199 protein-coding genes, 3 tRNA genes and 1 pseudogene are annotated in these 210,692 nt (G+C 55.8%); 98 read left to right on the top strand and 105 right to left on the bottom strand.

The features are described 5' to 3' along the window. Window positions 1–122 precede the first annotated feature (122 nt). Together H6F57_RS08975 and hemC are read right to left on the bottom strand one after the other, a co-directional pair. A complete protein-coding gene (locus tag H6F57_RS08975) occupies window positions 123–1,460 on the bottom strand; it encodes a S41 family peptidase (RefSeq protein WP_190628545.1) in 1,338 nt (445 codons plus the stop codon). Between the two features lie 293 nt (window positions 1,461–1,753). Further along, window positions 1,754–2,731 carry a hydroxymethylbilane synthase gene (hemC, locus tag H6F57_RS08970; protein ID WP_190628547.1) on the bottom strand — a complete coding sequence of 326 codons (978 nt, stop codon included), beginning with the start codon at window positions 2,729–2,731 and terminating at the stop codon, window positions 1,754–1,756. 359 nt (window positions 2,732–3,090) lie between these two features. Between hemC and H6F57_RS08965 the strand changes: the two genes are divergently transcribed. From H6F57_RS08965 to H6F57_RS08950, 4 genes are all read left to right on the top strand, one after another. Next, window positions 3,091–4,287, top strand: a complete 1,197-nt coding sequence (locus tag H6F57_RS08965; protein ID WP_190628549.1) for a hypothetical protein — start codon at window positions 3,091–3,093, stop codon at window positions 4,285–4,287. After that, window positions 4,287–4,595, top strand: coding sequence for a TIGR03792 family protein (locus H6F57_RS08960; RefSeq protein ID WP_190628551.1), 309 nt, complete (start codon window positions 4,287–4,289; stop codon window positions 4,593–4,595). The genes H6F57_RS08965 and H6F57_RS08960 overlap by 1 nt, the downstream gene beginning before the upstream one ends. A gap of 130 nt (window positions 4,596–4,725) precedes the next feature. Next, on the top strand, window positions 4,726–5,385 hold the full coding sequence (locus tag H6F57_RS08955; protein WP_190628553.1) for a serine/threonine protein kinase: 660 nt from the start codon (window positions 4,726–4,728) through the stop codon (window positions 5,383–5,385). 44 nt (window positions 5,386–5,429) lie between these two features. After that, window positions 5,430–5,783, top strand: a complete 354-nt coding sequence (locus tag H6F57_RS08950; RefSeq protein WP_190628555.1) for a hypothetical protein — start codon at window positions 5,430–5,432, stop codon at window positions 5,781–5,783. On the opposite strand, the gene H6F57_RS08945 is transcribed toward H6F57_RS08950, so the two are convergent. The 3 genes from H6F57_RS08945 to H6F57_RS08935 form a co-directional block, all read right to left on the bottom strand. Next, window positions 5,780–6,736 carry an alpha-E domain-containing protein gene (locus H6F57_RS08945; RefSeq protein WP_190628557.1) on the bottom strand — a complete coding sequence of 319 codons (957 nt, stop codon included), beginning with the start codon at window positions 6,734–6,736 and terminating at the stop codon, window positions 5,780–5,782. The genes H6F57_RS08950 and H6F57_RS08945 overlap by 4 nt on opposite strands. A 96-nt stretch (window positions 6,737–6,832) precedes the next feature. After that, complete coding sequence (locus tag H6F57_RS08940) at window positions 6,833–8,314, bottom strand: circularly permuted type 2 ATP-grasp protein (protein WP_190628559.1); 1,482 nt, start codon at window positions 8,312–8,314, stop codon at window positions 6,833–6,835. Window positions 8,315–8,680: 366 nt separating this feature from the next. Next, window positions 8,681–9,868 carry a transaldolase gene (locus tag H6F57_RS08935; protein ID WP_190628561.1) on the bottom strand — a complete coding sequence of 396 codons (1,188 nt, stop codon included), beginning with the start codon at window positions 9,866–9,868 and terminating at the stop codon, window positions 8,681–8,683. A 293-nt stretch (window positions 9,869–10,161) separates the two neighbouring features. Here H6F57_RS08935 and H6F57_RS08930 point away from each other — a divergent pair, with 293 nt between their 5' ends. Beyond that, window positions 10,162–11,595, top strand: a complete 1,434-nt coding sequence (locus H6F57_RS08930; protein ID WP_242024938.1) for an IctB family putative bicarbonate transporter — start codon at window positions 10,162–10,164, stop codon at window positions 11,593–11,595. 154 nt (window positions 11,596–11,749) lie between these two features. On the opposite strand, the gene H6F57_RS08925 is transcribed toward H6F57_RS08930, so the two are convergent. Next, on the bottom strand, window positions 11,750–12,076 hold the full coding sequence (locus H6F57_RS08925) for a hypothetical protein (protein WP_190628563.1): 327 nt from the start codon (window positions 12,074–12,076) through the stop codon (window positions 11,750–11,752). 335 nt (window positions 12,077–12,411) lie between these two features. After that, window positions 12,412–12,990 carry an SRPBCC family protein gene (locus tag H6F57_RS08920; protein ID WP_190628565.1) on the bottom strand — a complete coding sequence of 193 codons (579 nt, stop codon included), beginning with the start codon at window positions 12,988–12,990 and terminating at the stop codon, window positions 12,412–12,414. Between the two features lie 96 nt (window positions 12,991–13,086). Here H6F57_RS08920 and H6F57_RS08915 point away from each other — a divergent pair, with 96 nt between their 5' ends. Then, window positions 13,087–13,599 carry a pyridoxamine 5'-phosphate oxidase family protein gene (locus H6F57_RS08915; RefSeq protein WP_190628567.1) on the top strand — a complete coding sequence of 171 codons (513 nt, stop codon included), beginning with the start codon at window positions 13,087–13,089 and terminating at the stop codon, window positions 13,597–13,599. Between the two features lie 7 nt (window positions 13,600–13,606). Here the strand turns inward: H6F57_RS08915 and H6F57_RS08910 are convergent, their stop codons facing one another. Beyond that, window positions 13,607–14,485 (bottom strand): DMT family transporter, encoded by an 879-nt coding sequence (locus H6F57_RS08910; RefSeq protein ID WP_190628569.1) that lies wholly within the window; start codon window positions 14,483–14,485, stop codon window positions 13,607–13,609. 162 nt (window positions 14,486–14,647) lie between these two features. On the opposite strand from H6F57_RS08910, the gene H6F57_RS08905 reads away from it, so the two are divergent. After that, window positions 14,648–16,240 (top strand): hypothetical protein, encoded by a 1,593-nt coding sequence (locus H6F57_RS08905; protein ID WP_190628571.1) that lies wholly within the window; start codon window positions 14,648–14,650, stop codon window positions 16,238–16,240. Window positions 16,241–16,334: 94 nt separating this feature from the next. After that, complete coding sequence (locus H6F57_RS08900; protein ID WP_190628572.1) at window positions 16,335–17,177, top strand: alpha/beta hydrolase; 843 nt, start codon at window positions 16,335–16,337, stop codon at window positions 17,175–17,177. A gap of 229 nt (window positions 17,178–17,406) precedes the next feature. Here H6F57_RS08900 and H6F57_RS08895 read toward each other — a convergent pair whose 3' ends face one another. Then, a complete protein-coding gene (locus H6F57_RS08895; protein ID WP_190628574.1) occupies window positions 17,407–17,712 on the bottom strand; it encodes a DUF1816 domain-containing protein in 306 nt (101 codons plus the stop codon). Between the two features lie 45 nt (window positions 17,713–17,757). Next, the gene (gene rlmB, locus H6F57_RS08890; protein ID WP_190628575.1) at window positions 17,758–19,296 is read right to left on the bottom strand and encodes a 23S rRNA (guanosine(2251)-2'-O)-methyltransferase RlmB; all 1,539 of its coding nucleotides are present in this window, start codon (window positions 19,294–19,296) and stop codon (window positions 17,758–17,760) included. A gap of 380 nt (window positions 19,297–19,676) precedes the next feature. Here rlmB and H6F57_RS08885 point away from each other — a divergent pair, with 380 nt between their 5' ends. Next, window positions 19,677–20,072 carry a helix-turn-helix domain-containing protein gene (locus tag H6F57_RS08885; protein ID WP_242024939.1) on the top strand — a complete coding sequence of 132 codons (396 nt, stop codon included), beginning with the start codon at window positions 19,677–19,679 and terminating at the stop codon, window positions 20,070–20,072. Here H6F57_RS08885 and H6F57_RS08880 read toward each other — a convergent pair. From H6F57_RS08880 to lipA, 3 genes are all read right to left on the bottom strand, one after another. Next, entirely contained in the window at window positions 20,069–20,311 is a 243-nt protein-coding gene (locus H6F57_RS08880) for a DUF4327 family protein (RefSeq protein ID WP_190628576.1), read from the bottom strand. The two genes, H6F57_RS08885 and H6F57_RS08880, sit on opposite strands and share 4 nt — an antisense overlap. Window positions 20,312–20,601: 290 nt before the next feature. After that, window positions 20,602–21,126, bottom strand: coding sequence for a CAP domain-containing protein (locus H6F57_RS08875; RefSeq protein ID WP_190628577.1), 525 nt, complete (start codon window positions 21,124–21,126; stop codon window positions 20,602–20,604). Between the two features lie 147 nt (window positions 21,127–21,273). Beyond that, a complete protein-coding gene (gene lipA / locus H6F57_RS08870) occupies window positions 21,274–22,143 on the bottom strand; it encodes a lipoyl synthase (RefSeq protein WP_190628578.1) in 870 nt (289 codons plus the stop codon). Between the two features lie 131 nt (window positions 22,144–22,274). On the opposite strand from lipA, the gene H6F57_RS08865 reads away from it, so the two are divergent. Further along, window positions 22,275–22,850, top strand: coding sequence for a L,D-transpeptidase (locus tag H6F57_RS08865; RefSeq protein ID WP_190628579.1), 576 nt, complete (start codon window positions 22,275–22,277; stop codon window positions 22,848–22,850). Between the two features lie 17 nt (window positions 22,851–22,867). Here the strand turns inward: H6F57_RS08865 and H6F57_RS08860 are convergent, their stop codons facing one another. The 3 genes from H6F57_RS08860 to H6F57_RS08850 form a co-directional block, all read right to left on the bottom strand. Further along, window positions 22,868–23,911, bottom strand: a complete 1,044-nt coding sequence (locus H6F57_RS08860) for a Gfo/Idh/MocA family oxidoreductase (RefSeq protein ID WP_190628833.1) — start codon at window positions 23,909–23,911, stop codon at window positions 22,868–22,870. 315 nt (window positions 23,912–24,226) lie between these two features. Then, window positions 24,227–25,675, bottom strand: coding sequence for a hemolysin family protein (locus H6F57_RS08855; protein WP_190628580.1), 1,449 nt, complete (start codon window positions 25,673–25,675; stop codon window positions 24,227–24,229). A gap of 17 nt (window positions 25,676–25,692) precedes the next feature. Then, window positions 25,693–25,944: a hypothetical protein gene (locus H6F57_RS08850; protein WP_190628582.1), complete on the bottom strand. Its 252-nt coding sequence runs from the start codon at window positions 25,942–25,944 to the stop codon at window positions 25,693–25,695. Between the two features lie 172 nt (window positions 25,945–26,116). On the opposite strand from H6F57_RS08850, the gene H6F57_RS08845 reads away from it, so the two are divergent. Next, window positions 26,117–26,189 (top strand) — tRNA-Ile (locus tag H6F57_RS08845). Between the two features lie 78 nt (window positions 26,190–26,267). On the opposite strand, the gene H6F57_RS08840 is transcribed toward H6F57_RS08845, so the two are convergent. Further along, complete coding sequence (locus H6F57_RS08840; protein WP_190628583.1) at window positions 26,268–26,666, bottom strand: hypothetical protein; 399 nt, start codon at window positions 26,664–26,666, stop codon at window positions 26,268–26,270. Between the two features lie 184 nt (window positions 26,667–26,850). Here H6F57_RS08840 and pyrE point away from each other — a divergent pair, with 184 nt between their 5' ends. Together pyrE and H6F57_RS08830 are read left to right on the top strand one after the other, a co-directional pair. After that, window positions 26,851–27,495 carry an orotate phosphoribosyltransferase gene (pyrE, locus tag H6F57_RS08835; RefSeq protein ID WP_190628585.1) on the top strand — a complete coding sequence of 215 codons (645 nt, stop codon included), beginning with the start codon at window positions 26,851–26,853 and terminating at the stop codon, window positions 27,493–27,495. Next, window positions 27,495–27,989 carry a class I SAM-dependent methyltransferase gene (locus H6F57_RS08830; protein WP_190628586.1) on the top strand — a complete coding sequence of 165 codons (495 nt, stop codon included), beginning with the start codon at window positions 27,495–27,497 and terminating at the stop codon, window positions 27,987–27,989. Before pyrE ends, H6F57_RS08830 begins: the two co-directional genes overlap by 1 nt. A 45-nt stretch (window positions 27,990–28,034) precedes the next feature. Here the strand turns inward: H6F57_RS08830 and H6F57_RS08825 are convergent, their stop codons facing one another. The 3 genes from H6F57_RS08825 to H6F57_RS08815 all read right to left on the bottom strand — a co-directional run bounded on the left by H6F57_RS08825 (window position 28,035) and on the right by H6F57_RS08815 (window position 30,907). After that, window positions 28,035–29,093 (bottom strand): class I SAM-dependent methyltransferase, encoded by a 1,059-nt coding sequence (locus H6F57_RS08825; RefSeq protein ID WP_190628588.1) that lies wholly within the window; start codon window positions 29,091–29,093, stop codon window positions 28,035–28,037. A gap of 145 nt (window positions 29,094–29,238) precedes the next feature. Further along, window positions 29,239–30,549 (bottom strand): histidine--tRNA ligase, encoded by a 1,311-nt coding sequence (gene hisS / locus H6F57_RS08820; RefSeq protein ID WP_190628590.1) that lies wholly within the window; start codon window positions 30,547–30,549, stop codon window positions 29,239–29,241. A gap of 70 nt (window positions 30,550–30,619) precedes the next feature. Then, the gene (locus H6F57_RS08815; RefSeq protein ID WP_190628592.1) at window positions 30,620–30,907 is read right to left on the bottom strand and encodes a helix-turn-helix transcriptional regulator; all 288 of its coding nucleotides are present in this window, start codon (window positions 30,905–30,907) and stop codon (window positions 30,620–30,622) included. Window positions 30,908–31,013: 106 nt separating this feature from the next. Between H6F57_RS08815 and H6F57_RS08810 the strand changes: the two genes are divergently transcribed. Continuing rightward, on the top strand, window positions 31,014–31,520 hold the full coding sequence (locus tag H6F57_RS08810) for a DUF4168 domain-containing protein (protein ID WP_199294708.1): 507 nt from the start codon (window positions 31,014–31,016) through the stop codon (window positions 31,518–31,520). Window positions 31,521–31,526: 6 nt separating this feature from the next. Here the strand turns inward: H6F57_RS08810 and H6F57_RS08805 are convergent, their stop codons facing one another. Continuing rightward, the gene (locus H6F57_RS08805; protein ID WP_190628593.1) at window positions 31,527–33,446 is read right to left on the bottom strand and encodes a PBP1A family penicillin-binding protein; all 1,920 of its coding nucleotides are present in this window, start codon (window positions 33,444–33,446) and stop codon (window positions 31,527–31,529) included. A 322-nt stretch (window positions 33,447–33,768) separates the two neighbouring features. Between H6F57_RS08805 and tyrS the strand changes: the two genes are divergently transcribed. Next, complete coding sequence (gene tyrS, locus H6F57_RS08800; RefSeq protein ID WP_190628835.1) at window positions 33,769–35,001, top strand: tyrosine--tRNA ligase; 1,233 nt, start codon at window positions 33,769–33,771, stop codon at window positions 34,999–35,001. Between the two features lie 88 nt (window positions 35,002–35,089). Here tyrS and H6F57_RS08795 read toward each other — a convergent pair whose 3' ends face one another. Continuing rightward, entirely contained in the window at window positions 35,090–35,857 is a 768-nt protein-coding gene (locus tag H6F57_RS08795) for a phycobilisome rod-core linker polypeptide (RefSeq protein WP_190628595.1), read from the bottom strand. A 195-nt stretch (window positions 35,858–36,052) separates the two neighbouring features. After that, window positions 36,053–36,769, bottom strand: a complete 717-nt coding sequence (gene rph / locus H6F57_RS08790; protein ID WP_190628596.1) for a ribonuclease PH — start codon at window positions 36,767–36,769, stop codon at window positions 36,053–36,055. Between the two features lie 302 nt (window positions 36,770–37,071). On the opposite strand from rph, the gene H6F57_RS08785 reads away from it, so the two are divergent. Both H6F57_RS08785 and dcd read left to right on the top strand, forming a co-directional pair. Next, a complete protein-coding gene (locus H6F57_RS08785) occupies window positions 37,072–37,626 on the top strand; it encodes a P-loop NTPase family protein (protein WP_190628598.1) in 555 nt (184 codons plus the stop codon). A 19-nt stretch (window positions 37,627–37,645) separates the two neighbouring features. Beyond that, complete coding sequence (gene dcd / locus H6F57_RS08780) at window positions 37,646–38,245, top strand: dCTP deaminase (RefSeq protein WP_190628599.1); 600 nt, start codon at window positions 37,646–37,648, stop codon at window positions 38,243–38,245. 69 nt (window positions 38,246–38,314) lie between these two features. Here the strand turns inward: dcd and H6F57_RS08775 are convergent, their stop codons facing one another. After that, window positions 38,315–38,812, bottom strand: coding sequence for a DUF2165 domain-containing protein (locus H6F57_RS08775; RefSeq protein ID WP_190628601.1), 498 nt, complete (start codon window positions 38,810–38,812; stop codon window positions 38,315–38,317). A 40-nt stretch (window positions 38,813–38,852) separates the two neighbouring features. Between H6F57_RS08775 and H6F57_RS08770 the strand changes: the two genes are divergently transcribed. Next, a complete protein-coding gene (locus tag H6F57_RS08770; RefSeq protein ID WP_190628603.1) occupies window positions 38,853–39,536 on the top strand; it encodes an N-acetylmannosamine-6-phosphate 2-epimerase in 684 nt (227 codons plus the stop codon). Between the two features lie 76 nt (window positions 39,537–39,612). Here H6F57_RS08770 and H6F57_RS08765 read toward each other — a convergent pair whose 3' ends face one another. The 6 genes from H6F57_RS08765 to H6F57_RS08740 all read right to left on the bottom strand — a co-directional run bounded on the left by H6F57_RS08765 (window position 39,613) and on the right by H6F57_RS08740 (window position 41,867). After that, window positions 39,613–39,732 carry a photosystem II reaction center protein J gene (locus H6F57_RS08765; RefSeq protein WP_071527210.1) on the bottom strand — a complete coding sequence of 40 codons (120 nt, stop codon included), beginning with the start codon at window positions 39,730–39,732 and terminating at the stop codon, window positions 39,613–39,615. Window positions 39,733–39,815: 83 nt separating this feature from the next. Beyond that, window positions 39,816–39,935: a photosystem II reaction center protein L gene (locus H6F57_RS08760; RefSeq protein ID WP_190519956.1), complete on the bottom strand. Its 120-nt coding sequence runs from the start codon at window positions 39,933–39,935 to the stop codon at window positions 39,816–39,818. A gap of 9 nt (window positions 39,936–39,944) precedes the next feature. After that, window positions 39,945–40,079, bottom strand: a complete 135-nt coding sequence (gene psbF, locus H6F57_RS08755) for a cytochrome b559 subunit beta (protein WP_190628605.1) — start codon at window positions 40,077–40,079, stop codon at window positions 39,945–39,947. Window positions 40,080–40,110: 31 nt separating this feature from the next. Continuing rightward, window positions 40,111–40,359: a cytochrome b559 subunit alpha gene (gene psbE / locus H6F57_RS08750; RefSeq protein WP_190628606.1), complete on the bottom strand. Its 249-nt coding sequence runs from the start codon at window positions 40,357–40,359 to the stop codon at window positions 40,111–40,113. 97 nt (window positions 40,360–40,456) lie between these two features. Then, a complete protein-coding gene (locus tag H6F57_RS08745; protein WP_190628608.1) occupies window positions 40,457–41,461 on the bottom strand; it encodes a photosynthesis system II assembly factor Ycf48 in 1,005 nt (334 codons plus the stop codon). Window positions 41,462–41,561: 100 nt separating this feature from the next. Beyond that, window positions 41,562–41,867, bottom strand: a complete 306-nt coding sequence (locus H6F57_RS08740) for a rubredoxin (protein WP_242024949.1) — start codon at window positions 41,865–41,867, stop codon at window positions 41,562–41,564. Between the two features lie 447 nt (window positions 41,868–42,314). Here H6F57_RS08740 and ndhC point away from each other — a divergent pair, with 447 nt between their 5' ends. The 5 genes from ndhC (at window position 42,315) to H6F57_RS08715 (ending at window position 47,961) form a co-directional block, all read left to right on the top strand. Further along, the gene (ndhC, locus tag H6F57_RS08735; protein ID WP_190628612.1) at window positions 42,315–42,677 is read left to right on the top strand and encodes a photosynthetic/respiratory NAD(P)H-quinone oxidoreductase subunit C; all 363 of its coding nucleotides are present in this window, start codon (window positions 42,315–42,317) and stop codon (window positions 42,675–42,677) included. Continuing rightward, window positions 42,674–43,411: an NADH-quinone oxidoreductase subunit NuoB gene (nuoB, locus tag H6F57_RS08730; protein ID WP_190628614.1), complete on the top strand. Its 738-nt coding sequence runs from the start codon at window positions 42,674–42,676 to the stop codon at window positions 43,409–43,411. The genes ndhC and nuoB overlap by 4 nt, the downstream gene beginning before the upstream one ends. Further along, window positions 43,412–43,963 (top strand): NAD(P)H-quinone oxidoreductase subunit J, encoded by a 552-nt coding sequence (locus H6F57_RS08725; RefSeq protein WP_190628615.1) that lies wholly within the window; start codon window positions 43,412–43,414, stop codon window positions 43,961–43,963. A 678-nt stretch (window positions 43,964–44,641) separates the two neighbouring features. Next, window positions 44,642–46,840 carry a polysaccharide biosynthesis tyrosine autokinase gene (locus tag H6F57_RS08720; RefSeq protein WP_190628617.1) on the top strand — a complete coding sequence of 733 codons (2,199 nt, stop codon included), beginning with the start codon at window positions 44,642–44,644 and terminating at the stop codon, window positions 46,838–46,840. Between the two features lie 17 nt (window positions 46,841–46,857). Further along, on the top strand, window positions 46,858–47,961 hold the full coding sequence (locus H6F57_RS08715) for a polysaccharide biosynthesis/export family protein (RefSeq protein ID WP_190628619.1): 1,104 nt from the start codon (window positions 46,858–46,860) through the stop codon (window positions 47,959–47,961). 648 nt (window positions 47,962–48,609) lie between these two features. Here the strand turns inward: H6F57_RS08715 and H6F57_RS08710 are convergent. Further along, window positions 48,610–49,878, bottom strand: coding sequence for an O-antigen ligase family protein (locus H6F57_RS08710; RefSeq protein WP_190628620.1), 1,269 nt, complete (start codon window positions 49,876–49,878; stop codon window positions 48,610–48,612). A gap of 622 nt (window positions 49,879–50,500) precedes the next feature. Here H6F57_RS08710 and H6F57_RS08705 point away from each other — a divergent pair. Further along, complete coding sequence (locus tag H6F57_RS08705; protein ID WP_190628622.1) at window positions 50,501–52,300, top strand: ATP-binding cassette domain-containing protein; 1,800 nt, start codon at window positions 50,501–50,503, stop codon at window positions 52,298–52,300. Window positions 52,301–52,441: 141 nt separating this feature from the next. Here the strand turns inward: H6F57_RS08705 and H6F57_RS08700 are convergent, their stop codons facing one another. The 9 genes from H6F57_RS08700 to surE all read right to left on the bottom strand — a co-directional run bounded on the left by H6F57_RS08700 (window position 52,442) and on the right by surE (window position 62,339). Continuing rightward, window positions 52,442–53,596: a hypothetical protein gene (locus H6F57_RS08700; RefSeq protein WP_190628624.1), complete on the bottom strand. Its 1,155-nt coding sequence runs from the start codon at window positions 53,594–53,596 to the stop codon at window positions 52,442–52,444. A gap of 71 nt (window positions 53,597–53,667) precedes the next feature. Continuing rightward, window positions 53,668–54,411 carry a precorrin-2 C(20)-methyltransferase gene (locus tag H6F57_RS08695; RefSeq protein WP_190628626.1) on the bottom strand — a complete coding sequence of 248 codons (744 nt, stop codon included), beginning with the start codon at window positions 54,409–54,411 and terminating at the stop codon, window positions 53,668–53,670. 148 nt (window positions 54,412–54,559) lie between these two features. Beyond that, on the bottom strand, window positions 54,560–56,524 hold the full coding sequence (locus H6F57_RS08690) for a sodium:proton antiporter (protein WP_190628627.1): 1,965 nt from the start codon (window positions 56,522–56,524) through the stop codon (window positions 54,560–54,562). Between the two features lie 65 nt (window positions 56,525–56,589). After that, on the bottom strand, window positions 56,590–57,639 hold the full coding sequence (locus tag H6F57_RS08685) for an MltA domain-containing protein (protein ID WP_190628836.1): 1,050 nt from the start codon (window positions 57,637–57,639) through the stop codon (window positions 56,590–56,592). A gap of 191 nt (window positions 57,640–57,830) precedes the next feature. Beyond that, complete coding sequence (locus H6F57_RS08680) at window positions 57,831–58,085, bottom strand: hypothetical protein (protein ID WP_073607332.1); 255 nt, start codon at window positions 58,083–58,085, stop codon at window positions 57,831–57,833. Window positions 58,086–58,217: 132 nt separating this feature from the next. After that, window positions 58,218–59,126: a MoxR family ATPase gene (locus H6F57_RS08675; protein ID WP_190628629.1), complete on the bottom strand. Its 909-nt coding sequence runs from the start codon at window positions 59,124–59,126 to the stop codon at window positions 58,218–58,220. 130 nt (window positions 59,127–59,256) lie between these two features. Beyond that, window positions 59,257–60,294 (bottom strand): bifunctional riboflavin kinase/FAD synthetase, encoded by a 1,038-nt coding sequence (locus H6F57_RS08670; RefSeq protein ID WP_190628630.1) that lies wholly within the window; start codon window positions 60,292–60,294, stop codon window positions 59,257–59,259. A gap of 83 nt (window positions 60,295–60,377) precedes the next feature. Next, entirely contained in the window at window positions 60,378–61,286 is a 909-nt protein-coding gene (locus H6F57_RS08665) for an MBL fold metallo-hydrolase (RefSeq protein ID WP_190628632.1), read from the bottom strand. Window positions 61,287–61,502: 216 nt separating this feature from the next. Further along, window positions 61,503–62,339: a 5'/3'-nucleotidase SurE gene (surE, locus tag H6F57_RS08660; protein WP_190628634.1), complete on the bottom strand. Its 837-nt coding sequence runs from the start codon at window positions 62,337–62,339 to the stop codon at window positions 61,503–61,505. 118 nt (window positions 62,340–62,457) lie between these two features. Between surE and pheS the strand changes: the two genes are divergently transcribed. The 5 genes from pheS (at window position 62,458) to H6F57_RS08635 (ending at window position 68,877) form a co-directional block, all read left to right on the top strand. Further along, window positions 62,458–63,459, top strand: coding sequence for a phenylalanine--tRNA ligase subunit alpha (gene pheS, locus H6F57_RS08655; RefSeq protein WP_190628635.1), 1,002 nt, complete (start codon window positions 62,458–62,460; stop codon window positions 63,457–63,459). Between the two features lie 338 nt (window positions 63,460–63,797). Further along, on the top strand, window positions 63,798–65,036 hold the full coding sequence (locus H6F57_RS08650; RefSeq protein WP_190628637.1) for a Zn-dependent hydrolase: 1,239 nt from the start codon (window positions 63,798–63,800) through the stop codon (window positions 65,034–65,036). A gap of 224 nt (window positions 65,037–65,260) precedes the next feature. Then, window positions 65,261–65,926: a peptide-methionine (S)-S-oxide reductase MsrA gene (gene msrA, locus H6F57_RS08645; protein WP_190628638.1), complete on the top strand. Its 666-nt coding sequence runs from the start codon at window positions 65,261–65,263 to the stop codon at window positions 65,924–65,926. Window positions 65,927–66,537: 611 nt separating this feature from the next. Next, window positions 66,538–67,557, top strand: a complete 1,020-nt coding sequence (locus H6F57_RS08640) for a glycosyltransferase (protein WP_190628640.1) — start codon at window positions 66,538–66,540, stop codon at window positions 67,555–67,557. 72 nt (window positions 67,558–67,629) lie between these two features. Then, window positions 67,630–68,877, top strand: a complete 1,248-nt coding sequence (locus H6F57_RS08635; protein ID WP_190628642.1) for a glycosyltransferase family 4 protein — start codon at window positions 67,630–67,632, stop codon at window positions 68,875–68,877. Between the two features lie 3 nt (window positions 68,878–68,880). Here H6F57_RS08635 and H6F57_RS08630 read toward each other — a convergent pair whose 3' ends face one another. The 5 genes from H6F57_RS08630 to H6F57_RS08610 all read right to left on the bottom strand — a co-directional run bounded on the left by H6F57_RS08630 (window position 68,881) and on the right by H6F57_RS08610 (window position 73,048). Next, entirely contained in the window at window positions 68,881–69,348 is a 468-nt protein-coding gene (locus H6F57_RS08630) for a hypothetical protein (RefSeq protein WP_190628644.1), read from the bottom strand. A gap of 79 nt (window positions 69,349–69,427) precedes the next feature. Next, on the bottom strand, window positions 69,428–70,693 hold the full coding sequence (locus H6F57_RS08625; protein WP_190628645.1) for an alpha/beta hydrolase: 1,266 nt from the start codon (window positions 70,691–70,693) through the stop codon (window positions 69,428–69,430). Window positions 70,694–70,728: 35 nt separating this feature from the next. After that, on the bottom strand, window positions 70,729–71,019 hold the full coding sequence (locus tag H6F57_RS08620) for a hypothetical protein (protein ID WP_190628647.1): 291 nt from the start codon (window positions 71,017–71,019) through the stop codon (window positions 70,729–70,731). Between the two features lie 128 nt (window positions 71,020–71,147). Next, window positions 71,148–72,191: an ABC transporter permease gene (locus H6F57_RS08615; protein ID WP_190628648.1), complete on the bottom strand. Its 1,044-nt coding sequence runs from the start codon at window positions 72,189–72,191 to the stop codon at window positions 71,148–71,150. Between the two features lie 8 nt (window positions 72,192–72,199). After that, the gene (locus tag H6F57_RS08610; protein ID WP_190628650.1) at window positions 72,200–73,048 is read right to left on the bottom strand and encodes an Npun_R2479 family HD domain-containing metalloprotein; all 849 of its coding nucleotides are present in this window, start codon (window positions 73,046–73,048) and stop codon (window positions 72,200–72,202) included. Between the two features lie 301 nt (window positions 73,049–73,349). Between H6F57_RS08610 and H6F57_RS08605 the strand changes: the two genes are divergently transcribed. Continuing rightward, entirely contained in the window at window positions 73,350–73,610 is a 261-nt protein-coding gene (locus H6F57_RS08605; protein WP_190794994.1) for a hypothetical protein, read from the top strand. A 150-nt stretch (window positions 73,611–73,760) separates the two neighbouring features. Continuing rightward, window positions 73,761–73,832, top strand: a tRNA-Gly gene (locus H6F57_RS08600). A 75-nt stretch (window positions 73,833–73,907) separates the two neighbouring features. Here the strand turns inward: H6F57_RS08600 and H6F57_RS08595 are convergent. The 6 genes from H6F57_RS08595 to H6F57_RS08570 all read right to left on the bottom strand — a co-directional run bounded on the left by H6F57_RS08595 (window position 73,908) and on the right by H6F57_RS08570 (window position 80,195). Next, complete coding sequence (locus H6F57_RS08595) at window positions 73,908–75,623, bottom strand: sensor domain-containing diguanylate cyclase (protein ID WP_190794993.1); 1,716 nt, start codon at window positions 75,621–75,623, stop codon at window positions 73,908–73,910. A 909-nt stretch (window positions 75,624–76,532) separates the two neighbouring features. Further along, window positions 76,533–76,982: a YaiI/YqxD family protein gene (locus H6F57_RS08590; protein ID WP_190628655.1), complete on the bottom strand. Its 450-nt coding sequence runs from the start codon at window positions 76,980–76,982 to the stop codon at window positions 76,533–76,535. A gap of 61 nt (window positions 76,983–77,043) precedes the next feature. After that, a complete protein-coding gene (locus H6F57_RS08585; protein ID WP_190628657.1) occupies window positions 77,044–77,451 on the bottom strand; it encodes a DUF4259 domain-containing protein in 408 nt (135 codons plus the stop codon). 214 nt (window positions 77,452–77,665) lie between these two features. Then, window positions 77,666–78,529, bottom strand: a complete 864-nt coding sequence (locus H6F57_RS08580) for a hypothetical protein (RefSeq protein ID WP_190628658.1) — start codon at window positions 78,527–78,529, stop codon at window positions 77,666–77,668. A 426-nt stretch (window positions 78,530–78,955) separates the two neighbouring features. Further along, entirely contained in the window at window positions 78,956–79,831 is an 876-nt protein-coding gene (locus H6F57_RS08575; protein WP_190628660.1) for a DUF2267 domain-containing protein, read from the bottom strand. A gap of 73 nt (window positions 79,832–79,904) precedes the next feature. Further along, window positions 79,905–80,195 carry a hypothetical protein gene (locus tag H6F57_RS08570; RefSeq protein ID WP_190628661.1) on the bottom strand — a complete coding sequence of 97 codons (291 nt, stop codon included), beginning with the start codon at window positions 80,193–80,195 and terminating at the stop codon, window positions 79,905–79,907. 617 nt (window positions 80,196–80,812) lie between these two features. Between H6F57_RS08570 and H6F57_RS08565 the strand changes: the two genes are divergently transcribed. Next, complete coding sequence (locus H6F57_RS08565) at window positions 80,813–85,147, top strand: PAS domain-containing protein (RefSeq protein ID WP_190628663.1); 4,335 nt, start codon at window positions 80,813–80,815, stop codon at window positions 85,145–85,147. A 75-nt stretch (window positions 85,148–85,222) separates the two neighbouring features. Here H6F57_RS08565 and H6F57_RS08560 read toward each other — a convergent pair whose 3' ends face one another. Further along, a complete protein-coding gene (locus H6F57_RS08560) occupies window positions 85,223–86,869 on the bottom strand; it encodes an alpha-amylase family protein (RefSeq protein ID WP_190628665.1) in 1,647 nt (548 codons plus the stop codon). A 224-nt stretch (window positions 86,870–87,093) separates the two neighbouring features. Then, entirely contained in the window at window positions 87,094–88,053 is a 960-nt protein-coding gene (locus H6F57_RS08555) for a TIGR03885 family FMN-dependent LLM class oxidoreductase (RefSeq protein ID WP_190628666.1), read from the bottom strand. Between the two features lie 474 nt (window positions 88,054–88,527). Between H6F57_RS08555 and H6F57_RS08550 the strand changes: the two genes are divergently transcribed. From H6F57_RS08550 to H6F57_RS08535, 4 genes are all read left to right on the top strand, one after another. Continuing rightward, window positions 88,528–89,886, top strand: a complete 1,359-nt coding sequence (locus tag H6F57_RS08550) for a histidine phosphatase family protein (protein WP_190628837.1) — start codon at window positions 88,528–88,530, stop codon at window positions 89,884–89,886. After that, on the top strand, window positions 89,883–91,181 hold the full coding sequence (locus tag H6F57_RS08545; RefSeq protein WP_313933610.1) for a dihydroorotase: 1,299 nt from the start codon (window positions 89,883–89,885) through the stop codon (window positions 91,179–91,181). The genes H6F57_RS08550 and H6F57_RS08545 overlap by 4 nt, the downstream gene beginning before the upstream one ends. Before the next feature lie 126 nt (window positions 91,182–91,307). Further along, complete coding sequence (locus H6F57_RS08540) at window positions 91,308–91,556, top strand: DUF4160 domain-containing protein (RefSeq protein ID WP_190628668.1); 249 nt, start codon at window positions 91,308–91,310, stop codon at window positions 91,554–91,556. 19 nt (window positions 91,557–91,575) lie between these two features. Next, window positions 91,576–91,851, top strand: coding sequence for a DUF2442 domain-containing protein (locus tag H6F57_RS08535; protein ID WP_190628670.1), 276 nt, complete (start codon window positions 91,576–91,578; stop codon window positions 91,849–91,851). Window positions 91,852–91,979: 128 nt separating this feature from the next. On the opposite strand, the gene H6F57_RS08530 is transcribed toward H6F57_RS08535, so the two are convergent. After that, window positions 91,980–92,345, bottom strand: coding sequence for a hypothetical protein (locus H6F57_RS08530; RefSeq protein ID WP_190628671.1), 366 nt, complete (start codon window positions 92,343–92,345; stop codon window positions 91,980–91,982). A 644-nt stretch (window positions 92,346–92,989) separates the two neighbouring features. Here H6F57_RS08530 and H6F57_RS08525 point away from each other — a divergent pair. Next, entirely contained in the window at window positions 92,990–96,694 is a 3,705-nt protein-coding gene (locus H6F57_RS08525; protein ID WP_190628673.1) for a TIR domain-containing protein, read from the top strand. Beyond that, on the top strand, window positions 96,624–97,943 hold the full coding sequence (locus H6F57_RS08520) for a hypothetical protein (RefSeq protein ID WP_190628674.1): 1,320 nt from the start codon (window positions 96,624–96,626) through the stop codon (window positions 97,941–97,943). The genes H6F57_RS08525 and H6F57_RS08520 overlap by 71 nt, the downstream gene beginning before the upstream one ends. 65 nt (window positions 97,944–98,008) lie before the next feature. Here H6F57_RS08520 and H6F57_RS08515 read toward each other — a convergent pair whose 3' ends face one another. The 3 genes from H6F57_RS08515 to H6F57_RS08505 all read right to left on the bottom strand — a co-directional run bounded on the left by H6F57_RS08515 (window position 98,009) and on the right by H6F57_RS08505 (window position 101,000). Further along, window positions 98,009–99,451, bottom strand: a complete 1,443-nt coding sequence (locus H6F57_RS08515) for a carotenoid oxygenase family protein (RefSeq protein WP_190628676.1) — start codon at window positions 99,449–99,451, stop codon at window positions 98,009–98,011. 85 nt (window positions 99,452–99,536) lie between these two features. Then, window positions 99,537–100,343 carry an anti-sigma factor gene (locus H6F57_RS08510; RefSeq protein WP_190628678.1) on the bottom strand — a complete coding sequence of 269 codons (807 nt, stop codon included), beginning with the start codon at window positions 100,341–100,343 and terminating at the stop codon, window positions 99,537–99,539. A gap of 69 nt (window positions 100,344–100,412) precedes the next feature. After that, on the bottom strand, window positions 100,413–101,000 hold the full coding sequence (locus H6F57_RS08505; protein ID WP_190628679.1) for a sigma-70 family RNA polymerase sigma factor: 588 nt from the start codon (window positions 100,998–101,000) through the stop codon (window positions 100,413–100,415). A gap of 195 nt (window positions 101,001–101,195) precedes the next feature. On the opposite strand from H6F57_RS08505, the gene H6F57_RS08500 reads away from it, so the two are divergent. Next, complete coding sequence (locus H6F57_RS08500) at window positions 101,196–101,897, top strand: ferritin-like domain-containing protein (RefSeq protein ID WP_190628681.1); 702 nt, start codon at window positions 101,196–101,198, stop codon at window positions 101,895–101,897. Between the two features lie 120 nt (window positions 101,898–102,017). On the opposite strand, the gene H6F57_RS08495 is transcribed toward H6F57_RS08500, so the two are convergent. Beyond that, on the bottom strand, window positions 102,018–105,722 hold the full coding sequence (locus H6F57_RS08495; protein WP_190628683.1) for a substrate-binding domain-containing protein: 3,705 nt from the start codon (window positions 105,720–105,722) through the stop codon (window positions 102,018–102,020). Window positions 105,723–105,859: 137 nt separating this feature from the next. Between H6F57_RS08495 and H6F57_RS08490 the strand changes: the two genes are divergently transcribed. After that, entirely contained in the window at window positions 105,860–106,177 is a 318-nt protein-coding gene (locus H6F57_RS08490; protein ID WP_190628685.1) for a hypothetical protein, read from the top strand. A 108-nt stretch (window positions 106,178–106,285) separates the two neighbouring features. Further along, window positions 106,286–106,741 carry a hypothetical protein gene (locus H6F57_RS08485; protein ID WP_190628687.1) on the top strand — a complete coding sequence of 152 codons (456 nt, stop codon included), beginning with the start codon at window positions 106,286–106,288 and terminating at the stop codon, window positions 106,739–106,741. A gap of 66 nt (window positions 106,742–106,807) precedes the next feature. Here H6F57_RS08485 and H6F57_RS08480 read toward each other — a convergent pair whose 3' ends face one another. Continuing rightward, window positions 106,808–108,664: a protein kinase gene (locus H6F57_RS08480; RefSeq protein ID WP_190628689.1), complete on the bottom strand. Its 1,857-nt coding sequence runs from the start codon at window positions 108,662–108,664 to the stop codon at window positions 106,808–106,810. 134 nt (window positions 108,665–108,798) lie between these two features. Beyond that, complete coding sequence (locus H6F57_RS08475; RefSeq protein WP_190628691.1) at window positions 108,799–109,047, bottom strand: Ycf34 family protein; 249 nt, start codon at window positions 109,045–109,047, stop codon at window positions 108,799–108,801. Window positions 109,048–109,354: 307 nt separating this feature from the next. Here H6F57_RS08475 and H6F57_RS08470 point away from each other — a divergent pair, with 307 nt between their 5' ends. Next, window positions 109,355–110,614, top strand: coding sequence for a CCA tRNA nucleotidyltransferase (locus H6F57_RS08470; RefSeq protein WP_313933611.1), 1,260 nt, complete (start codon window positions 109,355–109,357; stop codon window positions 110,612–110,614). 10 nt (window positions 110,615–110,624) lie between these two features. On the opposite strand, the gene H6F57_RS08465 is transcribed toward H6F57_RS08470, so the two are convergent. After that, window positions 110,625–111,239: a hypothetical protein gene (locus H6F57_RS08465; RefSeq protein WP_190628694.1), complete on the bottom strand. Its 615-nt coding sequence runs from the start codon at window positions 111,237–111,239 to the stop codon at window positions 110,625–110,627. Between the two features lie 390 nt (window positions 111,240–111,629). Here H6F57_RS08465 and queF point away from each other — a divergent pair, with 390 nt between their 5' ends. Then, window positions 111,630–112,061 (top strand): preQ(1) synthase, encoded by a 432-nt coding sequence (gene queF / locus H6F57_RS08460; protein WP_190628696.1) that lies wholly within the window; start codon window positions 111,630–111,632, stop codon window positions 112,059–112,061. 63 nt (window positions 112,062–112,124) lie between these two features. On the opposite strand, the gene H6F57_RS08455 is transcribed toward queF, so the two are convergent. After that, window positions 112,125–114,533, bottom strand: a complete 2,409-nt coding sequence (locus H6F57_RS08455; RefSeq protein ID WP_190628698.1) for a hypothetical protein — start codon at window positions 114,531–114,533, stop codon at window positions 112,125–112,127. A 318-nt stretch (window positions 114,534–114,851) separates the two neighbouring features. Between H6F57_RS08455 and rsfS the strand changes: the two genes are divergently transcribed. The 7 genes from rsfS (at window position 114,852) to H6F57_RS08420 (ending at window position 121,564) form a co-directional block, all read left to right on the top strand. Continuing rightward, entirely contained in the window at window positions 114,852–115,292 is a 441-nt protein-coding gene (gene rsfS / locus H6F57_RS08450) for a ribosome silencing factor (RefSeq protein ID WP_190628699.1), read from the top strand. A gap of 127 nt (window positions 115,293–115,419) precedes the next feature. Next, complete coding sequence (locus H6F57_RS08445; protein WP_190628701.1) at window positions 115,420–115,908, top strand: CGLD27 family protein; 489 nt, start codon at window positions 115,420–115,422, stop codon at window positions 115,906–115,908. Window positions 115,909–115,957: 49 nt separating this feature from the next. Further along, window positions 115,958–116,920: an asparaginase gene (locus H6F57_RS08440; protein WP_190628703.1), complete on the top strand. Its 963-nt coding sequence runs from the start codon at window positions 115,958–115,960 to the stop codon at window positions 116,918–116,920. A 222-nt stretch (window positions 116,921–117,142) separates the two neighbouring features. After that, window positions 117,143–117,219 (top strand) — tRNA-Met (locus tag H6F57_RS08435). A gap of 118 nt (window positions 117,220–117,337) precedes the next feature. After that, on the top strand, window positions 117,338–118,657 hold the full coding sequence (locus H6F57_RS08430; protein ID WP_190628705.1) for a four-carbon acid sugar kinase family protein: 1,320 nt from the start codon (window positions 117,338–117,340) through the stop codon (window positions 118,655–118,657). 260 nt (window positions 118,658–118,917) lie between these two features. After that, a complete protein-coding gene (locus H6F57_RS08425; protein ID WP_190628706.1) occupies window positions 118,918–119,994 on the top strand; it encodes a hypothetical protein in 1,077 nt (358 codons plus the stop codon). 7 nt (window positions 119,995–120,001) lie between these two features. Next, window positions 120,002–121,564, top strand: coding sequence for an MBOAT family protein (locus tag H6F57_RS08420; protein ID WP_190628708.1), 1,563 nt, complete (start codon window positions 120,002–120,004; stop codon window positions 121,562–121,564). Between the two features lie 182 nt (window positions 121,565–121,746). Here H6F57_RS08420 and hslO read toward each other — a convergent pair whose 3' ends face one another. Beyond that, window positions 121,747–122,655, bottom strand: a complete 909-nt coding sequence (hslO, locus tag H6F57_RS08415; RefSeq protein WP_190628710.1) for an Hsp33 family molecular chaperone HslO — start codon at window positions 122,653–122,655, stop codon at window positions 121,747–121,749. A 176-nt stretch (window positions 122,656–122,831) separates the two neighbouring features. Between hslO and H6F57_RS08410 the strand changes: the two genes are divergently transcribed. Continuing rightward, window positions 122,832–123,218, top strand: coding sequence for a hypothetical protein (locus H6F57_RS08410; protein ID WP_190628712.1), 387 nt, complete (start codon window positions 122,832–122,834; stop codon window positions 123,216–123,218). Between the two features lie 16 nt (window positions 123,219–123,234). Here H6F57_RS08410 and H6F57_RS08405 read toward each other — a convergent pair whose 3' ends face one another. Continuing rightward, complete coding sequence (locus H6F57_RS08405) at window positions 123,235–123,708, bottom strand: NUDIX domain-containing protein (protein WP_190628713.1); 474 nt, start codon at window positions 123,706–123,708, stop codon at window positions 123,235–123,237. Between the two features lie 321 nt (window positions 123,709–124,029). On the opposite strand from H6F57_RS08405, the gene H6F57_RS08400 reads away from it, so the two are divergent. Further along, complete coding sequence (locus H6F57_RS08400) at window positions 124,030–124,548, top strand: zinc ribbon domain-containing protein (RefSeq protein WP_190628715.1); 519 nt, start codon at window positions 124,030–124,032, stop codon at window positions 124,546–124,548. Window positions 124,549–124,687: 139 nt separating this feature from the next. Here H6F57_RS08400 and aqpZ read toward each other — a convergent pair whose 3' ends face one another. After that, window positions 124,688–125,455 (bottom strand): aquaporin Z, encoded by a 768-nt coding sequence (gene aqpZ / locus H6F57_RS08395; RefSeq protein ID WP_190628717.1) that lies wholly within the window; start codon window positions 125,453–125,455, stop codon window positions 124,688–124,690. Window positions 125,456–125,747: 292 nt separating this feature from the next. Between aqpZ and glgX the strand changes: the two genes are divergently transcribed. Beyond that, window positions 125,748–127,901 carry a glycogen debranching protein GlgX gene (glgX, locus tag H6F57_RS08390; protein ID WP_190628719.1) on the top strand — a complete coding sequence of 718 codons (2,154 nt, stop codon included), beginning with the start codon at window positions 125,748–125,750 and terminating at the stop codon, window positions 127,899–127,901. Between the two features lie 4 nt (window positions 127,902–127,905). Further along, window positions 127,906–128,268 carry an MGMT family protein gene (locus H6F57_RS08385; protein WP_190628720.1) on the top strand — a complete coding sequence of 121 codons (363 nt, stop codon included), beginning with the start codon at window positions 127,906–127,908 and terminating at the stop codon, window positions 128,266–128,268. A 10-nt stretch (window positions 128,269–128,278) separates the two neighbouring features. Here H6F57_RS08385 and H6F57_RS08380 read toward each other — a convergent pair whose 3' ends face one another. The 4 genes from H6F57_RS08380 to psbB all read right to left on the bottom strand — a co-directional run bounded on the left by H6F57_RS08380 (window position 128,279) and on the right by psbB (window position 131,960). Beyond that, the gene (locus H6F57_RS08380) at window positions 128,279–129,256 is read right to left on the bottom strand and encodes a 30S ribosomal protein S1 (protein ID WP_190628722.1); all 978 of its coding nucleotides are present in this window, start codon (window positions 129,254–129,256) and stop codon (window positions 128,279–128,281) included. Between the two features lie 222 nt (window positions 129,257–129,478). Further along, window positions 129,479–130,003: a transcriptional regulator NrdR gene (gene nrdR / locus H6F57_RS08375; RefSeq protein ID WP_190628723.1), complete on the bottom strand. Its 525-nt coding sequence runs from the start codon at window positions 130,001–130,003 to the stop codon at window positions 129,479–129,481. A 210-nt stretch (window positions 130,004–130,213) separates the two neighbouring features. After that, entirely contained in the window at window positions 130,214–130,312 is a 99-nt protein-coding gene (locus H6F57_RS08370) for a photosystem II reaction center protein T (protein WP_073607450.1), read from the bottom strand. 115 nt (window positions 130,313–130,427) lie between these two features. After that, window positions 130,428–131,960 (bottom strand): photosystem II chlorophyll-binding protein CP47, encoded by a 1,533-nt coding sequence (gene psbB / locus H6F57_RS08365; RefSeq protein ID WP_190628725.1) that lies wholly within the window; start codon window positions 131,958–131,960, stop codon window positions 130,428–130,430. Between the two features lie 352 nt (window positions 131,961–132,312). On the opposite strand from psbB, the gene H6F57_RS08360 reads away from it, so the two are divergent. The 3 genes from H6F57_RS08360 (at window position 132,313) to H6F57_RS08350 (ending at window position 133,924) form a co-directional block, all read left to right on the top strand. Beyond that, complete coding sequence (locus H6F57_RS08360; RefSeq protein ID WP_190628727.1) at window positions 132,313–132,648, top strand: 2Fe-2S iron-sulfur cluster-binding protein; 336 nt, start codon at window positions 132,313–132,315, stop codon at window positions 132,646–132,648. 205 nt (window positions 132,649–132,853) lie between these two features. Further along, complete coding sequence (gene psbM / locus H6F57_RS08355) at window positions 132,854–132,964, top strand: photosystem II reaction center protein PsbM (protein WP_017300174.1); 111 nt, start codon at window positions 132,854–132,856, stop codon at window positions 132,962–132,964. Between the two features lie 183 nt (window positions 132,965–133,147). Then, the gene (locus H6F57_RS08350; protein ID WP_190628728.1) at window positions 133,148–133,924 is read left to right on the top strand and encodes a proteasome-type protease; all 777 of its coding nucleotides are present in this window, start codon (window positions 133,148–133,150) and stop codon (window positions 133,922–133,924) included. 32 nt (window positions 133,925–133,956) lie between these two features. On the opposite strand, the gene H6F57_RS08345 is transcribed toward H6F57_RS08350, so the two are convergent. After that, window positions 133,957–134,742: a 4'-phosphopantetheinyl transferase superfamily protein gene (locus H6F57_RS08345; RefSeq protein WP_190628730.1), complete on the bottom strand. Its 786-nt coding sequence runs from the start codon at window positions 134,740–134,742 to the stop codon at window positions 133,957–133,959. A 96-nt stretch (window positions 134,743–134,838) separates the two neighbouring features. Here H6F57_RS08345 and H6F57_RS08340 point away from each other — a divergent pair, with 96 nt between their 5' ends. From H6F57_RS08340 to H6F57_RS08335, 3 genes are all read left to right on the top strand, one after another. After that, the gene (locus H6F57_RS08340) at window positions 134,839–136,119 is read left to right on the top strand and encodes an NAD(P)/FAD-dependent oxidoreductase (RefSeq protein ID WP_190628732.1); all 1,281 of its coding nucleotides are present in this window, start codon (window positions 134,839–134,841) and stop codon (window positions 136,117–136,119) included. Between the two features lie 89 nt (window positions 136,120–136,208). Continuing rightward, window positions 136,209–136,334 (top strand): hypothetical protein, encoded by a 126-nt coding sequence (locus tag H6F57_RS27950; RefSeq protein WP_277873684.1) that lies wholly within the window; start codon window positions 136,209–136,211, stop codon window positions 136,332–136,334. Between the two features lie 300 nt (window positions 136,335–136,634). Continuing rightward, on the top strand, window positions 136,635–137,258 hold the full coding sequence (locus tag H6F57_RS08335; RefSeq protein ID WP_190628733.1) for a hypothetical protein: 624 nt from the start codon (window positions 136,635–136,637) through the stop codon (window positions 137,256–137,258). A gap of 14 nt (window positions 137,259–137,272) precedes the next feature. Here H6F57_RS08335 and H6F57_RS08330 read toward each other — a convergent pair whose 3' ends face one another. Further along, window positions 137,273–137,848: a TMEM175 family protein gene (locus H6F57_RS08330; RefSeq protein WP_190628735.1), complete on the bottom strand. Its 576-nt coding sequence runs from the start codon at window positions 137,846–137,848 to the stop codon at window positions 137,273–137,275. Window positions 137,849–138,057: 209 nt separating this feature from the next. Between H6F57_RS08330 and H6F57_RS08325 the strand changes: the two genes are divergently transcribed. Beyond that, window positions 138,058–139,497: an NYN domain-containing protein gene (locus H6F57_RS08325; RefSeq protein WP_190628736.1), complete on the top strand. Its 1,440-nt coding sequence runs from the start codon at window positions 138,058–138,060 to the stop codon at window positions 139,495–139,497. On the opposite strand, the gene purF is transcribed toward H6F57_RS08325, so the two are convergent. From purF to H6F57_RS08310, 3 genes are all read right to left on the bottom strand, one after another. Then, window positions 139,494–141,035: an amidophosphoribosyltransferase gene (gene purF, locus H6F57_RS08320; protein WP_190628738.1), complete on the bottom strand. Its 1,542-nt coding sequence runs from the start codon at window positions 141,033–141,035 to the stop codon at window positions 139,494–139,496. The genes H6F57_RS08325 and purF overlap by 4 nt on opposite strands. Window positions 141,036–141,317: 282 nt before the next feature. Further along, window positions 141,318–143,702, bottom strand: coding sequence for a phosphoribosylformylglycinamidine synthase subunit PurL (purL, locus tag H6F57_RS08315; protein WP_190628739.1), 2,385 nt, complete (start codon window positions 143,700–143,702; stop codon window positions 141,318–141,320). Window positions 143,703–143,799: 97 nt separating this feature from the next. Continuing rightward, complete coding sequence (locus H6F57_RS08310) at window positions 143,800–144,354, bottom strand: phycobiliprotein lyase (RefSeq protein WP_190628741.1); 555 nt, start codon at window positions 144,352–144,354, stop codon at window positions 143,800–143,802. Window positions 144,355–144,647: 293 nt separating this feature from the next. Here H6F57_RS08310 and H6F57_RS08305 point away from each other — a divergent pair, with 293 nt between their 5' ends. Then, complete coding sequence (locus tag H6F57_RS08305) at window positions 144,648–145,184, top strand: phycobiliprotein lyase (RefSeq protein ID WP_190628743.1); 537 nt, start codon at window positions 144,648–144,650, stop codon at window positions 145,182–145,184. Window positions 145,185–145,267: 83 nt separating this feature from the next. Beyond that, on the top strand, window positions 145,268–145,921 hold the full coding sequence (locus tag H6F57_RS08300; protein ID WP_190628745.1) for a cyclase family protein: 654 nt from the start codon (window positions 145,268–145,270) through the stop codon (window positions 145,919–145,921). A gap of 246 nt (window positions 145,922–146,167) precedes the next feature. On the opposite strand, the gene H6F57_RS08295 is transcribed toward H6F57_RS08300, so the two are convergent. Next, window positions 146,168–147,208: a two-component regulator propeller domain-containing protein gene (locus tag H6F57_RS08295; protein WP_199289801.1), complete on the bottom strand. Its 1,041-nt coding sequence runs from the start codon at window positions 147,206–147,208 to the stop codon at window positions 146,168–146,170. Between the two features lie 480 nt (window positions 147,209–147,688). Between H6F57_RS08295 and H6F57_RS08290 the strand changes: the two genes are divergently transcribed. The 3 genes from H6F57_RS08290 to H6F57_RS08280 all read left to right on the top strand — a co-directional run bounded on the left by H6F57_RS08290 (window position 147,689) and on the right by H6F57_RS08280 (window position 150,166). Beyond that, window positions 147,689–149,119: a form I ribulose bisphosphate carboxylase large subunit gene (locus H6F57_RS08290; RefSeq protein WP_190628747.1), complete on the top strand. Its 1,431-nt coding sequence runs from the start codon at window positions 147,689–147,691 to the stop codon at window positions 149,117–149,119. 191 nt (window positions 149,120–149,310) lie between these two features. Beyond that, window positions 149,311–149,739 (top strand): chaperonin family protein RbcX, encoded by a 429-nt coding sequence (locus H6F57_RS08285; RefSeq protein ID WP_190628748.1) that lies wholly within the window; start codon window positions 149,311–149,313, stop codon window positions 149,737–149,739. Window positions 149,740–149,818: 79 nt separating this feature from the next. Beyond that, window positions 149,819–150,166: a ribulose bisphosphate carboxylase small subunit gene (locus tag H6F57_RS08280; protein ID WP_190628750.1), complete on the top strand. Its 348-nt coding sequence runs from the start codon at window positions 149,819–149,821 to the stop codon at window positions 150,164–150,166. 90 nt (window positions 150,167–150,256) lie between these two features. On the opposite strand, the gene H6F57_RS08275 is transcribed toward H6F57_RS08280, so the two are convergent. After that, a complete protein-coding gene (locus H6F57_RS08275; RefSeq protein WP_199289802.1) occupies window positions 150,257–150,892 on the bottom strand; it encodes a TetR/AcrR family transcriptional regulator in 636 nt (211 codons plus the stop codon). A 301-nt stretch (window positions 150,893–151,193) separates the two neighbouring features. Between H6F57_RS08275 and psbA the strand changes: the two genes are divergently transcribed. Further along, window positions 151,194–152,294: a photosystem II q(b) protein gene (psbA, locus tag H6F57_RS08270; RefSeq protein ID WP_190628752.1), complete on the top strand. Its 1,101-nt coding sequence runs from the start codon at window positions 151,194–151,196 to the stop codon at window positions 152,292–152,294. Window positions 152,295–152,371: 77 nt separating this feature from the next. Here the strand turns inward: psbA and H6F57_RS08265 are convergent, their stop codons facing one another. Together H6F57_RS08265 and H6F57_RS08260 are read right to left on the bottom strand one after the other, a co-directional pair. Beyond that, window positions 152,372–152,866: a hypothetical protein gene (locus tag H6F57_RS08265; protein WP_190628754.1), complete on the bottom strand. Its 495-nt coding sequence runs from the start codon at window positions 152,864–152,866 to the stop codon at window positions 152,372–152,374. A 361-nt stretch (window positions 152,867–153,227) separates the two neighbouring features. Continuing rightward, a complete protein-coding gene (locus H6F57_RS08260; protein ID WP_190628755.1) occupies window positions 153,228–154,052 on the bottom strand; it encodes a photosystem II manganese-stabilizing polypeptide in 825 nt (274 codons plus the stop codon). A gap of 383 nt (window positions 154,053–154,435) precedes the next feature. Here H6F57_RS08260 and H6F57_RS08255 point away from each other — a divergent pair, with 383 nt between their 5' ends. From H6F57_RS08255 to H6F57_RS08245, 3 genes are all read left to right on the top strand, one after another. Beyond that, entirely contained in the window at window positions 154,436–154,804 is a 369-nt protein-coding gene (locus H6F57_RS08255; protein WP_199289803.1) for a hypothetical protein, read from the top strand. Window positions 154,805–155,070: 266 nt separating this feature from the next. Beyond that, window positions 155,071–156,627: a hypothetical protein gene (locus H6F57_RS08250; protein WP_190628757.1), complete on the top strand. Its 1,557-nt coding sequence runs from the start codon at window positions 155,071–155,073 to the stop codon at window positions 156,625–156,627. A gap of 17 nt (window positions 156,628–156,644) precedes the next feature. Then, window positions 156,645–157,229 carry an antibiotic biosynthesis monooxygenase gene (locus tag H6F57_RS08245; RefSeq protein WP_190628759.1) on the top strand — a complete coding sequence of 195 codons (585 nt, stop codon included), beginning with the start codon at window positions 156,645–156,647 and terminating at the stop codon, window positions 157,227–157,229. On the opposite strand, the gene H6F57_RS28300 is transcribed toward H6F57_RS08245, so the two are convergent. The 7 genes from H6F57_RS28300 to aroF form a co-directional block, all read right to left on the bottom strand. Then, the gene (locus tag H6F57_RS28300; RefSeq protein WP_347279964.1) at window positions 157,159–157,356 is read right to left on the bottom strand and encodes a hypothetical protein; all 198 of its coding nucleotides are present in this window, start codon (window positions 157,354–157,356) and stop codon (window positions 157,159–157,161) included. The two genes, H6F57_RS08245 and H6F57_RS28300, sit on opposite strands and share 71 nt — an antisense overlap. A gap of 259 nt (window positions 157,357–157,615) precedes the next feature. Further along, on the bottom strand, window positions 157,616–158,323 hold the full coding sequence (locus H6F57_RS08240; RefSeq protein ID WP_242024944.1) for a DUF4334 domain-containing protein: 708 nt from the start codon (window positions 158,321–158,323) through the stop codon (window positions 157,616–157,618). 86 nt (window positions 158,324–158,409) lie between these two features. Continuing rightward, complete coding sequence (locus H6F57_RS08235) at window positions 158,410–159,045, bottom strand: GDSL-type esterase/lipase family protein (RefSeq protein ID WP_190628762.1); 636 nt, start codon at window positions 159,043–159,045, stop codon at window positions 158,410–158,412. A gap of 422 nt (window positions 159,046–159,467) precedes the next feature. Further along, on the bottom strand, window positions 159,468–160,742 hold the full coding sequence (locus tag H6F57_RS08230; protein ID WP_313933614.1) for an NAD(P)/FAD-dependent oxidoreductase: 1,275 nt from the start codon (window positions 160,740–160,742) through the stop codon (window positions 159,468–159,470). After that, complete coding sequence (locus H6F57_RS08225; RefSeq protein ID WP_190628764.1) at window positions 160,739–161,398, bottom strand: MotA/TolQ/ExbB proton channel family protein; 660 nt, start codon at window positions 161,396–161,398, stop codon at window positions 160,739–160,741. Before H6F57_RS08225 ends, H6F57_RS08230 begins: the two co-directional genes overlap by 4 nt. 104 nt (window positions 161,399–161,502) lie before the next feature. Further along, a complete protein-coding gene (locus H6F57_RS08220) occupies window positions 161,503–162,240 on the bottom strand; it encodes a DUF2993 domain-containing protein (RefSeq protein WP_242024945.1) in 738 nt (245 codons plus the stop codon). Window positions 162,241–162,402: 162 nt separating this feature from the next. After that, window positions 162,403–163,296, bottom strand: a complete 894-nt coding sequence (aroF, locus tag H6F57_RS08215) for a 3-deoxy-7-phosphoheptulonate synthase (RefSeq protein WP_190628769.1) — start codon at window positions 163,294–163,296, stop codon at window positions 162,403–162,405. 553 nt (window positions 163,297–163,849) lie between these two features. Between aroF and H6F57_RS08210 the strand changes: the two genes are divergently transcribed. Further along, window positions 163,850–164,008 (top strand): family 2 glycosyl transferase, encoded by a 159-nt coding sequence (locus H6F57_RS08210; protein ID WP_190628771.1) that lies wholly within the window; start codon window positions 163,850–163,852, stop codon window positions 164,006–164,008. A 48-nt stretch (window positions 164,009–164,056) separates the two neighbouring features. Here H6F57_RS08210 and frr read toward each other — a convergent pair whose 3' ends face one another. Both frr and pyrH read right to left on the bottom strand, forming a co-directional pair. Next, window positions 164,057–164,617, bottom strand: coding sequence for a ribosome recycling factor (frr, locus tag H6F57_RS08205; RefSeq protein WP_190628773.1), 561 nt, complete (start codon window positions 164,615–164,617; stop codon window positions 164,057–164,059). Continuing rightward, window positions 164,607–165,335 carry a UMP kinase gene (pyrH, locus tag H6F57_RS08200; protein WP_190628775.1) on the bottom strand — a complete coding sequence of 243 codons (729 nt, stop codon included), beginning with the start codon at window positions 165,333–165,335 and terminating at the stop codon, window positions 164,607–164,609. The genes frr and pyrH overlap by 11 nt, the downstream gene beginning before the upstream one ends. 58 nt (window positions 165,336–165,393) lie before the next feature. Between pyrH and H6F57_RS08195 the strand changes: the two genes are divergently transcribed. Both H6F57_RS08195 and H6F57_RS08190 read left to right on the top strand, forming a co-directional pair. Beyond that, window positions 165,394–166,068, top strand: coding sequence for a diacylglycerol/polyprenol kinase family protein (locus tag H6F57_RS08195; RefSeq protein ID WP_190628777.1), 675 nt, complete (start codon window positions 165,394–165,396; stop codon window positions 166,066–166,068). A 123-nt stretch (window positions 166,069–166,191) separates the two neighbouring features. Beyond that, the gene (locus H6F57_RS08190; RefSeq protein ID WP_199289804.1) at window positions 166,192–166,737 is read left to right on the top strand and encodes a hypothetical protein; all 546 of its coding nucleotides are present in this window, start codon (window positions 166,192–166,194) and stop codon (window positions 166,735–166,737) included. A gap of 96 nt (window positions 166,738–166,833) precedes the next feature. Here the strand turns inward: H6F57_RS08190 and pip are convergent, their stop codons facing one another. Further along, window positions 166,834–167,781, bottom strand: coding sequence for a prolyl aminopeptidase (pip, locus tag H6F57_RS08185; RefSeq protein WP_190628779.1), 948 nt, complete (start codon window positions 167,779–167,781; stop codon window positions 166,834–166,836). A gap of 604 nt (window positions 167,782–168,385) precedes the next feature. On the opposite strand from pip, the gene H6F57_RS08180 reads away from it, so the two are divergent. From H6F57_RS08180 to H6F57_RS08165, 4 genes are all read left to right on the top strand, one after another. Then, window positions 168,386–169,300: a hypothetical protein gene (locus H6F57_RS08180; RefSeq protein ID WP_190628780.1), complete on the top strand. Its 915-nt coding sequence runs from the start codon at window positions 168,386–168,388 to the stop codon at window positions 169,298–169,300. An 83-nt stretch (window positions 169,301–169,383) separates the two neighbouring features. After that, on the top strand, window positions 169,384–170,940 hold the full coding sequence (locus H6F57_RS08175; RefSeq protein ID WP_190628781.1) for an NAD(P)H-hydrate dehydratase: 1,557 nt from the start codon (window positions 169,384–169,386) through the stop codon (window positions 170,938–170,940). Between the two features lie 5 nt (window positions 170,941–170,945). Next, window positions 170,946–171,578 (top strand): rhomboid family intramembrane serine protease, encoded by a 633-nt coding sequence (locus H6F57_RS08170; protein ID WP_190628783.1) that lies wholly within the window; start codon window positions 170,946–170,948, stop codon window positions 171,576–171,578. 48 nt (window positions 171,579–171,626) lie between these two features. Next, window positions 171,627–171,830 carry a hypothetical protein gene (locus H6F57_RS08165; RefSeq protein ID WP_190628785.1) on the top strand — a complete coding sequence of 68 codons (204 nt, stop codon included), beginning with the start codon at window positions 171,627–171,629 and terminating at the stop codon, window positions 171,828–171,830. Window positions 171,831–171,870: 40 nt separating this feature from the next. Here H6F57_RS08165 and trpD read toward each other — a convergent pair whose 3' ends face one another. Then, window positions 171,871–172,929: an anthranilate phosphoribosyltransferase gene (gene trpD / locus H6F57_RS08160; RefSeq protein WP_190628844.1), complete on the bottom strand. Its 1,059-nt coding sequence runs from the start codon at window positions 172,927–172,929 to the stop codon at window positions 171,871–171,873. 351 nt (window positions 172,930–173,280) lie between these two features. On the opposite strand from trpD, the gene H6F57_RS08155 reads away from it, so the two are divergent. Beyond that, entirely contained in the window at window positions 173,281–173,688 is a 408-nt protein-coding gene (locus H6F57_RS08155) for a nuclear transport factor 2 family protein (RefSeq protein ID WP_190628787.1), read from the top strand. A gap of 10 nt (window positions 173,689–173,698) precedes the next feature. On the opposite strand, the gene H6F57_RS08150 is transcribed toward H6F57_RS08155, so the two are convergent. The 4 genes from H6F57_RS08150 to H6F57_RS08135 all read right to left on the bottom strand — a co-directional run bounded on the left by H6F57_RS08150 (window position 173,699) and on the right by H6F57_RS08135 (window position 176,741). Beyond that, entirely contained in the window at window positions 173,699–174,145 is a 447-nt protein-coding gene (locus H6F57_RS08150) for a hypothetical protein (protein ID WP_190628789.1), read from the bottom strand. A 215-nt stretch (window positions 174,146–174,360) separates the two neighbouring features. Continuing rightward, window positions 174,361–176,058: a glycoside hydrolase family 3 N-terminal domain-containing protein gene (locus tag H6F57_RS08145; protein ID WP_313933619.1), complete on the bottom strand. Its 1,698-nt coding sequence runs from the start codon at window positions 176,056–176,058 to the stop codon at window positions 174,361–174,363. 5 nt (window positions 176,059–176,063) lie between these two features. Beyond that, the gene (rbfA, locus tag H6F57_RS08140) at window positions 176,064–176,516 is read right to left on the bottom strand and encodes a 30S ribosome-binding factor RbfA (RefSeq protein WP_190628790.1); all 453 of its coding nucleotides are present in this window, start codon (window positions 176,514–176,516) and stop codon (window positions 176,064–176,066) included. Between the two features lie 27 nt (window positions 176,517–176,543). Then, window positions 176,544–176,741, bottom strand: a complete 198-nt coding sequence (locus tag H6F57_RS08135) for a DUF751 family protein (RefSeq protein ID WP_190628792.1) — start codon at window positions 176,739–176,741, stop codon at window positions 176,544–176,546. Window positions 176,742–176,909: 168 nt separating this feature from the next. On the opposite strand from H6F57_RS08135, the gene H6F57_RS08130 reads away from it, so the two are divergent. Both H6F57_RS08130 and H6F57_RS27525 read left to right on the top strand, forming a co-directional pair. Beyond that, window positions 176,910–177,752, top strand: a complete 843-nt coding sequence (locus H6F57_RS08130) for a DNA adenine methylase (RefSeq protein ID WP_190628794.1) — start codon at window positions 176,910–176,912, stop codon at window positions 177,750–177,752. Between the two features lie 82 nt (window positions 177,753–177,834). Beyond that, the gene (locus H6F57_RS27525; RefSeq protein ID WP_199289806.1) at window positions 177,835–178,563 is read left to right on the top strand and encodes an EcsC family protein; all 729 of its coding nucleotides are present in this window, start codon (window positions 177,835–177,837) and stop codon (window positions 178,561–178,563) included. 73 nt (window positions 178,564–178,636) lie between these two features. Here H6F57_RS27525 and H6F57_RS08120 read toward each other — a convergent pair whose 3' ends face one another. After that, window positions 178,637–179,113, bottom strand: coding sequence for a CRR6 family NdhI maturation factor (locus tag H6F57_RS08120; protein WP_190628795.1), 477 nt, complete (start codon window positions 179,111–179,113; stop codon window positions 178,637–178,639). Between the two features lie 553 nt (window positions 179,114–179,666). Between H6F57_RS08120 and H6F57_RS08115 the strand changes: the two genes are divergently transcribed. The 3 genes from H6F57_RS08115 to H6F57_RS08105 all read left to right on the top strand — a co-directional run bounded on the left by H6F57_RS08115 (window position 179,667) and on the right by H6F57_RS08105 (window position 183,349). Continuing rightward, the gene (locus H6F57_RS08115) at window positions 179,667–181,010 is read left to right on the top strand and encodes a hypothetical protein (RefSeq protein WP_190628797.1); all 1,344 of its coding nucleotides are present in this window, start codon (window positions 179,667–179,669) and stop codon (window positions 181,008–181,010) included. Window positions 181,011–181,547: 537 nt separating this feature from the next. Continuing rightward, the gene (locus H6F57_RS08110; protein WP_190628799.1) at window positions 181,548–182,174 is read left to right on the top strand and encodes a sigma-70 family RNA polymerase sigma factor; all 627 of its coding nucleotides are present in this window, start codon (window positions 181,548–181,550) and stop codon (window positions 182,172–182,174) included. 242 nt (window positions 182,175–182,416) lie between these two features. Further along, window positions 182,417–183,349 carry an MBL fold metallo-hydrolase gene (locus H6F57_RS08105; protein ID WP_190628801.1) on the top strand — a complete coding sequence of 311 codons (933 nt, stop codon included), beginning with the start codon at window positions 182,417–182,419 and terminating at the stop codon, window positions 183,347–183,349. Here H6F57_RS08105 and H6F57_RS08100 read toward each other — a convergent pair. The 5 genes from H6F57_RS08100 to H6F57_RS08080 all read right to left on the bottom strand — a co-directional run bounded on the left by H6F57_RS08100 (window position 183,346) and on the right by H6F57_RS08080 (window position 187,005). Next, window positions 183,346–184,023: an SH3 domain-containing protein gene (locus tag H6F57_RS08100; protein WP_190628803.1), complete on the bottom strand. Its 678-nt coding sequence runs from the start codon at window positions 184,021–184,023 to the stop codon at window positions 183,346–183,348. The two genes, H6F57_RS08105 and H6F57_RS08100, sit on opposite strands and share 4 nt — an antisense overlap. A gap of 112 nt (window positions 184,024–184,135) precedes the next feature. Further along, window positions 184,136–185,236: an ABC transporter ATP-binding protein gene (locus tag H6F57_RS08095; protein ID WP_190628804.1), complete on the bottom strand. Its 1,101-nt coding sequence runs from the start codon at window positions 185,234–185,236 to the stop codon at window positions 184,136–184,138. A 179-nt stretch (window positions 185,237–185,415) separates the two neighbouring features. Beyond that, window positions 185,416–185,985, bottom strand: coding sequence for a hypothetical protein (locus H6F57_RS08090; RefSeq protein ID WP_190628806.1), 570 nt, complete (start codon window positions 185,983–185,985; stop codon window positions 185,416–185,418). Window positions 185,986–186,063: 78 nt separating this feature from the next. Beyond that, the gene (locus tag H6F57_RS08085) at window positions 186,064–186,501 is read right to left on the bottom strand and encodes a DUF4079 family protein (RefSeq protein WP_190628808.1); all 438 of its coding nucleotides are present in this window, start codon (window positions 186,499–186,501) and stop codon (window positions 186,064–186,066) included. Window positions 186,502–186,639: 138 nt separating this feature from the next. Further along, the gene (locus H6F57_RS08080; RefSeq protein WP_190628809.1) at window positions 186,640–187,005 is read right to left on the bottom strand and encodes a DUF1830 domain-containing protein; all 366 of its coding nucleotides are present in this window, start codon (window positions 187,003–187,005) and stop codon (window positions 186,640–186,642) included. A 430-nt stretch (window positions 187,006–187,435) separates the two neighbouring features. Here H6F57_RS08080 and H6F57_RS08075 point away from each other — a divergent pair, with 430 nt between their 5' ends. The 8 genes from H6F57_RS08075 (at window position 187,436) to H6F57_RS08040 (ending at window position 196,060) form a co-directional block, all read left to right on the top strand. Continuing rightward, window positions 187,436–189,031 (top strand): photosystem II high light acclimation radical SAM protein, encoded by a 1,596-nt coding sequence (locus H6F57_RS08075; protein WP_190628811.1) that lies wholly within the window; start codon window positions 187,436–187,438, stop codon window positions 189,029–189,031. Window positions 189,032–189,100: 69 nt separating this feature from the next. Next, the gene (locus H6F57_RS08070) at window positions 189,101–190,462 is read left to right on the top strand and encodes a DICT sensory domain-containing protein (RefSeq protein ID WP_313933615.1); all 1,362 of its coding nucleotides are present in this window, start codon (window positions 189,101–189,103) and stop codon (window positions 190,460–190,462) included. 37 nt (window positions 190,463–190,499) lie between these two features. Continuing rightward, window positions 190,500–191,132, top strand: a complete 633-nt coding sequence (locus H6F57_RS08065) for a pentapeptide repeat-containing protein (RefSeq protein WP_190628847.1) — start codon at window positions 190,500–190,502, stop codon at window positions 191,130–191,132. Window positions 191,133–191,297: 165 nt separating this feature from the next. After that, window positions 191,298–191,960: an arsenical resistance protein ArsH gene (arsH, locus tag H6F57_RS08060; RefSeq protein WP_190628814.1), complete on the top strand. Its 663-nt coding sequence runs from the start codon at window positions 191,298–191,300 to the stop codon at window positions 191,958–191,960. 24 nt (window positions 191,961–191,984) lie between these two features. Next, a complete protein-coding gene (locus H6F57_RS08055) occupies window positions 191,985–192,395 on the top strand; it encodes a hypothetical protein (RefSeq protein ID WP_190628816.1) in 411 nt (136 codons plus the stop codon). Between the two features lie 456 nt (window positions 192,396–192,851). After that, on the top strand, window positions 192,852–194,573 hold the full coding sequence (locus H6F57_RS08050; RefSeq protein WP_190628818.1) for a DUF3352 domain-containing protein: 1,722 nt from the start codon (window positions 192,852–192,854) through the stop codon (window positions 194,571–194,573). Window positions 194,574–194,583: 10 nt separating this feature from the next. Then, complete coding sequence (locus tag H6F57_RS08045; protein WP_190628819.1) at window positions 194,584–195,672, top strand: glycerate kinase; 1,089 nt, start codon at window positions 194,584–194,586, stop codon at window positions 195,670–195,672. 61 nt (window positions 195,673–195,733) lie between these two features. Next, window positions 195,734–196,060, top strand: a complete 327-nt coding sequence (locus H6F57_RS08040; protein ID WP_190628821.1) for an STAS domain-containing protein — start codon at window positions 195,734–195,736, stop codon at window positions 196,058–196,060. 116 nt (window positions 196,061–196,176) lie between these two features. Here the strand turns inward: H6F57_RS08040 and H6F57_RS08035 are convergent, their stop codons facing one another. Next, window positions 196,177–197,421, bottom strand: a complete 1,245-nt coding sequence (locus tag H6F57_RS08035) for a SpoIIE family protein phosphatase (protein ID WP_313933616.1) — start codon at window positions 197,419–197,421, stop codon at window positions 196,177–196,179. 303 nt (window positions 197,422–197,724) lie between these two features. Between H6F57_RS08035 and H6F57_RS08030 the strand changes: the two genes are divergently transcribed. Further along, window positions 197,725–198,174, top strand: a complete 450-nt coding sequence (locus tag H6F57_RS08030) for a cupin domain-containing protein (RefSeq protein ID WP_190628849.1) — start codon at window positions 197,725–197,727, stop codon at window positions 198,172–198,174. Window positions 198,175–198,290: 116 nt separating this feature from the next. Further along, window positions 198,291–199,943 carry a CocE/NonD family hydrolase gene (locus H6F57_RS08025; protein WP_347279963.1) on the top strand — a complete coding sequence of 551 codons (1,653 nt, stop codon included), beginning with the start codon at window positions 198,291–198,293 and terminating at the stop codon, window positions 199,941–199,943. Window positions 199,944–200,431: 488 nt separating this feature from the next. On the opposite strand, the gene H6F57_RS28295 is transcribed toward H6F57_RS08025, so the two are convergent. Continuing rightward, entirely contained in the window at window positions 200,432–201,541 is a 1,110-nt protein-coding gene (locus tag H6F57_RS28295; RefSeq protein WP_199292398.1) for a YbaY family lipoprotein, read from the bottom strand. Between the two features lie 496 nt (window positions 201,542–202,037). On the opposite strand from H6F57_RS28295, the gene H6F57_RS08015 reads away from it, so the two are divergent. Together H6F57_RS08015 and H6F57_RS08010 are read left to right on the top strand one after the other, a co-directional pair. Further along, window positions 202,038–203,132, top strand: coding sequence for a DUF1517 domain-containing protein (locus H6F57_RS08015; RefSeq protein WP_190628822.1), 1,095 nt, complete (start codon window positions 202,038–202,040; stop codon window positions 203,130–203,132). A 754-nt stretch (window positions 203,133–203,886) separates the two neighbouring features. After that, window positions 203,887–204,363, top strand: a complete 477-nt coding sequence (locus H6F57_RS08010; protein WP_190628824.1) for an Hsp20/alpha crystallin family protein — start codon at window positions 203,887–203,889, stop codon at window positions 204,361–204,363. 172 nt (window positions 204,364–204,535) lie between these two features. On the opposite strand, the gene H6F57_RS08005 is transcribed toward H6F57_RS08010, so the two are convergent. Both H6F57_RS08005 and H6F57_RS08000 read right to left on the bottom strand, forming a co-directional pair. Beyond that, complete coding sequence (locus H6F57_RS08005; RefSeq protein ID WP_073608782.1) at window positions 204,536–204,757, bottom strand: DUF2283 domain-containing protein; 222 nt, start codon at window positions 204,755–204,757, stop codon at window positions 204,536–204,538. 77 nt (window positions 204,758–204,834) lie between these two features. Then, on the bottom strand, window positions 204,835–207,063 hold the full coding sequence (locus H6F57_RS08000; protein ID WP_242025870.1) for a glycosyltransferase: 2,229 nt from the start codon (window positions 207,061–207,063) through the stop codon (window positions 204,835–204,837). Between H6F57_RS08000 and H6F57_RS07995 the strand changes: the two genes are divergently transcribed. Further along, window positions 207,032–207,229: a hypothetical protein gene (locus tag H6F57_RS07995; protein WP_190628827.1), complete on the top strand. Its 198-nt coding sequence runs from the start codon at window positions 207,032–207,034 to the stop codon at window positions 207,227–207,229. The genes H6F57_RS08000 and H6F57_RS07995 overlap by 32 nt on opposite strands. Before the next feature lie 176 nt (window positions 207,230–207,405). Here the strand turns inward: H6F57_RS07995 and H6F57_RS07990 are convergent, their stop codons facing one another. Together H6F57_RS07990 and H6F57_RS07985 are read right to left on the bottom strand one after the other, a co-directional pair. Beyond that, entirely contained in the window at window positions 207,406–209,118 is a 1,713-nt protein-coding gene (locus tag H6F57_RS07990; RefSeq protein WP_190628829.1) for a hypothetical protein, read from the bottom strand. A 31-nt stretch (window positions 209,119–209,149) separates the two neighbouring features. Then, on the bottom strand, window positions 209,150–209,509 hold the full coding sequence (locus tag H6F57_RS07985; RefSeq protein ID WP_190628830.1) for a rhodanese-like domain-containing protein: 360 nt from the start codon (window positions 209,507–209,509) through the stop codon (window positions 209,150–209,152). Between the two features lie 174 nt (window positions 209,510–209,683). Here H6F57_RS07985 and H6F57_RS07980 point away from each other — a divergent pair. Further along, a pseudogene (locus tag H6F57_RS07980) lies at window positions 209,684–210,378 on the top strand (aspartate/glutamate racemase family protein). A gap of 67 nt (window positions 210,379–210,445) precedes the next feature. Further along, entirely contained in the window at window positions 210,446–210,634 is a 189-nt protein-coding gene (locus tag H6F57_RS07975) for a hypothetical protein (RefSeq protein WP_190628831.1), read from the top strand. The last annotated feature ends 58 nt before the right edge of the window (window positions 210,635–210,692 follow it).

Here is a 210,692-nt window from a genome sequence, read left to right as displayed (position 1 = left end):
TGGCGTCGATGACCTTCTGACGCAAATCAAGGCTGTAGGGTTTGGCCATTTCACTCCTTACAATGAGACTCCCTTGCTTAGGCTACGTCCTAATCACCTTGGCCATAGCTATAGCTTGGCCGTCACTCGACGGGGTTAATCAGGCCCAAGCGGCTAGCGCCAGTGGTAGGTCGCATCTGGCTGGCGAGAATGGTTTGCTCCAGCACCTCGGCGGCACGAAGGTACTGAGCGTCGGCATCGGTGCCGAGCAGAGCAGGGTTGCTAAATAGCTCGCGGCGCTGGCGATCGCTCAAGCCCACCTCAACATCGGGGGTAATGCCCCGGCTGCTGATGTCGATGCCATCGGGAGTATAGTAGTGGGCTACGGTCACGGTCAGGCCAGAGCCATCGGTAAGCCCATGGAGCGACTGCACTAGGGCTTTGCCGTAGGTGGTGTTGCCCACTACCTTGGCCCGGTCGTTGTCGCGCAAAGCCCCGGTTAAGATTTCACTGGAGCTGGCCGAACGGCTATCGACCAGTACGGTCAGCGGCAGGTCGGTGAGGGCAGTGCGATTGGCCGAAATCGCTTCGTCATTGCCCAGGCGATCGAGGGTGCGTACGATTTGACCGTGTTGCAGCCACATGCGGCTGATGTCAACGCTGGCCATCAGCAGTCCGCCAAGGTTGCCACGCAGATCGAGCACAAACCCTTCGACCCCAGCCTCGGTCAGGCTGCCAATAGCGTCAGCCATCTGCGCAGGGGCGTTGGCATTGAACTCAATCAGCCGAATGTAGCCGATGGGGCGACCGCCGACCGTTTTTTGGGAGTATTCAACGGTGGGTAGATCCATCCGGGCGCGGGTCATGATTACGGTGCGGGGAGCGCCGCCGTCCCGAGAAACGGTGAGGGTCACCTGAGAGCCCTCGCTGCCCCGCAGCTGTTGCAGCACGCCTTCAGCGGTGAGCCGCTCGGTGCTTTGGCCATCGACTAGCAGAATGCGATCGCCTACGACAATCCCAGACAGCTCCGCTGGCGAACCCGGGGCCACACTCGTCACCGCTACCGCCCCGGTCTGGCTATTGCGCTCTAACCGCACGCCAATTCCCGAGGCTTCGCCAGAGGTCTGCTCGGTGAGGTCAGCGTATTCTGTCGGCGAGAGGAACCGAGTGTAGGGGTCGTTGAGCTGCTGGAGAGCGGCCCGCAAGGCTCCATAGGCCGCTTCTTGAGAGGTGTATTCTCGCCCGAGCAGATCTTGGCGCAGGGCCTGCCAATCGACCTGGTTGAAGCTGTCGTCTACGTACTCGCGATTGATAATTTGCCAGGCTTCATCGATAACAACCTTAGGGCTGTCTTCAAACTCAGTGAGTGGCGTAGCGGCTAAAGTTGCCTCAGCGGCTACACCAGCAAACGCAAGGGAAACAAAGGCTAGGATGGAAGGCTGCACCAGGGACAGTAGCCGGGGAAGGGAGGGAATTGACATCGGGTTAATACCAGCCTGGACACGGAGGGAAGACGAGTCGGGGCCACAAACATCCGGCCAATCTTGAGCTTATTGTGACTGATGATTTATCTCTTTGGCCAGATGCAGAGACTACTTTGTGGAGATTTTAGGCTTTTCTTCAGTTCAGCTGGGTAAATAGGGCCGCTTTTCAAATTGGCCCCTTGGTTACCCCAAGCTGGCGCTTGCTCACTAAGCATTGGCCCACCAACTCGTTAAAGGGTAGGTAGGCCAGGATGGTCAGACTTTGACCCTAGGAGGCGATCGCAGCTTACCTAAGAACGGCTGGTGGCGTTGATTTCATCCAAAATGGTCTGCGCCCCCTCGGCTCGCAGATGCTGGGCCAGCTGTTCGCCCAACGCTTCGGCTTCAGCCGCTGGCCCCTGCACAACGTTCTTAATTACCTGCTGGCCATCGAGGCTGGCTACGAGTCCGGTGAGGGTCAGGGTGTCGCCTTCCAGATCTGTGTTCACCCCGATGGGCACCTGACAGCCCCCCTCTAGCTCGCGCAAGAAGGCGCGTTCGGCCAGGCAGCGGGCGGTGGTGGGTGCGTGGGAGAGCACGCTCAGCAGCTTGAGGATTTCCTCATCGCCGGTGCGGCACTCAATGCCCAGGGCACCCTGCCCCACGGCGTGGAGAGAGATGTCGGCGGGGAGAATTTCGTGGATGCGATCGCTCATATCCATGCGCTGAAGGCCCGCCGCCGCCAAAATAATGCCGTCGTAGCCGCCCTCGTCAAGCTTGCGCAGGCGAGTGTTGAGGTTGCCGCGAATGTCTTTGAAGCTGAGGTGGGGATAGTGGTGGCGCAACTGGGCCAGCCGCCGCAGGGAGGAGGTGCCAATCACCGCGCCCTCGGGCAGGGTAGCCAAGGTCTTGTCCTTGTTCTTTTCGTGGACGACCAGAGCATCGGCCGGGTCTTCGCGGTGGGTGATGCAGCCCAGCATCAGCCCATCGGGCAGACGGGTGGGCAGGTCTTTGAGGGAGTGCACGGCAAAGTCGCTGTCACCCCGCAGCATGGTGTCTTCCAGCTCTTGGGTAAACAGACCCTTATCGCCAATTTTGGAGAGCGACACGTCGAGCACCTTGTCGCCCTGGGTCTCCATGGTGACAATCTCAAAGGCGAGCTCGGGGAAGTGGCGCTGCAACTCATCCCGCACCCAATGGGTTTGAATCAGCGCCAGCTGGCTCTTGCGAGACACGATGCGAACGGTGCGCCGGGAAGTCGAAACAGTGGGGGATGCGGTGGATTGCATAGTCTGAAACAAGCTTGCAAAGGGTTAGTAATAGCGCTACAACCGCCACTTACATCAGGACAGTCCTGGGAGATCAGCCTAGGGCAGTTGGGAGCCAAACAGCCGTCTCGGTCAACAGACCGAGGCAAACGGTCTTAAGCAGTTTGGACAGCGCTATGGGTAGGGCAGTTAAATCACTGCCGAATCTTCAGATTACAGGATGCGGCTCCCTCTATGGTGAGCCTTTCAGAGATGTTACGGGGTTGTCACATTAGGGGGTTGACGGCGTTTATGATGGGTAAGCAGCTTGGGAAAAACCGTTGCCCCGCCAGTTTTTTGCACCTCGTTTTTTATCGAAAAATAGGTCGCTCCGTCGCTTGTTGGGCGGCCTCTCTGTGGCGATCGCCCTCACCCTCGGCACTACCCCGCTGGCTCTGGCCCAGGCTCTGCGCCCGGAAATTCGATTTCCCTTTTTGGCCGACCCGCTGCAAGACAACCCCCTCGACCCGCTGCTGCCGCCGAGGCAGACGGTGCCTCGCCCCCTCAGCCCGCTAGAGCTCTACGCCCTAGAGCAAGAACTTGACCAGCTAGCCCTAGAGGCCGTAGCCCTAGACGAAGCGGGGGAGCTAGAAGCGGCCCGCCTGCTCTGGCGACGGGAGATTCGTCTACGTCGCCTGTTGGGCATTGAGGCCGAGCTGGCTGCCATTGGGCGGGTAGGACAGGTGCTGCGCGATCGCAACGCCACCCCCGACCTACAGCTCTACGCCCTGCGCCTCAATGAGATTCGCGCCGACCTCACGCTGCCGAGCGACGGCGATTGGCTAGAGGGGATGGCTGCTAGCTACGAGGTGTTGGGGGATGTCGATGCCGCCGCCGAAATTCGCCGCGACCTGGCCGATGCCGCCCTGGTCGGAGGCAACGGGGCTGAGCAGCGCCGCCAGCTCGATGCCCTGGCGACGCTGCGGGCCGACTGGTTTTACTTTCCTGAGGCGGCCCAGGTCTATGGTGAGCTGGTAGCCCTGGCTCAAACCGCTGGCAACCGCGACGACGAGCTTCGCTACCTAGGGCTCCAAGCCGAGAATTTGGAGCAGGCCCAGGATTTTGCTGGGGCGATCGCCCTACAGCAGCGCCTGCTCACCCTTTACCAAAGTGACGCTAGCCTGTGGCCGCAAATTGCTCCCCTTCAGCACCGGGTTGCCACCAACTATCGCACCCTGGGTGATCTCGACACCGCCTCCCGCCAATACCAGATTGCCTACACCAATGCGATCGAGCAGCAGCAGCTAGAGGTTGCTGCGATCGCCATCAACGACCTGGCTGAGATCTACAAAACCCTCGGCCGCTGGACTGATGTGGGCTACCTCTATGAACAGCTCTTGCTAGTCGAGCAGCAGGCCCACAGCGCCTACGGCATGATGGCCGCCTATGACCAGCTGGCCCAAGTGCACGAGCAGTTAGGGGCCACCCCGTCAGCCCTGGCCGCTTACCGAGAAGGGCTGGTGCTGGCGCGGGTGCTCGGCTCCCAGCAGGCTTACTTTGAAGAACAGATTGCGCGTCTTATGGAGGAAGCATCCTAATGGTGATTGAATGGCTCACCTTTGCGGTCGACCCCGAAAACCGTGAAACCTTTGTTCGTCTCGATAACGATATCTGGACGGCAGCCCTGAGCCAATATCCCGGCTTCATCTCCAAGGAAGTGTGGATTTCGCCCGATTTGCTCGACCAGGTGGTGTATGTCGTGCGCTGGCAAACTCGTGAGCAGTGGAAGTCGATTCCCCAGAATGAGCTAGACGCCGTCGAGCGTCGGTTTAACGAGGCTGTTGAGTTTGCTTACCGCATGATCGATGCCCGCGAGTACCAGGTGCGGCGCTATCCATCGACTTAGCTTTTTGCCGACGGTGCGGTCGCTTTGCCTGCTGATCAGATCAGCTTCCGCATAAGCCCCTGATCTTGTCACAATTAAAAACTGGCGACACGACTGAGTTTCTTGGCGGTTCACTGGCAAATTCATCTCTATGCTTGACCCTATTCAGGCACTTGTGCGCTGCGTTCACAAAGAGCTGCTGCCGGAGCTGCACCTCGAAAGCATCGATCCTCACGATCCTGTGGTGGTTCATCGGGTGCCGGTGCCCTGGCGCTGTCTGGGGGCGGGCAACTACGCCGCTGTGTTTATGCACCCCGCCTATCCCGATCAGGTCGTCAAAGTCTATGCTCCAGGCCGACCGGGCATAGAGGCCGAGGTGGAGGTCTATCGCCGTCTGGGCGAACACCCCGCCTTTTCGCAGTGCTACTTCAGCGAAACTCCCTTTTTGATTTTGAAGCGCCTGCCCGGGATAAACCTATACGACTCACTGCACCGGGGCCTTGACATTCCGCCCCAGGTAATTCGAGATATTGACGCTGCCCTGGCCTACGCCCGCCAGCGGGGGTTGTTTCCCCACGATGTCCACGGGCGCAACGTGATGCAGCACGAAGGGCGTGGGGTGGTAGTCGATGTGTCTGATTTCTTGAATGCAGCGCCTGACCGAGCTTGGCAGGACGTAAAACGGGCCTATCGGTGGATCTATCGCCCTTTCTTCCGCCCTCTGGGCCTGCGGATGCCCTACTTTATGTTGGACTGGGTGCGGGTTGGGTACCGCCTGTTTCGCCGTCTGCTGGGCGTTGGCCTGCGCTAGCATACGGCCATAGTTGTTGACGGTAGGACGCTGCCCCCGTTGCTATGCTTTCGTGCCCCCGCTGCCAAGCCCCGATCGAACCCACCACCATTCAGTGCCCCCGCTGCCAGCTGACCCTCAAGGCCCACGGGCACCCCGGTATGACGCTGCACCGCACCGAGGGGGATGAGGCTCTCTGCGCCACCTGCCTCTACGACGCCGACGACACCTGCAACTTTCCCCAGCGCCCCAAGGCCACGACTTGCACCCTCTACCGCTCGGTCAAGCCGGCGGAAGATCTGGCGCTGCCCGCTCCTTCGTTCGCTCAGCAAATAAATTTTTGGCTGCGCAATCATCCGGGGCTGATGGCCCTGGGGGGGCTACTGTTGTTGAGCCTGCTGCTGGTGCTGGTGCGCTAGGGCAATGAGGCTGGCTCTAGGGCAAAAAAGTCAGAGAATACTTTTGCGCCGACAGTGTTGAGCCGGGTTTGCAGATCGTCAAGAAATTCGTGCAGGCCCCGCTGGGTAATTTCGTCGATGGTGAGGTAGTCGAGTTCGGAGCGCAGGCGACCGAGGGCGCGATCGCTACCGGTGCGCCAGGTGCCCATTGAGGTGCCGGAGATCTGATGGAGCGATCGCTCCGCCTCGATCAGACAAAACTGAATTGAGCGGGGAAACTCGCGGTTGAGAATCAAAAACTCCGTCACTCCGCGGGGGGTAATGCGGTACTGGCACTTGCGGTACATCTCGTAGGCGCTAGCCGACTTGAGCAGGGCAATCCACTGCAAATCATCCAGGGGCGAGCCCACGTCGGTCACCGAGGGCAGCAAAATGTAGTACTTCACATCAAGAATGCGAGCGGTTTTGTCGGCCCGCTCCAGCAGTCGCCCCAGCTGACCAAAATGCCAGCCCTCGGTGTGGGCCATGGTGGCATCCATCACCCCGGCAAACAGGTGACTGGCCATCTTCACTTCTGGGAAAAAGTTGTGCAGCTCTGACAGCAGCCCGCCATCGGCGGCCTCATTCACCATTAGATAAAACGAATTTACCTGCTCCCACATTTCTGAGGAAATTATCTCCCGCACCGATCGCGCATTCTCCCTTGCCGACCTGAGGCAGGAGATGATCGAGTTGGGGTACTCGCGATCGAAAGTGAGAAATCTTAAAATATTCTCCGCCGTGGCCTCCTCATAGCGGGCCTTAAACAGCCCCTGATCGCCGGTAGTTCTGACCAAAGGCTCCCACTGTTGCTCTAGCCCGGGAGGGGCATCCAGCAGCAGGTTCAAATTTACATCCACAAAGCGGGCCACGTTTTCGGCCCGCTCCACGTAGCGGTTTAGCCAGTAGATCGAATCGGCGACGCGGCTCAGCATGGGGGTAAGGGGTAGGAGGGTGAAGGGTAGGGGGTAGGAGGGTGGATGGATGTAGGTGGTTTTGGAGTAGTAAGGCTCTTCTAAGCCTTCACGCGCCTACACAGGCGCTCCGTCAAGCTGGATGGGCAATTTGGCGTTGGGATCAATGGATTTCACGACCCAAGTGTCTTTGCTACCGCCGCCCTGGGAAGAATTTACCACCAGAGAGCCGCGCTTGAGGGCGACGCGGGTAAGACCACCGGGGTTCACGTAGATATCCTGGCCGTAGAGGATATAGGGCCGGAGATCGACGTGGCAGCCCTCGAAGCTGTCTTCGATCAGGGTGGGCACCCGTGAGAGGCAGAGGGTGGGCTGGGCGATATAGCCTCGGGGGTTGGCGCGAATGCGATCGCCAAATTCGGCCCGCTCCTCTGCGGTGGCGTGGGGGCCAACCAACATGCCATAGCCGCCGGAGGCATTGGTGGCCTTCACCACCAGCTGGTCTAAGTTGTCGAGCACGTGGGCCTGCTGGGTGGCGTCTTCGCACAGGTAGGTCGGCACGTTGGGGATCAGCTGATCTTCGTCGAGGTAGTAGCGAATCATCTGCGGCACATAGGCATAGATCAGCTTGTCATCGGCGACACCGGTGCCGAGGGCGTTAGCGATCGCCACCCGCCCGGCCCGATACACCTCCATTAGCCCCGGCACCCCCAGCAGCGAGTCGGACCGAAAGGCCAGGGGATCGATAAAGTCATCGTCGATGCGGCGATATACCACATCGACCCGCTCCAGGCCCTTGGTGGTGCGCATTTTTAGGTAGCCGTCCGACACCACCAGGTCGCGTCCCTCCACCAGTTCAGCCCCAATCTGTTGGGCCAAAAAGGAATGCTCAAAGTAGGCCGAGTTGTACATGCCGGGGGTGAGCACCGCTACCCGAGGGTTGATGAGCGTCTCGGGCACCAGGTTCAGCAGCGTTTCGAGCAGCTGGCTGGCGTAGTCGTCCACCGCCGCAATATCCATGGCCGCAAACAGGTGGGGAAAAGTGTTCTTCATCACCCGCCGGTTTTCAAGCACGTAGGAGATGCCCGAGGGGCAGCGCATGTTGTCTTCGAGCACGTACCAAGTGCCTTCTTTGTCACGCACCAGGTCAGTGCCGGTGATGTGGCACCAGATGTTGTTGGGCGGATTGAGGCCCATGCAGGGTTTGAGAAATCCAGGGGCCGACTCCACCACCTGGCGCGGAATCACACCATCGTTCAAAATCTTCTGATCGTTGTAAACGTCGTGGATAAAGCAGTTGATCGCGTAGATGCGCTGCTTGAGGCCCTTTTCGATCCATTCCCATTCGTGTCCCGGCACAATGCGCGGAATCACATCGAAGGGAAAGATGCGCTCGGTACCCTGATTGTCGCTGTAGACATTAAAGGTGACACCCAGCTTAAATAAGGCGTTTTGCACCGCTTTTTGCCGCTGCTGTAGCTCTACCAGCGACATGGCGTTGACCCGCCGCACCAGCAGCTCGGCTTCGGGGCGAGGCTGGCCCTGGCTTGAAAACAGTTCATCAAAAAAGTCGCCGGGGTCGTAGGCGTCAAATAGCACCAGGGGTCTCCTAAAAATCCAGGGTTGGGGTCATCTCTATAGGGTGCCCGGGTGGCCAGTCAGCACAGCAATAGGAATGGGGCTGTGCTTTTCTCAGCGGTAGAGAAAAGCACAGCCGCTCTAACCAATACTGGGGTAAGGGCGCGGCAAGCTGTAGCGCTCAATACGGTTTTGCGGAAACACCCTGGCAGATCCACTAAGCCCAGCTCGGCAATAGGCCAGGCCAGGCAGCTGAATAATTGCCAGCCGAACCCGCATTTAGGCTCGACTGGCGATCGCAAACCAGCTCAGAATTTTCTCGTGCCCGTACCGACGACGGGAAAACTCAGGTTCTCAAAGGCCTGAATTATCTCAGCCCTAGAAAATTTAGACTTGAGCAACCTCAAAGGCAGGCCCCAACCCGGCCACAATCTCCGAGGAGGAAAGCTTGCCGTCGTGGTCGAGGTCAAGGGCATCGAAGGCGGCATCGGTGCCGAGCCATTCTTCCCGAGTAATAAAGCCGTCGCCGTCTAAGTCATAGGCTTTGAACAGGTCAAACTGGTCATCCCCAGCGGTGGAGGTGGTGCCGTTGCTCTGGGTGAGTTGGGTCAGACGGGTAGCGAGTAAGCCCTCTAGGGCTTCGAGGGCCTTACTAAACCCTTTGATGCCTTCATCGAGCTTTTCGGTGGCCATGCGATCGCTCTCATGCATCGACCGGAAGGTCGCTTCATCAATGGAGAGTTTCTCAATCTCCATTGATGAAGCCTTAGCGGGGTCGAGCTGGCGGGGCAGGTCGGCCTGGGTCTCGTCGAGCTTAGCCAGCAGCTGGGGTGAGATGGTCAGCAGATCGCAGCCCGCCAGTTCAGTGATTTCACCCAGATTGCGGAAGCTGGCCCCCATCACCTCGGTTTTGTAGCCAAATTTTTTGTAGTAGTTGTAGATCTCGGTCACCGACAGCACGCCGGGGTCTTCGGAGGCGGGGTAATCGTCACGGCCGGTGTCTTTTTTGTACCAGTCGAGAATGCGGCCCACAAAGGGAGAAATTAGGGTAATGCCGGCCTCGGCGCAGGCGATCGCCTGGTGAATGCCAAACAGCAGGGTCAGGTTGCAGTGAATGCCCTCTTTTTCGAGAATTTCGGCAGCTTTAATGCCCTCCCAGGTGGCGGCGATCTTGATCAGCACCCGCTCGGGGGTAATGCCCAGCTTGTCGTACTGGGCGATGATGTCGCGGGCGGTGGATACCGTGGCTTCGGTATCGTAGCTGAGGCGAGCGTCTACCTCGGTGGAGACGCGACCGGGGATAAGGCCCAAAATTTTGTGGCCAAAGGCTACCGCTAGACTTTTAAAGGCCAGGTTAGCAACGTCTTTGTCAGAGGCACCCGAGCCCGAGTCGGCCTTGGCCTTGAGCAGGGTATCATCGACAATCGCTTGATATTGGGGCATCTGCGCCGCCGCCGTAATCAGTGAAGGGTTGGTGGTGGCGTCGCGGGGGGTAAATTTCTCAATGGCTTGAATGTCTCCGGTGTCGGCGACAACAACGGTCATTTGCCGAAGCTGCTCTAAGAGGCTGGCCATGGGTTTCTCCTCAAATTCGGGGCAAAAGGGGACTTCTGGTGTTGTCCTCATTCTAAACAGGGGATTCTGAGCCGGGCATTAACCCTTAGTTAAAGCTACAGGGCAGTTACAAAACATTGTGTGCCCCCTAAACGATCCCCCATTCCTAACAGTTTCTTAAAGGTTCAAGGGTTCAAGGTATAGGGTTCAAGGCGGTGTCTTAGACCCCATACCTTGAACCCTATACCTAGAATTTTCGCTACCGAGAAAAATTAATCGAGTGCTTCAACTCGGTCAAAGCTTGGCATGATGGGATGGATTTAATCGGCGATCGCCCCTCCCTATCAATGCTGACTGACTTTTGGCAACAGCTCACCCTCTCCCGTTTTGCCCTAGAACAGTGGCGCGATGCCAGCCTGATCCATCGGCTGCTGGCCCCGCTGCGGCGGTGGCGGCAAGGTAGCTGGCTATTGCGCTGGGGCGACTGGATTGGCCTGGCCATTGTGGTGCTGCTGTTTGCCCTGGCTCCCTACGTCTCGACTACGCTGATTGGGGTGCTGCTGCTGGCGGCGGCGGCCCTGTGGGCGTTGCTCACCCTCACCGATGAAGCCGGGGCGGGCCTATCGCCGGTTCACCTCACGGTGGCGGTTTATTGGGGGGTGATGGTGCTGGCCACGGCTCTTTCACCGGTGCGCGGGGCGGCTGTTAACGGCCTGATCAAGCTGACGCTCAATATCTTGCTGTTTTTACTCATTGCGCGGTTGGCGCGACGGCCTCGGGCTAGGGGGCTGCTGATTTTGGCCTACATTTTGACCACCCTACCGGTGGCGATATACGGTCTGCGGCAATATTTTTTTGGGGCGACAGCCCTGGCTACCTGGGTAGACAGCAAGTCGGCGGTGGCTGATGTGACGCGGGTGTACAGCTTTTTGGGCAACCCTAACCTGCTGGCGGGCTACCTCATTCCAGGGGTGATTTTGAGCGCTGCGGCAGTGTTTGTCTGGCCCCGCTGGGTACCGAAGGGGCTAGCCATCTTAGCCACTCTGGTAAACACCCTATGCCTGATTTTGACCCTGAGCCGCGGCGGCTGGATTGGCTTTTTGATCGCTGGCTTTGTGCTGATGACGCTGCTGGTGCAGTACTGGAGTGTCTGGTTTTCACCCTTTTGGAAGCGCTGGGCGCTGCCGCTACTGCTGGGTGGCGCGGCAGCGGTAGTCATAGCAGGGATAATCTCGGTCGATTCGCTGCGGGCGCGGGTGTTGAGTATCTTTGTTGGCCGGGCCGACAGCAGCAACAACTTTCGCATGAATGTATGGGCTGCAGTCATTGACATGATTCGCGCCCGTCCCATTCTGGGCATTGGCCCCGGCAATGATGCCTTTAATGCAGTTTATCCCCTCTTTCAGCGGCCTCGCTACACTGCCCTGAGCGCCTACTCAGTCTTTTTAGAGGTGCTGGTGGAGGGGGGCATCATTGGGTTGACGGCATTTCTGTGGCTGCTGCTGCTGATTTTTCACCAGGGCTGGGTGCAGCTCCAGCGACTGCGGGCCACGCAAGATCAGCAGGGCTACTGGCTAATGGGGGCGATCGCCTCGATCAGCGGCATCCTTGGTCAGGGAATAGCTGACACGGTGATGTATCGGCCCCAAATCAGTACGCTGTGGTGGATGGCGATCGCCCTAGTGGCCAGCTACTATCCGGCGCAGCAGATCGGGAGCGGGCGCTCGTTTAAGGTGCGCCAAGAGTAGTTAGGGCAGTGGGTGCGATCGCGCTCAAATTCCTCGATTGGGAGGCTCAGCGGCCGCGATCGCGTCCCTGCCAGCTAATTGGAACCGATAGCTGGCTCAAGGTTCGTGGATCTATAACCAAAGATAGATTTGCCTACTGAACTGCTGAAGTAGTTTAGTAGCTGTCTTCTATGTCCTCAGTGCCATTCCACGTAGGGTGGGGCAGAAGTTTGACTTTGCCTTTGTGAGGCAGCTCTTGGCCAGCGGATAGACTTCCCCCGTTGAGTGCCAGATGGGCCTTCAAACGTCGCTTGGCCTCTGTCATGGAGCCTACTCTCAAATTGAGAATGTAGAGGTAGGGAGAGGAGCTCTGATCGAGGTCAGTAGCACTTTCCCAAATGCGTAGCCGAATGCCGTCAGCATCGGGGACGATCTTGTAGAACAGCAGATGATCGACGGCTGGGGCGTAGCGGCTGAAGTTAGTGGAAAGCGGAGTTTGCATGTCCCAAAGACCAAAATCAAACGACCAGAAGAACGATTAACTGGCAGCAGCACCTTCACCTTCCTTGAGAGTACCCATAGCCAGGGCCACAATCTAAGGGGTCTTTATAAATTCCTTACAATTAATTCGTAGAATTCTCGGAACAAGCTGCATCCGGATAAATATTACGAACCGTAAGAAACCGGCCTTGAGTTTGGCCTAGGTGATGATAAACATAGCCTAACGCTTTCAGAGCAAAGCGTTGGGGATCATTGCTTTAAGTATCGAATAAGTTGCGATTGCCAGGTGGCATTTTTGCTTTGGCCTGCGCAAAAATACCTAAAATTTTATATTTTCTAAAGTTCAGACGAAGCTGCTCTCCGCTCCATCTCGCCTCGCAGCGCCTTTATGGTGTCGACTAAGCCAGCTTCAAACATGCTGTAGAACATTGGCTTAAAGGGGCCAACATCGGCTTCGGCCCGCACCTGCTGCGAGAGCAAGCACACCGGCTCGGTGCCAGGGGACAGGGTGGCGGTATCGATGCGCCAGTGGCCGTACATATACTCCAGGTTTCCTTTGAGCAGTCGGAAGCTAATCTGCTGACCGTCCAACTCCAGGTTTTCGGTCAGCACCGTCGATTCCATGGTGGAGAGCAGAATGCGGCGGCGATCGATCTGCTCGACCACGGTGCGATCGCCGTCGATCTCGACCACGCGGCTTTTCACCACCGTCGGCAAAAATTGGTAGAAGTTGTCGTAGTCGGTCAGCACGTCCCAGGCCATCGCGTGGGACGCCGAGGTGGCGGCCATGATTCCATACTGGCCCTTGCCGCCCTTCACCAACACATCGCGTTTGGCTAGGGTTGCCCGATCAGCCGGGGTTAGTTTGCCCAGATAGGCTTCAGCGGGCTGAACCTGACGAGATAAACGCGACATAATATCCAGAGTGCCAAAACTCAATTACTCTAGCGCTAAGCCGCAGCGGCGGCACAGCCTCGATCCGTTGTTTCTATAGCTTACTGCCATTCGCCAATGCCTAGTTTTGCAGCGGTTTTAGCGGCCTACCAAGACTTGCCCAGCCGGGTACATAGCCTGATGCTGAGCACCGTCAACAGCGCTGGTCTACCCCACGCCAGCTATGCGCCCTATGTGATAGACGAAGACTACCAGATCTACATCTTCACCAGCGGGCTGTCGGCTCACACGGCAAACCTGCAAAGCAGTGGTTTAGCCAGCATTCTACTGATCGAAGATGAGGCGGAAGCCCCCCAGGTGTTTGCCCGCCAGCGCATTGCCTACGACTGTCAGGCCAGCCTGCTGCTTCGGAGTACTGCTGCTTGGGAGGCAGTTGCCGATCGCTTTGAGCAGCGCTTTGGCGACATTATTCCCATGCTGCGATCGCTCGACGACTTTCAAATCTTTTGCCTTAGCCCCCAGGCTGGGCGGTTTGTGATGGGGTTTGGGGCTGCCTACGCCGTTGATGCTGAGAATTTGAGCCAGCTGGTTGGCCCACCTCAAACTGGCCCCGATAACGCCCCGGCCTAATGGCTGCCTAGCCATTCACCAAAATGCCGATGCCGGCTAGAGCCACGATTGCCCCTACTATTGCTCGGAGGCTGACGCGATCGCCCAGGGCCGCCGCCAGGGGCAGCACAAACAGCGGGCTGGTAGAGGTCAACGCCTGGGCGACACCAGTGGCGGCGTACTTCAGCGCCATCTGCTGAAGGTAAATCGCCAGGTAGGTGCCAAAACCCGCCGCCAGCGCCACCCCGGCCAGCAATTTGGGCGATCGCAGCGGTCTGAGCTGCACTACCACTGGCCCCTGCGATCGCAAAATTCCCACAATGATGATGAAGCCGCCCCCCAGCCGCAGCAGCGAACTCCACATGGGGGCAATTTCAGTGTCAGCCAGCACGGCCCGCGACATCACTGCTCCAGTAGCCTGACCCAAGGCCGCTAGCACCCCATACAGCACGCCTCGGTAGTCGGCCCGGCCCGGAGCCGCCCCCGGCACTCGCTCGGCGATCACCCACCCCACCCCGGCTAGGGTGAGGCCGATGCCCAGCCAAGCTCGCCCGCTGAGGGTTTCCTGCAAAAACACCAGGGCCATCAGAGCAGCCAAGGGCGGAGCCAGGGTTTCGAGCAGCAGCGCCCGTCGAGGACCGAGGTGGTTGATGGCAGCAAAGTAAGCCGTATCGCCCAAGCCGATGCCAATTACGCCGCTGAGGGCCAAAATGCTTACGGCTTGGTGGTCTAAACCTGCGACGCTCTGACCCACCAACACCAGGGTTAGGGAGAGCAGCACCAGGGCGATCGCCCCCTTAGCCAGGTTGAGCACCAGCGGTGATAGCGTCTTGCCCAGCCGCCCAAACACCACCGTGGCCACCGCCCACAAAAAGGCAGCCATCAGGGCCGCTAATTCACCTCGCATACCTGGGTTAGCCCTGCTTTACAACGTTTGAATTTTGCGTAATGCCACCATAGCCGAACGCAACAGAATCTTTACACTTCTACTCCAGGAATGTGCTGATTGCGGAGGCGATCGCCGTAGAGAGAACCAAGACAGTCTGACCAATCCTAGGAAATTTGAGGTATGCGTGTCTGGGCTCTAGCATCATGCAGCGGGCTACTGGCTTTGGCGGCCTGTAGCGCCGAACAATCCAGCTCTCCTAACCCGAGCGCGCCTCCCCCGGATGGAGACGCCGCCGAAATCAAGGCTCAGCCAGGGCTCATAGCCACCGGGTCTAGCCCTATGGCCCGCCCCGAAGTGCGCCCTCGGCAGGTTATTCAGGGCGGTCGCCTCAACCCGGCGGTAGGCACAGCCTCTAGCACAGCTAGAAGCAATGGCGAAACCATACCCCAAGCGGCAGCCCTGCACGATCGGCTACAGCGCCTGCGGAGCCAGCAGAGTGCTCGTCTATCGCCGTCAACTCCACTGACGACTGCTCCCCAGCCCGCCGCCTTGGCCCGACCCAACCTCTCTCAGCCCACGGCGGCGGTTGCAGAAAATCCAGCCTTTAACGTTGCCCAGGGCAGCACTTTTAACACCCAGGGAATCGCCTCTCTGCCCACGCCCCCCTGGCCCACGCCTATTGCTCCCGAGGTGAACCCTTCTGCCATCAATACTCCTGGCTTCAGCAGCGTTGCCTTAAACCCAGGGGCGTCGGCCAGCGTAGCCCGCACCTATCCTATTGCCCCGCTGAGGCACCAAGGCTATAGCGCCCGATTCCAGCAGCAGGCCCCTAGGTTGACCGTAGCCCAGGAAGCAGAGGCAGCCTCTAGCACTACCGTCAGGCTCCATGGCGAAACCCTGACCGCCCGGCAATCAGATCCTGCCCCTGGGGCGACCACAATCCCTCAGCTTGCCGTCCGTTCGGAAACGCCTCTTGAGCTTAGAAGCCCTGAACCCACTGGGACCGCTGCGATTAGTAACTCGGTACCCGTTAACGCCATACGGGCAGCAACCCTCAACCCAGCCGTTCAGTCCGCCGCCCACCAATCTAACGGCAGCGTGGCCTTATCCCCTGCCCCAGGCCCGGCCAGCCAAGCCGGTACCGCAGACCACCAAAGCCAGGTGGTGACAGCAGCGGTAAACCCTGAGCCAGTCGGTCAGGCACCTGTGCTGTGGGAGTCGGTTCGTTCAGGGGCAGCAACGGGCGAAGCGATCCCTGCTAGAGCCATTCCCGAAAGCCTGCCCCTCAACGCGGCATCTCCCCGGCCTCGGATCGTTCGTCCCCAGCCCAGCCCAGCGGCGACCGATGGCTCTACTCTAGGGGGCACGCCTGGGGAAGAAGCCGCGATCGCCCCCTCAACGGCTGAATCGGCAGGCTTCCTCCCCAACCCAAACGTCCAGCCTGAAGCCACCGCGTTGCGGGACGACGCAGCGCCCGTCTTACATCACCGAAGCCAGATTGGCTCCGAAACGGTTCACCTGATCCCGGCCGTCGATGCTCCTGCTAAGGGGCTGCCGATTGCCTACTGCCTGTCCCCCAGCGGTCAGCTCTTGCCCACCGCACTTGAAGCTCAAGGCTCGTTAGCATCACTGCCAAAATTTACCCCCTCTAGCCCAGGCGACCCTAACCTTGATCCGGATACTGACCTGAGCAAAGACGATGCCGCCGAACTCTGCATGGGCCTGCCCGCTTCCACTTCGGAGCCGACTTCCACCCCCGCTACCCTAGACTAAAGCCGTATGGCTGAGCGCTAAGGTTGTCTGGCAACATCCGGCCCAGCCAGGCTATGGTAAATCGGGTGCGCTACAGCGGGGATCGCCACACATCATGAAACTGCATTGCACCATCCAGGGCCAGGGCTTTCCCATTCTTTGTCTGCACGGGCACCCAGGGTCGGCCAAAACCATGGGGGTGTTTACCGAACGGCTGAGCGATCGCTACCAAACCATAGCCCCCGACCTGCGAGGCTACGGCGCTAGCCAAACGCGATCGCCCTTTGACCTTAACGACAGTCTCGCCGATCTGGTAGAGCTGCTCGATGCCCAAGGCATTGATCGCTGCCTGGTGCTGGGCTGGTCGTTAGGGGGCATTTTGGCGATGGAACTGGCCCTGCGCTACCCCCAACGAGTGGTGGGGCTGATTCTCATTGCCACGGCAGCCCGCCCCGTAGGTGCCCACCCGCCCACCACCTGGCTGGAGCTGGTCAACACTGGCCTGGGATCAATTTTGAATGTGATCGCTCCTGGTAATGGGCTAGTGCGCTACGGACTGGGGCCACGATCGCTCTACCGCTACCTGCTGCGGCAGCATACCCCCCATGCCTACCACCGCTTAGCAAAAGAAGGTTTTTGGGCCTACCTAGGCACCTCGCCTCTGGCGAACCGTGCCCTCAACCGCGCCCTGGCCCGCCGCTACAACCGCCTACCCGATCTAGGGGCGATCGCCGTGCCCTGCCTAGTGCTCTGTGGAGCAGACGACTGCCACATTACTGCCCAGGCCAGCCTCGAAACCGCTGACCATCTGCATAGGGCAGAAAGCCACTGCTACCCCAACACAGCCCACCTGTTGCCCTGGGAAATCCCAGATCAGCTGCTAGCCGATATTGATATATGGCTAGGCCGGCACGGACCCGAGCTAACGTTGAGAAACACTGACAGCCAATCGAGATAGCTCGCTCAAGCGCAATAGCTGTCTAGGGATTAACCACAACAGGCCCAACAAAATGAGTATGCGTCCTCACCTAGGACGTTTTTTAGAGCAAAACTTACAACGTTGACCGCTGTGCTTAGGACACGAGTCACTACCACTTGCCGACACTGGAGCGGCGCACTGGCGTATAGCCATTGCTCCAAGGGATTATGCAGAATGTCCTCACCAAGCTGGCGATGGCTACAGTTCCCTAAGGCTGACCGCTAAAGGCAGGGGTCGAAAACTCTCCCACTGGGGTATCCCACTCATCGGTGATGGTGAGCTGCTTGGGGCGGCTGCACAGCGAAACCATCAGTTGAATGTTCTGCGCCCCTTCCTGTTCTAGGTCTTCGACGTAACCCCCTTTAGCGCTATGAGCCTCAGACTCGCTATCAAAGGGGCCAAAATAGTAGGTACAGGCGGGCTGACTGGTCTTAATCTCAACCCACCAGGCTTTGCTCGAGCCTAAAATGCTACTTAAGATGCTATTTAAAAAGCGACCTAAAAGGTTGTTCATAGATCCTGCCTATCTGCCTAGTTTTTAAAGTTTCTCAAGGGATAGCTACGGCTCTAGGCCATTTTTAGGCAGCGCCGCACCATTTTTGGTTATACTGCCTTGCTTTTGATTTTGCAAAGAGGAAATTTGTTCCTGGGCTACCCATTGATGACGATAGATCTCATAGAGAGCCATGCCTGTAGCCACCGATGCATTTAAGCTGGGAACCATTCCTCGTAGCGGAATTGATAGCAGCGTGTCGCAGCTCTGCTGCACAGTCAGGCTGAGGCCGCTGCCCTCAGAGCCGACCACAATTACCGTTGGGCGATCGAAGGTGGTGCGGTGCGCTGGCTGACTCGCTTCTGACGATAGCCCATAGATCCAAAACCCCTTTTCTTTGAGGGTATCGAGGGCGCGCTTTAGGTTGACGACTCGCGCTACGGGCAGACTTTCTAAAGCGCCAGCGGCCACTTTGGCCACGGTTGACGTTACCCCTACTGCTCGCCGCTGCGGGATCACGATCCCTTGAGCCCCGAGAGCTTCGGCGGTGCGAATAATCGCTCCCAAATTGTGGGGATCGGTAATGCTGTCGGCGGCAATAATCACCGGCACCTTAGCTGATCCCAGGGCGGTTTCGATCATCCCATCGAGGTCGTGGTAGGCGTGGGCAGCGGCCTGGGCAGCGATCCCCTGGTGGCTGGCTCCGGCAGTGATCTGGTTGAGCCGTATGGTGTCTACTTCATCAATCACCGCGCCGTTGGCTTTGGCCTCATCGATCAGCGGTAGAAATCGGGGATCGTAGCGAATGCGATCGTTGACCCACACACGATTTAGGGGCCGCTGGGCCTGGAGAGCGGCTTCTACGGCATGACGACCGTAGATCAAATCGGTTTCATCCTGCACATCGTCGCCATCGCCCGCCCCCTGGCTGCTGGCCCCAAACGAGCGGGGTGGGGCAGAGGCAGCGCGATCGCCCCCTGCATAGCGGGATTTACCTTCGTCGTAGCGAGGCTTGCCACCCTCATAGCGAGGCTTGTCGCCGCTATAGCGGGGTTTGTCGTCTTTGAAACGAGGCTTACCACCCTCATAGCGAGGCTTGTCGTCACCATAGCGGGGTTTGTCGTCACCATAACGGGGCTTGTCGCCCCCTTGACGAGGTTTGCTGCTCTCGTAGCGCGGCTTGTCGTCTTTAAAGCGGGGTTTAGCACCGTCATAACGAGGTTTGTCGTCTTTGAAGCGAGGCTTGTCGTCACCATAACGGGGTTTCTCGTCACCATAACGGGGCTTGTCGCCTCCTTGACGAGGTTTGCTGCCCTCGTAGCGCGGCTTGTCGTCTTTAAAGCGGGGTTTGGCACCGTCATAGCGGGGTTTCTCGTCGCCGTAGCGGGGCTTGCTGCCTTCGTAACGAGGTTTGCCCTCGCCATAGCGAGGCTTATCGTCTTTAGAACGGGGCTTGCCGCTGTCATAGCGAGGTTTATCGCTGTCATAGCGGGGCTTGCCCTCACCACTCTGGCGGGGCTTGCCGCCTCGGTAACCCTCCGCATTTTGGCGAGGCTCCGACCCAGAAGAACGGTTGGGGTTGCGGAAAGGCTTTTGGGACGACATGGCCACACCTGATAGGAGTTAAAAACCAAAAAATTAAGCAGAAAGCCTAGGCTAGCACGGCACACTACTACCCTATCATTCCTAATTTTTGCAGGTCGACTGACTAGGTACTGATTTAGGCGGGTAAGCCCAGTAATGATAAGAACCCCAACCCTTCAGACCGCTGCCGCATGAAGAGTTTGGCAATTCTTTCCCCAACCCAGGTACGGCCAACTTTATTCTTGTTGAAGTACCTATCTGCTCATCGTGGCCCTATTCCAAAGGGCTTAGGGACGGATCTAAAAAGAAGCTTAAATTCTCGGCATCCAGTACCAAAGTGACCAACATCCCCGGAATAATCCTTCACAATGGAAAATAACACCCATACCGGAGTGATGCCTATGCCTCACACATCCAACGGTACGAAGCTCGATTGTCCGGTTCATCTGGTGTTGTCATACATTGGCGGCAAGTGGGCCATTCTTATCTTGCAAGAGCTGTTTCAAGGTAGCCGCCGCACCAATGAGTTTTTGTCGGCCCTGCCTGGCATTAGCACCAAAACCCTGACTGCTCGGCTGCGCGAGCTAGAAAGCTACGGCTTGGTCAAGCGCACAGTATTTCCTGAGGTTCCTCCACGGGTCGAGTATTCGCTTACCCCTAAGGGGCATGAAGTGCAGCCGATCATGGCGGCCCTTAGCCAGGTGGGGGAGCAGTGGCTAGTGCACAACCCTAGCAACTTGCGAAGCGATCCCCCTGGGAATCGCCCCACTACCCTCTATCGTTCTAGAAGTCGTTAGTCATTGCTCCAAGTTTCGTGGGGGATCAGATCGCCGATGCGATCGCGCAGACCGTAGTCGTTACTCTCTAGCTCAGCCTCAATCAATGGCCACTCTCGGGCTGCAATGTAGCCGCACAGCGCACAGATGGGCTGACAGCGGTCTAGTGTGCCGCGCTCTACGAGCTGCTTAGCCTCATCACGGAGATCGTCTAAGGTGTAACGCCGAGTCAGGGTCGAATTAGCTGCTGTAGTAGTCATGGAATAGCCCTCCAACAATTGGATGGCAATGAGAATATCTACTTACCACCCCAACTACATAGTGCAACCCCAACAAAAGGGAGCGAAGCAGTTAATACGCATCCTTAACGTTTGTTCACATGACGCAACATTGTAGCCTGGTATACCGTTGTGAGCCTATTCAAAAGTGGCCATGGCTGGATGAATATTCAAAGCTATAGCGATGCCACTGCGCTTAGAAGAACACTCATCCCTGCCCTTGGACAAGGCTGGCGTTAGCCCAACCTCCAAGATATGACCTAGGGTGAGGCCTAGCGTGGTCTGGCAAACACTTGAGCCCAGTAGGGGCGATTTGCTCCTGTAGCGTAGCCCACCCCCAGCTCAGTAAAGGCAGGATTGAGAATATTCTGGCGGTGGCCAGGGCTACTCATCCAGGCGGCCATGACGGTGGCGGCAGTGGGCTGCCCCATGGCGACGTTTTCGCCGATGGTTGACCAGTTGTACTGGGTGGCGTCAATGCGCGATCGCATCGTTGAGCCGTCTGACCCGGTGTGGCTCATGCGGCGGCTAGTGGCCATATCTTGAGCATGGCGTTGGGCAGCGGCGGTGAGTTTATCGTTGAGCACCAGGGGCGGCGCATTTACCCGCCGGCGTTCGACGTTGACTAGGCGCAAAATCTCCTGGGCGATCGTCACATCGGCCTGAGCTACTGTTACCGCCGGGCGTTGAGCGATCGCCGCTGGCACTATTGCCCCTGGCAGCAGCCCTGACAATGCTGCCGTCAATAGGGCAACGCTCGCCGAGCTGGTGCCTAAAACCTGTTTCCATCGCTGCATGGGTATCTCCTGAGGTGAATGCTTAACGGCGATAGACGACCCTGCCATCCCCTTGACGGCAGCGCAGAATTCACGGTTCCATTCAATTTCACCTAAGATGCCCAGATCTAACGCCGCAGGCCAAACCAGCTCTCAGCGATCGCAGACCTAACGGGGATTCTGGGCCATGAGTCGCTGCACGTCTTCGGCGTGGTACGAGCTGCGCGTCAGCGGCGACGATACCACCTGCAAAAACCCCTTGGCCTCGCCCACCTGCCGCCAGGTGTCAAACTGGGCTGGGGTGACAAACTCTGCCACGGGCAGGTGCTTTGGCCCCGGCGAGAGATATTGCCCTAGAGTCAAAATGTCGCAGTCTACAGCCCGCAGGTCATCCATTACCTGCTGAATCTCAGCATCGGTTTCGCCCAGACCCGCCATTAGGCCCGATTTGGTATAAACCCAGGGGGCCAACTCGCGGCTGCGGCGCAGCAGTTCGAGCGATCGCCCGTAGTCCCCCTGGGGCCGCACTCGTCGATAGAGCCGGGGCACCGTCTCAGTGTTGTGGTTCAGCACGTGGGGCCGAGATGCCAGGATCATCTCCAGCGCTTGCCAGTTGCCGCACAGGTCGGGGATCAGCACCTCAATAGTGGTGTCTGGAGTCGTTTGCTTAATCGTCTCGATGCAGGCCACAAACTGGTTGGCTCCACCATCGGCGAGGTCGTCGCGGTTGACCGAGGTGATGACCACATGGTTGAGTTTCATGCGCCGCACTGACTCAGCCAGACGCAGGGGCTCGGTGGGGTCGAGGGCCTGGGGCTTTTTCTCAAAGTCAATATCGCAGTAGGGGCAGGCTCGGGTGCAGGCCGGTCCCATAATCAAAAACGTGGCCGTACCGGCCTTAAAACACTCGCCAATGTTGGGGCACGAGGCCTCCTCACAGACGGTGTTGAGACCGAGGTCTTGCAAAATTGCCTTAACCTCGCCCACCCGTTCCCACTGAGGCGCTTTAACCCTTAGCCACTCTGGTTTTACCGCCACCGTCTCCAACCCCGACCTTGTGTTTGCGCTTTAATCATATCAACCCCCAGCATCACTTGCTTGGACTGCGTTCTGTCCCTAAGGGATGGCGTTATGCTGGAAAAGAGTACCGGGAGACTACACCAACTGCGATGGATGCGCCCTCTCCCCTAAAACGCTGCCTCATGGTGCTGTGCTACGGCGCAGCGGGGCTGCTGGCCGCTGGGGCATGGCAAGACCAGGTCAGCTCTCGCTGGCAGTTCGAAGAACCCTTTGCCAGCACCCGCCTGGTGCGACTCGCTACCGTAATCACCCAGGCTCCAGAAACCCTCATGACCGCTAACACTCGCGTGGTGATTAGCCTCAGTCGACGGCGGCTCACCCTCTATCAAAACGACGAAGTGCGGGGCGAGTTTCCGGTAGCCATTGGCCAAGACGACTGGGAAACCCCAGCGGGCTATTTTACTATCCGCGACATGCGCACCGACCCAGTGTGGCAACACCCAATTACTAAAGAAGCCATTGGCCCAGGGCCTAGCAACCCCCTAGGCTCACGGTGGATTGGCTTTTTGGTGCAGGAGCAGTATCACATCGGCATCCACGGCACGAACCAGGAAACCCTGATCGGCGAGGCCGTTTCCCACGGCTGCGTGCGCATGCTCGAAGCCGACGTTCACACTCTATACAGTCACGTCAAGGTGGGCACTCCGATCAAGGTAATGCCTTAGTTGAATCACGATAAAACCTACATAGCCACCGTCAGCTCTTTGCCGAGGGCCGTGGGGTCAAAATGATGCCAGGGCTTGCCATCCAGGGCCATCTGCTCAATCAGGCTGGCTAGGCGCAGCGCCTTGAGGGCCTGCTCGCCACCGACCGAGGGCTTTTCGCCGCCGCGCACGCAGTTTACAAAGTGCTCCAGCTCAGCATGAAGCGGCTCAATATTACTGGTGTAGACCTTTTCAATCAGGCCATCCTGGCGGTAGAGCACCTGGCCGTAGTCGGTGGAGCAGTCGGCAGTAGTCTGCCGGTGAATCAAAATCTCATTGTTGAGAAAATCGGCGTCGGTAAGGGAGTTCTTGCAGTGGGCCGTAATGCTGCGAATTTTGCGATGGGTGACTTTGCTGGAGGTCAGCGTGGCCACAATGCCGTTGCTGAAGCCCAGGGTGGCGGTGACGTAGTCGAGGTAACCCGAATTAGAAGCGCGGCTGCCGCTGGCGGTCAGGGTAGACACTGTCGAGCCCGCCAACTCTAGCAGCAGATCAATATCGTGGATCATGAGATCGAGCACCACCGACACGTCGTTGGCCCGCTGGGAGTAGGGGCTCATGCGACGGGCCTCTAGGGCCAGCAGTTCTTCGGTTTTGAGTACCTTATGCAGCTCTTGAAAAGCGGGGTTAAAGCGCTCGATGTGCCCCACCTGCAAAATGCAGTTAGCGGCGGCAGCGGCGTTCACGAGTGACTCAGCCTCGGCAATGCTGGCAGCGATGGGTTTTTCGATTAAGACGTGCACCCCAGCCTGCAAGCAGGCCATGCCGACGGCGTGATGTAGTCGGGTGGGTACCGCCACGCAGACGGCATCGACGTGCTTGAGTAATTCTTGGTAGTCTTCAAAAAAACGCACTCGGTACTTGCCCGCAGTGTCGAGGCCGCGCTCTACATTGACATCAGACACGCCCACCAGTTCGACATCTTTGAAGCGGCTTAGCACACGGGTGTGGTGCTGGCCCATATTGCCTACACCAATAACGCCAACGCGGATGGGATCGGGCAAATTTCGCGATAGGTGCATGTCTAAGGCAGATGACAATAGGGGGTTTTGCACGCCTGTCCTTCCTCTAGGAGACAAAGATACGCCGACAGTTGATGGGGTGCGAACGTCAGAGCGAGTGGAGAACTGAGACGGCCAGGTAAAATCACTCAGATACTATCACAATGCTTCACACTGTAAAGAATAGCGACATTCTTTGATGGAGAACCACGGATTTGTGGCGCGATCGCGGTTTAGCAAACCGTTTCTTGATTTTCTCGCTGTTCCATTTACCATATCGAGACTAAGCTGGGGCGCTTAATAAGCTGTGGCAGTTCTTAAGCTGTCTAGGCGGGGTTAACTGAGGGGAAAGCCATCAGAGTCGGTGGCCGCTGCCGCTGGGGCATTAGGCTCGTGTTCAGCTGGCACGATGGGCAAATCGAGCGATCGCACTAAAATATCGCCCAGCCGGGGACCATCGGTTGATAAAACCACCCATTCGCGATCGGCAAACACTAGGCGATCGCCCGCGTGGGGAATTTTTTGCATTTGATAGATCAAAAAACCTCCTAGGGTTTGGTAGTCGTCCGAGTAGGGCAGCGTCAGGCCGAGCAGCGTGTTGACCTCCTCAAGATCGGTGTGGGCTTTAACGCGGTACGACTGATCTTCGAGCAGCTGCACGGGCTGCTCGGTGTCATCGTCGGGTTCGTGAATTTCGCCAATGATTTCAGTGGTCAAGTCACGCAGGGTGAGTAGGCCAGCGGTGCCGCCAAATTCATCGACTACTACGACCAACTCCTCGCCTGTGCGCTGCATCGTGGCCAGCAGCTCATGAAGGGGCGTGTACTCGGGCACAAAGCGGGCGGGCTTGACCCAGGGATGAATGAGGGTGTCAGCATTAATTTGCTGGTGGGCCAGGGGCTGCAAAAATTGCTTCAGCTCCACCATGCCCTGGATGTCGTCGAGGGAGTCCCCCGTCACCGGGTAGCGAGAATGCTCGGCGTCAGCCACCACCTCGATCAGCTCACCAAAGGTTGCCGCTAGAGGAATGGCGGTGATCTGCGTGCGAGGCACCATGATCTCTCCAGCAGTGACGTCGCGAAACTCAAACACGTTGTTGAGGATCACGCGCTCTTCGGCTTCTAAGCCAGGGGTTTCGGCCGTGGTTCGAATGATGAGCTGGAGCTCTTCGGGGGTGAGACGGCTGTAGCTCACCTGATCGCTGTACTGAATATTGACCAGCCGCAGCAGCAGCCGGGTCGACTGGTTCAAGATCCAGATGAAGGGGTTAAACAGCCGCGCGATGGTGAGGCTGGGAGGGCCTAAAAACCGGGCAAGCTGCTCGGGGTAGAGCATCGCGACTGACTTAGGGCAAAGCTCTCCCAGCACAATTTGCAGATAGGCAATCAGAAAAAAGGCCGCCGGAATCGCCAGCGTGTGGGCCAAGGCCTCGCTCTGGGCAGCGCTCAGGGGAGTTTGAGTAATCCAAAAGGCCAGGGTGACAGCCATCGTGCTTTCACCCACCCACCCTAGGGCCAGACTCGATAGGGTAATGCCTAGCTGAGTGGTCGACAGTAGGCGATCGAGGCTGCGCTGGAGCTGCTGCACCGTCTTTGCCTGCACATCGCCCTGGGAGACCAGTTGGCTGATGCGCGATCGCCGCACCGAGACCATCGAAAACTCTGCCGCCACAAAAAAGGCGTTGATGCCAATCAGCAACAACACCGCTAGCAGTCGAGACGCGATCGCAGCGGCAGGCAGCTGCTCAGGGATAAAGACGGTTGATAAATGAGGTAAAACGCCCATGCTCCAGCGCCTAAACGCTACTGGCCACCGCCGTTAACGCGAGCCTTCACCTGCTCCAAAACCTCAGCCTCGTTGACTAAAACCACGTTGCCGTGACTCGCTGTACCCGCCTCGCGGGCTACAGGGGAACCACTAGTCGGTCGAGTTTCTGGCTGGCGCACACCGGTTAGCGCCTGCCGCCCAAGGGTAAACCCCCAAGACGCACTCACTACCCCAGAGCCAATCATCAGCGAGAGCAAGATCAACGTAAACGCTACAGCAGGGTTCATGGCAGGGGCGGGGTAAAACCTTAGAACAAAAATACTTTATAAAGCTCAGTCTGAACCAGACTAAGACGCACCTCGATTATAAGGTTTGAGCCTCAAACAAAATTTTAAGATCTGATTTTGAACTCAAGCCCTACAATAGGACATGTTTTACCATTGGGTAAGGTTATAGATCCCAGGGTTGGCCGAGCGGATTAGGCAGCGAACTCATAATTCGCGTTAGGCAGGTTCAACTCCTGCACCCTGGATTAGCACTCGTTATCAAAGCACCTTTCTGGGGCGGTTAGACGCTGAACCTGCTTGGTAGGGAAGTGCTAGCTCAGCGATCAAAACTGCTGCTCAAAAATAAACTCAGACCCAACGTAGGGCACGCTGCTGCTGGGCTGGGTGAGCAGCGTCGTGGTGTAAGGGCTCGCCAGGTCAGGCACTCGAATCGTGGGATCAGAGGTATTCTGCAACAGCATGATGTCTCTCACCGCCGCCGCTGTGGCATTGGCATCCCAGTCGAGGGATCGATCGGGAAAATCAAGGCCAAACAGACGCTTGGTCTGACGGACGAGACCCCGGTTCCTGAAGTGATCTCCAGAGTAGGTGGTGGTCAGTTCGTCCATAGCCTCGGGAATGGTTTGGGGAGTCTCTTGGCTCTGCCCTGCCGGAGCCGCGACGGCGGCAGCGGCTAGCAGCGCCAGCGTCAGTCCAGAAATATGATTTAATTGAATGCCCATGGCCAAGCCTCCTCAACTCGTTGGATTGGTGCGATTCTGGTGGTGCTCAAACCCCAAGCCTCGCACTATCCAGAGCCCCAAGGCCCTCTGATCACGCGAAACTTAGCCGCACCGATCACCCAGTGCATGTCCTTTATAGCGCGATCGCAAAAAACCGGAGCATTTTTAAAGGAATTACCCACCCATGGATCAGCTTTTGATTGATGCGCCCGCTGCCACCCTGCTCAGCCTCAAGACCGATGAGCTGCGATCGCCCCTGCTCGACCTGTTTTGCCGGGGTGCTTACCAAGAGGGTGACTTCGTGCTCAGTTCAGGCCAGCACAGCACCTATTACATCAACGGCAAACTGGTGACGCTGCACCCCCAGGGGGCACTGATGGTCGGCCGCCTGCTGCTAGACCTGGTGCCGCCAGAAACCGTAGCAGTGGCCGGGCTCACCCTAGGTGCCGATCCTTTGGTCACGGCGGTGAGTCTGGTGGGCGTCTATGGCAGTAACCATAGACCGTCTACCGAGAGCCAACGCACCCTTTTCCCGCTAATCATTCGCAAAGAGGCCAAGGGCCACGGCACCCGCGCCTATATTGAGGGGCTTGAGCTACCCCCCAGCAGCTCTGTCACGGTGCTTGAAGACGTCGTCACCACGGGCCAATCAGCCCTTAAAGCCGTCGATCGCCTCCAAGCCGCTGGGTACCAAGTCAACCAGATTCTTGCCCTCGTCGATCGCCAGCAGGGCGGTGCCGAACTTTATCAGAGCCACAATCTACCCTTCAAAGCTCTATTCACTATCCAAGATATCCAGGCCCACTGGGCCACCCTTAAGCCTGCCTAATGCCAGCGCCCCGCCCCGACATTGGGTTTATACCCACCCCCGTCGATGCCATGGTGGCCATGCTTAAGCTAGCCGATCTCAGCCCCAGCGATGTGGTCTACGACCTGGGCTGTGGCGATGGGCGCCTGCTACTTCGGGCGGCTGTAGACTACGGCGTTCGGGGGGTTGGGGTCGATGTGGATGCGGCATTGCTGCTGCGGGCTGAAACTAGGGCTGAGCAAGAGGGAGTAGGCGATCGCCTCACCTTCCGGCAGGAAAACCTGTTTGAAACTGATTTCCGCGACGCCATGGTGGTCTTCATCTATCTACTGCCTCACCTCAACCTGCGCCTACGGCCTCGGCTCCAGGCGCAGCTGCAACCTGGCAGCCGCATCGTCACCCATATGTTCGACATGGGCGACTGGGCACCCGACCGCACCCTGCACTTACAACCCTCGGAAGAAGATTCGGTGCTTTATGTGTGGCGCATTCCCGATCAAAAAGCCCCCGAATAATCGAGGGCTCGAAGCCTCAGAAGCCCTATTCAGTTAGCTCTATGGCTAAACCACCGCTGGCTTGCGGCATACCCAGTACTTGCTCATAAAGTGCACCTGGTTACTGACCGATTCAAACCCTGCGTCAGTCAAGCGCAGATTGAGATCATCGGTGGTGTAGTGCCGGTAGTAGGGCTCATGGAACATGGCCGGGAAGTTCTCCATTGCCGCCTCAAACTCAGGGGAGTCAAGCCGCTGAATTGAGTCACACAGCACTACAGTGCCGCCAGGTTTCACCACCCGATAGATTTCGTCAATCACGTTCTGCCGCGCTACCGCAGGCAATTCATGGAACAAGAAGACGCTGACTACGCCATCAAAGTAATTATCTACAAACGGCAGGTTTTCACCATTGGCCTGCACAAGCTGAGGCAATACTCCTGGCTTAGCCGACAGATCTTCGTTGGCCTTGCGCAGATAGGCGGGCGATAGGTCGGCTCCGTAGAGCGATGTTTTGGGCAGGGCATCGCGAATCATGCCGAGGGTGCGCCCCGTGCCACAGGCCACATCTAAAACCTTAGCTCGGTCTTCGACGCCAGCCGCCGCCAGGCCCTGCTTCAAAGGAGCCAGAATGCGACGGCGCATGGGGTCAGCGGTGCCGTTGAAGAGAATCTCGACCTGGAGGTCGTATAGATTAGCCGACATATCGCTCAAGTAGCCGTCGGTCTGGTGGTGAAAGTTTTGCAGGTAATACTTGGGATACCCGGCTGTGTCGATATCGTCAGAAAACGTGTGGTGATCGCGTTTGTTCAGCCGCTCCCAAATCTGGGGTAGGTCGAGGCACACCAGGGGATAGAACCGAAAGAAGTCATCCCAGGGATTATCAAACAGCAGCTCTTTGGGGTAAACTCCGGCCTCTGCATCTTGCCAGTCGCGCTCTAGCAGGTCACCCATGCGCTGCTGCAGCAGTTGCAGAGATTTTAGGTCTAAGGGCGTAGTTTGAAGGTCTCTGGGCGGACTGACCGTCTGCATAACCTGGGTGCTAACGGCTTTGTGGGCTAGCCCAAAGTAGCTCTTGCCCTGTTGAAAGGCTTGGTAGGCCAGTTTTGTGATGGTGTCAGGCATACAACCAGCAAATAAATTAGTTGTTGAGCAGAAAATACCAATGTGAACAATCGTAACGAATTTCTCAGGGAAGGAGGGTCTTCCGAGCGACGGAAAACCCTCCTTCCCTGAGGGGTAGCCGAACAGTTTTGAACTCTAACTGTCTTTATGTTCGGCTTTGAAGCTGCTTCAAAAAACCGTCGGTATCGCTAAGCAATGCTGCCTGGGAGAAGCTGGTTTGATCGCCTGAGATTAGCCACTTAATCTGCACGGTGCCCTGGGCGGCCTCGTCATCACCGATGATTAGGCAGGCAGCGGCCCCGCTGCGATCAGCCCGCTTAAACTGCTTGCCAAAGGCCGCACCGCTGAGGTCTAGCTCTACCGCTATTCCTTGATGGCGTAGTTTTTGGGCCAGCTGTAGGGCATTGGCTTCGGCCTGCTCGCCGCGAGAGACCAGATAAATATCTGGAGCTGTGGCCTTACCCTGCTCCAGAGCTTCGAGTAACAGGGTGAGACGCTCTAGGCCAATGGCCCAACCCACCGCTGGAGTAGCCGGCCCGCCCAGTTCTTCCACTAGCCCGTCGTAGCGGCCACCACCGCACACCGTGGCTTGAGCCCCTAGATCGCTTGACTGAATTTCAAAGGCGGTGTGAGTGTAGTAGTCGAGCCCTCGCACTAGACGTGGGTTGAGTTCATAGGCAATGCCTAGGGTATTGAGTTGAGCCAGCACTTGGTCAAAGTGGCGTTTGGAGTCAGGGCCCAGGTAGTCCAAAATGCTGGGAGCTGACTGGGTAATGGCCTGGGTTTTTTCGTCTTTGCTGTCGAGAATGCGCAGGGGGTTACGGGTGAGGCGATCGCGCGAATCTTCGTCCAAATCTGCCGCGTAGGGGGTGAGATAGGCGACTAGTGCCTCGCGGTAGCGGGTGCGATCGCTTCTGTCACCCACCGAGTTCAAGTAAAACGTCAGATTCTTGAGGCCCAAAGCCTGCAAGATATCTGTAGCCAGAGCAATCACCTCCACATCGGCGCGGGGGTCGGCGCTGCCCAGCACCTCGACTCCTACCTGGTGAAACTGGCGCTGGCGACCTTTTTGCGGGCGCTCGTAGCGAAACATGGGGCCGGTGTACCAGAGGCGCTGTACGCCACCTTGGGCGTAGAGACTGTGCTGCACGTAAGCTCGCACGACTCCAGCGGTGCCTTCGGGGCGCAGGGTACAGCTGCGATCGCCCTTGTCTTTAAAGCTGTACATCTCTTTGCCCACCACATCGGTGGCTTCGCCAATGCCCCGCTCAAACAGGGCGGTGGCCTCAAAGGTAGGGGTGCGAATTTCGCGGTAGGCAGCCCGGCCCAAAATCTCTCTCGCCGTCGCCTCTACCCGCTGCCAGGTGTGAATGTCGGCCACCTTTAAGTCTTGGCCGACAAACTGCGCCTTGGGCAAAATGTCTTCGGTTCCGGGCAGCGATTGAATCGACTCCATAACGGGGCAGGCGCTCTCAATGGGCAATACAGAACACCCATCATAGCCTGAGGTTGGCCGGTGGCGGTGCCTAAGCCTCCTGACTCTCGGCCTTGAATTCAGGCAGTAGGCAGCAGTTGACCTCGTCGATGCAGACCTTGCCCGACTGGAGCGCCCAGCGAAACAGAGCCACCCGGTTGCCCGTGGCGGTCTTGGTCAAAATGTTGCTGATGTGGTTGTCGACGGTGCGTTTGCTGATCTCCAGCTTCTCTGAAATTTCTTGGTTGGTTAGCCCCGATGCCACTAGCTCAACGATCTGTAGTTCTCGGTCAGAGAGACTCCCTTGACCAGGCACTGGAGCCGTATCATCGCTTGCCATGGCAGTCTGTTTCCTTCGTCATTGTGTATTTATGCTTAGGCTTAGTACTACTATAGGCCATCTGGTTTCGGGTAGGCTGGTGAAACGCGTTCTGAGCCGTTGGTCTATGGGTTTTGAGTGGATGACTGCTGCTGTTGAGCCCTGCGTCTGTTGGCTGAAACAGTGGGGCAAAATCCGGAGCAATTCTTCGCTGGGGAGGCAAAGCCAGCGCCTGATGTATTCGGTGGTGTATCTGGGCGCAGTCATCATGCTGTTGGGTATGGCTACCCCTGTGCTCGCTGTCTCCTCATTACCAATGGCGGACGAATCAGCGCCAGCGGTCTCCCCTAGCCAGCCTGACGCCAACGATATTCCCTCAGAGACCGTCAGCCGCTTTGTCAACGCTTATATGGCCGTGGTCAAGCTAATCGAGTCGCGCGAACTTGGCCTACAGCGGGCCGAAACCGACACCGAATCGCGCCAGATGCAGCAGGAGATTCAGTCCGCTGCTCTCGATTTGATTCAAGCCAACGGGCTCACCCTCTCCGCTTACTGGGAACTGCTGGGGCTCGCCAACAGCGACCCGGAATTTCGCGATCGCGTCCTCGCCCAAATCGACGAAGCCAATCTCTAGCCGTCGTTAGGGTTGCACAAATTCCGAAGGTCGCTTAAAGTTCTCGGCCGGCGTGTTGGCCAGGGCCTGCTGCATAAAGTCTCGCCACACCGGCGCAGCATAGGTGCCTCCCGTAGTGCCAGAGCGCATCGGCGAGTAGTTATCATTGCCAATCCACACGGCGGTCGAAAGTTGAGGTACATAACCCACAAACCACACGTCTCGTTGAGAGTCAGTGGTGCCGGTTTTACCCGCTGCTGGTCGCCCAATCTGAGCCGCTTTGCCGGTTCCCCGAGCAATCACGCCCTGCAAAACGTCGGTCAGCGACGCAGCCGCCCAGGGGTCGAGCACCAGCTGAGGCTGGGGGGTGTTGTCGAGCAACACATTGCCGCTGCTGTCGCTCACCTGCACGATAAAGGTTGGTTCAGAGTGCCAACCATTGCTGGCAAAGGTGGCGTAGGCTCCGGCCATTTCCATGGGGGTCAGATCTACGGAACCTAGGGGCAGCGAGGTTACCGGCTGCATGGGGCTGTTAATCCCGAGGGTGCGGCACAGCTCAATGATTTGGTTCACTCCCACCGCCTGGCCCAGCTTCACCGCTGGCACGTTGCGCGAGGTCTCCAGCGCTGTGCGAATGGGGATATTTCCCATAAAACTGCTGTCGTAGTTTTTGGGGCTGTAGTAGCGATAGCCATCGGGATAGCTGACCGGCGTGTCGGCAATGCTGCTGGCTGGAGTGTATCGCCCCGTGGCAAAGGCCACATAGTACACAAACGGCTTAAACGCTGACCCTGGCTGTCGGTAAGCCTGAATCGCCCGGTTGAACTGGCTGGTTTGATAGTCGACCCCACCCACCATAGCTTTCACAAAATGGGTACGAGGGTCGATAGACACCAAAGCCATCTGATCGGCAATGTGGCGAATGCGGGCATTGTGCCGCTGCACCGTAGCCTCAGCCATGCGCTGCATGTTGAGGTCAACGGTGGTTTGCACGCGCATACCGCCCTTCACCACCGCTTCGTTGCCAAAGCGCTGCTTCAACTCCTGGACTGCCGCTTCGGTAACGTAGGGAGAAATACTGGTGCGGAAGGACTTTACTTCGCCCACTAGTAGGGGCGTATCTCTGGCGGCTACCTCGTCTTCTGGGGTAATCCAGCCCAGCTGGCGCATGCGGTTAAGCACGACGGCCTGGCGCTCCTTAGTGGCTTCGTAGTTTTGGAAGGGGCTGTAGCTTTCTGGAGCCTGAATCAAGCCTGCCATCACAGCGGCTTCGGGTAGGGTGAGGTCTTTTGCTGACTTATTGAAGTAGCTTTGGGCTGCGGTTTCGACCCCATAGTTGTTGTGGCCCCAGTAGACCTGGTTGAGATACATCTCCAGAATTTCGTCTTTGCTGAAGATTTGCTCTAGGCGCAGGGCCAGCACGGCCTCCGCCACTTTGCGGCTGACGGCCCGCTCAGGGGTGAGAAACAGGTTTTTCACCAGCTGCATGGTGATGGTCGAGCCGCCTTCTACCGTGCTCCCGGCTTCTACGTTGGCCAGTAAGGCCCGGCCTACGCTGCTGGGGTTGATGCCGTTGTGGGAGTAAAAATAGCTGTCTTCTACCGCTAGCACGGCCCGTTTGAGGTGCGGCGACATCTCGTCGAGGTCGATGACTTCGCGATTCGCTTCGTCGTGGAGGCTGTGTAACAGGGTGCCGTTGATGTCGTAGATATAGCTGGTCTCGCTGGGCACGTAGTTGCGCAGTACCCGCACATCCGGCAAGTTGCGAAAGCTAATGGCCAGACCTACCAGTCCGCCCGCTAGCACAGAGCTAGCGATCATGGTGGTGCCGAGCAGGGCTGCCGCCGCTACCTGCCCTACGTCTTGAACATACTTCAACGCGTTGGGCGCTCGGCGCAGGGGCTGAGGCTGAGATCGGCTTTTGTGGCGAATGGTGTTGGTTGACACGTTGGCTCTTAAAGGCTGCTTATAAAACGACGGGGGGTTAGCGATGAAGCGCTGCTGGGTGGGGCGTAGATGCTCGTCGGTAGATGACGGTTAGGCCATTATAATGACCCTCTAGATAAGTGAGCGCCAGCGATGCCCTAAAGACCGTTCGAAGGCGATCGTAGGCACGCCTATCCTAGCCTTACAGATGGTTATAAGGAGAAGCTAAGGGCCACTTTTGTCACAACTTATAAGTCAGTAGCTTTGGTGCCCTCAACCTGTTTTCTCTAGCCCCTGGGCAATACCAACCCGCCGTCCCTACCCCATGAACTCTGTTTTCACCATGACCCAGGCTAACCCCAGCTCCTCCCCGGTTGAATTTGAGAGCATTTATCGGGGCATCAGCGAGGTCTTTCCCTACCAGCCAGACTCTAGCGACCCAGAGCAAAACCTGACGCAGCGGCTGCTGAAGTGCGATCGCCCCCTGCGGGTCAAGCTAGGCATTGACCCCACCGGTGCTGAAATTCACCTGGGTCACAGCATTCCGGCACGCAAGCTGCGCGCCTTTCAGGATGCCGGCCACACCGCTGTGTTGATTATTGGTGACTTTACCGCTCGCATCGGCGACCCCACTGGCAAGTCAGAGGTGCGCCGCCAACTGACAGAAGCGGACGTTAAGACCAACGCCGAGACTTATCTGGAGCAGGTGCGCCCCATTCTCGATTTTGATACACCCGGTCGGCTGGAGGTGCGCTACAACTCCGAGTGGCTATCGTCCCTCGACCTGGGCAAAATTCTCGATCTGCTCAGCACCATGACCGTAGGGCAGATGCTGGCTAAAGAAGGTTTCTCCGAGCGCTACGGCAAAGGCGATCCGGTCTTTCTCCACGAATTTCTTTACCCCCTGATGCAGGGCTATGACTCTGTGGCGGTGCAGTCCGATGTCGAACTGGGCGGTACTGACCAAAAATTCAACATTGCCGTTGGGCGCGATTTGCAGCGCCGCTTTGGCCTACTGCCCCAGTTTGGCCTGCTTGTGCCGCTGCTGTTGGGCACCGACGGCATTCAAAAAATGTCGAAATCCCTGGGCAACTATGTGGGCCTACAGGAAGATCCTTTGAGCATGTACTCTAAGCTCGAAAAGGTGCCCGATGCCCTGATTCAAGACTACTTTGAGCTGCTTACGCCCTTCGCGCTGGATACCCTGCCCGAGAATCCGCGCGATCGCCAAAAGCTGCTGGCCTTAGAAGTCACCCGCCAGTTCCACGGCGAAGCAGCGGCTCAGCAGGCCCAGCAGGCCGCCATCAGCCTCGTTCAAGGCACTGGTGAACCTGCCGCTGGGGTGCCCGAGTTTTCTCTAGCCGAAATCAATTTCCCGGCCAAACTGTTTTATCTGGTGGGGTCTACACCGCTGTGCGCCAGTAGCAGCGAGGCCCGCCGCCAAATTCAGGGAGGTGCCGTGAAGCTCGATGGCGAGAAAATGACCGACCCTAACCAGGAGTTTGTCAGCCCCGCTGAACTGATTGGTAAAGTGGTGCAGGTGGGCAAGAAAAAATTTGCCCGACTCACACCCTAGACAGCCCAAGGCGAATCCGAACCCCTAGCCCGGTTCGAACCTGCCACTATGGAACCGTGCCGCTGAATGATCTAACTGGTGCGACGACCTATCGGGCGGTCTGCATCAGCAAGTTGCGCAGCTTGTCGCGCTCAGTGACAGAGAGGGTCGCGGCAAACACTTCTAAATCTTGAGGCCCCATTGTGCTCAGCACCTGGTGCAGCGCCTCTGCTCCCGACATAGCTACTGTGGCCGCTGCCGTTGTCCGCAGGGAATGGCTAGATTGCATCGGTGCCACAGGCAAACCACAGCTGCCGCCGTCGCAGTTGAGCTGAAGGTCGTGCCAGGTCATTGTGGGCACAATCCAGCCGCGCCGCCCGTGCAGCTCGTGCAGCAGCACTTCGGTTTCCAAAAACGTTCTAGGAGATGGGTAGTGATCTTCGGCCCAAGCATGGGGCACGGTGAAGCAGCCAAAGTGCTTGCTGTAATCTTCAGAATCGAGTAGGGCAGTAATCATGGCTTTAACGCCGTGACGCATCAAAATGTCGCAGTAGCGACGCATTTCTGCCTGATCACTCGGGGCGCGGCCAATAAAGTGCTTAAAGCACAGCTCAATAAATTTTGGGTTTGAAGAATTGTAGTAAAACTCATTGAGATAAACCTCAGAATGGCCCAGCTCGCGCAGAAACCGCTTGACGCCAATTTTATTTCGCAAGAACTCAGCCTCAATTTTGGCGAGCTGTTTGCGCTCAAACCCGTAGGGCTGCCGTTCGAGAACCTGAGTATAGATGTGGTATAAGGCTGCCTGGCGCTCTTCTCCCGGAGACTGCCGACTTACCGTGATTTCTTTAACCGAAAACTCATCTATAGATGTCATGGCAAACCTTCCTGCGAGAGAAAACTACGATTCCAGACTGTGGCCTAATTTCAGACTGCCCAAGGGCAAAATTCGGCCGATAGTCTCGAAGCGTTTCTTAACGATAGGAACTAGCTTTACTCTCTTGACTTCAGCAGAGAGGTGCCTGTGGCGATCGCGCCTCTCTGTCAACATCTAGGGCGTGAGGCGCAGTGCCTACAGCAACGCCGCCTGCTGGGCCTCTAAGAGCTGCTTAACACCCAGCTCACCCACCTCTAAAATCTGGTTCATCTGCTGTCGGCTAAAGCTACCCTCCTCGGCTGTACCCTGCACTTCAATAATGTTGAGGTCTTCGTTGAGCACCAGGTTGAAGTCTACGGCTGCCGCCACATCTTCGTCGTACTGCAAATCGAGCAAGACGTTGTCTTCGATGAGGCCAACAGAGACAGCTGCAACGCCGTGCATTAGAGGCGATCGCGTCAACAATCCCTGCGCTACCAGGCTCTGCACCGCATCAGCCAGGGCCACATAACCCCCCGTAATCGACGCGGTGCGGGTGCCCGCGTCGGCCTGGAGCACGTCGGCATCCACTAGCAGTGTGCGTTCCCCCAGCAGCTCAAAATCGAGGGTCGATCGCAGGCTACGCCCAATTAGACGCTGAATCTCTTGGGTGCGGCCAGATAGTTTCATTAGCTCACGGGCCTGCCGCTGAGGGGTAGCCCCTGGCAACATGCGGTACTCAGCCGACAGCCAGCCTCGACCCGATCCCTGCAAAAACCGGGGCACCCCTTCTTCCACAGAAACAGTGCAGAGCACCTGGGTATTGCCGCAGCGGGTCAGTACAGAGCCTGCTGAAAATTTCGTAAATTGGCGTTCAAAACTCACTGGCCGCAGCTGGTGAGGTTGCCGACCATCTGGACGTTGCCAAGCCATACAAAGTGCCCCTAATGCCCTCCCTAGAATACAGCAGACTCCTCTAGACTAGGCAGGCCTTCCGCCTCCTCAGCGCAGGTTCCAGAGGATAGTGAATTGGGCTGAGTCATTAGGATTAAATTACAGTACATAGGTACTGTATTAATGCATATAGAGTAATTCGTCGATTTACATTAGGGGAATCACGCTATATTTAGCCCAACTATCCAAACTACCCAAGCCAGCAACGTAGGGTTACGCTGCTACCGTCTTTGGCGTGGTTAATGGACAACTGCCATTCTTTGCCCCCGCTGGACTAGCCCATGGTCTCCCAGATCAAGCCTCTTTCCCTAGCGCCGTCCCCTGCCTCGCTCGTTCGCCATCCGCTGTTACAGACGGTAGAGGGAACCATACAAGTCTTTACCTCTGTACACCGCAACTTTTTTACCAATGTTATGGTGCAGGCTCTGCGCATCGCCGACCAGGGCAAGGCGGTGCTGATCGTGCAATTTCTCAAGGGAGGCATTCACCAGGGGCCTGATCAACCTATGCAGTTTGGCCAAAATCTAGACTGGATTCGCGCCGATATGCCGCGCTGCATTCATGACCCGGTGGTGAGCCCCAGCGAGCAGCAGGCTATTCAAGACCTGTGGTCTCACACCAAAGCGGTGGTAGCCCGAGGTCGCTATGGGCTGATCGTGCTCGATGAACTTAGCCTAGCCGTCAACTACGATCTGATTCCCACCCAGGACGTTGTAGACTTTCTCAAGCAGCGCCCTCCCCAAGTCGATGTCATCCTCACTGGCCCCGACATGCCCGATCCGCTACTCACGGTAGCCGACCAGGTAACCGAGTTTCGCCGTAACTTTTTGCCCTAGCCGCCCAGGAAGCTTTGCCATGATTAAGAACGACGCCTGGATCGACAAAATGGCTAAGGAGGGCATGATTCAGCCATTTCAGCCTTCTCTGGTGCGGCAGTTGGAGAACGCTGACAATTCCCTAGGCCAGCCGGTTATCAGTTACGGGCTGTCGTCCTACGGGTACGACATTCGGCTATCTCCTGCCGAATTTAGAATCTTTCGCCATGTTCCAGGTACGGTAGTTGATCCTAAGAATTTCAGCCCTGCCAATTTAGAACCCACTGCCCTTAAAACTGATGAGAGCGGTAGCTACTTTATTTTGCCGGCCCACTCCTACGGGTTGGGAGTAGCCTTAGAAAAGATTTCCGTCCCCAACAACATCAGCGTGATTTGTATCGGCAAATCGACCTACGCCCGCTGCGGCATCATTGCTAACCTGACCCCAGCTGAAGCGGGGTGGCGAGGCCACCTAACCCTAGAGTTTTCTAACTCCTCTAGCGCCGACTGTCGCATCTACGCCGGCGAGGGAGTGGTTCAGCTAATTTTCTTCGAAGGTGAGCCCTGTCAGGTGAGCTACGAAACCCGCCGAGGCAAATATCAAGACCAAACAGAACAGGTGACACTGGCCAAGGTGTAGATCCGGCTTCACCCGAATGTAAAAGTGCGGTTGAGGGATGCGATCGCCCATCCTCAATCCAAGCCCGATCTACTCAAGTAAGTCGCCGTCAGTCAGGCTGAGGTAGAGCAGCACAAAGCCCACGCAGCCAATAAAGCGAAAGGCGGGCTGCTGCCCGTTCCACTCTAGCGACTGCCACATGGTGAACCACTCCCCGGCCACCACCATAAAGCCCACAAACCAAAATAGAAACGCCAGGGTCAGCCCATAAATGGCCGTAGCCTTAGCCCGATCAAAGGTGATGCCATCGCAGTTCACAACTTTCAGCAAGCGCAAGGCTCCACCTAGACAGAGGGCGGCGATCGCCGACTCCACCCCTATAATCGCCCCATAGGCTGCTTTCTGAAGGCCTGATGAGGTCACGGCTCGCCAGGTTAACTGGCTGTCTTCAAGCACAGTATCCATGCTCAGCACGTGCTGAATATACCTAAAATTGGCGTTGTAGTCGGTAAGGTTATTGAGCACAATCACCAAGACCAGCAGACCAATAGAGGCCACCAGCAGGATTTTTGAAATCCGAGTTGCCATAGATCAAACTAGATAGCGCTGTTGTGGAGTACGTCCTACCTTGAAGAGCATTTTGGAATCGTTGCGGGGAGGGTTAATCGTATCGTGCCAGGCCCCCATTGACTCGCCCCTACACAATGCGACGGCGATCGCAGCCATGGCAGAAGCTGCCCTCAACCGCGGCGCTGTCGGGGTACGCATCGATACCCCTAGCCACATCCAAGCCACACGCGCCCGCTGCACTTACCCCATCATCGGTCTGTGGAAACAGGTGATAGCGCCCTCGGAGGTCTACATCACCCCTCAGTTTCATCACGCCGAGGCTGTAGCCCAGGCTGGTAGCGACATCATTGCCGTTGATGCCACTCAACGCCTCCGCCCCGGCGATGAAACTCTAGGGCAAATTATTCGGCAAATTCATGAGCGTCTAGGACGCGCCGTTATGGCTGATGTCGATACCCTCGACAACGCGCTAAAAGCCGTTGATGCCGGGGCAGACTGCGTCGGCACTACCCTATTTGGCTATACCGCAGAGACTCAAACCGAAACCCCGCCTGGGTTTGACCTGCTCAAAGCCATGGTGGCACAATGCCCTGTGCCGGTCATTTGTGAAGGCGGCATTGCTACCCCAGCCCAAGCCAAGCAAGCCCTTGATTTGGGTGCCTATGCTGTTGTCGTAGGCACGGCGATTACGGGGATTGATTATCTAGTGCAGCGCTACGTCAGCGCCCTAGCCATCCCCTAGACCTACTTAAAAGGCTGGGACAAGCGGGTTTAGCCCAACTTGCCCCAGCCTTAAAATCTAGAACTGCCCAAAGCAGCTACATGGCAGACCCTACGCCAGCGTAAGCACCGTAGAAAAACAGACCCACCACCACCAGCACACCAGTACCGGCAACAGTTGCCACAATCCACAACGGAATTCGTCCACTCTGAAGCATAATATCCACCTCCTACTAATCTGGTCAGAAACTCAACACAGTCTGAGCACCACAGCCATGCCTGCTAAGACAATTCTGCGGGCCTAGTTGAAGAAGTAGCTAGAGAACAACAGGCCCAGCACAAAAACCAGCAGTAGCCCCAGATACAGGGATGTGCGGTTAAGTTCTACCGGTTGCTTATTCGGGTTTGGACTACGATCCATGGTTTTCTCTTATCGTTGAATAAACTGCATTGCCGCGATCGCCCCTAGGAAAAACACGCTGGGTACCCCTAAGGTATGCACAGCTAGCCAGCGCACGGTGAAAATCGGGTAGGAAATGGGCTCGTTCGGAGAATTGCTTTGCATAAGTTCAATCAAACGTTGGAATACTAAAACGTTATCGATTTGAGAACATGTCGATCTGATCTTTCGCTTCGAAGCGATCGCTCACAATCGGCAACTGCATTTGATTGTCGGGGTAGTAGGAGTTAGGGCGAGGCGTGCCAAAGGCATCGTACGCCAAGCCCGTGCTCACAAAGAGCCAGCCCGCAATAAACAACATGGGAATGGTAATGCTATGGATAATCCAGTAGCGAATACTCGTTACGATGTCGCCAAAGGGGCGCTCACCTGTAGAACCTGCCATATCAACGTCTCCTCTATCAACAGGAAGAATCTGATCTAATCATAGAGAACCCCGGAAACCCTAACAAGCTATTTCAGCGAAGTTCCCTTAACTTTCCCTAGGCAACCTCAGGTTGATACTTAAGGATCGTCCCATCCTGACCTAAGATGAAGCCCTTCTCTGGCCCCAAAAACTTCACTTTATAGAAGTTAGATGGCACGTCCCCAACGGATTTATCTTTCAACCAAGTCTCGCCACCGTCAAAGCTACAGAGCAGATTGCCACCACCACCAGTCACCCAAACCTCATTGGCGTTGCGAAAAGCCATGTCTAGCAGTCCCCAGCTCGTCCCAGATTCAGGGCTTAAAGCCTCGGTGAAGTCATCTGAGGAGCGAGAGTTAGAAAATCTCACCTGGCCACCGCGGGCAATAATCCAGAGTTTGCCGTCACTGTCAAACCCCATATTCTGCAAACGCCTTGAGTTCTGGCGATTGTGGGGAATCCACTGCTCCTGTCCCGGTGCCCAAGTAGAGTAGAAATTTCCTCGAGACGACACCGCCACATACCGGCCATCGTCAGAACGAACCATGTTTCGCACCACCCCAACAGCCCCCTGCACCAGAGCCTTCCAGGTACGGCCGCCGTCCTCTGTGCGGTAGATCGCACCAATGTCGGTAGCCATCTCAGCCGACTTATTGCCAATAGCTGTGACTAAAAAGGGTGAACCCGGCAATTCTTTGCTCAAGGGCACGCTTTCCCAGGTCTTACCCCCATCACTGGTGTGCAATAGGATCGACGGGACACCCGCAACCCATCCCTCATTACCGGCAAAATCAACGGAGGTAAACGTATAAGACTGATCTTCCAAGGCCAACTCACGGACTTGCCAGGTGCTACCGCCATCCTGGGTTTCTAGCAAGGTGTTCCGGCTACCCACGATCCACCCATGGTCGGCATCTTGAGTGAACGCAATGTCAGATAGAGTAGACTTCACCGGCACCTGGATCACTTCCCAAGGATGCACGTCTGCGTCCGCCAAAAAATAACCAGAGCAGCCGGTTGTCAGCAGCACCGCCACCAGCATCACTAGGCCTCGCTTTAACCAGTCAAACGCAGCGTGCATAGATAATTAGAACCCGTACTTCCTAAACAACACTCAAGTCAAACGGCGTGGAGCAAGCTCTTTGCCCTTGAGGCGCTTCTTATAAGAAGCGCTTACGGCACTACCTCAAGCCGTAGAGGCTGATGAAAAACAGAAACCCTACGGCCAAAGCGCCAAAAATTAAAATATTTTTCTGGCCAGGAGTCAACCGATTCACGCCTAGGCCATAGCTCAAATTTTCCTTGAAGCCAGAGGGAGAGTTGACTGGGCCAATGTTGGCAAATCGCTTCTTCGGGGCACTACACACCGGGCAGCGCCAGTTTAAGGGTAAATCTTCAAAGGCAGTGCCCTGGGGAATTTTAGCTCGGCTGTCGCCCTTGACCGGTTCATAGGAGTAGCCGCAGGATCGACATTCGTAGCAATCCATCTCCTCAGGAGAAAGGACGACGACTTCGGCCGGGCTGCCCTCAAGGCCGTCAGCCCCCTCAGAAGTAGCAGCCAGATCTACAGATTCAGGTGAATTAGCCGAAGGATCAGACTCAACACTCATAGAACTCAGGCACCTTAAATTCAATTCAAGAATGAACTGGGGCGATCGGTAATCCTCCGTAGCCAGTCCTCTGTGGCCAGAAAGATCTCACCAAACAACGGGCCGGGCAAAAAAGCTCGTTGTAAACAATTATGACACAGTTGGGCCATCCAGCTTTTTGCCTAGTCCTTAGCTCGAGTTTGCGATCGCACAGCCCATCTCCTATCGTCAAATCAAGTCTGACCCTGGTTTTTCAGCTAAATTGCCTTAGAATACACCTGAGGCACATAGGCTGCTAAGTCTCAGACCGTACTGTGTGTAATAGTTTTCTAGGGTGGTGAACCTGTGTTCGTCTTATCTGGTTACGAATATTTCCTAGTCTTCTTACTCATATCCTGTCTGGTGCCAGTGGCGGCCTTAACAGCCTCCAAGCTGCTGCGCCCTATCAACCGAGGCCCTGCCCGCAGGACCACCTATGAGTCGGGCATGGAACCCATTGGTGGCGCGTGGATTCAGTTCAACATTCGCTACTATATGTTTGCGCTGGTCTTCGTCATCTTCGATGTGGAAACCGTCTTTTTGTATCCATGGGCGGTAGCGTTTAGCCAGCTAGGCTTGTTAGCATTCGTAGAAGCACTGATTTTTATTGCCATTTTGGTTGTTGGTCTTGTGTACGCTTGGCGTAAAGGAGCCTTGGAATGGTCATGACCCCTCCCCCAGCCACCGATCCGTTTTCTCTAGCCCCAGGGGAAAAGCTCGCCAACCCTTCAGCACCGCCAGCTGTAACCCATGGGCTGTCTGAGAATGTCATTTTGACTACAGTTGACGATCTTTACAACTGGTGTCGGCTATCCAGCTTGTTTCCCTTGCTCTACGGCACAGCCTGCTGCTTCATCGAGTTTGCAGCGCTGATTGGTTCTCGCTTCGACTTCGATCGCTTTGGATTGTTGCCTAGGGCCAGCCCTCGTCAAGCTGACTTGATCATTACTGCTGGCACCATCAATATGAAGATGGCCCCTGCCCTAGTACGGCTTTACGAGCAAATGCCAGATCCCAAGTACGTTATTGCTATGGGAGCTTGTACTATTACTGGCGGCATGTTTAGTAGCGACTCCACTACAGCAGTGCGTGGGGTTGACAAGCTAATTCCTGTTGATGTTTACATCCCTGGGTGCCCTCCTAGACCGGAGGCAATCATTGATGCCATCATTAAGCTCAGAAAGAAAGTGGCTACAGAATCTATGCAGGATCGGGCTTACACCCTGCAAACTCATCGCTTCTATGAGCGCATCCATCAGCTCAAAACAGTGCCAGCAATCCTAACAGGCCAGTACTTACAGACAGGCGCTCATGCCGTGCCGCCCAAGGAGCTCATGGAAGCTATGGGGATGCCCATGTCTGAAACTGTAGCAGAGTTGACTCCCGAAAATAAGGAGGTTTAAATGGCTGAAGAAGACTCCCAAGCATCATCTCCGCAGCCAGAGCCTGCCGGTGCTTCACCGGCAGCACCTCTAGTAGAGGCGGGTGCTGTATCCAGTTGGCTAACCGAAAATGGGTTTGACCATAGGTTAATGTCCCGCGACCATTTAGGAGTAGAGATAATTACGGTAGAACCGCAATTTCTCATTCCGATTTGTACTGCTCTATACGCCTACGGCTTTAATTATCTCCAGTGTCAAGGAGCCTACGATGATGGCCCGGGCAAGGATCTGGTGAGCTTTTACCATTTGGCAAGATTAGACGACAATATCGACTCCCTCGAAGAAGTCAGAGTTAAGGTATTTTTGCCTCGCAACAACCCTCGAGTACCGTCGGTATATTGGATCTGGAAAGCAGCTGATTGGCAAGAGCGAGAAAGCTATGATATGTATGGCATCGTTTACGAAGGCCATCCAAACCTGAAGCGACTGCTCATGCCTGAGGACTGGGTCGGCTGGCCACTGCGCAAAGATTACATCTCTCCTGATTTCTACGAACTGCAGGATGCTTATTGAGGCTCTAGTATAGGTTTGCTTCGTAAAGCGATCGCAGGAGGCGGTTGTTATTACTCTGTAGACTTCTTGTATCGCTTGCAACTTTAGTGATTTGGGTTGGCAATATCATCTACAGAAGGCTGTCATTGTAGAGCTCTAGCGCCTTGAACAACTAGTGCCCTGCAAATACCCCTCAACGTTTAAGAAACAGCCTGATGACGAAAGCATCAGGCTGTTTTTCAGCGACTATCTTAACTCGTCACCGAGCTTGCTTGTACTCAGCAGAACTAAGAGAGTATTTGGGAGACAAACAGCTTGGACCGACCCCTAAGTGAACAAAGCAGCAGCAGTAAGTTCCTGATGGGCCTTGGGCATCACAGAATCGTCATTATTGTTAAGACAGTGCTAGGCAGCTTGATGCCCCTTCCCCTACCGCTGCTTCCATAGGATATGCTTGCGTAAAGGGTTTAAGCATTCATTTAGATTAGATAGGTAGTTATACGAGTCTCTGGCTCATTATTCAGACCTACCAGCGTTCACCGTTAGGGCGATCTAGACATCTTCGTTTAATGTGGTCAACCGCAGGCTCAGAAACCTGTAGTTCAAGCAGTCGAATTGTCTAGGTGGAATGGGACATTAACTTACCGCCTTACGTAAGTAACCAGATTGTTTTCAGGCGTATTTCATTTCTATTCGTCTATGACTAATAAGACCTACCAAGATTACGTTGAAGAAATTGACCTACAACGCTACTGGCTCGTTCTAAAACGGCGTTGGTTGCCAGCGACTCTTGTGCTAGGCACCTGTATGGCAGGTTCGGTGCTCTTTGCCTTGACCCGGGACCCGTCTTACAACGCGGCAGGCAGCATACTGGTCAGGCCAGACCTGACACCTGCACTAACTGGAGTAGGGAGAGATATTAGAGAACTGCCTCTCTCAGTGAATAACCTGCAGAATCAGAGTTCTGTTGTGCTGTCAACTGCGGTTATGGAGACTGTAATTGACAATCTGGGTCTTACGGACGATGACGGTTTGCCTCTGAAAGCAGCAGACTTAAGCGCTAACCTTAAGGTGGAGTCTGCAGAGCGAGCAGATATCCTACAACTTTCCTACAGCTCCGATGATCCCAATGAGGCTGCTACTGTTGTCAACGCAGTAATGGATGCGTACCTGGAACGAGACATTCTCAGCAATCGTTTAAAGGCAGCTACGGCTAGAGGGTTTATTGAGCGGCAACTGCCTATCGCTGAGGCTGACTTAGACCGTTCGGCCGCCGCACTTCAACAGTTCAAGGATGCCAATGGCATCGTTGTTCTTCAAGACGAAGCTGTCGTAGCCGTTACGGCGATCGCTGAGTTAGATACCCAGATTCGCGATGTATCTTCTACTCTCGCTAGTGCCAACACTCAGGCAAGCGAGTTGCAAGAACAATTGGCAATTCCATTAGAGCAAGCCAAGCGCATCGAAACTTTAAGCCAATCTACGGCTGTTCAGCAAGCACTAGCAGACTTACAGCTAGCACAGGCTGAGTTGGCAAGCCAACGCAGTCTCTATCGAGAGACTCACCCTACGATTATCAACCTAGAGCGCCGAGTAGAATCGCTGCAAAGTTTACTCAGTGAACGAGTCGAAGACATTGTAGGGACAACTGAGCTTGCGAGTCTCGGCAATCTACAGATGAGCCCTTCAGACCAACAGCTCACAACAGCCTTAGCTACAGCGGTGGTGAATCGTTCTAGTTTGGCTAGTCAGCTGCAAAGCTTAGTTGAATCTCGGAATCGATATGCCGAAAGAATTCAAGCATTCCCAGCTCTTGAAAAGCGTCAGTTGGAATTGACTCAGCGTCTTCAGGCAGCCCAGCTAAACTATGAAAATCTTTTAGCAGCCTTTCAACAAACTCAGTTAGCTGAAAACCAGACCGTCGGTAGTGCCGAAATCTTGGAAAGAGCTGAACCTGCAGAAGACGCTGGTAGTCTACTTGTTCCAGCCCTTGTTTTGGGAACTTTTCTAGGCGGTTTACTTGGCATTGCTTGTGCATTCTTCCTGGATTTAGTTGATAAATCGGTGAAAACTGCTAAAGATGGCGAGATGCTGCTTGGCTATACCCTAATTGGTTTAATTCCTAAGTTTCGCACTAAACCTGAGAGTGAAGGCTCCACAGCTTACCTTGCTGGTAGGCTTGATCGCTCTGCTTATATTCCAGCTTTGGATAGAGACCAACCGATGGTCTCGGCAGCTTTTCAAATGCTTCAAGCCAATCTAAAGTTCACCAGTTCTGACACCCCTCACCGCATCATTGCGATTACCAGTTCAGTGTCCGAAGAGGGTAAATCTGAGGTCTCGGCCAACTTAGCCGCAACCTTAGCCCATTCAGGTAAACAGGTATTGCTCATTGATGCCGATCTGCGATCTCCATCACAGCATCATATTTGGGATGTCATCAATCGGGCTGGCCTGAGTCAAGTGCTAATTAGAGAAGAAACTCAACAAGACGTTATACACCAAATTTCTGAGAATCTGACTCTTATGACGGCTGGGGCTCTTCCCCCTAACCCCCTAGCCATCCTAGATTCTGAGCGTATGGCGGATCTGCTTCAACAGATGAAACGACAGTATGACTATATTTTGATCGACACACCGCCGCTGCTTGGGGCTGCGGATGCAGCTGTGCTAGGCCGTATGGCTGACGGTGTCTTGTTGGTGCTAAGACCTAGAAAAGTAGATTCTGCAAACGCACTGGCAGCAAAATCTTTCTTAGAACGATCTCAGGCGAATGTCTTAGGTGTAGTTGCTAACGGCGTAGATATCAACAACGAGCACGGCGACTATGTTTCTCGCATCAAGGCAGGCGAGTACGGCAAGACAACTCTCTCAGAAATGCAAACAACGGTTCGTTAGATTTATCGCTTAAGACTATGAAACTAGATAAACGTTCTATTGCGCTAATTTCGCTCTCAGCTGCATTAGCCCACAATTGTCTATGGGGTGTTGGAGCCGCACATGCTCAACAATCGGTAGAGTTTAATGCTCCGATCATTGATCTGCAAACTTCACAAGCTCCTGGAAACTACATTCTAGGGTCTGGTGACCAAGTTGCTATTGAAGTCTTCGGATATGCTGAATTTACCGGTTCGCGGGTAGTTTTGCCTGATGGTACAATGCCTTTCCCCTTTTTGGGGTCTATTCGCGCAGCAGGAAAAACTGTTGACAACCTGTCCGCAGAAATTACTCAAGGTCTTAATGCCTATCTGGTAAATCCAGTAGTCAATGTTAGCTTAACGGCGCTGCGTCCAGTAGTTGTAGATGTGGCGGGTGAGGTTTATCGTCCTGGGCCTGTACAGCTGAGTAGCTTGACCACGGCCGAAACCCAGCTAGACGTAAACGCCCGAATTACAGCAGCCACAACAACACCGACCTTATCCTCGGCTTTAGTGTCTGCTGGTGGGATACGTCGTACAGCAGACATTCGGTCGGTTATAGTTCGACGACAATTACCAAATGGTCAGGCGCAGGATATTTCTGTCAACCTATGGGATGCAATTGCTAGTGGCGGTCAAGGCAATAATTTGGTCCTTAGAGATGGAGATTCTATCTTTGTACCTAAAGCGCAGCCTGGTGCTGAGATCGATCCGTCTTTAGTAGCCAGTTCAAGTATTGCTCCAGACAATGTTCGAGTGCGTGTTATTGGCGACGGCGTAGTCCAGCCAGGGGAAGTACAGATACAACCAAACAGTTCGGTAGCTGGCGCGATCGCTGCTGCTGGTGGTCCTAATTCTGATGCGGCCCTAGGAGAAGTTCGCTTAGTGCGACTTTCAGAGACAGGGCAAGTTGAAGAACAAAAAGTAGACCTTTCCAGCTTAGTAGACAATTATCAAGTTCAAGATGGAGATGTAATCTTAGTACCTAAAAAAGGCTACCTGGTTGGTATTGACACCGTAAATCGAGCCTTATCCCCAATCTTGGCTCCTTTAGGTGGCATTCTTAACTTCCTAGACTTCATATTCGGTAATGATGACTAAGTGACTATGTTGAAGCAAGGTCTGATTGATGCAAGCTAGATCTATTAATTTATAGATTTTATTGAATCAATTCTGGTGATTGAATTAAAGTCTCTTTATTGCACTCAAACTCCTTGTTTAACCAAGGAGTTCTTTTTTTGCGTTTGATATTTGCAAAGGCTATGTATAGAGAAACCTTCAAGCCATCCTCTCACCTCTTCTGAAAAAGGAGGTGTAACCAAAAAACTATAGTCCGTAGCATAATATCCAGGTTTCGCATTCTATCAGCCAAGCAACACAGACAACCCAAGCTTAACTGTCGAAAAGTCAGACTATTCAATCAACACACGATTTTTCTTTCCATACCGCTATCAAGAATGCCAGCTCTGGACTTTTACCGTGAGTACACTAATAAATTGTTAAAGCGTTGGAAAAAACTATCAAAATTAAGATGAGCTAATATGTCTTCAATGCCAGTTCGTTAAATCGTTGTAAGCATAATAGGCACAAGTATTTGTTGGCCAATATGCCGTAACAAGGTTTTGAGTAGTTATAATATCAGCCTCTTTTCAACAACAGTCTAATAAAAAGGTATCACACAGTAAACTGCATGATACCTACAATACATACGCTAAAAAACCTAAGGCTCTAAGGCCACATAGGGACGCTCTAGTCTTTGGATGCAAGAACCTTTGGACTTAAAGAAAAAGCTAAGACAATTAAAAAGACCCAATACAGGGTAGTCAGGCGAGCCAGATAACTTTCAAAAGTATTGAACAAAACAAGCATTGATAGAAGCAAAAGAGGCCATAAGTAAGCCGCTTCTTTCCGGGCATAGGCAATCCTTGCTGCCCTTACATAAGTCATAAACCACGTGACGCAAAAGAAAAAGAAACCTATCAAACCAACATCAAGAATGATATCCAAGAATCCGTTGTGCGCATGTGGTGGGACGTGATAGGCAAAAGATTCAAAACCAGTTGTTAAAGTTGGTGAGCCCCAAAAAACACCTCTCCCATACCCAAGGTATGGACTGTCTGGAATTTTTGAGTCTATTACAAGTTGCCATATGAGCGTTCGGGCAGACAGTGTAGGGTCTTTATCAAAGAAATCTAAAATATCGATCCAGTTATAAAATAAAATGTAGAAGAATCCACATGAAATAAGCACAAACAAAGCGCCTAATAAAACGGATCGTTTACCCAGCCAAGCAAAGCGACGATAAAAAATTGTCAAAACTAACCCTATAAAAGAAAGAGCTAATGCTGTAACTGAACTGCTCACAAGCAACCCTGCAACACATCCCCCAAGAAGTATGAGTGCCCATCGCTGCTTCTCTCTAGCATAGTTGGCTAGCATATAAAGAGCTATAAGCGTCATGGTTGAGTGTGCACCAAACTCATTTTTTTGAGCGAAAACACCTTTCCAGCTGCCAATAAATGGACCCGCAGTATGACGCCCTACTCCTGGCATGGCGATCGCCAAGGCCACACTCTCTAAAAAAATTATGACTAAAACCCATAAAACTATCTTAAATTGCTGCTCTAACGTAAATCTAGAAGCAATATAAAGACTCAAAAGAAACATGGGAAGAAATTCTTTCCAGATAGCATCTATCGTGATTGACGGATCATAAGACCATAAAAAGGATATGGAAGTAATAAAAATCAAAGCTAATGCCCATTTGTTGCTAAGAGCTGTTTTCAGGGTTTCAATAGGGCGAAGCGACAGCAATAGCAGAACAATTGCATAGGTAGCATATCGAAGCAACGTAGTTATTGGCGTAGGAATAACAGAAGTTTCGGCCAGATCTGCTCCGAATCCAAAAGCTCCACCGAAAAAAAGTAGATAAAAAATTGCAAAGCATGTCTCCGCAAAGTCAATCTGTTTTCCAGATACTACGGTGTTACCGTTAAGGGTAAGTTTTTGAGCTTGCATGGCATTAAGTGCTTGAACAAAAAAGCGGGAACAAATGTTAGCGTTTTACGTGGCTATACCACCACAAGGCTTTTTAAAGCTCTACTGAATTCAATTATATTTGATGTAGGCAAGTGATGCCCTTTTTCTGGATCTGCCTTATATAGAGATGAATACTTGATGAAATCTCACTATTGCAAGGCTTAGCCGGTATAGAACTGTACAGCTTATGGCACAGTTTCCTCTCTGGTAATCGCCTTTTTGGGCGAATTTCATTTGTGAGGACGAGAAATAACCTGAACGGGCTTTCTCCCGTAATCTGAGATTCGTGCGGAAAATCTTCTGATGATGGAGTTATAGGAATGGAAGATGACATGAAGCTTTCTTAAAGTGTTCTTCTGCCATCATGAATAATTTGCTTTGCTAAATCTTATTCTCACATTATATGGGTACTATAGTATGGGATAGGGCGATCGAAGTACTGATTGCCAAAAGCTACTAACAATTGATGCTAATTAGGTAAACACGTAACGGTTAAGCAATAGAGCATTTGTTCTGCCCAATAGTAGGGTGAAAGGTTTGTAAGGTGCTTTTGCTCAGCTAATTTGACTAGGGCATTTAGCAGTTTTTTGGGAGAGAAAAGGTGGGTTACTTTCAGAAATTTCTTTATGTTTTTTCCGGGCATCAGCGACAACTGATCTGGCTGGTTAGTATTTTCCTTCTCACATCTGTTCTAGAGGCCTTTGGTATAGGCTTGATCGGCCCTTTCTTGAATTTGGCCGGTGACCCAGGAAAGGTGGTTCGAGAAAGTGATATCTTTGGCAGAATTTATCAAGCCTTTAGATTTAGCAGTTTAGAAAAGCTCGTTCTTTGGTTTGGAATATTTATTATTGTAATATTTTTAATTAAAGGAGCCATTTATTTTCTAAGCAAGCGTTATTCGTATAAGGTTCTTTTTGACCAAAGAGCTGCTGTTCAAGAGCGCCTTTTTAACACGTATTTGCTTGCTCCTTACGATTTCCATTTGACAAGGAATACTGCAGATTACATCAACAAAATAACGAATGAGACGCACCGATTCTGCTTTATGGTTTCTTTGCCGATGGTGGAGTCAGTCTCTCATATTATTGTGGTTGCCACACTTTTAGTGTTAATGGCAAAAACTAATGTTTTATTGCTGACGGTTTCGTTGGCTGCTCTCCTACCCGCTTTTGTAGTCTTTTCTTTCTTGGTGAAGCGACTGAAACAGTGGGGAAAATTGTCGACCATTGCTCGGGAAGAAACCATTAAGGCTGTCAACCATGGGTTAGGAGGCATTAAGGAAACGCGAGTTTTTGGTTGCGAAGATTATTTTCGCAAAGAACTAGAAGATCATGTCCATGAAGAAGCCCGAGTAGAGATTCTCTTCCAGAGCGCTCAGTTTGTACCACGAACAATGATTGAGACGCTGTTGATAACAGCCATCGTTGGATTTGTCTGTGTCTCTCAATTACTTATTGGGCAAGATTTTCAAGCGGCGATCGCTAGCATGGGTGTATTTGCCGTTGCTTCTTTGAGATTGATTCCGGCGGCCAGTAACTTGGCAGAATGTATTGGTAAGTTGCGGAACTCTGCTCATAGCTTGGACACGATGTATTTAGACCTTAAGGAAATTGAGAATAACGAGTTCAGCAAGTACAATAATCCTTCTCCGATCACTAGCTCTCCCTATATTCCTGACAAAAAGTATTCCGCCAACTTTTCTGAAAAACTGCAGATTTCTGATATCTTTTACCAATATCCTAGTTCTCCTAAGCCTTCTCTAGCGGGTGTCTCAATGGAGATTAAGCGAGGAGAGTCTATTGGGCTCATAGGTCAATCAGGGGCAGGGAAAACGACCCTAGTGGATGTTATTTTAAGCCTACTGGTTCCTCAGAGCGGCGATATTTTTCTCGATGGAAAGTCGATTTACAGTGATCTGTCAAGCTGGAGAAAGCTAGTTGGTTACATACCTCAGTCTATCTTTTTGACTGATGACACTATTGAGAAAAACATTGCTTTTGGGGTTTCGAAAGCTGAGATTGATAGTGAACGTTTGTGGTATGCAATCAAAGCCGCGCAGCTTGAAGAATTGGTTCAAGACTTGCCAAACGGCATTGACACCGAAGTAGGTGAGCGTGGGGTGCGTCTCTCAGGCGGGCAACGCCAGCGCATTGGCATTGCCCGTGCACTTTATCACCAGAGAGAGATTCTCGTACTAGACGAAGCGACTTCTGCTCTAGATAATGAAACAGAACGATTGATTAGTGAATCGATCAGAGCTTTAGCGGGCTCTAAAACTCTAATTATCATTGCCCACCGGTTGTCAACAATTGAACACTGCGATCGCATCTATGTCCTCGAAAAAGGTACAGTAGCGCGATCTGGAACCTATGCTGATGTCGTTCTTGCTCCTCAAAAATAGATAAATGCTTGTTGACAACCACCAGGGAGATTCACTTAATCTCCCTGGTGGTTGTCAATTCGGTGATTGAGCGCTGAGGATCAATTCCAATAGCTCAACGAGCACTGTCATTCTGCAAATCAGTCAAAGCCTATTAAAGACTCACTCAGCTGTTGAGTTATTGAATTCTTCTGATGCACCCGTACGCGATTGTAGGAGAGCCTCACGACTTATGCAGTTTTGATCGTCGTATTCTACTTCTACAGTGACTTGATACGAAGTATTGACTGCCAACGCGCTGTCGTCGGTACTTTGTTGCTGAAGGTTTTGAATTGCCTGTTCAGCGGCTTGGTTTAAGAATGGGTAACCTGTACTTTTGAGTACTGTTGTCCATAATTCAACACTGTCGCTAGTTTCACCGGGTAATCCGACTACCCCTAATAGCCCATCGGCAGGCTCAGGAGATAGGCAGAGTCGACCGCTGTAGGGAACTTTGAGAACAATGGGATCAGAAGCTTCGGTGACCCCATCTCCTAATTTTTCTTGAACTGATTGCAGCCAGGCCGCCTTGGCAATTTCAACCTCACTGGCGCTGGTTTGAGCATCGTTAAACTCTACCCGAGCTAACAGTTCACTAGCTTGCTCGTTTTCTTGTCCTTCTGATGGAGCGGCCGGGTTTGTAGGTTCTAGCGGAATACTGCTGGCATTGGTGCTTTCTCCATTGCCCTGATTTAGTTCTAAATCAGCAGCACTACTTTCGGTTGTATCTTCTGGAGCAGTAACGGTTGGCGTTGAAGCACCTTGGGATGCAGGATCGCTAGCGGGAGGCCCAGCAGGCCGCCGGATCGTGCCTCTATTGGGCGAGGCGGGAAAAGGGGTACGGCGGGGAGATAGCGTTATAGAGGAACGGCCAGGGGAGGTATAGGGTGAGATGCCTGAAGGAAAGGGCCTAGAGGGCAACCTAGGGGCAGGAATCGCCAAGGACGCACCAAAGTCTGAACCGGGATCAAGGGGTAGGCTGTTGCCTGAGGGGGGAAACAGACTAAATAAATCATCTTCGCCGTCCAAAGAGTAGGCGGGGGTTGAAAAGTCGGGCAGACGATTTTGCTCCTCAGGGGTTAGCTCAATCAACGGAACCCGCCGCTCTTCTGAATCTGAATCGCTTTCTCCCATGGCAGTGGCGCTTAGGCTGGAAAAGGAGGGGCCAGCAGCAAACAACACTACGTGAAATCCCAATGACAATAGCGCTGCTATCCACTGGGGTTGACGGGCGGTTTTGATCAGTTGGTTTAGCCTGGGCGCGTTAGGTGAATTCATGCCGTACCGTGCTGTTTGCGATCGCTATGATGTATTGACTTGACCCTGTAAACCTGAGTTCCTAGCCATCTCTAGGGTAGCGGATTTGCCCCCGACCTTATGACCATAAGCGAAAAGTACGGTAGCTCTAGACAGGGGTAGGCCGTCAGAGGGCGATAGACCATTTGGGTGGGCTGAGTGGCATTGACGATGACCCAGCTGTGCTCTAAGAGATACCGTTGCTGTAGCAACTGCCAAATCTGGTTGTACACAGACCCCACCTTGAGCAGCACCACGACATCAGCCCAGGCCAAAATAGCGTCCAGCTCATCCACCGTATAAAGAGCAGGCAGTACTACCAGTTTGTCTGACTGCACCGTGAGCGGTAATCCAAGGGCGCTGACCGCTGCCATTGGGGAGCAAATGCCAGGAATGCGCTTGATTTGTGCGGCTGGGTACCGACGCTCTAGGCTTAAGGCCAGGTAGTTGAAGGTGCCGTAAAAGCTGAGATCGCCTTCACAGGCAAACACCACGTTTTGTCCTTGGCTCAGACACTGCCAAACGCGATCGCCTGCTTGCTGCCAAGCGCTAGTGAGCTGATCTGAGTCGAAAATGTAGGGAAAATCGAGCGGTAGGAGCTGTTGCTGACCCAGGTGGGGCGCAATGATTGTCTGAGCCACACCGGGTCGACCGCTGCGCCCCTGGGGAAAGGCTACAACATCGGCCGTCTGAAGACACTTAAGCGCTTTGAGCGTAATTAAGTCGGGGTCTCCGGGGCCAACGCCGATGCCAGTAAGCGTACCTGGCGCTGAAACATGAATCGGGTTGGAAGCCATAAAGTTGATGCAGGTGAAGACTGGAGTGCCGTCGCGTCAGGAGAATCCGGCTTATCTAGAAACGGAAATTTCGCAGCAGGGATAGCAACCCTCGTTAGGCCTAAGCGCTGGTCAACGATGTACCCACAGCAGAATTAGAGTCTGCTGATTAGGGGATGGCTCCATCTGACAAAGCTGACCTTTCAGAGACGAGCGCTACTGCTATAGCGGTTTCTGCTAAAGGATCTTTTGGTGCTGGGGGCACGGCCTCGACCATGGGCAATGTTTCTAGGGTGAGCCGAGTTGGCTGAATGCCGCCTGCAAGCTGTTTGAGCAGTTTGGGTTTGGAGTCATGCCAGAGGTAAATCATGCGATCGCCCACTTCCCAGCGTTCCTGCCCCAGGGCAACTCGGAGTGCATCGTCGCGCTCTACCAGTAGAGGTACCATGGCACCGTTGTCTATCAGCGTAGCCAGGTGAGCCTGTTGAAGCTCACTATTCTCCTGCCGTAGCCAAGTCTCGCCTAGGCGCACCTCCCCATCGGTGAGGTAAGTATTCCACTGCTTTAGGGCGAGGCGAGGTGTCTGTGCCCCCTTTAGCTGCCCCTGATTGGGCAGCTCACTTAAGCTCTTCTCCTGAGGCACCACCGCTACCACCCGGGCCGGTTGAAATTCCTCCAGCGCTCGCTGCGCTACCACAGCATTAACTTCGCCATTTTTTGTCATAGCTAAAAAGGTGCCAGCTTTATCTAGACCCGCCCGTTCCAAAACATCGCGATCGAGGGCGCTGCTAATTAAAAGCTCAATGCCTTCCTTTTTGGCGGCATTGCAGGCGGCATCGTTAGTGTCAATGATGACTACCGGGTCGCCGTATTCCTTAATTAGACGGGCGATTAACAAACTGAGTGGGCTGCACCCAACAATTACGGCCCCTACCGCAGCCGCCTTAGTAATGCCCAACCAACCGGCTACGAACCGAGCGGTAAGCCCCTGCACCATCACCGTCATAATGATGGTGAGAAACACCAGAGCCTTGATCGCCTCCCCTCCGCTGATGCCCCGCTCAGTCAGCAAAATAGCAAATAGAGAGGCTACCGAGGCCGACACAATGCCACGGGGGGCAACCCAGCCCAGAAATAGCTTTTGGCGCCAGTTCAAATCGCTGGATCGGGTGCATAGCCAGACGTTCACTGGACGTACCACCACCATCAGCACTAGCACTGTCAAAACTGCTCCCTGGCCCAGGGCAAACACACTGGCAATTGACAGGTCTGCCGCCAGCAAAATAAACAGTACCGACACCGCCAGCACTGTCAGCTGGCCCTTAAACCGACGCAGCAGCCGCTCGTCGGGCACCGACAGCCAGCGCACCATCATGCCTGCTACTACGGTGGTCATCAGCCCCGCCTCGCTACGAATGCTCTGGGCCAGCCCAAACAGCCCCCACAGCCCTGCCAGCACAGTGAGGTTGCGCAGATCTTCTCCTAAAAAGCTAGCCTGCTTCAGCAAAAGACCCATCAGGCCACCGCCTACTAAGCCAATTAGCGTGCCGATGCTCAGTCGCAAAATCAGGCCGCCAACCACCGTAGTGGGGTCGGCATCCCCGTTGAGAATAATGTCGAGCACCACCACCGCTAAGATGGCCCCAATCGGATCAATCAGCACGCCTTCACCCTCTAGCAGGGTTGCTACCTTGCGATCGACCGCCACCTGGCGCAGCAGAGGCCCGATTACAGTCGGGCCAGTCACCACTACCAGCGAAGCGTAAAGAAATGCCAGCGACCAGGGAAACTCTCCCAGCCAGTGGGCTGCCATACCACCGCCAATCAGGGTGACAAAGATACCGATAGTAACCAGGTTGCGCAGACTGTTGGAAACCTGGCCGAGTTCACTTAACTCTAGGCTTAACCCGCCCTCAAAGAGAATTAGCGCTACGCTGAGGGCCACAATTACCTCTAGCCCAATTCCTAAATCTTGAGGATGGAGTAACCCAATGCCATCTGGTCCCAAACCAATGCCAAACAGCAGCAGAAAAATAATGCTGGGTACCCTGGCGATCTCTCCGATGACCTGCGCAGTAACTCCGGCCAGCACCGTGAGTACAATCTGTAGGGTGAGGGCAAAGGAAGTATCCATAGGCCTATAGGGTAACACCCTGCCTGCAGCAAACTCGAAGGAACAGCGATAGAAGCACTGCTCTCTCAAGGACGCAGCAGCAGGTAATATAAGTGCCCTGACGTGTTGATACGTCCAGCTAGCTCCCCAGCTTGGCTGCCCGATCCCACATACAAATCGACCCGTCCAGGGCCTTGAATGGCCCCGCCTGTATCTTGGTCAAGTACCAGGCGCGTGGTGGGTTGGCTGCCCCAGTCGCCCTGGGGTGTTTGCTGAGGTAATGACAGCTGAATAGCCGCGATCGCCCCCGGCGGCATTAATGATTTGTCGGTAGCGATCGAATAGCCAGCTGTCACCGGCACACTCAGGCTGCCCGAAGGCGGCCCGTCACTGCCCTCACGAAAAAAGATAAACCGCTCATTTTGGGGCAAGTAGTGATTCAGCTCTTCAGGATGAGCCTCAAAGTAGGCCAACAGATTTGGCAGCGACAGATTGTTTGGGTCGATTTTGCCGTCGTCGACTAGGGCACGACCAATGCTGGTGTAGGGATATTCGGTTCGTCCCGCATAGCCCACCGACATAACTTGACCGTCGGTGAGTTGCAGTTTGGCCGAACCCTGCACCTGTACCAGAAACGCTTCTAGGCGATTGGCTAACCACACCAGCTCTAAGCCAGCGAGAGCACCCTGTCCACCGGCCAAGCCATCTGCGCCCTCTAGCTCTAGGCGAGTGGGGTGGGGCTGAGGCCAAGTATCTAAGGTCGGGGGGCGACGGTAGAGAGGGTAACGGTACTCGGCGGTAGGAACCGCGCTGGCCCGGTACTGAGGCTCAAAGTAGCCGGTGTAGGCGACGGTGCCCCTGCCGTCAGCTCCAACCGATTCGTAAAGGACAAATTCTTGCCTGAGGGCTGCCTGAAAAGCCTGATTACTGGGGCTAGTCGCGACTAGCTGCCGCAGTCGTTGCAGACTGCGCCACACGCGATCGCGCGTAATGCTCGGCACCGGATAAGCCTGATAATCTGCTGCCGCCTTGGGTGTAGCCAAGTAGGTAAGGCTATGGTTAATCGCTTGGATCAAGGCTTGGCGGTCATCGGGCAGCACAAGTTCAGCCCATAGAGGGCTCTCCCTATCTCCCATGAATGGCGTCAGAGGCAGAGCCGCCGAGGGTTGAGCATCAGTGGGAAGATCTGCAACGAAGAGACCTTGAGCTTCACCGCTCTCAGCCGCCAGTGCGAACAGTCCGCCGCTTTGCCCAACCAAACAGGCTACCGTTGCCACACCTGCTGTCAGCAACAGAGTATTTGTGCTTGCTCTAACCCAACCAGCCATTAATACCGCTCAACGCTAGAGCTAAACACCGGCTCCACCCGAATCGCACTGACGCGGGACGGACGAATGACCATGTATTCGCCAGGATTGACCTTAGGCAGGGGCACCGTAATGAACTCATCGGAGGTGGCCTTGGGCATCAATTCGCCGCTATACCACTTTTGAAAATCTTGAATGGAAGAGAAGCGTACCTCTTCGTGGTGGCCGCCATCCAACAGCATGTGAATGATGTACTCGCTGGGCGTTCTTGGCATAGGAAATTGCGATCCTTCAGTTCACCGCCCCTATTATGGGCTGTTTGGCTATAAAAACTACCATTCTCTCCAGGGGAATTTTGTTTGCCCTGTCAATGCAAAAGCTGCACGTCGCTCTGGATAAGCACGGTTTTAGGGAATTGGCGTGGCTTCGAGCAGGTCAGCCACTAGCCGCTGAGCCCGATGGTGGCCAGCCGGAATCAGGCGATGGGCCAACACGTGAGGGGCCAATTGCTTAGCATCGTCAGGGATAGCATAGCTGCGCCCTTCTAAGTAAGCCAAGGCTTGAATCGCTTTGTAAAACGCTACTGAGCCCCGAGGGCTGACCCCGAGGGTAATGTCGCTGTTGGTGCGGGTGGCCCGTACGAGGTCGAGAACATAGCGCTGTAGCGACTCTTCCACCGTCACCCGGGCACATTCTGCCCGCAGAGCCATGACCTCATCTAGGGTGATGCAAGGTTGAATGTCGTGGGGAGAGGCTCCACCCCCAAGGCGCTGGAGCATGCGCAGCTCTTCACTCTCGGTGGGGTAGCCGAGGCTAAAGGAGAGAGCAAATCGATCCATTTGGGCTTCGGGGAGAGGAAAGGTGCCCTGGTATTCCACCGGGTTTTGGGTTGCAATCACAAAAAATGGGGCGGGCACTGGGCGGGACAAGCCGTCTAGAGTCACCTGGTGCTCTTCCATCACCTCTAATAGTGCCGACTGGGTGCGAGGGGTCGCTCGGTTAATTTCGTCAGCCAGCAAAATGTTTGTAAACACCGGTCCTGGCATGAACTGAAACTCGCCGCTGTTGGGATTCCAGATGTTGGTGCCGGTCACGTCGGTGGGTAAAAGGTCGGGAGTGCACTGAATGCGCTGAAATCGACCATCGATACAACGGGCTAGGGATTTAGCTAGTAGAGTCTTACCGACCCCCGGCACATCCTCAAGCAGAGCATGCCCCCCCGAAAACAGCGCTACTAGCACCAGCCGAATGGAGTCTGATTTGCCGACGATGGTTTTATCTAAATTTTGAACTAGCGTTTCGATCCGCTCGCGCATGCTGGTGACCCCTGCTATACCAAGTCCGGCTGGCAACTGCGGTTTACCTGTAGGAAACCTCTGACCTCTGGACATGACTTAATTGTATTTAGGCCTATGATGCCCCGATCGCGCCCCAACTGCCTACCGGCTATCGCGCCAGTTCTCTTAGCGCTTGCTGGCAGTCACGCTGAATTTGAGTCTTGAGATCGTCAAGACTGCCAAATTTTTGCTCGGGCCGCAGAAAACTATGGAGAGATACCTCCAAGGTTTTGTCGTAGAGGTCGCCCTCCCAGTTGAGCAGGTGTACTTCAGCGGTGAGTGCTGCTCCCTTCACCGTGGGACGGGTGCCCAGGTTCATAATCGCCGGTACAAGGGGATAGGGGGTCTGGGTTGCCCCATGCACCCACACGCTGTATACCCCAGTTTGGGGCAAAAACTTCTCGGCAGGCAGGTGTAGATTCGCGGTAGGAAACCCAATCGTACGCCCCAACTGCTGCCCCTTTACCACCCGACCGACCAAACTGTAGGGCCGCCCCAGCAGGGCCTTGACCGTATCGAGATCGGTTTTTGCTAAGGCCTGGCGAATGCGAGAGCTGCTAATGCGATCGGCACCTAAATCGACAACGGGAGCAATGTGCACCTGAACCCCGTAGCGGGCAGCTAGAGCTTTCAGGTCGTCTACCGTGCCCTGACGTTTCTTGCCAAAGCAAAAGTCTTTGCCTACGCTGATGTGCTGTACCCGCAAATACTTTATTAGCAACGTTTCCACAAAGTCTTCCGGCGACAGGTTGGCTAAGGTTTGGTCAAAGGGCAATAGCACCAGCTGATCAATGCCCAAGCGGCTGATCTGGGCAGCTTTTTCAGGTAGAGGTGTCAGTAGTGACCGAGCTTTTCCCGCAAAAAACTCCTGCGGATGCGGGAAAAACGTCATCACAGTAGGAATAGGGGTCGCTGCCGACTGAGAGTTCGCGGTTGGAAAGCTGATTTGACCTCTCTGGCGATGGCTCAACCCTCGCAACGACGATTCAGGTAGCTGCGGGTTGACGTGGGGCTCGCCCTGCCCCTGAGCTCCTAAGGGCACCACTGAACGAATGACGGCCTGATGCCCCAAATGGACACCGTCAAAGTTTCCCAAGGCGATCGCCGTTGGAGTAATAGCTGTTGTAAGCGAAGACGTGATCCACACGCTTTACATTTTTACACAGACTGTTGGGCTCAACCTAGCCGAGAAGTAATTCAGCTGATGCAAGGTTCGAGATGGTCTAAGGGTCAGGAGTAATTCCCTAAAGCTTTCGTACCAATGGCTTTCGACGGCAGAGTAGCGCGGGCGGCAGTCAGATCAAGCACCATACCTTCTTTGGCAACCACTGCCCCAGGGAATGCTGCCTTGGTCTCGACCGCTATCTGATCCATAAAGTCGTCGTCGTGGGCGGGGTCATGGTGAAAAATAACTAAGGTCTTGACCCCAGCCGCCTTGGCGAGCTTGACTGCCTCCTGCCAAGTGGAGTGGCCCCAGCTTACTTTGCTCGATTTGGGGTCGTGGTACTCGTCGTCGGTATAGGTGGAGTCGTAGATCATGACGTCAGCATTGCGGGCCAGCCACACGGCGTTGTCATCCAGACGGTCTGGGTAGTGCTCGGTATCGGTAATGTAGGCCGCCACCTGATTTTGCCAAGTAACCCGGTAGCCTACCGCTTCGCCGGGGTGATTGAGCAGAGCGTTTTCGATGGTGATGTCACCCATATGCAGGGTTTCACCCACTTCGATGTCGCAGAATTTAAGGTCGGCCCCCATCACCTGGAGCGGCACCGGAAAGTTAGGGTGCAGCATTTGGTCGTTGAGGCGCTGCTCAATGGTGGAGCCGTTGGGAGCGATCGCACCGTAGATATTAAACCGGTTGCCCCGCACAAAGGCCGGGACAAAGAAGGGAAAGCCTTGGATATGGTCCCAGTGGGAGTGGGTAAAGAACATGTTGGCCTCGACGGGCATTTCGGCCAGCAGTGACAGACCCAGCTCTCGCAAACCGGTACCCCCGTCAAAGATTAGGCGATGTCCCCCGATCAACATCTCGACACAGGAGGTATTGCCGCCGTAGCGCACCGTAGACGGCCCTGGGCAAGCAATGCTCCCACGCACGCCCCAAAATCGGACTAAAAATTGCTCAGTAAGCTCAGCCATGAATCTCTCGGGGATGGGAAAGCATGGAATATCAGGCTAGAAAAAGAAATGTGCCTTGGGGCAGAGCACAACCTGAGATTTCTTCAATAGTAATAAACTCTAACCAAGATGATTAGGGTGGAGCGCCCCCTTACCTATAAGACCTCAGCGGGCTATATAGATGCCTTAGGCTTAGTCTGCCCCGAAGCGCCGTGAGATTTCGCTGCAAACTATATTTTACTCTACTTGCTCTGGCAGTAGCGGCCGCTTACCCTGGGCTAAATCTAACAGATCGCCTACGGCAGTCAGGTTATATTGCAGTGGCGTAACTGAGATGTAGCGATCGCGAATAGCCTGCACATCGGTAGGGATAGCCACCATAGCCTGGGTCAAATCAGGGGGCCAGCCTTGGTTAGGCAGGGGATCTTCGATGTCTTCGACGGCTTCTCCCGCTAGCCAGTAGTAAGTTTTGCCCCGAGGGTCGAGGCGTTTTTCAAACTGGTCGAAATAGCGGCGAATGCCCTGGCGAGTAATTTTGGCCCCCTTAATTTTCGCTGCCGTTACCGCCGGCACGTTGACGTTGAGCAGCATGGGGCGCTCTAGGGGGAAACGCTCGCGATCGCCCAGCAGATCGCGAATAAAGTCGGCAGCGGGGGCAAAACTGCCTTGGGTGAAGCTGGTCAGACTAACGGCGATCGCAGGAATGCCCTCCATTACCCCCTCCATCGCCGCCGACACCGTACCGGAATAGACCACATCAGTGCCTAGATTAGCGCCGTGGTTGATGCCCGAGACCACGACCTCTGGGGGCGTTGCCATCAGCGCCCCTAGGGCTAACTTGACGCAGTCGGCAGGAGTGCCAGAGCAACTCCAGGCCTCAATGTCATCCTGAAACACCGACTCGATCATCTCAGCGCGAATTGGCTTATGCATTGTGAGCCCATGGCCTGTGGCGGAACGCTCGCGATCGGGGCACACCACTGTGACCTTGTGCCCCGCTGCCGATAGGGTAGAGGCTAGGGTGCGCATACCCAGGGCAAAAATGCCGTCGTCGTTGCTGATGAGAATATTCATGACTGTTCCCCCGCCACACTAAAATAATCAAAGCCCAACGCTAGCCTAGAGTGCCAAGGTATTGCCCAGAGCTGGCCGGACTAGCCTCCCTATATTGTTGTTGCACCATATACGCAGAATGACCGTCGCACCCACCTCGCTCGAAACCGACCTAATGGCCATGAAGGAGGCCGCCCAGAGCGCGATCGCCGCCGCCGCCACCCTAGACGAACTAGAACAGCTGCGGATTGGCTACCTGGGCAAAAAGGGCCAGCTCTCTAAGGTGCTGGGAGGCATGGGCAAACTCTCTGCCGAAGATCGTCCCCGCATCGGTGCATTGGCCAACGAAGTTAAAGAACTCATTCAAACCCAGCTCGATCAGGGCAAAAGTGCTCTAGAGACCGCTCGCATTGAGGCCCAGCTAGCTACCGAGACCCTGGATGTCACTATGCCCGGCATCTTCCAGTCCCAGGGCCGCATTCACCCCATCAACAGCATCATCGATCGCATCGTCGATATTTTTGTGGGCTTGGGCTATACCGTCGCCGACGGTCCCGAAATTGAGATTGATTACTATAACTTCGAAGCCCTCAACTTTCTGCCCGACCACCCGGCCCGCGATATGCAGGACACGCTGTACCTGCCCAATGGCCATCTGATGCGCACCCACACCTCTAACACCCAAATCCGCTACATGCAGGCCAACGAGCCGCCGCTGCGGGCCGTTGCTATTGGTCGCTGCTATCGCCGCGACACCGTGGATGCCACCCACGCCGCCGTGTTTCACCAGATTGAGTTCTTCGCGGTAGACACTGACATTACCTTTACCGACCTGCGAGGCACTATCAAGGTGTTTTTAGAGGCACTTTATGGCGAGATTCCCTTACGGTTTCGGCCTAGCTTCTTCCCGTTCACTGAGCCCTCCGCCGAGGTAGATGTAGAGTGGCAAGGCAAATGGCTAGAGGTACTGGGCTGCGGCATGATCGACCCTAACGTGCTGAAATCCGTCGGTTACGACCCTGAGATTTACAGCGGCTTCGCAGCAGGACTAGGGGTTGAGCGCCTGGCCATGGTTCAGCATCAGATTGATGACATTCGCCGCCTCTACACTAGCGACCTGCGGTTTTTGCAGCAGTTCTAAACTAGCTGCTAAATCATGGCTTAACTGAGGGCAATCTAGGGGCAGCCACACCAAGAGCTTAGTAGCGAAGATGTCCTCAACTGAGAAATCTAGCTGCTTAGATGGCGGCTACTCTTATACCTCGGATACAGCGCTGAGATCTAGCTAATCGCTGCTATCAAGGCTTCATTGCTCCCTTGTGACCCTCGTTTTGCAGAAAGTTCTCTCCAAACAAAACCCTGCCAAAACCTTGTATACAATAGACTGTATACAGAGGCGTCACGGTTTATGATGGTCTGTAACGTTTTCTGGAGTCAAACGTTTCATCTTTTCACTGAACTCCTCCTAACTGAATACCCATGGCTCGTCTACAAACCCTCAGCATCAACGGCAAACGCCTCAATCAAAGCATTGACGACCTAGCTCAAATTGGGCGGCTCAACAACGGCGGCATTTGTCGGCTGGCTTTTAGCTCAGAAGATTTTCAGGGACGTGAGCTGGTGCGACGATGGATGGTAGAAGCAGGTTTGAGTACTTGTATTGATACCGCTGGCAACTTGATTGGTCGCCGCAGTGGTCGCACCAACGCTCCAGCGATCGCCACCGGGTCTCATATCGATACGGTGCCCTGTGGCGGCAGATTTGACGGCAACCTAGGTGTGCTAGCGGGGATTGAAGTGGCCCGCACCCTTCAGGAAAACAACATCTCCCTCGACCACCCCTTTGAGGTGATTATCTTTGCCGACGAAGAAGACACCATGGTTGGAGGGCGTGCCATGGCCGGCACCGCCTCGCTCGATGCTGCTGACTACCATCGCAAAGACGGTCGACCCATTGACGAGTGCGTCAACGCAGCCGGGGGCAATTGGGATCAACTCTCTCTCTCTAAGCGCACTCGTGATGATATCTGTGCCTTCGTCGAACTCCATGTTGAGCAGGGCGGGGTATTAGAAACAGCTCAAAAACAAATTGGTGTGGTGCAGGGCATAGTAGGTATGCAGCGCTACCAAATCCACGTCACTGGGCGGCCTAACCACGCTGGCACCACCCCAATGGATCAGCGCCAGGATGCTTTGGTAGCCGCCGCACAGATCGTGCTAGTGGTGAATCGTCTGGGCAATCGCCCCCCGAAGCAGCAGGTCGCTACGGTGGGGGCGTTGCAGGTATGGCCCAACGCTGACAACATCGTGCCGGGGCAGGTACAGTGCAGCATCGACGTGCGCGACCTAAACCAGTACGTCATCAATGACCTGATCGACGATCTGAAAGAAGAACTGCGGCTGATTGCTCAAAATACCGGCACCCACATTGAGATTGTGCCTCAGCTCAATGTGGCTCCCAGTCCAGCAGCCGAGCATATTCAAGCTGTTATTGCTGAGGTAAGCAACAACCTGGGCTTGAGCCATATGCCGATGCCCAGCCGTGCTGGACATGATGCCCTTGAAATGGGTCGCTTTACCGACATGGGTATGATTTTTGTGCCCAGCGAAGGCGGTTTCAGCCACTCCGAGGTGGAATACACTACCCCCGAAGAGTGCATCAACGGAGCCAACGTGCTTCTAGAAACGGTGCTGCGGCTGGATCGTCACTATCACTAAGCCCTCAGGGACGCTGGCGAAGCCAGTGCTAGGATTAGCGGTTTGTCTAATCTGCAAGAATTCATTAGTGCCTGAACCGCAAAGGTTTGGGCATTTTTTGATTGGACTGCGATCGCTCATCTCCCCCGATCTCGATGGTCCAAGAGCGCACCCGCTCTCAGGAAACACCAAGGTGTTGACGCTATAGTTGAATTAGTTCTTCTACACAAACTGCAATAATTCCTATGGTTTTCTTCGGTTTAGGCAAAGGCAAAAAGTCAGAGATGCCCGCTCCTAACGAGGCGCTGCCGGGTCGAGCTACAGCAATGTCTGTGCCCGAAAAGCACCATGTCAACGGCAACCGCTTGGCCCCTCCTTTCCCAGCCGGTATGGAGTTGGCTCTTTTTGGCATGGGCTGCTTTTGGGGAGCCGAGCGCAAGTTTTGGCAGCTCGAAGGTGTTTACTCTACGTCAGTGGGTTATGCCGCTGGCTACACCCCCAACCCTACCTATCAGGAGGTGTGTTCCGGGATGACTGGCCACAACGAGGTGGTGCAGGTTGTATTTGACCCAAAGGTAATCAGCTATGAGCAAGTTCTTAAGACCTTTTGGGAAAATCACAACCCTACCCAGGGCATGCGCCAGGGCAACGATGCAGGCACCCAGTATCGCTCGGGCATCTATGTGTACTCTGAGGCCCAGCTCCAGCTAGCAGAAGCCTCTAAACAGGCGTATGAGGTTGCGCTCAAGGCTGCCGGCTATGGCCCCATTACTACTGAGATTTTGGAAGCTTTGGAGTATTACTATGCTGAGGACTACCACCAGCAGTATCTAGCTAAAAATCCAGGTGGCTATTGCGGCTTGGGGGGCACTAGTGTGGCTTGCCCAGTAGGTGTAGCAGTAGAGCACTAGAGCTATATCAAGCGGCTCATTCTTGACTTAAATCACCCCTAATCATGTGTGGCTGGGAAAACATGCCGGCGCCTACATGATTAGGGCCTTTGGGCAAACTACACCCAAGCAAGCCCTAGTTCTAACATTAGAATTTAGGGGCTGTTGATTGGACATCTCAGGAATGCTTAAACTCTTAAAAAAGTTTACTGGAGCTCTGTCACGGATGAGTCCCTTACGAGCTATTTAATTAATCACTTAAAGTTTCTACTGCCAGAATTGATTTCTATTTAAGAATAAGCCTTTAGTTCTATCATTTAATCAAGGAGATAGGCACAAGGTAAGCGGTCTTAAAAGATGCTTCACAAAAGCAAAGCATTGCTTTTCTAAGCAGTGCTTAACTCTATCAATGCGCTCCAATTGAAGCACACAAATTTTTGCTTTTTCTTCCTCTGCTGGGAATCTCCATCTTGAAACGTTAAACTTATCTATTTCTGAAGCAAATTTAAACTTTGGCTTTAACTAGCAGTCTTAATGAAGTCTTAGTAAATTTTTTAGCATTGAGCTCGGAATCTTATGTATAAGCCTGTATTTTTTAACTTGAGCTTTAGTCGTTAATTCTCTCGTTAGACATGCATCAGATTGGCGTTGTGACTATTGGCCGCAATGAAGGTGAGCGTCTAGTTCGCTGTCTCAGGTCTCTGCAGGACAACGTGCCGTTGGGCAGCCCCATTGTCTATGTAGACTCAGGCTCTACCGACGGCAGCGTGGCTAAAGCCCGCGAAATGGGTATTCATGTTGTCGAGCTCGATATGTCTGTGCCGTTTACTATGGCACGGGGGCGCAACACGGGCTTTCGGTACTTAGTCGAGAACTTCCCCCAGCTTACCTACGTGCAGTTTGTCGATGGCGACTGCGAGCTCCTGCCTAACTGGATAGATGCAGCTGTGAGGGTTCTAGAGAGCAACACTACCCTCGCCATTGTCTGTGGGCGACGACGCGAGCGATTTCCTGATGCCTCTCCCTACAATCGCTTGGCTGACATAGAGTGGAACACACCCGTGGGTGAGACCCGAGCCTGTGGGGGCGACATGCTGGCTCGCATAGAGGCCATTAAAGCGGTGGACGGCTACAACCCCAAGATGATCTGCGGGGAAGAGCCGGAGATGTGCATTCGCCTCAGACGGAAAGGCTGGAGAATAGAGCGCATTGCCACCGACATGACCCTGCACGATGCGGCTATGACCCGCTTTGGTCAGTGGTGGAAGCGATCGATTCGCGGCGGCTGGGCCGTTGCCGAAGGCAAAGCTATGTATGGTCAACCACCTGAGTCATACATGGTTAAGGAGGACAAAAGTGGTTGGCTATGGGGGGCAATTGTTCCAGCGCTGACCCTTGGCCTAGCCTGGCCTACGCACGGGCTAAGTCTCTTGCTGTTGCTGGGCTACCCGGTTTTGGGATGGAAGATTTATAAATATCGCCACAGTCAAGGCGATGAGGCTAGCAACGCTCGGTTGTATGCATTTTTCTGTACTGTCTCAAAACTTCCTCAGGTGCTTGGGCAAGGCCGATACTGGATCAACCGCTGGCGCAACAAGCCAGCTACGCTGATTGAGTATAAGCCTGTTCCAGTGACAAGCCCAGAGTCTTAGAAAGAGTTCTAAGAACCGTTATTTTCTCTAGTTTCTCCTTATTTTTTATCTCTAGTAATGGCGAGAAGCCCCATGCGCATTGCCTATTTTACCGGTACCTATCCTAGAGCTACAGACACGTTTATTCAGCGCGAGGTTGTGGGGCTTAGAGACCTGGGGTTGGAGGTCTTCACCTTTGCGGTACGCCGCCCCGGCGATGAGAATATCGTAGGCCCTGAGCAGGCTGCGGAGCGATCGCAAACCAGCTACCTGCTGCCCTTCAATTTGGGGCTAATGATCAAGGCCCATCTAACATTGCTGTTTGGTAACCCGAGCCGCTACTTTAGCAGCGTTAAGTTGGCTTGGGCTACGAGCCAGCCTGGGCTAAAGGGTTTCCTCTACCAGCTAATCTATTTTTTGGAGGCGGGCAGCTTAGCTCACCTTATTACCACCCAAAACATTACCCATCTGCACAACCACATCGCTAGCTCCAGCTGTACGGTAGCGATGTTGGCCGCCGAATTGGGTGGGTTTACCTTTAGCTTTACGATGCACGGGCCTCACATCTTTTTTGAACCCTATCGATGGCGGGTGGATGAAAAGATTAAGCACGCCAAGTTCGTGGCCTGCATCAGCCATTTCTGCCGCAGTCAAGGCATGATTTTCTCGCGTCCTGATCAGTGGGACAAATTACGAATCGTGCACTGCGGGGTTGATCCCAGTTTGTTTGAAACAGTAACCCATCAAGGGGTAGGTAAGCGTCTGCTCTATGTGGGTAGATTAGCGGCTGAAAAAGGGTTGCCGGTTCTGCTAGAAGGGTTGACGGAGCTCATCAGCCTTGAACCTGACGTGATTTTAACCGTTGTTGGAGACGGCAGCGATCGGGCGTTATTGGAGCAGCAGGTGAGCGACTTAGGGTTGCAGAACCACGTGCGTTTTTTGGGCTATCAATCTCAGTCGGCTGTGAGAGAACATCTCAAGAACACGGACATATTTGTGCTGCCCAGCTTTGCTGAAGGCATCCCAGTTGTGCTGATGGAGGCGATGGCGGCGGGTGTTGCGGTGGTCGCTACCCAGGTCGCTGGGGTGAGTGAACTGGTGCATTCAGGGGTGAACGGCTACGTAGTGCCGCCGGGCGATCGCCAAGCCCTAGCAGAGTGCATTAGTTTTTTGATGAAGGATGCCGGCACCCGCAATCGTCTGGGCGTTGCAGCTAGAACCAAGGTCGAGCAAGAATTTAACGCTTTGACAGAGGTTGAGAAACTCTACCAACTCTTTACTGGAGAAGCCTATGGGCAGGCAGACGCAGCGGTCAAAGCTGACACCAGTGCCGTTGTCTAAGGGCTAACCTGGGTTTCCTGGCTCATCCTCGCGCGCTGTCAAGAGCGGAATTGCTTGCCACTTAGGCTTCTCTCCGTTCTTGATACTAACTGGCTCTAGCAGCAGCCACTGGTCTTTGGTTGCGCCCCGCTGGAGATAGACATCAAACTCTCGGGTCTGGCTCCGCTGGGCGTTGGTTAGGCTGCCTCCCTTAAGGTGATAAGTTCCGGCAACTTCTACGGCGGGCTGCCCAGCAAGCTCAGTCCAGTGATGGTCGGTAATGCGAATGCGGCTCACCTGAGTTCGATCGGTGGCAGCGGCGGCAAACTGTCGGTAAAGAACGGCCTGAGTTTGAGAGAGTTTTTGGGCGATTGCCCCCTCAACTACTGCCCTCGGCGGCCTGGGGTTAATCAGTCCACACCCTAAAAGCGACAGGCAAAGCACTCCGATTAAAACCCATCGGATTGGCCGAATTGACGCCAGTGTGACCATCAAGCATGCCTCAGTTGAACCCACTCTCTTCAGGCTACTGCCTTACGTCCCTAGGAGAAATGGGTTGAGGCTGAAAGGACTATGGGTTGGGCCGCAGCGCCCAGGCTAAAAACCGCTCTGTATAGTACAGGGCAATTTGGTTGCTGGGGCCGCGAAACACGGCATCAAAGGCATGTTCGGCCCAGGGGATGGCGATTAGGGCCACTTGATTGCCGCTAGCGTGGAGTTGTTCGTACAACTGCTGACCGTAGCTAGGTTTCACCACATGGTCGCGCTGACCGTAGATCAGCAACGTTGGCGGCAGCCCTGGCCTGACGGAGAATATCGGTGAGGCCTGCTGGTAAAGCTCGGGGAATTGCGCGGGAGAACCGCCCAAAAAGGCGTCTAATACGGCGCGAGTATCAATGGGGTCGGGCACGGGTGGGTCGTAGTAACCTGCCGACAGGTTGACCGGGCCGTAATAGTTGACCACAGCCCGGATCGGCAATCCTACGGCTTGATAGGCGGCCAGCATGGCCAGATGGGCTCCGGCAGACCACCCCACTAGGGCAATACGGCTGAGGTCAATGTCGTAGTTTAGGGCGCGATCGCCAACCCATTCCAGAGCTGTCTGCACATCCTCAAGCTGAGTGGGGAAGCGGTACTCAGGCGCGTGGCGATAGTCGATGGCCACGACCGTATAGCCCTGGGCCGCCATATAGATGCTAAACCGGGCCGTTGCGGCAGGTTCTCCACGTTGCCAAGCGCCACCGTAGATGGTGATGATGGCAGGGTGCAGGTCTGGCTGGGTAGGAGATCTGGGCGGCTGGTAAATGTCTAAGGCCAGAGTAGCACCGTCCGGGGTTAAGACAGTCTGGCGCTGTGGCTCGATGGTCAACGATCGGCCCTCAGGGGCCATCGCAGGCTCTGGCAGCCCCCAAATCAAATCCCCCAGGACAAAGGGGCGCGATCGCAGCAAGGGCTGCACCTGAGCCGGAATTTGGCTGCTGTAGTTTACTCCCAAGGCTTTTTGCATTTGGGGTTCCGCTCGCCGCACAGTGGCAGGCAGTTGCAGCAGGGGCAGGCTGCTCAGCACCAGGCCGGTAGCACTAAATCCTAGGATTAGGAGCCACACAAAACTGCGCGATCGCTCCCGATTTTTTACCTTCGCCCCCCGCAGCACCAACGCCAGCGCTAGCACTATTCCCTGGCCCAGCAGCAAAAATGGGCTGACCTCTGGAGCCCCCACGCCTAGGGGCAAGAGAAAGAAGGTTGGTGCTGGAACAACAATCCAGAGGCTTAGAAACAGGGCGATCGCAGCGCAAGCCGCGATCGCCCAATCAATCAGTTGCCACAGAACTACCATGCAGAGGCTAACCGTCCACTGTGTTGTCTTTGCCCCTAGATTCTAGGACGCCCAACCAAAAGCCGATTCAGCAGCGCCAGCACAAGGGTAAAAATGGTGGCTCCGATAATCGACCAGATGATTGGAAAAGACTGCCCGCCAATTTGCAGGGCAAACAACTCTGGCAATCCCAAATTGCGAGCAATTAACACGCCCAGGTACGACCCAACAAAGCCCACTACTATCGAGGTTAGGCATCCCCCCGCTGTATAGCCTGCCAGCGATTGGCCAATGCCACCACAGATAGCCGCCACAACTAACAAGACCAGTAGCTCAATGAGTCCCATAAACCTACCTCCTGCCTCAACAGTCAGCAGCATACTTGGGAGATGGCCGAATGACACCTAGCACAAGACACAGCTTTTAAAGAAGTTGTACAGCGGCAGAGCCGTTGACGATCTAGCTCATTGGCCTGTTACTGCTTCAAGGTTCGTGGATCTAGCGCATCGCGCAGGCCGTCGCCTAGCAAGTTAAACGCCAAGGACGTCACCACAATTAGGATGGCTGGAGGCCACACCAGCCAGGGCTGGAGAACGAGAATGGACGCATTCGTCGCTAGAGTGAGCATGTTGCCCCAGGAAGCGTCGGGCTGCTGAATACCCAACCCAATAAAACTCAGCACCGCCTCGGCCAAAATAAAGCCAGGAATTGCTAACGTGGCGGCAATAATACCGTAGGTAGCGGTTTGGGGCAGAATGTGGCGAGTGATGATGTAGAGCGATCGCCCGCCCATGACCCGGCTGGCCTGCACAAACTCCTGCTCTTTAATCGACAACACTTGACCGCGAATGACCCGCGCCAGCCCGGCCCAGCCCACCAGCGACGTGATCAGCACAATCAGCAAAAACCGCTGGGTGCTGGAAATGCCCGCAGGCAGCACCGCCGCTAGGGCTACCAGCAGATAGATGCTGGGGATGGTCATTAACACCTCCACCAGGCGCATCAACACGGCATCGACTGCACCGCCAAAATACCCAGCCATGCCGCCCACCAGCATGCCCAGCGGGAATGAAATTGCAATGCCGATTAGCCCCACGCTGAGGCTAACCCGGCTGCCGTAGATCAGTCGACTTAACTGGTCGCGGGCCTGCTCATCAGTGCCTAGTAGGTTGATGCGGGCGGGCCCAGCGGTATCAAACAAAGTCAGTCGCTCTTCATCGTTGCGATGAAAGATGCGAAGGGCAGAAGGCTGGGTGCGATCGACGACAATTTTGCGTTCCCCAGTGTTGATATCTACCGGCCCCTGGGTGGTGGGGTAAACGTGGGGAAAGAACCGCCCCGTTCCGGCATCGCGCCAGTACACCTGGGTAGGGGGCAGCAGCGACCCATTGAGCTGAGACTCATAGGGACTGTAGGGGGCAAAAAAATCGGCCCCCAAGGCTATGGCATACAGGGCGATCAGCAAGATCGCCCCAAGCTGAGCTAAACGATTCGTTCTAAGCTTGCGCCACCAGGTCATAGACGGTATCAGGTGTGGATTACGGTTTGCTCGTTCTCCACCATAAACACATTTGAATAGAGGTTAGCAATTATTTGCTTACCTTCTTGGGTGAGCGACAGATAACGCAGCCCATCTTGAATGTAGGGATGCACCACATTCCAGTAAAACTTGGGGTAATTGGCCCGCAGGTCGCCGGGGTGATCGTAGCTCAGGTACTTATTCTGACCGGTTTCCTCAAACTCGTAGTACAGCGCCCCAATCTTCTTCAGATAGCGAGGGTCGCTGAGCTGGCCGATTAGGTCGGCCGCCCGCACCAGGCCCGGAAAGTGTTGGGTATCTTGGTGATCTTCCTCTTTGGGCACCGGAAAGCGAGTTAGCTCAATATTGCGCTTGATAGCGTCGGCTTCGATCACCGGGTTGCCACCGAAGCGTTCTTCAATAAACCGCTTGCCCCGATCGACGTGATAGGGGGTGAGGGAAGCATCAGAGGCACCGGGCTGGAGCATGACCATTTCGTCGCCCTGACCGGTGGCGTAGAGGTGGTTGCGGTCTTGGTCACAGCGGCAAACTCCTTTCACGTAGCCAATGTCATGGCAGACGAGGGAAATGATGAAGTGCATCCAGTCCTTGCAGGTGACGCCGCCTTCGCGAATGTGCTTGCCCCGCAAAATTTCTTGGCCCACTAGAGCGACTAGAACTGTGTGTTCAACGTTGTGGTAGAGCGCGTCACTGTTGGCGATGTTTTCAAGCGCCATGCTGCCCGCCCAGGCAATGATGTCTTCGTAATCAGGGTTTTGGCCGCCGTAGGTGCGGTGGTAACCCACCCGCAGCTTGTCGACAAAGTCACTGATGAGGATTTCGGTGGCGTTAAACATTCCCAAGACCTGCCTTATTAGAGTCGAGCCGTTGGCGTGAGAGAGCAGTGACGACGGGGTGAACAAAGCTCACGCAGTATATATCTATGCTATTAGACCAAACCTTCCCCATTCAGGTGTGTGATTCGAATCAGTAAAAATTATGAGCTTGGCCCCTTTAGAAGGGCCGAGAAGCCAATTTCCTTGATAAACCAAGTGATCCCAAGGCCATGGGGCTTGAAGTGACAATGGAAAAATCAATATTTCGTAACCTATCTAGCCGACACCGGCTATTGAGTGACGCCAGCGAGAAGGCTTTGCCTTGTCGGCAACTTGTCTACGCCTCCGGCCGCTTTGCCTTGGATCTGGCGATAGCAGTGGTGATGGTTTCGCTGTGCTGGTGCTGCTCTACAGCCGCTTCGTTTTTGGCCGTGACCGAGACGGTGCCGCTCGCCCCAGACCAAGGAGCAGGAGAGAAACCCGCAACTTTGTAGCGATCGCAGCGCTGGGTGGCTTTACCACCTCTACCCTGCTGACCCTGATGGTGCCGGTGTCGTTCACCTACATTATCCTGAATAAATAGGGCGATCGCAACATTCCTAGGCCGTTTTAGCAGCGCCCCTTAATTCCGGCCAGCATTCTGGACCAGAAACCTCGATCAAGGAATATACCTTGAGCAAATAATCGTATAATGAAATTTCGCTAGCGATGTTTCTCGCTCAGTGGCATCCCTGCGGGTGTAGTTCAGTGGTAGAACGTCAGCTTCCCAAGCTGAATGTCGTCGGTTCGAGTCCGATCACCCGCTTTTTGCGATTTTTTATGAGACAAAAGTCTGCAACGTTAATATCCAGATTTGATATCAGGGTAGTAGCGATCGCGATTATTGAGAAGGTGCGCAAACTACCGTATCGCGCCCTTTAGCCTTGGCTTGGTACAACGCTTGATCCGCTTGACGAATTATATCTTGCACTGATTGACCAGCCTTTGGAATCTGGGTAGCAATGCCTAAGCTAATCGTGACGTAGGGGTGATCTGTTTGCATACATTCATTTGGAATCTTTAAATTTTTAACAGTTTTTCGAATCTCTTCGGCAATTTTGACTGCCCCTATTTGATCTGTGTCGGGCAAGATTACGGTAAATTCTTCTCCACCATAGCGAGCTAGAACGTCTGAAGAACGCTTGAGAACAAGTCGAGTTGCCTGCGTGATGTCGATTAGACATTGGTCGCCTGCTAGATGTCCATAGCAATCGTTATAAATTTTGAAATGGTCAATATCAAGTAAAATTAGAGATAGATACTTTTCAGTTCGTAGCAGCCGCTTCCATTCACTTCTTAAAGACTTGTCAAAGAAGCGCCGATTTGAAATTTGCGTCAATGAATCGAGATTGCTCAATTCTTCTAGCTTTTCGTTAGCCTGCTTGAGAGCTTGAAGGGCCTGGTCTAGTTGCTCAGCCTTAGAATCAGCTTGAGATAGTAAATCGGCATGACGTAGCGCGACGCTAAATTGAGCCGCTAATTGTTTAATAAAATTAATTTCAGCTGAGTTCCAAATGCGGGGGCGATCGCACTGATGAACGCAGAGCAATCCCCATAGCGCAACTCCTTTGATGAGGGGCACAACAACTTGGGCCTTAACCTGAAAATTTTCCAGCAATTCTACATGGCATCGGTTTAGTCCAGCCTGGGAAAGATCTGATATGACCTGCACCTGACCCTGTTGATATCGGGCCGCATATTGCTTGCCAAAACAGTGATCGCTCACTTTAAGCGCGATCGCTGAGTCGTATTCTGGTAATACATTCTCAGCAACAAACTCTCCGGAGTTGTATTGTGAATCGATATCAAACTGAAAAATAGCCACTCGATCGGTCTGCAAAGCTTTTCGAACCTCACGGGCAGTCGTTTTAAACAACGTGTTGAGATCGAGCGACTCACGAATATCAGCAATCAGTTTAAACAAAATCTCTTGTTGTTCATTGAGTAGCCGCAAATCTTCAGCCTTGCGTTCGCTTCTTGCCATTAGTTCGGCTTGCTTTACCGCAAATCCGAGTTGATTTGCGACTTGCGATAAAAACTGAATTTCCTGATCTTGCCATTGATAGGGTTTTGAATGCTGATAGGCAGCCAGCACTCCCCATAACTTTTGCCCAATAAAAATGGGCGCTGTAGCATAGGCACGAATGCGGAACTGCTTCAAAATATCTATATGGCACTGTGACAGACCGGCAGTATAGATATCAGAAACTACTAAACACTCGTTGGCGCGATATCGGCCTCCCTGATGCTCCTGTAGGTATGAATCGTTCCAGATAGTATTTTGCCCTAGTGTGCCAAAATCCCAACCTGGTTCAGCAAATTCAAAATCTCCAACGAATTCTCCCCCCCAATTATCGAAAAAGCGGTAGACGGCAATTCGTTCAATGTGCAGTAGTTTACAAGTTTCTTTGGTGGTGGTGCGAAAAATTATGTCTAAATCCAAGGACGCCCGAATCTTACTGATTACTTGATAAAGCGCTTTTTCTTGGGCATCAATAGTTTCGAGCTGATAGCACTTATTCTGGAGCTGAGCCTCTAGCTGATCGATAGTTGGCATGTTACCCACTCGGCAAGCCAAGTTAGCAATTAGCTTTGCCAGTGGGTTTAAGAGAGCGCGAAACTTTCTGTGGAGCATACTGTTAAAATCAGTGCTTACCAGAGCTTTAAAATGATGGCCGAGCTATTATCAACACGGAAAATTGCCTATTCTATGGAGAGTAGCGCTACAAGAGGCAATGTATTGCACCTTACATTACCCCTCGTACATAATCCTGCTCTTTAGGCTCTCATATCCATCTCTATCACTAAGTAAATTTCTGTGTTTTTTGGTTAAGTCTTGTAAGCAGACCACCTGTTTTTAGGAGGAATGGGTGGTCTGCAAAGTCTAAATTTAGCTGCCAACGATCCTGGAACATAATCCGTTTCTCTAAACGTAACTGTGGGCGATAAGGCTACGGATCACGTTAGTCGATGACCTTCATTTTGGTTTTGAACTGGCTTCTACAGGCAGCAGGCTAGCCTTTGAGCCTAGCCTGCCGAGAATTATTTTAGCCGCTTGTCAGTAGGCTATCTGCTATTTAAATTGGGTACAGCAAGATCACTTGCACTGCCTGGCCGTTGGTTTCGCCTATTAAGATCTGGCCAGCCTATTGTTGCTCGGGGCCAAAGTCAAACGCCTTTTAGCCCAAGGATAGAAATAAAAGCCGGCGGCTATAGTCGTTAAAATAAGACGATTTTGGTCAAGTTCCATAGCTGTTTCTTAAATTGCCGATGGTGGTTTTGCCGCTAAATCTATGATGCAATACCACCACTTAAGGCTTTCTTTAATTATTCTTAAGTGATTTATTTGGGGTCAGCTATAACTGCCGATTGCTACTACCAAGCAGTAAATCTATGCCACTTTAAACCCGCAATATTGAGAGGATGTGAAGGTTGTCGCGACAGACAGCAATCGGGCAGTTAGCGCTTATTTTATATGCTTGGTCAAAAAGCGATCGAGTTGGTTGGCAAACGCTGCCGTATCGCGCTGGTTGAACGGGGGAGGTCCGCCGGTTTCTACCCCGCCGCTGCGAAGCTCATTTAAGAAATTTCGCATGGACAGGCGCTCTCGAATATTGCCGCGATCATAAAATTCGCCTCGGGGGTTGAGAGCATAGGCTCCTTTCTCAATGGCTTCAGCCGCTAGGGGAATGTCTGCGGTAATCACCAGATCGCCAGATTGCAGGTGCTGCACAATGTAGCTATCGGCAACATCTAAACCCGATCGCACCAGTACAGACTCAATGTAGGAAGAACCTGGAATTTGTAGCTCTTGATTGGCGACTAAGGTGGTCTTGATCTCAACTCGTTTGGCAGCCCGAAACAGGATCTCTTTAATCACATTCGGGCAGGCGTCGGCATCAACCCATATCTGCATAATGTATGTGCCTGTGAGCGATGACGAGAAAGCTTAAAATACAGATTACTTCAACTATTATTCATTCACCAAGGCGCGATCGCAGATTTTCCACCGACCCTAACCAAGCCTCGTAATCGCCGCTATCTTGCCATAGTTCTAACATCTCCGAGTCTTCGCTCAAAATGCGATCAATGGCTGCCCGCGCCCGCGCCAGTAGTTCAGGCTCCGGCTGCACATTGACCTGCGCGATCCAAGCGTCAACCGGTTCGGTGTAGGCATTGCGATCGCCCCAGTTACCGTTGAGCCGGGCAATCACCTCAATGGCTGCCAGCGCGATCGCTGCATCCGCCGCGTCTAGATAATCGCTCCCGGTTAACGCCCCGTTGATAGCGGCTTCGACCAGCGATAGATCGTCAGATTTTGCCAGCTCAAAAGCCCAATCGGCGGCGTCATCATTGCCAAAGGCGTCGACTGACCAAGTTCCCATGTCACGCTCCCAGATAGCCACTCAATGACCAACTCACCCGATCATAAAACGAATGGTTAGGTTAATCGCCTGCGCTCTAATCCCACTGAATTGAGGAGTAGAGCGTTAGCGATCGCATTGACGCTGACTCCTGGTTGCGTGCGGTGTTTTGTCAGCAATCCTTAGGGATGCAGCACGCTATGCCCTCAAGGATTGCTGATCTTGGCTCCGGTGTTTACTGAACCTCGGCTGTAAGCTCGCTCCAGGCTTGCACTACGGCTTGAAGCGCGGGTGGAGCATCGTCGATGGCCAGGTCAATGTAGGTGGTTTCGTACTGCATGGCCGATAGCTGCACCGTGGGGTAATCAGCAAAGGCCGCGTCGGTGATATAGCGCAGGCGATTGAGGTTGGGGAAGCGCTGGTTTTCTAAAACCTGTTCAAAGGCCGCTACTTGCTCTGCCGAGAGTTGCCGTTCTGACACAACCTTGCCGTTCTCTTTCCGCAAAAGTCGGCCGTCGGTTAGCAATATGGTCTCAAATTGGGCACCAGTTAAGCTCCCCGATTCGACTGAGCGAAAGATGTGCGCTTCGGGTTCTGCTTCCGGCTCTCCCATCACCGGGGGAATAAAATCGGGAATGAGACCGTTGCGGCTAATGGCCGTAGGGTTTTGCACCATTTCTCGGCCATCTTGGCGGGCATGATAAACCCAGCTTTGATCGCCATCGGTAACGACGAGGCGCAGACCCGAAATAGCAATCATGGTGCAGAACTGATCGGGTTTATAAATGCCCATGCAGCCATCCCAGGTAGTGGCTTCGGCGGCGGCAATGCGCAGGTCAGAAATGGGGCGACCGACCTCGGCGGCAACGGTTCGCAAGATGCGGCGGTTCACCGGTCGGGAAACTAAGTCTTCAACCGTCACCTCTTCCCAGTTTCCTGGACGAGGCTCTGGCCGGATGGGGCGGGGGTCACTCTGCCCCAGAAGCTCACCGGATCCTGAGGTGGGGCCGATACAGGCCGCTGCCATGCCTTGGATTGCGATCGTACCTAGCGCCAGCAGCGCAATTAGAGTTTTAGTCGGACGAGGTAAGGGAGCCATAATCTCAACACTGTTTTGCTTTGCTCCATTACCATAGCCAGATCCTCGGAGCTGCAAAGCGCGGTTACAGAATCGGTTACAGGATTGGCTCAAACAAGCAAACGAGTGGATGACCAGGGGGTGCGTGAAGGGCTGCGACGGGGGCGGCCTTAAGCCGCAATTTATGGCAAAAGAACGGAAGGAAAAGAACAAGAAGTGAAAAAATGCTCGATAGGCTAGAATTTTTGGCGTCTTTGGCCTTTCTAACCCAGATTTCACCTGCTACGGGCAAAAAAATGCCCCTCAATAGGGGCATAAGCGCTAGCGATGTTGAGCAGGTTAACTGTGACAAGCGATTCCTTAGCGCAGCGCACCGCTCTACTGAGGGGATGTTTTACCGCAAGTGGTGCGTCACGCTGGGCGATAACGCACCTTACGAGCATTGCGCTAGGCTGCTTGCCAAATTTCGCGCACTTTACCTTCCGGTAGCCACTCGGCAACTGCCTCAATGCGCTCCTGGGAAAGCTCATCTTTGGTGGCTGAAAACACGGCGGAGACCACAATTTCCGCATTCACCGTCTTCGGCACACCCGCTTCGTTATCCACCCGCGTCAAAAAGAGTTTAGAGTCGATGCCCAGCGGTGCTGGCCCTTTGAGGGGCGGACGAATGCGGCTCAAAAAACCGACAATGGGGTTTCTGTCTTTCCAAAGGTCAGACACTTCCATCTGCAAAGCTTTTTCGTCGGTCGGCAGCACGTCATTGTGCAGCTCATCCGCCACGCGGTCAGCCTCAGCTGTGGACATCACATCTCGCATAACCCGAAAGACTGTTTCGGTAATATCACGAGCGTCGTAGATGTCAGGCAGACCACCCTTAACTTTGACCTTTTCTAAGAAGGGCGTGTGCTCGTTGAGCAACGGCACCGCTGGCCCTTTGTCGAGATCTTTAGGAGGGTTTTGCTCCATGTCTTCTAGCATGCGCTGACCCTTTTCAGTCAACGTAGCTCGCTTAAACTCAATCAGGTGAGGTAGAGGACCGTCTGCGGCACCGTAGGTGTTGGCCACGCGAAAGCCCACCTCGTCTGAGTCTACTACGCTAGGCACATCTTCCTGGTTGGCGTAGGCATTACCGCTAAATTCGGCTTTGATATACTGCCTCTGATTCAGATAGTCTAAATGCCCTAGTAGATCCGACTCGGTTAACCCTAAACCAGTAAAGTCAGTGGAAGAAAAATCAATGTCTCCCTGTTGGTTTTCTTGGTTGAATTCGTTAACCTTGTTGAGAATGATAAACACCACATCATCTCGAATAGCAATTGGCATGTCGCCTCCTTAGTGCCTTTTTATTAAATGTAAAATTCCATTTGGTAGTGTTGCTACCTATGTAGACGGAGCGCTATTCTTCAACGTACATAGGGGGCTCAACGGCAAAGTTATTAATCCTGCCAGATTCATCGATAACAAAGCCGTGGGAGGTTGGCAGAGTTCCCTCTTCTTGGGCAGCGTAGTCTGCTATCTGCTGCCGATTTTTTTCTACATCGACATTGGACGGAATTACTTCGTCGGCGGGGTTGACGTCGGTCGACTGAGCCGTTTGTACAGCCCACTGATTGCCGGGAGCCCCACGACCTGGTTCGGCCTCTTTAGGATTGCCAGCGTGGTTAGGATGGTTATTTTTGTCAGTCATAATGATGAGTAATGATTACAGCTGCCGCAGGGCAAAGACCTATCATGATTAGCTGCGATCGCCCGATCTAAACAGCTGCGGTATTCTGAAGAGATGTTAACGCGGCTATCATAAAGCTCAGCACTGTCATTAGGAGCAGATCACAATCTGGCTAACCTCATCCTTTAGCAAGATTGTGATGTGCGATCGCGCCTAGTTCTGCCCGTTGTATCCCGCAAAGAGCACAGCAAATTATTAGTTGGCTATTACGTTAAATAGGTTAAAGCGGTAGCTTAAAAACCAGTTGATTTTTCTTTTGCCACAGCTAAGTCGTGAATTCTAAGTCGCTTGATGTAGTTAGAGGTTCTACCACTCATCGGTGGAGCTTAGACGGAGCGATAACCTGCTTCCTTGATAGCGCTGTCATACCTAGCACTATCTTAAGTATTTATTCCCTTAGATATATTCCTGTCGTCGTAGTGGCAATATAAGATTCCTTCAGCAATTTGCGCCGATTCGCCCTGCTTTTGAGGTTTACAGCTTTTTTAAGGCTGTGCTTGGCCTGATAGTCAGCGATTGTTATGGGCGATCGCCCACTAGAGTGAGGCCAACTCAAGGTTTGCACTATCAGTCTTGCCATGACATCCCCAGAGCGGACAGTTTTATTGGTCAGTAGCTCGCCTGGGCAGGCCGATCGCTTGAGGCCCATGTTGCAGCACGAGGCAACTATCTCTTACCGAGTGGTTGAAGCCCCATGCGATCGCCCGATTAGCCAAGACCAGCTGCTACAGGTCGATGGCATTTTGCTCGATCTTCACCTCTCAGATGGGGATGGCGTAGACCGGCTCAAGCAGCTGCGACCCTTGGGGGGAGAAGCATTACCTATAGTTGTTGTAGGCGAGGATGATCTTAAGACGGCCGTGGCGATCCTCAAAGCTGGAGCCGCCGATTATTTGGTGAGAGATCAGCTCACCCCGGAGGCACTGGGTTTAGCGCTGGAGGCGGCGATATTCAGAGGAAAGGCTACGCGAATTGCTCCCGAAAGCTTAAGCGATCGCCCCACCCCCTCATCCTCCCAGCCACCCTATGCAGCGCTAGCCGCCGCCCTGCCGCAGATCGTGTGGACGGCCGATCGCACTGGGGCCATCAACTACTGGAATCAACGCTGGTATGAGTACACCGGCCTCAGCGCCGCCGAGTCGTTGACGGGGGGCAACTGCCTGCATCCCCATGAATATGACCCTACCCTAGTCACGTGGACTGAGGCGATCGCCGCAGGTCAGACCTTTGCCGTCGAGCACCGCTTGCGCCGCCACGATGGCATTTATCGCTGGGTGATGAATCGGGGTGTGCCGACGCGCGACCCCGATGGGCAGATCGTGAGCTGGGTTGGCACCATGATCGACATTGATGACCAAAAGCACCTAGAAGAGCGCCTTCAGCTAGTAGTTCAAGCGGTGAATGGGCTGGTGTTTGACGTTAGCGAGGTGAGACTAGAGGGGGAAGATCGCGTTTACCGCTCTGAGCAATTGTTCAATCTGATTGGGGTGCCCGCCGACGAGGCCCCGCCCACATCGCGGTGGTGGGAAGACCGCATTCACCCTGACGATCGCGCGCGCGTGCGCCACCGTATCGAGGAACTTTTCGCCAGCTCTAGCCAGCTCTACGAGTCAGGCTATCGGATTCGCCACCAGGATGGTCGCTGGGTCGATGTTTGGGAGCGGGGTTGCCTGGTGCGCGACGCACAGGGGCAGGTGGTGCGGGTGGTGGGTTCTACGGTCGATATTAGCCAGCAGCAGGCAGCCCTGCGCGATCGCAACCAGGCCGAACTGCGGCTGCGAAAGGCCCTGATTCAGCTTGAATCGGCCCTGTCTGCTGGGTCGGTCTACACCTGGTGCTGGAGTATTCGCAGGAATCGGGTAGTGGCTAACCGCAGCTTTGCCCAGCTGTTTGGCCTTGACCCCGAGCGCGTCGCTGCCGGGGTCCGCCTGGAGAAATTTATCACCATCATTCACCCCGACGACAGGGCACGGGTGGCGGCAGCCATTGACCAGGCGATCGCCACCAGAGAGAGCTGCACCGCCGAGTTTCGCATCTGCAATCCCCAGGGTGAGGAGCGCTGGGTAATCGCGCGTGGGCAGGCCGAATATGACAGCGAAGGCAATGCCGTGATCTTTCCCGGTGCGCTGGCCGACATTAGCGATCGCAAACGCATCGAAATCGCCTTAGAGCAAAAAAATCAGGAGGCCGAAGCCAGCCAGCGCACCCTCGATGCCTTGATGGCGTACATTCCTGAGGGCATCACCATCGCCGATGCGCCCGACGTGCGCGTTCGCCAAATCAGCCGCTACGGGCAACAGTTGATCGGGCGCCCCCTAGAGGAACTTGAGGGCCTGCCCGCCACCGCCCATCCAGAAGCCTGGAAAGTCTTTGCCCTCGATGGCAGCCCCGCCGCCCCTGAAGCCCTGCCCCTCACTCGCGCAGTTCAACAGGGTGAGGTCGTCACCAATGAGGAATGGCGGCTGCAAACCGCTGCTGGGCAGAGCATTACGCTGTTGTGCAACGCTGGCCCCATCTACAACCAGGAGGGCACGATCACGGGCGGCATTATCGCCTGGCGAGACATCACCGAGTTTAAAGAGACAGAAATTGCCCTGCAACGCCACCAGCAGCACTTAATTCTGGCGATGGCAGCGGCCCGCATGGGCAGCTGGGACTGGGATATTCAGCTCGACGCGGTGCAGTTTTCTGATAATGTAAAGCGCCTCTTTGGCCTCGATCCTGAGCATTGTGATGACTGCTACGCGACGGTCATGGCCATGGTTCACCCCGACGATTTGCCTCGGGTCGAGCGTGCGCTCCACGATGCGGTCTATGGGCAAGCCGAGTACAACATCGAGTTACGGGTGATGAGGCCCGACGGCACGGTGTGCTGGATCTTAAGTTTGGGAAGGGTTTTCTATAGTGCTATGGGCGTCCCGCTCACTATGACAGGCATCAACATCGACATTACCGATCGCAAACAGGCCCAGCTGACCCTGCAACAGACCACTGAACGACTCAATGTTGCCCTCAAGAGCGCGCCGATTAGCCTCTTTAACCAAGACCTTGACCTGCGCTACACCTGGGTTTACAACCCCACCCACGATCTGACTAAAGACCAGGTGATTGGCCAGCGCGACGAAGATTTGGCCTCGCCCGAGACTGCGGCCCAGCTCACCTACCTCAAGCGCCAGGTGATCGCCACTGGCGTCAGCCTGCGCGAAGAGGTCAAGGTGGTCGCCAACGGGCACGTCGCCTACTATGACCTGACCATCGACCCCATTTACGACGACCAAAACGCCATTGTCGGCGTCACCTGTGCCGCCGTTGACATCAGTGAAAGACTTCAAATCGCCACTGAACGCCAGCAGGCCACAATGGCCCTGCAAGAAAGCGAAGACTGCCTGCGCATGGCGATCGAGTCGGCCAACATGGGCATCTGGGACTTGAACATCAGCACCAACCAGCTGACCTGGGATGCGGGCTGTAAAGCCATTTTTGGCCTTCCCCCCGAGGCCGACAGCAGCATGGAGCGGTTTTACGAAGGGCTGCATCCCGACGATCGCGATCGTCTGCGACAGATCATAGCGGCAGCGTTCAACCAGGAGAGTGGCGGCAATTACGATGTGGAATATCGGGTGATCGGCCTGCAAGATCGGGTAGAACGGTGGGTGCGGGCCAAGGGGCAGGCCTATTTTGATGGTGACGGCACCCCCCTGCGCTTTACCGGCACCATCCTCGACATTACCCAGCAAAAGCAGGCCGAAGTCGCTCGCGAACAACTGCTGCGCCAAGAGCAAGCCGCCCGCGAAGCCGCTGAGCGAGCCAACCGCATTAAAGATGAGTTTTTGGCAATTTTGTCCCACGAGCTGAGGTCGCCCCTCAACCCAATCTTGGGCTGGGCCAAGCTGCTGCAAACCAAAAAACTCGATGCTGAGAAAACCACTCGCGCCCTCGAAACCATCGAGCGCAACGCCAAGTTGCAGACCCAGCTGATCGACGACCTCTTAGATATCGCCAAGATTTTGCGCGGCAAGCTCAAGATCGAACCCGCCTCGGTCGATCCAACGTTTGTGATTGAGGCGGCGATCGAAACCGTTCAGGCCGCAGCGGATGCCAAAGCCATTCGCATTCAGACTGATTTGCCTGACATTGGGCCGATTCAGGGCGATGGGGCTCGCATTCAGCAGATTGTTTGGAACCTGCTGACTAACGCCATCAAATTTACCCCTGAACAGGGCCAGATCACGATTCAGCTGACCCAGGTAGACCGCTGGGCCCAGCTCAAGGTCATCGACACCGGCCAAGGGATTCGGCCAGAATTTCTACCCCATATTTTTGAATCCTTTCGTCAGGCGGACGCCTCGATTACCCGTCAATTTGGGGGTCTGGGTCTGGGTCTGGCAATCGTGCGCTACCTAGCAGAAGCCCACGGCGGCACCATCAGTGCCGACAGCCCCGGCGAGGGCAAAGGGGCCACGTTTACCGTGAGTTTGCCGCTACTCAGCTATCGCCCCAGCCACCGGGCACTGCCCGTTTTGTCGAGTCAGATTGACCTAACCGGCGTGCGCGTCATTGCCGTAGATGACAACCCCGATGGGCTAGCCCTGCTGACGCTGCTGCTGGGCGAATACGGAGCCGAGGTGATCGGGCTTGAGTCGGCCGCCGAGGTGCTCAGCACCCTGGCCAGCTTTCAACCCCATGTCTTGGTCAGCGACATTGGCATGCCCGGTATGGATGGCTATGAGCTGCTTCGGCAAATTCGCGCCCTGCCGCCCGAACAAGGGGGGCAGGTACCGGCGATCGCCCTTACCGCCTATGTGCGCGAAGAAGACTCCCAAAAAGCGTTAGACAGCGGCTTTCAACGGCACCTGTCTAAGCCCATCGAGCCCGATGCGATCGCTCGGGCCGTCGCCCAGCTAGTGTCGTAGCTTGGGTTTATGCGATCGGGTAGGGCACATCTATAGGCTGAACAATCGCCAGCTAAGCTCGAAAAAAAGCGCTCTTTAATCAGACGCATGCCCCACCTGAAACCAGCGGTAGCCATACCCAGTCAGGTGAATATCGTAGGCAGGATCTGAGATCATATCTTCCGGCTGATCTTCAAATAGATCGATTAGGCATTTGCCCACGTCATCCTTCAGCATTAGCGTGGCCTTGCAGTCAGATTCACTAAAGTTGTGCACCGCGATCACCGCCTTGCCCTGCCACTCGCAGCGGTGGGCAAAAACGCTGTCATGGCCAGTGTCTAACAGTTGCGATTGGCCCCAGCCAAACTCTGGGCATTCCTTGCGTAGGCGAATCGCCCGCTCCATCCAGTTCAGCAGTGAGTTCGGAGTGCGCTGCTGGGTAGTGACGTTTAGCTGCCTGTAGCTGTAGTCGCCGGTAGAAACCACCGGCAAAATCACCTGGTCAGCAGGCGCTGTAGAGAACCCGCCGTTGGGTGCCTTGGACCACTGCATGGGGGTGCGGGCGGGATTGCGTTCGTCTAGCGATAGATCGTCGCCCATGCCCAGCTCTTCGCCGTAGTTAACCACGGGCGTTCCGGGCAGGGTGAAGAGCAGACTGTAGGTGAGCTTGAGCCGTTGCAGATTGCCGTCGAGCAGCGGCGCAAACCGGCGACGAATGCCGCGATCAAAGATCCACATGGTCTCGCGATCGGGGGCAAAGGCTGCCGCAATTTCGTCCTGCTCGTCGGAGGAGAGTTTATCTAAGCTCAGCTCATCGTGGTTGCGCACAAAGTTGGCCCATTGCCCAGCGGGCGGCGATGGAGGTAATTCCTTCATCGCCTGGGCCAGAGGGGCTGCTGATTGGCGGGCGAGGGATAATACTAGATGTTGGTTGCCCCAAAAGTTGAACAACATCTGCATGCGATCGCCATTGCCAAAATATTCAGGCAACTTTTCTAAAGACTCATTGGCCTCGGCCAGCAAAATGGCATCTCCTCGCCGCCATGACAGAAAATCGCGCAGTTCATTGATATAGATAAAGGGATCTTCGACCTCTTCAAATACGTTGTCGGCCTGCGTTAGCTCGATTAAGAAAGGGGCGGCGTCGATGCGAAACCCAGACACTCCTAACTCCAGCCAAAAGCCCATCATCTTTTTGATTTCGTCCCTGACTTCAGGGTTAGTAATGTTTAAGTCGGCCTGGTGACTATAAAATCTATGGGCGTAGTAAGCACCTACCTCAGGTTGGTAGGTCCAGGTCGCCTTTTGCAAACCTGGAAAAACAATACCTTCCTCAATATCTTTGGGTTTTTGCTTTGACCAAAAATAGTAGTCAAAATACTTTGAGTTTTTGTCTTTAATTGCCGATTGAAACCAGGGGTGCTGGTCAGAAGTATGATTAACCACCAAATCGATCAGGATACGAATGCCTCGCTCTTTGGCGTGACGGGCAAATTCAACAAAATCGCCCAGCGAACCCAGCCGAGGATCGACAGTGTAGTAGTCCATCACGTCGTAGCCGTTGTCTTTGTTTGGCGATGGGTAAAAGGGCATCAACCAAACGCAGGTAATTCCGAGGCCAGATATATAGTCTAAACGCTGGGTTAGCCCGACAAAGTCGCCCACCCCGTCCCCATTGCCATCCATGTAAGTTTCTACATCAAGACAGTATAGAACCGCGTTTTTGTACCAAAGATCTAACATAGGAAACCTAGATAACCTGACATATAGAGAAAAGAGCGAAAATAGAAGAGCAAAGAATGAAAAGTTATTAGTAAGCTTGGTTTTTTGCTGTGAGGTGTCCTGACTTAGATTTCACCTACTATAAGAGTTAGTTCTTAGATGCACCTTGGCTTTTGCCCAGGACATGACCCACTAAGTCCTGGGGAGTCGTTTGCTCTGCGCAAAATTAAACTCCCCTTGCTCAACTATTTGAGAAACGGCAGTACTTTCTCGCCAAAGACCTCAATAAATTGCTGCTGTTCTCGATTGACGTTGTGCAAAGAAATGGTTTCAAAACCTAGCTCTATATCTTTTTGCAACCACTCAATGTGCTGCTGCGGGTCAGCCGCAACGCGCACATACTCGTACATGTCGTCTGGTTTGACAAAGGTGGCAGCGTCATCGAACTGGCTAGGCACTCTAAAATCGGATAGCACTTGACTTTCGAAAATATTGGTGCGCCACTGGTCGTAGGCCCCTTGCAAAGCCGTTTCTTGATCTGGGGCGTAGGAGAGCTGCACCTTTAAGTACATAGGTTTGTGCTCACCGCCACCGCGCCGAAAGGCCTCAACCACCTCTCGCAGTTTGTCGTAAGGGTGGGAAATGGTAATCAGGCCGTCAGCCCAGCCCCCTACCCACTCGGCGGTTTTAGGGGTGATGGCCGCCCCCATAATGCGGGGTGGATTGGCGGGGCGGGAGTAGAGTTTGGCCTGTTCTACCTGCACTAAACCGTGGTGGGTAACGGTTTCACCAGCCCAGAGGGCGCGGATTATATCGACGCATTCTTTGAGTCGGGCGTTGCGCTCGGCTTTGATTGGCCAGGGCTGGCCAGTAATGGCTTCGTTCATCGCCTGGCCGCTGCCCAGGGCAACCCAAAAGCGATCGCTGAACATTTCACCCAGGGTGGCTGCGGCCTGGGCAATGATGGCGGGATGGTAGCGCTGACCGGGGGCACAGACAACGCCAAAGGGTAGTGAGGTCGCATGCATAGCGGCCCCTAGCCAAGACCAGGCAAAGCCGCATTCTCCCTGACGCTCGCTCCAGGGGTGAAAGTGATCGGAGGAGGTGACGGCGGTAAAGCCAGCCTGTTCGGCCTGCTGAGCCCAGCCCAGCAGTGCGCTGGGGGCAAACTGCTCATGGGAGGAGTGATAAGCAAATTTCACCATGGATTTATAGCTCTGAGCTAGGTTTTGTCGGGCCGGTATAACCTGGGATCTATGCCCAACAGTTTTGCAAGAGCGCGGCTATTCAACATCTACCAAACGCGGTAGTTAAGCACTTATGGGGTTTGCCGACTAAGAACATAGGCTTATTGCAAAGCGAACAGTTCTCGGGCGGCGGACAAGGCTGGGTGTTGCTGAGTTGAAGCATGAATTTGGGTAGGGGCAAACGGCCGTTTGCCCCTACGAGAGACGTTGCCGTTTTGATTTAAATCCTGTACCTAGCGGCGGATAGGAGCGCGATCGCGCCTCTGCCGAAGTGCCTACCGCTATACAGCCGTGCCTTGGAATGGGTTTCTGTCTCTGTGGGGCACAGCCCAGCTCAAACGAACTCCCGTCCAAGTACTCTGCAAAGCTGCGACGCGGTTCCCTGACAGGGTAAAATCTGACGTTGGTCGCGCAACTTGAGAGGACAGACCCCTGAAAACCCGCGTTATTATCGTTCGTCACGGGCAGAGCACCTACAACCAGCTCAAACTCATTCAAGGTCACTGCGACGAGTCAGAGCTTACCCCCGCAGGCGAGGCCCAGGCGCTCCAGGTGGGGCAGGCGTTAGTGGGCATTCCCTTTGATGGGGTGTGGGCTAGCCCTCTCAAGCGCGCGCGCAAAACCGCTGAGATTATCGCCGCTGAGCTGCGCACAGAAATTGAAGGCTTAACTCCCGCCTTTACCGACGACCTGAAAGAAATTTGCCTGCCGCTGTGGGAAGGCGTAGCTTTTAGCGAAGCCGAGGCCCAGCACCCTGAAACCTTTCACCAGTGGCGCACTGACCCAGCCAACCTGGTAATGGCGGTGCCCCAGGCCGATGGCACAACGGTCGATTTTTACCCCATTCGTGAGCTGTATCAGCAGGCGGCGCGGTTTTGGCAGGGGCTACTGGCCGAGCACCAGGGCAAAACCCTGCTGGTGGTCGCCCACAGCGCCATCAACCGAGCGCTGATTAGCACCGCCATTGGGCTGGGACCAGAATATTTCAACAATTTGCACCAGGCCAATTGCAGCATCAGCGTGCTGAACTTTGCCGCTGGCTGGGGCAGCCCGGTACAGGTCGAGGCCATGAACCTGACCAGCCACATGGGGGCACCGCTGCCTGAGATGCGGCGGGGTCACAAAGGCCCCCGCCTGCTGCTGGTGCGCCACGGCGAAACCGAGTGGAACCGCCAGGGCCGCTTTCAGGGCCAGATCGATGTGCCCCTCAACGACAATGGCCGCGCCCAGGGCGCTAAGGCGGCAGACTTCCTCAAACCTGTGGCGATCGATGCGGCCTACACCAGCTTTATGGCGCGACCGAAGGAAACGGCAGAAATCATTCTTCAGCACCACCCAGGGCTAACGCTGCACTCGGTGAATGAGCTGCGAGAGATTAGCCATGGGGAATGGGAAGGGCTCTACGAGGCTGAGATCGAGACCAACTATCCAGGGATGCTGGAGCAGTGGCAGAGTGCGCCTGAAACTGTGCAAATGCCCGGGGGTGAAAACCTAGAGCAGGTGTGGCTGCGATCGATCGCCGCCTGGAAGGAAATCGTCGCGGCCCACAGCGGCGGCGACACGGTGCAGACCATTCTCGTTGTGGCCCACGATGCGGTGAATAAGGCGCTGCTCTGCCACGTGCTGGGCATGGGGCCAGAGTTTTTCTGGCGGTTTAAGCAGGGCAACGGCGCGGTGAGCGTGATCGACTACCCCGACGGCATCGACAGCGCCCCGGTGCTGGTCACGGCCAACGTCACGATTCATCTATCGGGCAGCGTGCTCGATAAGACCGCAGCGGGGGCACTGTGACGGAGATTTCGGCAACTGGGGTGCAGCTGATTCAGCAAGTACGGGTACTGGATGCAGTGACCCAGACTGATCAGGTCGCCGATGTGCTGGTGCAGGATGGTGTGGTGACAGAAATCGCCCCATCCCTTACCGTCATCCCCGCCAGTGCCGAGATGATTCAGGGCCGGGGGAAGGTCTTGCTGCCGGGGCTGGTCGATCTCTACAGCCACTCGGGGGAGCCGGGCCATGAGCCGAGGGAAACCCTGGCATCGTTGCTAGCGGCTGGACAGGCGGGCGGTTTTACCCGGCTGGGCATTTTGCCGAATACGGAGCCTGCGATCGATCATGGGGCGATGGTGGAGAAGCTGCTAGCTCGACGGGGCTCCATTGCGCGCACTAATGCTAGTCTGCCTCATCTCCATCTTTGGGGTGCCCTGACCCAGGGTGCCCAGGGCCAGCAGATGGTGGAGCTGGTGGAGTTGTCGGAGGCTCCGATCGCAGGCTTTGCCGACGGGCGGGCAATTCAAAATCCTTTGCTGGTGCAGCGGCTATTGCAGTATCTGCGGCCCTTGGGTAAGCCGGTGGCGCTGTGGAGCTGCGATCGCACCCTGCGAGACACTGGCGTAGCCCGTGAGGGTCCTTTTTCGCTGATCTATGGCCTGGTGGGCGACCCGGCCAGCTCTGAGACCGCTGCCCTGGCCGCGCTGTTGGAATGTGTGGCCGAGATTGGCACCCCTGTTCACCTGATGCGAATTTCTACCGGGCGCGGGGTCGAACTGGTGCGCCAGGCGAAGGAGCGGGGATTGCCCGTCACCGCTAGCACCACCTGGATGCACTTGCTGTTTAGCGCTAAAGATTTGGGCGGCTACGACACGAACCTACGCTTGTCGCCGCCGTTGGGAAACCCTGAAGACCAGGCGGCGCTGATTGAGGGGGTGAAGGCGGGGGTTGTGGATGCGATCGCGATCGACCATACCCCACACACCTACGAAGACAAAACCGTGGGCTTTCCCTCTGCGCCCCCTGGTGCGATCGGCCTGGAGCTGGCGCTAGGGATTTTGTGGGATACCTTTGTCACCCAGGGCAACTGGTCGCCGCTGACGCTGGTGCAGGCGCTGAGCACCAACTCGGCGGCGTGCTGGGGGCAGACGCCGCCGACTATTCAGCCCCAGCAGCCTGCGGAAATGATTTTGTTTGACCCCGGCACTACGTGGACGGTTACGCCCTCAACCCTGTGCTCCCTCTCAGCTAATACTCCCTGGCTAAGGAAAGAGATCCCTGGTCGCGTCCTGCGTACTTGGGTACCGCCGCGCTAGCCGCCGATTACCCACGAATGCACTCCCGCCTACGCGGGAATGAAGAGTTGCGCTGAAAACCTGGTTGCACTACCAACCATCTTATCTTGATAAAATTGAACGACGATATGATCAGCAAACACAGCTATGCCAGAGGTTGCGCGGTTCTACGGCATTGTCATTAAGGTGTTTTTTGGCGATCACCCGCCACCACATTTTCATGCTATCTATGGTGAATATGTCGCGCTGGTCAGTATTGAGTCACTCGAAATTATTGAGGGAGATTTGCCTAATCGAGCTCAGAAATTGGTTTTGGAATGGGCAGCGTTATATCAGCGAGATTTGCTACAGATGTGGAATACTCAAAAATTTCAAAAGCTCCCTCCACTAAAGTAGACTTCGGTCAATAATCGCCATGAAATATCCCCGAATCCTTGAAGCTATAGCAGTTGATGATTTCACCTTAGCAATCAAATTTACCAATCAAGAATCAAAAAAATACGACATCCATCAGCTTTTGAGCATTCCAATGTTTTCTCCGCTGCGACAACCGGCCTTCTTCAAGAATTTTGAAGTTGCGGCAGGGGGCTACGGGATTGTGTGGAATGAAGAGGTTGACATTAGCGAATATGAGCTTTGGAAAAATGGTGTCGCTCTGGAGAGTGAGGAGTTAATTGGGGAGCACCTCTAAGTAGTGAATAAATTAGGTGGTGGGCGATGCCCACCCTACGTGAAAGGACGTGTACGGCCTATTACAGTCGTACACGTCCTCAACGAAACCGCCTTGGGATGGTGTTTGATTGCGGTGCTGCCTAGCGTTTAGGCGACATTCACAGTATTAGCGGTGCGGCGAGTGCGCTTTTGGCGGTCAGATTTGCGACGGCCACCGGCCATTTCGTATTCGGAGCTGTCTTTGCCGTAGCGGACGCCGAAGCCGGAGAGCATGTGGTCAGAAAAATCCATTAGCTTGCGCTCGGCCATCAGCATGTCGTTGTAGGCACCATCTACCATCGACAGCATGCGGTTGTAGGCCATCAGCTTTTCTTGCATGGTCTGAATGTGCGCGTCATAGGCCTCCATGGTATAGCCGTTACCAAAATCGGCAGCTCTGGTGACAGACTGCATACCGGCGATGCGGCGCTGGGCTTTTTCGAGTGCTACAGAACTTCTCTTTTTTCTGGCCATTGGGGTGTCTCCACAATAAAAACGGTAAGACCGAGTTTTGCAGCAGCCGGGTAATGGATTTAGCAGTCTCAAATGACTTTTATAGTTACCTACAAAAGCTTCGTAGCTTACCGTTTCCAAGATGCATCCCTGGGTTTGCGCGGCTCAGTTGTTCATCCACTTTAGGCGGCAAAAATGGGCGATCGCTTGAGTAACCATTCGGAATTGCCGCTGTCTCAATTTTTTTCGCTGGATCTGTATAGCTACGGAGATTTAGTGCTGAGATGCGGGCCATAGTCGCTAATGCCAAGGCGTTTAATCAAACTGGGTAGGCGATATGGACTATTACTTATGCGTTATTAACTATGGCTTAAGCAATTCTAATTGTTGAGGCTTAAAAACTGTAGTTAGTACGATGGTGAGTTTTGATGGGGTTGACGATCAGCCGAAATATCTGACCAACTATAGGCATTGCTTAAGCGTTAGTTCATAGCGTTTAGGCATTAGTTATTAATGATGACTACCCAACCAGGTGGGTTGCTTAGGCACTAAGAAACCCACTCTACTCTCCGGGTACCCTTTGAGGGGGTAGAGTCGGGCGCCAGGAATCGCTCAGATAGGGCAATGCGTGTATAAAGGGGGTATCTGCCCGATTTTGGTCGCTCATGGCCGCGCCGCCTCGCATTTTTATCTGCTATGCCCGCAGTGACAACGCTGGCGATGACCACAGCCAGCGCTGGCTCGATCGCCTGCTGCAAATGCTGGGGCCGCTGGAGCTACGGGGGCTAGTCAAAGCCTGGGCTGACAACGACGTCGAACCTGGCGAAGACTGGCACCGCACCATTCAGGCTAGCCTTGACCAGGCGGTGGCAGCGGTGCTGCTGGTCAGTCCGGCATTTTTGGCCTCAGAATATATTTACAATAGCGAGCTGCCCGTGCTGCTGAAAAACGCCCAGCAGCGTGGCGTCGTCATTTTGCCGCTGATTGTGCGCCCTAGCCTCTACGACGCCATCACGTTTAAATACCCCGACTCGGTGCAGGGGCCAGAGGAAATCGCCCTAGCCTCAATTCAGGCGGTGAACCCGGTGAGCCACCCTCTCACCGCCATGACCCAGACCGAGCAAGACGAAACCCTGCTGAAGCTAGCCCACCGACTCAAAGCCATTGTCGAAAGCCAGCCCCCGTCGCCGCCGCCGCCTGAGCCAGAACCCTACCAGGGGCTGAGAGCCTTCACCGCCCAAACGCGGGAGTTTTTCTTTGGTCGCGAGGCGGAGGTACAAGAACTGATAGACAAGCTGGCCGGGGCTAACTTTGTGCCGGTGATTGGCAACTCGGGCAGCGGTAAATCGTCGGTGGTACGAGCGGGGCTAATGCCTTGGGCTACTAGCCAGGGCTGGCATGTGCTAGGGCCAATCAAACCCGGCATTGACCCCATGCCCAAGCTTAAGGCCAGCTTTGAAGATGTATTCAACAACCGCGAGATTCGTGCCATCTATGACCAGATCGACACCGAGGGGCTGATGGGGGTGCTGGATCGTTTGCCCCACCACCAGCGCTACCTGCTGGTGGTCGATCAGTTTGAGGAAGTCTTTACCGTTTGCACCAATAAAGACCACCGGCAACAGTTCATCGCCAGCCTGACAGGACTGGGGCAGCACGGCGACGCACCGCTGAAGGTGGTGACTACCATGCGCTCAGACTTTGTGCCTCAGTGGCTCAGTTCTAATCCGCTGACGCGAGTGATTCAGCGCCATGCGGTGTGGCTTGGCCCCCTGCTAGGGGAGCCGCTGGTAGAGGCCATTGTGCGCCCCGCCCAAACCCTGGGCTACAACCTAGAGAATGGCCTGCTGGAGCTAATTTTGGACGATGTGGCCCAGGAAGAAAATTGCCTACCCCTGCTGGAGTTTGCCCTGGCAGAGCTGTGGCAGCAGCGGGATACCCGGCGGCGGGTGCTGACGGTGGCGGCCCACCGCAACCTGGGGCGGCTGCGTGGTGCCCTGGCTCAGCGGGCCGAAACCATCTACAACCACACCCTCAAGAGTGATCTAGAGCGCCAGTGGTGCCGCCACCTGTGCCTGGAGTTGGTGCGTATTGGCCCCGAGGGCACCGACACCCGCAGCCGTCAGCCCAGGGCCAGCCTGCTGGGCCAGCACCGCACCGCCAAGGAGCAGGAGGTGTTTGACCAGGTGCTCGAAACCCTGGTGGAAGAACGGCTGCTGGTGGCCGATAACGACATCCTCGACCTTACCCACGAGGCGCTGATGGCGGGCTGGCCTCGCTTTGCCACCTGGCGCGACGAAAACCGCGACCAGCTGCGTCTGGTGCAGCGGCTCAAAGATGCCTACACCGAGTGGTTGGCCAAAGACGGCAGTGACGCTTACTTGGTGCAGGGGGGCCTGCTGGCGGAACTGCGCGACAGCTGGGGGGCGCTAAAAACCGAGGCCAAACTCGCGGCGGGGCTGATCGAATTTTTTAGCCTGAGCGACGACCATGAGCAGCAAAAGGTTGCCGCCCTAGAGAAAGCCCTGGCCGAGGCTGAGCTGCGGGCAGAATGCAGCCGCATTGCCAACCTGCCAGCGGCCAACGCCGTAGACAAAACTCTGCTGACCATCAAGGCGGTGGCCGACAGCCTGAACACCCTACAGGGCAAGGTGATTACCCCGGTGCAAGACGCCTTGCACCGCGCCTTTACCCACCCCTGCGAACGGCTCAGAATTATTGAGGGCCATGGGGGCCTGATAAACTCGGTGGCCTTTAGCCCTAAGGGGGATCGTATTGTCGCTGGCGGCAACAACCGCACTCTACGGTTATGGGATCTAGACGGGCGGCAGATCGGCGGCGCCTTTGAGGGCCATAGCGGCACGATCTGGTCCATGGCCTTTAGCCCTAGGGGAGGTTGCATTGTCTCTGGCGGCGAAGATGGCACCCTGCGGTTGTGGGATCTAAACGGGCGGCAGATCGGCGGCGCCTTTGAGGGCCACAGTAACGGGGTTTTGTCGGTGGCTTTTAGCCCCGGGGGGGATCGAATCGTGTCCGGGAGCAGCGACCGTACCCTGCGGTTGTGGGATCTCGACGGGTATCAGATCGGCGGCGCCTTAAGGGGCCATGACGATGCGGTCAGGTCGGTGGCCTTTAATCGGAGGGGGGATTGTATTGTGTCTGGCGGCAACGACGGCACCCTACGGCTGTGGGATCTGGCCGGGCGGCAGATCGGCAGCGCATTTGTAGGCCATTCCAGCAGAGTCACTTCAGTGGCCTTTAGCCCCGAGGGAGATCGCATTGTCTCAGGGGGCGACGACCGTACTCTGCGGCTGTGGGCCCTAAGCGGGCGGCAGATCGGCAGCGCATTTGAGGGCAATAGCGGCGGGATTTTGTCGGTGGCCTTTAGCGCCGAGGGAGATCGCATTGTCTCAGGTGATGACGACGGCACCTTGCGACTGTGGGACCTGGCCGGGCGGCAGATCGGTAGCGCATTTGAGGGCCATGGCGGTGCGGTCACCTCGGTGACCTTTAGCTGCGAAGGCGATCTCCTTGTCTCCGGTGGCACCGACGGCACTGTGCGGCTGTGGGACCTGGCCGGGCGGCAGATCGGCAGCGCATTTGAGGGCCATCAGGGACAGGTCCGGTCGGTGGCCTTTAGCTCCGAGGGGAATCGCCTTGTCTCCGGTGGATACGACGGCACCCTGCGGCTGTGGGACCTAGCCGGGCGGCAGATCGGTGATGCATTTGAGGGCCACGGGGTCGCGGTTAATACGGTGGCCTTTAGCTCGGAGGGGAATCGCCTTGTCTCCGGCGGATACGACGGCACCCTGCGGCTGTGGGATCTCGACGGGCGGCAGATCGGTGGCGCCTTTAAAGGCCATAGCGGCCCGGTTTGGTCGGTGGCCTTTAGCCCCGGAGGGGATCGTATTGTCTCTGCCAGCACCGACGGCACCGACAGCACTCTGCGGCTATGGGATCTCGAGGGGCGGCAGATCAGCGGCGCCTTTGATGGGCATGGCAGTGGGGTCACCTCGGTGGCCTTTAGCCCCGGGGGGGATCGCATTGTTTCGGGCGGCCCCCACAGCATCATACGGCTATGGGATCTCGAGGGGCGGCAGAGCGGCGGTGCCTTTGATGGGCATGGCGACATGGTGTTGACGGTAGCCTTTAGCCCCACTGGGGATCGCGTTATCTCGGGGGGGAGCGACGGCACTCTGCGGCTGTGGGATCTCGAGGGGCGGCAGATTGGCGGCGCCTTTGAAGGCCATCGGGGACAGGTCAGGTCGGTAGCTTTTATGCCCCGAGGGAGAGCACATTGTGTCCGGGGGCAACGACGGCACCCTACGGCTGTGGGACCTGTCCGGGCGGCAAATCGGCGGTGCTTTTGAGGGCCATAGAGGTCCGGTCGAGTCCGTGGCCTTTAGCCCTACAGGGGAGCACATTGTGTCCGGAAGCAGCGACGGCACCCTGCGGCTGTGGCCAGGAGGCAGTTGGCCAGACTGGCTCTACGCCTGTAGCCTGAGGCTGCTGCGCCACCCTCGCCTGACCCTGGCCAATAGTATTTGGGGCGCTTTAGGGAGCGACCTAGATCGGCAGGTGTGCGAGTTTTGCCAGCAGCAGGTGTGGCTCCAGGCCGACCTCGCCGATTTTTACCAGGCCCACGGCATTGCCCTAGCCTACCTAGGCAACATCGAGGCCGCTACTGCGGCTCTGGAGCAGGCCCAGCGGCTCAACGCCGACTTGGTGCCCGAGCCTGGGGCAATGGCCGAGCGCCAAGTGGCAGTGGTCTTGCTTGACCGGGCCCAGACCCTGGCAAAAGCGGGTGAGCAGACGGCGGCGCTAGAGCAATTTGCCGCCGCCCAAGCCCTTGACCCGGCTATTGCCCTGGATTCCCAAACTCGCTACAACCAGCTCAGAGCTATTGGCCTGATCGCTGAGGGCCACCAACAGGCCACCCAGACCCGCGGCGACCTTCACCTAACAAAGGCGATCGCCGCCCTTACCGAAGCCCAAACCCTTGACCCCAGCCACGGCTTCGACCCCCAGCAAAAGACTTACCAGTGGGCCACTCCGGCACTGGTGCAGCGCAGCCAGCAGCTTTCGGGCAACGACCAGTGGCAAGAGACTCTGACCCTGTGGGAGCAGGTAGAAACCGAGCATCCGGCGCTGGTGCTGCCTCCCGAGTGCCACAGCACGCGGGTCAAATATCTGGCCTATCAGGGCCAGATTGCCGCTGCCCTGGAGAGTTTAGCGGTTCTGCAAACCCAGTTTCCCACATTCGAAATCTCCGCCGATATGTGGAATTCCTTGGGCTGGGCTGGGGCCACCTATGGCTACGGCACTCATCCCACTATTCAGCAGGCGGCAGAGCAAGCAGTTGCCCTGGCCGATGACGATCGCAAGCCTTTCTATCAAGACACAAGGGGGCTTTGCTATGCCCTCCTAGGCAAGGTAAACGAGGCCATTGTCGATTTTGAGAGATTTCTTGATTGGGCCAGCCGCCAAGAAGACCTTAATGAGGAAGCTGCCGCTGAACTACAGCAGCAGTGCCAGCAGCGTCAGGGCTGGATCGAAGCCTTGCGGGCGGGGAAAAACCCGTTCACTGACGACTTGTTGATCAGTCTGCGTAGCCAATAGATATTGTGCCTTTCGAATGTCGGCCTAGGCTCAGCTGGTGGGCAGTGCCCACCCTACGACTATATTTACTCACTCATCCAGGTGCCGTGAAAACTATGGGGCACCACCTCCGGCAGCCCTAGCCGACAGATCGGCCCCTTCTCAAGCTCATTCCCTTCATAAACCCACAGTTCACTGCGGTGCTGGTTGCCGTCGTAGACCACAGTCAGCACCCAAGGCTGCTGGGGGTTAGCCGAGTTCGCAACGACGATCGGTTCCGATGGGTAGCGGCCCTCTCCAGCATCAGCAACGGTGAGACCAGCTTTAGGGTCAAGGCGGGCGATCGCCCCAAACAGCTCATTCACCGGGGTAGGCACCGTGCGATGCACATTCAAATAGGTGGCCGCCGTCTCGTTATGGCCAAACGCGATCGGAAACTCGCAGTGGCGATCGATCAAGCACTGCTGGTCGAGAATCTTCCCGGTTTTAGGGTCGATTCGGTACTGCCAGAGTTGAGCATCGGCGGGCGTAGAGGTGTGGCCCGAGGCCACTTCTTTGAGGTACTGGTTAGTGGCGAAGTCGTTGTAGCGCACTACGTCAAACACAACAGAGCCATCAAAATCAAGGTAGCTGTGGCCAAAGTGCCACTGATACCAGGGGTCAACAGGGTTGAGGGCGATCGCCTCCAGACTGTCGGCATCTACCACAATAATCTGGGTGCCCTGCTGGGGCTGCCACTGCAAAGCATCGCTGAAGCTAGACAGAGCAAATAACGCGGGCAAGGGGCTAAGGCGCACCGGCGACACGCAAAACACCAAGTAGCGATCGGCCAGCACAAAGTCGTGCAGCAGCGGAATCCCCGCCAGGGGAATCGCGCCGGTTTTCTCAACGACCCCAGCAGCGCTGAGGCGGTAGAGCTTGAGGGTAGCGTTGCCGCCCGGCACCGCACCAAAGCTAAAGATTTCCCCAGTGCGGGGGTGGCGCTTGGGGTGGGCGGTAAAGGTGTCGCCAGACTGGAGTTCTGTCAGGTTGTCTAGGCCAACGGTCTCTAGGGTCTCTAGATCGAGGCGGTGGGGCAGGCCCCCTTCCCATAGGGTTAGCAGGCGATCGGGCAGGGCCAGCACCGAGGTATTGGCCGCATTTTTCATTTGAGTCTGCCACCGCTGCCAAATAGAAACGGGCGGCAGAGTTCCATAGCCCCGATAGAGACACTGCTCGGCCTCTTCTTCCTCCACATACCCAGCTGAGCGCACGTAGCGGTAGTTGGCCACGGCGCTGTCACCATCAAACTTCACCCGCAGCACCGCCCCATCACCGTCGAACCAATGGCCAGCTCGGGTGCCGCCGCGCTCTAGGCGAGCCGGACCGTTGCGGTATAGGGTGCCCCGCAGACCAGCAGGCAACTGTCCCTCTAATACGGATAGCGTGGTGGCGGCGAATTCTGTAGCGGGCTGGGCGATCGCCCCCGCCCACAGAGCCGCAGTCGGTGCAGCGGCAGGTTGCGATCGCGACGGTGCCAAGGAAGCCATAGGTGCAGAGATAAACGTTGCTTGCTCTATTGTGACCCAGGACGCCCTAGAGGGTGGGGCGATCGCCCCTCACCTATCCACTTCCCTACGACTGACTCTGCATCACCAAATCCCCTGCCGGCACCGGTGGATCGTCCGCCCGCTCGGCCGTGATCAACATCTGCACCGGGGCAGTGCCACAGACTGCATCGGGCAGCGCCCACTGATTTGTGTCTTCAGCAGTAGCCGGGTTAAATTCTCCACAATAGACAGGGTCGCTGTCGGCCAGCGCCCAAAGCCGATACACCTGATCCTCAGCCAGGGGCGGCAGATCGCTGGTGACGATTAGCGCGGTTTGGTCGGCGGGATTGACCACCAGGCGGGCGTTAGCCTCGGGCTCGGCCTCGGTGCCCGCCAGGGTGTAAAGGCGGTTGGCGGGCTGGCTAAAGCTGGCCACCACAGCCTCGGTTTGGCGCAGGGCCAGGCGCAGGCGCTGGTTTTCTTGCAGGGCAAAGGCCAGGGCCAGAGCAGTAGCGGCCCAGCCCAGGGCCAGCCCCAGTTGCGCCCAGAGAAATCGGCGGGGGGCAGGCGCAGCGTTGGGAAACTGACTCGGAACGAGGATCTCTCCGGCAATGGCAGGCTCAGGCCCAGCGGCAGCAGGTACGGCGACGGGGACAGCAGCGGCCAGGGCGGCAGCCAGGGTGCGATCGCGCAGATCAGGCGGCGGCGCTACTGGTGTTGGCCCCAGGGCAAGGCTACCCCAGGTGGTTTGCAGGGCAGCCAGTTCAGTCGACACTTCGGGATATTGATCGAGCCACTGCTCGACCTGGGCGGCTTCTTCAACGGTGAGGTCGTCGAGCACATACCCCGCCAGCAGCGAGCGCCAATTTTCAGGAAGGGGAGGTGAGGTCATCGGTGGGCGGAGAGGGTGAGGGGTGGGGAGTGGATGGGTGGGGGTGGATGGGTAGGGGGCGGGGAGGGTTTAGTCTTTCTGGTGCTGGAGGAGGTTGCGCAGGCGCAGGAGGCCTTGGCGGCAGCGAGATTTGACGGTGCCTAGGGGAACGCCAAGCTGGGCGGAGATTTCAACTTGGGTGAGTCCTTGAAAATAGGCGATTTCTAACACTTCGCGCTCGGTGGTGGGGAGCTGGTCGAGGGCAGCGCGCAGGTGCTGGTTCTGTTCGTGCTGGGTGGCGTAGTCAACCGGGTTGGGCGATCGCGCCGAGGCTGCACTGATGCGCTGAAACCGCTGCAAAATCACCGCCCGCCCGCTTTTTGTCCGCAGGCGATCGAGGGCGCGGGAGCGGGTGTAGGTAGCCAGGTAGCTGCCCACGCTGCCTCGCTCGGCGTCGTACTGTTGCCGCTGCCAAAAATTGACGAACACCTCTTGGGTGAGGTCTTCGGCCTCAGCGGGGTTAGACAGCATTTTGAGGGCCAAGGTATAGACCATCGACGAATAGCGGTCGTAGAGGGTAGCGAGGGCAGCGGTATCACCGGCCCACAGACGGGTAACCAGATCGCGATCGCTAACTGGAGAGGACAGCTGGGGGTCGGGGGGCGGCAATGGAGGCATTAACTACACATCAGGAATACGACTCAGACCACCGTTATGGATGGCTGGGGGAGAAACAGATACAGAATGCAATGGATGTGCTGAACTCAAACATCAATTGGGAGCACTCGCCATCCATAGACCAAGGCTAGTCGTATTGTGGCGGGTCTGATAGCAATTACGCTTGCCCACGACATTAGCGCAAAGGATACTGCAATGAATCACGATTTCATGTCTGACGATCTAGCTTCCCCCAGAGCAGGGGTTTCTCGTCGTCGGGTTATGGTGGGCGGCACGATCGCGGGTTTAGTTGGCACCCTCGGCTTCTCTGCCTTAACCAAGAGTGCAGCCCAAGCTGACAACCGTAGCGCGCAGAACCCTAACAGACGGGGAGCCCGCAACAGAGCGGCCGCTAACGATGCTGCCATTCTCAATGGGGCGCTCTTCTACGAGCATCAGGCCATCTGGGCCTATGGGGCCGCTGCCGGAGGGCTCAGCGACACCGACGTGGGCAAAGCCGTGCTGGCGATCGCCCTGGCTAACCAGGCCGACCACATGGCCCACCGCGACCTGCTCATGCAAGTTGTGAGCGATCTGGGCGGCACCCCCGTTATGGCCGAAGACAGCTACGACCTGTCGGCCTACCTGGAGCGGGGCGACGGCGGCCTCGACTCGGATGTCAACATCGCCAAGCTGGCTCTGGCCCTCGAAACTGATGCCGCCATTGCCTACGCCGGCGAGGTCGCCCGGCTAAAAACCCCCGAGCTGATCACCGCCGGGGCCACCATCGCCGCTGCTGAAGCAGCTCACGCCACCACCATTCGTGCCGCCTTCATTTCGCTGGGGGTCGAGATTCCCTTCGTGCCCGCCCCCTATGTCAGCGCCGACACCCGCGAGCAGTGGGTGCTCAAGGTGTGAGCCACCCGAAGGTGCTATTAACAGGCTTTCCTGAAGTCGTCACTATCTAGATCGTCAAGTCACTCCTGACTATTGCCCGGGGCCTCGCCTCGGGCTTTTTTTGACGAGTTTTTTTAATGATCAGGCAGCAGAAATCGCCGCCACCTCAACCGATTGCGCGATCGCCAGCCAATCGCCAGCCGCACTTAAATAACCCACTTCTACGACATAGATACGATCCCACTGGGGAATAGGCAGGTACCAGTCTTGGGCAAAGTCATCGCGGCAGCGCTGCTCCACCACTGCTGAGGGCAGCGGCGCTTGGGTGGCTCGACCCGTGACATCGTAGAGGTGCAGGGTCATGGTTTCACCGCCGTCGGCTTTGGCCTGGGCGCGATCGCCCTCATCAATGTGCCACACCGCATAGAACCGCCCCCCATCCTGGTCAATGGATAGGCGAATCCAGCTAGCGTCAGCGGTGTCGTCAGCGTCTTCTGGCAACGGCTCAGGGCTGGTGGGCACAACCCCAAAGCTGTCGGGCGAGCTGGGCGGAATGCTGGCTAGAGCCGCCACAACCTCTGGCGGCAGTCCCTTCAGTCCCGACAGATCCTCGCTCCCCGAGACCTCCGCTGGGGGCGGCACATAGTCACCCGGCTCCAGAGCCACCGGCAGCGGCACCGGCATGGGGGCTGGCCGCAGGGGTGGCATTGTTGCAGCAGCGGCAGTACTGTTGCTGTCTATCGGCAGCGCCGTGGGCTCGGCCTCAATGGGAGGGGCATTCCCTAAACGCACTTGGCTAAGCAGTTCTTCTTCCAGAGTGCTGGGCATCGCTGCCGCCACAACCTCTGGAGGAATCGCTGGGATATCGCCATCGGGAACGGCGCTAGGGACCGGGGGCAGCACCTCTGGGGCGATCGCGCTGGCATCTTCGGCGCGATCGGGCAAATCAGCCGCCTCTGCCGCTAGGCCTGGGGGGACGTCAAAGCTGCTGGCGGTCGTCGTCCCGGCCATTTCCACATCGGCGGAGGGCAGGCCCTGCACCATCTGCTGTAGCTCCATCGGCACATCGGGGTCGTAGCCATAGTCTGCCGGGGGCGCATATTCAGGCACCACCGTTCCAGACCCAGAGGTGCTGCCAATCTTTGAAGACCCTGGGTCGATAGATACCCCGTCCTCAGGTGGGGCAACGGCCGCCTCAGGTAGCTCCCAGGTAGAATCGCCGCTACCCAAGGCAGCGGCCCGATCCAGGCAGGCTTGTCCCTCGCTCTGGCGACCCATCGCCATGAGCGCTTGCCCCTTGCCTAATTGGGCCGCCACCGATGTGGGGTCGAGTTCTAAGGCGGTGTCAAAGCAGAAGAGAGATTCTTCGTAGCGGGCCATGGTGTTGAGCAACCGGCCTTTGCCAATCCAGGCGTCGATAACGCTGGCGTCGAGCTGCAGCGCTGCGTTAAAGCTATCCATCGCGTCGTTGGCCTGCCCCAACAGCGCTAGGGCATTGCCCCGCTCGGCCTGGGCTTGGGCGGCAATGGCATTGATGCCGCCGGCTGGTGTCGCGGCAGCGTCGGTCTTACGGCGCTCCACTTCGGTAGCTTCCACAGCCTGGTTGAAATAGATCAGAGCGTTGTCGTAACGGCCCTCGCGCATCAGGCGGCGGCCCTCAGCCAGGTCGCCGCGGGCCTGCTCGAGTTTGCCGGTCGGCAGTGCCCCTGGGTATTCATCGTTGGGCACGAGTTCGGCCTCGGGGGGCACAACACCCACCTCGGGCAAGTCAGGGGGAAGTGCTGGCCTGTTCGCTGGGGGCTGGCTACTTACCTTAGAAGAATTGATATCTGGACCAGGGACGAGACCCACCGCCGTGCCGCGATCGCCATCGGCCTCTAGCTCATCCTCATCTTCATCGTCGTGGTCTTTGCCAGACAGCGACCCCGCAATGCCAAACAGCAGCAGCAGGGCCGGAATCACGGCCAGCATCCACCAAGAGCTGGGAGGCAAGTTTCGCAGGCGCTGCCAAAAATCACCCAAACCAGCTATCGGGCCGTTGGAGTCTCCTGAGTCGGCTCCAGATTCACTGTTAGACACCAGCTCACCCTGGTCATTGCGCAGTTCAACCTGGCGATCGCTCCCTCCCACCACCAGCAGCCCCTCTGGGGTATACCCCAGGGAAGCCGCAGGCTCATTGAGCTGCAATGGTTCCGCTAGCTGCTCACTGCCATCGGGCGACCACAGCTGAAGGGTGCTGTCGGCCCCGGCGGTGGCTAGCGTACTGCCGTCGGGGCTGTACGCCACAGCGGTGACCGCATCGCCGTGGGCTTGAATGGTATTCCCCCGAGGCTGGAGAGTGGAACGATCCCAATTGCGTAGGCTGCCGTCGCGGCCCGTGGTGGTCAACACCTGGCCATCGGGGCTGCTGGTAATCGTGGTTACGCCCCCCGGATGGGCGTTGGCGCTCTGGCCAGCGGCGGTGCCATCCGCATTCCAAAGACCCAAGTTACCGTCGCGGCTGCCCGTAATCAGCGTTTGACCACCCACCGGGTAGTGGAGCGCTTGCACTGGCCCGCCAGGGGCGGCAATGGGCTCACCCACACGGGTGCCATCGGCCAGCGACCAGCGCTCTACGGTGCCGTCGGCGCTGCCACTGGCCAGGGTTTGACCATCGGGGCTGACGGCTAGTGCCAAAATTGGGCCGCCCTGCCCTTCGATCGGCTCGCCGATCGGCTTGCCGATGCGATCCCATCGGCGCACGGTGCCATCGGCACCGCTAGAGACCACAGTTTGACTATCCGGGCTAACGACTACAGCCGATACGGCCCCTCGGTGGGCGTCGGTCACCACCGTTTCGGTCGGGTTGCCGTCAGCATCGAGCCATTGCAGCTGACCGTCTTCGGTGCCGCGCACCATAAACTGTCCATCGGGGGCCAGGGCCACGCCGCCGGGCAGTTTGTTGGTCCCCACGGTGACATTGTCGCGGGCGGTTTGCTGCGCCTCGGCCACAGCGGCCTGGCCTGCGTCGCTGGTGGCAAAGCCCAAAAATGCCTCGACGGGCACGCTTGGCTCACCCCGATAGATGTAGTTGCGCGGCTGAGAATAGGGATAGCGAGGGTTGTCGGGCAGGGTGCCATCCAGGCTTAGCGGGCGCACGGCGTCTTGCCCCAGCACTTCAGAGGCGATCGCATAGCTAATGCCGTCGTTGCCCAGTTCGCGCACCACCACAGTGGTGTCATCCTCATCTACCTGCACAGCGTTGTCGCCGGTCTCAAAGGGCTGGGTTTGAAAGATTTCGTAGTCGGCCAGGGCCAAACGGGTGGAGCTGGCGGCGGGGCGATCGATAAACCGCAGTGGCACGTTAGGGCCACCCAGCTGCGACCAGTTGGTGATTTCGCCGCGAAAAATGGCAACAAACTCATCAAAGGTCACATCGCCCCGAAACGGGTTGTCGCGCCCCACAATGATGGCAATTTTTTCCCGCGCTACCGGAATTGACGTCAGACTGGGATCTTCCTCGGCCTCACTGAGCGATCGCCCCAGGGCCGCCAGATCCACGTCGCCGCCCCGCAGCGCCTGGAGCGCCTGATCGTCACTACTGGTCGAAGCCACTACATCGGTATCGGGGTAGCGGGCCTCAAAGCCTTCGCCCAGGCTCTCATTAATCTCCACCATCGACGGTGACCCCTCGATCGAGAGGGCGGTGCCGGGGGGGAGGCTCTCTTGCAGGATAAAGGTTGGCGTGGGTTCCGCTGTTACCTGAGCCAGCAGCCGAGGCTCAGATCGGAGCGCACTGAGCGGCAGCGCAGCCAGGGCGCTGAACAGCGCCAGCATGGCCAGAGACGGCTTAGGAAACTGGTTCATGGCGGTACCCAGAGGTCAGTAAACAATCTGCTAAAGGATACACGCTGGGGCGCGGGTTGGAAGGATTTTTTGCCCGGCGGGGGAGGGAGGTTATCCCCCGCAGCGGCTAGAGTAGAGGCATTTCGCTGGGTGTTGCCATGGTCGTTGTTGTTTTTATTGGGGCGGGTCTGCTGGCCTTTGGCCTGTCGTTCTGGCTGACTCGACGGCTCCAGCGCCCTCGCCCAGCGGCGAAACAAAAAGCTCCTGTTGGCTTACAAAGGCGATCGCTGCAAAACAGGTCTAGTTCTCCCTCCTTCCAAAACCCGCTGGCTGGCTCCCCCGCCCCCGACCTCGATCGCCAGGTGCACGATCTGCTGGGTCAGGGCAGACTGGTCGATGCCGTTAAACGCGTCAGAGAGGTCAACGGCTGTAGCCTGAACGACGCCAAAGCCTATGTTGCGGAGCGGCTGCCCTAGTCTGAGCTACCCCTTAACCAGCGCTAGGACGAACCACCCTTGCCCTCTCGCCATGGCAAATCGCGATAAGCTGATAAAGGTTTGATTTTGCTTACCAGCAGGCGACCTATGGCACTACGTGGGATCTTCACCGCTCTTTTAATTGCGGGCCTTTGGCTAGTTAGCGGAGCCGGGCTAACGGCCCAAGCCTTAACTCCCATTGAGCTCAGTGGCCTCAGCTACGCCCCCTGCCCCGCCGACTATGCTGAGGGCATGGTGGCCGCAGGCTCAATTCAGCAGGCGAAGTGTTTTTTGATTACCGGCAAAGCGATCAACCGCACCGGCAAGCCCGTAATTGACGCCGACATTTTTGGCCGCATTTTTGATGCCAACGACAATCCTGTCATGCAAAACCGGGGCCGATTGGGCGGTATTCCAAAAGTTCCCCCCGGCGAGAGCGACTTTGAACTGCGGGTTTCAGTTGCCGCCAACCAGCCCGAGCCGCTCAAACTCAAGCAGTTCAAGGCATCGGGGTTTAGCGCCACCGTGCGTCAGTTTTCTGAAACCCCCTCGGCGCAGCAGTAGCTTCCGCCCGACATACCAACTGAGTTGGGCTGATCCCGATTCCTTAGGCGAATGCGATCGCCCTGGCTAGGCGGCCTCAAAGCACCAAAAGCGAATGGTTTCGTCGGCGCTGGTGCTGACCAGCATGCGGCTGTCGGGGGTAAAGGCGATCGCCCGTACGCCCCAAGCATGGCGCAGGCGAGTGGTTTGGCCCAGCCCTTGCAGGTTCTTTAGGGTTAGGTGCCCATCGTCTGCCCCGATCGCCAGCCAATCCCCATTAGGGCTAATCGCCACCGCCGTAATCGCGCTAGGAGCTTTGTGGATCACCAGTCCCCGGTCAGGATTCTCGGCGCTCCAGACCTGTACGTGGCCTTCGCGATCGCCGCTGACGATGCGGCCATCCTGAGGGTGGCAGACGAGGGCCGTGATCGGGGCATTGGGGGCCGTGAGGGTGTGAGTCAGTCGACCCGAGGTTAATGACCAGAGGCGAATTGTGCGATCGCGGCCCCCACTCACCAGCAGATTCCCTGCGACATCTACCGCCAGCGCCGTCACCTGGTCTTGGTGGTGCACCAAGGTCTTTGGCCCATCTCCCCGATCGAGCACCCATAGGTAAATGCGCCCGTCACCGCTGCCCACCGCCAGAGTGTCGCCAGGCGGGGCAATCAGCAGTGAGGAAATTTGCCAGCTCGACACCGGCAATCTCTGGCCAGTGTAATCGTCTAAATGCCACCGGATCAGCTGACTGTCTTCGCCGCCGCTGACGATCGCATCTCCAGCGTGGGTAAATGCCACCGCGTTGACTGCGCCGCGATGGCCTAAGCCCAGCAGACCCAGCGATCGGCGAAAGGTGTGAATTAACTCCCCGTTGGTGCAATCCCACAAGCGCACAGAACCGTCAGAACAAGCGGTGGCGATTGCCCTTCCGTTCAGACTCATCGCTAGGCCGTTGGCCACAACCCCTGGCAGGCTGAGAGCGAACCTTTGCTCCCAGACCGGTGTGGCATTCAGCGACTTGGTGAAGACCTGGGACGTTTTTGAGCCTTGGGTATCCAGGGCTAGACCGCTCCAGCGCAGGTCGGCCAGCACCTCCTGGGCATTGCTGTAGCGCTCTTGCAGGCGGCGGTTGACCATGCGATCTAGCACGCGCCCCAGGGCAGGGCTGACGGGTGCCGTCACGTAGGGTCGCCACACCCAGGCATCGTCGCTAACAGAATATAGGTCGAAGGGATGCAGCCCGGTGAGCAGGTGCAGGCAGGTCACCCCTAAGCTGAAAATGTCGCTGGCGTAGACCGCCTTGCCTAAGGCCTGCTCGGGGGCAGCGTACCCCGCGCTGCCGATCACCGTGGCGGTGCGCTTGAGCTGTTCAGGATCAGCGATCGCCTTCGCCGACCCAAAATCCACCAGTGCCAGAGGTTGCGGTGCCGCAGGCGCGATGATGTTGGCAGGCTTGATATCGCGATGAATAACGCTGTGGTCGTGAATGTAAGCCAGCACGGGCAGCAGTTCGTAGAGCACTCGCTGCACCAGGGCTTCACCACTCAGGTTGGAGGATTGTTGCATCCGCTGGTCGAGATTGGGGCCAGGGATGTATTCCTGCACCAAAAACTGCCCCTGGGCGTTGTCAACTACATCCAGCAGGGCGGGAATTTGGGGGTGCTGGCCCAGCGTAGTTAGGCGATCGGCCTCGCGATGAAAGCGATCGCGCCTTTCTCCACAATCACTTCCCACGGCCAAGGTCAGCTGCTTGACCACACAAACGGCTGGCGGATCGCTGCTCTCATCCGCCGCTAGGTACGTGCGCCCAAACCCACCCTGGCCAAGGAACTGCTGACAACGATAGCGATCGGCTATCGGCAACGACTGACCGCAGGCTGTGCAGACCCTAGCCCTTTCCTCATTCTTAGGCTGCGGACAAGCAGGGTTGACGCAAAGAGTGGTCAAAGGATGGCTCTATTCACTATCCAGCAATCTGCGATGTTAGGGATTCTATGTTGGTGAGCACTGCCCCACCCTACTTAGGGATGACACGGGGAGACCAACCCACCTAACCATCCACCCGACTACTCATCCACTCCCTAGGTCGGTACCAACTCGCCGGGGCGCAGCTTGGCCCACTTGCCCTGTTCTGCAACAAAGCTATCGCAGCCGACTACGTCAAACTCCTGTTCAACCTCGTCATCGAGCATACGAATGTTGGCGTTGACCGTAGGATTCACTGCTTCAAAGCTGGGGGAATCGGTCAGATGAGGTTGTCTGTGCAGCTCTTCCACCGCGTGGTAAGTGGTGCAGCGATCGACGTAGTGGCAGTTCACACAAATGCACATAGCACGCCCCCGGCAGGAACACAGCAAGGTCAAAGCTGACATCTCCAGTCTAGCCAGCCCTCAGCTAAATGGCCGTCATTCTTCAGGCAGTAAAGGGCTTTGGCCGTAAAGGGGATGCGTTTTCTGGTAGTCTAGCTCAAGTTTTTTGAATGTCCCGGGTGGCCCAGCCCAGATGTTGCAAACTGAAAACCCAGCTTGGGTTTTCAGCTGTTCTCTGTGGGGCCAGGGTGTCAAGACTAAAAAACCCTGTTGTAATGAAAGAAATGAGGGTTCATTGAATCCAACGCTATCCCCCTTCTCCCTCGCAGTGGCTACTGAGAAATCGGCGCTTTCGCCAAAAACCTGGCCCTTCAGCGTGTCGCTACTGCCACAACAAGCCTACTTGGTGGGGGGAAGTGTCAGAGATGCCCTGCTGCATCGCCAGGCCAACTATCTAGACCTCGACTTTGTGCTGCCTGAGCGGGCGATCGCCATCGCACAATCCATCGCCCAGCACTACAGCGCGGGCTTTGTGGTGCTCGACACCGAGCACCAGATCGCGCGGGTGGTGTTTCCCAGCGCCACCGTTGACTTTGCCCAGCAGGTGGGGCCAACGATTTACTCCGACCTGCACCGGCGCGACTTTACCATTAATGCGATCGCCTACAGCCCCCACAGCGAAACCCTGCTCGACCCCCTCGATGGCTGCGCCGATCTGGCCCGCAAAACCCTCTGCATGGTCGCCGCTGAAAACCTCAAAGACGACCCCCTGCGGCTGCTACGGGCTTACCGCCAGGCCGCCCAGCTGGGCTTTAGTCTCGACCCTACGACCCAGCAAACTATTCGCGGCCTGGCTCCAGCCCTGGGGCGCATGGCCGCCGAACGAGTGCGCGGTGAGCTAGACTGCCTGCTCAGCCAGCCCGAGGGATCCATCCTGCTGGGTCTGGCCTGGCAGGACGGCCTGTTGCAAACCTGGCTGCCCGAAGTCGATCGCCCCCATCTAGACCGCTTGGCCACCATCGATCAGCTGGCGGCCCAATACCACAAGCGCTGGCCCGATTTTTCGTACCTGCTGCACAGCTGGGTCAAAGAACAGACTACCCACGGCCTGCACCGCAGCTGGCTCAAGGCGGTCAAGCTCAGTCAGCTGCTGCCCCCTGACCTGACCAGTGCCGAGACGACCCTGGCAAAACTCAAATATAGCCGTGCCGAGCAGCAGGCGGTGCTGAGCATTCTCAGGGGCTGGCAGTACCTACATCAGCACCAGAACAACACACTCTTAACCCTTGGACAGCAGTATCAGTTGTTCAAAACTGCCGGGGCGGGCTTTGGGGGCGTTGCCCTGCTGAGTCTGGCCTACGGCATGCCCGAGGACTTGATCTTGCCGCTGGTGGAGCGATACCTTACCCCCAATGACCCCGTTGCCCATCCCCAGCCCCTGGTTACAGGCAAAGACCTGGTGCAAGGGCTTGCCCTCAAACCAGGTCCTCAAATTGGTGAACTGCTGGAAGCAGTTTATTTGGCCCAGGCCGAGGGGCTAGTGAGCAGCCGCGAAGAGGCCCTGGAGTGGGTCAAGCGGCAACTCTAGCCCCAAGCGCTTAGCTACCCGAGGTAGCCCCAGCGGCAGGCTCAGCCGCTTCTTCGTCGGTGGTTTTGGCTTCAGAGTCGTCAACTGCGTCAGGGGTCTCGTCGACGGTTACTTCGGGATCGACCTCGTCAACGGTTGCTTCAGGGTCGGCAGGGGCTTCGGCTTCAGCTTCAGCGTCGGTAGGGGTCTCTTCGGTAGCCGCTTCAGGGGCAATGTCATCGGCGGTGGTTTCTTCGGTCACCGCTTCAGAGTCAGCTTCTTCAACGGTGGTCTCGTCAGTCACCGCTTCAGGGTCAGTTTCTTCAGTCAGAATGTCAGGGGTGGCAGCTTCGATCGCAGCCTCGCGCTCGGCATCAAGTTCAGCCTCGATCGCCTCGACATCAACCGTAGGAGCGGCATCAGGGGTCGCGGCTTCGATCCCAGCTTCGCGCTCGGCATCGAGTTCAGCTTCGATGGCTTCAACGTCAACCGTAGGGGCGGCGGCTTCGGTCTCAGGGGCAACGGCTTCAGTGCCGTCGGTTACAGCTTCGGCCTTGGGGTCTTCGGCATGGGCAGGCAGGCCTAGGGCCAAGCCAGCGAGGGTGAGGCTACCGGCAGCGAGGGCAAGCTTACGGTAAATCGTCATAATGTCTCTCCTGAAAAAGCGTCTTCCGATGGAGCTGGGGAGTTGATGCTATAAATGTGCTACAACAACTACTCCCAACGCTTGGTGAACTTATCACAGGGTTTGGGGCAGAGCCAAAGGTGTTAAGGAAGAAGTATGAAGTTTTGATTAAGCGATTGGAATAACTTTGGTTAAGTCTCCGGTCGGGAACTTTTGCCGCTGCCCGGCCATCTAAGGGTGATCGCTCGCCGCCGCTTTGGTTAAGAAACATTGAAAAAGGCTACATTACCCAAGGAGACAGTCTAGGCCGTAGCCGCATTTCTCTTTGGAAATGCCGAGCGCTGGCAAAGCTGGTTTCAACCGTTCTGTGGTTAGCCTGAACTGACCCTATTTATCCCTTTCCCGTCGCCCATGACTATTGCCTCAGCCTCGACTTCTCAGTACGGCGATCGCGCCATTCTCCAAGCCAGCGTAGACCCGCTGGAGAAATGGCCAAATCCTTCGGAGAATGTCTATACCATTCACCTAGAGCACCCAGAATTTACGGCGCTGTGCCCGCGATCGGGTTACCCAGACTTTGGCACCATCGTGGTGGACTATTGTCCAGGACCTTGGGTGGTAGAGCTAAAGGCGTTTAAGCTCTACATCAACAGCTTTCGCGATCAGCGCATCAGCCACGAAACTCTAGCCAACCAGATCGCCGATCGCCTGTGGAATGAGCTACAACCTCAGGGGTTGCGGGTGATTGGCGATTACACCCGCCGCGGCGGAGTCAAGACAGTGATTACGGTCAAAAAGGGCAGCTGTGAGGAATTTGGGCCTTATACCCCTAATCTGCTCTAAAGCCCGATCGGACCGAGGTTAGGATTCTGAAGGCCGAAGCGTTATGGGGATGTAGGGCGATGATTAGCTCAGATTGCTCAGGTCGTCGAGATCGTTTAGTAAGTCGTCAGTGGGTTCTGGCGCGGGCGGATTGAGTAGGGCGTCGAGATCGAGGTCGTCGGCGTTAAAGTCATCGTCTAGGCTAAATTCATCGACTTGATCGCCGTCTGCTTCACCCTCTAATAGGGCAGCGAACCCAAAATCCTCATCATCTAACCCAGACGAGGCCGTCTCAGGGGCAAACTCATCGACAGCAAACTCGGAACTGGGTGCTGAGATAGGTTCATTGAGCAGGGCATTGAGGTCGAGACTGTCGGCGCTAAAGCTGTCGTCTAGGCGAAATTCATCGACTTGACTGCTATCGGTTTCATTTTCGAGCAGACCAGCCTGGCCAAAGTCGCTTTCGTCTGGTGTCGGTGCTGCCTCGAAAGCTAGCTCGTCTATAGCAAATTCGGAACTGGGTGCTGAGATGGGTTCATTGAGGAGGGCATTGAGATCGAGACTGTCGGCGCTGAAGCTGTCGTCTAGGCGAAATTCATCGACTTGACCGCTATCGGTTTCATTTTCGAGCAGACCAGCCTGGCCAAAGTCGCTTTCGTCTGGTGTCGGTGCTGCCTCGAAAGCCAGCTCGTCCATAGCAAATTCGGAACTGGGTGCTGAGACAGGTTCATTGAGTAGGGTGTTGAGATCGAGACTGTCGGTGCTGAAGCTGTCGTCTAGGCGAAATTCATCGACTTGACTGCTATCGGTTTCATTTTCGAGCAGACCAGCCCGACCGAAGTCGCTTTCGTTTGGTGTCGGTGCTGCCTCGAAAGCCAACTCGTCCACAGCAAATTCGGAACTGGGTGCTGAGACAGGCTCATTGAGTAGGGTGTTGAGATCGAGACTGTCGGTGCTGAAGCTGTCGTCTAGGTTAAATTCATCTTCGTCTGGTGCCGTTGCCGCTTCGGGAGCAAAGTCATCCGTCGCAAACTCAGAGCTGGGTTCTGAGGCAGGTTGGTTGAGTAGGATATTGAGATCGAGACTGTCAGTATCAGCCTCAGGCTCTAAGCCAAAATCATCGATTTGGCCGCTGTCTGTTTCACTCTCTACGAGGCTAGCTAAGCTAAAGTCGCCTGTTGCTGACCCTGGTGAGGTTGGCTCGGGGGAAAATTCGTCAGCGTCATCAAAATTCAGCTCAGATAGATCTGAGATGGTGTCTGGCTCTGATGTATCGAAGGCATTTATGTCGAGACTGTCGGTGTCAACATCAGCATCTAAGCCCCAATTATCAACTTGACCCCTGTCAGCCTCACTCTCTAGCATTGTTGCCAGGTCTGAGTCTTCCTCGTCTACGGCTGGTGAGGGTCCTGCTGAGGAGAACTCGTTCATATCTAGGCTGATCTCGCTGTCGGCTATCAGAGCAGCTTCGTCAGAGATCGCAGCTTCTGGCGGCATAGCTTCTTCGAGCATGGCCATGTCTAAATCAACCGCTGGCTCATCAGCCACGGGGGCGGCTGGCTCTGGGAAAGGCGCGACTTGTAGTTGCAGGCGGGCCTCGTAGGCCTGCTCAAGGTCTTGGGTTCGCTGGGTCAGCTCATCCTGATAGTGCTCGATCTTCTCGGCTAGCTTTTGCTCGTATTCAGCTCTGAGACTTTCCTCTAGCTCTCGGCGCAGATTAAGTTCTAGCTCTGCGGTGGAGGGGGCGAGATCAACGGGCACCGAGTCACTGGCCTGGGCCATCTGTAAGCGGGCTTCGTAGTCTTGCTCCATTTGGGCCAGCCGCTGGGCCATGTCGTCTTCGTATTCGGCTAGGCGCTGGTTGTACTCAGCCTGAAGCCGGGCTTCGATCTCGGCGACATCAGCGGTATCTGTACTGGCTGCGGCTGTCGGCTCTGGCACCAGGGCACCCAGGGAAAGATCGCCAGGGGCTTGCGTCTGTCGAGTCTGCTCTTGGTCTTGGTAGTGGGCGATCGCCTCTGCCAGCCGCTGGTCATAGTCTTGCTGAGCCTGCGATCGCGCCTCCACCAGCTTGTCTTGCAAATGCTGTTCGTAGGCCTGCTGAATCTTGGTAGCCGCTTCTTTGAGGCGGGTCTCGTACTGTTTGCGAATGCGCTGTTCGGTGGTGCTATCGGCATCAACGGGAGCACTGCCCATTACGCTTTCGCGAGTGCGGTACTCAGACTCTAGCTGACCGCGGCGCTCCTCAAGCCGATCCTCATACTGCTCCATTTTCTCAGCGAGATGAGCTTCATAATCTTTTTGCAGCTGCTGGGTGGCGGTGCGCAGTCGTTGCTCGTGCGCTTTTTCTAGGTCCTCTTGGCGCTTTTGGCTCTGCTGCAAGGCCTCGGTCAGCTCATTCACCCGGCCCTGACGCAGGTAATACCCCACGATAACCGCCAGCAGTAGGCCGATTAAAGCAGCAACGATCAAACCTTGCGTAAGTTGAGGCATGGTGTTCTTCCCCTGTAGAGTTTAAAGACGAGCCGTAGAGTATCCACGCCTGAGGGGCAGAAACCAGCCGCCACCCCGCCTTTGCAGCCACTTTTCAGCCGCTAAATATTGACGATCAATGATATACGCTGCGCCCCGTTTGGGATCTCAAACTTAGCCTCACCTCGGCCAGGGCTAAGACTTTCCATAACAGATTATGACCGTGGAGAGAGCCAGTCTGCAGCCCCTCAGAGTCATCCTCTACAATAGAAACTACGGTGTATGGGCGCAGTCAGTCTGAACCACAGCCACCGCAATTGTCCCATTACGTCTTTGCGTATGACCCAGTCTTCCCACCGCCCGCCTGCTGCTACCGATACCCCTGCGCCGAATCAAGCTGAGGACGATGCCCTTAAACTGGCTTACGCCATTGCGGCCGCCGCCGATGAGCGTAAAGCAGGCAACATCACAATTCTCCAGGTGGGAGATGTGTCGTACTTAGCTGATTATTTTGTGGTGGCCACCGGCTTTTCAGCCGTGCAGGTGCGCGCCATTACCCGCTCCATTGAGGCCACCCTCGAAAGCGACCACAACCGTCGCCCCCTGCGGGTCGAAGGCCAGGGTGAAGGCAGCTGGATCGTCATGGACTACGGCGAAGTCATTGTCCATATCTTTATGCCCGAGGCGCGAGACTACTACGATCTAGAGGCGTTTTGGGGTCATGCTAACCAAATTTCGTACCAGCCCTCAGGCCAGCACTTTAGCCCAGCCCAGTTCTAAAGCCGAGCTAGGATTGGCCTGTTGACCCTCGCGGCCGCTATCCGCTGGGACAAAAATTCCCAAGCAGCAATTCCTATTGGTAGGCAATTCGTTTAGGCTATAGCTAGATTGCGTGTTGTCGGTGGCCATGACTCAACGATGTCCAGTACCGGCTGAGCAACAGCCCATCAACGAATATCAGGACGTGAGCGAGTCCTGGTTTTATGGCTGGGGCAGCCGAGATTTGGCAGGCTACCTCAAACCCGTCGCTATTCTTTGGTTTGTAGGCTGGGTTGTGGCTGGGCCTATGGCCGCCGCCAGCTTTGCCCCAGCGAAACACCCCCTTTCCTTTGGTCTCAGTGGGGCCATGGGGGCGCTGGTGCTGCCCGTGCTGGCCCTGCTTCAGCTCTACGTGGGTTGGGCCCATGTGGGCGGACGCCTGCGGCAAACCACCGTACCCTACGAAGAGTCGGGTTGGTACGACGGTCAGCTCTGGGTCAAACCGGAGGAGGTTTCAAACCGCGATCGCTTGATCGTCGACTATCAGGTGCAGCCCGTACTCCAGCGCATTCGCCGCACGCTAGGGGTTATGGCTCTGCTGCTTGCCCTGGGGCTGATCGCCTGGCCCCTGGTATAGTGGTCATCGCCGCCACATCACCCTTGTACACCACCGCAGAGCCTCTCCTATGACCAGCAGTCGGGTTAACCGCCACCAAACCAAAGAGCTAGAAATTCAGCTGCTGCGGGAGGGCATTGTAGAGGCTACCCATCTGGCCCATGTGGCGGTGTGCGATGGCCGGGGGCGCACCCTATCGGTGGCGGGCAACGGTGAGTTGGGTACATTTATTCGTTCTGCCCTTAAACCTTTTCAGGCTCTGGCGGTGACCGCAGCCGGAGCGCTAGAACGCTATAGCCTTGGCGATCGCGACCTGGCCATCATGTGCGGCTCGCACCAGGGCACCATCGAGCAGGCGCGTCAGGCTTTTCACATTCTCTGGCAGGCCGATCTCGACCCCACAGCTCTGCGCTGCCCTATTCCAGCAGGCAAAAAAAGCCCCCTTGAGCACAACTGCTCGGGCAAGCACGCCGGGATGCTGGCCGTTTGTCAGCAACGCAACTGGCCTCTAGCGACCTATCTCGATCGCAGTCACCCGATACAAAAGCTGATCCTGACCCGCATTTCAGAGCTGCTGGGCATGCCCTCAGATGAGTTTATCTGCGCCCATGACGACTGCGGTGCCCCCACCTACTTCATGCAGCTTAGCCAGATGGCCTCCCTGTTTGCCATGCTCTCCTCGGGCAATAACCTCGATATGGAGCGCATTGTCCGGGCCATGATTAGCAATCCTGACATGGTGGGCGGCCCCGGCAGCTTCGACACCACGCTGATGAATCTCACCCATGGGGCTCTAGTCAGCAAATCGGGAGCTGAGGGCATTCAGTGTATTGGGCGGGTGGGCGAAGGTCTGGGGCTGTCAATTAAGGTGATTGACGGGGCAAGGCGGGCCAAGTACGCCACCGCGATCTTTACCCTACGGCAGCTCGGCTGGATCACTCCCACCGTGGCTGACACCCTGGCCGAAACCTATATGAAGGTCGGCGATTTTACGCGGCTCGATGTTGTCGGCGATCTGCCGATGATGTACTAGCTGTCCGCAGTTATTTTCTTTCGCCCTTGGAGACACTGCTTGTTAGGGCAGCTTATTTGTAAAGACAGACGACTCCGCGCTCAGGAGACGACTCTGTGCCGCTGTTCAACTGCTTCAGCCGCCTTAGAGATCAGACATGCAGGCAATTTCTGAAGAAATTTGATTGAAAAAGAAAATTAGATTGTTATCGGAGAACATTTAGCGCTATATTGAATAAGCCGCCGCGGGGTAGAGCAGTCTGGTAGCTCGTCGGGCTCATAACCCGAAGGTCCATGGTTCAAATCCATGCCCCGCCACCAAAAGAAAAATAGGGTTCCTAGATACATCTAGGAACCCTATTTTTGTTAGAGCTACCTTGGCCAACGTGTCCTTAATAGGCGATAGTGATTTTTGTTCACCCCGTCGAGGCCGGCACCGATGGCTCAGCCCAAGATCATAGTTTTAGACGACGACCCTACCGGTTCTCAAACAGTGCACAGCTGCCTGCTGCTCATGCAGTGGGACGTAGACACTCTGCGCCAGGGGCTGCGCGATGCCTCACCGATTTTTTTTGTGCTGACCAACACCCGCGCGCTTACCGCCGCCGCCGCTGAGCAGGTGACCCGAGAGGTTTGCCAAAATTTAAAGCAGGCGATCGCCCTTGAGTGCATCCAGGATTTTCTCGTTGTCAGTCGCTCCGACTCGACCCTGCGGGGGCACTATCCGGTGGAGACCGATGCGATCGCCCAGGAACTCGGCCCCTTCGACGCCCACTTCTTAGTGCCCGCCTTTTTTGAAGGGGGGCGCATCACCCGCGACAGCGTTCACTACCTCGTGGTGGATGGCGTACCCACTCCCGTCCACGAAACCGAGTTCGCCAAAGATTCGGTGTTTGGCTACAGCACCAGCTATCTGCCTGACTACGTTGCCGAAAAGACCGCTGGTCGTATTCCGGCTGAAACCGTCGAATGCTTTACCCTTGGAAATATTCGAGCGGATTCGTTAGATCGGCTGATGGCGCTAGAGCACAACGTCTGCTGCGCCGTCGATGGCGAAACCCAGGCCGACCTGAACCAATTTGCCCAGGATTTGCTCGCGGCCGCTGCCCAGGGCAAAAAATTTCTGTTTCGCAGCGCCGCCAGCATTCTCACTGCCCTGGCCGCCCTGCCTCCCCAGCCCACCGATGCCAGTCACATGCGTACCTACGTGCGCGGTGGCTGCCCCGGAGCCATCATCGTCGGCTCCCATGTGAAGAAAACTACCCAGCAGCTTGAGCAGCTATTGCAGGAACCAGGAGTGACCGGCATTGAAGTAGACGTGGCACAGCTCCGTGACGGAGAACCAGGCCATCACAAAGTGGTGCTAGCAAATATTCTTGGCCAGGTAAACGAGGCCCACGCCGTCGGCCAGGTGCCTGTGGTCTACACCAGCCGCCAGGAACTCGTCTTCGACACCGTTCAAGCCCGTCTCGACTTTGGTGTCGAAGTTTCTTTCCTGCTAATGGAGGTGATTAAGGGAATGCCGAACGATATTGGATTCCTGATCAGCAAAGGCGGCATCACCTCCAACGACACCCTTAGCACTGGGTTAGCGCTACGCACCGCCCGACTGCTCGGCCAAATTCTACCTGGCGTCTCCGCCGTGCGCACCCCCGCCGATCACCCCCAATTTCCTAATTTGCCTGTAGTACTATTCCCTGGAAACGTAGGGGATGAGAATGCATTAGCGATCGCTTATCGACGACTAGTAAGGACTTAGCAAGAGGGGCTAGGCCTTCTGGAATTTCTGGACTATTTCGTCAATATTGATGAATTAACGATTTATCATGAAACGGCTATGATTGAGCAGAGTGCCAAGATTGAGAGAATATTATTTGGCTTTCGAAGTATAAGCTTGGGTAATAAAGTGGTTTTTCCGAGAAGCCCTAAGCGCAGTTTATCTCGCAATTCTTAAACTTTAAATACCGCTATTCTACCAACTTTTTCTGTAAAAATAAAACGATTTTTAATCTTTTGATTATGAAGAGAAAATACTCAGAAAGTCAGTATTTCATCTATTTTATAGTCCTAATTCTTCTTCTTTCTATTTATCCAACTTTAAAGAGTCTAGTTGATGCAAGTATTTTGATTTCGACGGGCCGCATCATTAATACAGAGGATTGGCTAAATCTAATTTTTTTGGAAAAAGAGAAGATTGCATTAGAGGCATCAACCGAAAGAAGAATCTTAATTATCTCGGGAAGTAGCGGGCTATTTGGAATATCTGCCAAAGAAATTTCAAGACAAACTGGATTAAAAACAATTAATCTGAGTTCTCACGCTGGCCTAGGCGGAGAATACATATTAACTCGATCAAAGCCTTTTATTAGAGAAAATGACATTGTATTATTGTCATTAGAATATCCTTTCTATATGTCATCTGGCATCTCGAGTGATTTTAGTGATTTTGGGAAGGGTGGCGTAGCTAGTCGATTTATCACTACGTATGACAGGCAGCGGCTTAAAGATATTTCTGGGATATCGCTTTTGAGCTTTATTATCAATAATTCTTTCTCGATAAATGCGAGAAAAGAATACACTGCCTTCTTCAAAGGGCAGCTTTCAAGAAAAGATATTTTGGAAAGGCTTAGGCATCAAAAAGAAAACGGCAATTGCTATAGCGGTTTGACTTTGAATGAGTATGGCGACGAAACTTGCAATATAGGAAAAGAAAGTCGCTTAACAAATCCTGTGCTTTACACAACAACAATGCCTCCATCTCTCATGGACATTGACCCTAACGGATATATTAAAAGTTTCGTTGATTATGTTGAGGGAAAAGGAGCAACAGTAGTGCCGATCTATCCAACGACAGTCTATACAATCGACTATGAAAAGTCGAATTTTCAAATATCTTCAAAAAGCATAGAGCTATTTTGGAACAATCAAGGCATTGTTTTTCAAGACTCATTGCGAGACTCTCTTTTGCCACCAAATATGATGTACGATACTCATTATCATGCCAACGATCTTGGCCGAAAAAGGAGAACCCAGGGTATTATTAATCTTCTAAGAAAATATTTGGAAAAGGGGAAACCTGAAGCCGTAAATAAGTAATTCATAAATGCTGTTTAACTCATATGATTTCGCTTTTATTTTTTTGCCTATCGGCTTGGTAGGCTTTTGGCTGCTTAGTAGCTTTAGAGAACGCTGGCCACTAATTATTTGGCTGACGTTTATTTCACTAGCTTTTTATTTCTTTTGGAGTCCAAGTTATTTACTCCTACTTCTGTCAAGTGTTGCCATCAATTGGCTTATAGGAGAGCTATTGTCATGGCAAAAAAGGAAGTCCCAAACTGATTCATGTTCTTCCACACAATGCAGACTAATATTGACAATTGGGATTATTTTTAATTTGGCTCTTTTAGGATACTTTAAGTACTCTAATTTTTTGCTTTCAACCTTGAAAGGCTTGGGTTTTAGTTTTAATAGTATTGAAGGTTTAATTCTTCCCTTGGCGATCTCTTTTTATACTTTTCAGCAGATTAGTTATATAGCAGATATTTTTTCTGGCAAGAGTCGAAGTTATAGCTTTAACGATTACCTTTTATTTGTTATTTTCTTCCCTCAGTTAATTGCTGGCCCTATTGTTAACCCTAGGGAGATGATTTCACAGTTTCGAAGGTTGCATTTCGGGATAAGTGCTCATAATCTTTCGGTCGGATTAACGGTTTTTGCAGTTGGACTTTTTAAGAAAACTGTGATCGCTGATTCTGTCTCTGTTTATGCCACCCCTATATTTTTGTCTGCTGATCAGGGTGCACAAATTAGCTTTTTTATTGCTTGGCAAGCATCCATCGCTTATGCAGTGCAACTCTATTTTGATTTTTCTGGGTATAGTGATATGGCAATAGGTCTATCAAAAATTTTTAATATAAAGCTGCCAATTAACTTCTTCTCCCCGTATAAGGCAAATAGTATTAGTGATTTTTGGCGACGTTGGCACATTAGCCTTGGACGATTTCTTCGAGACTATCTTTACATTCCCTTAGGAGGTAATCGAAGAGGTGATTCGCGCCATTATGTAAATTTGTTAATCACAATGCTGCTAGGAGGATTATGGCACGGGGCTAACTGGACTTTTGTGGTTTGGGGCGGATTACATGGCCTGTACTTATGTGTTAACCACGGGTGGAGCCAAATTCTTCAAAGACTGGGATTTGTTATGAATGATTGGTATCATCATTGGTTAGCCAGAATGCTGACCCTCTTTTCTGTAATCGTTTCTTGGGTTTTGTTTCGTGCTGAAACTCTAAGTGGCGGTTGGCACATTATCGTAGGAATGTTTGGTGGTAGTGGCTTTGTCCTACCTGAATCTCTTTATAATCAAGTCGGTTTTCTAACCAATTTCGGCATCCAGTTTGGAACACTTGATAGCTACTGTCATATTAAAGGAATAGTAATTATACTCTCAGCGCTCGCATTGACATTGTTTTCACCTAATCTTTATCAATTCATGAGCCACGAACCAATTGCTCTTGACGTCTATGCTCATTTGTCTGACTGTAAACCCGCCTGGTATGCTTGGCGACCAACCTTGGTCTATGCTTTTTTGACTGCGTTAACACTGCTTGTTGCTCTTGTATTTTGTAGTCAACCTAGTGAATTTCTTTACTTTCAATTTTGACTTTAAAGTGACACCAGCTAAAGCTATGAAGATGAAAGGCATAAAGATTTTTGTTAGGGAACTGACTAAGCTAAGACCTTGGCAGTTCCCTAGGAAATAGTGTCCTGACTTTTTGTTAACTTGCATCAAAAAAGATAAGGCTCACCTGAGGAGTTGGCAGGTTGTTGGTGTGTTCTAAGTTATCACCTTGCCTCCTGTCGCTCCTCCCGCAGATCTTCAATCAGCTGCGCTAGTTGATCGCTGTTGGTGTGGTAGACCTCATTGCAAAAATGACAAATGGCTTCGGCCCCTTCATCTGTTTCAATCATGTCTTGCAGTTCATCTTCGCCTAGCATTTTGAGTGCACTTAGCATGCGATCGAATGAGCAAGGGCAAGAAAACTGCACCATTTGAGTTTCGGGCAAAATTTCAAGGCCCAGATCACCCACCAGCTCGTCAAAGATCTGAGGCAACGTCTTGTTGGCCCGCAGCAGAGGGGTAAAGCCGGTCAATCCGGCCAGGCGACTTTCAATCAAATTCACCATTTCGGCATCTTCAGCGGCGCGGGGCAGAATCTGCAGCAGTAGCCCCCCGGCCGCCTCAACTCCGTCGATCCCTACAAATACACCTAGTATCAGGGCCGAGGGGGTTTGCTCAGAGCTCACCAGGTAGTGGGTGAGGTCATCGCCAATTTCCCCTGAGACTAGCTCAACGGTGCTGGAGTAGGGGTAACCGTAGCCCATATCGCGCACCACATAAACGTAGCCGTTGCGACCTACGGCTCCGCCGACATCAAGCTTGCCCTGGGCATTGGGAGGCAGCTCCACAGCAGGATTGTCCACATAGCCACGGGCAGTACCATCCATACCGGCATCCACCAAAATGCCGCCTAGGGGGCCGTCTCCCCGCACGCGGATATTTACCCGACCCTGGGGTTGCTTCATGCTAGAGGCCAACAGCAGACCCGCCGAAAGGGTACGACCTAGGGCAGCGGTAGCTACATAGGAGAGGTTGTGGCGCTGCCGGGCCACCTCAGTAAGTTTAGTGGTGATGACGCCTACCACCCGTATACCGCCATCGGCGGCGGTAGCCCGAATCAGTTGATCTACCATGCGCTGTCCCAGTCTTCACTTAATATTGCTTATTAATTATTGTAAGAGGTTTAGGGAGTGCGGGTTTAGGGCAGTTTACCCACCTCCAGCAGAGAGCTTGTTTGCCGCCTGTGTGCCTACATGCCATCGAGTTTCTTTTGGCATACTGAGAGGTGTTGTTTGCGGGCTACCACCCTATGCTAGGCACATTTCAGCACAGCCACCTCCGCATCGAAGTCAATGCCAACCACGAGCATATTCAGGCCAGCTTGGTGCAGCCCAGTCAGTTTCGCCAATGGCTTTGGCCCCAACAGTTTAGCCAGGGGTTGCCTGGCAAGATCCACAGTGGGCTGAGCTTTAACAGCTACCTTGGCCCGGTTGAAATTCACCACGATGTCAAACAGGTAAATGACCACAGCCTTTACATGGTGCTATCTGGCGGGATTGATGGCTTCCATGAATGGTACTGGGGTGATCAGTGGGTGCAGTCGCGACTGGAGGGAGTGTCGGCCCTGCCCCTCAACCTGGGTCAAAGCCTGGTGATGGCGCGACTACGGCAGTTTTTACAGCAGCCTGCTCTTTAAGGTTTGCCCAAAGCACTCACGATAAAGACACCTGCCCCAACACCCGCACTAGTTCGTCTAAAAACTGGCCTTGGGCTTTAATGATGCGTTTTTTGGCCTCTTCTAGCTCAAACCAGGCGGCTTGATCCACCTCAGGAAATTCTCGCAGCACGCCTGAGTTGGGCGGCCATTCTAAAACGAAGGTGTTGCTGTGCAGGTTTGCAGGGTTAAAGTTGCCCTCAAAAGCCCAGGCAAAGACTAGCTTGCCCCCTGCCTGACGTACCGGCTGTAGGGGGCGAAAGTTGCCGGTGGGAACTTGCCCAGTTTCTTCTAAAAACTCGCGCTTGGCGGCTTCAAAGGTGTCTTCCCCAGGATCAATTTCGCCTTTGGGAATTGTCCAGGCTTGCCAGCGGCGATTTGCCCAGTAAGGACCACCTGAGTGCACCAACAGCACCTCCAGGTGACGATCCTGGGTTCGATACATGAGTAGCCCTGCGCTTTTTTTAGCCATGGCAGCGATCGCGCCATACCTCAGCCCACCTAGCTAGACTTGGGTATGTCATCCTCAAATAATTAGCAGTCACGACCTCAGACAAGGAACTCATTTGACTATCCGATTGTAGCTGGCGGGTCTAAAAACACTTAATTTTAACTGTTCTTAGTTTTCCCAAAGTTTCCTAAGGGCTGCCTTAAACCAGCTCTAAGCCGAGCCAATGAACCAAAAAAATTTGGAGAAACCGGCTAGAGGTCAGTAGCTTGTCCTAGCATACCTATAGTCTCGGTCTACGGATCCAAACAGCCTTAGGTTACTAACATAATTAGCACGTCAACTATGCCTTACTACTGCGATCTTAGCCCTGGCCAAAAGATATATCTTGACAACTCCGGCCCCAACACTGTTATTACCCTAGCCAGTGGTGAGGCTGGCCAACAGCAGCAATCCAGCACTCAGGTGCGCACTGGCCCATGGACAGAGGTACCTCAAATAACCAGGGTAGGCGGCGGAGTGCTCCTACGCTGTGTTACGGTCCAGGGCATATTTGTTTGGCAGGTTCAGGGTACGCAGATTAGAGCTGCACCTGCCACGGCCTGGGCTGCCGACCAGGCTACTCCCATGCAGGCGACTGAGGTTGAGCCTCCGATCGCCTCAATGCCGCCTATGCCGCCCATGCCGCCCATGCAGATGGGCGATATGGAAATGTCGCTCAACCCCATGACCCTGCGCATGAGGGAGATGACCCTTGGGTCGAATACGCCGACGGTTAACACTCAGAAATTTTGTACCCAGTGTGGGGCTGCGATCGCCCAGAGCGATCGTTTCTGCGGCAGCTGTGGCCATCAGCTGTCTTAGCCTTTGATACCCTAAAAAAATGGAAGAAATGGAGGGAAGCATTTCTCTCCATCCTCCATTTTTTTGTCAATAATCCCCTAATGGAGTCCAGCCTCTAACCTGCTAGGGCAAACTGGCGCTTGAGAGTCTGAGGTTTGCCCTAGACAACCGGCTTGGCGCTCTCAACTTGAGCCACTGGCTCTTTAGCGACATCAAAGAACGTGACATAGAACCACCCTGCTAGTAGCGCCCCTAGAATAGGCGCCACCCAGAATAGCCACAGTTGGGCAAACAGCGGGCCCCCGACAAACAGAGCCGGGCCGGTGCTGCGAGCCGGGTTCACAGAGGTATTGGTCACCGGAATGCTGATCAGGTGAATTAGCGTCAGCGCCAGACCAATTGCCACCGGGGCTAGTCCCACAGGGGCACGAAAGTCAGTAACCCCTAGGATGATCATCAAGAAAAAGAAGGTCATCACTACTTCACACCCGAAGCAGGCTAATAGGCTAAAACCGCCGGGTGAGTGAGTCCCAAAACCATTAGTCGCCAAAGGGTTGCCCACAGAGGGGTCAATGGCAAACCCCGGTTGTCCAGTAGCAATAATGTAGATGATGCCAGCCCCTAAAATGCCTCCCAATACCTGGGACGCAATGTAGGGCAGCAGTTCGCTACTAGGGAATCGTCCCCCAGCCCACAGCCCGAAGGACACTGCCGGATTTAAATGACAACCTGAGATATGGCCAATGGCGTAGGCCATGGTCAGCACCGTCAAACCAAATGCCAGCGAAACACCCAAAAAGCCAATGCCTAGGTTAAAGGCACCGCTGCTATCTAAAAACTTACCGGCCAGCACGGCGCTACCACAGCCGCCCAATACCAACCATAACGTACCGAAAAATTCAGCTACACAACGCTTTGTGAGAGGCATTGCTTAACTCCTACCAATGAAGTTTATAAAGCCGATTAGTATTGTTCGACACAGACTGCGATGGACAACCTAATCTCTCCCGGCAAGAGTACCGTAAGACTATAAAAGTTTGATAAGCCCAAGGAATACCAACCCCTCTTGCCATTGCCACGCCTATTCCCGTAGCCTGTTAACCTGGAATATGCACGACATATTGGCACCGAAACTATTTTCAATGGGGGTTCTCCCTCAAATGGACCATCGGCCTCAGTGTCGTTAAACCTTAGAGTCTTTAAGCAACACAGCACTCACTATGGGAATGCAAGTTTGGCCAGGTCGTCCCTATCCCCTGGGTGCCGCTTGGGATGGCACAGGCACCAACTTCGCCCTGTTTTCAGAAAATGCGACTGGGGTTTACCTTTGCCTATTTGATGCGGCTAATCAGGAAACCCGCATCCCGTTGACTGAGGTTGATAATTACGTATGGCACGGCTATTTGGTTGGGGTACAGCCTGGGCAGCGCTATGGTTTTCGGGTGCAGGGTCCCCATCATCCCAAGGCTGGACAGCGGTTTAACCCCTATAAGCTGCTCATTGACCCTTACGCTAAGGCTGTAGACGGCGATGTACAGTTTGACCCGGCTATTTTTGGCTATGACCTAGACGCAACGAACGACCTCGAAAACCTCGATTTGTCGTTTTCTGAAGTCGATAGCGCCCCGTTTATGCCCAAAGCTGTGGTGGTTGATCCTAGCTTTGACTGGGAGGGCGATCGCCCCCTTGATATCCCCTGGCATCGCACCATCATCTACGAAACCCACGTTAAAGGGTTCACCCAGCGCCACCCTGACGTACCAGAACCGCTGCGGGGTACTTACGCTGGGCTAGCCCAGCCAGCGGTAATTGACCACCTCAGCCGCTTGGGCATTACCGCCGTAGAGCTGCTGCCTGTTCACCACTTTCATGCCTATCCGGGGCATTTAGCCGACACAGGGCTGCGCAACTACTGGGGCTACGACTCACTCAGCTACCTCGCCCCCTACGGCGGCTATAGCAGTGCTGGGCAGGCTGGCGGCCAGGTGAACGAGTTTAAGCAGATGGTTAAAGCGCTGCACCAAGCCGGCATCGAAGTCATTTTAGATGTGGTCTACAACCATACCGGGGAGGGCAGCCACCTGGGGCCGACCATCAGCCTGCGGGGCATCGACAACGCGGCCTACTATCGCCTCGTCGAAGATGCTCCCCGCTACTACATGGACTTCACCGGCTGCGGCAACTCTCTCAACGTGCGCCATCCTCAAGTGCTCAAGCTGATTATGGATAGCTTGCGCTATTGGGTGCTAGAGATGCACGTCGACGGCTTTCGCTTTGACCTAGCCTCGGCTCTGGCTCGGGAACTCTACGAAGTCGACAGTTTGGCGGCTTTCTTCGACATCATCCACCAAGATCCGGTGCTATCCACTATTAAGCTGATCGCTGAACCTTGGGATTTGGGGGAAGGGGGCTATCAGGTGGGCAACTTTCCGCTGCTGTGGTCAGAGTGGAACGGCAAATACCGCGATTCCATGCGCGACTTTTGGCGCGACCATGACTGTCGCCTCGGCGAGTTTGCCTTTCGAATTACCGGCAGTTCTGACCTGTACAAGGCTAACGGCAAACGTCCCCACGCCAGTGTTAACTTCATCACCTGCCACGACGGTTTTACCCTGCAGGATTTGATGAGCTACAACGAGAAGCACAACCTGGCCAACCACGAAAACAATCGCGACGGCGAGAGCTATAACCGGTCTTGGAATTGCGGGGCTGAGGGCGAAACTGACGATCCAACTATTCTGGCCCTGCGACACAAGCAGCAGCGCAACTTGCTGGCTACGCTGCTGCTCTCCCAAGGAGTTCCCATGCTGCTCGGGGGAGATGAGATTGGCCGTACTCAACAGGGCAACAATAACACCTACTGCCAAGACAGCGAGTTGTCTTGGTTCGATTGGGATCTGAGCCCCCTAGGACGTGACCTGCTGTCGTTTACTAGCAAGCTGATTCAGCTTCGCCAAACTCACCCCTCCTTTGCCCGTCGCCATTGGTTTCAGGGGCGCGCAATTCACGGGTCTGGGGTTCACGACATCGGCTGGTACAACCCTGACGGCAGCGAAATCACAGCCGACCAGTGGTATGGTGGCTCGGCTAAGGCGATTACGGTATTTCTCAACGGCGAAGAGTTGATGGGCTTTGAAGCCCAAGGTCAGCGACTGGAGGACGACAGCTTCTTGCTATTTTTTAATGCTCAGTCAGATTCTCAAGATTTTTATGTGCCACCTCTGCTTGAAAAACCGTTTTGGTCAATGGTGATCAATACTGAAACGCCTGCTGGCTTCGTGAATGACAAGCAGGTTTACAAACCCGGAAAAGCGATCGCCGTGGCTGACTTTTCGCTAGTTGTACTCACCAGCCCCAAACCCACTGTGGTCTAAGGCGATGCTGACCTACGAACGCATCTACGCTGTAGTCCGCCAAATTCCTCGGGGTCAGGTCGCTACCTACGGCCAGGTGGCTGACCTAGCCGGGCTGATTGGCAAACCCCGCCTAGTGGGCTACGCCCTTTACCGAGTTGACATGACCACCGACGACGTCCCTTGGCAACGGGTGATCAATGCCAAGGGAGAGGTCTCCGAGTCACCCCGGCGCAACGGCAGCGACTATATTCAGCGGGTCATGTTAGAGGACGAAGGCATTGAGTTTAACCGCGGAGGTCGCATTGACTTGAGCAAATATAGATGGTGCCCGCCCGATGAGGTCATCGAGCGGGCACTGGCGTTATTCAGAGAGCGATTAGACTAGGGCGGTGAACCTACTCTACGGCCACGGCCACTTCTTCCTCTTCATACACCTCTTCAGGCTCGTCGATGATTTCACCGGCTTGCTCGGCAGCCTGACGACGCATGGCTTCGCGGTACTTAGCGGCCATTTCCTCAGCCTTGTCGTAAACCAGGTCAGGGTTCTTGACCATGTCACCCGGTTCGGGCTCTAGCTGCTTAGTCGAGAGGGAAATCCGACCTCGCTCAGCATCGAGATCGATGATCATGACCTTAATTTCGTCGTTGACGTTGAGCACGCTGTGAGGCGTGTCAATGTGGTCGTGGGAAATCTCAGAGATGTGCAGCAAACCGCTAACGCCGCCGATGTCGATAAAGGCACCGTAGGGCTTGAGGCCGCGTACCGCGCCCAGCACCACTTCGCCCACTTGAAGACCATTCATCTTGCGCTCAACCAGAGCACGACGATGGCTGAGCACGAGACGGTTGCGCTCTTCGTCGACTTCTAGGAACTTGAGGGGGAGGTCTTCTCCCACTAGGTCTTCTTTTGGCTTGCGGGTGCTGATGTGGGAGCCGGGAATAAAGCCACGCAGACCCTCAATGCGCACCAGGGCACCACCGCGGTTGGTGGCAAACACACCAGAACGGACGGTAGCGTCTTCCTGCTGGAGTTGACGCACCCGTTCCCAAGCGCGCATGTACTCAATGCGACGAATAGAAAGGGTCAACTGACCATCTTCATTTTCGTCGGTAAGAATAAAGAACTCGCGGGTTTCGTTGGAGCGCAGCACCTCTTCAGGGTGATCAACCCGGTTGATGGACATTTCCTGAATAGGAAGATAAGCGGCGGTTTTAGCACCGATATCAATCAGGGCGCCCCTGGGCTCAAGGCTAAACACGGTGCCAGAAACCGTATCGCCTGGGTTGAAGTGATAGTCGTACTTATCTAAAAGTGCGGCAAAGTCTTCGTGTGTAAACCCGATGTCAGCGTCCTTTACGTCCTGATTGAGCATGCTAGTGTTGTCCTATTATTTCTCCGTAATACTGCGGTTTCCGTGTAGACGTACAAAACAATCAACTCAGATATGTGACAGTCAGCCCCCACGCCACAGCGTGCCGACATAGACAGCCCGATAAACCCACAGGATTAAAATTATAGCTGAAGAGGCGGTGTTGTTGATCTACGCCGCCAGGATTGGTTTCAGTTTGACGTTCAATTCACTGCAACTACAGGCTCACAGAGATTGGGCAGAAATTACGTAGGTTGAGGACTGGCTGTTTTCCACATTGCCTAGGGAGCGATCGCCCCGATCATCCTGTAGCTGGCTGAGGGTTTCTGCAAAATCGCGAATGCCTTGAAACTGACGATACACCGAGGCAAACCGCACAAAAGCCACCTCATTCATGGCCTGGAGCTTGGCCAACACCATTTCACCAATCTCGGCACTGGTCACCTCGCGGGTGGCCCGCTGCTGAAGTTCGGCCTCAATGTCATCGACGATCGCCTCCATAGTCAGAGACGACACCGGAGTTTTTTCGCAGGCTCGCACTATACCCCGCAGGACCTTGGAGCGTTCAAACAGCTCTCGGTCGGTGCTGCGCTTGATCACCGTAACGGGTACGTACTCAATACGCTCGTAGGTGGTGAATCGTCGTTCGCATCGCAAGCATTCCCGCCGCCTGCGGATGCTGCGTCCCGCCTCCGCCGATCGCGACTCTAGGACTCGGTTGTTCAGATGCTGACAGAACGGGCAATGCATAGACACACTCCCAATGGGAGGAAAAGAACCAAGCCACAGGGGGTTAAAGCCGTTGCAGCCTGAAAAAATAAAGGCAAACCTTCCCATGAGCGGAAAGGCTTGCCTCTATATTAATTAAATTGTGAGAAAACAATCGAAATGGCTGGAAAGTCCTGCCAAATTTGCGTAAGTCTCAAACCATCGTCGGTCTAAGTGACTAGGTCGCTGGGATTAGTCCTTAGAAATACGGGGGGGTTCGCGAAAGGCGATCGCAAAGAACAGGGTGCCAATGATGCAGGCAAAAATGAAGATGTAAGCGACTGCTTCCATGGTGAAAAAGGCTCCTATCTCAACCGGGTTATCTTTAGTTTACAAGGATTAGATGTAACGTGCCCGACGGATGATCTTAGAGAATCAACCGCCGGGCACGTTAGCTTATGGGAAACTAAACCGTTTCTTCTTTACGAGTGGAGGTATCTCCCACCTTTGCGAAGAAACCCCATTCCACCTGCTCGGGAGACAGGTCAGGGTCTACACCCGCAAACACATCGCGGAACAAGGTACGAGACCCGTGCCAAATGTGACCAAAGAAGAACAGCAGCGCAAACACCGCGTGACCGTAGGTAAACCAACCGCGAGTGCTGGTGCGGAATACCCCGTCAGAGCCGAGGGTTTCGCGATCGAACTCGAAGGGTTCACCCAACTGCGCCTTACGGGCGTAGCGCTTCACCAGAGCAGGCTCAGAGATTGTTTGACCCCCGAGTTCACCACCGTAGAAGGTAGCGGTTACACCAGTCTGTTCAAAGCTGTACTTAGACTCAGCCCGACGGAAGGGAATGTCAGCCCGAACAACGCCGTCTTTGTCGACCAGTACCACAGGGAAGGTCTCAAAGAAGTTGGGCAGGCGGCGGACAAACAGCTCGCGGCCTTCCTTATCTTTGAAGACGGGGTGACCCAGCCAACCCTCAGCGATACCGTCGCCTTGGACCATAGGACCAACCCGGAACAAACCACCCTTGGCAGGGCTGTTGCCCACGTAGTCGTAGAAGGCCAGCTTTTCAGGAATACTGGCGTAGGCCTCATCTAGGGATGACCCGGCGTTGACATCAGCCTGAACCCGGCGCTGGATCTCTTGCTTAAAGTAGTCGCCATCCCACTGGTAGCGGGTGGGACCAAACAGTTCGATGGGGGTAGCGGCACTGCCGTACCACATGGTGCCTGCCACCACAAAGGCCGCAAAAAACACCGCTGCAATACTGCTAGACAGCACCGTCTCGATGTTACCCATACGCAGAGCCTTGTAGAGGCGCTGGGGCGGGCGCACCGTGAGGTGGAACAAGCCAGCGATAATGCCCACAATTCCTGCGGCAATGTGGTGAGCCACAATACCGCCAGGGTTGAAGGGGTTAAAGCCTGCGGAACCCCATTCAGGAGCAACTCCTTGCACGTGACCGGTGAGACCGTAGGGGTCAGATACCCACATGCCAGGTCCCCAGAGACCGGTCAGGTGGAAGGCCCCAAAGCCGAAGCAGAGAAGACCCGACAGAAATAGGTGAATACCAAACATTTTGGGTAGATCCAGCGCCGGCTCCCCGGTGCGAGGATCACGGAATAGATCTAGATCCCAATAGACCCAGTGCCAGCAGGCGGCTAAAAATAGCAGACCTGACAGGACGATGTGAGCCGCAGCCACACCCTCAAAGGACCAGAAGCCAGGGTTAACGGCGGATGCGCCGGTCACGCTCCAGCCGCCCCATGACTGGGTTACGCCCAGTCGTGCCATGAAGGGTAGGACAAACATGCCCTGCCGCCACATAGGGTCAAGTACGGGGTCACTGGGGTCAAAGGTGGACAGTTCAAAGAGAGCCATCGAGCCGGCCCAGCCAGCTACCAGGGCCGTATGCATTAGGTGTACAGCAATCAGTCGCCCGGGATCGTTAACGACGACCGTGTGTACCCGGTACCAGGGTAGTCCCATTGACTACGCTCCTCCTCTAGGTAAAACAATGTTGTTTTGGGAATTGTCTTAAGCATGCCAGTACTGATTAGCCTATCAGAATCAGGCTCTCAGTAATGCTCCAATTGCCCCGTCATCCCGCCATTGCCTGAGGGGGCGATGTCATTGTTGGATGCGGAATCATTTGGTACAGATGAGATGTAACAATGAAATTACTTAACGAAGTGTAACCAGTCCCAATTTCCCTCGCAACCAGCTTGAGCCTTGGCTGGAGGCGATCGCCAGGGGTTGCGACTCAAAAACACCTCGGTCCAGCGGCCAAAGGCTTGATTTACCGCTGCTAACAACGCAGAACGTGAAGGAGATTCCCTTGATGGCTAATGTTAAGTTTGTTAACGAAGACACTGAGATTGTCGTTGCTGACGGGGCCAACCTGCGTTTTAAGGCCTTGGAAAACCGCATTGATATCTATACCTTCAGCGGCAAGCTGACAAACTGCGGTGGCTACGGTCAGTGCGGCACCTGCGTCGTCGACGTGGTGGCGGGTGGTGAGAACCTGTCACCTCGCACCCAGGTAGAAGAGCGCAAACTGAAGAAATGGCCCGAGAGCTGCCGATTGGCTTGCCAGGCTACGGTGCATGGACCGGTTTCGGTAGCCACAAAGCCCAACCGCAAGGCACTGGCTGAGGCTAAAGCCAAGAGCGCCTAGCTTTGATCATCTAGCATTGGCTTGGGGGCTTTGGTGCAGCGCTGCATTCTCATCGAGTAGAGTGATATCCTGAAGTCGTCGGGTCTTTAAAGCGCAGCGAGTCTTTGGTGAGTTGAGCTAAAGCAGGTTTGACAAGGATGGAGACGGCCAGCGTTAGAAACTCGATGCGACGTTGTTGGGTTGAGAGTAGTAGAGGCAAGCACTGATGGAAGTCAATAAGCTTGGTTTTGTAGCCAGCATTCTTTTTGTTCTGGTACCGACGGTTTTTCTGCTAATTCTGTACATCCAAACCTCTAGCAAGCAGACCGGATCGTAAGATTGCGGTCGATGGCTGTGATGCCGGGTCGCTGCTGCGCCGGATCAAAAGCCGCGAGTCTGGCTATGGGAATTAGGTGTATTCTTAGGGCGCTGGTTTAGCCGGCGCTTTTTTACGGTTTATGGACTGCGGCGACCTGACTCAATGGGCGACGGGGCCGCCATGACGTACCGTTGGAAACCAATGACCTACTGTTTGGGCATTTTGGTGAAGGAGGGATTGGTGCTGGCCGCCGACTCGCGCACCAATGCTGGGGTTGACTACATTTCGTCGTACCGCAAGCTGTTTGATTTCTCTAAGTCGGGCGATCGCGTCATTTTGCTGTGCACCTCGGGCAACCTGTCGATTACCCAGGCAGTGGTCCATCAACTCGGTCAAGACATCAAGCACGATCGCGAGCCCAATCTGCACAGCTTGCAGAGCCTCTACGATGTAGCTCGCTACCTGGGGGATCAAATTCGTACTCTGCAAGAGGCCGATCGCGCCTGGCTGGCCCAGGACAAAATTGATTTTAAGTGCAGTTTTTTGCTGGGCGGTCAGGTGCAGGGAGAGGTGCCAGAGCTATTTTTGATCTACAGCCAGGGCAACTGCATCAAGGCCACCCCCGAGACACCGTTTTTGCAGATTGGCGAGACCAAGTACGGCAAGCCCATTCTCGATCGCACCCTGGGGTTTGACGTGCCCCTCGATGCGGTAGCCAAGTGCGCGCTGCTGTCGATTGACTCGACGATGCGATCAAACCTGTCGGTGGGGCCGCCGATTCATATGGCTATGTACCAAGCCAACAGCTTTGAGGTTCGCCACCGGGCAAAGTTTCAGGCGGGGGATCCCTACTTGATCAAAATGCGTAAGCACTGGGAGGTGGCCCTGCGGGAAGCCGCGCTCAGCATGCCTGATATTTCTTGGAACCACGATGATGCCCTCTTGCCCCTAGGGATACCTGATCCGGGCGATACCTAGGCGGATCGGGGGGTGCCGATCTGAGGCTAGCTCTAGTTGGGCCAGTCCCCGGCTAGGACGGCAGCAGGAGTCATTGGCAAAAGGTGCAAATGCTCTGGCTCTATGTGGGGAGCTTGAACGGCGATCGCGCCCATATACCCTGGTTCTAGCTGCCACTGATAAAGTTGCCCTGGATGGTCTAACCTCGGTGCCGTTATCACGTTCACCGATGCCGGCACTGAGGTTAAATCTAGAGTTTCTAAGCGCAACTCTAGGGCCTGCATGGAGTCGGCTATGCCAATGCCCAGAGATTTTAGGCAGGCTTCTTTACCCGTCCAGTAGCGCAAAAAACGATGGTCAGCCTGGGGATGCGGCAGGGCCAGCACGGTTTCAGCCTCAGCGACTGTTAGGTAGCGATGACATAGACCCGACAGACATTTCACCGGACCTAGGGCTTCGATATCCACACCGATCGCCCTGACGTCAGCGGTGGTGCTAATGGCCACGAGCAGCCGCTGCCCACTGTGGGACAGGTTAAACTTTGGCACCACGCCGGCGCTATTGGCAGCGGGGCTGAGTTCTGGCTTACCCTTGGCTCCGTAGACAAAGGTAAGCGCGGCGGGCGCTTGACCAGTGTAGCGGCTCAGCAGGTGGCGCAGGCAGCCTCGACTGGCCAGGAACTGACCCTGGACAGCGGGCCGGTGAATGCGCTGTAGCTGAGCCTGTTCCGCAGGTGACAAACAGGCTTCGAAGGCCTGCTGGGTCGCCGTCTCAATGTCGGTAGAAAGCAGCCAGAGGTCGATAGCAGGTGAGGCACAGCCCTGGCAAAACTCAGACATAGAGTAGGGATAAGGGGTTGAGTGATAGCAAGGGCAACCTAGCGCTATTGTGCAGTAAGCTGGGCACCCTTGGCACAGCCCCCCGGTTCACCCGCTATGCCATTGAAGCCATTTACTGCTGCCTCAGATGACCCCGCTGCCCTTAGCCCATCTGCCCCTAGCCCAGGCGGGACGGTAAAAATTTGCATTTTGGGGGGTGGATTTGGGGGATTGTACTGTGCCCTATCTCTGCACCAGCGATCGCGGCGATCGCCCCGCCCCATCCACATCACCTTGGTCGAGCCGCGCGATCGCTTCAACTTTACCCCGCTGCTCTACGAACTGCTCACCCAAGAACTAGCCCCCTGGGAGATCGCTCCTGCCTACCGAGAGTTGCTCAAACACACCGCCGTTAACCTGCGCCAGGACTGGGCCGAGCACATTGACTTAGCTCAGCAATGCGTTACCCTGCGCCATGGGGAACCCCTCACCTATGATTACTTAGTGGTGGCGCTGGGTAGCCAAATGCGGCCTCCCGCTACCCCCGGTAGCCAAACCCATAGTCTGCCGTTTAACACCTTGCAGGATGCCGAACAGCTGGAGCGCCGGTTAAACGACCTCGAACAATCGCCCCATGTCGGGGTGGTGGTGGCCGGGGCTGGCCCCAGTGGCGTCGAGCTGGCCTGCAAACTGAGCGATCGCCTCGGTCGCCGGGGTCAGGTCACCTTGGTCGATCGCCGGGGCGAAATTTTGCGTTCCTATCCGCAACGCATCCAGCGGGCGGCGGCGCGAGCTTTGTCGAAACGGGGGGTAGAGGTCTATTTAAATGCTGCGATCGAGGCGGTAGACGCTAGCGGGTTGACCTTTGGCTACGAGGGCCAAACCCACCACTGTCAGGCTGATATCGCCCTCTGGACGGTGGGCACAGTGCCACGCCCTTGGCTAGGGCACGATGTCCCCAACTCCACATCCTTTGGCCAATGCCAGGTGAAGCCTACCCTTCAACTGCCTGACTACGACAATGTCTTTGTGCTAGGGGATATGGCCGCCATGCCCGCCCCAGGGCGTGATTCCAAGGGCAGTCAGGAACCGATTCAGAACGAGTATCCATTTCAGAATCGCGCCCCTACTACAGCCCAGGCCGCTTACCAGGCAGGCCCTGCGGTCGCCTCTAATGTTCTGGCTCTGATCGCCAATCGTTCTCTTAAACCCTTTCGTTACAACCATCTGGGCGACATGCTTACCCTCGGCCAGGGGGAGGCCGTAGTCTGTGGATTTGGGCTATGCATCACCGGGCGGCTGGGAGGTCTGTCGCGCCGCTGGGCCTACTGGCTGCGGCTGCCCACTCCGGCCCACCGCTGGCGAGTGCTCAAGCACTGGCTAGGCTTCAGAAATTAGACAATCCAAGCATGTTCTTGGCTGTAGTTTAGACGTCAATCCGTCCAGAGCAATTGGGCCAGAGACATCTTCCAGCAGGGGTTCGCTCTATGACCTGCGGGGTTTTCTGTAGCGCCCAGTGGGACGCCCCTATGGCCGACGACCTGGGCGAACCCACCGTGTTAGAAGCGATCGCTCTCCACAAGCGCGACGGCAGCATTCTCTGGTGGCAGTAACGATTTTAATTTTAATAATGGCCTGGGCATGCCTAGCCAGGGTTTGCCTAAGTGGGCAGCCGACGACGACGGGAATCTTACCAACAAGCCAGTTAGAAAACTGAACCTTTAGCCTGTCAGGCTAAGGGTTGGGGTTGGTCTAATGAATGGGCAAATGATTTGAAGCCGCTCCAACACCGGTCGGCCCTGGCTCCCCTCAACTCTAGGGAAATTTGCTGTGTGTTTCCCCTCAAGAGCTAGCAGCCAAAACACGATCATCAGTGATGGTAGGCAACCCAACATATTTCTTGGAGAACATTTATGTTTCTTTGGCGGCGGACAATAGGCGTCAGTTTGGGTTTGGTGGCAGCTAGCAGCCTGTGGACTGTAGCCCAGGCTTACCCAGCTCAGGAGGAGGTTGTAGAAACTCCCGTCCTGATTCAAGTTGACGATACGAAAATTGTTGATGTTCAAGTGGACGACTTAATGCAAGTGGACGACCCGTCACTTGGGCAATCAACAACTGAGCCTCTGATAGAGACGATGCCCATTGCCTCAGATGTAACCTCTGCCATAGCCGCCGAAGCACCTGTGGCAGAGGTTACAGCAGTGCCTACGGAGGTTTTAGACAACCTTTCCCAGGAGCAGCTTGAGGCGATCGCATCGATCATCTCGACCGCAGAAGCGTCAACCAGTCCTGACCGCATCGCCAATCTACCCACCGAGGTACTGACCCAGCTTGATGCCTTGCCGGGCGTTGAGCAACAGGTAGGCCGTAGACGCTGGTTGCCCACAGGTTTAGTCAGACGGCTGCGGCTGCCCCAAATGCTGACGTCTCTAGTTAGACAGCCAAAAAACACAGCCTTGATGATGCTGGGCAACCACATTGTGGTCGTCAACCCCGCAACGGGTGCTGTTTTGGGGGCCGTGCTGTCAGCCCTATAGAAGGCACTGAGCCATCAAGACAGCAGCGCCTTTTCGATACGGCGATCGGGAATGAGCCACAGAATTGCCACTGTGACGTAGAGCAACAGGGCTAGCCAGGAGTTGAGAAAGGCGAGGGGGATGGCGATCGCATAGATCGCCACCGAAATCTTGCCCTTCCAATCGCGCCCCATAGCGATCGCCAGGGCCGACTCGCGGCCCTCACAGGCAATTAGCGTTTGGGTGAGGATGTAGTAGGCGATCGCCGCAAACAGCAATACACTGCCGTAAAACGCTACCGGCAGCGATGCAGAGTGGTTCTCCCCCGTCCATCCAGTGACGAAGGGAATCAGTGACAGCCAAAACAGCAGGTGCAGGTTGGCCCACAGCACATTGCCATTTACCTGGCGCACCGCCTGCAGCAGGTGGTGGTGATTGTTCCAGTAGATACCGATGTAGACAAAGCTCAGCACGTAACTTAAGAACACCGGAATCAGCGGTCGCAGCGCCGTAAGCTCAGCCTCGTGGGGTATTTTCAGCTCCAGCACCATAATTGTGATGATGATAGCGAGCACGCCGTCGCTAAAGGCTTCTATTCTGCCCTTGCCCATGGTGTCAACGCTCCATTGCGCCGATATAGCAGTCGTTTATTACAGCAAACTGCTTAGACATGCTGAAGTTTACCCTGTCTAGACCAGCGGCGGAGTATAGCTATCGCAACAGGGGTAACCTAAACCGGAGAAACCGCCGTCGTTATGCTTTGAGAAAAGCTAAATTTTTCATCGTGTAGACTAAGCCATCAACCGTTTAGGCCCCTGGTATGACTCGCTCCCCTGAGCCGCCTAACCTAGAGCACTATGAGAAGATTGCTCGTTTTCTGCACACCGTCCTCCTGAAAACGCAGCAGCAGCGGGTTGATCTGCTCACGGAGGCCGGTAGAGCCTGGTTGCAGGCGACCTCTGCGGAGGCGCAGATCGCTAAGCTAACAGCGCGGCTTGAGCAACAGCCCACTCAGCCAGTACTGACTGTTGAGCGTATTTTAGTCAAGTTGTTTGTCTCGGCCTTTCAGGGGTCTAGGCCCTACGGCCAGATTGTGCAGCGGGTGCAGCAGTTAGCGCTCGCCATCCCTAAGCAGTCCCCAGCTCACCCAACCCAGGACGAACCCTCCAACCTTTCCTGGGTCGGACTATTGTTGGTGGATGCCGAAAACATGAACCCGCCTGAGGCGTTGGAGGCATTTCTGCAAACCGTGGGTCGATACCCCATTCGGCACCGCTTGGCCTTTGGCAACTGGCGCAAGCTGGGTCGCCGCGATCGCGACCTATATCGGCGGGGCTATCAGATGGTGCATGTGCCCTCGGGCAAAAACAGTGCCGACATCAAGATGGCCGTAGACACTTCCCTAATTACTCTTCAAAACCCGTTGATCCGCGAGGTATTTATCTGCTCTACGGATACTGATCTGCTTCACCTGGGCTATGCGCTGCTCAATCTAGGGGTCAGCGTCCATTGCGTCGGCCACCGCCACGACGGTTGGTTTGAGGTGCTCAATCTGGCTCAGCAAACCACCCAGAAGGTTTACTTTGACTCGGGTGAGGGGGCCGACCCGACAGCCGAGTCAACCCAGCAGGTGATGAAAGTGCCCACCCTAGCCGAAACGGCGCGATCGCTCAAACAGCTGCTGGCTCAAGCCCACCAGGATGATCCTGACCAGCCAGTCACGATGGGCCGTCTGGGCAAGCTGTTTCGCGATCGCCACCATCTTTCCGCCAGCGAGGCGCTCCAAGCCAACTCGGGCTACAAAACCCTAGGGCAGTTTCTTAAATCCCACACCGCTTTTGTCCTTTCCCCTTTACCCAACAGCAAGCAGATCGCCGTCACCCTCAAGGCGAGCGCTAACGACAACACCCCACCCCTCCCCGAATCCGCAATCCTCATAGCCGTTCCCCAGTCAGTAGAATCTTTGGGATCCGAGGGGGCAGTGGAGGCAGCTTTGCCGCCGCCCATCACCGATGCCCATAGTCTAGAGCAGGCCCTGATCACCCTCCTTTGGCGTTTATCGTCAGGTCAGACAGATAGCCAAATTCAGCTGTCAGTCTTAGCCGCCTACTTTGCCCATGTCTACCAAGAACCCATGAGCGCCGCACTAAAACGCATCGGCGAACCCAAGGGTCTGCCGAAATTTTTGGGTAAATGCCGCTCTTTGAAAGTGCAACAGCAGGGCCAAGACTGGCGCATAGCCCTGGCCTGCGTTAGCTAAGTCGCTACCGGCTCTTTAGCCTCAAACTTGAGCTTAGCCCGCTTAAAGGGTTCAGGAATTTCTACCGGATATTTGCCTGTGAAGCAGGCAGAGCAGAAGCTGCCTGGCTCCTGGTGCGTCGCGGCCAACATGCCCTCCCAGCTCAGGTAAGCCAGGGAATCTACACTGATTTGACTGGCAATCTCGTCTAGGGACTTGGTAGCCGCGATTAGCTGATCTTGGTTGTCGGTATCAATGCCATAAAAGCAGGGGTGGGTGACCGGCGGCGACGAAATCCGCATGTGCACTTCGATCGCACCCGCATCCCGCAAAGCCTGCACGATCTTACGGCTGGTGGTGCCCCGTACAATCGAGTCATCCACGATCAAAATTCGCTTGCCCTCCAGCACATCCTTAAGGGGGTTCAGTTTCATGCGAATGCCCACCTCCCGCATCGACTGAGTGGGCTGAATAAAGGTGCGCCCCACGTAGCGGTTCTTAATCAGCCCCTCCGCGTAGGGAATCTGAGACTGCTGCGAAAAGCCGATCGCCGCTGGTACTCCAGAGTCGGGTACTGCCATAATTAGATCCACATCGGCAGGGGCTTCTTTAGCCAGCTGATGGCCCAGGCGGCGGCGGTAGCTATAGAGGCTCTCTCCGTTGACAATGCTATCGGGCCGCGAGAAGTAGATCATCTCAAACACGCAGAGCTTGCGCTGGGTCGCCTCTGCCCACTGGCGAGAACTAATTCCCTCGGGGGTAATCCACACCAGCTCACCCGGCTCAATATCGCGAATGTAGGTAGCCCCAATGATATCGAGGGCACAGGTTTCCGAGGCCAGCACGTAGTGAGCGGGCTGACCCACCTCAGGAATGTCCTGGCCCAGCACTCCCAGCACCAAAGGGCGAATGCCCTGCTGGTCACGGGCACCCAAAATGCCGTTGGGCGTACCAATCACCAGGCTAAACGCTCCGTAGCAGCGGTTAAAGGCTTGCTCAGCGGCACTCACCCAATCGGCCCCATCGTTGACGGCCTCAGCCAAAGCAAAGGCAATCATTTCTGAGTCGGTGGTGGTTACCAAGTCATGGTTGCGGTCTAACAGCTCTTCGCGCAGGTCGGCGGCGTTGACTAAATTGCCGTTGTGGGTCAAGGCTAGGTCACCCAGACGGGTGGGCACCATGGCGGGCTGGGCATTGCATACGTGACTAGATCCGGTGGTGGAGTAGCGGGTGTGGCCCACAGCAATGTGACCGGTGAGATCTTTGAGAATTTGGTCATCAAACACCTGGGACACCAAACCCATGTGCTTGTAGCAGTGGCTGCCGGAGGCGTTGAAGGTGGCGATGCCCGCTGACTCTTGGCCCCGGTGTTGTAGGGCAAATAGACCAAAGTAGGCCAGCCGCGCCACTTCTTCGTCGGGGGCATAGAGGCCAAAGATGCCGCAGGCTTCTTCAGGCTTGTCAGGGCGATCGAGAAGCGCCTCGGAACGATTATCCGCAACATGGTCCTGAGGTGAATCGTAGGACTCGTCTAGGAAAGATTTAGAAGGGAACGTCATTGGTGGTGCAGGGTGGCTTAAGAACGCAATTGGCAAAGGAGCAAGACTTCTCAACACATTCGGCTGCCGCATTTTGCCCTCAATGCGAGCCCAGCTTCATCATAGGGTCAGGAATTTCGAAGCGGTATTAGAAACTACCGAACTCCCTAACCTATTTAATAGTTCCTTAACATACGCTCGATCATAACACCTGCCGCATTCTCCGCAGGCGACTCCCTAGGCCCGGCGTAGAAAGGATTATTGGGCTTTCATGTAGACAATTAAGGAAAATTCGGAGCCTACTTAGCTCTCCCCAGCTAACCGCTGCTCGATCGCAGTGTGCCAGGTAGAAGCCAGAGATTTAACCGCATCGGCAATCAGGGTTTGACCATCCCCAGTGGCAAGGGTCAAAGTGTCACCCTGTACGGTGCCCAGCCATTGCCAATTGTCCGTCAGGTGATGGGTTAGATACGCCTCCCAGGCAGCCTGATGCTCGCGGCTCACCGAGACGACAATTCTGGCGCCTCCTTCCCCAAACAACAGCCGATCCCACCGCTGGCTAGGCTGACCGGCCTCCAGCGACAGCTGCACCTTGGCCCCAAGTTGCCCACTGATGCACGATTCTGCCAACGCCACGGCTAGGCCGCCCTCGGCACTGTCGTGGGCCGATCGCACCCAGCCCTGGCCGATACCGTGGCGACATGTCGCCTGCACTCGCTTCTCAAGCGCCATGTCGATCGCCGGGGGGTGGCCAGTTGCTTGACCGTGGATCGCCGCCAGATACTCTGAGCCGCCCAGGGTGACTAGGGGATTGCCGTCAGTTGTTGCTGTCCCCGTCTGCTCCACCAGTACGCCCAGTAGGTAGATCAAGTCACCCTCTTGCTGCCAGCCCTGGCCGCAGGTGCGGCTCAAATCGTCAATTAGCCCCACCATGCCGACTACGGGGGTGGGGTAGATGGGCTGGGGGTTGCCCTGGCTGTCTACAGTTTCGTTGTAGAGCGAGACATTGCCTCCGGTCACGGGGGTCTCAAACTCACGGCAAGCATCGGCTAGGCCCCGGCAGGCGTTGGCCAGTTGCCAGTAGCCAATGGGCTTCTCGGGACTGCCAAAGTTGAGGTTGTCGGTCACCGCAAGGGGCAGCGCACCGACACAGCTGAGGTTACGGGCAGCTTCGGCCACGGCGGCTTTAGCGCCTTCGTAGGGGTTGAGGTAGACGTAGCGGGCGTTACAGTCGACTGTAGCCGCCAGCCCTCGGGTGGTGCCACTCGGTCGATACCCAGGAACTGCTTCTTGGGGACGCAGGCGAATGACGGCGGCATCCCCCTGGCCGGGGTAACGGACGGTGTTGTTTTGCACCTGGTGGTCGTACTGGCGGTAGACCCAGGCTTTTGATGCGATGGTGGGCTGGCTCAGCAGCTGATGGAGAACTTCCGCCCAGGTTGTTTCGCCTACATCAAAGAACGCCATTCCCGCAGCAGAGCAGGGCGGCAAACTGTCTTCGCTCCAAGCCCAGGCCTTTTGAGCATAGTCGGGCGGTTCTGGCAGCAAGTCGCGATGGTAGATGGGTGTATTTTCTGACAGGGCCAGGGCGGGAATTTCGGCAGCAACATCACCCTGGAACAGAATCCGCACGATGGGATCTGCGATTACTGTTCCAGCCACAACGGCATGGAGGCCCCAGCGCTCGAAGATTTCGATCACCTCGGCTTCGCGGCCCTTGGAGACCACAAACAGCATGCGCTCCTGGGATTCCGACAGCAGATACTCATAGGGCACCATGCCGGTTTCCCGCACAGGGATGAGGTCGAGATCTAGCTCGATGCCAACGCCCCCCTTGGCTGCCATCTCGGCGGTGGAGCACGTAAGGCCCGCCGCTCCCATGTCTTGGGCAGCGACGATCGCCCCTGTCTTAAACGCCTCTAAACAGGCCTCCACCAAAGATTTTTCGAGAAACGGGTCGCCCACCTGCACGGCAGGGCGGTTTTGCTCAGACTCATCCGTCAATTCGGCACTGGCGAAGCTGGCCCCGCCCATGCCGTCACGCCCGGTGGTAGAGCCAACGTACACGACTGGGTTACCCAGGCCCGCCGCCCCAGACTTAACGATGTCGTCGGTTTCCATAATGCCGATCGCCATCGCATTCACCAGCGGGTTGCCGTTGTAGGCGGCGTCAAAGTACACCTCGCCACCCACGGTGGGCACCCCAAAGCAGTTGCCGTAGTGGGCAATGCCCGACACTACCCCCTGGCACAGGCGGCGAGTGCGGCTATCGGCTAGATCCCCAAATCGCAGGGAGTTGAGCACGGCGATCGGTCGTGCTCCCATGGTGAAAATATCGCGCAGAATGCCGCCAACTCCGGTGGCAGCTCCCTGAAATGGCTCTACGGCAGAGGGATGGTTGTGGGACTCGATTTTGAAGGCTACCCGCAGCCCATCGCCTGCGTCGATCACCCCTGCGTTTTCCCCTGGCCCCACCAGCACCCGTGGCCCCTCGGTGGGGAACTGCTTGAGCAGAGGGCGCGAATTTTTATAGCAGCAGTGCTCTGACCACATCACCCCAAACATGCCCAGCTCGGCGCGGTTGGGGTGGCGGCCCAACCGCTGCACAATGTCGTCGTACTCCTCGGGCTTGATGCCCTCAGAGGCGATTTCGGCGGGGCTAAAAGGAGCGGTAGAAAAGGCTGTCATGCTGGCGGGGGGAAATTGCCTCCCGATCTTAGCCCTAAGTTGTCTCTTGGAGGGCGGAAGGGTTCACAATCCAGGGCAAGCGCCTATTCGCCGATCGCTACTCTACCTTTTCCTCTACGCCAAACCCGACGAGCGCTAGGGTATCCATTGCTTCTCCCTCAGCAGGCCGATGGTAGTTAAGAATGCGGCGAATGCGCGTGTTGGGGTTGACCAGCAAAATCGAATCGACGGAGACCACACGGGTGTAGGAGGTGGTCATGAGCAGTTCGCGGTTGCTCTGGTCATAGGTGAAGGTGGAGATGATCGGGCGGTCTTCTTCGTAGGCGCGATCGCGCAAATAGTCTCCCGTCAGCACAGTGCCCGTTTGCTGCTTGGGTACAAACAGGGCGCGCAGCTCTTGGGAGACCTCTTCACCTTTGTCAGACACGGTGTGGAAGGCCAACTGAAAGCCGGGCAGCTGGTCGATATCATCTACTGGGACGTAGCTGTTGTCGGCCAGCACCTTGCGCCGCAGCTCGGGGGTAATGCCATCGACGCGAAAGTCGGTGTGCGATCGTTCCACCTCGCGCTGGGCAATGTAGTGGTAGGTGCGTTCGATCGACCACTGACCAATGCAGCAGTCGAAAAAGTAGGTGATGTCGGCTAAATCCATTGCCTTAGCCCCTAAGGAGTTGCGTTACCTCCTACGGTAACAGGGTTTGCGAAGCTCTCATCAGCGGCATGTGGGCCTCCTCGCGCATTCTGGTGTTGAGTATTAATGCTTGCAGAATTTCCTGCAAGACCACGTAGGATAGGCGACAAGTTGGGCTAAATCACCCACCGGGGTCATTGTCGGACGCCTGCTCGCCCATTATGATGAAAAAATCTAAGGTTAAGAAGTCTAACAATTCTGCTTTTGTAGATTGACTTTTGCTGCTCTGCACATTCTCTTTTGGATGCTTGACTATGCCCCTCTCCGCCGATGTTGCCCGCCTTTTAGCTGAACCTTTAGTGCAGGCCTTTTTTCAAGAAACCGCCGGAGACTGGCGATCGGAGCGTCGCTACTACACCCTCAAGAGCGGCGAAACTCAGGAAGTGGTGAGCCAGATCACGATCGCGTTTCTAGAGCCGGGTACAGACCAGCTCTTGGAACTCGCCAACTTGCACCAGCTTGATCCTCAAAAGCCGTTGATCTGCGGCACCACCGTCACCTGGGAAAGCGAGTACATGGGCACCGGCAAAAAGCCCGTAGCGGGCAGCACCATCTTTGGGGTGCGGGGGACGACTTTATATCGCGATCGCGGTTTTGCCACCTCTAAGCCCGTCACCGCCCAGTACCACTTCAACGACAGCCGTACCCTGGTGCTCAAAACCCAGTACAACGACTCCTCTTTTGAGGAAGAGCTGCGGCTGATCGGCCAGCGCTACCGCACCCGCCAAACGGTCATTTCCCGCGCTGGAGAACAGATTATGATTGGGCAATACCTAGAAACTCGCCTTTGAAGCTAATTTTGGGGCCTAGAGGTCGCTAGGGAAGGGCTCCCTCGGTTTAGCATTTTGGTATAGCCGTTGCCAAAGAAAAGAGAATGCTGATCGATCTCAGCCACACCGTAGAGCACGGCATGATTACCTACGAAGGTATTCCTGGTCCCATTATTTGCGATTTTCTCAGCCGGGAGGCCTCGCAGGCTCATTATGCCAAAGGCACCACTTTCCACATTGGCAAAATCGAAATGGCGGCCAATACCGGCACGTATATAGATTCGCCCTTTCATCGGTACGCCGATGGCAAAGATTTATCAGAACTGCCTTTAGAATCCATCGCCGATGTCGACGGGCTGTTGTTCCGGGCTGACCCAGGGCAACGGGCGATCGGCCCGGAGTTGTTCGTAGGGGCAGCGGTTCAGGACAAAGCTGTACTTGTACATACCGGGTGGGCTCAGCACTGGCGGACAGCTCAGTACTTCAAGGGGCATCCCTTTCTAACCGCAGCGGCGGCAGAGTGGCTCCAAGCCGCTGGCGCTCGATTGGTGGGCATTGACTCGCTCAATATTGACGACACTAGCGATGGCTATCGCCCTGTGCATTCAATCTTACTGGGTGCAGATATCCCCATCGTTGAGCATATGTGCAATCTCGAAAGTCTTCCTGAGTCGGGTTTTAAGCTCCATGCTGTGCCCGTTAAGGTTCAGAGTTTTGGCACGTTCCCCGTGCGTGTTTACGCGGTTACTCGAACCTAGATTGGCTGGTCGCCCCTAGAATTGCGTCAGGCTCAGCCGAATTTGACCAGATTTCCTTAACTTGGGCTTGAACCGTAAACTGTGGAACGCCTGAACTAGGCGTAGCGCTATCTCTTAGGCACAGTGCCCTGGTCAGAATGGCTTTTGGCAGGTGAGTTGTTCGTCAGGGCGCAGCGGAGTACGGAGATTGGCAGGGGTTAAGCACCACCTGACGCTACCCTGCGAATATTGAGACTTCTAGACTTCCTAGCGGGTCTGGACGACGGTAGGGCTCACCAAGCCCCAGTGAGGGTTGCCTTCACCTGTGGTGAGGCTGACCCAGCCCAGCCCCTCGCTGGTACCGACCCAGATTTTGTTGCCGGTGTTGGGTGACAGTGACAGGATGCGCCCTGAGGGCAATGAGGGCACCTGGCCCAGCAGTTCACCGCTGTCGGGTTTGATCTTAAATAGACCTGTAGTGGTGCCCACCCAAAGGTTGCCGGCCTGGTCAAATTCGACCGTTTGCACATTTTTATCGCGCATTGTCCCCACCGATCGCACCAGCTCAGACCGCACTGGGTCTACAACCAACAGGCTGCTGGCTGTGCCGACCCACAGATTGCCTTCGGGGCCGAGGGTGAGCGACTGCACCGCGCCGCCAGGCAAGGCACCAATTTCACGAATTGGGGCGGCGCGGGCGGTGTTGATCTGCACCAGCCCGCTGAGGGTGCCGACCCAGAGGTTGTTGTTGCCGTCGAGGGCCAGGGCGTTGGCGCTGACCCCAGGCAGCTCCTGTACGGTAGTCATCAGTAGGCCGCGATCGGGGCTGATCATAGCCAGACCGCGATCGGTGCCGGCCCAAAGAAAGCCACGGCTGTCTACCAACAGCGACAGCACTCGGTTGGAGGGCAGGGTGAAGTTTTGAGCAGTAATCACATTAGTGCGGGGGTCAACTCGCACCAGGCCGTCAAAGGTGCCCACCCAGATGCGCCCGACCCGGTCTTGGGCTAGCGATTCTAGGGTGCGGCTAGGCATTCTAACGCGTTGCAGCACTTGCCCCGTTTCGGGGTTGATGCGCGACAGCCCTGCCCAAGAGCCGACCCAGAGATCGCCGGTGAAGTCGGGCTGGAGGGCGGTAACGCGATAGTCGCTGGTGAGGGGAGCCTGGGCAAGGGCAGGGGCTGCGGAGCGGTGGGCATCAAGGGCGAGGGGTGACAGACGCGGAGCGGCTTCCCCGAGGGTAAGGGATGGCTGGTGAAGACTTCCCGGTGACAGCATTAGCGACGATAGAACCAGCAGGCTTAACATAATCTCTCCCCACGGTTTGCGGTGGCGTGCAATAGCCCCTAATGAATGACCCATCAAGGGTTTCGGCGCCTCAAGCGTTACAGTATATCGACAATTTCAGGGAGCGGAGTCTCTGGATAGATTTTGTCGACCAGCACTGTTGGGGCGTAGAACCAAGTCTGCTTCAAAGAACTTGAGAAACCCACACCTTGGTTCACCTTGATTCATAGTTTTTAATTATGAATGTATACAGATCTTCCAAAATTAAACTTATCCGATCGCTGATAGTATGCTAACCATACGGTAATTAAAAATACTAAAAGCGCTTGAAGGGCAGCCGTCTTTAGGGGTGCTTTGGTATTTCTACTCGTCTCAAATTTAGGTGGGCTGACTGGGGCTTGGGCCGAGCAAAGGCTTCCTTAAGTGAGGAAGCTTATTTGTGTGTGGCTGGGCTGTAAAGGTTCGCTTGAGGGATTTCATTAGATTCACAGGAAGGGAGACATGTCTTACTCTCAGACAACGACTCAATCAAAAGCTGGCTACAGCGCCGGGGTTAAGGACTACAAACTGACCTACTACACTCCGGATTACACGCCCAAGGATACCGACATCCTGGCAGCGTTCCGGATGACCCCTCAGCCCGGCGTGCCACCCGAAGAGTGCGCCGCTGCTGTGGCCGCTGAATCGTCGACCGGTACCTGGACCACGGTGTGGACCGACCTGCTGACCGACATGGATCGGTACAAGGGCCGCTGCTACGACATCGAGCCCGTGCCCGGCGAAGACAACCAGTACATCTGCTATGTGGCCTACCCCCTCGACCTGTTCGAGGAAGGCTCGGTCACCAACCTGCTGACCTCCCTGGTGGGCAACGTGTTTGGCTTCAAAGCCCTACGTGCCCTGCGTCTCGAAGACCTGCGGATTCCCGTGGCCTATCTGAAGACCTTCCAGGGTCCTCCCCACGGTATTCAGGTAGAGCGCGATCGCCTCAACAAGTACGGTCGTCCCCTGCTGGGCTGCACCATCAAGCCCAAGCTCGGTCTGTCGGCTAAGAACTATGGCCGCGCTGTGTATGAGTGTCTGCGCGGTGGTCTCGACTTCACCAAAGACGACGAGAACATCAACTCCCAGCCCTTCCAGCGCTGGCGCGATCGCTTCCTGTTTGTGGCTGACGCCATTCACAAGTCCCAGGCTGAAACCGGTGAGATCAAGGGTCACTACCTGAACGTGACTGCTGGTACCTGTGAAGAAATGCTGAAGCGGGCTGAGTACGCCAAAGAACTCAATATGCCCATCATCATGCATGACTTCTTGACGGGTGGCTTTACCGCCAACACCACCCTGTCTCACTGGTGTCGCGACAACGGTGTGCTGCTGCACATTCACCGCGCCATGCACGCCGTCATCGACCGTCAAAAGAACCACGGTATCCACTTCCGCGTGCTGGCCAAGTGCCTGCGCATGTCCGGTGGTGACCACATCCACACCGGTACCGTTGTGGGCAAACTGGAGGGCGATCGCGCTGGTACTCTGGGCTTCGTTGACTTGCTGCGCGAAAACTACATCGAGCAAGACAAGTCTCGCGGTATCTACTTCACCCAAGACTGGGCTTCTATGGGCGGCGTCATGGCCGTAGCCTCTGGTGGTATCCACGTGTGGCACATGCCCGCACTGGTCGAAATCTTCGGTGACGACTCCGTGCTGCAGTTTGGTGGTGGTACTCTGGGCCACCCCTGGGGTAATGCTCCTGGTGCGACCGCTAACCGCGTGGCGCTTGAAGCTTGCGTTCAGGCCCGTAACGAAGGCCGTGACCTGTCCCGCGAAGGTGGCGACATCATCCGCGAAGCCTGCAAGTGGTCTCCTGAACTGGCCGCTGCCTGCGAACTGTGGAAGGAAATCAAGTTCGAGTTTGACACCGTTGACACCATCTAAGTGCCTAGCGGGTGCTGCGGTACCCACTACGGAGCGGTTTAGGGTGTGTTGGTCAGTCTATCGATTCGCAGGGTTCCAAAATTCTTGGGGAATGCTGCACAAGTTACCGAATCTTCAACCCGTTCGGGCTTAGATCAGGGCTACCAACCGCCCCACTGGCGGGGTCTACGTCAATCGTTCGAGAGACACTGATGGACCTTAAGCAAACGGCTAAAGACACCGCTAAGGTGCTCACTAGCTACCTGACGTTTCAGGCTGTGAAAACAGTGCTGAACCAGCTCAAGGAAACCAACCCCGCCCGCGCCTATTGGCTCAACGGGTTCTCAACTAAAGAAGCGCTTCAGGATGGCGAAGCCTACCTGAGTGCCCTGCTGACCGAGAGCCCCGACCTGGCCATTCGAGTGATGACCGTGCGGCAGCACATTGCAGAGGGTATCTGCGAGTTTTTGCCCGAGATGGTGGTCACTAGCATCCAGCAGGCCAATATGGAACACCGCCGCCAGCACTTAGAGCGCCTTACTCAGCTCGGAGATGCTGACCACGCTGTAGATTCAGAGGTTGTTGAGGACGCCGATGTCCCGCAAGAATCTACGGCTGACGCTGACCCCTCCCCTGAGTAGGCGATTAATCTCCAACTCTGTTGCTCATTCATTTACACGGCGTCAGCCGATCGCACCCTAGTTAACCTAACGAGGACCTATGAAAACTCTGCCCAAAGAGCGTCGTTTTGAAACGATGTCCTACCTGCCCCCGCTCACCGATGCCCAGATCGAGCGGCAAATTGCCTACATTCTCAAGCAGGGCTATTTCCCCGCTGTGGAATTCAACGAAGCCTCGAACCCCGAGGAGTACTACTGGACCATGTGGAAGCTGCCCCTGTTCAACGCCACTTCTACCCAAGAAGTGCTGAGCGAAGTGCAGGCTTGCCGCTCTGAGTACTCCAACTGCTACATTCGCGTAGTGGGCTTTGACAACGTCAAGCAGTGCCAGATCGCTAGCTTCATCGTGCACAAGCCCGGTGCTACCAGCAGCGGCTACCGCTACTAAGGTCTGACCTGTAAAGGGTTAGACAACGAGATAAAGGGCGGCGAGGATTTCCTCGCTGCCCTTTGTGTTTTGGAGTTCTGCTGAGTTAAGTTAAGCTTTCAACCCGGCTAACACCATAGCGATCGCAGATTCGGTGAAGCGTTCAATCGCCTCTGGGGTGAACCACTCGTAGTCAGGCTGCACGTTGCGCATGTTGGCCTGGGCATTGTGGTAAAAGGTGCAGATGCCCATGATGTGAATCACGGCCAGAAAGGGATCCACCGGGCGAAATACACCTTCCTTCATGCCTCGTTCTACGACTGCAATGACCCGGGTGATGGGATTGATCCAACCGGTCAGTTTGAAATGTTTGCCCTGGTTCTGCATCGCTTCATGGAGCAGCACCTGGCCGTAGTGGGGATGGCTGACTTCGTGGGCGATCGCCACTTTGATCACGGTTTTCAGCGCTTCCTCGGGCGGCATGGTCTCCAGCTCCAGATCGCCAAAGGCATTGGTAAAATCTTCGGCGGGTCGCTGGATGACCGCTTTGTAGAGTTCTTCTTTGCTGCCAAAGTGGTAGTAGATCATGGCTTTGGTCACGCCGGTTTTAGCCGCGATCGCCTCGGTTTTAGCCCCGCTAAAGCCAAATTTGGCAAATTCTTCCTCCGCAGCATTTAAGATTTCAGCCTTAGTGGCTTCGGCATCGCGGGTTTGCCGGGGCGGGGTTCGATCAACTTTCGTGGCCAAGGGTATCCAGGGGTTACACCAATTTACCCATCCAGCATACAGCGCCAAACTGGGGTGCAACCACAGGCCTAGTAGCAAGCGTATCAGAGAATCTTGCCAACTAACAAGTTAGTTAATTGTTGACATGGACTGATACGGGCGTTAAGCTAACTAACAAGTTGGTCAGTAAAGAATTTCTGGCTAACTTGTCCTAAACAGCGTTGTTTCAGGCTAAATGTAGGGGCTTCTGGTTCAGGAGGCGCTGTAGTCTGTAGCACGCTTGATTGGGGCAATTCTTGCTGTTTTTTGTGTTTTGAATACTATGACGACTACCTTGCAGCGGCGCGAACGCGCCAGTCTGTGGGAGCAGTTTTGCAACTGGGTCGTCAGCACCGAGAACCGCCTGTATATGGGTTGGTTTGGCGTGCTGATGCTGCCTACTCTGCTGGCTGCAACCACCTGTTTTGTAATTGCCTTTATTGCCGCACCCCCAGTGGATATTGACGGCATTCGAGAGCCCGTTGCTGGCTCTCTGATGTACGGCAACAACATCATTTCGGGTGCTGTAGTGCCTTCATCGAATGCGATCGGCCTACATTTTTACCCCATTTGGGAAGCTGCTTCCCTAGATGAGTGGCTGTATAACGGCGGCCCTTACCAGCTAGTGGTGTTCCACTTCCTGATTGGCATCTTCGCCTACATGGGTCGCGAGTGGGAGCTGAGTTACCGCCTGGGCATGCGCCCCTGGATCTGTGTGGCCTATTCTGCCCCCGTAGCTGCCGCAACCGCCGTATTTCTGATTTATCCCATTGGTCAGGGGTCCTTCTCGGATGGAATGCCCTTGGGTATTTCTGGCACCTTCAACTTCATGCTGGTGTTTCAGGCGGAGCACAATATTTTGATGCATCCGTTTCATATGCTGGGGGTTGCCGGGGTGTTTGGTGGCGCGCTGATTTCGGCCATGCACGGCTCGCTGGTAACCTCTACCCTAGTGCGAGAAACCACTGAAAACGAGTCGCAGAACTATGGCTACCGCTTTGGCCAGGAAGAAGAAACCTACAACATTGTGGCTGCCCACGGTTATTTTGGCCGCCTGGTAGGGCGTACCAATGAGATTTTGCTCGGGGTGAATGCCAACAGCCGCAGCCTGCACTTCTTTATGGCCGCCTGGCCGGTGGTGGGCATTTGGTTTGCGGCTCTGGGCGTTAGCACCATGGCGTTTAACCTCAACGGGTTCAACTTCAACCAGTCCATTCTCGATGCCCAAGGTCGTGTGATTGGCACTTGGGCTGATGTGATCAATCGAGCAAATCTGGGGATGGAAGTGATGCATGAGCGCAATGCCCACAACTTCCCGCTTGATCTGGCAGCGGAGGGTGAGGCGACCCCTGTGGCGCTAGTGGCTCCTGACCTAGTCAGCTAATACTGTTTGTCCTTGGTATTTGTATGAGGCAGCCGCTGCGAGTGATCGCGGCGGCTTTTTTCAATTATGGTTGCTGACTACTGGTTGACGCAGGTCGCCAGCAATTGCTGGTCTAGCTCCGAGAGGGTGGCGATCGCATACATGCCCTCTAGCTCAGTTACCCCCGCCCCGCCGCTACTGCTGGCAATGCTTGTATCGGCCACCATCGCTACCGAATAGTTAAATTCGCTCTGGTCATAGGCGTCGGTGACGATCAGGTCGAGGGCACCATTGCCCACCGTGCCGCGCACACAGTCAAACGACGACGAGGGCTGATAGATCGCCCCATTCAGGCGGCCTTCTTGGGCTTCAAACACAAAGTAGACCGCCCCGACAGTATCGGTAACCGGCGACTCGCCGTAGAGATAGGTGCCGTTGGGGATGCCGGGGGTGCTGCCCGATGCGCCACTAGCCATGGCCGAGAACCCAATCACAGCGGCGGCAGCGGTTGCCAAACGGTGTAGGTTGGTCTGGACGCGATCGTCCCCAGTGAGAAGTTTGGTTGGGGCAGGAAGGGTAGGGGCAGAGGCCATGACGGGGGTTTTCAAGCGACATAAGTAATATCCCTCTAAATGTCGATGCCCGTGGTGATAGCCCCCCATGGCTAGGGTGATGTTGGTGAGGTAGGGGTGTGATCTAGATCAGGCTTGCCTCTTACGGCTAAGCGTCCAGCCCATCAACCGCAATATTGGCCTTGGGGCAGGTTGCTGTCGAATAGCGTGGGCTTCTGGTGCTAGTGAGTAGATGCTCGCTTTATAAGTTGCTTCGCCTTTGCACTACGCCAACCCACCTGCGGGATATGGAGCAGTATTGGCAAGAAAAGGCAATAAAAAAGGAAGGAGCATTGCTCCTTCCTCAGCTTTGAAATTGTTAGGGGCTTAGCTTAAGACAAGCTTAGACTTCTTCAAGGCGAGCGTAGAAAACGCCCTGTACCTTAATGTCTACTGGCTCAGCGGTGCCCATGTCCGTATCAGAGGGCTGCTCTGCTTCAAAGGTGCCGCCAATTTCGCCGGTGGCGCTGTCAATCTTAGACACCCGCAGGGAGATATGACCCTGACCCACGTCAAAGGCTTTCACATTTTCTTTTTCATACTCTTCGCTGTCGCCGCTGCCAGGTAGAGCTACGGCGCTGTCATAGCCAGTGGCCAGACCGCGGCCCTTGGGGTCGAGGAAGTTAGAGGTGCGGTAGGAGGGTACTTTGTAATCGCCCTCAAAATCGATGGAGCTGTTAAGAGCGCTTTGCCCCGGCTGGGATTTAGCGGTCAGACCTTTGACAGTAAACAAGAAAGGCTCTTGCTGACCACCGGGAAGCTGAACGGTAATGGCTTGGAAATCCATGCCGCCAGTCTCAGAGAACAGCAGACTACCGTCAGAATCTACGGTCAGATCGCCGCGCACCTGGTCTAGACTCGAGGTGTAACGGGTCAGCACCTTGCCGGGCACATAGGTCGCCTCTTGGCGCTTGGAGGCTTCTTCCTTCACAAAGTAGGCGGTGGGCTCAATGCACATGCCTACGAGTTCATAGGTTTTGCCGCTGTCGAGGGCAATGGTGCCTCGGGTCATTTCTGAAAGCTGGGGGCACTTGTTGGCCAGGCCAGTATTACGAATTTGGTCATAGGTTAGCGGCACACTACTGGTGGCACTGGGCGCTTCGCTACAGGCTGTCAGTACACTCAGGCAGATGGCCAAGAACGCAACTAAGAGGGCGCGATACCTCATGGTCTACCTCAAAATTTAGTATGTAAAGGCGCTGTCAAACTACTCAAATAATGCGACAGCCGTCGGCTCTGGGCTGCTATGGCGCTGGCCAGTTAGCCTTGGCGCGAAACCATGACAAGCAACTTAAATTTGCTCGCTAGCCCGGCAACGATGCTGGGCTTGCCCTCAGCCAGTAAAGCCTCAAGTAAGCATTCTACATGGCTCTGGGACTCTTTCCTAGAATATCGGACTGGTACTGTCGAGGTGCTGGTATCTTGGGGTAAACCCAGTTGGGCTAAGGGTTTCAGAGTTAAGGCTACATCAGAGCTTTAACCATACTGATGCTGGTTTTGACGACCCAACCGCTAACGTTAAGCTATCTAACAAAATTCCTAGCTAGAGCTATGACTGATTACCCGCCCGGCGATCGCAGCGACAGTCTGCCCAACGATCTGAGCCAACTGTCTGACCTTATCGATCAAGCCGCCCTGGGTCGCAAGGGCAACAGTACCGATTTGCTGGCTTTGCTGCGGCTCTTAGAGCAGTGTCACCGCGACATCTGTGAAACTCTCTTCTATGAGGCGCTACCCGACAACCGCCAACACCTCTACGCGCTGCTAAGGAATATTGAAGTCAATGGTGGCTGGCCCTACATTCAGCGGATGAAGCTCAAGGCACTGCTGGTCAACCTGCCCGATTTCGATTTTGATACCTTCTTCCCCTCAACGGTGCTGCCCCTGGAGGAAGATCGGTTTCCGGGGGAAGAAAAGTGAATGGCCGTGTCTGGGCGCTGGTGCCATAGGGGTTGTGGGCAGAGCGGGAGAGGGCAGTCCGACAAGGCCTCTGTTGCTGAGTCAACTAATCTAGTGTTTCTAGTTGAGCGGCCTACTACAACTAGTGGTAAGCTGAGCCAATTTTAGTATTGTGGCTGGCTTTGGGGTGCCCAGAGGGCACGGGCCTAAACTGGCTACTCCCTACGGCCACTTTGTGGTTTAAACGCTAACTTAGCTTTCGGCACAACTCCTTCTTCGTCGCACCTATGGCCAGTCATTCTTTTACAGCTCGGCTCCGTAGTTCGCTACAGCGGTTGACTAAACCACTGCTGGTGCCGAGCTTGGCCCTAGCCGCTGGACTGGCCGGTTTGGGATTGCTGCCGGGTAGCGGTATGGAGCGAGCGCTGGCGCTCAACGCCTACTGCCAAGTGACCCAAGAGGCCGCTCTAGCCAAAGAAAATTTGCGCAAAGCTGCCCTGGAGGGCGATAGTGCGGCCCAGCAGCAGTACGAGGCCATGGTGCGCCAGCACACCGAAGACCTGCGCCAGTGCCGCAGCCGCACTTGGCCCCAGCGTCAGGCAGTGTGGGTGCGCCTTTATCCTTGCGATCTGCAGCCCGGCATTCTCGATGCCCTGTTCGATCGCATCGTCAATTTGGGCTATAACGAGGTCTACGTGGAAGCCTTTTACGGCGGGCAGGTGCTGTTGCCTCAGGGCGACAACCCCACCGTGTGGCCCTCGGTGGTGCAATCTCCTGGCTACGAGCGCCGCGACCTCCTGGCTGAATCGATTGAAACAGGACGCCAGCGAGGGCTGCGGGTCGACGCTTGGGTGTTTGCCCTCAACTTTGGCTATTCTTACGGGTTGCGCAGCGATCGCGAGCAGGTGCTAGCCCTCAATGGTCGCGGTCAAACCACCTACACCTACGCCAAGGCCGGAGACTCTAGCAACCCTGACGAAGTCTTTGTCGATCCCTACAATTCTCAGGCCCAAGACGACTACAGCCGCTTGATGGGGGCTATCCTGCGGCGAAAGCCCGACGGTGTGCTGTTTGACTATGTGCGCTACCCCCGCGGTGTCGGTGCCAACTCGGTGGCCGACAGCGTTGACGACTTGTGGATCTACGGTCAGGCCTCGCGAGATGCGCTGTTTCGTCGGGCGGTGAACCAGCAGGGCCAAGAGCTGATCCGTCGCTACATCAGCCGAGGGCACCTGGTCGATCGCGACATTCAAGAGGCGCGCGACCTCTACCCCAACGAGGCTGAACCGCTGTGGCAGAGCCGCACCCCATCCCCACCGCTGCAAGCGGGCCAAGAACTGCCAACCCCGGCTAGTCTGCGCCCCCGGCTGAATGCTGAACTGTGGCAGCTGAGTGTGGCCCATGCGGTGCAAGGGGTCGTCGATTTTGTGAAAGTGGCTGGAGAACAGGTGCAGCGCAGCGGTATTGAAGCCGGAGCAGTGTTTTTCCCGGAGGGCAATCAGACGGTGGGTACCGGCGGCTATGACTCGCGGCTGCAATATTGGGAGCGCTTCCCCACCTGGATGACCTGGCACCCGATGGCCTATGCGGTGTGCGGCAATACAGGCTGCATTTTAGATGGGGTACGCCGGGTGCAGACGATGATACCCAGTGGCACCTCCCCGACAGTGACCCCGGCGCTAGCAGGGATTTGGGGGCAGGCTACCTATAATCGGCCGGCCCTAGAAACGCAGATGGAAGCTCTGCGGCGATCGAGTCCTGAAATTACCTCGGTGAGCCACTTTGCCTACTCCTGGCAAGACCCTGAGTTCGATCGCGTGAGAAAATTCTGTTCGCTCCGGTAAATCATCTGCCGCGACCCATGGAAGAGCCTCAGCCGCAATCTGGCCCGGTTACTCTGGTGATCTCAGAGTTGGTTGAACCCAGCAAAGTCGATGCCTACGAAGCTTGGACAAAGGGGATTAACCGCGATGCCAGGCAGTTCGAAGGCTTTTTAGGGGTTGAAATCATTCGCCCCCGCGACCACGCCCACCCCGAATACGTGGTGATTATCAAGTTCGAGAGTTACGATCACCTGCGCCGCTGGTTGATATCACCCACTTACCGCGCCTGGATGGATCAATCCTACGGGTTGATTGCAGCGCGATCGCAGCAACAGCTCCCCAGCGGTCTAGAGCTATGGTTCACGCTGCCCAAGGCGCGCCTTGGCATGACAGCGTCACTGCCCTCGCCGCCTTACTACAAGCAGGTGGTGCTGGGTGTCTTAGCGGTTTACCCGCTAATTTTGCTGGCCAATCGACTGCTGGGGCCGCTGCTGGGGGCGCTGCCGCCACTGCTGGGCCTGTTTGTTTCGGTGATTTTTGTCTCCGCTTTGCTCACTTATCCTGTGATGCCATTGCTGAGTAAGGGTCTAGAATTTTGGCTGTATCCCACCGGGCGAAGGTAAGTGGTAGAGCTATGCGGATCGCCACGCTTAAAGTCTGAGCTACCAAAATGCCCCTAGCGTAATCTGAGCAAGACTGCCGACCGTGCAGGACTCTATGAGAACAAGAGAACCCTTTTCGAGGCGAAATGTAGGTGCGGTAGACGTCGAGGAGGCGATCGCTGCCTGTGTGGCAAACGGCTCAAAGGTGCTGGTAGCCATAGGTTTAGAAAGAGGTGGCATTACACCTCGGCTTTTACCCAACAATCTATCTCTACAGCTCTATCAGAAGGACTAATTTGAAGGAGTTAGCAAACTTTGGGTGTAGCTTGAGCGATCGCTGAAACCTAAATTTTCCTAGATCAAGAAGTGCCTATATACCTGGATTAACGAGAGATTCCTTACCTGGTTTACTCCCGCTGCAACACAAAAAAGAACGGGCATTCCATACCCTTTAAATCCATTAGGCCTAGCACCGTCCGATCATCCACCTTGCGAAAAATATCGTTGATCGGAAGACTGTCGTAGATCATCGTTGCGGTCTCTTTACCTCGATAAATGACCGGGCGAAGCCGCGCACAAGATTGATTGGTGGAAAACAAAAAAAGGCTGGCCTGAAAGATATTTCCCATCGCCTCTGACTTTGGAATTGGCAATCGATCAATCCAGCTAACTAGTGGCAAAGTCCAAAGTGGATTGACGCTGGCCGTGTTGCCATCCATGGTCTTAAAAATGAGTGGATGAACGTGCTCTGGGGTGTCGAACCGCTTGCCGTGCCAGTGATAGGCTTCGAGGGCCCCATCGAGGGGATGATCGGTCGGAAAGCTCGACCCTTGCCATGGGCCAATCATGTCACTGACAGCGACGGTGTCAAGACTGTCGAAAATATCTAAGGCCTCAGCAGTGGTTACTTTGCCAATGGCAACAGCTTCAGAAAATGTCTTCACGGCGTTGATAGTTATTAAGGTGCAGACGGTTGGAGCAACGAATACTTTAGTTAAACGTGGATACGTACCCAATGCCATTCCAAGCAGGGTACATATCTGTCCACTAGCGGCGTGCCCCCATAGAATGATGCGCTTGAAGCTAACGTCGCTACCAGTGAGAGAATCTGCCAACATCCAGAACAGGATGGTACTGTCTCTGAACCGAGGTTACGTTAAAAGTTCAACCAGGCCCTACGGCTTGGTCGTTACCCATTACTTTAATTCTGTCGCTGATTGGATAGATGAGGAGGCAGTGTCGCGTCTCGTAAAAGCGGCTGCAATCCTTCAGCAATGCGATTTGCTAAAATTCGTTGTCCAGCTTGGTTGGGATGAATTTGATCGTATAGATAACGCGGATCGTTTAGACCTTCTAAAACCCCAGGAATGAGATGGGCCTGGGTATCGTTTGCTACTCGCTGATATAACCCTTCGTAGTTGCTACTAAAGGGGCTAATATCCATACCTAATATCACTACAATAGCCCCCACCTGTTGCAGGCGGGTCACAATTTGCCGCAGGTTTGCTTCGGTTTGGGAGGGTGGAACTTGTCTTAAATAGTCATTGCCGCCTAGCCCGACAATCACTAACCAAGGATCAGCTGCTATGACATCTTGTTGTAAGCGATTTAGCGCTGCTTCAGTGGTGTCGCCACTTCTACCCTGGTTGACAATGGGTAAGTCTAAGGTTTGACTGAGCAGGTTTGGGTAGGCGGCCTCAGGACCAATGCCGAACCCCGCTGTGATGCTATCGCCCAGCGCGATGATTTGCGCTCCGCTGCCTCGGTTCAGGTTGTTGACATCTTCGCTCAGAGTTTCGCTGGTTTCGCTGAGAGTATTGGTATTGGGCTGGTCCATAACGGGTGGCTGAGGGTCATTACATGCTGTCAAAAGCAGCACCCCGCCAAGGCATAAACTCATCAACCCGGCTTTAAACGTCTTGCTCATCAAGAAAGTTTAGGTTGTCTGAGTACACCATAATGCTGTTTGAGGGTTTGTGGGGGCAGCAGCGATCGCACCAAACCGCTATTTCCCTAGCATTATCATCTCCGCTAGCCCTGACACTGCTCTATATCAAAAGGTTGATCCTGCATGGCGGGCTAGGGCCTGCGCTCCCTAAGCCCGTTTGAGCGCGATAGATAGAAACAGGGCCGCGATCGCTGCGCCTATAACTTTACCAAGATCTGCCAGACCCAGAATTGGGCTGCTAGCTCTTCTCTAAAGCATTGGCTTGCTCTTGAGTTATGACAATGCTGCCCAGTGGAACTATGGTTCTATCGTTAGCTCATCGCTGCTGCCATCGCTTGCCCAGCTAGCCAGCCCGTAGTCCAGGCGTTTTGAAAGTTGAAACCGCCCGTGATGCCGTCGATATTGAGAATTTCGCCCGCCAGGTACAGCCCCGGGCAGCGGCGGCTCTCCAGGGTTTTGAAGTTGACTTCGGGCAGGGGAATGCCGCCACAGGTGACAAATTCGTCTTTGAAGACACCTTTGCCTGCGATCGCATATTCCCCCCGCGTCAACTCCGTCACCAGCGCTTGCACCTGCCCCTTAGATAGGTCGGCCCAGTTTAGCTGAGTAGTCAACTTGGCCCGGTGCTGAATCAAATACTGCCATAACCGCCGTGACAGTTCTGGAAACGGCGAAAACGCTGCCACCTGCCGTTTGCCTTGCTCTTGCTTGAGGCTCATTAGCTTCTGCCGCACCTGGTCTTGCTTGAGGGCCGGTAACCAGTTCACGGTCAGCGTCGCTCGGTAGCGCTGGCTGTGTAGCCCTACCGCCCCGTAGGCCGACAGCTTGAGCACCGCCGGGCCACTCACCCCCCAATGGGTAATCAGCAGCGGGCCGCTCTGGGTCAGGGCGGGAGAATTTTCGACAGCCAGGCTGAGTTGCACGGTCTCAACCGAAACCCCGGCCAGGTCGTGCAGAGCCGAGTCGGGAATGTTGAAGGTGAATAGCGAGGGCACAGGCGGTACCAGGTCGTGACCGAGCTTGAGGGCCAGCCGGTAGCCGCCGGGGCTGCTGCCAGTGGCCAACAGTAGGCGATCGCAGTGCCACTCAGCCCCAGCCCTAGTCGTCAGCCAAAAGCCATCGTCGTCGTGGTGAATTTGGGCGATCGCCTGGCTGGTGTGCAACTGAATGCCCAACCGCCGGGCTTCTCCCAGCAGGCAGTCAACGATGGTGCCTGAGTCGTCGGTGGTCGGAAACATGCGGCCATCGGCTTCGGTCTTGAGCCGCACCCCGCGCTGCTCAAACCACTCCACCGTGTCGCGAGGCTGAAAGCGGCTAAAGGGACCGCGCAGGGCGCGATCGCCCCTGGGATAGTGGTTAACCAGCACTGCTGGGTCAAAACAGGCGTGGGTGACGTTGCAGCGGCCCCCGCCCGAAATTCTCACCTTGGCTAGGGGGTCACGGCCTGCCTCAAAGATGTGGATGGATTGGCCAGGGTTAGCCTCGGCACAGGCGATCGCCCCAAATAGCCCTGCCGCCCCAGCTCCCACCACAATCACCGCTGCGTACTGGGCTGATCCCGACCTCCCAAGACCATCACCCCTCACGGCAGGCTCCCCGGCAAAAAGACATTGGAACTAATCGATCCCTGGCGCTGGGCGCGGCGATGGAGAATCTCCAACTTACCTCCAGCCTCTTGAATAAAGGCCCGCTGGCGGCGATACAGGCCCTGAAACAGGTTGGTCAATAGCAGCGCCACTAGAGCAACGACCAGCCCCGCCGCCGTAGAGATCAGGGCTTCGCTTACCCCAGCGGTGACGCCGCTGGCGGCCGGGCCACCGGTATCACCCAATTGAAGGGTCGAAAACGTCTGCATCAGGCCTAGCACCGTCCCGAGCAACCCCAACAGCGGTGCCACCCCTACCACCGTTTCAAATAGGGTTTGGAATCGTTTCAGCACCGGCAACTCGGCCTGGGCGGCGCTCTCTAGGGCTAGGCGAAATTCTTCGGGGGTGGCGTCACCTAAGGTGAGGGCGGCCAGAAAGATACGGGCAATGGGCAACTGCTGGTGCTGCTTGAGTTTGGCGATCGCCCGCTGGGGGTTTTGGCTAAAGGTGCTGAGGGCCTGGGGCACCAGCCCCCGCTGCTGACGGCCAATTTGCAACCAAAACCAGCCTCGCTCCACGGCAAGGGTCAGGGTCAGCAGCGAACACAGCAGCAGTGGCCACATGACCACGCCCCCCGCCGTAAACCAGTTACCCATAGCGCCGATGCCTAACCCAAGAACCCAACTATGATACTGGCCAAGCAAGGTTTCAGGTTCAAGGGCAGGGTTTAAGGGTGGCCTAAACTTCGAACCTGAAACCTTTACATCGTGCCGGGGAAATGCTCGATCTGGGCGTAGCCGCTAAACACCAGCTGTTTACCCTGAGTTTCTAGGCGGTTGACCCGCAGCAGCACCCCATCGAGGTTAAAACGCTCTAAGTCGACCATGCGGTTGAGCACCTCCGCAAAGCCTTTGGTTAGAGTCTCCGAGATCGAGGTCAGCGCTTCGGGAACGCCCTCGGGCAAAAATTCTGCGTTGGCAAAAATAATTCGCCGCCGCTTTTCGACCGTGACCTGGGCCGACATTTGAATGGGCACATCTTTGTGGTTGGGCAAATCGGTCTTAGCCGTAATTTTGACGGCCTGGTCGGGCAACAGCGTGATGTTGATATCCCGAAAGGTGACAGGGTCGCCCCCCGAGAGCGAGGTGACCGCCTCATCAGTAACCCCTTCGAGGTGCTGGCGCACCAGCTCGGCCTCAAAGGCGCGGTTGATGGCGTCTTCGTTCAACGTCACCTGGGCCACCGCCTGGGTGGGTTGGCGCAGGCGAATTTTGCCGCCGATCGCCGACCCGACGTCGATCGACACTGTATCGGTCTCAAACATCATCTCGGCGGCCTCAAATTCTTTGCGAATTACAAGGCCACGCCCTTCCATACGAAAACTGTCAATGGTGCCCTGAAGAAGCTTGCTGGAGGGAGAGCAGCGCACCGCTACTTCCACAGCATCGCTGCGGCTAAATAGGTGACGCAGCGACTGGGTAGCCACAGAGTTAATCATCCTTTCGCCAAAGTCATTGGATCCTTTGGACTGAAACCCGGTAAAGCCACCAAACATAGAGGTTATTACCAACCTAATTCCCCTTATGTTGTAACAAAATATGAAGCCCAATGACAGCGGTCTTTGCTAATGACACCTATTGCGAATGCTGATGACGCTGATTTAGGCGGCGATCGCAGTCTCTTCCAGAGCCCGATCTGATGACTGTAGAGCGGTGCCAGTGACCACTGATCTAGCTAAGCGACGACCCAGAGCTATGGCTAGGGGTTCGAGACTGTCAGCCAGCATAGTCATCTCCTCTAGGGTAAGGGCTTGGCGCGCATCTGACACAGACTCATGGGGCACCGGGTGGCACTCGACAATCAGCCCGTCGGCCCCAGCGGCGATCGCCGCCCGCGCCAGATCGGGCACCAGCTCCCGCTTGCCAGCAGCATGGCTGGGGTCCACCATCACCGGCAGGTGAGTGAGTTGTTTTAATGCTACTACTGCCCCCAGATCCAGCACGTTGCGGGTGTAGGTATCAAAGCTGCGAATGCCCCGCTCGCAGAGAATCACGTTGGGGTTACCGTGGCTAAGAATATATTCCGCCGCCATGACAAACTCTTCGACAGTGGCCGCTAGCCCACGCTTGAGCAGCACCGGCTTGTCGATGCGACCTAGAGCCTTGAGCAGGTCAAAGTTCTGCATGTTGCGGCTGCCCACCTGCAACACATCCACCTGGGTCACCATTGCTGGAATTTGATCCATCGCCATCACCTCGGAGATCACCGGCATCTGAAACCGCTGCCGAATGTCGTCCAGAATGCGCAGCCCGGCTTCCCCCATGCCCTGGAATGCGTAGGGTGACGTGCGCGGCTTGAAGACCCCGCCCCGCAGCGCCTGCACGGGGGTTGGGGCCAGATGGTGGGCCACCTGCTCCATCTGCTCGGCGCTTTCAACGGCGCAGGGGCCGCCCACAATCAGCAGGGTGTCGCCGCCGATGGCAACGGTATCGGTCAGAGCCACCACCGAGCGGTGCTCAAGGCTAGATTTGCGGGTCAAAACAGCGTCTTTCATGGTGAGAAAAGTGGATAAAGAACGGGGCGATCGCAATAGAAAACAAAAAACCCGGAGCTAGAGGCTCCGGGTCAGGTAAAGGGCATAGGAAGACCTATCACCACAAGCCTGACCCGGTGGTGTAAAAAAAACCGTAGTACCAATTGATGGTGAAAATTTGCATAGCGGCTAAAGCAAAAAGGGCTAACGAATTAAACCAAAAAACAAAACCGCAGAGGGTAAGCTCTGCGGTTCACAAGGTTGGCAACACAAAAGGTGCTCACGACCTGTGAACCGACAGCTGCCACCAAAAATAAAATGCTCTGACGGATGCGGTCATTGCTGCGGATGAGCTGAAACGTATCTGCAATCTAACAGGGCTGTCGGGGAGCGTCAACCGGGGCAAGGGAATTCAGATATGCCAAGCCCCAAATATCTGAAAGGTCTAAGTTCGTGGATTTCTCGGAGTACATCCTGAAGCGATAAACCTAGGATGAAGACACCCAGCCTGCATAAAGCCATCGTAAAGCCAGGCCCGCTATCGCTGCCTTGGACTGCCATTAGGGAAAACGCCATGATTTGGGAACTTTGCGTTCGCTATGCCAACGGCCGAGAAACCGTTTTAGACGTGTTTCAAAGCCTAGAAATTGCCCAAAACCGAGTCGATAAGCTCTACTCCGAGGGCTACCCAATGCACTTTGCCTACTTTGTTAGACCGAAATGCGCGACGTAAGAAATACTCCGTAGAGACGCGATCGATCACGTCTCTACAATTGAAATCTCACACGGTCATAATGTCTTTCTCTTTGGCGGCTAGGGCTTCGTCGAGCTGAGCGATGTATTTATCGGTGAGCTTTTGAATCTCGTCCTGGGCATCGCGCGACTCGTCCTCAGAGATGTCGCTGGCCTTTTCTAGTTTTTTAACCGCGTCGATGCCGTTGCGGCGCTGGTTGCGAATGGAGACGCGCCCTTCTTCAGCCACTTTGCCCGCTGTTTTGACAAACTCTTTGCGGCGCTCGCTGGTCAGGGGCGGAATGTTGAGGCGAATCACCCGGCCATCGTTGTTAGGGGTGAGGCCCACGTCAGACAACGAGATCGCTTTTTCGATGGTGGTTAGGCTGCTGGCGTCGTAGGGCTGAATCGTCAGCGTAGTGGAGTCGGGGATGGAGATGTTGGCCATCTGCTTGAGGGGAGTCTGGGCACCGTAGTAGTCGATCTCGATACGATCGAGCAACGAGGCGTTGGCGCGCCCCGTGCGAATCGTGTTGAAGTTGTTCTGAGTCGCCTTAATAGACTTCTGCATCTGGTCTTCGGTTTCAAGCAAAATATCGTCAACTGACATTACAAGACTCTCCTACAATCGTGCCGATAGATTCGCCCATTAGCGCCCGCTTGATGTTTCCAGGCACCGACAGGTCAAATACCATGATAGGGATGTTGTTGTCCTTACAGAGGGCGATCGCGGTGCTGTCCATCACTTTTAGATCGTTCTGCAGCACATACCCGTAGGTGAGGGTGCGAAAGCGCTTGGCATTAGGATTAATTTTAGGATCAGAATCGTAGACGCCGTCAACCTTGGTCGCTTTGAACACCACCTCGGCGTTGATCTCCGCCGCCCGCAGCGCAGCGGTAGTGTCAGTGGTAAAGAAGGGATTGCCGGAGCCTGCCCCAAAAATAACCACCCGGTTTTTCTCCAGGTGGCGAATGGCACGGCGGCGAATGTAGGGCTCGGCGACCTCTTGCATCGCGATCGCCGTCTGCACCCGAGTCGGCACCCCTATTCGCTCTAGCGAGTCTTGCAGGGTCATGGCATTCATCACTGTGGCGATCATGCCAATGTAGTCAGCAGTGGCTCGATCCATCCCGGCAGCCGAGCCTTTAATGCCGCGAAAGATGTTGCCTGCACCCACCACCACAGCGATTTCAATATCTTCTTTAATCACCTCGGCAATCTCGGCCGCGATGGCTTCTACTACGTTAGGATCGATGCCGTAATCCATGTCGCCCATGAGGGCTTCACCGCTAAGTTTTAGCAGCACTCGCTTATAGGGTTTATCCATAGGAAGTTGGTGTAGTAAGGTCTAGAAGTCCCACACCACTATACTTGCTTCCCCTGCCATGATGGCTACTGCGCTTATGCAAATTGGACTGGTAGCCGCCTGGCTAGCAGTAGTTGGGGGAGTAGCCGAAGGGGTGCGCCGGACCGGCCACTTCGCTACCGAAATTACCCGAAAAATCGTCCATATTGGGGCAGGTCACGTGATTTTGCTGGCCTGGTGGCTGCATACTCCTGCTTGGATGGGTATAGCGGCCTCTGTCCTATTCAGCTGCGTAGCGCTGCTGTCGTACCGGCTGCCGATTTTGCCGGGGGTTGACGGTGTAGGACGCAACAGTCTGGGTACTTTTTTTTACGCTATCAGCATTGGCGTACTGACAGCGGTTTTCTGGCCCTTGGGTCTACCCCAGTACGCTGCTCTCGGCATTTTGGTTATGACCTGGGGCGATGGCTTGGCTGCCCTAGTGGGGCAAAACTTTGGCCGCCATCCCTACAGGGTTTTGGGTAGCCAGAAGAGTTGGGAGGGCAGTTTGACCATGGCCTTGGCTAGCTTTCTGGTGGTTTTGCTGGTACTGGGGCTGACGGCGGGGTTTACAGGGGCAGTGTGGGGAACGGCTGTGGTGGTGGCGATCGCCGCCACCCTGCTAGAGACGCTCTCGCTCTATGGCCTCGACAACCTCACGGTGCCGCTGGGGAGCGCGGCCCTGGCCTACGGACTGATGGGTTGGATCGGGTAGGGAGAGCCGGTGGTGGAATGAGGCCGTTGAGCGGGTGAGACGCAAACTTCGTCAGCAGTCTGCCCCTGCAATAGGTAGGTTAATGGCTGTTTTTCTGTACTATCAAGTAGTACAAGTTGGGCGTTGGTCGAAGACCGGTCCAGCGGGCGATCGCCCCGGCCTGCCCAGGAGTGGATAAACCCCGTGAATGCCGTCTCTCCCTCTACCCTAGACATCACCGATCGCGTCTTGGCCATGGCCAAAACCGGGGTCTACCGCCAGTCGGTGTTTGAGGCTCTAGGGCCAATCGCCACCCGGCAGCAAATTCGCGATGCGATCGCTCAGGCCAAGCAGTTTGGTCTCTACACCGTCTCGGCTTTGCGGGATGACGAGCTAGGTACCTACTATCAGGTCGAAGCCGCTAACTATGAGTCATTTCAGGCCGCCTCTAAAGCCTTAGCCGCAGGCGCACCCCCCGAAAATTTGGCGGCCCAGGTCGTTGCTACCCACAACGCCCTGCATGCCATGCTCACAACCGTAGCGGGCAGCACTCTCGGCTTGGCAGTGCTTGGTGGATGGTGCTTGCTCGACGGGCAAACCCAGCTAGGGCGGGGACTGTGGCTGGGGGCCATAGTTGCCGGAGGGCTGTGGAGCGTGCAGCGGTGGATTGCCCGTCGAGTGTTGGGGTGATGAGGCCAAGGGGATGAGGAGTTTTGAGTTTGGGTTAAGGATCAAGACCTCAAAACTCAAAACTAAACACTCAAAACTTTCCCTTAACTCCTCCCCTCACCGCCGCGCAAACTCATCCGTCGCCTCAATCAGCGCATTGGCAATGCCTGGCTCCATGGCAGAGTGGCCAGCCTCTTGCACCATGACAAACTGAGCTTCGGGCCAAGCCCGGTGCAGTTCCCATGCGGTGGTGGCGGGGCATACCACATCGTAGCGACCCTGCACGATGACGCCGGGAATGTGGCGAATGCGGTGTACCTGGCTAAGGATATGGTCGTCGGTTTCGAAAAAGCCTCGATTGATAAAGTAGTGACACTCGATGCGAGCAAAGGCGACGGCAAACTCGTCTGCGCTGAAGTGGTGCAACAGGTCGGGGTCTTGCACAAGCTTGCTGGTGCTGGCTTCCCACACGGCCCAGGCGCGGGCGGCGGTCAGTCGTTCTTCAATGTTGTCGCTGGTGAGGCGGCGGTGGTAGGCCTTGACCAAATCATCGCGCTCGGCTTCAGGAATAGGGGCGAGATACTGCTCCCAGGCATCGGGATAGAGGAAGCTGGCCCCTGATTGGTAAAACCAGCTAATCTCTCGCTGGCGCAGGGTAAAAATGCCGCGCAAGATTAGCCCCTGGCAGCGATCGGGGTGAGTCTGGGCGTAGGCCAAGGCCAGGGTGCTGCCCCAGCTACCGCCAAACACGGTCCACTGGTCAATACCTAGATGAACGCGAATTTTCTCGATGTCACTGACCAATGCCCAGGTGGTGTTGTCTTCTAAATCGGCGCGGGGCAGACTTTTGCCGCAGCCCCGCTGGTCAAACAGCACAACGCGCCAGCGCTCAGGATCAAAAAACTGCCGATAAGTGGGGTTGCTGCCACCCCCAGGCCCGCCGTGCAAAAACACCACCGGTTTGCCCTTGGGATTGCCGACCTGCTCTACGTAGAGCCGATGCCGTTCTGATACCGCCAGATATTCGGTATGGTAGGGCTCAATGGGGGGATAGAGTTGGCGCATGGCAGTGGTGAGGCGTTCCGCAGACGGAATGAGCCCACACTATAGCCCAGCGATCCTAGCTCTGGTTAAGGCGGTTTGGAGACTTACTTCCTTACTCTGGTCAAAGCGGTTTGAAGACTTACTTCCTTCTCGATCGCAGATACACGGCTAAGGACGTAGGGATGAGTCTGACCAGGTACAGCGGTCTGATCAGAATTCTTGCTATGGTCATCCCCAGGAATTATCGGCGACTCCTGGGGTGGGTCTTTACCACGTGCCATTCCCCCGTGTGTGGATCGCGTTGGGTCGTGAACGGGTTGTTTTTGAGGGGTTTGCCGCAGGGCTTGGCCATAGCGCTTACTGTTGCAGGTTGCATCTATAGTAAGAAATGTCACAACCTCCCTAGGTGACTCACAGGCCTCTGTTCCAGTGATGTTGCAGCCTGTAACTGGTGATCTGCATCACCGAAGCGGTGGATAGTCTGTGCTGGCCAAATCTTTTGGCTAGAACGATGCGGTTTTTAAAATCTGCGCTAATATCCTCAAGGCATATAGAGGACGGGCAAAAAGTCGTTGATGCTTGACCGTCTACCGGTTCACCATACGAGCAATGGGCAGGAGTCGTGATGGCAATGCAGAACAGTTTGTTGGGGTTATGGAGTGGTTGCGGGCGCGGGCTGCCTCTAAAAATGTCGGCGGCGATCGCGATCGCGGCCACTGCGGTAATCAGCACAGCGCCCCAGGGTATGACCCAAGGCTATGAGGTTGTGCCGCCGCTACCCGCTGGGGCAGTGCCGGTGCCTGGGGCGGCTATGCCCCAGCAGGTGCCCACTAGCGGTCAGCAGTATTTAATCTACGTTGGCGACACCAGCGAAGCTACGCTGAGTCAGGTGCGTCTGGTGGAGCCAACAGCCTTTCGTACCTCGTTTCAGGGGCGATCGGTCATTCAGGCGGGGCGGTTTAACATGACCGGCAATGCCCAGCAGCGCATTACCGATCTGGGAACGCTTGGGGTCAGGGCTGAGATGGCCCAGGTGGCGGCGGCTGTGCCTTACTATTCTCAGACGGCTGGGTTACCCAACAACGTCTATGCTTCCAACGGCGATTTGCCGCCCCTACCCGATGCGGCGTTTTCCCAGGCGGCGGTGACGGCTGTGCCCGTGCCAGCCCTGCCGCCGGGTGTCGCTGCGGTGCCTTCGACTGCGGGGAATGTGGAGTTTGGTCAAGAGCTTAACTATGGCGTGCCGGCCGCACCGCCCGCTGGGGAAATAATGGCACCGCCGACTACGGCTCCGCCGATGACTGATTCGGCTAGCGCGCCTTACTACGTGGTGATTCCCACTGACGCTTCAAGCTTAGGCACCGTGAGCAGCCAGGTGATTCAACTCGGAACCCCGCCCGATCGCGTGCAGCAGCGCACAGAACCCCGGGGACCCCACGTCGCTGTTGGCCCCTTTGCCGATCGCGGGCTGGCCAACCGTTGGAATGATTTTTATCGCCAATCTGGCCTTGGCAATAGCCGGGTTTTCTTTGAACGGTAGATATCCCTGGGCGATAAACCAATAGGATCAATGGGCGATGGATTGTATTGAGAGTCCATCGCCTACTGTTTGTTGATAAGCCCATGAGCTGTGAATTTCGCGATCGCATCGTCACCGCTGAGCAAATGCGGGCCATTGAAGGCCGCCTGTTTGAGGCTGGTATGCCCGTGGCCGCGCTAATGGAAAAGGTGGCGGGCCGCATTGCCGCCTGGGTGGTGACTCAGTTTCCGCTCCAGCGCTATCCCCGGATTGCTGTGGTGGCGGGGCCAGGGCACAACGGCGGCGATGCGCTGGTGGTGGCGCGCGAACTGGCCGTCCAGGGCTATCGGGTGCAGGTGTGCAGCCCTGGCGATCGCTTGAAGCCGCTGACCGCTGACCACCTGCGGTTTACGGAGTATTTGGGCATTCCAATCGTGAAAGCGATGGCAGGGCTAGCCCCCTACGATGTGCTAATCGACGGACTGTTTGGTTTTGGCCTAAAGCGCTCGGTCGAGGGGGCCATGGCCGACGCGGTGGCGGCGATCAATGGGGCCGATTGCCCGGTGGTCAGCATTGACCTGCCCTCGGGACTGCACACGGATACGGGCGAGGCGCTGGGCACAGCGGTGCGGGCTACCCACACGCTCTGCCTGGGCCTGTGGAAGCGGGCCTTTTGCCAGGAGGAAGCGCTGGCGTATCTGGGGCAGCCCCATCTGATCGGCTTTGATATTCCCCCCCAGGCCACAGCGGCAGTATTGGAGAGCACAGCCTCGGTACGGCGGGCCACCCTAGCGACCATCCGCGAAAAGCTGCCCCTGCCGCGCCAGCCCAATACCCACAAGTATCGAGTGGGGCATTTGCTGCTGGTGGCGGGGTCGCGGCCCTACGCCGGGGCAGCTTTGTTGGCAGCGTTGGGGGCTAGAGCAAGCGGCGTGGGGATGCTCACCCTAGCAGTGCCCGAATCGCTGCGCTTGATGGTAGTGGCTCAAATTCCTGAAGCGCTAGTAGTGGGTTGCCCAGAAACTGAAGAAGGGGCGATCGCCCAGCTGCCTGACAGTCTAGACCTCAGCCGCTACAGCGCGATCGCCTGCGGGCCAGGGCTGAGCCGCCAGGCCACTGAGCCAGTCCAGGCTGTTTTGCAGAGTCCGACACCTCTTTTGCTCGATGCCGATGGCCTCAATGTCTTAGCGGATTTAGGCACGATTGAAACCCTGAAACAGCGGCAGTCACCCACAGTGTTAACGCCCCATCGAGGCGAATTTAAGCGGCTGTTTCCTGAACTGCTAGAGAATTCTGGAGATAGCGGCGCAGCGGCACAGCAGGCCGCTGCGCAGAGTGGAGCGGTGGTGCTGCTGAAGGGGGCTTGTACGGCGATCGCCCATCCTAACGGCACCCTTTGGTATGTGCCCGAAAGCACCCCAGCTCTAGCTCGGGGCGGTAGTGGCGATGTGTTGACTGGTTTAATCGGTGGTCTGCTGGCCCAGAATCTGGCTTCAGATGCCGACAATTCCCTAGATTCATCGCTGGATGCGGCGTTAGTCGGAGCCTGGTGGCATGGCCAGGGGGCTCGCGCTGCCGCCTGCGATCGCACCGAACTGGGGGTCGATGGCACCCAGTTAGTCCAATACTTGAACCCGGTGCTGGCCCAGGTGCTAGCCTGAGGGGCGTGAGTTTATTTGCGGCTGCGATCGCCTTGTTTTCCTTCGACCAAATTGTCTTACCCGACGGCTTTCGCCAGGGAATCTCTCTGCTGGCCTACCTGCTGGCGCTGATGTGGGCACTCGCCGTGGTGGATTTTGTCACCGGGCGGCGGGTATTGAACAAACTCAGCATTGCCCCCCGCAGCCTAGATGGGCTGCCGGGCATTGCGGTGGCTCCCCTGCTCCACGGCGACTTTGGCCACCTAGCCGCCAACTCTGGCCCCCTGGTCATCTTGGGCACCGTGATTTTGCTTCAGGGGCTAGAGGTGCTGGGGCTAGTCACAGTGTTTTGCTGGGTGTTTAGCGGCGTGGGCATTTGGCTGCTGGGCCGCCCCGGTACTCGCCACCTGGGGGCCAGCGGTGTTGTGTTTGGCTACCTGGGCTATCTGCTGCTGCGGGGCTACTTTGAGCGCAGCCCGGGGGCGATCGCGGCTGCCGTCATCGTTGGCCTGCTCTACGGCAGCGCTCTATGGGGGCTACTGCCGCTCCAGCGAGGCAAGTCATGGGTCGGCCATGGCATGGGGTTTTTAGGCGGCGTAATTGTAGCCCGCAAACTGCCGATCATGCTGGAATGGGTAAGGAATAACTCAGGTTTCTAGCGATCGCATCCAGTCTTTTGATCCAAAATCGCCACTTCAAAATCCACGATGCCTGACTCCTCTTCCCACTTCACCCCCGACGAGCTAGAGCACTGGCGCTTTGGGTTGGCTCAGGCCAATTTGAACAATATTCTTTGCCACTGCCGCGACTGCGACGAGACTTGGATGGCCTCGGACGACGAAAATATTGCCTGCGCCTGCGGCAGCCGTCGGGTCGAGCACATCCCCTGCTGGCAATTCCCTGACGGCTGACAGTTCTGTTGACTAAGCGGAGTCGAAGCTAGCAGAAACCTTAAGCGAGGAACATCACTAGGGCTTGCAGTTTGTCCCATGCGGCCCCGCTGGCCAGAATGTCTTGGGCCAGGCTGATGCCCTCGGCAATGGAGTCTTCTAAGCTATCCCCATGAACCTTTTCGCCCACTTTCAGCGCCAGGGCCGCGTTCAACGCCACCACATCTCGTTGGGCTTGGGTGCCTTTGCCCTGGAGAACAGCGGTCAGAATGGCGGTGTTTTCATCCACCTCGCCGCCACGCAGGGCGTTGAGGGGAGCAGCCGCTAAGCCTAGAGCCTGAGGATCGATTACGGCACTCGTGACCTGGCCGTTCTCAACTACCGAGATATCAGTTTTGTCGCCCAGCCCGGCTTCATCCAGCCGCTCGCGGCCGTGGAGCACGATCGCCTGGGGAATGCCCAGCTGGTTTAGCGCCCCAGCCATGGCGGGCACTACGGCCACGTCGTAAACGCCAATTACTTGGCCAGTGGGCTGTAGCGGATTTACCAGTGGCCCCAGCAGGTTAAACACCGTGCGCACCTTGAGGGCGCTGCGCAGGGGGGCCACCGCTTTCATCGCCGGGTGCCAGCCTCGGGCGAATAAAAAGGTGACGCCCACCTCATCTAGCGCCGCCTTGACCCGCTCGGGATTGGCCCCCAGGTTGACGCCGAGGGCTTCGAGCACATCGGCCGACCCCACCTTGCTAGAGGCGGAGCGGTTGCCGTGCTTGGCCACCCGCACCCCTGCTGCCGCCGCGACAAACGCGACGCAGGTGGAAATATTAAAAGTGTGAGCCCCATCGCCGCCGGTGCCGCAGGTGTCGATGCAGGGGGTGAGATGGTGAATTTTGCCTTCGCCCCCGAGAGACTGCCCCTGGAGCACCCGCGCCATGCCCGCCAGCTCATCGGCGGAGACGCCCTTGGCCTGGAGCACCGCTAGCAGCCCGCCCGACACCACCTCGGGAATGTCTTCGCTGAGCCAGCCGCGCATCAGGGTTTCGGCCTCATCCTGGCTGAGCGATTCCCCTAGAATGAGGCGTTGCAAAAGGGCTGACCAGTCTTGAGCGGTGGCAACGGGCATGGCTTGGGTCACAGCTGAGCTTGGGAGTAAAGGACAGATCGGCAAATTAGCCCCCCTATTTTCTCCCAGAACGTTCGTTTGCGGGCGATCGCTCCTTCTGAAACGCTGTAGCAAACGAACAAAGATAGAAAAGCGAAAAATGAAAAAATGCCCGATGGGCCTGAATCCCCGTATTTTGGGCCGCTCTAGCTCAAGCTTTACCGGCTGTGGCCAATTCCTTGGCTCAGAACCGCGATCGGGCGATCGCAGAGTGCCCCTAGGGAACTCAATTTTTATTTGCTCTGTCAAGGGATAGACGCTCTACCTGGTTTAGCCCCGTATCGTAAAACTATTCATCTCTGGAGGATGACTATGGCCACTCGCACCGCTGAAGCACCCCTAAACCTAGGGACGGTGTCCTCTGCCGTTGACGGATACTTTGCGGGCTTCAACGCTGAAGACTACCGCGCTGTAGCGGCCCTGTTTGCAGCCGATGGGGTTCTGCTAGCTCCTTTTGAAGAACCGATTGTAGGGGCCGAGGCCATTTACACTTACCTGCAAGCTGAAGCCGTCTCTATGCGCGCTACGCCGGCCGAGGTTGAGAGTGAAATGGACGCTGACGGCACCCAATGCGTAGTGGTCAAAGGTCATGTCAAGACGCTGCTGTTCACTGTCAGCGTGCGCTGGACGTTTGCGCTGACGGCGGCGGACACTATTCAGTCGGCTGAAATCAAGCTGATGGCGTCGCTGCAAGAGCTAATTCAGCTCGATCGCGATTAGGGCCAGTGCCCTAGGCGGCTCTAGGCACCGATGGCTGACCCCAGGCGGCAGTGAGCAGCGATCGCCCCAGATTCAAATGCTGGGGCGCACATTGCCAGTCGGGGTGAGCCGTCAACAGCAGCGATTCTAGCGATTCGGTGTCGAATAGGTGCCACACCTCGGCCTCGGTCAAACAATCGGCGATCGCGTAGCAATTTTCGGCCACGCAGTGAATTGTGAGGCGATCGCTCAATCCAGTGGGCAGGATCAGTTCTTGACCAATTGCTAAGCTTCTGAAGTTGCGAATCGCCTGCTTAAAGGCCTCTTCGCTCTGGGTCGCGAACCCTGACATCACCCGCAGCGATCGCGGGTCACCGTTGACGCCGATCCAGTAGCGACGCAGCGGGTCAATACCTTTGAGCCAGGGTGACTCGTCATCGAGGCAATAGCGGGGCGCTTGGGATAGCTCAGAGAACATGACTGCACCAAAAGGTAGCAAGCGATACATTCAGCATGGTGTAACTGCCCAGGTTTGCTCAATGCAGAGCAATGAAAATATAGAAATCTGACACGACCCTTTACGTTCGCTGATGAATAGCAGCGGGGACGCAGCAGTAAAGAAGAGCGAAAGTTGAAGAACGAAAACCCGCTGACAACACCTGCTCAGTGCAAGTCCGGCTTAGATCTACCAAACTAGTCGGTGAACTCTCGGCTGGTGACGGTTGTCAAAGGCTCTGGCAGCAGGGCAGGCAAAATCAAGTTCTGGGCCAGGGGCATTTGCCCATAGGTAAAGCCGTGGGGCACCTGCTCTAGGTAGGGTCGTAGCTGCTCTAGGGCATAGGGGCTACCGTAGACCACAACTCCGCGCAGCAGCTGGGCCGATCGCAACGTCTCTAGCCAAGTCGTCGCTAGCTGTAGGAGTTGGGCGGAACCGCGAAAGGGGTTACCCCGCACAAAAATTTGCACTAGGCTAGGCCGCAGGCCATGCTCAGCCGATCCATTCCCTTTATCCTGGGGCCAATGCTGGCATCCCTGGGTAGCAACCAGCTTGAGGTGGTAGTGGTGGCGCTGGGGCCAGGTGAGGGCCGCCGCCGTGGGCTCTAAAAAGCGACAGCTGACCACGTCATCGACAATCACAATATTGTCGCCAGGGGTGGTGGCAGTGGCAGGAGTGATTTGTCCTCGCACCGTCATTGATGCGGTGAGTATGTTGGCAGCAAGCTGACGCGTCGCGGGCTGGGCCACGGCGGCTAAGTTCACCGGGGGCGGTGGCAGGTGCTCCCAGGCATGGCCAGCCCCGTCGGGCAGCAAGGCCGGAGCCGCCTTTTGCTTGGCCCGCCAAAGGCGTTCCACACTGGCCGTGATGCGCTCTGGGTCGATGCGCCCTAGATTCACGGCTTCTACTACCGCTGCGATCGCCCCTTCAGGATCACCGGGCATGAGCAGCACGTCGGCTCCGGCTTCCACCGCTAGCACCGCCGCTTCGTAGGGGCCGTAGGTGTTGGCGATCGCCCCCATAATCAGAGCGTCGGTCACAATCAGCCCATCAAAACTCATCTCCTGGCGCAGCAGCCCGGTGAGGGTGGCGGGCGAAAGGGTGGCGGGCAGGCGGGCATCTAAGGCAGGAATTTGGAGATGCGCCGTCATGACGCTATCCACCCCGGCCGCGATCGCAGCTCGAAACGGTGCCAGCTCTAGATCTCTGAGGCGATCGAGGCTGTGGGGCAGCACCGGCAGATCGAGGTGGGAGTCGGTAGCGGTGTCGCCGTGACCCGGGAAATGCTTGGCGGCGGTGAGCACCGGCTGGGTCTGTGCTCCGCGAATAAAGGCCTGGGTCAAGGCGCTAACTCGCTCTACCCCATCGCCAAAGGCCCGCACGTTAATCACCGGGTTGGCGGGGTTGTTGTTGACATCCACTACCGGGGCCAGTACCCAGTTGAGACCGATCGCCAGCGCTTCGGCGGCAGTGGCAGCACCAAAGGCCTCGGCGTAGGCCAGGGCGGCGGTGAGGTCGCGATCGGCCACTGCCGACAGCGTCATCGGCGGCGGAAACCAGGTGGCCCCACTGAAGCGCTGACCCACTCCCTCTTCCACATCGGCGGCAATCAGCAGCGGAATGCGGACCTGGGTCTGAAGCGTCTGGGTTTTGAGCCCGACTTCGGCGGCGCTGCCCCCGAGCAAAATCACCCCGCCAACGCCCAGTTCTTCGACATAGCGGGTGAGCGTCGCGCTGTCGGCTTCCCAATCGGGGTAGCGAATTTCGTGGTCAAACAGGTGGCCCGAGGCGCGCACCACCACCATTTGGGCCACTTGTTTTGCCAGGGATAAGCCTTCAATGGCGGGCAGCCGGGCCGAGGTGTTTATCCCAGAGGGCCAGTCGTTGACTCTCACCCGGTTCACTCTTCCTCATCTCCGGGGATGGGTTCATCGGGGGAAGCGGCCTCGGGGGTGGCTGCGTCATCCTCAAAAAACTCGTCGGTTAAGCCCTTTGCAGCCCGCTCTTGGCTGAGCTGGTTGATTAAGTTCAACACATTGGTGCCGCGCTCCATGCCCACATCTTCTTTAAAGATGATTTCGGGGGTGCGTCGCAGCCGCAGCCGCTGGCCCAGTTCGCTGCGCACAAAGCCGGTGGCGGCGTGGAGGCCCTCCATGGTTTCAGCTTTGGCCTCGGGGGTGCCATAGATGCTGACAAACACCTTGGCGTGTTGTAGGTCGCCCGACACATCGACATCGGTAACGCTGACCATGCCGGCCCCCACGCGGTCATCTTTGATGTCGAGCATCACCATCTGGCTAATTTCTCGTTTGATGAGAGAAGCCACCCGCTCAACGCGACGATTATTTGGCATCGGTCTGTACTCCTGAAGGTGACGTCATTAACCTAGGCCCAGCATTGCCCGCATGGTAAAGGTGAGAAACAAAAAGCCAGCCACCACGGCACCAATCAGCGCGATCGCCGTGGTAGGCCGCTTGAGCAGCGGCACTAGGGGCTGGGCAGCGTTGAGAAATACCCCCAGGGTGAAGGAAATAAAGTAGCGCGGATAGCGAGAGATATTGTCAAAGAAATCTTTCATAGTGTCAGACCGGGGGCTTTAGGGGCCAATGCGCGCAAAGCCCAGCGCACTGACTCTGAATTTAACTCGTTTTACATCCTAACCCACGACAAAAGGGTGTTGCTCCGGCTGAGCTTTGCTATAGTTGGGGAATTCTTTAAACAAGTACATTTGATCTCAGGCAGTTCTGTGACAGTTGCCCTCTCTGCACCCCCGACGCTACACGCGCGCCCTTTTCTCAAATGGGCGGGCGGCAAGGGTCGTTTGCTCAGTCAGTACGAGCCGTTTTTGCCCACGGCCATCGACACTTATTACGAGCCGTTTTTGGGCGGTGGGGCGATGTTCTTTCACCTGGTGGGGCGGGCGCGGCGGTCGGTGCTGGGGGATATTAACCCCGAGTTGGTCAACGTTTACTGCTGCGTGCGCGATCGGGTCGAACCGCTGATTCGCCACCTGTGGGATCATCAGCGCCGCCACAGCCCCGATTACTACTACCAGGTGCGCCAGCGGCAAAACTTGCGATCGCCTGTGGAACGCGCTGCCCGCCTGATCTACCTCAATAAAACCTGCTACAACGGCCTCTACCGCGAAAATTCCCAGGGGCATTTCAACGTGCCGGTGGGCAGTTACAAAAACCCCACCATCTGCGATCCATCGCTGCTGCGGGCGGCCTCAGCGGCGCTGCAAACCGCTGAGATTCAAACTTTTTCGTTTGAAACGTTGCTAGAGCGATCGCTCTCCCCTGGCGACTTTGTCTACTTTGACCCGCCCTACCATCCCCTCAGTTCTACCAGCAGCTTTACGGGCTACAGTCGCTACGGCTTTACCGGGGCCGACCAAGAGCGCCTGGCGACGGTGTTTCGCACCTTAGCTAATCAGGGGCAGCGGGTGATGCTGTCAAACTCTGACTGCGAGTTTATCCGCGAGCTCTACCAGGGGTTTACGATGCACTCGATTTTGGCGGCGCGGGCGATTAACTCCCGTGCCGGACGCCGAGGCAAAATCGGTGAGCTTTTAATTACGCCCCTTTGACCTTGCTTAGGACGGATGCAGCGCCTCTGCAAAATCAGCTATCCAATTGATATAACGCTACGCGATCCAGAGGCGACTTTTCGTGACGACCCCATCCCCCAGCGGCAATTCAAATTACCAGACCCACGACACCTTTCAAGCCGTAACCCAGGTGATGCAGGCCGTCGTCACGGTGCTGGATAACATGACTGCCAACACTGGCAATGCTGTGTTGTCGAGACTTCAGCCTTTTTTAGAGCCGGTGATGGCCACCGTAGGCAGCGTGGTCGGCCCGATTGCCACTTTGCCCTTCATTCAATACGCCACGGCGGTCCCCGGCATGAGGGTGCTGCTAGCGGCGCTGGGTCAGGTAAATGTGGTAGAGGTGCGAGCGCAGGTGGATGAACTCCGTCAGCAGTACCCTCAAGAGAACAAGCGCACCCTGGCCCAGCGGGTGATGGCCGAAACCGCCTTCAAAGCCGCTGGCGTAGGCTTGGCTACCAACTTTGTGCCCCCTGTGGCCTTTGCTCTCACCCTGGTTGATATCGGTGCGGTCGCAGCCCTTCAAGCCAATATGATCTACCGCATTGCCACCATCTACGGCTATTCGCCCACCGACAACGATCGCCGTGGCGAAGTGCTAGCGATCTGGCTGCTGTCATCGACCACCAGTGGCATGGTCAAATCGGGGCTGAGCATTGTGGAGCTGGTTCCGGGTCTGGGTGCTGTGCTGGGTATTGCCACCGACGCATCGCTAATCTACAGCGTCGGCTACTTTGCCTGCCGCTACTACGAAACCAAGCGATCGGCTCCCACCGAAATCTTGGTGTAAGTCATGGTTTAAGGTGCAGGGCCGCACCTCAGGCCTTGAACCTTGAACCCAAAACCTTTCCCCATTTTTTTCCTTAGGCCAGCAGCTCAAACAACCCATCATCAATCTCGTAGCCCAGCATCTGGGTCATAAACTTTAGTCGGGTGTACTGGGTCATGCCTTGCCCCTTGAGCCAGGCGGCGATGACAAAAATCTTCGCCATCATAAAAATTTCTAGCCCCTCCGGGTTGTAGCGAATGCCCTCGGTAGGGCTGAACTGATGGGGCACCAGCATCGCGGCATAGCGCCCTAGCTCGCCTGCCTCCCAGTCTAAAACCAGGGGCAACCAAGGGTAATGGGTATCTAGGCGAATAAACCACAGCCTCACCTCCGGCAGCTCTGACAGCTCACGGGGGTCGGAGGGATCGCGGTTGATATCAACAACAAACCGTAGCCCAAGCTCGCCGGTGAGCACCTTGCCTTCCGCTAGCAGTGGCTCAATCACCTCCCAAGCCGGGGTCAGGTCGAGGGTTTGCAGATGAGATTCGTGCAGGGTAATGGTATGAGCCATGGGGCAGCCAAATCGCGATGACAGAAGTACTGCCTATTGTCGCAGAGGGTGGCCCGCTCTGCTCTGAGTTTGCTTAACCGTACAGGACCACACCTAAAGAACAGGTTGGAAGAACGGCTGTGGAGTTCTAAATGGCGCGATCGCTGACCAATGCCGACACTTACGGAACCATGGCTCGAACAGTTAACCCCTTTGGCCATGCCTTGCCGCCGATCGCATCTTAGCCATCATCAAATTCGTTCTTCTAGCCGCCAGGCCGCGCCGTTGTGAGGCATGAGGTATCGATGTCACCATAGACTGACAATGGGCGACGACCGAGTAAATCTGCTGGTAGTTAGGGCTTGTTTGCGGTTTTATAGGGCTAGAACAACGGATTTAGAGGGACTGAGGCAAATAGGTTCGAGCGGCTAGCGTGAAGAGCGGCGGGTGGTTCTGTCGTAGAGTCACACGGTCGTCTTTGGAGAACCACGGGTCTTCGTCGGGAAACTTCACGCTTCATGAAAACTTGATGCCGTTACATTAGAACTTAATCGCTGGTCATCTACCCAGAGTCATGCCGTCTCACCCTCCGTCAGAAACGCAGCAGTTTAACCATGATGTGCAGCTTCTGCTTAAACCCAACAACCCCCATGCGCGATCGCTACTAGCCTTTATCAAGCGCACCATCCAGCAGTTTGGGCTGCAAGCTCACATTACCGAAATCGACATTTTCGTCGAAGCCTATCTGCGCGGCGTTCGATACACTCAGCAAAATCAGGAGCACATTCGCCAGCCCAAGGCGTGGATGCGGCGCACGGCCTACAACATCATTCGCGAGTGCAAGCGCGATCGCCAGCGGTATTCGGCAGTGGCCTTTAACGAACTGATGGAGCAGGCCCCCCTCCGGGAAACTAGCTCTGCTGAGGTCGATGACAGGGTGATTGCCCAGTCCATTGCCTCTGTCTTGCAGGCCTTTGATGCCCTGTCGCCGGGTGAGCTCAACCTGATTCAATGGAAGGTGCTTGAAGGGCTGAGTTGGGGCGAGGTACAAAGCCGTTTGATTGCCGAAGGCGAAGAGCAGGTATCTCTGGCGACGTTGCACACATGGGGACAGAGGGCTCTAGAAAAATTACAGCAAGCTTACTTCGCTATTAGCAATCAACTTTTTGGATCATCTGAACTAGCACTTGAGTCTATAAACGATCCATCTAGTTACCCCAATGAATACCAATCACACCTTGAAATTCAAACAAGAACAGCTTTTCTTGGAAGATTAGGGAGAAGTATACAGGAAACATCCCAGTTAGATAACACCTTTGGAAATGACATAAGCTCAGCTCCCAGCAATAAAAGTAATGTTTCTTGGGAAATAACCCTTGAAGGAAAACTTTCAGGCACATCAGCAGACTATCAACTGATAGAGGCTGTAGTTACGCAATTAAAATGGCAGTCTGGAGATGATTCCCTAACTCTTATTCGGTTTAGAGATGGAAGCATCGTTATAGAGCTTGATGGTTCAGCTGAGGGATATAAGATCATCGAATTTCTAATCATGTCAGGTCAACTAACTAATGTCCTTGGACTCAAAGTCAAAAAAGTTGAGCTTGTAAATGATTTTTCTGACAAAGAAAAAGGAGTTCCTAGTATTCAAGAATACATCTTTACAAAACATGAAAATTACACTCCATGTGCAGTGCCCAAAGAACGATCCGAAATATATGGTTTTTTGAGCAATCTGCCCTCACATCAGCTTAGTGAAGTAGTTTTTCACATAAATCCACCTCGAGGAAACTTGCCACGATCAGATGCTTCGACGGGAGAGCGCGTAGCTGCCTTGCTAGATTGGGTAGAGAGCCCTATAGGGCCAGGCATAGAAACTTTAATAGACCTATTGAAAACAGTTTTGAATCGTCGGTGAGAACGCAAAAAGTTGTTATCTTATTTAGATGGTAAATATCCAAATTGATCAATTAATTGACTCGAAAATATTCTCAAAACGTGTTTTTCTGCTCACAAACTATCTCTTATATGAACACCCAAATCCCTCAGCTAATCAGAGGAGTAAAGCATTGCAGCTTGATGGAAAGTTTGAACGGTGTAAAGGGTAATCTAGTATCCTGGATTCAAGGATTTTTATCTTGATCGGAAAAGTTTAAAGCTCCCTTGCTTCGCTTATTAAAGGATGAATTAGTAGAAGGAATGCACGAAGTTATAGCAGTTTTATATTTATTTTCTCAGCTTTGACCAACTCTGAATTCTGTATCAGATACTCTGTTTTGAAATCTGAGAATAGTTCGTTGAGTCAGTTGGTGCATCAATATTAGTGCTTAGCTCCATGAGCGATGCTATAGCTTCTCCTACGAAGAGGCACAGAAATCTACCAGTAAAGCTGACTTTCATGAAAACATGATGCGGTTACACTTAGAACTTAACCGCTGGTCATCTACCCAGAGTTATGCCGTCTCACCCTCCGTCAGAAACGCAGCAGTTTAACCATGATGTGCAGCTTCTGCTTAAACCCAACAACCCCCATGCGCGATCGCTACTAGCCTTTATTAAGCGCACCATCCAGCAGTTTGGGCTGCAAGCTCACATTACCGAAATCGACATTTTCGTCGAAGCCTATCTGCGCGGCGTTCGATACACTCAGCAAAATCAGGAGCACATTCGCCAGCCCAAGGCGTGGATGCGGCGCACGGCCTACAACATCATTCGCGAGTGCAAGCGCGATCGCCAGCGCTATCTAGCGGTGGCGTTTGATGAACTGATGGAGCAAGAGGCCGCTGGCGGTGGCCCGACGGCGGTTGATGACGAAACGATTGCAAATGCTATTGCCTCAGTGCTGCAAGCCCTCGCCGCTCTGTCGCCGGGCGATCGCAACCTGATTCAGTGGAAGGTGGTTGAAGGCTTAACCTGGCCCCAGGTGCAAGCAAAGCTGGTGGCAGCCGGCGAAGAGTGGGCATCTCTGGCGACACTACGCAAGCGTGGGCAGCGCGCCCTAGAACGACTACGGCATGCGTACCACCTTTTTGCTGGTGAACCTGACGACGATTTGCCCAATCCTCCCGATTTGATGCCGTAGTTCGCCGCGAACAGGCAAAATTTCTCCTCAGCTGGGTTTGAAATCGGTTAAATGGCTGAATCTTTACCCTGGGGCGGGCCGTCAGGGAAACTGGCTGGGGATACTAAATTCGATCTGGAGAGTAAACTAATTGAAGCTCTCATGAGGGATCCTCTACAGGCGTGACGAAACCACCCTCTAAGTTTGGCGTCGGGGTGCATCGCATGAATCGCCGTCTAAACTTGGTGAAACGTTGAATTTGCATGGCCAATATTGTTAGCCCTTCCGATGCCCTGTTTACTGCTCAGCCTGGAGCTGCATCCCAGCCTGGAGACGCTGCCCCAGCGCAGGCCTTTCGGCTGACCTTTTGGGGAGTGCGCGGCAATATTCCGGCACCAGGGGCAGACACGGTGCGCTACGGCGGCAACACGGCCTGCGTTGAGGTGCAGGTGGGCGGTCACCGGCTGATTTTTGACGGCGGTACCGGCCTTTGGGTGCTGGGTCGCCACCTCATGGCCCAAGAGCAGCCCGTGGCTGCCCACCTCTTCTTTACCCACACCCAGTGGGATCGAATTCAGGGCTTTCCCTTCTTTGCCCCGGCGTTTGCCCCGGCGACTCAGCTCGATATCTACGGTGCCCAGGCTCTCAATGGAGCTTCCATTAAGCAGCGCCTCACGGAGCAGATGCTGCGGCCCAACTTTTCTAAGCCGTTGCAAACGATGGCCGCCGCAATGACCTTTCACAACATTGCGGCAGGAGACGCGATCGCTCTGGGCGATGTTTTGGTAGAACCCTGGGGCCTGAACCGCCACACTAGCGCCCTGGGCTACCGGGTCAGCTGGGGCGATCGCGTGCTGGTCTATGCCACCGATACCGACCCAAACCAGCCCAGCGTTGACCCCAATCTGCTGATGTTGGCCAGCGGGGCAGACGTCTTAATCTTTGATGGCACCTACGCCGATGCGGCCTACTCAGACCCCAACGGGGCTGGCTTGGCACCCTGGCACCTGGGCATTGAGGTGGCCCAGGCGAGCCAGGTTAAGCACTTAGTGCTGTTTCACCACAACCCATGCCACAGCGACGATCAGCTCGATCAGCTAGAGCGTCAGGTGCAGGCCAGTTTTGCCCAAGCCAGCCTAGCTCGCGAGGGCATGACGTTAGAACTCGTTTCTGAATCAGCTGGGTCACCAGCTTAGGTTGGTTGAAGCAGGTCGCCCCGCACCCAGCCGGTGGTGCCTTCGTAGTTGACTTGATACCAGATAAAGCCGTCCGCTGGGTTTCCTCCCCGATCGAGTACATCCACGACGGCGCGACGGGGAGCTGTGCTTAGGATGGTGCTGCCCAGACGCGGGGCCGATCGCAGCCGAGCCGCTTCAGCCGATAGCACGATCGCTGAGGTGCCAGGGGCAAAGTTGTTGCCGCGAAAGTCGGTAGAGCCTGAAGAGACCCCGACCACGGTATTAAAACCAGGCTCTTTGAGCACAACGCTGCCGTTGGCGGCAATTATCTCCAGCTCGGTCTCGCCTAATACATTGATGCGGGCAAAGCGCTGGGCCTCGCCTCCGGCTCTATAGACCGTCTGGTCGCGGGTGCTGGGCACGAGCTGCGTGGGGGCAGCCCGCAGCTCTACTACATCGGTAGCCTTGTTGTAGAGATTCATAAACAGACCGTTGCCGCTGCGATAGACGCGCACCACCATAGATTCGGTCTCAAACAGCAGCACTGTTTCGATGCTGCCTGCCTGGGCCAGCCAGGTTTCCGGTAGGGGTGATGCGGCTGGGGGCACTGGGGCCGCGGCCAGGATAGGGGTAGCGGTCAGCAGCGCTAACGGGGCCAGCAATAGGCAAGCGCGTTGAAAAACCCAATTCATGGAATCACCTGAAACGACAAGACAGGGGGCTAGAGCAGCACAAAACCGCTCGCAGGATCTAAGCGTAACCATACTGCAAAACGCTGGAGCTGGGCGGTATAGGGGGCGATCGCTACCGAGGGGAGGGAACCGAAAGCGGGCTGTGTGCCCCACGAGCTTGGGGAGTGTAGAGACGCAGCCGCTGCGATGGCACCGTGATCTGAACTCGACTGCCGACATCGATCGCGTTCGTCATGGGTAGTCGAGCGTAGAGCAGCTGCCCCGAGGGGGTTTGCAGACAGTACTTATACTCGCGGCCTAGAAACTGGCGATCGCGCACCACCACCACACCCTGGGCATCCTCTACCAGAGCCATATCTTCTTGGCGCACCATCAGGTCAGCCTGGGCGGTCTCAGCACTGGTGGTTCCAAAGCAGCCCACCTCGGTTTGCCAACCCTGGGGGCTGGGTTGGGCGGGCAAGAAGTTGGCTTGGGTAACAAATTCGGCGACAAAACGTGAGGCGGGCTGGCCGTAGACGGCCTCTGGCGTATCAATTTGCTCTAGCTGACCCTGGTGCATGACGGCAACGCGATCGGCTAGGGCTAGGGCTTCTTCCTGGTCGTGGGTGACGAAGACGCAGGAAGCCCCTACCTGGCGCAAAATGTCGCGCACCTCCTGGCGCAGGTACAGACGCACCTGCACGTCCAGGTTGCTAAAGGGTTCATCCAGCAAAATGATCGCCGGACGCGGGGCCAGGGCACGGGCTAAAGCCACCCGTTGCTGCTGTCCCCCCGACAACTCGTGGGGAAAGCGATGCGCTAGGGTTTCTAGCCCTACTAGGGCGATCGCCTCAGCGGTGCGCTGCTGGAGATCAGAGGTAGCTGACCGCCCTTTGCGATCGCGTCGCTGGAGGCCAAAAGCGACATTCTGCTCCACTGTCAGGTGGGGAAATAGGGCGTAGTCCTGAAAGACTATGCCCACATCGCGGCGTTCGGGTGGTAGCCAGGTTGTCCCGCCCACGGGCTGGCTGCCTAGATAGAGGGTGCCCCTGTCAGGTTTTTCAAATCCTGCAATCAACCGCAGCAGGGTAGTTTTGCCGCAGCCTGACGGTCCCAACAGCCCCAAAATTTCTCCCTGCCCCAGGCTGAGGCTGACCTGGTCTACTGCCGGGGGAAGTTGGGAGCTATAGCGTTTCGTAATGGCATCAAGGCGAAGAATAGGCGGTGGGGTCATAGCCTGGGTTGATAGCGCAGCGATCGCAGAGCCGCAGACAGCGCAATAATAATTGGCAAATACTCTGGGTTTAATATACCGCCCGATGGGCGATCGCCCAGTTTACTGCGGTGCGGTACACAGGCTGCTGCACTTAATTAGTAACGCTATTTCACGGCAAGCTCGGCACCAGCGATCGCTTAACCCATTTGCAGCGCTGTGGTAATCGTCCAGCCGTCAACTAGCAGCAGCAGGAGGGTAAACCCCAGCAAAATAAAGTACATCCAGGGCTGAGCCAGGGGTTTGATGTCTTGAGTGTCGAGATCGGTATAGGTTTCAACCAGGCCCAGTAAACGGGCAAAGCCCGCCACCCGCATTGGCAACAGGTAAGCCTGCTGATCGGCCCCAACGAAGTAATATACAATGCCCCCCTGCCCAGTCGAGCGGGGTTTTAACGCCTGAGCTTCGTGCCACGGCAGCTGCCACCCGCCACGAAACAGCCAGCGAATCCACACCGGGTAAGCTACGCGAATGCCGTTGCTATCGACCTCAACCTGCTGACCCAGCGCGCCATAAATCCCCAGGCCGCCTAGCCCAATACCAACTGCTAGTACCATGGGTGATACCGCCGCGTCGGTAGCCTGAGCCAAAAATGGTAGAGGCCCCATCAGTGCCAGGTAGAGCAGCAGCAGCGTTAGGCGAATCAGCGGTGAAATATGAAAGACTTGGGTCTCCGGGGGGGCAGCAGCCGAAGGCGAATACTCAACCATACCAATGCAAGACCAGCTCAAAGGATACAACCCCTTACGTCTAGCTCTGAGCTGGCTAGACGTAAAGGATTTACCCCTTTAAGGTAGATACTTTTGCACCACCTGCCAACCAGATAGCCCAGCGGCCGCCAGCGCTACCCCAAGAGCACTGTTGAGGGTGACATGGAGCGATCGCGCCCAGGGTCGTTCCATAGAGATACGGCTAGCGCTCCAGGCCGAAGCCAGCACCAGTCCTACCACCGTCAACCCAAACAGCAGGTGGAATGAATGGCCCAACCGACCATACTCCCCCAGCGTGCCAATCACCCCAATGGCGAGCAGCACCAAGACTAGGACTACTGCCCCTGTACCCATGACAATATGCAGCGGTCGCAGCCAGGACGATCGCTCTTGATCGTTAGATCGCGTGTAAAACAACACCCCACCCGTAACGGCTAGCAAAAAATAGGCCGTCAGCGTGAGGCCCATAGACCAGGCGGCAATCCGCCACAGCCACAAAAATGAAGGTAAATTCACGGCGCTTTCCCAAATGTCACCAATAGCTGTGCCCTGGTGGCATAAAGGTCGAACCTCTAACCTTCAAACCGCTAGCTACTGCCAAACGCTATCGCGATAAGCCAGAGCTCAGCGCACCACCCAATTCAGTCTACCGAACTAGCTGACGGGTGAAATAGCTACTGCGGTTGCAGGCTCACTTAGGGGGGCTGCTAATGGACTCGCCTCAAGCTCATCACCTGAGGCGGTCTCAAAACCCGCGGGTTCTGGGGCATCGATCTGTAACCGTTCACAAGGGATGCTGTCCGACAAAATGGCGCTGGCCATCATGCCCGTATGAATCTCTAGGAGAGCCTTAGGAACAGTTTCAAAAAGCAGCCGCTGCCCCGGAAACACGACCCGCTCGAAGTACCAATCGGGCACGTTGGTTATGCGAGCGATCTGAATCTTACTGGTGGCATTGACATAGCAGCAGAGCACCTGGCTCTGGCCATCGGAGGGAAGGGGATCAAGAATTTGTGCCATTGATGCTTTACGGCAATACTGCAAGAATCACTCGCAAAGCGTAACACCTAGCGATCCCCGGCTGCTGTAAAGGCGACTACCAACCCCCACAGCACCTTAACTATTCAAAATAATTGAACACAGTGCTTTATATTTCGCAACTGCTGAGTTTTAGCCCAGGGCTACTGTCCGTCGCCATCCCCTAACTCAAACTCCAAGGCATTCTTGAGAACTGCGTATAAAGCGTTGCGGAGAAAATCTTAACAGTGTTTTTATACCACGATTCCGCGATCTCAGATCGGCCTTGTTTCACCAGCTGGGGCCTACGCCGCCACCATCGGTAGAATCGCCCCGACGAGTTCCCGGTTTGCTGAAGAGGAGATTTGTCAGCTTTCCCTATCCTGAGAAGAAGACGGTGTTATCGTGAAGATATATGTCAAGCCTGAGAAGCATGCCCTCTACTACCGCCAGCCAGGCCCGTGTGCTCTACGTGCGGCTGCCCTGTAACCCCATCTTCCCCATCGGGGTGGTTTACCTGGCCGACCATGTGCACAAACTGTTTCCCCATTTAGAACAGCAAATTTTTGATCTAGGGGCCGTGCCGCCCCTTGACTACGGCGCTGCCCTCGATCGCTGCATTGACGACTTTAAGCCCACCCTGCTGGTGTTCTCCTGGCGGGATATTCAGATTTTTGCCCCCGTGGGCGGCCGTGGCGGCAACCCGCTGCAAAACGCCTTTGAGTTTTTCTACGCCCGCAATCTCCTCTTAAAGGCACGAGGAGCTTTAGGTGGTCTGCGCATGGCCACTACGTATCTAGCTGAGCTGTGGCGTAACCAAGGATTGATCAAGCGCGGCTTTAAGCGGGCCCAGCGCTATTCTCAAAACGTCACCACCGTTGTGGGTGGCGGTGCGGTGAGTGTGTTCTACGAGCAGCTCAACAACCGATTGCCCAAGGGCACGATCATTTCCGTGGGCGAAGGGGAAATGCTGCTAGAGCGGATCCTGCGGGGCGAAGATTTTACTGATCAGCGCTGCTACATTGCTGGGGAGACGACGCCGCGCGATCGCCTCATCCATGAAGAGCCCGCCCCGCTCGAAAAAACCGCCTGCAATTACGACTATATCGAGGGCATCTGGCCGGAGTTTGACTACTACCTGCAAGACCAGGACTTCTATGTTGGCGTGCAAACCAAGCGGGGCTGCCCCCACAACTGCTGCTACTGCATCTACACGGTGGTCGAGGGCAAGCAGGTGCGCATCAACCCCGCCGAGGAGGTGGTGGCCGAAATGCAGCAGCTCTACAAGCGGGGAGTGCGCAATTTTTGGTTTACCGATGCTCAGTTCATCCCCGCTCGCCGGTTTATGAAGGATGCCGAAGAGCTGCTGGAGAAAATTCTCGACGCGGGCATGACCGACATCCACTGGGCCGCCTACATTCGCGCCGACAATTTGACGCCCAAGCTTTGCAAGCTGATGGCCGACACCGGCATGAACTATTTTGAGATTGGCATCACCAGCGGTTCGCAAGAGCTAGTGCGCAAAATGCGTATGGGCTACAACCTGCGCACGGTGCTGCAAAACTGCAAAGACCTCAAGGCGGCAGGTTTTAACGACCTGGTGTCGGTTAACTACTCCTTTAATGTGATTGACGAGCGACCCGAGACCATTCGTCAAACCTTGGCCTATCACCGTGCCCTAGAAGAGGTGTTTGGCCGCGACAAGGTGGAGCCGGCAATTTTCTTCATTGGCCTTCAGCCCCACACTCACCTGGAGGAGTACGCCTTCGAGAAAGACATGCTCAAGCGCGACTACAACCCCCTCGATATTCACCTGCCCTGGGTGTCGAAAAAGCTGTTGTGGAATCCAGAACCGCTGGGATCGTTCTTTGGGGAGGTGTGTTTGTCGGCCTGGCAGCGCAACCCCGACGACTTTGGTCGCGAGGTCATGGACATCTTGGAAGAGCGCTTGGGGCTGGCTCCTTTAGAGGAGGCGTTGAGCGCACCGATTGAGGCTGACCGCCGCCCCTTGGCTGCGTTATCATCCTGAATACAAGGGTTACAGGCAATAGAACTATAGGGGATTGCGATGCTGGAGGGGTCAATATTAAAGCTCTTGGTGGATGGTCGTACTGGTCCAGAGACGACACCACTCAACTATGGCGTCTACTACAAAAACACCCTGGTTGCTCTTTGCCACGCCCTTGAAGATTGCATTTTGACCTCCGGCTCGGCCCCTCTAGTGGTTACAGCCTTTCAGCGAGGCAAGTGGTATTTAGAAGAGGCCGATCGCTACAGCGCGATCGCAGACGCTGCTCAGCAAATTGTGATCATGGCCTCGCCGGAGGCCGGCTTTCACGACCACCCCACCAGTCAGCGCGAGAATGTCGCCCTCGTTGACCTGGCTGACGACGACCCGGTGGCCGAAGAATGGCACCTGATAATTTTTTCTCCCGACTACACCGCTATGGTGCTGTGTCAGGAGCTGTCAGAGTCAGACTACGGCAAGACTGGCATCCCCGAGCACGATCTAGAGCGCAAGTTCTACGGGCTTTGGACCTTTGACTCGGCCTTGGTGAGCGAAGCGGTAGAGCTGGCGATCGCCCATGTGGGCCGCTATAACCCGACCCTTCAAGCGCAGCTAGCTGACCACATGGCTACCCTCAAGCAGCAAAACCCAGCCCTCCGCAATGGCGAGCCTGCGGTTGTGAGCCATACGGTGGCCCAGGTGGTGCACTATCTGCAAAACAGCCGCAACGACCTCCAGGGTAACCTCGCCTTTAACGTGGTTGATGACCTTGACCAAAACCTGCTCTCCAACGAGCTACAGGCGTTTTTGCGCATGGCCCAGCTGGTGGATCTCAGCGATCCAATCAACCCCATGGCTGCCAGCGAAGTGGTGGCGCTTCTAGAAATGATGGGTCAGCTGCTCGACCTGCCCGCTTGGCAGCTCCAGCGGCTGCGCCTAGCAGGCATGCTGCACCGCATTGCCCCAGCTCCCGACCTGGCGGCCATCGCGGACGATGGACCCAGCTGCCCGCTGATTCCTGAGGTGCAGGCGTTGCGACTAATGCCCCGCATGCGGGCGGTGGCCGCCATCATTGCCCACCAGGGCGAATGCTGGGACGGCAGCGGCTACCCGGCTGGCCTGGCCGGCGATGCGGTGCCTTTAGAGTCGCGTATGCTGGCTCTGGTGGCAGAATTTCAGCGCCGGGCGGCCCAGGCTCGCCATGGCAAAGACCCTGCTGAGGTCGACATGACCCCGCTGAGTGAAGTGCTCACTAGCTGCCAGGCCGAGGCCGGTCAGCGGTGGGATCCTAAACTTGTAGAGATTTTAGGGTTAATGGTGATGGGGCTCCAGCAAGGTATGAGCCTGCCCACAATACCGACTAAAATTACTTTGGGGTCGGGGTTGTTAAATCCCGACGTGGCTGACCAAGCTTCGGTCTTTCCCTCCTCCTCTGAACTGCTCCCTCGATAGTGTCCTCCCAGGAATGACCTTTGTGCCCAGCGACTCTATAGATATTGCCGCCCTGCGATTGGGCAAGCTCCGTCACCTGGCCGGGGCTGATTTGGAAGATGAAGACCTCTCTGGCAGTGACTTGGCAGGTATTTACCTGGCTGGGGCCACCCTGGTGGGTGCCAATTTAAGCCGTACCTCCCTGGTTAAAGCTCATTTGGAAGGGGCTAACCTGATGGGAGCCAACCTCATAGGAGCCGACCTGCGGGCAAATTTGTGGGGCGCGAACCTGATGCAGTGTGACATGACTGGAGCCGACCTGCGGGGCGCTAATCTGCGGGGCGCGAACCTGATGGGAGCGCGCCTAGGCGGAGTCAGTCTGGCCGGAGCATTCTTAAGTGGCTGCAACCTCATGGGGGTCAACCTGCAAGGGGTTGACCTGCGGGGAGCCGACCTGCGGGGAGCGAATCTCAGCGATACCAATTTGAAGGGGGCCGACCTTTCCCAGACCGACTTGCAGGGGGCGCGGCTTGACAATGCGAATTTAGAAGAGGCCGATCTCCGTCAGGCCAATTTATCGGGAGCCTCCCTTGGCGGTGCCAATCTGCTCTGCGCTGACCTCTCTAGCACCCAACTTGACGGCGTTAGCCTGACCGGGGCTTGTCTCATCGGCACTCACCTAGATCAGTAGATATCAAACGGTTCGAGGCATTACAACGCTGTCTGCCCATTTTTGGGGCGACGGGATCTTAGGCTGGTGTCTCTGAAACTGCGGCAGGTGCTGCAATAGGTGTTTAATGCCATGGGTGGGTAGTGCGCGAACTAATCTGGGATTTATCGCTAAGGATGAGACCCCATGAGCTTTGACCACAGACCGAGGATTTTATTTCTCTACGGCTCGCTGCGCGATCGCTCCTACAGTCGGCTGCTGGCCGAAGAAGCCGCCAGAATTATTGAGGGCTTCGGGGCTGAGGTGAAGTTCTTTCATCCCCACGATCTGCCCATTCATGGCAGCGTACCCGAGGCTCACCCTAAAGTGCAGGAACTGCGCGATCTGGTGCTGTGGTCGGAGGGGCAGGTGTGGTCTAGCCCCGAGCTGCACGGCAATGTCAGCGGCCTGATGAAACACCAGATCGACTGGATCCCCCTGAGCCTGGGGGCGGTGCGACCCACCCAGGGCAAAACCCTGGCGGTTATGCAGGTGAGCGGCGGGTCTCAATCTTTTAACGCGGTGAACACGCTGCGGGTACTGGGTCGGTGGATGCGGATGTTTACGATTCCCAACCAGTCGTCGGTGCCCAAGGCATATCAGGAATTTAACGACGATGGCACGATGAAAGACTCGGCCTACCGCGATCGGGTTATTGACGTGATGGAAGAACTCTACAAATTCACCCTGCTACTGCGCGATCAAGTGGACTATCTCACCGATCGCCACAGCGAGCGCAAGGCCGAGACTGAAAAGCAGGCCCAAGCCATCGTCAGCCAATCCATCGGCGCTGCCCCTGGCAAAGCCTGAGCACCCTCAAGCGGATTTGGCCCTATGCTCCCATTTCTCCGCCTGCGCTCCAGCGTCGCCCTGTCCCTGGGGGCAGCGGTTCTCACCCTGGCCTTCTCCTGCCAGCCTGTGCCCTCCGCAGACCACAGCAGCGCCATGGATAAAATCGCCTTTGATTTAAGCACTTTGGATGAAAACGGGCTCCATGGACCAACCGACAGCAAGCGATCACTCGACTACGAGTTTTGCATTCCTGCGGGCGGTGCCTACACCCAAGTGGTGAGCGCCATCGATCCTTCCGCGCAGTTTTTTCCGCAAAGCCGAGGGCGCATCGGCTGCGGTGAGGGTGAGGTGCTGACCATCGGCAACACTCATCAGGCCAACCACCAAACCATTTTGATCGAGCTAGCCAACCTCAACTACATCGATCGCATTCAGCCGGTGGATTGGGAATAGCATGCGTGGGCTGTCTGTTGAGACCCCTGAGGGTTCGCTAGAGTTGAGTTATGTTTCTTCCTGGACAGTTTGGAGTATTCCATCACCGCCATTGCTATTAACCTCGAGCCACAAAACTGTAGGCGTAGGGTCACAGTGCCAGGAAATGCGTCATACCGCTGGGTTTGGCCAATTTTAAGGCTAACCATAGCTGAGCTAGGCTTTCGTCATGGTTGAGGGCAGCGGCGATCGCCCTGCTGAGCCCCGGTTGAACCGCTGCTGTGAATTACCAAACTCGGGCAAATTGGCGCGCATTTCTCTCTAACCTCCAGAAACCCAAAAATTTACATTGTTTAATTTCTAAACAGCCCGTTGGCATCCGAGGCATTACGGGTATCGAAGGGCCATACACTAGGGAGAATTAGTCGGCCCGGGCGATCGCGCTACGGGTGTTGTTGGGTTGCAGGCGTGAGGTCAATGAAGTTTCGCTCGTTTATTCGTCCCCTCGCCATTGCCGCCGGACTGGTGCTGGTGCTGGGTTTGGGGCTGCTGTGGCGGTTGACCCTCAACACGCCCCTGTACCTGATTGAGCGCGGCGGGCAGGCTCAGCCGCTGGCGCTTCAGTTTGTGCCCAAGCAGTCGCCCGTCGTCGCCTCGGTGCTGGTGCGCCCCGATCGCCTCGCCAGCCTGTGGGAATATCTGGCTGCCCCCCGCCTGCGCCAGGAGACCCACCGCGATCAAGAACTCATTGAGCAAGCGCTGCTGGCCAACACTGGCCTCAGCTACAGCCGCGACATTCAGCCGTGGCTAGGGGAAGAGGTGACCGCCGCCATGGTGACCCCCGACCTCGACCAAGACCCCACCGATGGCTCTACTCCTGGCTATCTCGTTGCTCTATCCTGCAACGATAGTGCGGCGGCCCAGGCGGCGCTAGAGCTCTACTGGCAAAACCGCGCGATCGCCGGTGATGCCCTCACCTTTGAAGAATTCTCGGGCAACCGCCTGATCTACGCTCGGCGGGTGACTCCACGATCCTCCCGAGAAGAAACCGCTCAGCTAGCTACGGTTTTAGTGGCCAACCGTTATGTACTGGCGGCCAATCACCCTGACGTGCTGCGCCAAGCGCTGACCGCAGCCCAATCTACAGATCTCAATCTTCAAAGCGATCGCCGCTACAAAACTGCTCTGCGAGAGCTGCCCAATCAGCGGGTGGGGCTGTTGGCGCTGAACCTGCCTGCGGTCAGCCAGTGGCTCAACCCTGATAGAAATCCCAATGGGGCAGCCGTGGGACTGGGTAAACTGGGGGCCGCTGATGACCAGGTGGGTTGGGGGCTGATGTCGTGGCAGCTCTCCCGTGAGGGGCTAGTGGGCCATACGGCGCTGCTAGCCGCCCAGGGGCACCGTCTCCATTCTCAGCGAGCTAGGGCAACCGATTGGGAAAACATTGTGCCCTACCTGCCAGATTCCCTAGCGGTGACAGCGGTAGGGTCTGACTTAGCAACCCTGGGGCAGCGATTCAATCCCCTGCTGGCCCTGCTTTCTCCCGCAGGTGAGGGCAGTTTTCCTTTGGCCAAGTTGATTGACGGTGCGCTGGGCCAGGGCGCGATGGATCTTCTCCAGACTGGAGTGGATCGCGCCTATGGGGTGGGATTGGGTACGGCTGAAACCGGATCGCCCGATTGGCTGGTGGTGGCTCCCCAGAGCGAGACATTGACCGCAGCGCTTGATGGGATGACGGCCCTAGCCCAGAAACAGGGCTTGGGGGTTGGGGCTCTCGACCTGCGGGGCACTTCGGCGATCGCCTGGACTCGCCTGGCCTTACCTAAAACGCGAGGGTCACAGCCTTTGCAGGTGGTGGCTGAGGTGGCGGGCCTGTATGCCCAGGTCGATCAGTACGAGGCGCTGGCTGCCTCCCCCGCCACGCTGGATGCGGTGATTCGCCCCACTGTTGTACCTCGGCAGTACCCGGTCTGGTGGCCGCAGGTGGCCCAGGTGCCTGGCCCCAGCACCGGCTATGTTCATATTGACTGGCCACAGATTCAGGCTGGCTTAGCGACCCAGCTGCCCCGATGGCGGCTGTGGAGCGCGGCGGCCCAGCCTGCCCTCAAGCATCTACGGCAGATTACGCTAGTCAGTGGCGATCGCAGCGATGCGATGCAGACCGGCAGCATTCTGGTGCAGCTCAGCAACCAATCGTGACGATGTAGTGATGGCAGACCCGACAACCCCGACGGATTTCGCGATCGCGCCTCTGCTCGCCGCTTACCTAGCGGGTAGTGCTCTTGATGATGCCCAGCGTCAGCAGCTGCTGGCGTGGGAGCTGGCTGACCCCCGACGGGCCGCTGCCTGGGGCATCACCGCCGAGAACGGCGCGGCACAAATTGAGGAACGCCTGGGCTGGCTACAGGCTCTGGTGGCCCATCACGATGCTTTGCCGCTGCCCCCGGCCCCCATGGAGCACTACCTGGAGCTGTACTGGCGGCTGTGGCTGCCCCTGGCTCTGATCCTCAAACAGGCTCGCGAAGCCCAGGCTGGCCCGCTAATTCAGGGGGTGCTTGGCGGGCAGGGAACGGGAAAAACTACCCTGACTCTGATCCTGCGGCACATTTTACAGGTGATGGGTTATCGGGCTGTGGGCCTTTCCATTGATGACCTTTACAAGACCTACCGCGATCGCCAGGCGCTAATTCAGGTTGACCCAAGATTGCGGTGGCGCGGGCCACCGGGCACCCATGACATCGACCTGGGGCTGGCCACCCTGACCCAAATTCGAGCAGCGGGGGCGGGTGAGGCTGTGGCCCTGCCCCGGTTCGACAAATCGCTGCACGGCGGCGAAGGCGATCGCACTGACCCAGAGTGGGTGCAGGATGTGGATATTTTGCTGTTTGAGGGCTGGTTCTTGGGGGCGCGCCCCATTGACCCGGCTCAGTTTGACCAGGCTCCAGAGCCCATTGTCACCCCAGCCGACCGCCAGTTTGCCCGCGACATGAACGCTGAACTGGCCACCTACCTGCCCCTGTGGGACTGTCTCGATCGACTGATGGTGCTGTGCCCAGCCGACTACCGCCTGAGCAAACAGTGGCGCAAAGACGCCGAACACCAGATGAAGGCCCAGGGCAAAACCGGCATGAGCGATGCCACCATTGATGCATTTGTGGAGTATTTCTGGTGTGCCCTGCACCCGGAGCTATTTATTGCTGCCCTCAAGCGTGATGGCGAACACGTTAACCTAGTGGTAGAAATCGACCGCGATCGCACCCCCAGGGCCATATACTCTCCAGCATTGGCTATTATTTAGCTAATGGGTTGAGTTGCTGTCTACCAAACAGTTGTTAATTTTGGAATAATGATTTTTTATTATGAATTCTAACGTTCAAGTTATTGAGCCTACCGGTATTTTAGATAGCACCAAAGCCGAAGAGTTTCGCACCTCTACGGAGGCATTGCTCGATGAAGGGGTTGAGGTTATTTTAGTTGATCTAAAAGACATTACTTTTGTCGACAGCTCGGGTCTAGGCACGCTGGTTGTGTTGCTTAAAAAGGCGCGATCGCTCAACCGTAGCTTCTGCCTTTGCTCTATGAACGACCAGGTCCGCATGCTGTTTGAACTTACCAGCATGGATCGGGTGTTTGAAATTTACGAAAACCGTCAGGACTTTGAAGATGCCAAGCTCAAAGTGTCTTAAAGCCCAACGTTAAATTGATGCCGATTCGGCATCAAAAAGAGTGCGAAATTTAGAGTTTTAGGTGCAAGGTGAGGGACAATCCTAATCTCTGAAACCCTAAATCTTGCTGTGGTTGCCTAGTCTAAGTCGATCATCATCAGAGACATATCGTCGCTGGCAACCTCTCCTGCCTGGCATTTAATTACGGTGTCGAGAATGTGGTCAATACTGCGCTCGCGCTTGGCCACGGCTAGCAAATCTACAAAGTTGTCCAACCCGAGGTACTGCTGATTGTCTTGCAGCACCTCGTACAGGCCGTCGCTGAATAGATAAAGGCTGCTGTTGGGGGGCAGCTGACAGCGCTGCCATTGGTACTTGGCTTCGGGCAACATACCCACGGGCATGCCGGGGGTGCGCAGGCGGGTGGTGGTCACCTTTTGGTCGCCATCAATCGACACCAGCACCGCCGGAGGATGGCCAGCGCTGGCGTAGAGCAGCTGGCGGTTGGCACAGTTGAGCACACCGTACCAGATGGTGAAATATTTTTGGTTCTGATCGCTCATCTGAAAGGTTTCGTTGAGCGCCCGCAGCACTTTTTCGGGGCGGTAGAAGCTGACATCGGGCAGCGACTGAGCGCGCAGCACGTTTAGCACTGAGGTAGAGAGCAGCGCCGACCCCAGCCCGTGGCCTGAGACGTCGAGCAAATACACTACCAGATAGTCGGGGTCGAGCCAGTAATAGTCATAGCAGTCGCCGCCGAGCTGCTGAGAGGGCAAAAACCGCGATTGGATGGGCACTCTGCCGACTTGATCGTTGGGCAGGAGCGATCGCACATAGCCCTCCGCCTCCGCCATTTCAGCTTCCATCCGCTGCTTTTGCTGGCGCAGGTCCTGGGTGAGCTGGTAGATGCGCAGCCCTGCTCGCACCCGCGCATTGAGCTCGTTGATATCCACCGGTTTCGAGAGCAGATCGTCAGCCCCCATCTCCAGCCCCTTGACTCGGTCAGCGGTGCTGTAGCGGGCCGTCAGCAGCAGCAGTGACGTAATTGAGAGCACCGGGTGATGCTTAAGCGCCTGGCAAATGGCCAACCCATCGATGGTGCCCGGAATGTTCCAGTCACAGATGATCACCCCCGGCAGCAGTTTTTCGGCCAGGGTGAGGCCTTCTGCCCCGCTGCGGGCCGTGGTGACACTGTAACCCTGCTGCTTGAGAGCACTGACCAAAAATTGCTCTGTGGCGGCATCGTGCTCAATGATGAGGATGTCGATCATGCTGCGTTTTAGACCGAGGAAGTAACCGTAGAACCTGGAGAACGAGTAGCGTCGATAGTGGTAGTAGAGCGACCCAGGCGTTTCTAAATTTCCCCGCTGGCCTAGCACCACAGCTAGATGGGGATACTGAGGTTTAGCGTAACCCTAAACTGCCTCAGCCAGGAACTTCATAAAGATCCTACGCAATCTCTTTAGAGTCTGAAGGCTACAGAGCCAAGTGGCCAACCGTTGAAGCGATCCCTGCCGCTTGAATTTATAGTTTTAGTTCCCGCAGTAACCCCTGACAAGGCAACTTTTTATGAAAGGTAGGGTGAGCTACTGTGATCTGCGCAGGAGTCTGTTTAGCATAGTCATGCCGTTCTGTTGGGCCAACCGGTTATGGATACTGTGGTTATGGACTCCCTGACCTGCTCGTTGCCGACTAGCTGCGTCGTGCCGGTGTATAAGTCACCGAAGGATTACCAGGCTTTTCGCATTAGCCCCGGCGATAGCAACCGCCTGGCCCTGGTATTTGACCCCACTATTGCCAATATGTCGCTGACCTACTGCGTCGAAATTTTTGACGTCGGTGGCAAAACACCCCCCAACCGCCATCAGGTTGCCGTTGAGATGTTTTTTGTGCTCAAGGGCGAAGGCCGTGCTACCTGCGACGGCAAAACCGTTGCTATTCGAGCGGGAGACAGCATTTTGGTGCCTCCCAACGGGGTGCACGTGGTCGAAAATACTGGCCCTACTCGACTCTATACCCTGTGCATCATGGTGCCCAATGAAGACTTCGCTGAGCTAATTCGCAGCGGCACCCCCGTTGAGCTAGACGATGAAGATTTGGCTGTTTTAGGCCGTCACGATTCCCCCAGCCCGTAAGGTCGTTACAGGCTCCTTTAAATTCTTCTGGTGGGCTTGGCCCATCCCTACCGCTCCGTAAACCCTTGCTCACTCCCGGCCTCTACGCTGTTGCTCCCCCGCAAACCCTAACGCTGGTGCTGCCCCCGTTGGCCTCCCCCTCGGGCGAGGAGGCGATTCGCCTCGATGCTGATGTGTACTATCCCATTGGCGACGGGCCGTTTCCGGTGCTGCTGATGCGACAGCCCTACGGTCGAGCGATCGCATCCACCGTGGTCTATGCCCACCCCAGCTGGTACGCCAGCCATGGCTACATTGTGGTGATTCAAGACGTGCGGGGGCGAGGTACCTCCGGTGGGGAGTTTGACCTGTTTTGCCACGAGGCCGACGATGGCTATGCCACGGTGCAGTGGGCGGCAAATCTACCCCAGAGCAATGGGGCGGTGGGCATGTATGGGTTTTCCTATCAGGGGATGACCCAACTGTATGCGGCGGCGAGGCAGCCGCCCGCGTTGAGGGCGATCGCCCCAGCCATGGTGGGCTACGACCTCTACGCCGATTGGGCCTACGAAAATGGAGCTTTACCCCTGCAAATAGGCCTGGGCTGGGCGCTTCAGCTTGCCGCCGAAACCGCTCGCCTGCAACAGGATGCCATGGCGTATCAGGCGCTGCGCCAGGCTGCCCATGCCCTGCCTCTGGGTGATGCTATTCCTGCCCGGCCCCAAGTGCTAAAGACCTATGCTCCCGACTCTTTCTTTCACCAGTGGCTCGATCATCCTCAGCCCGACGACTACTGGCAGGCGCTCAAGCCAGACTTGGCAGCGGTAAATTTGCCCATGCTGCACATTGGCGGCTGGTATGACCCCCACCTGCGGGGCAACCTGCGGCTGTATCAGCAAATGGTGTCCCAAGGCAGCGCCCCCCAAGAACTGTGGATTGGCCCCTGGGGACATTTGCCCTGGAGCCGCCGGGTGGGGGCGGTGGATTTTGGTCCTGAGGCCGACAGCCCGATCGATCGCCTGCAAGTTCGCTGGTTCGACCAGTTTCTGAAAGATTCCCCCTCTGAGACCGTCGCTAAGTCTCCTGTTCAGCTATTTGTGATGGGGGTGAACCAGTGGCAGGGGCGCGATCGCTGGCTAGTCAACCCTGGCCAACCCTTCTACCTCAGCAGTAGCGGCTTGGCGGGGATGCGCAGCGACGACGGTGTGCTTAGCCCGCACTTGTTTCAGCTCCAGAGACAACCGGCATCCCCAACTGAGGACGTGATCGTACATGACCCTTGGCGACCAGTGCCCTCCCTGGGTGGCCACTGCGGCTTGCCGTCTGGCCCCTTCGACCGAGGGGCGATCGACAGCCGCTCTGACGTACTGACCTACACGACTGCTCCCTTGACTGAGGGGCTGACGCTGGTGGGAACGGCGATCGCCATCCTCTACTGCCAGGTCGATGCCCCCAGCTTTGACCTCAGTGTGGTGCTCTCGGAGGTGCATGGCGATGGCCGAGTCATGAATCTCACTCAGGGGCAGTGCCGGGTTGATAATCCCGATGCAACAAATTCTGACCCTCAGAGGGTGACGCTGCCCCTACAGCCTACGGCCTGTACCCTGGCCTCTGGTTACCGTCTGCGGCTGAGCGTGGCGGCGTCTTGTTTCCCGGCCTATGCGGTGAATAGCGGTACCGGCGCGAGACATGGAAATTGCGCTCAGATAGACCATCAGATCATCACCGTAACCCTTGGCCATGGGCCGGTTTACCCCTCCTGCGTGAAGTTACCTCTAGAGACAGAGTGAAGGGTGATCGCGATCGTAAAGAATAAAAAAAATCGGCTCCCTAGGGAAGCCGACGTGGGTGATACTAAATCTCTACGTTGTTCTCTCAATCTGGAAGAAACCATCAAAAACCCAGCGCTTTTTGCAGCGCCGGAGGTTTAGATAATCTTTCCGTCGGAGGGCTCTCATCTCCTCCGTCTCTCATTGTAACAACAAGTACAGATTTTCATTAACACAATCTCCACTGATTGTGTGTTGATTTGATAACCTAAGCTAATGAGCAAATGTACTCAGTATTTTTTCGGAGAGCCTGATTAGATGCTCAAAGTTCAATACTGAATCCAATACCTCAACCTGGCAAAAGGTGGCTTAGCAAAGGCTTTGGTGTAGCCCAGCTAAACGCTTTACTCTGCTTGCTTTAGAAGAACCAAGGGAAGTAAACAGCATTGGGTTGTGGGTGGTTCTATCGGTCAGTTTTATGGCTGATAGGACCACCCGCTGCCCTAGGCTTACCGTGAGATCTGTTCAACCCGAACGTCTACATTGGTGGGACTGCCCTGGGTGATCACCGCAAAGCGGCTGGTGGTGGTAAATCGCAGATCCCCATCGACAATAATGCGGGCCTGCACCGCGTAGCTCAAGCGTGGGTCAATCTGGTCAGGGCTATAGACCAGCTCAAAGGGAATTGGCACCTGGCGATCGCCAAACACCACACTCTGAGAGGCCAGGACTACCGCAGGCGCATCGGCCCGGCTGACATCCACCAGGCTGACCTCCAAAATAGCGTTGGGAGGCATGGCAATGCGGGGCAGATAGCTGACGGTGCCAGTTACGCTGGCGGAGTTGGGTTGCACGGCGTTGTTGACCTCAATCGTTTGGGCACCGTTAGCAGCAATGTTCACCACCACCGAGGGAGTGCCGCCGTGGGTGAAGGTGACGCCCTCAGCCGAAACGTTGGCCGTGGCAGGAGCGGCATTCAGCTCCTGCCGCCCAGTGGATTTGTTGAACAGGTTGATGCGGGGCTGACCCTGCTGGGTAAACACCCTCACCGCGTAGGTTGGCGTTTGCGAAAACACGACAGTGCCCTCAGTCATAGAACTCACTGGACCCGGTAGCTGAGCCAGTTCGTTGAGACTATCGCCGTCAACCACGAAGCTGCGGTTTTTGACCTCGGTTTGGGTGAGCTGCGCCACATTGATGCGCTGGTTGTCAATGGTGGTGGGGCCGTTGAGCATAATTCGCTCACCCAGGACGACGGGGCGCAATGCCTGGGCTTCGCCATCAATATCCATCACTGCCGCTACGTAGGTGGCCAGGTTGGTGCCGCCCCCCTGGTTGACGCCAAAGAATACAGCGGCATCGGTTTTGCCGTCGCCGTTGATGTCGCCAAAGGCCAGCCAGTTCGGTTCTTTGGCCATGCTGACCAGGAGTTCGCCGGGGCGATTGTACTCGCCATTTTCAAGGGTGACGGTTTCAAAGGTGGGTTCGGGGCCAAAACCCAGGGGCACAACGTAGGTGCCGTTGATCAGGGTGTTCCAGCGATCGCACCAGGCCTGTTTTTCGGGGGCAAACACCTCACGGGTCATGCAGTTGTGCCATTCGGGCTGAGTTTGCGCCACGGCCTGGCCTCCTGTAATTACCCCACTACCGAGGGAAGCGGCTACTAAGCCAGCGCCTAAAAGAGTAGAAAATACTCGCTTGTTCATGATTAATCTCACACCTAATGTTCAGCAGGGAGAACCACAGTCTTCTGCTTAGGCATGGCTCAAAATGCTGACTGTATCTCCCCTGAGTCCTTAGGCAATCTATCAATGAACTATAAGGAAGCGGTGTGGGGTTACGGTTTTAGCAACATAATCTGGCCTACCGCCCCGCTAACTAAGGACGATGCCTAACCCAAGCAGTGGATGCGCTAATGGCTAGATCTGCATCAATGCTGCCTACCCCTTCACCTCATCTCAGGTGCGGTCATGCCGCTTGCACCTTGCTCAAGGGTGCTGCGGACGACGAGTTTAGGATTATTAACCCCCAGGCTAGGGAGTTTCTTGAATACTCAAGAAAAGGTTCCAGGCGATCTACAAACTCTACATTGAATGAACTATTGGAGAACCCGTGATGCAGGTGAGTCCTAGCTTTAAGCGGCTTTGGTGGATGATTACTGCTGCCACCGCCATGATTGCGATGGTGGTCTATCTGGAGGTAGTGCCGGTGGTTAAGAGCCATCACCTTTCCCTAGGGGCGATCGAACAGCGGCTTAGCCAGGGCTTTTTGCCGTCGGGGACTGTTAGAGAACAGGCCGTCAGCGGCGGCATGAGTCGAGGTGGTTCCTTCGGCCGTTCCTCTGCGCCTGCGCCCTCGGCTCCGCGCAGTTTGCCTAGCTACGGCGGCGGTTATGGCGGCGGCTACGGTGGTGGTTATGGCGGTAGCTACGGCTATCGTTCGGCCCCAGGGCCGGTGATTGTGCCCTACCCCACCTACGCTCCGGCCCCGGTGTATGTGGGAACGGGTGGTGGCGGTGGCGGTGGATTCTTGATTGTGATTGTGGTGGCGGGGTTTATTCTGCTGCCCATCGCGTTTAGCTATTTGCAGGGCAGCAGTCGTAGGTTTGACGGCCCAGCGACGGCGGGTAGCCAGAGCGAACTGCTCAACGACATTGTCACGGTGACGCGCCTACAGATAGTGCTGCTAGCGGGGGCAAGAGATCTTCAGCGCGACCTCGATCGCATTGTTGTCAACGCTGACCTCACCACCCCAGCGGGGCTGGCAGCCCAACTGCGCGAAACAGTGCTGGCGCTGCTGCGTCACCCCGACTACTGGACCCATGTGCGGGCCGAATCACAGACGGTGTCCGGGCGCGAGCGGGCATCAGAACTGTTTGAGCGGCTGTCGATTCAAGAGCGCAGCAAGTTTACCGTCGAAACCTTGGTAAACGTAGGCGGCGAGGTGCAGCGGCGGACTATGCCCAGTGGCCCCAGCGAAGATGTGGCCTCTCACATTGTGGTGACGCTGCTGTTGGGCACGGCGGACGATCGCCCCCTGTTTAACACCGTTAATTCTGTTGCTGATTTAAAGGCGGTATTGCAGCGCTTGGGTTCTATTTCTCCTGCTTACCTGCTGGTCTACGAGCTGCTGTGGACGCCTCAAGACCCCACCGATAGCCTCAGCGGCGATGAACTGATTGCTAACTATCCCGACCTGATCACGCTGTAGCGCGATCGCAAACGGTATAGCTCAGTCATAAATTTAAAGGTACGACTGAGATTTGATGGGGAAAACGGTGGCTGGCTGGCGCTGAACATTTGAAGCAATTCCCACCGCGATCCCTATGGGAATCGCCGTTGTTCATAATGAGGTGGGGCTGGCTGAAGGAAAACACTAATTCCTATGGTACTCGCAAAGAATCTAAGTCGTCAGAGCTTGCTGCAATCGCATATCACTGCGCTGCAATCGCATATCACTGCGCTGCAATCGCATATCACTGCGCTGCAATCGCATATCACTGCGCCGCAATCACATGTCACTGCGCTGCAATCACATGTCACTGCCCTGCAATCACATGTCACTGCGCTGCAATCACATGTCATGAAGCTGCAATGGCATGTCACCGTCCTGCAACCGCGATCGCGACCGACGCTTTAACAATTGCAGGCGCGGCAATGGCGATCGCGCACCCACACAAGGCATCATGTGCCCCTCCTATCCTCTATGTAGTTGGTGAACCGTCAATGGTCTGCCGGCTGCCCCAAAAACTGGGCTTCTTGGCCCATAGCTTGGGGGTGCGATCGCCTTACGGTTAACCCCACCACCAGTTCGGTGGGGAAGTTCGCCATCTCAGTAGGGTTCCTACGACTGGAGGTAGAAGCGGCTCTGGCGCACCATAGTAGCTGTAGAGAGTGAAAGCGCAAATGCTTGACCTGACTCACCTTAGACGTTTGCAAAGGCAGTACCAGGAGGTTTAGAATCCATGATTATTCGTCGTTACTTAGACCCCATTACCGAAATTAACGCCATTCGTCGCCAGATCAACGACGCCTTTGGCGATCTCACCAATGAAGCGCTAACTAAGACCGATTGGGCTCCTGCCATTCGCTTAGTTGACCACGGCCATGAGTTCATATTGACTGCTCACCTAGTGGGCGTCACCGCTGCCGACCTCGACGTGCAGGTAACCGCTGATAGCGTATCCATTGCCGGCGTTCGCAAGGCCCCCGAGGCTCCTGCTGAAGAAGGCACCCAGGTGCTCTACGACGACACCCGCTACGGCAGCTTCCAGCGCATGGTGAACCTGCCCGACGCTGTGCAAAACGACCAGGTTGTGGCCGACTTTACCCATGGTGTGCTGACCCTGACCCTGCCTAAGGTGGTTGAAGCCCGCAATAAGGTGGTCAAAATCAGCTTGGGTGGCACCGAAGCCCCTGCCATTGAAGCGGGCGAAGCCTAGCTCAGAGCAAGAGATGTCTCTGCGCTAACTGTTGACGATTGAGAGTAAGTCATGACGATTCGGGAGGCATTGCCTCCCCTTTTTTTGTTGCGCTGATTGCAGCATCCCGCTGCTGATACAAAGACCTGAGTTCAGTCCACCTTGAGCTAGCCCGGGGAGTTCTGCTAAGCCTCTATGGCTGCGGCTTTTCGAGGTCGGCATCGCCTACGGTAAACGTGACTGAGAGGGGGCTATCAACCCGGCGGGAGGCCTCGCGCAGCTCGAGCCCCACAACCATGCCGTCGTCGTCGTAGTCGAGAATGAGGTTAGGCGAAATGCGGGCGGTTTCACCGACTTCACGCTGGTTGAAGGCGATTTGCAGGATGTCGCGATCGGGGTCGTAGGTGATCTGCATAGGCTAGGGCGCGAGGCGACAAAGGCGCAGTGGGTAGTGTGATAGCCGCCATCATAGAGTGTTTCTGGGCGGATGGTTTACCCTTTGACCAGCGGCAGCGCTTTGGAACTGCGGCCATGCGCCCATCTTGGCCAAAACAGCACCCGCAGCAGCAGCCCGATCGATTGCAGCTCGCCTGGGCTGTTCCACCGCTTCCACTGGCCAGGATAGCAAAACAGGGCGGTGACCAAGGCACGGTAGCTGGCGGGGGCGATGGGGCCAAACTGCACCCGCAGGTGGGGAAACTTGTCTTGGTAGTCTATGGCCGTGACAATGCCCTCTAGGGCGATCGCCTCCTCGGCAATTTCTAGATCTACCGCCATCCCCACGCTGAGGGGATGCTCTAAAGAGGCCTGCTGGGTGAGGGCCACCTCAACCCCAGCCTCTGACATTAGCGTGGTAATGCCCCACCAGGTTTTGAGCGCCGGGCGATCGGCGGGTGTGGGGCCATCGCCCGCTGCCGACTGAAACAGCCGAGGCGACAGCTTCACAACCCGGCGCAGATCCAACCACACGTGGGAGTCAGGGCGGGGGACATCCAGCAAGATCAGTAGGGCGATCGCGATCATCGCCAGGTTGTAGGCGCTCCACAGCCAGCCCAGAGCCAGCCCCTTGGCCTGTAGATCGTAGCCCTCGCTGCCCCATCCAGCCATCAGGCACAGGCCTAGATTGCGCCACAGGCTGATGGTGGTAAGCCCAAACAAAATCACCAGGGGCAGGCTCAGCCGCCAGTTAAACTGAAACTTTTGGTTGGAGGTGCCCTTAGGGGTAACGTCAAAGCCCTTCGAAAACGGTCTGACCAGGGCCTGTATCACCGTCGCGGCTAGGGGAAACACCAGCACTATCGAATAAACATCAGACATGAGGGCTGAGCGGGAGTAGTGGTTGAGCCAGGCAAACACCGTGAGCTGCACCAGGTAATAGGGCAAAAAGAAATACAGCACCTCTGAGGTATTGGCCTGAATGGGCACCACGTTGAGAAACGAGTAGGCCAAGGGCATCAGCAACAACACCAGGCGGGGAATGCTGCTCAGCTGGTTCATCAGCCCTTCTAAATGCCCCAGTCGCTGAAGCAGGGTGAGCCCTCGAATTGTCAAGGGGTTAGAGTCGATAAAAAACGCCTGGAGGGTGCCCCTAGCCCACCGCAGCCGCTGGGTGACATGGGCTGAAATATTCTCCGCTGCCAGGCCTGCACTGAGCTGCTCGTCTAAATAGATGACCTCGTTGCCTTGGGCTGCTATGCGTATGGCGGTGAAGTAGTCTTCGCTGAGCGATTCGGTGACAAAACCACCGCTGTCTTTTAAGGCGGTGCGGCGCACCACAAACGAGGTGCCGGCACAGACCACGCTGCCCGACCCGTCTCGCATGGGTTGAATTTGGCGGTAAAAGACCTCTTCGTCTGGGGTCAATACCCCTTCTAGACCTAGGTTGCGGGCAATGGGGTCGGGGTTGTAAAAACTCTGGGGTGTCTGCACCAGCCCCACCTTGAGGTTTTGAAAGAAGCCAACGGTGCGGCAGAGAAAATTACGAGTTGGGACAAAATCGGCATCAAAGGAGGCGATCAGTTCTCCCTGGGTGAGTTCGAGGGCGTGGTTGAGGTTGCCCGCTTTGGCGTGGTGGTTATTGGGGCGGGTTAGGTACTGGCAGCCCAGGTCGGCGGCCAGGGCTTTGATTTCAGGACGGCGGGTGTCGTCGAGCAGGTATATGGTTTTGCGCGGGTAATCCATCGCCTGGCAGCCAATGATGGTGCGGCGCAGGATAAAAGCCGGTTCATCGTAGGTAGGGATGAACACGTCTACCCAGGGCTGGTAGCGGCCCTGAAGCACATCGTGCTCTAGCACATCGGCCTGGTTGTGGCGATCGCGCACCCGCAGCAGCAGCAGCAGTTGAATAATGCTGATCGTTAGGCCAAATAGCTCCATCCCCAACAGCAGCAGGCTGAAGGTGCCCTCTAGAGGCGAGGCCAAATTTAGGGTTGAGAGGCAGCGCCAGACGAGATAGCGGGCCACTAAAACCAGCAAAATGCTGATTACAATGCATCGTGACCAGGGCCGGGGCTGGGGTGAAACGCGGGTAATGGTGAAGGCCAGCAGCAGTAGCAGCACTGTGGGAGCCACCAAATACTGGGCTGCCACCATCGGTACTTCGAGCCACATTGGGGGCTGATTCTGCAACACCTGGAGCTGAGCAAAAATTTGGGTGATTCGCGCCTCACCCGCAAACCAAGCCATCACAATGGCCGCCGAGAGTCCCACGGTAGCTGCCATCACAACAGTTGCCCAGCGTACCGGCGGGCGCGATTTAGCCTTAGGGGTCGGCTTAGAAACAGACCTGGATAGAGACGGCATGGCTGTTGACGGTAAAGGGCAGAAGCGGCGGGCACAGCCCCAGGCCAAACTAACCGGGTTGCGCCGTCCAGGCAATTTTGGCTGACTCATCTGAGAGGAGCCTGAGCAGAGGCAGGTGCAAAGTGCTCACCGTTAAGAAAAAGGTTGACTCCACCGCTCTCTTTGGCAGCGCAATCGGTAGCGGGGCCATACCTCTCCCGGCTACTGTACGCATTAGCGCGCTATTCAGATGACGCCTAGCCAACAGAGTTAGCGATCGCCCTAGATTTTTTCGGGGGCGATGGCCTGACGCAGCTCTTCGTGACCAAAGCTGTAGCCGCCTCCGACGCACCGCAGCAGCCCAGCGGTCACCATGGTCTCAAGCCAGGGGCGCGCCGCCCGGGGCAGGCCTTGCCTACCGCCCAACAGCCGCCGCACTAGGCCGTGCTGCAAGCTAAAGGACAACCACAGGGCGAGAATCACCAAACACCCCACGAGCAGCCTCAGGCGGCTGAGGGGCAACAGCGTCAGCGGCGGCTGGCTACCCACCACCGCCGGTAGTACCAGCAACAGTCCCAAAATCGCGCCCAATACCGCCACCAGCACCACCGTATTCCGCAGAGCCAAAGTCAGGTCTTGATGGGGGGTCTGACGAATTTGAGCCGCTCCGGGCACCCCACCGTGGAGCAGCCCGACCAGACCCAAACTCCAGCCCAGTAAGGCACCTACGGTTCCAGCTCCGCCAAACCCAACCACCCCATGGCCAAAGGGGCTCAGCACCAGGGCGGCTCCGCCGCCTAACACGAGACCCAGCACCAGGGCTAGCCCGCCGCAGGTGATCGCTAGGGAAATTAGGCGGCCTAAGGGGGCGATCGCCACCCCCAGCCGAATATAAGGAAAACTCTCCAGATCAATCTGCGAGGCCATCAGCCCCAGGGCTACCCCCAGCAGCAGGTTGCCCCCCACCAGTCCCATGATTAGGGCGATCGCCAGCCCCAGCAGTAGCCGATAGAGCAACTGGCGTGGCTCGGGCAGCCAGCTCCGGTCCAAATCATCCAAATAAAAGGTGCGAGGACGCTGGCTGAGCTGCTCGGCCAGCCAGCCCAAAGCTGCTCGGTGCTGAGCTGAATCGCCTTTGGCCTTAGCCAACCCCTCATCAAGATACCGCTTGACCAGGTCGGCTCGACTGCGCAGGGGAGGCACCGCCAGATTGGGCATCGCCACCAGCAGGTTGAGCACCAGGGGCAGCCTGGCCAACTGCTGAAGCAGTTTGCTGTCCTTGATCACCGGCCACAGCTCGGGCCGGTTTTGAGCCAGCACGTAGTCTTTGACCTGCTGGGCCGCCAGAGGAATGATGTTAATGCCGCCGTTGAACTGGTCAAAGGTTAACCCCGATGACTCCAGCACCTGGCGGCGACAGCAGAGCAGGGCAGTTTGGTTGGGGTTGCTGCGCAGCAGGGTTTCGATCGCAGCGGCGCACTTGCGCTTTTGGGCGGTAGGCAGGTGGTCAAACCCATCGATCAGCAGGGTGAGCTGAGCATTGTCGATCCAATAGCTGGCGTCGGCTTTGGCCACCCGGTACTCGCGCCACAGAGTGGCCATCAGCCAATCGCGCATGGATTCCCTGGCCCAGGCTGAGACATCCACCAGCACTGGCACCGGCCCGCCGCGCTTCACTAACAGTTCTCCCACCGCCAGCAGGGTGTGGGTTTTACCGACGCCAGCTTCTCCCAGAATGAGCAGGCGACCGTCAACGCCGTCGCGCTGAAACCGGTCGGCGATCGCCCCCACCGAAGTCAGCACCTCGTTGTCTTGGCTGCCAAACTTTAGCCCCCACACTCGATAGTTCATGGGGATGTCGCGGCGCGGCGAGACCAGTGGTAGCCCCGCCCGCCGAGCCGCAATCTGGCGATCGGCCGCCTGCGCCAGGGTCTTGAGACTGGCCGCCGCTGGAGGCTGTCCAGGAAGCAGCGATCGCAGAAAAGTCGTCACCATGGGGGCAAAGGGGCAGAACCCGAATAGCAGGCTAGTAGCGGGGCACGGTGCGATCGACCAGCAGGGCATAGGCATCAATGCCGCCAGTCACATTCTTGAGTTGGGTGAAGCCCTGCTGAGCCAGCCAGCCGCACATCTGGGCCGAGCGCATGCCGTGGTGGCAGAGCACAATGGTTTCGCGATCGCGCTCAAAGCGATTGTGAATGGCCTCCGACCATTCGGCAAACTCGCTCAGGGGCAGGTTGGCAAAGCCGGGCAGGCTGGCCAGCTCAAGTTCGCTGGGTTCGCGGACGTCGATCAGCTGCATCGCACCGTCAGCCTCAGCGAGACGCTGGGCCAGATCCTCAACGCTGAGGGATGCGTAGGGAGCAGCATCAGAAGAAACGGTCATAGGTCAACTCTAGGGGGCATTGGTGAGAACGGCGGGCTGAGGCAATCCGTTTAACTCTGCCAGGCTTTTGCCGATTTACGCAACCTTAACCGATCGCTCCGGGAAGGTGCTCAGCAAAGATGATATAACCCTGGGCACAACCTCTCCCCCGGTAACGCCATGCCAACCCCTCCAATGAAAACTATTGGCCTGATTGGCGGCATGAGTTGGGAGTCGTCTCTAGAGTACTACCGCATTCTCAACCAAGCTACGCGGGCGAAGCGTGGGGGCTACACTCCGCCAAAATAATTATGTTTTCGGTCAATTTTGCCGATTTGGCCACCCTTCAGCACCAGAACGACTGGATAGAGATTTCAGACATTCTGGTGGAAGCCGCCCAAAAGCTGCAAATGGCCGGAGCCGGTATGGTGCTGATCGGCACCAACACCATGCACCGAGTAGCCGATGCGATCGAGGCCCGCATTTCTATTCCCCTCCTGCACATTGCCGATGTTACTGCCGATGCGATTAAAGCCCAGGGGTTAGGGCAAGTGGGGCTGTTGGGTACCAAGTTCACCATGGAGCAAGACTTCTACCGCCAGCGTTTAATCGAGCATCACGGTCTGGAGGTACTGATTCCCAGCGAGTCTAGTCGGGAAATGGTGCACCAGATTATCTATGACGAGCTGTGCCAGGGTCAGTTTAAGCCCGGCTCTCGCCAAACGGTGCTGGCGATCTGCCAGGAACTGGTCGAGGCCGGGGCCGAGGGGGTGATCCTGGGCTGCACGGAGCTAGAGCTGCTGGTGGGGGATGCGATCGCGGCAGCACCCCTATTTCCCACCACCCGCATCCACGCCGAGGCGGCGGTCAACTTAGCCCTGGGTAAGTAGAGATGCTGGCCGTTAACGCTATCTTGATGGGAGTTTCGCGGCAAATACCAACCTTCCAACCTCGCCTATGACGGCAATGCCAACCCTCGATCGCAAACTGCGGCAGCGGCTGATTGCTCTGGCCGTGGCGCTGACTCTGGCGGGCGTAGTTGGGTTGCTGCTGTGGCAGGAGGGCCAGGGTGCTGATGGCACACCCCCATGGCTCGACTTTATCCATTTGATCCAAAAAGGAAAGCAGCAAGCAGAATTCAGATGAGGGGCTGAGGAGCTTGCTGCGATGGAATTCATGGCGATGATGATAGCGTTTGCGCCGC

The organism is Leptolyngbya sp. FACHB-60 (genome assembly GCF_014695775.1).
Taxonomy (GTDB): Bacteria; Cyanobacteriota; Cyanobacteriia; order Phormidesmidales; family Phormidesmidaceae; genus Nodosilinea.
Note: the sequence above shows the minus strand (reverse complement) of the source record. Positions and strands in the feature narration are given on the sequence as shown.

What these genes read in the sequence shown, in the direction of transcription:
- H6F57_RS08955 (WP_190628553.1), top strand. Translation starts at nt 4,726, where the DNA reads ATGCTTGACCCTATTCAGGCACTTGTGCGCTGCGTTCACAAAGAGCTG.
- H6F57_RS08485 (WP_190628687.1), top strand. Translation starts at nt 106,286, where the DNA reads ATGGCACTACGTGGGATCTTCACCGCTCTTTTAATTGCGGGCCTTTGG.
- H6F57_RS08090 (WP_190628806.1), bottom strand. Translation starts at nt 185,985, where the DNA reads ATGGTTGAGTATTCGCCTTCGGCTGCTGCCCCCCCGGAGACCCAAGTC.
- H6F57_RS08005 (WP_073608782.1), bottom strand. Translation starts at nt 204,757, where the DNA reads ATGCAGATCACCTACGACCCCGATCGCGACATCCTGCAAATCGCCTTC.
- H6F57_RS08445 (WP_190628701.1), top strand. Translation starts at nt 115,420, where the DNA reads ATGACTCAACGATGTCCAGTACCGGCTGAGCAACAGCCCATCAACGAA.
- H6F57_RS08245 (WP_190628759.1), top strand. Translation starts at nt 156,645, where the DNA reads ATGGAAGAGCCTCAGCCGCAATCTGGCCCGGTTACTCTGGTGATCTCA.
- H6F57_RS08235 (WP_190628762.1), bottom strand. Translation starts at nt 159,045, where the DNA reads ATGGACCAGCCCAATACCAATACTCTCAGCGAAACCAGCGAAACTCTG.
- H6F57_RS08425 (WP_190628706.1), top strand. Translation starts at nt 118,918, where the DNA reads ATGAAGAGAAAATACTCAGAAAGTCAGTATTTCATCTATTTTATAGTC.
- rbfA (WP_190628790.1), bottom strand. Translation starts at nt 176,516, where the DNA reads ATGCCAAATAATCGTCGCGTTGAGCGGGTGGCTTCTCTCATCAAACGA.
- H6F57_RS08585 (WP_190628657.1), bottom strand. Translation starts at nt 77,451, where the DNA reads ATGGGAACTTGGTCAGTCGACGCCTTTGGCAATGATGACGCCGCCGAT.
- H6F57_RS08055 (WP_190628816.1), top strand. Translation starts at nt 191,985, where the DNA reads ATGCTCCCATTTCTCCGCCTGCGCTCCAGCGTCGCCCTGTCCCTGGGG.
- H6F57_RS08220 (WP_242024945.1), bottom strand. Translation starts at nt 162,240, where the DNA reads ATGATTAACTCTGTGGCTACCCAGTCGCTGCGTCACCTATTTAGCCGC.
- H6F57_RS08310 (WP_190628741.1), bottom strand. Translation starts at nt 144,354, where the DNA reads ATGGATTTAGCCGACATCACCTACTTTTTCGACTGCTGCATTGGTCAG.
- glgX (WP_190628719.1), top strand. Translation starts at nt 125,748, where the DNA reads ATGGGAATGCAAGTTTGGCCAGGTCGTCCCTATCCCCTGGGTGCCGCT.
- H6F57_RS08620 (WP_190628647.1), bottom strand. Translation starts at nt 71,019, where the DNA reads ATGGGACTCATTGAGCTACTGGTCTTGTTAGTTGTGGCGGCTATCTGT.
- H6F57_RS08290 (WP_190628747.1), top strand. Translation starts at nt 147,689, where the DNA reads ATGTCTTACTCTCAGACAACGACTCAATCAAAAGCTGGCTACAGCGCC.
- H6F57_RS08430 (WP_190628705.1), top strand. Translation starts at nt 117,338, where the DNA reads ATGGCTCAGCCCAAGATCATAGTTTTAGACGACGACCCTACCGGTTCT.
- H6F57_RS08740 (WP_242024949.1), bottom strand. Translation starts at nt 41,867, where the DNA reads ATGGATTGCTACGAATGTCGATCCTGCGGCTACTCCTATGAACCGGTC.
- trpD (WP_190628844.1), bottom strand. Translation starts at nt 172,929, where the DNA reads ATGCCCGTTGCCACCGCTCAAGACTGGTCAGCCCTTTTGCAACGCCTC.
- H6F57_RS08150 (WP_190628789.1), bottom strand. Translation starts at nt 174,145, where the DNA reads ATGTTCTCTGAGCTATCCCAAGCGCCCCGCTATTGCCTCGATGACGAG.
- H6F57_RS08855 (WP_190628580.1), bottom strand. Translation starts at nt 25,675, where the DNA reads ATGGGCGTTTTACCTCATTTATCAACCGTCTTTATCCCTGAGCAGCTG.
- psbB (WP_190628725.1), bottom strand. Translation starts at nt 131,960, where the DNA reads ATGGGACTACCCTGGTACCGGGTACACACGGTCGTCGTTAACGATCCC.
- H6F57_RS07975 (WP_190628831.1), top strand. Translation starts at nt 210,446, where the DNA reads ATGACGGCAATGCCAACCCTCGATCGCAAACTGCGGCAGCGGCTGATT.
- H6F57_RS08260 (WP_190628755.1), bottom strand. Translation starts at nt 154,052, where the DNA reads ATGAGGTATCGCGCCCTCTTAGTTGCGTTCTTGGCCATCTGCCTGAGT.
- H6F57_RS08015 (WP_190628822.1), top strand. Translation starts at nt 202,038, where the DNA reads ATGCAGGTGAGTCCTAGCTTTAAGCGGCTTTGGTGGATGATTACTGCT.
- H6F57_RS08830 (WP_190628586.1), top strand. Translation starts at nt 27,495, where the DNA reads ATGCCAGCGCCCCGCCCCGACATTGGGTTTATACCCACCCCCGTCGAT.
- rsfS (WP_190628699.1), top strand. Translation starts at nt 114,852, where the DNA reads ATGACCCAGTCTTCCCACCGCCCGCCTGCTGCTACCGATACCCCTGCG.
- nrdR (WP_190628723.1), bottom strand. Translation starts at nt 130,003, where the DNA reads ATGCATTGCCCGTTCTGTCAGCATCTGAACAACCGAGTCCTAGAGTCG.
- rph (WP_190628596.1), bottom strand. Translation starts at nt 36,769, where the DNA reads ATGGCTTGGCAACGTCCAGATGGTCGGCAACCTCACCAGCTGCGGCCA.
- H6F57_RS08700 (WP_190628624.1), bottom strand. Translation starts at nt 53,596, where the DNA reads ATGAATTCACCTAACGCGCCCAGGCTAAACCAACTGATCAAAACCGCC.
- H6F57_RS27950 (WP_277873684.1), top strand. Translation starts at nt 136,209, where the DNA reads ATGACCTGCGGGGTTTTCTGTAGCGCCCAGTGGGACGCCCCTATGGCC.
- H6F57_RS08930 (WP_242024938.1), top strand. Translation starts at nt 10,162, where the DNA reads ATGGATTTAATCGGCGATCGCCCCTCCCTATCAATGCTGACTGACTTT.
- H6F57_RS08475 (WP_190628691.1), bottom strand. Translation starts at nt 109,047, where the DNA reads ATGTGCATTTGTGTGAACTGCCACTACGTCGATCGCTGCACCACTTAC.
- H6F57_RS08420 (WP_190628708.1), top strand. Translation starts at nt 120,002, where the DNA reads ATGCTGTTTAACTCATATGATTTCGCTTTTATTTTTTTGCCTATCGGC.
- H6F57_RS08505 (WP_190628679.1), bottom strand. Translation starts at nt 101,000, where the DNA reads ATGCCTCCATTGCCGCCCCCCGACCCCCAGCTGTCCTCTCCAGTTAGC.
- H6F57_RS08370 (WP_073607450.1), bottom strand. Translation starts at nt 130,312, where the DNA reads ATGGAAGCAGTCGCTTACATCTTCATTTTTGCCTGCATCATTGGCACC.
- H6F57_RS08650 (WP_190628637.1), top strand. Translation starts at nt 63,798, where the DNA reads ATGGCTCGTCTACAAACCCTCAGCATCAACGGCAAACGCCTCAATCAA.
- H6F57_RS08115 (WP_190628797.1), top strand. Translation starts at nt 179,667, where the DNA reads ATGCCGTCTCACCCTCCGTCAGAAACGCAGCAGTTTAACCATGATGTG.
- H6F57_RS08625 (WP_190628645.1), bottom strand. Translation starts at nt 70,693, where the DNA reads ATGGTAGTTCTGTGGCAACTGATTGATTGGGCGATCGCGGCTTGCGCT.
- H6F57_RS08295 (WP_199289801.1), bottom strand. Translation starts at nt 147,208, where the DNA reads ATGTTAAGCCTGCTGGTTCTATCGTCGCTAATGCTGTCACCGGGAAGT.
- H6F57_RS08935 (WP_190628561.1), bottom strand. Translation starts at nt 9,868, where the DNA reads ATGGCCAGCCTCTTAGAGCAGCTTCGGCAAATGACCGTTGTTGTCGCC.
- frr (WP_190628773.1), bottom strand. Translation starts at nt 164,617, where the DNA reads ATGTCAGTTGACGATATTTTGCTTGAAACCGAAGACCAGATGCAGAAG.
- H6F57_RS08745 (WP_190628608.1), bottom strand. Translation starts at nt 41,461, where the DNA reads ATGCACGCTGCGTTTGACTGGTTAAAGCGAGGCCTAGTGATGCTGGTG.
- H6F57_RS08300 (WP_190628745.1), top strand. Translation starts at nt 145,268, where the DNA reads ATGCTGATCGATCTCAGCCACACCGTAGAGCACGGCATGATTACCTAC.
- H6F57_RS08330 (WP_190628735.1), bottom strand. Translation starts at nt 137,848, where the DNA reads ATGGGCAAGGGCAGAATAGAAGCCTTTAGCGACGGCGTGCTCGCTATC.
- H6F57_RS08095 (WP_190628804.1), bottom strand. Translation starts at nt 185,236, where the DNA reads ATGACCCCACCGCCTATTCTTCGCCTTGATGCCATTACGAAACGCTAT.
- H6F57_RS08950 (WP_190628555.1), top strand. Translation starts at nt 5,430, where the DNA reads ATGCTTTCGTGCCCCCGCTGCCAAGCCCCGATCGAACCCACCACCATT.
- H6F57_RS08945 (WP_190628557.1), bottom strand. Translation starts at nt 6,736, where the DNA reads ATGCTGAGCCGCGTCGCCGATTCGATCTACTGGCTAAACCGCTACGTG.
- psbF (WP_190628605.1), bottom strand. Translation starts at nt 40,079, where the DNA reads ATGCAAAGCAATTCTCCGAACGAGCCCATTTCCTACCCGATTTTCACC.
- pyrE (WP_190628585.1), top strand. Translation starts at nt 26,851, where the DNA reads ATGGATCAGCTTTTGATTGATGCGCCCGCTGCCACCCTGCTCAGCCTC.
- H6F57_RS08360 (WP_190628727.1), top strand. Translation starts at nt 132,313, where the DNA reads ATGGCTAATGTTAAGTTTGTTAACGAAGACACTGAGATTGTCGTTGCT.
- H6F57_RS08195 (WP_190628777.1), top strand. Translation starts at nt 165,394, where the DNA reads ATGATGGCTACTGCGCTTATGCAAATTGGACTGGTAGCCGCCTGGCTA.
- rlmB (WP_190628575.1), bottom strand. Translation starts at nt 19,296, where the DNA reads ATGTCGTCCCAAAAGCCTTTCCGCAACCCCAACCGTTCTTCTGGGTCG.
- H6F57_RS08110 (WP_190628799.1), top strand. Translation starts at nt 181,548, where the DNA reads ATGCCGTCTCACCCTCCGTCAGAAACGCAGCAGTTTAACCATGATGTG.
- H6F57_RS08045 (WP_190628819.1), top strand. Translation starts at nt 194,584, where the DNA reads ATGGCAGACCCGACAACCCCGACGGATTTCGCGATCGCGCCTCTGCTC.
- H6F57_RS08875 (WP_190628577.1), bottom strand. Translation starts at nt 21,126, where the DNA reads ATGCAGCGATGGAAACAGGTTTTAGGCACCAGCTCGGCGAGCGTTGCC.
- H6F57_RS08500 (WP_190628681.1), top strand. Translation starts at nt 101,196, where the DNA reads ATGAATCACGATTTCATGTCTGACGATCTAGCTTCCCCCAGAGCAGGG.
- H6F57_RS08225 (WP_190628764.1), bottom strand. Translation starts at nt 161,398, where the DNA reads ATGGGTAACTGGTTTACGGCGGGGGGCGTGGTCATGTGGCCACTGCTG.
- H6F57_RS08135 (WP_190628792.1), bottom strand. Translation starts at nt 176,741, where the DNA reads ATGAAAGATTTCTTTGACAATATCTCTCGCTATCCGCGCTACTTTATT.
- H6F57_RS08590 (WP_190628655.1), bottom strand. Translation starts at nt 76,982, where the DNA reads ATGCAGATATGGGTTGATGCCGACGCCTGCCCGAATGTGATTAAAGAG.
- H6F57_RS08080 (WP_190628809.1), bottom strand. Translation starts at nt 187,005, where the DNA reads ATGGCACAAATTCTTGATCCCCTTCCCTCCGATGGCCAGAGCCAGGTG.
- H6F57_RS08305 (WP_190628743.1), top strand. Translation starts at nt 144,648, where the DNA reads ATGCCCCTCTCCGCCGATGTTGCCCGCCTTTTAGCTGAACCTTTAGTG.
- H6F57_RS08915 (WP_190628567.1), top strand. Translation starts at nt 13,087, where the DNA reads ATGCCTAGTTTTGCAGCGGTTTTAGCGGCCTACCAAGACTTGCCCAGC.
- H6F57_RS08515 (WP_190628676.1), bottom strand. Translation starts at nt 99,451, where the DNA reads ATGGCTTCCTTGGCACCGTCGCGATCGCAACCTGCCGCTGCACCGACT.
- H6F57_RS08910 (WP_190628569.1), bottom strand. Translation starts at nt 14,485, where the DNA reads ATGCGAGGTGAATTAGCGGCCCTGATGGCTGCCTTTTTGTGGGCGGTG.
- H6F57_RS08635 (WP_190628642.1), top strand. Translation starts at nt 67,630, where the DNA reads ATGCGCATTGCCTATTTTACCGGTACCTATCCTAGAGCTACAGACACG.
- arsH (WP_190628814.1), top strand. Translation starts at nt 191,298, where the DNA reads ATGAGCTTTGACCACAGACCGAGGATTTTATTTCTCTACGGCTCGCTG.
- H6F57_RS08495 (WP_190628683.1), bottom strand. Translation starts at nt 105,722, where the DNA reads ATGAACCAGTTTCCTAAGCCGTCTCTGGCCATGCTGGCGCTGTTCAGC.
- H6F57_RS08000 (WP_242025870.1), bottom strand. Translation starts at nt 207,063, where the DNA reads ATGGCAGCTACCGTGGGACTCTCGGCGGCCATTGTGATGGCTTGGTTT.
- H6F57_RS07995 (WP_190628827.1), top strand. Translation starts at nt 207,032, where the DNA reads ATGGCCGCCGAGAGTCCCACGGTAGCTGCCATCACAACAGTTGCCCAG.
- nuoB (WP_190628614.1), top strand. Translation starts at nt 42,674, where the DNA reads ATGACCCCTCCCCCAGCCACCGATCCGTTTTCTCTAGCCCCAGGGGAA.
- H6F57_RS08885 (WP_242024939.1), top strand. Translation starts at nt 19,677, where the DNA reads ATGCCTCACACATCCAACGGTACGAAGCTCGATTGTCCGGTTCATCTG.
- H6F57_RS08775 (WP_190628601.1), bottom strand. Translation starts at nt 38,812, where the DNA reads ATGGCAACTCGGATTTCAAAAATCCTGCTGGTGGCCTCTATTGGTCTG.
- H6F57_RS08795 (WP_190628595.1), bottom strand. Translation starts at nt 35,857, where the DNA reads ATGACATCTATAGATGAGTTTTCGGTTAAAGAAATCACGGTAAGTCGG.
- H6F57_RS08610 (WP_190628650.1), bottom strand. Translation starts at nt 73,048, where the DNA reads ATGTTTAACGCCACCGAAATCCTCATCAGTGACTTTGTCGACAAGCTG.
- surE (WP_190628634.1), bottom strand. Translation starts at nt 62,339, where the DNA reads ATGAATATTCTCATCAGCAACGACGACGGCATTTTTGCCCTGGGTATG.
- H6F57_RS08575 (WP_190628660.1), bottom strand. Translation starts at nt 79,831, where the DNA reads ATGCCAATTGCTATTCGAGATGATGTGGTGTTTATCATTCTCAACAAG.
- psbA (WP_190628752.1), top strand. Translation starts at nt 151,194, where the DNA reads ATGACGACTACCTTGCAGCGGCGCGAACGCGCCAGTCTGTGGGAGCAG.
- H6F57_RS08180 (WP_190628780.1), top strand. Translation starts at nt 168,386, where the DNA reads ATGGCAATGCAGAACAGTTTGTTGGGGTTATGGAGTGGTTGCGGGCGC.
- H6F57_RS08680 (WP_073607332.1), bottom strand. Translation starts at nt 58,085, where the DNA reads ATGCCAAGAACGCCCAGCGAGTACATCATTCACATGCTGTTGGATGGC.
- H6F57_RS08555 (WP_190628666.1), bottom strand. Translation starts at nt 88,053, where the DNA reads ATGGTGAAATTTGCTTATCACTCCTCCCATGAGCAGTTTGCCCCCAGC.
- H6F57_RS08760 (WP_190519956.1), bottom strand. Translation starts at nt 39,935, where the DNA reads ATGGATCGTAGTCCAAACCCGAATAAGCAACCGGTAGAACTTAACCGC.
- H6F57_RS08075 (WP_190628811.1), top strand. Translation starts at nt 187,436, where the DNA reads ATGCCCTCTACTACCGCCAGCCAGGCCCGTGTGCTCTACGTGCGGCTG.
- H6F57_RS08120 (WP_190628795.1), bottom strand. Translation starts at nt 179,113, where the DNA reads ATGGCTCATACCATTACCCTGCACGAATCTCATCTGCAAACCCTCGAC.
- H6F57_RS08810 (WP_199294708.1), top strand. Translation starts at nt 31,014, where the DNA reads ATGGGTTTTGAGTGGATGACTGCTGCTGTTGAGCCCTGCGTCTGTTGG.
- H6F57_RS08100 (WP_190628803.1), bottom strand. Translation starts at nt 184,023, where the DNA reads ATGAATTGGGTTTTTCAACGCGCTTGCCTATTGCTGGCCCCGTTAGCG.
- H6F57_RS08265 (WP_190628754.1), bottom strand. Translation starts at nt 152,866, where the DNA reads ATGGCCTCTGCCCCTACCCTTCCTGCCCCAACCAAACTTCTCACTGGG.
- H6F57_RS08825 (WP_190628588.1), bottom strand. Translation starts at nt 29,093, where the DNA reads ATGCCTGACACCATCACAAAACTGGCCTACCAAGCCTTTCAACAGGGC.
- H6F57_RS08335 (WP_190628733.1), top strand. Translation starts at nt 136,635, where the DNA reads ATGTTTCTTTGGCGGCGGACAATAGGCGTCAGTTTGGGTTTGGTGGCA.
- H6F57_RS08595 (WP_190794993.1), bottom strand. Translation starts at nt 75,623, where the DNA reads ATGCCAACTATCGATCAGCTAGAGGCTCAGCTCCAGAATAAGTGCTAT.
- H6F57_RS08535 (WP_190628670.1), top strand. Translation starts at nt 91,576, where the DNA reads ATGAAATATCCCCGAATCCTTGAAGCTATAGCAGTTGATGATTTCACC.
- H6F57_RS08155 (WP_190628787.1), top strand. Translation starts at nt 173,281, where the DNA reads ATGGCCACTCGCACCGCTGAAGCACCCCTAAACCTAGGGACGGTGTCC.
- H6F57_RS08880 (WP_190628576.1), bottom strand. Translation starts at nt 20,311, where the DNA reads ATGACTACTACAGCAGCTAATTCGACCCTGACTCGGCGTTACACCTTA.
- H6F57_RS08675 (WP_190628629.1), bottom strand. Translation starts at nt 59,126, where the DNA reads ATGCGCGAGCGGATCGAAACGCTAGTTCAAAATTTAGATAAAACCATC.
- H6F57_RS08640 (WP_190628640.1), top strand. Translation starts at nt 66,538, where the DNA reads ATGCATCAGATTGGCGTTGTGACTATTGGCCGCAATGAAGGTGAGCGT.
- H6F57_RS08280 (WP_190628750.1), top strand. Translation starts at nt 149,819, where the DNA reads ATGAAAACTCTGCCCAAAGAGCGTCGTTTTGAAACGATGTCCTACCTG.
- hisS (WP_190628590.1), bottom strand. Translation starts at nt 30,549, where the DNA reads ATGGAGTCGATTCAATCGCTGCCCGGAACCGAAGACATTTTGCCCAAG.
- aroF (WP_190628769.1), bottom strand. Translation starts at nt 163,296, where the DNA reads ATGAAAGACGCTGTTTTGACCCGCAAATCTAGCCTTGAGCACCGCTCG.
- H6F57_RS08040 (WP_190628821.1), top strand. Translation starts at nt 195,734, where the DNA reads ATGAATTCTAACGTTCAAGTTATTGAGCCTACCGGTATTTTAGATAGC.
- H6F57_RS08665 (WP_190628632.1), bottom strand. Translation starts at nt 61,286, where the DNA reads ATGGCTGAGCTTACTGAGCAATTTTTAGTCCGATTTTGGGGCGTGCGT.
- H6F57_RS08840 (WP_190628583.1), bottom strand. Translation starts at nt 26,666, where the DNA reads ATGGGCATTCAATTAAATCATATTTCTGGACTGACGCTGGCGCTGCTA.
- H6F57_RS08530 (WP_190628671.1), bottom strand. Translation starts at nt 92,345, where the DNA reads ATGGCCAGAAAAAAGAGAAGTTCTGTAGCACTCGAAAAAGCCCAGCGC.
- H6F57_RS08255 (WP_199289803.1), top strand. Translation starts at nt 154,436, where the DNA reads ATGACTGATTACCCGCCCGGCGATCGCAGCGACAGTCTGCCCAACGAT.
- H6F57_RS08345 (WP_190628730.1), bottom strand. Translation starts at nt 134,742, where the DNA reads ATGTCTGAGTTTTGCCAGGGCTGTGCCTCACCTGCTATCGACCTCTGG.
- H6F57_RS08765 (WP_071527210.1), bottom strand. Translation starts at nt 39,732, where the DNA reads ATGCTTCAGAGTGGACGAATTCCGTTGTGGATTGTGGCAACTGTTGCC.
- H6F57_RS08720 (WP_190628617.1), top strand. Translation starts at nt 44,642, where the DNA reads ATGACTAATAAGACCTACCAAGATTACGTTGAAGAAATTGACCTACAA.
- aqpZ (WP_190628717.1), bottom strand. Translation starts at nt 125,455, where the DNA reads ATGCCTCTCACAAAGCGTTGTGTAGCTGAATTTTTCGGTACGTTATGG.
- H6F57_RS08380 (WP_190628722.1), bottom strand. Translation starts at nt 129,256, where the DNA reads ATGCTCAATCAGGACGTAAAGGACGCTGACATCGGGTTTACACACGAA.
- H6F57_RS08860 (WP_190628833.1), bottom strand. Translation starts at nt 23,911, where the DNA reads ATGCACCTATCGCGAAATTTGCCCGATCCCATCCGCGTTGGCGTTATT.
- H6F57_RS08920 (WP_190628565.1), bottom strand. Translation starts at nt 12,990, where the DNA reads ATGTCGCGTTTATCTCGTCAGGTTCAGCCCGCTGAAGCCTATCTGGGC.
- H6F57_RS08490 (WP_190628685.1), top strand. Translation starts at nt 105,860, where the DNA reads ATGGTCGTTGTTGTTTTTATTGGGGCGGGTCTGCTGGCCTTTGGCCTG.
- pip (WP_190628779.1), bottom strand. Translation starts at nt 167,781, where the DNA reads ATGCGCCAACTCTATCCCCCCATTGAGCCCTACCATACCGAATATCTG.
- H6F57_RS08975 (WP_190628545.1), bottom strand. Translation starts at nt 1,460, where the DNA reads ATGTCAATTCCCTCCCTTCCCCGGCTACTGTCCCTGGTGCAGCCTTCC.
- H6F57_RS08685 (WP_190628836.1), bottom strand. Translation starts at nt 57,639, where the DNA reads ATGGGAGATAGGGAGAGCCCTCTATGGGCTGAACTTGTGCTGCCCGAT.
- H6F57_RS07990 (WP_190628829.1), bottom strand. Translation starts at nt 209,118, where the DNA reads ATGGTGACGACTTTTCTGCGATCGCTGCTTCCTGGACAGCCTCCAGCG.
- H6F57_RS08350 (WP_190628728.1), top strand. Translation starts at nt 133,148, where the DNA reads ATGACCTACTGTTTGGGCATTTTGGTGAAGGAGGGATTGGTGCTGGCC.
- H6F57_RS08905 (WP_190628571.1), top strand. Translation starts at nt 14,648, where the DNA reads ATGCGTGTCTGGGCTCTAGCATCATGCAGCGGGCTACTGGCTTTGGCG.
- purF (WP_190628738.1), bottom strand. Translation starts at nt 141,035, where the DNA reads ATGACGTTCCCTTCTAAATCTTTCCTAGACGAGTCCTACGATTCACCT.
- H6F57_RS08410 (WP_190628712.1), top strand. Translation starts at nt 122,832, where the DNA reads ATGCTAGGCACATTTCAGCACAGCCACCTCCGCATCGAAGTCAATGCC.
- H6F57_RS08175 (WP_190628781.1), top strand. Translation starts at nt 169,384, where the DNA reads ATGAGCTGTGAATTTCGCGATCGCATCGTCACCGCTGAGCAAATGCGG.
- H6F57_RS08690 (WP_190628627.1), bottom strand. Translation starts at nt 56,524, where the DNA reads ATGGATACTTCCTTTGCCCTCACCCTACAGATTGTACTCACGGTGCTG.
- H6F57_RS08560 (WP_190628665.1), bottom strand. Translation starts at nt 86,869, where the DNA reads ATGTTAGATCTTTGGTACAAAAACGCGGTTCTATACTGTCTTGATGTA.
- H6F57_RS08895 (WP_190628574.1), bottom strand. Translation starts at nt 17,712, where the DNA reads ATGAACAACCTTTTAGGTCGCTTTTTAAATAGCATCTTAAGTAGCATT.
- H6F57_RS07985 (WP_190628830.1), bottom strand. Translation starts at nt 209,509, where the DNA reads ATGACCGTTTCTTCTGATGCTGCTCCCTACGCATCCCTCAGCGTTGAG.
- H6F57_RS08385 (WP_190628720.1), top strand. Translation starts at nt 127,906, where the DNA reads ATGCTGACCTACGAACGCATCTACGCTGTAGTCCGCCAAATTCCTCGG.
- H6F57_RS08325 (WP_190628736.1), top strand. Translation starts at nt 138,058, where the DNA reads ATGACTCGCTCCCCTGAGCCGCCTAACCTAGAGCACTATGAGAAGATT.
- H6F57_RS08250 (WP_190628757.1), top strand. Translation starts at nt 155,071, where the DNA reads ATGGCCAGTCATTCTTTTACAGCTCGGCTCCGTAGTTCGCTACAGCGG.
- H6F57_RS08960 (WP_190628551.1), top strand. Translation starts at nt 4,287, where the DNA reads ATGGTGATTGAATGGCTCACCTTTGCGGTCGACCCCGAAAACCGTGAA.
- H6F57_RS08540 (WP_190628668.1), top strand. Translation starts at nt 91,308, where the DNA reads ATGCCAGAGGTTGCGCGGTTCTACGGCATTGTCATTAAGGTGTTTTTT.
- H6F57_RS08285 (WP_190628748.1), top strand. Translation starts at nt 149,311, where the DNA reads ATGGACCTTAAGCAAACGGCTAAAGACACCGCTAAGGTGCTCACTAGC.
- H6F57_RS08630 (WP_190628644.1), bottom strand. Translation starts at nt 69,348, where the DNA reads ATGGTCACACTGGCGTCAATTCGGCCAATCCGATGGGTTTTAATCGGA.
- H6F57_RS08695 (WP_190628626.1), bottom strand. Translation starts at nt 54,411, where the DNA reads ATGGCTTCCAACCCGATTCATGTTTCAGCGCCAGGTACGCTTACTGGC.
- purL (WP_190628739.1), bottom strand. Translation starts at nt 143,702, where the DNA reads ATGACAGCCTTTTCTACCGCTCCTTTTAGCCCCGCCGAAATCGCCTCT.
- msrA (WP_190628638.1), top strand. Translation starts at nt 65,261, where the DNA reads ATGGTTTTCTTCGGTTTAGGCAAAGGCAAAAAGTCAGAGATGCCCGCT.
- pyrH (WP_190628775.1), bottom strand. Translation starts at nt 165,335, where the DNA reads ATGGATAAACCCTATAAGCGAGTGCTGCTAAAACTTAGCGGTGAAGCC.
- H6F57_RS08925 (WP_190628563.1), bottom strand. Translation starts at nt 12,076, where the DNA reads ATGCAAACTCCGCTTTCCACTAACTTCAGCCGCTACGCCCCAGCCGTC.
- H6F57_RS08510 (WP_190628678.1), bottom strand. Translation starts at nt 100,343, where the DNA reads ATGACCTCACCTCCCCTTCCTGAAAATTGGCGCTCGCTGCTGGCGGGG.
- H6F57_RS08525 (WP_190628673.1), top strand. Translation starts at nt 92,990, where the DNA reads ATGGCCGCGCCGCCTCGCATTTTTATCTGCTATGCCCGCAGTGACAAC.
- H6F57_RS08580 (WP_190628658.1), bottom strand. Translation starts at nt 78,529, where the DNA reads ATGGCTCCCTTACCTCGTCCGACTAAAACTCTAATTGCGCTGCTGGCG.
- H6F57_RS08340 (WP_190628732.1), top strand. Translation starts at nt 134,839, where the DNA reads ATGCCATTGAAGCCATTTACTGCTGCCTCAGATGACCCCGCTGCCCTT.
- H6F57_RS08105 (WP_190628801.1), top strand. Translation starts at nt 182,417, where the DNA reads ATGGCCAATATTGTTAGCCCTTCCGATGCCCTGTTTACTGCTCAGCCT.
- H6F57_RS08010 (WP_190628824.1), top strand. Translation starts at nt 203,887, where the DNA reads ATGATTATTCGTCGTTACTTAGACCCCATTACCGAAATTAACGCCATT.
- H6F57_RS08725 (WP_190628615.1), top strand. Translation starts at nt 43,412, where the DNA reads ATGGCTGAAGAAGACTCCCAAGCATCATCTCCGCAGCCAGAGCCTGCC.
- H6F57_RS08865 (WP_190628579.1), top strand. Translation starts at nt 22,275, where the DNA reads ATGGATGCGCCCTCTCCCCTAAAACGCTGCCTCATGGTGCTGTGCTAC.
- H6F57_RS08715 (WP_190628619.1), top strand. Translation starts at nt 46,858, where the DNA reads ATGAAACTAGATAAACGTTCTATTGCGCTAATTTCGCTCTCAGCTGCA.
- H6F57_RS08565 (WP_190628663.1), top strand. Translation starts at nt 80,813, where the DNA reads ATGACATCCCCAGAGCGGACAGTTTTATTGGTCAGTAGCTCGCCTGGG.
- H6F57_RS08850 (WP_190628582.1), bottom strand. Translation starts at nt 25,944, where the DNA reads ATGAACCCTGCTGTAGCGTTTACGTTGATCTTGCTCTCGCTGATGATT.
- H6F57_RS08570 (WP_190628661.1), bottom strand. Translation starts at nt 80,195, where the DNA reads ATGACTGACAAAAATAACCATCCTAACCACGCTGGCAATCCTAAAGAG.
- H6F57_RS08400 (WP_190628715.1), top strand. Translation starts at nt 124,030, where the DNA reads ATGCCTTACTACTGCGATCTTAGCCCTGGCCAAAAGATATATCTTGAC.
- H6F57_RS08900 (WP_190628572.1), top strand. Translation starts at nt 16,335, where the DNA reads ATGAAACTGCATTGCACCATCCAGGGCCAGGGCTTTCCCATTCTTTGT.
- H6F57_RS08210 (WP_190628771.1), top strand. Translation starts at nt 163,850, where the DNA reads ATGATTTGGGAACTTTGCGTTCGCTATGCCAACGGCCGAGAAACCGTT.
- pheS (WP_190628635.1), top strand. Translation starts at nt 62,458, where the DNA reads ATGACCGTCGCACCCACCTCGCTCGAAACCGACCTAATGGCCATGAAG.
- H6F57_RS08165 (WP_190628785.1), top strand. Translation starts at nt 171,627, where the DNA reads ATGCCTGACTCCTCTTCCCACTTCACCCCCGACGAGCTAGAGCACTGG.
- H6F57_RS08710 (WP_190628620.1), bottom strand. Translation starts at nt 49,878, where the DNA reads ATGCAAGCTCAAAAACTTACCCTTAACGGTAACACCGTAGTATCTGGA.
- hslO (WP_190628710.1), bottom strand. Translation starts at nt 122,655, where the DNA reads ATGGTAGATCAACTGATTCGGGCTACCGCCGCCGATGGCGGTATACGG.
- H6F57_RS08440 (WP_190628703.1), top strand. Translation starts at nt 115,958, where the DNA reads ATGACCAGCAGTCGGGTTAACCGCCACCAAACCAAAGAGCTAGAAATT.
- H6F57_RS08405 (WP_190628713.1), bottom strand. Translation starts at nt 123,708, where the DNA reads ATGGCTAAAAAAAGCGCAGGGCTACTCATGTATCGAACCCAGGATCGT.
- H6F57_RS08050 (WP_190628818.1), top strand. Translation starts at nt 192,852, where the DNA reads ATGAAGTTTCGCTCGTTTATTCGTCCCCTCGCCATTGCCGCCGGACTG.
- H6F57_RS08465 (WP_190628694.1), bottom strand. Translation starts at nt 111,239, where the DNA reads ATGACGATTTACCGTAAGCTTGCCCTCGCTGCCGGTAGCCTCACCCTC.
- H6F57_RS08615 (WP_190628648.1), bottom strand. Translation starts at nt 72,191, where the DNA reads ATGACCTGGTGGCGCAAGCTTAGAACGAATCGTTTAGCTCAGCTTGGG.
- H6F57_RS08785 (WP_190628598.1), top strand. Translation starts at nt 37,072, where the DNA reads ATGGTCTCCCAGATCAAGCCTCTTTCCCTAGCGCCGTCCCCTGCCTCG.
- tyrS (WP_190628835.1), top strand. Translation starts at nt 33,769, where the DNA reads ATGACCCAGGCTAACCCCAGCTCCTCCCCGGTTGAATTTGAGAGCATT.
- dcd (WP_190628599.1), top strand. Translation starts at nt 37,646, where the DNA reads ATGATTAAGAACGACGCCTGGATCGACAAAATGGCTAAGGAGGGCATG.
- H6F57_RS08815 (WP_190628592.1), bottom strand. Translation starts at nt 30,907, where the DNA reads ATGGCAAGCGATGATACGGCTCCAGTGCCTGGTCAAGGGAGTCTCTCT.
- psbM (WP_017300174.1), top strand. Translation starts at nt 132,854, where the DNA reads ATGGAAGTCAATAAGCTTGGTTTTGTAGCCAGCATTCTTTTTGTTCTG.
- H6F57_RS08455 (WP_190628698.1), bottom strand. Translation starts at nt 114,533, where the DNA reads ATGCCTCAACTTACGCAAGGTTTGATCGTTGCTGCTTTAATCGGCCTA.
- hemC (WP_190628547.1), bottom strand. Translation starts at nt 2,731, where the DNA reads ATGCAATCCACCGCATCCCCCACTGTTTCGACTTCCCGGCGCACCGTT.
- psbE (WP_190628606.1), bottom strand. Translation starts at nt 40,359, where the DNA reads ATGGCAGGTTCTACAGGTGAGCGCCCCTTTGGCGACATCGTAACGAGT.
- queF (WP_190628696.1), top strand. Translation starts at nt 111,630, where the DNA reads ATGACTATTGCCTCAGCCTCGACTTCTCAGTACGGCGATCGCGCCATT.